Below are 230,686 nucleotides of genomic sequence, written 5' to 3' on the forward strand. Positions count from 1 at the left end.
GCTTGATATCCGGACAGGGACGGCAACGGGTTTCAGATGCATGCCGATGAACGTATCACCGATGTCAATCCCGGCGTCAGCCTGAATCGATTCAGCGAGCACTGGAGAACGCATCTGCCGGTATGCATAAGAGGCCATCGCTCCGCCCGCTTTCGGGACAGGGACGGCTGAAACAATGGGGAGCATGAACCGCTCGGCCGTTTCCGCTTCAATGACAAGCGCCCTGTTTAAATGCTCGCAGCATTGAAAAGCAAGATGCACACCCGTTTTTTCCTTAAACCGGTTAAGTCCGCTGTATATCAATTCAGCCCAATCCCCGCTTCCGGCGGTGCCGATCCGGCTTCCGGCGGCTTCACTTGTACTGCACCCGATCACCAGCAGACTGCCGTCCGTCAGTCCTGCCTGCTCTTGAAACTCAGTCAGCATGTCCGTCCATTTTTGCTTCATCTCTTCCATTGTCCAGCACCTCTTACAGATTTTTTTCTTCGTAATCTGCGATTTTGCCGATCCGCCGTTCGTGGCGGCCGCCCGTAAATTCAGTCGTCAGCCAGACTTTTGCGATTTCGCGCGCCAGCCCCGGGCCGATGACGCGTTCGCCCATCGCAAGAACATTCGTGTCATTGTGTTCACGCGTCGCTTTTGCGCTGAAGGTGTCATGGGCAAGCGCACAGCGTACGCCCTTTACCTTATTTGCGGAGATGCTCATGCCGATGCCTGTGCCGCAAATTAAAATTCCCCTGTCAGCTTCGCCGTTCACCACTTTTTCCGCTACCGGAAAAGCGTAGTCTGAATAATCGACAGAGCCGGCGCCGCATTCACAGCCCATATCAATGTATTCAATCTGCAATTCATCCAAAAGACTTTTTATTTCTTCGCGGATATGGACGCCGCCGTGATCTGACGCAATAGCTACTTTCATTCATTTACCTCCTAGGTGTGGCTGGGCGAAGACAGCCCAGTGTGCTTGTCCTTTTTATTACGAAATCCGTTGATTTCATTCTACTCTTTCACATTCGTTTTGCAAATGACCTGTTTGCAGATTTTCTGACAGATTACTTGCTTTTCCCGTCAAGCAATTGATCAGCCAAAAGAGTCAGCAGCTCCTCCAGTTCGTCCCGCGTCTGTTTATAAACATCAAGCGGACCGCCGAACGGGTCAGAGATATCGCCGTTTTCCCCCGTCACGTATTCTTTAATGGTAAAAACTTTGCCCTGACTGTTTTGATATCGGCCTTCAATCAGCTGTTTATGCTGTTCGGTCATCGCCAGCACCAGATCGGCCGTCTCGATATGTTCTTCCGATAAGGGAGATGAACTGTGATTGAGGGCGATCCGTTTTTCAAACAGCGCTTCTACGGCATGAGCCGACGCTTTTCCGTGCGGAGACGCGAATACGCCGGCCGAGCTTACGCTGACATCCAGCCCTTTCGTTTCTGCTATGGATTTAAAAAGAGCCTCAGCCATGGGACTGCGGCACGTATTGCCTGTACAAACAAAGATTATTTTCATGTCCGTCACCTCTTACTGCCTATTATAAATGAAGAAAAAAGAAACGGCATCTTCGTTTCTTTTTTTACGTATCTTATATCGGTAAAAGCAGTTTCAGCCCGAATCCGATCAAAATGGCTCCGCCAAGCGCTTCGCTGTAGGAGCCGAGCCACGACTGCACCTTTCTTCCCGCCAAAAGGCCCGCCCATGTTAAAACGGTGCTGAAGACCCCGAACAGCGTAACGGCCAGAAACGGATTGGAGCCGTTCATCCCGAGACTGAGCCCGACAGAAAAGCTGTCCAGACTGACACCGACCGCAAACAGCAACAGTCCCGAGCCTGCCGGAGATATGAGCGGCCCGTCCGATTGTTTAAACGCGGCGATCATCATCTGCACCCCTAAAATGAAAAGAAGAGATCCGCCGATGTAAACGGCGAGCATCCCCAGAAAACCGGACAGCAGATGCCCGGCCGCCATTCCCACAAGCGGCATCATGACATGAAACAGCCCGATGACAACCCCTATATGAAAAATCTGTTTTTTCTTCAGCTGAATCATTCCCATTCCGAGCCCGACGGAAAAGGCATCCGTCCCCAAAGCAAATGCCATGATGCTTAAGGAGACAAGTTCCCCGATGAATAGATTCGACATGAATAAAAACCCCCTTGGACGTGCCCGCTTGTTTAGCTTATGCATGTCCGATAAGGGGTAGAACAAGTTAATGGATAACGGTGCCGCCTGCGGCTTTCATCAGCCTGTTCATAACGGCGAGCCCCACTCCGGTATCCGGAAAGGACTCAGAAATAATCATATCCACTTCCGCTTCATCAAAGCTGCGGAGCGCATCGTATAAGGCGGACGCCACTGTTTCAAGGTCGGCGCGTCTGCCGCAGACCTTGATATAATCAGCCTGGTAACTATCGGCGTTCTCTTCTGTTGTCAAAATGCCGATTCGTTTTCCCCGGCTTTTATATGCGTCTGCCAGTTCTTGAATTCTCCGGGCGCCGCCGTCGGCAATAGCCATCGGCGCAGAAGGCGCGTAATGTGTATATTTCATACCGGGAGAAATAGGAACCTCATCTTCTTCGGTCAGCCCTTTATCCACAAGAACCGGACCGGCGGCGGATTCAATCTGCTCTTTTGTCACGCCTCCCGGACGAAGCAGCACGGGCTGTTTCCCCGTACAGGACAGAACGGTTGATTCCACTCCGATTCCCGTCGCGCCGCCGTCCACAATACCGGCAATGCGGCCGTTTAAATCATGAGCGACATGCTCGGCCTTCGTCGGGCTCGGTTTTCCTGATAAATTGGCGCTCGGCGCGGCGATCGGCAGTCCGGCCGAGCTGATGAGGGCTAATGCTGCCGGATGATCAGGCATTCTGACCGCTACCGTCTCCAGTCCCGCGGTGACACGGGGTGACAGCACACCGGGCTTACACGGCAGGACAAGGGTCAGCGCCCCCGGCCAGAATAGCTCCATAAGCTTTTTCGCCGTCTCAGGAATATGGCTGATAAAACGATCAAGCTGGCTGATATGGGATATATGCACAATCAGCGGGTTATCGCTCGGCCTTCCTTTCGCCTCATATATTTTCGTTACGGCTTCCGTATTTTCAGCGTTAGCGCCCAGTCCGTAAACGGTTTCTGTCGGAAAAGCCACAACCTCATTCTGCCGGAGCAATTCCGCGGCTTGTGTAATCTGGGGATCGGTTGTGGATAATTCTGCGGAACAATCCACAAACCATCTTCTTGTTTTCATGTATAACCAAACTCCTTATTTTAAAGCGGTAAAACTTTATTTTCTCTCGTGTATTCCTTTTGAAAGTATAAAAGATGTCCTTTAATAAAACAAGTGTTATCCACAAACTGTGGACAACACTTTTTAATAAGTGGATAACCTTGTGTATAAGTTAGATCAGGCAGAGGTTTTCACCATTAAAAACGAACCTTCTGTGCATAACGAGTTGCGGAAATGTTCGGACGTATACAGTTCATCAGGCGCATCGGCGCACGCTTCAAATCCCATCACATTCAGAAACTCAGCAGATGAGGGCTGATTGGCGACTAAGTAGACATCTTGAATCTCATGTTTTTTGCACAGTACATCCATACTTTGAAACAGTGTAACGAGATGGCTTTGATTCAGCCTGTCCGACATGACGAGTGAACGGAGAAGCCCTTTTCCGCCGCTGAATTTTTCGATCCCGAGACAGGCGGCAATCTTTTTTTCGCTGTCTTCCAGCACGATAAACCGGCTGATCTGCTGATCGATTTCCGCATGTGCCGTATCAGACTTTTTCAAAAAGGCCTCCAGCGCCTCCGTATCTTGATCTCTTGCCACTCTCAGCTGATAAAACATATATTTCCCTCCGTTTCGATCAACGCTTTCTTCCAATCTATGAATCGAATCCGGATTTATGCCTTTTGCTTCAGGAAAATAGATCTGAAATCCAATCGACGAGGAAAAACTTCACTTCGGTATCATCGTCATCTTTATTTTCTTTCTTCGCTTTATCAGCCTTTGCTTTTACGTCATCCAGCACTTTTTCTGTCTGTTTCTGCGTTTCTTCCTGCTTCTGTCCGCCGTCTTCCTGATCTTTCACCGCTTCGCCGTTTGAGAAATCAAGGAAGCACAGCGGCGGAAACAAGACGCACCACCAGTTGGCGCCCTCGCCATTGCCGAGTGTAATTAAAATGGCTTCATATTTTCCGGCCGGATAGACCATATTGCCGTACAGCTTTGTCGGAAACGAAATTTTATTGAATTGAACTGAAACGGATTGATGCGCACCCTTTTCTTTCATCGTTTGTTTGGCGATTTCTTTAATTTCAGGAAGCTTCGAACGAATGAGCCGCCGCGCTTCTTCAATGGAAGTGATATCTTTCACCCAGTCCGTGATTTGCTCGTTTACAGCATCTCTGATCTGGCGCTTGAGCTTTTGATCCTCATCGTTATCACTGTTGGCCAAAATCCTGAGCCGGATCGCTTCATCCGGTATGACGACGGGCTCATCGGCTGATGCCCGCGCCGTTTCTTCTTTTGTCAAACCCGCAAGCGCTCCTGATAATAAAAGAAAAATATATATGCAGATCATCATTGTCTGTTTCATCGGTCCCCACCGTTCCTCTCCGTGCTTTTTTATCTAGTCCCATTATGGACATGACGGAAAAGGTTTAAACCGGCGGGAAGAAAAAAATCTAGCAAGCTGATAATCTGCATTGACAGATTCAAAATATGGTACGATATTATTTTGATAGGAGGTTTTCAGATGAAATATAATTACACCGTGCTGCTGTCGGCGGCATGTATGTCTGTCATTTATTCTATTTTGTATGTTCATCAATTCATTATCGCGGCTTTCATTTCGATGGCGTTTTATTTTTTGTTTCCTTATTTGATTTTTGCGCTGCCGCTTCAATACTTTCTGAATAAAAAGCCGAAGAGATTTCATCCGCTGTATTTTCTTTATTATTTGGGGGTGTCGTTCATTGCAAACGGGATCATCTTCGGTCTTTTGCAGCCGTCAGGCCAATCTCTGTTTTCTAATTCAGCCTTTTATATCTTTGCGGTTTTAACAGCCGTCGTCTATTGGGTATGGGATTCCGTATTGCTGCAAAGACAAAATCCGGCTACAGAAGCGTAATCAGCAGACAGCCGGCTGAAGGGAGAGCGGCGCAAAAGAAAACGGCGGCCATCTTTAAACGGGCGTGCCGTCCTTCTTCTGTTTCAGAATGATAATTGGCCCGCTGCTCCGCTCCGCTTACGGCCAGCCCGGAAACGATGACCGCTGCGACGATAAGAACAGCCGTAACGGCGCCGAAAATGATGTCAAAGCCAAACGGCAGGACAAATCCAGCCGCATAAGCTGCGGCGGCGAGTATACATCCGAAGGCGAACGCTTTTTTCAAGGCGGATGCCCCTTTCATTTTCTTTCCATTGTAACAAAAGCCCGCCGTGTGCGTCACCGGCGGGCTTTTTTCATGATGTGATGACCGCGGATACGGTTCTGTCTTTTCCGTTGATGTCCTGTACGACTTCCACTTCCGCATTCGGAAAGGAATGACGGAACAGGTCTTTCACGGCTTTTCCCTGATTATATCCGATTTCAAAGACGACAAGCGCTTTATCTTTCATGACAAGAGGCAGCTCCTCCATAAACCGCTTGTAGAATTTCAAACCGTCACCGCCGTCCGTAAGAGCATGAAGCGGCTCATGGAAACGGACGATATCCGACAAATCCGCCATTTCTTCTTCAGAAATATACGGCGGATTGGAAACAATAATATCCGCTTTTTTTCCTGATGAAATAAAAGGAGTTAACAGATCTCCCTGCAAAAAGCACACGTCCGCTCCGAGGTTTTGCGCATTTCTTTCCGCCACCTGCAGCGCTTCTTTTGAAATATCCGAAGCCGATACTGAAAAATGTCCGCATTCAAGCGCGAGCGTCACCGCAATAGCTCCGCTCCCCGTACCGATATCAATGACGTTCAGTCGTTCCGCCCCGGAAAACACCCGCTTCTGTCTGTCCAGCAGATGAAAGACGACTTCTTCCGTTTCCGGACGCGGAATGAGAACATCGTCATTCACAAAAAATTCCCTGCCGTAAAACTGTTCTTTCCCGATAATATATTGAATCGGAATACCTTCTTTATGCATCTCCACGTGCCGTCTGAAACGGTAAAGTTCGTCCTCGCCGACGGGCTCCTGCAGACTTGCGAGAAGTTTGCTCCGATCCATTCCGGTATCATTTAACAGCAGCAGCTCGGCCGCGTTTTTTTCTCTTCCCGCTTCGGTTAAATAAGAAGAAGCCCAGCTTAGGGCTTCAAAAACGGTCTTCATCTTAATTTTCCGCCTGCTGGAGCTTGCTTGACTGGTCTTCTACGATTAACGCTTCAACCACTTCATCAAGCTTGCCTTCCAGGATTTGATCCAGCTTTTGAATCGTCAGGCCGATGCGGTGATCCGTCACACGGTTTTGCGGGAAATTGTATGTGCGGATACGCTCGGAACGGTCGCCTGAACCGACGGCTGATTTACGGGTCTGATCATATTCAGCCTGAGCTTCCTGCTGGAATTTATCATAGATTCTGGCGCGGAGCACCTTCATCGCTTTTTCTTTGTTTTTAATCTGAGATTTTTCATCCTGACAGGATACGACGACACCGGTCGGTAAATGCGTCAGGCGTACGGCCGACATCGTCGTGTTTACGCTTTGTCCGCCCGGTCCGCTTGATGCGAATGTATCGACGCGGATGTCTTTTTCGTGGATGTCCACTTCTACTTCTTCCGCTTCAGGAAGACACGCCACCGTCGCCGTGGATGTATGAATACGGCCGCCTGATTCCGTTTCCGGAACACGCTGTACGCGGTGCGCGCCATTTTCATACTTCAGCTTGGAGTATGCGCCTTTTCCCGTAATCATAAAGATGATTTCTTTGTAACCGCCCGTTCCGGTCACGTTTGCTTCCATGACTTCAGTCTTCCAGCCTTGGATCTCGGCGTAACGGGAGTACATTCTGTAGAGATTTCCCGCAAACAGCGCGGCTTCTTCTCCTCCCGCTGCTCCGCGGATCTCCATAATTACGTTTTTGTCATCGTTCGGGTCTTTCGGGATGAGGAGCACTTTCAAACGCTCTGATAAGGTTTCCGTCTCTCCCTGCAGTTCGGAGATTTCTTCCTTCACCATGTCTCTCATATCGGCATCAAGCTTTTCCTCAAGCATCGCTTTCGCATCGGCAAGCTGTTCTGATGCGTCTCTGTATTGTCTATAGACTTCAACGGTTTCTTGTATATCAGATTGCTCTTTCGAATATTCTCTAAGCTTTTTCGGATCGTTGACCACTTCCGGATCACTTAAAAGCTCATTTAATTTTTCGTATCGTTGTTCAATTGACTGTAAACGGTCTAACACGGTCTTCACCTCTGTTTTCCTGTGCGTAACATTCTCATTATAGTATAGGGCTTATCGCCAGTCAAAAGCAATTCGCCTCTGTTATACTGAAGCAAAAAAGGAGGGGCGGATATGCTGAAATCCATCCACCATATAGCAATCATATGCTCTGATTATGAAAAGTCGAAAGCTTTTTACACCGAGATACTCGGTTTCGGCATTATAAAAGAAACATATCGAAAGGAACGGGAATCTTATAAACTCGATCTGGCGCTGGACGGCGCATATGCGATTGAATTGTTTTCCTTTCCCGATCCGCCCGAACGGCCGACCAGACCGGAAGCCGCGGGTCTCCGGCATCTCGCCTTCACCGTAAACGATCTTGAAGCAGCCGTCAGGGAGTTAAAGGAAAAGGGCGTCGGCACAGAACCGATCAGAACCGATCCGCTGACGGGGAAACGGTTTACCTTTTTCTTCGATCCCGACAAGCTTCCGCTTGAATTGTATGAAGCGTAACGTTTTTTGAAGAAATGCCGCTTTCTTTGGCGAATTCCTTCTTGTTTTGTCTAACGTGAAGGGAACGCCGCCTCATGGTCGAATACCTAGCAAAAAGGAGGTATGTGATCATGAATACAAACATGGCCGCGAAAGAGCTCGGTGTCTCCGCAAAAACGGTGCAAAGGTGGGTCAAGCAGCTGAATCTTCCGGCTGAACGGAATGAGCTCGGACATTATTCCTTTACACCTGAGGATCTTGATGTGCTGAAATCGGTCAAACGGCAAATTTCTGAAGGCACTGCCCTTCTGGACGTTCAAGTGCCCCGGCAGCCGAAAAAACGGACGGGCTTCATTTTGCAGCGTCCGAAAATCACTGGCGGCGCTGAACAAAGGTTGGCAGAGCTGGAGCGCAAACTGGACATTCTCACGAAAGAGAAACAAGGTGAGAACCATCTGCTTTCAAGGATAGAGGAGCTGGAACGCCAGCTGAAACAAAAGGCGGATGAAGGGGTGTCTTATCAGCTTCTTCAGCACAGACGGGAAATTGACGACCTCAATACCGAATTGCAGACATTGGCCTCCCGCATCCAGGAACTTGCCCAGACAGCTCCCCTCTCAGAAACAGCCGCTTCTTCAGAACATAAGAAACCCAGAAAAAAAACGAGATTTTCGCCTTTTAAATTTCAATTCTAATCAAAAAAGCTCCCTGAAACAGGGAGCTTTTCATTATGCAGTCAGCGCAATGATGATCGGCAGTGAGATCAGAGATAAAATCGCACTGATCACGAACGCGGACGCAGTTTCTTCCTCTTGTTTTTCGAAACGTGTGGCAATCATCGCCGCTACCGCAGATCCAGGGAATGCAACGAGCAATACCGCTTTCGTGATCTGGTCAGCCGGAAGTCCGACTGCAAGAGCGATCAAGTACATCAGCGCAGGCTGAACGGCAACTTTTAACAAAGCGATACCGAAAGCCGGCAGACTGAGCTTGATGTTGCGGATACCGACAGTTACACCGACGGCAAAGAGTGCAACACCTGATGTTGTGCTTCCGAGCTGATCAAGCATTTTTTCACCCAAGCCAGGGAGTGTTACACCGCAGAGTACCAGGATGATACTGATAAGCGGTGCAGCCGCAAGCGGTTCGGAAAGACCGTGAAGAATAGACTTACCAGTCATTTTCCAGAAGTTCTCGTTTTCGCTGTCTTGTTTCTTAGATGACTCACCGACTGTAGCGATAATGATCGCAAGCGGGTCAAGGATGGCGTTAACCACGATACCCGTAACGGCGATAGGAATCGCTACTTCGTTTGCTCCGAATAAGCTTCCGAGTACCGGAATACCCATAAATGCAAATGTCGGCTGTGCAGAGTTTAAAGAAAATACAGATGAATTCGTTAAATCATACTTGAAGATAAATTTGCAAATCAACAGAATGACGATAAAGAATCCGACAATCCCAATGATCAAAGCGATCATCAAAGGAACCTGTGATAAAAACGCACTTCTTGAAGTGGTTAAAATACTTGCGATAAAATGCGCCGGAAGCGCGTACTTCGTAACTAAGGTGCTTACCCCTTTTGCTGACTTCGCGTCATAACTTCCGAAGCGACCTGCGAACCATCCCAGCACGATCACGAAAAAGATCGGCGCCAGGAGGATTAAAATATCTAAGAAGCTCAAAATATTCTCCTCCAAATCCTTAATGTCCGTATACTTTAGCCATTACATAAAAGCTTTCCCTCGGACTGTAAAATTAATCGTAAAATTATTTAGCGATAACTTGTTTATATTGCGGTTTCCACATTGCATCAAGAACGGCTTGTTCTACATTCTCAGGAATGCGGTTTGCCACGCCTTCTTTAATGGCAGTTTCCGCTACGGCGATCGCAACTTTAATTGAAACTTCTTGTAAGTCGCTCATGCTCGGCAGAAGGCCTGCACCCGGTGTTTCAAAATCAACGCTTTCTGCGATTGCGTCAGCAGTTGCCGCAAACATTGCAGGAGTAATCACTTTCGCTTCTACAACGATTGAACCGAGACCAAGTCCAGGGAACGCGAATGCGTTGTTAGATTGTCCGATTTCATGAGAAACGCCATTGTACTCTACATTGTCAAACGGGCTTCCTGTCGCCACAAGCACTTTGCCGTCAGTCCATTTGAATAGATCGCTAGGAACGGCTTCAGCAAGCGGTGTCGGGTTAGACATCGGCATGATGACCGGACGCTCAACGTGTTTTGCCATTTCTTTGACGATTTCTTCACTGAACGCGCCGCTTTGGCCTGATGTACCGATTAAGATTGTCGGTTTCGCTTGACGGATCACTTCAATGAAAGGAATTTGTCCGTTTTCATCGCGTTTCCAATCTTTAATTTCTTCAGCTGTGCGCAGGTACGGCTCTTGGAAATCAAGAATGTTTTCCATACCTTCAATTAACAAGCCTCTGTAGTCCATTGTGTAGAACGCTTTGTTGGCTTCTTCTTCAGAAAGACCGGCAAGCACCATAGTGTCGCGGATTTGGTCAGCGATTCCGATTCCGGCAGATCCCGCACCGAAGACAACCACACGCTGGTCTTTAATAGACGCGCCTGTTTTCTTCATAGCCGCAAGCACACCTGCAAGCGTAATCGCGCCTGTTCCTTGAATGTCATCGTTGAATGTAAGAATTTCATGGTTGTATTTCTTCATGATATTGCGCGCGTTTTTGTTTCCAAGGTCTTCCCAGTGAAGAAGAGCTTTAGGGAAATATTTAAGCGCAGCTTTTACATAAGCGTCAATGAAAGCTTCATAACGTTCGCCTTGGATACGTTCATGACGGTTACCGATGTATAAAGGATCGTTCAGAAGTTTTTCATTGTTCGTACCGACGTCAAGAACGACAGGAATAACACGGCTTGGGTCAATACCGGCAGCCGCTGTGTATACGGCTAATTTACCGATGGCGATGTTGATACCGCCTACACCCCAGTCACCGATTCCGAGGATGCTTTCTGAGTCTGTCGCAACGATCAGATCAATATCTCCGGCAGTGGCATGAAGGTTTTCAAATGCCTCTTCGATTCCTTCTACATTGTCGATAGAAAGGTAAATCCCTTGAGGTCTTCTGTACTCATGGCTGTATTCTTGAATCGCTTCACCGACAGTCGGTGTGTAAACAACCGGCAGCATTTCACGAAGATGGTTTTGAAGCAATTTAAAGAAAAGAACTTCGTTACGGTTTTGCAAATCATTCAAATACACGTTTTGGCGAAGGCGGTCCGGCTGAGCTTGAAACTGCTCGTATGCGCGTTTTGCCTGCTCATCAAGAGACAGAATGGTCGGAGGAAGCAGCCCGTCTAATCCAAGGCTTTTTCTTTCTTCTGCTGAAAACGCAACACCTTTATTTAAAGTAGGGATAGATAGAACTTCTTTTCCTCTTAAAGTAGTTTCTAAGTTGCCTTCCTTCGTTACTTTAATATTATTCAAGAAAATCTCCTTCTTTCTTCAAATAGTTAACAAAGTTAAGTAATTACCCATTTTGGCTAGTGTGATCGCGATCTGCTATATCTTTTTTTGACAATTATTCGAACAATGTCTCATAACTATTTACATTACTTAGTCATTTTATGCCTGTAAAAATGAAAATTCAAGAGATGAAAATTACTTAATTTTTTCATACTCTTTTTTAAGTTAATTAACTACAATTTTTGAAAAACCGTCAAAAAAACACCGGATTTTTTACCGATGTTTTCATGAAAAGGGTTATTTATCAGTCTGTTTTTTCGGCACTTCGTGATGATGTCTGCATCTCGCTTCGTATGACTCCGACGCGCCGACTAAAATGACCGGATCATCATAGGAAGCGGGCTTCCCGTCAATCAAACGCTGCGTACGGCTTGCCGGCGACCCGCAAACGGAGCAGACCGCCTGCAGCTTCGTCACTGATTCGGCAACCGCCATCAGATTCGGCACCACGCCGAACGGCTCTCCCCGGAAATCCATATCAAGTCCGGCCGCGATGACACGATAGCCTTTATCCGCAAGCGAGGATAAGTCGCCGATGATCGATTCGCCGAAAAACTGCACTTCATCTACCGCGATGACGTCCGTGCTTTCACTGATATGATCCCATATTTCAGCCGAAGACGAGATGACGTGGCTTGTCATGGAGGTGCCGTTGTGAGAAACGACAGCCTCCTCACTGTAGCGATTATCAATGGCAGGTTTGAACACCTTGACCTCCTGCTTCGCATAAGTCGCTCTTTTCACTCTGCGGATCAGCTCTTCTGATTTCCCAGAGAACATGCTGCCGCATATCAGCTCAAGCCATCCGCTTTGCTTCATTATGTACATAGGCTATCCGCTCCCCTTTTTTTCCTGTTTATGGACATAAAAAACAGGCAAGAAGCAATTCTTGCCTGCCTGTAAAATCTATTATTACTTAAGACCGTATTTTTTGTTAAAGCGATCAACACGACCATCAGCAGAAGCGAATTTTTGACGTCCAGTGTAGAATGGGTGGCATTCAGAGCAAATCTCAACGCGTACCTCTTCTTTTACTGAGCCTGTTTCAAATTCATTTCCGCAAGCGCATTTAACTGTTGCTTTTTTGAAATTAGGATGAATTCCTGCTTTCATTGTATCCATCTCCTTCCGCCCTGAATCCCGTGTGGAAACAGAGTTATTATTCCGGAGCGAATCCGGAACGCATATGAGAGAATTATATCAGTCATTTACTGCATTTGCAAATACATTTTTTATCAGCGGCGGGCTGATGATGAAAGGTTTGCCTGCTTCCATTCTTGGTTGATCAGATCGAAGAATTCCTGATTCGTTTTTGTTTTTTTCATTTTTCTCATAAACTTCTCTGCGAAGTCCGGAGAATCAGACATCGATTTGCGGATCGCCCATAGACGGTCAAGATGCTCTTTCGGCACGAGCAGCTCTTCCTTCCGCGTGCCGGAGCGGCGGATATCGATCGCCGGGAAAATCCGTCTTTCCGCAAGAGAACGGTCAAGGTGAAGCTCCATGTTGCCCGTTCCTTTAAACTCTTCGTAGATGACGTCATCCATCCGGGAGCCCGTGTCAACGAGCGCCGTCGCCAAAATGGTCAGGCTGCCGCCCTCTTCAATGTTTCTCGCGGCACCGAAAAAGCGCTTCGGACGATGGAACGCAGCCGGGTCAATCCCGCCGGAAAGCGTACGTCCGCTTGGCGGGATAACGAGGTTGTAGGCCCGTGCCAGGCGGGTAATGCTGTCCATCAGAATGATAACGTCTTTTTTGTGTTCAACGAGACGCATCGCCCGTTCAAGCACAAGCTCCGCTACCTTAATGTGATTTTCCGGCACTTCATCGAACGTCGAGCTGACGACATCGCCCGCTACGGAACGTTCAATATCCGTTACTTCTTCCGGTCTTTCATCAATTAAGAGAACGATCAATTCAGCGTCAGGCTGATTTGTCGTAATGCTGTTAGCGATTTCTTTTAACAGCATGGTTTTACCGGCTTTCGGCGGTGCCACGATCAGACCGCGCTGGCCGAAACCGACAGGAGCCATCATATCGAGAATTCTTGTTGAGAGATAATTCGGTTTCGTCTCAAGCACCATTTGGCGGTCCGGATAAAGCGGCGTCAGCGCGGGAAAATGAACGCGCTCTTTCGCAGATTCCGGATCGTCTCCATTTACCGCTTCAACGTGCAAAAGTCCGTAATAGCGTTCGTTTTCTTTCGGCGGACGCACCTTGCCGGATACTTTGTCACCGTTTCTTAAATCAAAGCGGCGGATCTGGGAAGCAGAAATATAGATGTCTTCTGAGCTTGGCGAGTAATTAATCGGTCTGAGGAAGCCGAATCCTTCCGATTGGATGATTTCGAGCACGCCTTCCATAAACAGAAGATCCTCCTGCTCGGCGTTGGCTTTCAGGATGGCAAAGATTAATTCTTTTTTAGTCAGTTTGCTGTAGTAGGAGATTTTATAATGTCTGGCCAGTTCATATAGTTCTTTTAATTTCATATTTTCCAAAGAGGAAATAGATACGTCTTTCATAAAAACACCACGCTTTTCATAGTCAATGTATTGCTGTTTTCATTCAAATCGGCTGCTTCGCATGATTCCGCCAAAGCACATTCTTTTATAAAACGTTCAGGAACTTCTATCGGTAACACTTCCACCCATGATCGGCGCTTTTTTAAAAAAGGAATGTCTTAATGAGTTTTGAAGGAAGCGAGGACAAAAACTTGAGAAGATCAATATTTATATCGTCTGTATGCGGTAGAATTTGAAAATTTCCCAGTACTCAAAAGAAGGAATGACACAGAAAAATCGCAGCACTCTTTATTTTTACCTCATTTCAAAAAATTATTCAACTTAAATAATGCTTTGACATATAAATGATAGGGTTGACTCTTTTTTGCAAAAGAAAAGCGGGACTTTCCGTCCCGCTTTTCTCTATTTATGGCCGGATCACAAGATTTGGTTTTTTCTTCAGGCTGTGTCTTCCGTCAACGAATCGGACCGTTCCTGATTTCGCCCGGATGACCAGGCTTTCAGTCGTGCCGACGGAGCCTTTGAACTGAACGCCTTTCAGCAGCTCTCCGTCCGTGACGCCCGTTGCGGCAAAAATGGCGTCATCCCCTCTCACAAGATCCTCCATCCGGAGCACTTTGGATACATCAAGGCCCATTCGCTCACAGCGCGCCTGCTCTTCCGCACTTTGCGGCAGAAGCCTGCCGATGATTTCGCCGCCGAGCGCTTTTAACGCAACGGCAGACAGCACGCCTTCAGGAGCCCCGCCTGAACCGAAGAGAATATCTACTCCCGTATGGTCAAAGGCCGTATTGATGGCGCCCGCGACATCGCCGTCGTTGATCAGTTTGATTCTGGCGCCCGCCTCACGCAATTCAGAGATAATTTTTTCGTGTCTGTCACGATTTAAAATGGTTGCCACGACATCTTCAATGTCTTTATTTTTCGCTTTCGCAACGGCTTTTAAGTTATCAATGACAGGCGCTTCGATATCGATGCAGCCTACCGCTTCGGGACCGACCGCGATTTTTTCCATATACATATCCGGGGCGTTCAGCAATGTTCCATGGTCGGCGACCGCGATCACCGTCAGCGCATTCCAGCCGCCGCTCGCTACGATGTTTGTGCCTTCAAGAGGATCGACGGCGACATCGACGCGCGGGCCGTATCCGTTTCCGAGCTTTTCGCCGATGTAAAGCATCGGCGCTTCATCCATCTCGCCTTCCCCGATCACGACCGTGCCTTTCATCGGCACCGTGTCAAACACGTCACGCATTGCGCTTGTCGCCGCATCATCAGCTTCATCTTTTTTCCCGCGGCCCATCCATCTGGCAGATGCTAAAGCCGCCGCTTCAGTGACTCGAACCAATTCCATCGATAAGCTTCTTTCCATTTCAACACGATCTCCTCTCAAAAGTCCGCATTTCTATGAATTTTGGAGCTGTTCTATCTCTTCGTCCGTCAGCCTTTGCCGCCAGATTGTGGCGCCCAGACCTTCGAGTTTTTTCTCAAGATTGCTGTAGCCGCGGTCTAAATGCTCGAGACCGGTAATTTCGGTTACGCCGTCAGCCATGAGTCCGGCGACGACCAGACAAGCGCCTGCACGCAGATCGCTCGCCTTTACTTTTGCGCCCTGAAGCTCGGCCGGACCGGTGATAATGGCCGACCTGCCTTCCACTTTCATATTGGCCCCCATCCGTCTCAGCTCATCTATATGTTTAAATCGGGCCGAGTAGATGGTGTCGGTTACGACGCTCGTGCCGCTCGCTCTCGTTAACAGAGATGTCATCGGCTGCTGAAGATCAGTCGGGAATCCCGGGTAAACAAGCGTTTTCACGTCGACCGGTTTTATCTGCTTCTGCCCGCCGAGCATAAGAAGCTGATCGTCACTCGTCTCGATGTAAAAACCCATTTCCCTGAGCTTCGCCGTTAAAGACTCCAGGTGAGTCGGTATGACATTATCAATAATGACTTCTTGCCCCATCGCGGCGCCGGCGATCATAAAGGTGCCCGCCTCAATTCTGTCCGGAATGATCGTATGCCTGCATCCGTGCAGCTCTTTTACGCCGTCGATTCTGATTACATTGGTTCCCGCGCCTTTGATCTTCGCGCCCATGCTGGTGAGCAATGTGGCAACATCAATAATCTCAGGTTCCTTGGCGGCGTTTTCTATCACGGTTTTACCTTCAGCCAGTACAGCGGCAAGCATGATATTGATCGTCGCTCCGACGCTGACGACATCTAAATAAATCCGTGCGCCTCTCAGCCTTTCGGCGCGCAGATAAATCGCGCCTTGTTCATTGGTGACTTCCGCCCCAAGCGCCTCAAACCCTTTGATATGCTGGTCAATCGGCCGCGGCCCGAGATGGCATCCGCCCGGCAGTCCGATGACCGCCTGTTTGAAGCGGCCGAGCATCGCGCCCATTAAGTAATAGGAAGCGCGGAGTTTTTTCACTTTGCCGTTGGGAAGCGGCATGCTGATCATCGGGGAAGGGTCGACGACCATTTCTCCTTTTTCAAAATGGACGTTTCCGCCGATTTCTTTCAGCAGGTCACGCAGCGTTTCAATATCTGAGATCTCCGGAAGCCCTTCGATCGTTACTTCGGAATTTGCCAGAATGGTTGCGGGTATCAATGCGACGGCGCTGTTTTTCGCGCCGCTGATATGTACGGTTCCGTTTAACGGATCGCCGCCGGCAATATTCAACTTTTCCATGATAGTCTCCTTCCATAAGAAGATAGCTGCGGAGCGTAAATAAAATGGCATTTTATTCTGTCTCTGCAAATAAAGCTCTTGTCCAAAATGTAGCCAATTCGAAGAGAAAGAATACAAGGACATTATAAAATAACAGGAAGAAAATAGCGAAGCTTTGCGGGGCATTTTTAACACAGGATGCACAGAGGCCCGCCGGGTTCATATTCCGGGGAAACACACTCTTCACTTTGATACTGAAGGCCCGCTGCCAAACAGGAAAACATAAGGGTGCGGCAAACGGATGCAACCGGTTTGCCGCCCTTTTCCCCCTTATTTATTCCAGTCAGCCAAGAATTGCTCGATGCCTTTATCCGTTAACGGATGTTTCGTCAGCTGGTGAATGACTTTCAGCGGCATCGTACCAATATGCGCACCGCGTAAAGCGGCTTCAGTCACGTGCTGTGCATGACGGATGGAAGCTGCGATGATTTGTGTATCAATGTCATGAATGTCAAAAATCTGTCTTATTTCTGAAATCAGTTCAAGACCGTTATGGCCGATGTCATCCAGACGGCCTAAGAACGGAGATACATAAGTCGCCCCGGCTCTTGCCGCCAAAAGCGCCTGGTTGGCGCTGAAAATGAGCGTTACGTTTGTTTTAATGTTCAGGTCGCTCAGCGCTTTTACGGCTTTTAACCCTTCAGACGTCATCGGGATTTTCACCGTAATATTCGGCGCGATTTTCGCAAGTTCTTTACCTTCTTCAATCATTTCTTCAGCATTCAGGGAAATGACTTCCGCGCTTACTGATCCGCTCACGACTTCCGTAATCTCACGAAGTCTGTCATGGAAAGACACGTCAGCTTCTTTCGCCACTAAACTAGGGTTTGTCGTAACTCCGGCAAGAACGCCAAGTTCATAAGCTTCTTTAATCTCGTCAATGTTTGCTGTATCAATGAAAAATAACATAAGGAAAGCCTCCCCAGTAATAAATTTTCAGAACTGTAAAACATGATTGCGCTTTCTAAAGGTAAGACATAAAACCGCCTGTCAATGCTGTCAGGCGGTTTATGGATGTTACATTGAATTAAGCTTGGTTTGAAGAACCGAACTCACGCATTTTGCCGATAACCGTTTCTTTGATTGCTTCACGAGCAGGTCCAAGATATTTACGAGGATCGTATTCGTTCGGCTTAGCTGCCAATGTTTCGCGGACAGCTTTTGCAGAAGAAATTTGGTTTTCAGTGTTTACGTTGATTTTAGCCGTACCAAGTGAGATTGATTTTTTAATGTCGGCAGTCGGAATTCCTGTACCGCCGTGAAGTACTAACGGAAGGCCGGTTGATTTTCCGATATCTTCCATTTCTTTGAAACCGAGGTTCGGTTCGCCTTTGTAAGGACCGTGAACAGAACCCAGTGCAGGTGCAAGGCAGTCGATGCCAGTGCGCTCTACAAGTTCTTGACACTCTTTAGGGTCAGCATAGATTACGCCTTCAGCGATCACGTCATCTTCCTGTCCGCCTACAGTTCCAAGCTCAGCTTCAACTGAAACGCCGTGGAAATGAGCAAGCTCAACCACTTTAGCTGTAGTTGCTACGTTTTCCTCAAACGGATGGTGAGATGCGTCGATCATTACAGAAGTGAAACCTGCATGAATCGCTTTCGCACAAGATTCAAAGCTTGAACCGTGGTCTAAGTGAATCGCGACAGGAACTGTCACTTTGTATTCTTCCATAAGAGCTTTAACCATGGCAACCACTGTTTTGAAGCCGCCCATGTAGCGTCCCGCGCCTTCTGAAACACCAAGAATAACCGGGGATTTTTCCTCTTCTGCTGCTTGTAAAATCGCTTGAGTGAACTCAAGGTTATTTAAGTTAAATTGTCCAACAGCATATCCTTTTTCTTTAGCTGTATTCAACATTTCCGTCATTGAAACTAAAGGCATGTCGAAAGTCCTCCTTATGTAGCCTGATTTGCTTCTTCTCGAAAAAAGCTTTCCACCTATAGCATGACCATAAAAACCTGTCATATGTAAAACAACAGATCGCTTTTTCTCCATCTCTAGGATACCAACTTTTCGACAAATCGGCAACACAATGACATAATTGTTTCTAATTTTATTAATTCGATTTTAGAGGTAAATATTTTTTCACCGCGTCTCTGATCTCATCAATGTCAAAAGGTTTCGCAAAATGAGTCAGCGCTCCGAGCTCTTTTGATTCCTTAATCATATCGAGTTCTCCGTAAGCGGTCATGATAATGACGCGGATTGATTCGTCGATCATCTTCATGCGCTTGAGAATTTCGATACCGTCCATGCCGGGGATTTTCATATCTAAAAGCACGAGATCGGGCCGTTCTTTCGTTACGATGTCCAGCGCCTGTATGCCGTTGGCGGCCTGAAACGTCTGGTACCCTTCTTTATGAAACACTTCATTGAGCAATATGCGTATACCGTATTGGTCATCTACGATTAAAATCTTTTCATTCATCATTTTACACCCCAATATTATCATTTTCGTCAAAAGGAAGCAGTTGTTTATGTATTCTGTTTGATTTTCACATTTCCTTTAATTATAATAGTCTACTTTCCGACATTTTCTGAGCATTTTCTCTTTTGTTGTATACTGTTCTTGTATGTGTAAAGGAGGTTTCACTCATGTTAAAGATATTTACGACACAGCTTGCAGGCATTTTTTCCCGCATTCAGGATAAGGAATCCGAAGCAATAGAAGACGGCGCGCGCCTGCTGGCGCAGGCAGCCGTCAGCGGTCATACCATTTATTTATACGGCGCAAATGAGATGCAGGGCATTTTGTGCGAGGCGGAACTCGGCTCAGAACCGATGCCTTCCGTCAAAGCGTTTCCGGATACAGCTGATTCGATTACAGAAAGCGACAGGGTGCTGATGTTTTGTTCAGGTCCGGGCACAGCTGAAGAACAGGCGCTGGCTCAAAAGCTTTATGAAAAAGGGGTCGGCCTCGTTTGCGTATCTCCTGTCATCAAAGATCAAACCGGGATTGAGGAATTTTGTGATGTTCATATTGACAGCAAATTAAAAATGCCGCTTCTGCCCGATGAAGACGGGACAAGATACGGCTTTCCTTCATTAATGACAGGCCTGTATGTCTATCACGCGCTATCCTTTACGTTAAAGGAAATGATGCAGGAATATGCCTGATGCAGAAAAAAGACTTGCCGCTTTTAAAGGAGGCAAGTCTTTTTTTATTACTTCTGTTCTGCAGCTTGTACGGAAGCGCCGATAAAGTCTTTGAATAAAGGCTGAGGTCTTGTCGGTCTTGATTTGAACTCAGGGTGGAACTGGCAAGCGACATACCAAGGATGATCTTTCAGCTCGATGATTTCCACAAGACGGCCGTCAGGGCTTGTTCCTGAGAACACAAAACCGTTCTCTTCCATTTGCTGTCTGTATTCGTTGTTGAATTCATAACGGTGGCGGTGGCGTTCGTATACCACTTCATCCGCATACGCTTCGAAGGCTTTCGTGTCTTCCTGAAGCTTACAAGGGTACAGTCCGAGACGAAGCGTTCCTCCAAGATCCTCGACATCTTTTTGTTCTGGCAGAAGGTCGATGATCGGATAAGGGGTGGACGGATCGATCTCCGCAGAGTGAGCCCCTTCCAGGCCTAATACGTTTCGCGCATATTCAATGGATGCAATCTGCATACCGAGGCAGATGCCGAAGAACGGAATTTTATTCTCACGGGCATACTTGGCGGCGATGATTTTCCCTTCTACGCCGCGGTCCCCGAAACCGCCGGGCACGATGATTCCGTCTGTGCCGCCAGTCAGCTCTTGAATATTGCTTTCTGTCACTTCTTCGGCGTTAATCCATTTGATCTTCACATCAGCGTCAAACGCATAGCCCGCGTGGCGCAGTGATTCAACGACTGAAATGTAAGCGTCCTGAAGCTCGACGTATTTACCGACAAGGCTGATTGTAATGGTTTTAGACAAGTTTTTCACTTTCGTGACAAGGTCTTTCCATTCCGTCATATCCGGGTCTTTGCATTCTAATTTCATATGATCGCAGACAAGCTTATCGAGTCCCTGCTCCTGAAGGTTAAGCGGGATGGAGTAAAGGTTGTCCGCATCTTCGCACTCGATGACCGCTTTCGTGTCAATATCGCAGAAGAGCGCGATTTTATCTTTCATATCTTGAGAAATCGGCATTTCCGTGCGCACGACGATGATATTAGGCTGAATACCGAGGCTTCTCAGCTCTTTTACGCTGTGCTGTGTCGGTTTTGTTTTCAGCTCGCCCGCCGCTTTGATGTACGGAACAAGCGTACAGTGAATGTACATCACGTTTTCATGGCCGATGTCGCTTTTCATTTGACGGATGGCTTCAAGGAACGGAAGGGATTCGATGTCTCCCACTGTTCCGCCGATCTCAGTAATGACTACATCTGCGTTTGTTTCTTTGCCTGCACGGTACACACGGTCTTTCAGTTCATTTGTGATGTGCGGAATGACCTGAACCGTTCCGCCGAGGTAGTCCCCGCGGCGCTCTTTTTTCAATACGGCAGAATAGATTTTACCGGTCGTCACGTTGCTGAATCTGTTCAGATTAATGTCAATGAACCGCTCATAATGCCCTAAGTCAAGGTCAGTCTCAGCGCCGTCATCGGTAACGAATACCTCACCGTGCTGGTACGGGCTCATCGTTCCCGGGTCAACGTTGATATAAGGGTCAAATTTTTGGATGGTGACGCTCATGCCTCTGTTTTTCAAAAGGCGGCCGAGTGATGCTGCCACAATTCCTTTTCCGAGTGATGATACAACTCCCCCGGTTACAAAAATATATTTCGTCATTTCGTTTGCTCCTCTCTTCGGTCTGCGCTACATTCCTTAAAATGTGCCGTTTTATAGAAAATCATTTCACTAAAAACAAATGATGTGTAAAAGAATTTGGGAGATGAAAATAAGAAAGCTCCCTTTCAATTTCTTGAAAGGGAGCGTAGCACTCTTATGAATTCTCTTCTTTTTGAAGAGCCCAAAATACATACTACATAGTTCGACAATGAAAGTCAAGATCGTTTTGCTGATATAAAATCAGTCTTTGCGATCCTCTTCCTCATCATCATAATCTTCCTCATCTTCTTCAATCATCTCATCTTCAATCTCAAGCTCGTCGTCATCTTCTTCATCGATATCTTCGTCTTCAAAGCTGTCTGCGTCAAGGTCAATATCTTCTTCCATTTCATCGAGATCGATGTCATCTTCATCAACTTCCTCGAATTCATCAAGGTCGAGATCTTCCTCAACGGCTTTTTTCGCTTTTTTCTTTTTCGCTTTTACAGTCGGCTGTGTTTCTTCGTCCAGCTGATCGTACGGATACCAGCTGCGGAGCCCCCATGTCTGATCTGACAGAGCAATAAAGCGGCCGTCAATGTTGAGGTCTGTATAAAATTGGGCGATACGGTCGCCCAGTTCCTCTTTCGTAACACCGAGCAAGGAGATCATTTCATTCAGCAGCTCCTGGAACGGAACCGGTTTTTTATGTTCTGAGAAAATTTCGTGAGCGATTTCAACTAAAGCCATCTGCTTCAGCTGTTCCTGAGAATATTGTTTGATACCCAAGGTCGGACACTCCCTTTCTATTACTTATATGTATCTGTTTCTATCCTATAATAAGAACGAATTTGTATTGTTTTGTTCATAAACCATACCTCTCATTATAAACAAATTAAAACAGAATATGCTACCCTAAACAGCGTAATTTAAGAAATTTTAGAGCCTTCCCTTCATAAATCGGCTGATGTGCGAAAACAAAGCCGCCGGCATATGCGCCGGCGGCCCGCTTCTTTCTATAAAGACTCTTGTTTTCCGGCGCCGAATACAGACATGGCGAGCAATTCACTGACATCATAAGTGCCGATCGCGTCTTCGGCTTCTTTCGCTTTCGTCCCGTCACCGAGCATGGTCAGACAGTAAGGACATCCGGAGCTGATGACCGTCGGACTGACAGAAAGCGCCTGCTCAGTCCGGGCCGTGTTGATCCTCGCTCCCGTTTCTTCTTCCATCCACATGAGCCCTCCCCCGGCGCCGCAGCACATCCCGTTTTCGCGGCTGCGCTCCATTTCCTTCAATTGAACGCCCGGAATGGCTTTTAAGATCGCTCTCGGCGGCTCATACACTTCGTTGTATCTTCCTAAATAGCACGAGTCATGGAAGGTAATCGTTTCATTGACCGGGTGAAGCGGTTTTAGTTTCCCCTGTGACACAAGCTCGGCTAATAATTCAGTATGATGATAGACTTCGGCCCGGAATCCGAAATCAGGGTATTCATTTTTGAACATATTATAGGCGTGCGGATCAATTGTGACGATTTTTTTGATTCCGTGTTTTTCAAATTCGCCGATGTTGTGTTCCGCCAGCTCTTGGAACAGAAACTCGTTGCCCAAACGGCGCGGCGTATCGCCTGAGTTTTTTTCCTTATTGCCGAGAATCGCAAAGGATACGCCCGCTTCATTGAGCAGCTTTGCAAATGAAACGGCAATCTTTTGGCTCCTGTTGTCGTAGGAACCCATTGAGCCGACCCAAAACAAATAGTCGAACTCTTTGTCTTGTTTTTTCATTTCTTTCACTGTCGGAATCTCTGTATCAGCCTGCTCCCGCCAGTTCTCCCGCTCTTTCCGGTTTAAGCCCCACGGGTTTCCCTGTCTTTCAATGCTTGTCATGGCCCGCTGCGCGTCGCTGTCCATCTTCCCTTCCGTAAGCACAAGATAGCGGCGCAGATCGATAATTTTATCAACGTGTTCATTCATGACCGGACATTGATCTTCACAGTTGCGGCAAGTGGTGCACGCCCAAATCTCCTCTTCCGTGATGACCTCGCCGATTAAGCTCGGGTTGTAATCAATGGCTGCCGCCGCTTCACGCGATCCTCCCCCTGAGGAAGCCGCGGCGAGCTGATTCGCCTTCGTGTGCTGAAAAACGGGCGCGGGCACCCACGGAGATTTTGATGTCACGGCAGCGCCTTTTTCCGTCAAATGGTCTCTGAGCTTTAAAATGAGGTCCATCGGCGAGAGCATCTTGCCCGTACCGGAGGCCGGACACATATTTGTACAGCGGCCGCATTCGACGCAGGCGTAAAGGTCGACAAGCTGAGAGCGGCGGAAGTCTTCAATCTTTCCGACGCCGTAGCTTTCTTTCGTCTCATCGGTAAAATCGATTTTTTCCAGCTTTCCTTTTGAATCCAGCCTGCTGAGGAACACATTCGCCGGACCCGCAATTAAGTGCGCATGCTTTGATTGCGGCACGTACACTAAAAAGCTGAGCAAAAACAACAGATGAAGCCACCATGAAACATAAAATACGGCGGCGGCCGCCGGCGCTGAAAGACCCTCGAGCACAAACGCAATGGAGGATGCGATCGGTTCCGTCCAAGACAGAGAATGATCGTGCCATAAAAGGTTCATGGCGTTCCCGAGAAGCACCGTCACCATCAGTCCGCCGATAAACAGCAGGACAAGCCCCGCTTTAAACCCGCGTTTCAGTCTGACGAGCTTTTCAATGTAGCGCCGGTAAAACGCCCAGACTACGGCGATTAAAATCAGAAACGTGACGATTTCCTGAAAAAAGGTAAACGCCGGATAAAGCGGGCCGAACGGCAGATGCCGGTCAGGAAGCAGCCCTTTCAGAATAAAATCAATTGCGCCGAACTGAACGAGTATAAAACCGTAAAAAAACAGAACGTGGATGATTCCGCTCTTTTTATCTTTCAGCAATTTTTTCTGTCCGAACACATTCACCCATATCTTATGAAGACGTTCTTTCAGGCGTTTATCAAATTCTTCCCTTTGGCCGAGCTTAATATAAGCGATCCTCGTTCTGATCAGGTAAATGAATAAATAAACGGCGTAAGCGTTTACAGCTGAAAACAGCAGCGCGTTTACCATGAGAAATGCGTTCATCTTGTCTCCCCCTTTGTTCTAATTCCCCTCTTCATTGTCATATCTTTACTTTATCATAAATAATGAATGAGTGTTCAGTCAATAATTAAATTCACATTCTCAGGGCACACTACGGATACTTCGGAAAGGAGCGTCGGTATGAAGGTCATTTTTGTGTTGCTTGTCATTTTTATCATATTGATCGCACTTATGCTGTTTGATATGCTGCTTGGCCGGGCGGCGTACAAAAAACAGGCGTATGAGCCCGTTTTTGACCCGAAAAAGAGTAATATCACACTCATTCACTGCGGCAGCGAGCTTGTGCAGCAGATGACGGCTGATATCCGCCAAGCCGTCTCTTCTATTCATATGATGTTTTTTATTATGAAGAACGACCAAGTCAGCCATGAGATGTTTGATTTATTGAAAGAAAAGGCCCGGGCCGGCGTCTCCGTATATCTGCTGCTCGATTGGGCGGGCAGCCGCCAAGTGAAAAAGCCTTCCATTCAAACGATGAAAAAAGCCGGCGTTCACGTTCATTTTCTAAATAAACCGGCATTTCCGTTTCTTTTTTTCAGGCTGCAAAAACGGAATCACCGGAAAGTGACCGTCATTGACGGCAAAATCGGCTATGTCGGCGGCTTTAATATCGCTGAAGAGTACCTCGGCAAAAAAGCGAAGTTCGGAAACTGGGAGGATTATCACCTGCGGATGACCGGCGAAGGCACGGCGGATCTTCAGACTCTTTTTGTAAGCGACCTGAAACGAAATACCGGAAAAACACCCGAATCACCCGGGGTTTATCCGGCATTATCCGAAGGGGATATCTCTCATAGGACATATGCATCTGACGGTTTTTCGCTTGAATCGCATTATGAAAACTGCATCCGTAAGGCGGAGAAAAAAATCATCATCGGCACGCCTTATTATGTACCGAGCAAAAAGCTTCAGGAAGCGCTTATTTCAGCCTGCCGAAAAGGCGTCAAAGTCATCTTGATCGTTCCGATGAAATCAGATCACCCGCTCGTTCGGGAAACAGCTTTTGCCTATTATCCCGAGCTTCTGAAGGCCGGCTGCCTCATCTATCGGTATTATCAAGGCTTTTATCATGTTAAAGCCTTCATTATAGATGACCGCATCAGCATTATCGGCACGCCGAATTTTGATAAACGGAGCCTGTTCTGGAATGAAGAGGTGAATGTCATCATTCATGATGAAGCCTTTACAAAGGAAGTGCTTTCAACCATAAAGCAGGACATCGAAAAATCCGAGCTTCTCACATTAGAAAAAGTGAAACAGCGCTCCGTCAGACAGCTTCCTGCAGAATGGCTGGGAAAGGCCATATCTTACTTTTTATAAAGGAGAAACCATATGCTGTTCAGATTCGGATTCGTCGCAAACGCCATGTGCCTTTGGGACGCGTCCCCCGCCAAAACCTTAACATATGCGCGCTATACCAAGCTTTCCCGCAGTGAGCGGAAAGACGCCCTGCTTTCTGTGACGAAAGCAAATCTTACCAATACGCTGCGCACCCTCCACTATGCGGTCGGCCACGGCATCCCTTTGTACAGGTTCTCAAGCTCAATTGTGCCGCTCGCCACGCACCCGGATGTACTGTGGGATTTTGTCACGCCGTTTCGCCAGGAGTTTCGTGAGATCGGCGGGCTGGTCAGAAAATATGACCTCAGAACGAGCTTTCATCCGAACCAATTCACGCTTTTTACAAGCCCGAAACGGGAGATTACCGCAAATGCGGTCAAGGATATGGCCTATCATTATGACATGCTGGACGCAATGGGCATCGCGGACCGTTCCGTCATCAACATCCATGTCGGAGGTGCTTACGGTGACAAACAAAGCGCGCTTGGCCGTTTCCGCGTGAATCTGAAAGAACTTCCCGATGTCATCAAACAGCGGATGACTTTAGAAAACGATGATAAAACATATACGTCCGAGGAAACACTCAGTGTATGTGAGCAAGAAGGCATTCCGTTTGTGTTTGATTATCACCATTTTTACGCCAATCCGGCCGATGACGCTGATTTAGATGACATTCTTCCGCGGATGATCAAAACATGGCAGCGGATCGGCTTAAAGCCGAAGGTCCATCTCTCCTCGCCAAAATCAGAATCAGCCGTACGCAGTCATGCGGACTATGTGGATGCGAATTTTATTCTGCCGGTGCTGGAGCGGTTCAGACAATGGGATGCGGACATCGATTTTATGATTGAGGCGAAAGAGAAAGACCGGGCGCTGCTCCGGCTCGTCGAAGAATTAAGCGCCATCCGCGGAGTTAAACGCCTGGCGGGCGGAGTGCTGAGGTGGAAGGTATAACCAGGTTTATCACCCGTTCATATGGGGAATTTCCGAAATAACAGACCATCAGACGGAGGAGAAAACACATGAAAAACATTACATCTTTGAAAATAGCCGCTAAGAAGTTCACTTTAAGAAACATGCTTCAGCTATATCAGCTTTGCCACACGGGAGGCCACGAGCTGTATATCTACTCTAAAAAAACAATGTGCAAAATCAAAGATATCATTGAGCTGGAAACGTTCAGAATGGCTCATAAAGAACAAGAATATTTAATTGTAGTGGAAGGAAAGAAAGCGGTGCAGCTTGTTGACCGTTTCAAACATATCATCGAACCTGCGCAAAAAGAAGCCCATTAAATACGGACTACATAAAAAAGGATAGACAGGAGGCTGCCCGGCCCCCGCTCGTCTATCCTTTTTCCATTATTCATGTATCAGCTCGCCGAATTGGGCCTGATGGAGTCTCTGGTACATGCCGCCGGATGCCAGCAGTTCCTTATGATGACCTTGTTCAGCGATGCCTTCTTTCGTGACGACGACGATCCTGTCCGCATCCTTAATCGTAGCCAGCCGATGGGCGATCACAAGCGTTGTGCGTCCTTCAGACAGCTCTTGCAGCGATTTTTGAATGGCGGCTTCCGTTTCTGTATCGAGGGCTGATGTAGCCTCGTCTAAAATTAAGATCGACGGGTTTTTCAAAAACATTCTGGCGATGGAAAGCCGTTGCTTCTGCCCGCCTGACAGCTTCACGCCGCGCTCGCCGATCACCGTGTTTAAACCGTCGGGATACCCGTTTACCAAATCCTCTAAATGTGCCTGGCGGACGGCCTGCCGGATTTCTTCCTCAGACGCATCGAGCCGCCCGTAAGCAATGTTTTCCCGCAATGTGCCGGAAAACAGAAAGACATCCTGCTGGACGACGCCGATTTGTCCGCGCAATGATGACAGCGTCATGTCCTTAATATCGATACCGTCGATGGAAATCACGCCTTCAGACGGCTCATAAAAGCGCGGCAGCAGACTTGTCAGCGTTGATTTCCCCGCTCCCGAAGGCCCGACGAATGCGACTGTCTCCCCGGCATGAATGGACAAATTGATTCCCGACAGAACCGGGCTGTTTTCTTCGTAACCGAATGACACACCATCATAACGGATATTCCCTTTTAAACCGGACACATGTCTCGCGTTCGGGGCGTCCTTGATATCAGGCTCCGTTTCCATTATTTCTATAAAGCTTTTAAAACCGGCTATGCCTCTCGGATACAGCTCAATAATCGCGTTGATTTTATCAATCGGACGGAACAGAACGTTCGTCAGCAGCACAAAAGCGACGAATTCCCCGTAAGATAACGATCCGCGGATCACGAACCATGTCCCGCACAACAGGACGAACAGCGTGACGAATCTTGTCAGCATGTAACTGATCGAGCCGTTTTTCGCCATGATTTTATATGACGTCAGCTTTGTTTTGCGGAAACGCTGATTGTTCACGTCAAACCGCTGCTTTTCAAACGCTTCATTGCTGAAAGCCTGAACAAGACGAATGCCGCCGATATTGTTTTCGACCCTCGCGCTGAAGTCTCCGACGTCTTTGTTCAGTTTTGTAAACGCAGAGGTCATTTTTTTATTAAAATACAAAGCAAGCCAAATGACGACCGGCATAATGATAAAGGTCAACAGCGCGAGCTGCCAGTTAATGAACAGCATCACACCGAACGCGCCCAAAATCGTCATGACCGCGATAAACAGGTCTTCAGGCCCGTGGTGGGCGGTTTCTCCGATATACATCAAATCATTGGTGAGCTTGGACATTAAACTGCCCGTTTTGTTGTTATCGTAAAATTTGAACGAAAGCTTTTGCAGATGGTCAAAAAGCTTTTTCCGCATATCGGTTTCAATGTTAATGCCGAGCATATGGCCCCAATACGTCACAACATACTGAAGCGCCGAGCTGAGGGCGTAGACTCCGAATAAAGCAGCGGAAGTCAAAATAATCAGATGCCAATCCCGCCCCGGGAGCAATGTATCGATAAAGTAATTAACAATCAGAGGAAAACTCAGCTCCATCAATCCGCCAGCGATGGCAGAAAAGAAGTCGAGAAAAAACAGCTTTTTGTACGGTTTATAATAAGAAAAAAATTGTCGCAGCACGATTCCGTCCTCCTTGTGCCTCGTTCCTAATGATAATATTTCTCAATTATACTATACACAAGGAGTTTTAAAAGCGTTTTTTATAAAACGCCGGAAAATAACCGCGCGAAGGATTCCTTCGTTCTTTCCCATAATGTGCGCTTATAGAAACGGACGGGGCTGATTTTCTCAGACTCTCTCATATCCTCCAGATAATGCGCTTCAAGATCTTTGATCGCCTTTTGATCTGTAAAAAAGACATTGACCTCAAAGTTCAGCTGAAAGCTTCTCATGTCCATGTTCGCCGTCCCGACAGAGGCGAGGTTTCCGTCAGTGATGAGCACCTTTTGATGCATAAAGCCTTTTTGATAGGAATAGACTTCGATTCCTTCGCGAAGTAGCTCGGGGAAATACGATCTCGTCGCGTACTGGGTTAAAAACCCGTCATTGGTTTCCGGCACCATGACACGCACCCGGACGCCTCTGGCAGCAGCCTCCTTTAGCGCTGTACGGATCGGCTCATTCGGCACGAAATAAGGCGTCGCGATCCATACAGATGATTCGGCCGCCGCTATCATGGCATAATACAGATCGCTCATCCGTTCCTTCATATCGGGGCCCGTCGGAACGACTTGATAGACGCCGCCGCTTTCTGCAGGGACCGGGCGGCTGTATGCTTTCTGATCAATCAGCACCTCATCCGAAACGTATTCCCAATCAAGCATAAAAATGCTGTGGAGCGTCTGAACGATTTCTCCTTCGACTTTCATATGGGTGTCCCGCCAAAAACCGACACTTTGGTCTTTGCCGATATACTCCTTGCCGACATTCAGCCCGCCGACAAAACCGGTTTTCCCGTCAACGATGACGATCTTGCGGTGATTTCTGAAATTGAATTTTTGGTTGAAAAAACCGTATTTCAGCGGCAGAAACGGGACGATGTTCACGCCCGCGCGTTTCAGTTTTTTAATGTCTTTTCCGGCCAGCTTCAGGCTGCCGGCCGCGTCGAACAAAAACCGCACTTCAACACCTTGACGCGCTTTTTCCATCATAATCTCCATCATCTTGTGCCCGAGCATGTCTGATTTGAACATGTAATACTCAATATGTATAAATGATGCTGCCGACCGGAGCGCTTCAAACAGCTCCGGAAATGTTTCGTCCCCGTTTTTGAGCACCTTCAGCCTGCTTTTTGTATTGATATTCATATGAGACGCCTTGATTGAATATTGAAAGAAACGCTTCTGATTTCCTTTCAGCCCGGACAGATCGGGAGTCTGTTCCATATCAAATATCGTTCTCAGCTTTTCCCGGTTGTATGTCCGTTTCGACCTGAACAGCTTGCCTTTTTCATAAAGCTGGCCGGAAAAAAGGTAAAATAAGTACCCGGCGATCGGAAAAAACACAAGAATATGAATCCATAACAGCGTGTGCTGCGAGGTGCGGTTTTCAAGAATTAACGAATAGATGCTGAACAAAATAATGCTTGCATAGCAAAGCAACCCTCCGTAAAACTCAAGCCTGGAAACCGGAAAAAACCATATGACATATGCTCCGATAAGCATCATATATAAAAAGCAAAATTCCAGTCTCCTTTTCAGCATCCCGACTCTCTCCCATCTGATCCGATAACTCTGTATACCCTCTGTCTTCCGGCCTGTAAACATATGAAAAAGCCTCTCCGCACGAGCCGGAAAGGCTTATGATGACACTTCCTGTGACTGGCCGGGTGTGATGTTCTGAAGCAATGCCGGATTGAGCGAGCAGCTGCCTTTGATTTTATTTTTGAAGATGCCGATGATCAGACCGGTGACCGCAATCGACACTAAGGAGAAGAGCCCTTTCAGCAATCCGACGGAGAAAATGCCGGCCAGCACGACGCCAAAATCGAAGAGGAAATTAACGGCACCCGGATTCCATCCGCAGCGCTTTTGCAGAAATAAAGCGAGGATATTGGCGCCGCCGAGCGATGCCTGATGATAAAACATGAGCGACAGGCCGAACCCGATCAGCGCCCCGCCGCAAACCGCCCCGGCAAGCGGTGAAACAGAGACCGGCGGCAGCCAGTGATCCGCGCCGGTAAACAGAGTCAGCACTGTGACTGCAAAAACGGTGGATAGAGTGAATTTGATTCCCATTCTGATGAGAGAAAATATATAAAACGGGATATTGATCAGAAAGAAGATAATCGCAAACGAGGAATGAAACAAGTACGACAGGCTTAGTGACAGTCCCGCTGTGCCGCCGGTTAATACATGAGAATGTCTGAGTGTCAGGACGCCGGCGCTTGTCATCAGACAGGCGGCTAAAATGAGGAAAATCCGCTTCATTCTTCACTCTCCTTTTGTTGATATTATTTCCACATAAAACATAACAGGAATCACCGCCGCCCAGCCATTACCTTGGCAGAAAATATCTTATGTTTTTATTTTTTCACCATAAAAAATCCCCCTCTTGCAGGGGGATTTTTACGTGCGTTTCCGATAGACAACATAGCTGCGGGTCAAATACTTGAGGGGCAGGCTGAACACGTGAACCAATCTTGTAAACGGCCAGAGGATAAAAACGACGTACCCTATGATGATATGAAACTTAAACCATAGCGGGACACTCTCCATCAAAGAAGCGTCAGGCCGGAACAAAACAATTTCCCTGAACCACGGCCCGACTGTTGCCCTGTAATCAAATCCTTTCGAGTCAATGTTGAGAAACGTGGCCGCAACGCCCGACAGCATCATGAACAGCAGCAGAATAAGCGTCAGGATATCCGATGGCGAGCTGGTTTTGCGGATTCTTTTGTCAAACAGCCTTCTGTATGTCAGGATCACTAGTCCGGCACAAGCCGCGATCCCCGCCGGCAGGCCTGCGCCGATCGCCATTTTGTGATACGTATGCTCTGAAATGCCAAGTGCAGTATACACGCCTTCCGGGATCAGAATTCCCATGACATGTCCGCCGACAACGAACAGCAGTCCCCAGTGAAAAAGTGTGCTGCCCGCCGCAAGTTTTTTCTTTTCTAACAGCTCGCTTGATTTCGCCGTCCAGCCAAACTGGTCATGCTGATAGCGGTAAATATGCCCGCCGATAAAGATCGTCAATACCATGTACGGCATAATCCCCCACAGGATCTGCCCGCTCATGCCTGAACAGCCCCTTCTTCAGTGCTTTCACGTACACCGATGCTTTCCAGCGCGGCCTGCAGCACGTGCAGCAGCTCAGCATAGAGGCTGTCATTTTTTTCGAGGCGGGAAGCCAGCTCCCTCACATTGGACAGGTATTTCTCAAACACGCTTCTCGCCGCTTCAATTTCTGCGACCGCGGCGAATTCCAGCATAAGCGGCAGATAATCAGGCAGCTCTTTCTCTGTCGGCAGGAAACCGGATTGCTGGTAGGTGTTTTTTAAATGCAGCAGTTCAATTCCGCGCTCCCTTTGCTCGCCTGAGTTAAAGTAGGTGACGTACATATTCGTTTTTTTCCCGAAGTCGAACGTATACACATAGTGTTCAATCAGCGCTTGCGGAGAAAAGCCGGCTGCCGCCTCTAAAAAGTGCAGCAGTTTCTCACGGATTTGCTGATTGGTGACGTCATGGATAAGAGCCTTCCAATCGGGAAGCCCGGCTCTCCACTCTTCATCCGGATAAGAGAGAAGAATGGAAAGAGCGGAGAATGTGATTTGCCGGTCTGTGGTGTTCATCTTGTTTCACCTCATTTATCAAAAGTTAGAAACAAGAGCCGGGGCCGCCTGAAAATGACAAACCGCAGCTTCCTTGTTCAGCGTATAAATCAGACACTTCTTCTCGATGGCTGCTCGGGATCACAAAGCGGTCATCATATTTGGCGATCGCCAGCAGCCGATACATGTCTTCAATTTGCTGTTCTGTTAAACCGACACCGGAGATCAGTGCCGCGTCGATGGATTTATTCGTCTGGACCGCCCTCATATACTGACGCATGACGGACATTTTCTTTAACGTTGACCGAATATGATCCGTATCACCGGCCGTTAATAACTGGGCCAAATAGTCAATCGGAATTCTCATTTGGTCGATAGCCGGGAAAATATCTTCCGCCGTTTGCCGGCTGCCTTTTCCTTCAAAGAGATTCATAATCGGGCTGAGCGGCGGAATGTACCAAACCATCGGCAGCGTACGGTACTCAGGGTGAAGCGGAAGCGCAATCTTCCAATCGATGATCATTTTATAGATCGGCGATTGCTGCGCGGCCTCTATCCATTCAGCCGGGATGCCTTGTTCTTTTGCCAATTTGGCAATCTCAGGATCATTCGGATCAAGAAAAATGTCCAGTTGGGAATGGTAGAGATCCTTTTCATTTTCAACGGAGGCCGCTTCCTCCACTTTATCCGCGTCGTACAGCATGACGCCGAGATAGCGGATTCTGCCCACACACGTTTCGGAGCAGATGGTCGGCAGCCCCGCCTCCAAGCGCGGAAAGCAGAGTGTGCATTTTTCCGCTTTGTTCGTCTGCCAGTTAAAATAGACTTTTTTATAAGGACAGGATGAGACGCAATATCTCCATGAACGGCACGCGTTTTGATCAACGAGTACGATGCCGTCTTCCTCACGTTTGTACATGGCGCCGGACGGGCAGGATGACACGCATGCCGGATTGATGCAGTGCTCACAAATACGGGGCAGATACATCATAAAGACCTCATCGAATTCTGTTTTGATCGATTCCTCCATTTTTTGAACGTTTGGATCTTCAAGCCCTGTAATATGGCCGCCCGCGAGATCATCCTCCCAGTTCGGGCCCCATTCGATATTCATAAAATCACCCGTCAAGGACGATTTCGGCCGCGCCACCGGCTGGTGCTTTTTCTGCGGACTGTTTGTTAATGTTTCATAATCATAGTTCCAAGGTTCATAGTAATCATCAATCGTCGGCTGATTCGGATTATAGAAAAGGCCTGCAAGCCGGTTTGTTTTCGGGCCTGATTTCAATTCAAGCTTTCCTTTTTTCAACGTCCAGCCGCCTTTATATTTGTCCTGGTCCTCCCATTGCTTCGGGTAGCCGATGCCGGGCTTTGTTTCTACATTATTAAAATACATATATTCCGCACCGGAACGATTTGTCCACGTGTTTTTGCAGGTGACACTGCACGTGTGGCAGCCGATGCATTTATCCAAGTTCATGACCATCCCGATCTGCGCTTTAATCTTCAAGCCAATCGACCTCCTTCAGCTTGCGGATGACGACATTCAGATCGCGCTGATTCCCCGTCGGACCGTAATAGTTAAAGCCGTAACTGAGCTGTGCGTAGCCCCCGATCATCTGGGTCGGCTTGACGTGAATCCTTGTCGGGCTGTTATGGGTGCCTCCGCGGTTATTCGTCAGTTTTGTGCCGGGCACGTTGATGTGGCGGTCCTGGGCATGGTGCATAAACGCCATTCCTTTAGGAATCCGGTGAGACAAAACCGCTCTCGCCACGACAACGCCGTTTCGGTTGAAGCATTCAATCCAATCGTTGTCTTTGATATCCGTGTCCTCTGCGTCATCTTTATTCATCCACACGGTTGGTCCGCCGCGGAACAGCGTCAGCATTGGCAGAGAATCAAAATACATGCTGTGGACAGACCATTTATTATGCGGCGTCAAATAATTGAGGACGATTTCTTTTCCCTCTTGATCAGGCCGCTTGCTTAGAAACGGGCGATGCTGGAGGATCGGTTTGAATGTCGACATCGTTTCACCGAATTCCATCATCAGTTCATGATCGACATAATAGGATTGTCTGCCGGTCAGTGTCCGCCACGGGATTAATTTTTCCACATTCGTCGTAAACGGCGAGTACCTGCGCCCTCCTTTTTCTGAGCCGGTAAAGGCCGGAGACGTGATGACCGTTTTCGGCTGGGCTGTAATTTGCTCGAACGTAAAGCATTCTTCCTCGCGTTCTTCCGCCAGGTCTTTCAGCTTCAGGTTTGTGATGTTTTCAAGCGATTCCCATGCTTTCACGGCGACCTTTCCATTCGACGTGGATGACAGGGTTAAAATCGCTTCTGCCGCCTGCTTTGCTTCACTTATATTCGGGCATCCTTTGGCAACGCCGTCTGAATCGGTTTCTCCAAGTCTCTTTTTGAGTGATTCATATTCATCGGCGATAGACCAGCTCATCCCTTTTGTTCCGCTCGGTTTTAAAGCCGTATGAGGGCCGAGCGCGGTCATTTTATGAAAAATGTGTTTGTAATCCCGTTCAACGACATGGATGTTCGGCATCGTTTTTCCCGGAATGGCTTCACATTCGCCCTTGCTCCAGTCATTGATTTTTCCGAACGGCTGGGCCAATTCCTGCATCGTGTCGTGGAGGAGCGGCGTCGCGACTACCTCTTTCACCGGCTCCATCTCGACTTCTTCCGCCAGGTCGGAAACGGCTTTTGACAGCGCCTTAAAAATATCCCAGTCTGACCTCGATTCCCACGGCGCCGAGATCGCCGGAGCAAAAGGATGAATGAACGGGTGCATATCCGTGCTGCTGAGATCGTGTTTTTCATACCATGTCGCCGCCGGCAGCACGATATCGGAATACAGCGCCGTACCGGCCATTCGAAAGTCGAGATTGATTAACAAGTCGAGCTTGCCTTCCGGCGCCTGTTCCCGCCATTTGATTTCTTCAGGGCGGATGCTGTCGCTGTCGTCATTCATCAGACCGTTTGTCGTCCCCAGCAGATGCTTGAGAAAATATTCATGCCCTTTTCCTGAGCTTGAGATCAGATTTGCCCGCCAGACGAAGAGATTCCTTGGGAAATTCACTTCATTGTCCGGGTCTTCAATCGCGAATTTCAATTTTTTCTCTTGAAGCCGTGAGGCCACGTACGCACCTACGTCTTCAGGTGTCGCCGCCCCCGCTTTTTCAGCTTCTTTGTACAGGTCAATGCCGTTTTGATTGAATGTCGGGTAAGACGGAAGCCACCCTAATCGGGCCGCCAGCACATTGTAATCGGCGTGATGCTTGTAGCGGGATGAAGAAGCGACCGGTGAAGCCAAGTCACTGATCGGCTGGTCTTCGTAACGCCACTGGTCTGTCGCAAAGTAGAAAAATGAGGTGCCGTTTTGCAGTTTAGACACGCCTTCCCAGTCCTTTGCGGTTGCGATCGTCTGCCACCCTTCAGCAGGACGGAGCTTTTCCTGACCGACATAATGAGCCCAGCCTCCGCCGTTTACGCCTTGGGCGCCTACCAATAAAACAAGATTTAACACCGCGCGGTAAATCGTGTCGGAGTTGAACCAGTGGTTGATTCCCGCCCCTACGATAATCATCGATCTGCCGTCTGTATCGATCGCATTTTGAGCAAACTCCCTGGCAATCTGTATAACGGCTTCTCTTTTAATTCCCGTGATCTGTTCCTGCCAGGCAGGTGTGAACGGATGGGGATCATCATAGGATGCGGCTGATTGTCCGCCGATGCCCCGGTTCACGCCGTAGTTTGCCAATATCAAGTCAAACACGGTCGTGACGTACGTCTCTTCACCATTCAGATCCAATTTTTTAATAGGAAGATTCCGCTCAAGCACTTTGTTTCCGTCATTTGAAAAATACGGAATGCACACCGAGCCGATTTCGTCCTCTATTCCGAGCACGGTGAGACGGGGCTCGATCTGTTCCCCGGTGTCTTCGTCGATCATGTGCAGATTCCATTTCTGCTGCCCGTCCCAGCGGGAGCCCATTGTTCCTTGCGGTATGGCAAACGCACCTGTCTGTTCATTCCAGACCGCCGGCTTCCACTGATCATGCTTTGTCTGCCGCCCGATGTCTTTCGCATGCAAAAACCGCCCCGCTGTGTATACGCCATTTTCTTTTGATAAGGTGACGAGAAATGGAAAATCAGTGTATTGCTTCGCGTACTCAATAAAACGTTCCGTCTCTTGATTCACGTAAAATTCCTGCAGAATGACGTGACCCATCGCCATCGCAAGCGCCCCGTCAGTCCCTTGGCGGATACTGAGCCAGTCATCCGCGAACTTTGAGGACTCCGCAAAATCGGGACTGATTGAAATGACCTTGGCGCCTTTATAGCGGGCTTCCGCCAGAAAATGCGCATCAGGCGTTCTCGTTAACGGAACGTTGGAGCCCCATGTGATGATATAGCCTGAATTGTACCAATCACTGCTTTCCGGAACGTCCGTCTGGTCGCCCCAAATTTGCGGGGATGCCGGCGGGAGATCCGCATACCAGTCATAAAAACTGAGCATTGGGCCGCCGATTAAAGACATGAATCGCGAACCTGATGCGTGGCTGATCATGGACATCGCCGGGATCGGAGAAAAACCGACATTCCGGTCAGGCCCGTATTTCATCACTGTATACAGCAGAGAGGCTGAAATCAGCTTCAGCACTTCCGGCCATTCCGCGCGGACAAAGCCGCCTTTCCCTCTTGCCTGTTTATAGGACTTCGCTTTTTCAGGGTTTTCAACGATCGATTTCCAGGCATCCAGCGGATTTTGATGCGTCTGCAACGCTTCCCGCCACAAATTGATCAGCACACCTCGCACATATGGATATTTCACACGGAGCGGGCTGTAGATGTACCAAGAAAAACTGGCCCCCCGCGGACAGCCTCTCGGTTCGAAATCAGGCATATCCGGGCCTGTTGATGGATAATTCAAGTTTTGTCCTTCCCACGTGACAATTCCGTTTTTCACATAAATATTCCAGCTGCAAGAACCCGTGCAGTTGACGCCGTGGGTGGAGCGAACGACTTTGTCGTACTGCCATCTGTTTCTGTATACATTCTCCCAATCACGATCTTCGCTTGTCGTTTGGCTATGATGATTTGAATGATGTTCGATAGGAGAAAAATAGTTTAATCTCCTGAGCAACGGACTCATTTTCTTTTTCTTCATGATCGTTCACTCCTTCCGAGTCAGGTGATGCTATGTACACTATAAACAGAGACGGCGCATCACCTTGTGAACTATGTCACACACTCTGCTTTTTTCACAAAACGTTCACACAGAGCAGCAGGAAGGATTTTCAAACGATATAGGGACGCCCGCGTCATCAAAAAAACCGGTTCTGTTTAAGAACCGGGTTCGGCGTTTTCATCCCGTGATGTATGCAGATACCTCAAAAACAACTGATAGGAACAGAAGACATTTTGCTGAAGCATCGCCAAAAAGTTCATTTGCAGCCGCGGATGGTAAGACATCATTTGCTTAAATACGGAATATGGAATATGGAGTACCAGAATATCCGGTGAGGCATTGACTGAGATAAAAGGCGATAAAGAGAGCCCGCCTTTTTCATCAATCGGAAACACATCGCCTTTTTCCAACAGCGCAACGGTTTGTGACCCTTCAGGGAGCCTGCTGTCCGTAAAACGGATATTGCCTTTTAATACAATATAAACGGATTGTGAATGAAGAAAGGATGGAGATTGGTCAGATGAGCCGCGGATAAACGTCCCGTTTTTGAGCAAGGTTTCGACAATGGACAGAGGCACTTCATTAAACATAGGAAGTTGTTTCAGAAATAATAAATAGTCACACTGATTCATAGGAAAGCCTCCTGTGCTATTGATAGCTTTAGTGTAGCCCGATTGAGCCCGCGCGGCAGTGATGTATTTCACAGCTTGTATGATAAAGGTCACTTATCAGGAGAGTGTCTGCATTTATAATGAAATAAAAAGGAGGGTTTCGATGAAGGCGATGATTCCGAAGCAGCACGGCGCATGGGCGATGCTGCTGATTCCATTTTTACTCGGCATGGTCAAGGGAGGCCCGGTTTTCTGGCATATTCCGCTCTTTTTGGGCTGGCTGTTCCTTTACTTGACGGTTTATCCCGTTTCGCTCGCTTTGAAAAAGAAACAGCTTCAGCCTTATCAAAAGTGGATATGGTATTACGGTTTTCCAGCCTGCTGCTTTTTGATCATTTCTGTCTTTCATAAGCCGCAGCTCGTCTGGATCGGCGTTTTTTTATTGCCGCTGTTTCTCATACATACGCATTATGCCCGCCGAAAAAACGAACGGGCGCTCACGAATGATATTGCGGGTGTTCTGTTCTTTTGTTCGGGCGGGCTTGCGAGCTGCTGGCTGGGAACGGGAATCCTTGACGGCTGGGCTTGGTTTCTATTCTTGCAATCCGCTTTATTTTTTGTCGGGAGTTCTTTTTATGTGAAATCGGTCATACGGGAGAGAAAAAACAGAAGGTTTGCTTACTGGTCGTGGGGATATCACCTCTTGCTCCCCTTTTTATCGGCTCTTCTCGGGGCAGGCTGGGCGTTTCTCGCTTTTATCCCAAGCAGTCTGCGGGCCTGGTTTTTTCATGGAAGAGACTGGCAGGTGAAAACGATCGGCATTCTGGAAATCGTAAATGCCGGCTTCTTTTTCGCCGTCATGTGTATATGTATCACAAGCTGAAAAACAAGGACATCGGCTGCCCTTGTTTTTTCAGTCAATATTGCAGATCTCAAGCGGACAATTTTCACACTCGATCTCGCATCGTAAATAGTCCCGCTTGTGCAAAATAATTTTTCCGGTTTCGTCTATCGAAATAACCCCTTGTTTGCGGAGGTCTCCCAGCATGCGGTTGACGCTCTCCCTTGCCGCCGCGCAAAACTTAGCCAAATCCTGATTTGTCAGCACAATGTTAATCAGAATCCCGTCACTTCGTTCCACCCCGTAGCTGTTTGATAAGCGGATAAGGGTGGAATAGAGCGCCCCTTTTTTGCCGTGAAGAAGCAGATCCCTGATCTTAGACTGGATTTTTCGCAGATGGGTGCTCATCCATTTCATAAATTCAAACGTCAAAACACCGTTTTGGATCAATTCCTTTTCCAGCCTGTTTTTATTAATGACGAGCACCTCCCCGTCCTCTAACACTTTCGCACTGAGCATATATCTCGGCTCATCTGTGAATAGCGTCAATTCTCCGACAATATCGTGTTTTTGGCAGATTCTAAGTGTCAGGTCTTTTCCGTCAGATGTCAGCTTGCCGATTTCAATGAGTCCTGATTGAATCAGATAAAGCTCTTCTGCATCCATTCCTTCTTGAAACAAATACGTGTGTTTTTTCATTTTCCTTTTCGTACTGATCGATTCCAGCAATTCATGCAGTTCGCGGGAAAGAAGTTCTTTATCAGATTTTCGGACAGAGAGAATATTCATGAGCTCACCTCGAAGAAAGTCACGTTGCGTATGTATATTGTAACGTGACTTGATTTGCACTCGCCCAGAAAAAATTAACAATCTTGTGAATGGATCATTATGAATCAAGGCTATGACTGTTTTTCTCCGTATGTGTTTTCATTCTTTCCTGCCAATACATCCAGATCACAAGGACAAAGCTGGCTAACGCAACCTCTGAAAGCGCCATAAACCCGATCGCGTATTGGCCTGTTGCCTGAAATACACTTGCCAGAATCAGCGGAGGGAAAAAACCGCCCAGTCCGCCCATGGCAGACACAATACCGTTGGCAATCCCCGCTTGCTTCGAAAAATAGAAAGGCACCAGTTTAAATACCGTCCCGTTTCCAATCCCTGAGCAGACTGCCACCGTCAGCGATCCGAACGCATAAAGGCCGATCGCCGGGGAGAATGACAGCATGACGCCTGACAGCGTAAGCCCTGCGAAAACGAACATCAGAATGCGGAGCGGGCTCAGTTTATCTGCAAGAAACCCTCCCACAGGCCTGAGCAGCGTAGAGACCGCAATAAAGCCGGCCGTCCGCAGGCCGGCATCCGCAGGGCTCAGCCCAAAATGCTCAACCAAAAAATTCGGAAGATAGATGGTAAAGGCGACAAAGGCGCCGAACGTAATAAAATAAAACAGGCTCAACATCCACAGCACACGATTTCGGTAAACGGCTTTCATTTGTGTCTTTATGGAAACTTTGACTTTCTTCTCATGCCGGTCGCCGAACAAAACGTGCAGTAATGCGAAAACAGCCAGCAAAACAAGATACATCTGCACGGTTGCTTTCCATCCCGCGGCTTGAGCGATAACCGGCGCCGCAAAAGTAGTAACGGCGGTCCCGATGTTTCCGGCACCGTAAATCCCATTGACGACACCGTGCTTTTCTTTCGGATAATATTTCGGGAGGGACGTCACTCCGATGGAGAATACCGCTCCCCCGATCCCTAAGAAAAAGCCGCCCGCAATTAAATCAAATAAAGAATCCGCGATACTGATCCAAAATACGGGAAACAAAAGCAGGATGAAGCTGATCATAAACATCAGCCGCGCGCCATACCTGTTCGTTAAATATCCTAAAGGAATACGGAGAAGCGATCCGAGAATAACGGGAATCGCCGTCACCAATGAAATCTCGCCTTTGCTTAAATGAATATCTGATGTCATTTGAGAAATGAGCGATGAAATCAGCACCCACACCATAAACCCTGCCACTAAGCTTAATGACTGCAGCGATAATTGAATATGTTGACGATTGATCATTCGGCTTGCCCCTTTCACTGATTCAATATCAGTCTTATCATACAAAAACTCAGTGTACGGGATTGTGAATTACATCACACGCTTTATATGCAAAAAAAAAGAACAAAGCCCGAAGACTTTGTCCTTTGATCATCATTACATTTTTTCCGGAGCGGATACGCCGATCAGCTGAAGCGCATTGTTCAGCGTAATTTGCGTCGCCTTCATTAAAGCGAGACGCGCGCGGCTCTTCTCTTTATTTTCCGGATCGATGACTTTCTCCGCATTGTAGAAGCTGTGCAGAGCGGAAGCCAGATCATAAATATAGTTTGTGACACGGTGAGGAATGCGTTTTTCCGCCGCTTCCGCCACTGCCTCAGGGAAGCCGCCGATTGTTTTCAGCAGGTCATATTCTTTTTCTGATTGAATATGGCTGAAATCAAGATCTGCCGCCGGTTTAAGTCCCTGCTCCTCCCCTTGGCGAAGCATGCTGCAAATACGTGCATGTGCGTATTGCGCATAATACACAGGGTTTTCATTAGATGTTGATACGGCAAGATCCAAGTCAAAATCCATATGCGTATCAGCGCTGCGCATCGCGAAGAAATAACGGACCGCGTCAAGGCCGACCTCTTCAATCAGGTCGCGCATCGTTACGGCTTTCCCCGTACGTTTGCTCATCTTCATTTTTTCGCCGTTTTTGTATAAATGAACGAGCTGAATGATCTCAACTTCCAATGTGCCTTTCTTGTAACCGAGCGCTTCAATCGCCGCTTTCATACGCGGAATATACCCGTGGTGATCCGCGCCCCATACATTGATGAGCTTGTCGAATCCGCGGTCAAGTTTGTCTTTATGGTATGCGATATCCGGCAGCAGATAAGTGTATGAGCCGTCTTTTTTGATCAGCACACGGTCTTTATCGTCGCCGAACGTTGTGGAGCGGAACCATGTCGCGCCGTCCTCTTCGTATACATGGCCCTTTTCGCGAAGCGTCTCGAGCGCCTGATCAATTTTTCCGTTTTCGTACAGGGACGTTTCAGAATACCATACGTCAAACGGCACGCGGAAATTTTCCAGGTCGGAGCGAAGTTTATCAAGCTCGTACTTTAAGCCGTATTCACGGAAAAACGCCTGACGTTCGCTCTCCTCTTCATGTACGAAACGGTCACCGAAATCTTCGGCAAGTTTTTTCCCGATGGCGATAATATCCTCGCCGCGGTAACCGTCTTCCGGCATCGGTTTCTCGAGGCCGAGCGCTTCAAAATAACGGACTTCAACGGAAAGCGCCAGGTTGTTAATCTGGTTGCCCGCATCATTAATATAGTATTCGCGGCTCACATCATAGCCCGCTTTAGAAAGCACGCTGCACAGCGCGTCACCTACCGCCGCGCCGCGCGCATGGCCTAAGTGAAGATCTCCCGTCGGGTTGGCCGATACGAATTCGACCTGAATCTTTTCGCCTTGTCCGATGTTTGTCTCTCCGTAATGTTCACCCGCTTCAAGCACGGACGGAATCAGTTTTGTTAAGTAGCTGTTGTTCATGTAAAAGTTGATAAAGCCGGGTCCCGCAATATCCATCTTTTCAATGGAAGCTTTGCCTTTATCAAATGACGCCACGATCTCCTCAGCGATTTGGCGCGGCGCTTTTTTTGCGATTCTCGCCAGCTGCATCGCCATGTTTGTGGAATAATCACCGTGTGTTTTGTCTTTCGGCGTTTCTAACAGTACGCTTGGAATCTGGCTTTCGTCCGCCAGGCCCGCTTTCAGAACGGCCGCTTTGATCTCTTCCTTCAGCACGTCCTTCATTTGTTCCGCAATATTCATGCCTTTGTTTCCTCCTTATATTGGATCGTCATGTTATGTACATGTTCTTGGTTTTCGCCTACAGTCATGTTATATGTCAGTTTGACGGAGCCTTCCGAACTGCCGACATCAGATTGAATGTTTTTCGTTTCCGTACGGAGCTCCATTTGTCCGAACGGCAGTTTATATTGAGTGAGTGTCGATGCCCCCGGAATGAACCGCTGTTTCATTTGGATGGCGCCCGATCTCATTACGAGAATCTCTTTTTCTGTGATCTTGACGACCGTTTTAATCTTGCCCAAATCATGCTCTTCGTGATAGGAAAGATACGTTTTGCCGTTTCTCACGTAATAGAATCCACTCGATGTAAATTCAACCGACTCTTCTTCAGAGCCGTTATGAATGAATGATTGCACATGAATGGCTACTGGTGTCTCCTGTCTCATGCTGACACTTCCTTTTCATCATCCCGCTTAACCTGAATAGTATAAGTTTTCAAGGGAAAAAGTTCAACCGCTTCCTCCTATCTTACCATCTTTGCTGATTGGTTTTGAAGATAAACATGATTTTTAAGGAAAATGAAAAAACCGGAAATCCTAGGCTGCGGGATAAATGCGGTTCCTTCGGCGGACGGCTTTGTCAAAGGGGAAAAGTTTGCGGTATTTTTGCGCTATCCTTCCGAATGAAAATGATAAAATATGTCATATACATAACGTGGAAGGGAGGGATTCGGAATAGTGGCGAGTGTTTTATCGTCTTCAGCGATTGGAGAAAAAATCAACGAATGGTATATGTACATTCGAAGGTTCAGCATCCCGGACGCCGAGTATTTGCGGAGAGAAATCAAAGAAGAACTTGCAGGCCTGGAAGATGACCAGGATCTTCATCTGTACTATTCTCTCATGGAATTCCGCCACAATCTGATGCTCGAATACCTCGAACCGCTGGAATCGCAGCGGATAGAAGAACAGCCGAGACTATCGGATCTGCTCGCGGATATTGATAAAAAGCAGGCCCGGCTGACCGGACGGCTTGATTATTATTTTAATTTTTTCCGGGGGATGTATGAGCTGGAATGCCGTGAATATCTTTCAGCGATTCAGTTTTTTAAGAAAGCTGAATATAAGCTGGATTTTGTCAAAGATTGTATCGAGAAAGCTGAATTTTATTTTAAGATGTCAGAGTCCTACTATTATATGAAGCAGACTTATTTTTCTATGGATTATGCCCGGCAGGCTTATAAAATTTATCATAAGCAGGAGGCATATAATATAAGGGTGCTTCAGTGCCATTCATTGTTCGCTACCAACTTTCTTGACTTAAAGCAATATGATGAAGCAATTCAGCATTTTAAAAAAGCTTATGCCATGGCAGAGGCAGAACAGCAGCCTCAATTAATGGGCCGGACTCTATATAATATCGGACTTTGTTTTAACAGCCAAGGAAATTACAAACCAGCCATTGATTACATAAAACGGGCAATAGCTGTTTTTGAAGATGGGAACATCATCACTTCTCTCCCGCAAGCCTATTTCTTAATCACACAAATACATTATAAAATCGGAAATATGGCCATAGCCAGACAATATCATGACAAAGGGGTATCTTATGCAGAGGAGGCAGAAGATTCCCTATATATAGTCGAATATGAATTTTTAGAATCTTTGTATGTCGGTGAGCCTGATGAAGAAGCAATCATGGAATGTTTTGACTTTCTCAGAGATAAAATGATGTATGCTGATCTTGAAGATTTTGCCTTAGATGTGGCAAAATATTATCATGAAAGAGAGAATTTCGAGAAGGCTGCTGCATATTTTTTAAAGGTGGAAGAAACAAGACAGCAGATTCAAGGAGGTGTGAAGTTGTATGAAATTGAAGTATAAATTAGCACTTACTTGCTTGGCAGTAAGCACTGTTTTTGTTTCAGCCGACATCGCAAGTGCACCGGAACATCAATTTGAAGTTGCTCAGCGCGGAATGATTTAAATGATAATTACTTTTAGGCTTGCAGGTTAAACTGCAAGCCGTTTTTTATATAAACAACTAATTTACAAAAACAAAAAAAACATACCTTAGAACTCAAATGTGTAAAAAGTATTTGACACTTATACATATATTATTTAAAATAAATATATATAAATTTGAAAATTTAAAATAAAAAACAAAATAAGTTAAGGAGGGTTTTAGTGGATAACAATATAAAAAAACTTAGAACAGCAGCTGATATTTCACAAAATGATCTGGCTAAGCTCTGCAATGTGACCAGGCAAACCATCAATGCAATTGAAAATAATAAATATGACCCGACTTTAAGTCTGGCTTTTTCGATAGCTCACGCTTTAAATACGGGAATAGATAAAGTATTCAACTATAACGCCAAAAAAAATTAAGGGAGCGGTTCTTATGAAGAAAATGGATGAGATGCAAAAACACCAATCGGGTACAGCCGCCAGAATAGCATTTAGTTTTTATACTGTCGCTTTACTGATATGGTCATTAATAGATTATTTTAAAAACGGAAATACAGGATGGCAATTTCCGATTCTTTTAATAGGCTGCGCGCTCTATTTATGGATTCAAGTTTATCAAAATCGAAAAACAAGGTAACGATTCCAATACACTTCCGGAGGATTATACAGCAATGTACGAATACAAGTTCATAAAAGCAGAAGTAAACCGATGGAAAGGAAAACCTAAAGAAGACTATAAATAAATTATTGAAAAGTATTCGCAACAAGGGTGAAAGCTGGTTCAAATATTTGCTCCTGCTATTTCAGGCTATGGGGCAGCCGATTATTTTGATATTATTTTTGAAAAAAAAAGTATAATGTTTCAGTACCAAAGAAAGCCGGATCATACATATGGTCCGGCTTTCTTTGTACGAAATAAGCCAGCAGATACTTTTACGGATTTCACCTCTTAACTATTATTTTTTCGGAAATCCGCAATTCAAATAGATTCCAATATATTTTATTATTTAACTTGCTGGGGATATTGAAAAAATTGGAGGAAAAAATGAATCTACTTTTAAAAACACAAAATAGTAAAGCGATTTTTACATTAGTAGCATCAGGAATCATTGTTCTCGCTCTTTTCAGTATGAAACATAATCATTTAAGCATGGATGTTATCGATATTTTAAACAGAGCTGGAATTATCGCTCCTAGTTGGATTGTCAGTGCTATCACCGCAACGGGTTCAGTTCTGGCTATCATTACTGTTTTAGGATCTCTTGGTGCAGGCTTGCCATTGGCCGTTTTAGAACAATTGGCTGCAGCAAGTACAGCAGCAGCATAATATAAAACATTAAATTCAATATCCCTGGCAGTCCCTTTAACGAATGGATGAAAATACATTGTTTAAAAAGAATGTTTTAGTCAAATTGTACATACTCTGTCTGATCTTATTTTTAATTGCTTTATTTACAGCATATTTTTATACAGATTCCGCTTCAAATGTAAATAATCTAAATCGAAATATCCGTCCGGATTTTTTTCAGATTTTCTTTAATAATATTAAAGTAGCGAGTCTGCTTGTTTTTTTAGGCCCGTTGACGCTGTCGCTTGGCACGGTTGCTGTTTTAATTATTAATGGATTAATTTTAGGAAATGCGATAGGAAACATTAAAGACAATTTAAACCTTTTACTGCTTGTTATACCCCATGGAATAATTGAAGTGCCGGTATTGCTTCTTGCAGCCTCTGTAGGAATGAAATTAACTTTAGATTTATTACTCCTCAAAATAAATTTGAAATTCACTTTTAAATATATTGGTATTATATTTCTCGGTTTAATGATAGCAGCTATGTTAGAAACATTTATTACACCTATCTTTATAAAAGGAGCCTCTTAGGATTATGCAAATTGAATTATCTTCATTTAAGGAACGAAACATTAATTTTTTGTCCTCGTTTTTGTTTTATATTATCGGGTTAGCTTTTTATTTAAGTTCCCTTTTACCTTTTATGAAAAGTTTAATTCCCAAAAACATCCCTATACAAGTTGTTGAGCAAGTAAAACATTTAGATTACATCATTGCAATAGCCGCACTGTTTCTTTTAATGTTCGGGGTCATTTTTGAAGGATTCGTATTATTTCTCATTATAAATTTTCTCGGCGCTCAGATTAAGATCAAAACTTTTTATTCCCTATTTATGTTTTCTAACATCCCGGTCGCAATTAAGTTTTTTCTTATATCATTCAAAAATATTTTCGCAGAACATCCAAACACTAGTTTATTTTTCACAAGTAATCATTTGATTTTTTCTATCTTTGATTTGTTCAATATTGCATATTTATTTCTTTTGTTTATTCTTCTGAAATGGAGAACAAATTTGAACTACCTGACAATCTCAGTTTTTATTTTTACGGCATTCCTGTATAGAATGTTTTTTTAGCATATATAAATAAACCCCCTCAATAGGGGTTTTTCTTTCATTTCGTTCACTGTATACAATTCCTTTTATATGCTTCCGAAACAATACCGACTCTAGTACTCACATTCCACTTTTTACAAAGACCGGCTATGATATATTCGACATTACGCTGCGAGTAGTTTAATGACTTAGCGATCTCTTTATTAGGCTTTTCAGCAATTATCAGTTTAATTACTGAAATTTCAATCTTTTTTAATTCCAATTCATTTTCTATTGCTGTTTTCATTCTAACTTCCTTTCTAAAGATGTATTTACTAAATAATACCCTATTATATAATTTTTATCAATAACATCAATTATTAATAGTAAAATAATATAGCTTTTACTAACTTCTAAGTAGTTTATATACAATATAAAAATCCCCCGCCATGTTTCAAGCGGGGGAAATTCTTTCTATTTCACAAACCCAAGCAGCATTTCACGGATCATCTTGCTTGCCGTGTTTGCGGTTTGTTCTGAGTGGTCATAGACCGGTGCCACTTCTACGAGGTCGGCGCCTTTTACGCTGACCTCTGAGCGCGCGATTTCATGGATGGACGCGAGCAATTCTTTAGACGTGATGCCTCCCGCGTCAACCGTGCCCGTTCCCGGCGCATGAGCGGGGTCGAGAACGTCGATATCGATCGTGACATAAACAGGGCGTCCCGCAAGCTGCGGCAGCACTTTTTTCAGCGGCTCAAGCACTTCAAACTTAGAAATGTGCATGCCGTTTTCTTTCGCCCATTCAAATTCTTCCTTCATTCCGGAGCGGATGCCGAATGAAAATACGTTTTGCGGCCCGATGAGCTCGGCCGCTTTGCGGATCGGAGTAGAGTGGGAAAGCGGTTCGCCTTCATAATCCGTGCGCAGGTCGGTGTGCGCGTCAAAATGAATGATGGCAAGATCCGGAAACTTCTTATACATGGCTTTTATGACAGGCCATGATACAAGGTGCTCCCCTCCCATGCCGAGCGGGAACATGCCTTTTTCTAGGATGCCGTCCACGTATTCTTCAATCATATCAAGGCTTCTTTGCGGATTGCCGAACGGAAGCGGAATGTCTCCGGCGTCAAAGAAATTCAAATCAGCCAAGTCACAGTCGAGGTACGGGCTGTATTCTTCAAGACCGATAGACACCTCGCGGATTCTCCCCGGGCCGAACCGTGAACCCGGACGGTAGCTGACCGTCCAATCCATCGGCATGCCGTAGAGGATGGCGTCCGCCTCTTTCCAGTCGGGGCGGCTTGCGATAAATACTTTTCCTGAATAAGCTTCATCAAATCTCATCAATAATACCCTCGCTTTCCTGTAAAAAAGCGCAAGATTCGCTCCTGCGCCGTACGTTTTTATTTGATTAAGTCGCTCACAAATTTCGGAAGAACAAATGCCGCTTTGTGAAGCTCTTTCGTGTAATATTTCGTGTCGATGTCAAAGAAACGGCTGTCCTCCACTTCAAGCGGATCGTACTTTTTAGAACCGATCGTAAATGTCCACAGGCCGCTCGGGTACGTCGGGATATTAGCCGTATACAGACGGGTGATCGGGAAGATTTCTTTCACGTCACGCTGTACGTTTGTAATCAGTTCCGGTGTAAACCACGGGTTGTCCGTCTGCGCGACGAAGATGCCGTCTTCTTTTAACGCCTTGGAAATTCCGGCATAGAAGCCTTTTGAGAACAGATTGACGGCCGGTCCGACCGGTTCTGTTGAATCAACCATAATAACGTCATACTCATTTTCTGATTTCGCGATGTGCATGAAACCGTCATCGACTCTCACGTCGACGCGCGGATCATCAAGCTTGCCCGCAATGGACGGAAGGAATTTTTTAGAGTATTCAATAACCTTGCCGTCAATGTCGACAAGCGTTGCTTTTTTTACGCTTGGGTGCTTCAGAATCTCTCTGATGACACCGCCGTCTCCGCCGCCGACAACGAGAACGTTTTCCGGATTCGGGTGCGTAAATAACGGGACGTGCGCAACCATTTCATGATAGACGAATTCGTCTTTTTCAGAAGTCATGACCATTCCGTCTAAGAACAGCATGTTGCCGAATTCTTCTGTCTCCACCATTTCCAGATGCTGAAATTCCGTCTGTTCCGTATGTAATGTTTGTTTCACCTTTAATGTAATGCCGAAATTCTTCGTCTGCTTCTCCGTATACCAAAGCTCGCTCAATTGTCATCTCCCTTTCAAGGCTTATTTCATTTATTGTAAGCGTCTGTATCGCTTTTATTCCGGTTAAAATCTCATTTTCACCTAAGGAAAAAGTATAGAGGATGGAGGGGAAAAAGTAAAGAAGTGTCCGGTTTGATATGTTTAAAAAACCCCCTTTTTTCACATAATAATAGAATCATGAAAAAGGGGGTTCCCAAAAGTGGATAAAGTATCTGGAAAACAGCTCAGAATCACGCTCAAAATCATCCGCGCCTGCATCTTTCTGACACTGATCGGCGGAATGCTGGCCGGCGTCTGCTTCACATCCGTTCTTCTTGCAGCGAAATGGCAGGGCGCCCCCTCCGTCCGGGTTCCTCAGTCTACGATTCTTTATGCAAATGACGGCTCAAAGCTAGGTGAGACCGATTTCGGGGAAAAGCGCTACTGGGTCCGGTTAAAAGATATCAATCCGACAGCGGTGCAGGCCGCGATTGCGGTGGAGGATCAAAACTTTTACAATCACCACGGTTTTGATTACCGGCGGATGGCCGCCGCCGCGCTGGCTGACATAAAGGCAATGGCCAAGGTTCAGGGCGCCAGCACCATCACCCAGCAATACGCGAGAAATCTCTACCTTGAGCATGATAAAACATGGAAACGAAAATGGAACGAAGCATTTTACACGATCCGCCTTGAACAGAACTATTCTAAAAACGAGATTTTAGAAGGTTATGTAAATACGATATATTACGGCCACGGCGCATACGGAATTGAAGCCGCCTCCCGCCTGTATTTCGGCAAACACGCCAAAGATCTGAACGATGCGGAAGCCGTGCTTTTGGCCGGCATACCGAAAGGCCCGTCCGGCTATTCGCCATATGTCAGCGAAAAGAAGGCCAAACAGCGCCAGGAAACCATTCTCCGTCTGATGGCCGGACAAAAAATGATCTCAAAAGAAAAGGCGGAAAGGCTTAAGAAAACGCCGCTTGCCTATCAGCCGCTGAAAAACAGAACCGCAGCGAAAACGGCGCCTTATTTTTACGATGATGCGATGAAAGAACTCGAGAAAAAGCTCGGCATGACGCGCGAACAGCTCGCAACGAGCGGGTTGCGTGTTTATACAACGCTTGATAAGCGCATGCAGCGGATCGCGGAAAACACTGTGGCACATACGATCCGTACCGGCTCTGACATTCAGGTCGGCTTTTCCGCGATTGATCCGGCAACAGGGCGCGTGCTTGCGCTTCTCGGCGGACGTGACTACGAAAAAAGCCCGTTTGACCGGGCGACACAGGCGAAACGGCAGCCGGCTTCCACGATCAAGCCGCTTTTGTACTACAAAGCGATTCAAAGCGGCTTTACACCGGTCACGCTGATGAAAAGCGAAGCCACAGAGTTCCAGATTGACGACAACGGAGATACCTATTCTCCAAGCAATTACAACGGCTACTACGCCAATAAACCGATTACGCTGCTTCAGGCGCTTGCGTTATCAGACAACATTTATGCCGTGAAGACCCATCTCTTTCTCGGCATGAATAAGCTCGTGTCGGCGGCAAAGGAATTCGGCATCAGCGAACATTTAAAGCCCCTTCCGTCTCTGGCGCTCGGAACTGAACCCGTGCGCCCGATTGAGATGGTTAATGCCTACGCGATGCTCGCAAACGGGGGAAAACAAATCACCCCTTCCTTTATCACAAAAGTGACGGATACCGCCGGCAACATCTTGTATGAACAGCCTCGCGGACATCAGCAGACGCTTGATAAAAAAGCCGCTTTTGTGACGGCGAGCATGATGACGGGCATGTTTGATCAGGATTTAAACGGCTATACTTCCGTCACGGGACGCACCATTTCTGACCGGCTGACCCGAACCTATGGCGGTAAATCAGGCACGACCAGCGCAGACAGCTGGATGATCGGCTTTAATCCCGCTCTTGCCGCCGGTGTGTGGACAGGCTATGACAAAAGCAGCACGATTGATTCAGTAGAAGAAAAAAGCTATGCGAAGACGATTTGGGCGGACTTTATGGAGAAGGCGCTCGAAGGAGAACCGGAAATAGCGCTTAAACCGCCGAAGGGCGTCACGGGCGTCTATATCGACCCCGCTTCCGGCTACACTTCCGGACCCGGATGCGCCGCAAAGCATTATACGTATTTCATCGCAGGCACAGAGCCCGCGGATGTGTGCTACGGACCGGAACCGTCTAAAAAAGAAAAGGAACACGTCCCCGCCCGCAAAGAAGCTCCGCGCAAAAAGTGGTGGGATAAGTGGCTCGGCAAAAAAGACTGAGCCCGGTGCATTGCGCGCCGGGCTTTACTCCGCGTCTTCCTCAAGCACCCATGGGAGCAAGAGTGAAAAGTCGAGATGGATAATAGGGTCAGGAAAACCCTTCGGTATAAAAAATGTTGTACTAGGCAAAGAAAACGAAAAGCGGGTATCTCCCGCTCTCTCAATATGAAACTTCGGCCAGCCTTCCCTAAGCATGCCGACAATCGGATAGCTGCCCGCATAATGATGCAGGCCGTTTTCCTTTCCATGCTCCCCCAAATCGTGACAGACAGCCGGACGAATCCCAAACTGCGTAAACAATCTTGTTTTCTCGGCGGGAAGGAGATTCACCGCCTCGGAAAAGTTCCGGCAGCTCCCGCAATCGCAGGGATCAGGCCATGATTTTTCATATTGTTTTCTCGTTTCCGCCGTATCTGCTTCAATGATCCAAGGCCCGATGTCAAAGACGGTGAACATGATGAAACCTCCGCGTAAACATGAAAAACCCCGAGTCTTGGTTCGGCTCGGGACTTTCCATGTCCTGATTCTGTATCAACAGTTTACTCAGTACAATTGCAAATTAGTGCAAATATTTATAAAGTTCACAAAAAGTTCACAAATTATTTTTCGTCCGGAAGCAGACCCGTTTTCAATTCATCGGATGAACGTTCCCAGAGCCCTTGGTCATGCTTCTGCAGAAATTCAGCAAGCACCTGCTTTGAGCTGGCGTCCATTTTGTCCACGATAATGCGGCGCTTCATTGATTTATCCATTAAATTCACATGCTCCGGCAATGACTTATAGCCTCTGCGGATACTTCTGTCCACGGTCATTTCACAAGCCGTCACACCCGCGTAATAAGGGCCTTCTTCTTTTCTGTCGATGGTGACCCACACGAGCCAGTACGGTTTTCCGTTCGGCACTTCATCTTTGTTCGGCAGGAATTTGATGCCTTTTTCAACGACACTGCGGGCATGCATTGCGCCGATGTCAACGAAAGCTTCCTTCTCTTCCACATCGACAAATACCGGAGAAATATTATCAAGGCTCAGCGACCCGGCGCCGAAACCGCCATGTCCGTCGGTCGGATCACTTTTAATAATATTAAATCCGATTGTTTTCTTCTTTTTTTCTTCCATGAAAATACCCTCCTACAAAAGCGGTTGAAATATAATGGCAAATACCTTGAGAATCCAGTCTCTCCCCTCGCTTAGCAGCGGCCACACGACATAGGAGCCGACCGGTGTCACAAACAGCACGAGAAACACGATAATCCCGTAGCTCTCAAACTGAGTCATTTTGGCGCGCACCCGCGGCGGCACGAGATCCTCAATAATCCGGTAGCCGTCAAGCGGAGGAAGCGGCAGCAGGTTGAATAAACACAGCGCGAGATTCAGCTGAATCCAAATAGAGAAAAAGCGGTCAAGCCCCATGCTGAATGCAGAAAGCAGCTCCATTCCGTAAGCATGCATCAACACTAGCAAAAAGAAACCGATAAAGGCAAGAAGCAGGTTGCTTACGGGCCCGGCGACGGAAACCAGCACTCCCGCCAGCCGCGGTCTTTTAAAGGCGCGGCGGTTCACCGGCACCGGACGGGCCCAGCCGAAACCCGCGACCAAAATTAGAATCGTTCCGAAAACATCAAGATGTTTAATCGGATTGAGCGTTAATCTGCCCTGTCTCGCCGCGGTATCGTCTCCGAACCGATACGCGACATACGCATGCGCCAGTTCATGCATCGTAAATGCCACGATCAGCGTAATCACGACATAGGGCATAAGCTCCAGCGGATAATATAAAAATCTGTCCAAATGTCAAAATCCCCTTTTTTAAAAAATGCAAGATTGTCCTTCATTCAGTATACTATAAGTGATCTCTCTTCCAAAGAGAGGAAACGACAAAGGAGGATCAGCACCATGCCGCTCGTAACCGTTAAAATGCTTGAAGGCCGCACAGATGAACAAAAACGGAATCTGGTTGAAAAAGTGACCGAAGCCGTAAAAGAAACGACAGGCGCTGCCGAAGAAAAGATCATTGTCATGATTGAAGAAATGAGAAAGGATCATTACGCCGTCGCCGGCAAACGGATCAGCGATACGGAGTAATCCTTGATAATGGCCGGCGCTGCTATGTCAGGCCGGCTTATTTCACAACCTTTTCAACCAGGCTGAAAAAGATTTTCTTTTCTTCCTCTGTCAATGCTTCGAACAGTTCGTCAATGAGCAGCTGCCGGTTTTCAATCATTTGCATGGCCGCCATTTTTCCCGATTCGGAAAGCGTCATCCATACCGTGCGGCGGTCTTCGTTGTTTCTCGACCTTTCCACGAATCCTTCTTTTTCTAAATGATTGAGAGCGGTTGTCGTGGCGGAAGGCGATAATGTGACCTCCTGCAATATATCTTTAATCGTGCACGTGCCGTGCCGGTAAATAATCCTCAGAATAAATCCTCTGATATTGTTTATACTCTTCGGAATTGTCGCCTCATCAAGCTTTTTCGTGCTCTTTAAATATTTCGTGAGCGCGTAATCCAGTACATTTGCTTGCAAGTTATCGTGCTTCATGCAGAAACTCCCCATTTCAAGATGCATCCATCATCATTTGTTTGTTTTTTATTACATTTTACTGATACCTTACGGAGAAAGTCAAAATTCCGGCCGGAATGCCCGCAACTTTTATCCTGCCCTGCACAGACTTTTGTCTCCCTCTTTTTTACCATATCCTTTTATGCAATGCTGGTTTTATAGACACGATTCAGGTAAAATCATTAAGGGTGACTGCGTTTGACGGAAAGGATAATCTGATCGGATGCGGCAGACAATATGATTGGAAAAGAAAAGAAACGGAACAGACGGGGAAACAGAACACAGGATTGTCGATTACACAGAAGATGTGACACGGGTAAAAGCCAAAGAGTCCCTCTTGGCTTTTGCTTTTGGATGGAGGGATGCGTGTTGCGGAATATCCTACAAAAAAAAGACATCACCCAGCTGCTTGAACAAAGCAGAAACAGGCAGACTGCCAAAACGATGGGTGGATTTGATTTAACATTACTGGGCATCGGCGCCGTCATCGGGACGGGCGTCATGGTCCTTACAGGCATTACGGCCGCGAAAAACGCCGGGCCTTCCGTAATCTTTTCTTTTATCATTGCAGCCGTTGTCTGCAGCCTTGCAGCATTATGTTACGCCGAAATCGCTTCTGTTCTCCCGGTTTACGGAAGCGCCTATATTTACTCTTATACCACCATGGGAGAAATTGTCGGCCATTTAATGGGCTGGACGCTCTTATCCGTTTATATGGTGACGGCGTCGGCGGTGGCAAGCGGCTGGTCAAGTTATTTTAATAATCTGTTAGCCGAAATCGGCATGCCTTTGCCGGACAGTCTGCTGCACGTGCCGAGCCAGGGGGGCATCGTCAACCTTCCTGCCATCATCATTACTCTATTAATTGCCGTCGTTCTGTCACGCGGCTCTAAAGAGAGCAAAACCTTTAATAATATAATGGTTCTCGTAAAAATCGGAATTGTTTTGCTGTTTATCATCACAGGAAGCTTTTTTGTAAAGCCGGGCAATTGGCATCCTTTTATGCCTTTTGGAATCAAAGGCGTCATTACGGGGGCTTCTGCCGTCTTTTTTGCGTTTCTCGGATTTGACGCGATTTCGGCTTCGGCTGAAGAAGTCAAAAAACCGCAGCGCAACCTGCCGATCGGTATTATCGGTTCACTGGTGATCTGTACATTGGTGTACGTCATCGTCTGTCTCGTCATGACGGGTATGGTTCCGTATTCACAGCTTAATGTGCCGGAAGCCATGTCTTATGTGCTGCAGACTGTCGGACAAAACGCGGTGGCGGGCATTATCGCTGCCGGTGCGGTGATCGGACTGATGGCCGTCGTTCTCGCCCATACCTATGCGGCGACCCGTATATCTTTTGCGATGGCAAGAGACGGAATGCTGCCGAAAGTCTTTACCATTGTCGGAAAGAAATCGGGAGCGCCGATCTTTAATACGTGGCTGATCGGACTGATCAGCGCATGCATCGCGGGTTTTGTTGATCTGAAAGAGCTGTCAGATCTCTCAAACATCGGCGCGCTATTGACATTTGCCATGGTCAGTCTGTCCGTGCTGATTCTGCGCCGCACCCATAAAGATCTTCCACGGGGATTTAAAGTGCCTTTTGTACCCGTACTGCCGATTTTGGCCATTATCTGCTGTTTGTTTTTAATGGTCAATCTGCCGCTGAAAACGTGGCTTTATTTTGCCGTCTGGCTGATCATCGGCGTCATCGTTTACTTTTTATATTCGTACAAGCACAGCAAATTGAGACAATAAACAAAACCAGGCCCGCTTTATCGCGGCCTGGTTTTTTCATAAAAAAAGACGAAAGCCATCGCCTTTAACAAATGTGTTTCAGCTCTTCTATGTAGTGAAGCGCCTCATCATATTCTTCATCCGTATATTTCTGTTTGCTTTTTATCGTAAACACTTTCTCTTTCTTTTCCTCAGCTTCAAGGCCGTCAAAATACAAAATCGTAGACACCAGCTCCAGAAACCGGGATGAGCGGCTGTTGACGCTGTCGATGTACTTCTTCATATCCGGCATTGTGAGCTCCGCATGATGTAAAAACTCGGCTCCCGTCTCCGTCAGCGAGTACCGGTATTGAAAGTAGCCGCCCTTTTTTTCCTTCACCTCATCCAGAAACCCAAGATTGCACAGCTCTTCAATTCGAAGCGTCAGTTCTTCGGAATACGGGCCGTAAAAATGAAAATCATATTTTTCGTAGAAAGGATACTGCATTTTCTTCGCGATATAAATGATTTTCTGCAGCTTTTTCCGCCCGATGATTTCTCCAGAATCCGAGAACACCTTCATCAGTTTTGCATGTTCTTTCAACAAATTCCCGACATCTCCTTTTCCTTCTTTACCAAAATCCTTTTATGTCAGTCCCAGCAGCTGCCGGATTTTTAATTTTGCTTCAGGGTTTTCTGAATCATCAAAAATGAGGTCCATCGGATAGTACAGCTTATGATCCGTCCGGCGTTTGCCCGAAATGGATTCGACAATAGCGGACTGCCTGGACAGCTCTTTGATCTGGCCGTTCTGCGTTAACAGGTGAATCGGCAGACGCTCCTCCTCTTCACCCGGCCGGTAAAAATCATACGGCAGATCCGATGAAGAATCGACCACTAAATAGTAATTGGGATCAATTCCCGCCTCTTTAAACAGAGCGGTCAATTCAAAATAAGCCGACATTTCCTCATTGGGGTTAAATTCGGCATATTGAAACAGCTGGCGGTTAATGAAGCGGCGGCACAAGTCGGACAGAATCGGGTCCTCTTCTTCCTCCCAAGCCTGGAAATAATATAAAATGATGGCTTCATCAAGCTTCAGATAATCCGCAAGCGTCAGCTTCCCTTCAAAAATGGAATAAAAATGAACGGGAGCATGAGTGAATATATACCCTTCTTCATGGAGCTGCTTCGCACGGTGGAGAATTTTCGTCAAAATGACTTCTGCGCTTCTCGTCACGGGATGAAAATACACCTGCCAGTACATTTGATAGCGGCTCATAATATAGTCTTCGACGGCGTGCATGCCGCTTTGCTTAATGACGATCTGGTCCTCTCGCGGACGCATGACCCTTAAAATCCGTTCCATATCAAAATGTCCGTAGCTGACGCCCGTATAGTATGCGTCCCGCTGAAGGTAATCCATCCTGTCGGCATCAATCTGGCTCGAAATCAGGCTGACCACCTGTTTGTTTTTGTATGTTTTGGCAATGACTTCGGCAACATCCTGGGGAAATCCCGGTCCCGCCTTTCTGAGAACCTGATTCACCTCGGTGTCGCCGAGAATGATTTCCCTCGTATAGTCTTCATGATCCAGATGAAAAACCTTTTCAAAGGAATGCGAAAACGGCCCATGTCCCAAATCGTGCAAAAGCGCGGCGCTGAGACAGAGTTCGCGTTCATTGTCATCCCATTCAGAACGCCCTTTAAAAACATCATCAACCATTCGTCTGACAATCTCATAGACGCCGAGAGAATGGTTAAAACGGCTGTGTTCCGCGCCGTGAAAGGTCAAATACGTCGTACCGAGCTGTTTGATCCGGCGCAGCCGCTGAAATTCACGGGTGCCGATCAAATCCCAGATCAGCTTGTCCCGCACATGAACATAGCGGTGAACGGGATCTTTAAACACTTTTTCTTCTGATAATTTTCCGTTTGGATACGCCATCGTCATTCCCTCTTTTTTTTAGCCGTGATTCTATTATATCGGCTCTGTAATTTGAAAACATCCTTGAATTTGTCCGGCGTTTTGTTCCAGTTTTCCGACATTGATTTTTTGAAGCAAAAAAGCCTGACCCATCGGGCGAGGCTGTCGTAAAAATACACATTTACTTTTTGATCTTCTTTTTCACTTTCTCAATCAGCTCGTCCTCAGTCGGCGCCGACAGCGGGCGGTTGTTTACGAAAGCAAACGATTTTTTGCGTCCGGGCCCGCAATATGACTGACATCCGACCTCCACTTTTGCATCCGGGTCAGCTTCTTTCAAACGCGGCAGCAAAGTCTTAATATTGGTGGCCTGGCAATCATCACACACTCGGAATTCATTAGCCATGATGTACGCTTCCCTTCATTCAATGTTCCTCTATGTTAAATCTTAATTTTTAAAAACGAAAAAAATCACATCACGTTTTATTGTACAAGGATTCATCTTATCCTGCAAGGCTCTGCGTATCTCTCATTCTTTCAGCCAATTTGTATAAATATTTTCCAATCTGGACATTCTAATACCATCAAGATTATTGGGGGTTGAGAACATTGACAAAGCAAAGACAGGACGCCTGGTCGGAGGAAAATGACCTGCTGCTTGCGGAAACCGTGCTCCGGCACGTCCGGGAAGGGAGCACGCAGCTGAACGCCTTTGAAGAGGTAGGCGATAAATTAAACAGAACGTCGGCAGCGTGCGGATTCAGATGGAATGCCGTCGTGCGCCATCAATATGAAAAAGCGCTTCAGCTTGCAAAAAAACAGCGGAAACAGCGGATGCGCGCGCTCGGAAACGGCCAGCCGGCCAAGAAGAAACTATTATACCAGCCGCCTGCACCGGATGCGGACATCATTCAAGAAACCGCAGCCGAAGAGACGGTTCAAACGGAAGCGCCAAAAGAGGACCGGCAAGCCGTCATGTCCGGCGAACATATGCCTTATGTCGATGAAAGCTTCAAGGAAGAGTTAGCTAGTTTATCACATTTGCTGGCGCCTCAGCAGCCGAGCCAAAAGGCGGAGCTCACAATGGCAGACGTCATTCAATTTCTGCAGAGCTATGAAGGCAGCGGAAAGCAAACTTCCGCCTTGCAGATGGAAAATGACCGTTTAAAACGGGAAAATCAAGAACTTCAGTCTAAAACCGAGCAGCTGGAAGCGGCCGTCGAAAAGCTTGAAAAAGATCAAAAGACCATTCAGGAAGACTACGAAACCTTGGTGAAAATTATGAACAGAGCCAGAAAACTAGTTTTATTTGAAGACGACGAGCATGCCTCTCCGTCCTTTAAAATGGACCGGAACGGCAATTTAGAAAAAATGGCCGAATAACGCAAAAAACCCCTTTCCTTGTCATGGAAAAAGGGGTTTTTGCCATTTGTCAATGACGCGCATCCTGATCTATATTAATGTAAACATTGTTCAGGAGGCCTTCTTCCCGCAAGGGCTGCGCATCTCGGTCCCCGCCCGCACATAAGCATAAAGATTCAATTCCTCATCCCAAATGGTTCTTGGGAATTATTGATCGATCAGCTACTGTGCAATACACTGTATAGAGAATACAATTATTAGATATGATGGGAATGATAGTAAATGAGTAGCCAATTACGAAAAGGAGCATTGGAACTTTGTGTGTTGTCCCTGCTTCTTTATGAAGATTTATATGGTTATGAATTAATCAAGGTCATAAGTGAAACGTTCCCTGTATCGGAGGGCACCATCTACCCCATATTACGAAGACTTACGAAAAATAACTATTTAAAAACGTATACAGCAGCTTCAGATCAAGGCCCGTCACGCAAATATTACAAAGTAACAGAAGAAGGCGCCTTTTATCATCACACATTAAAATCGGAATGGCTTGACCTGTCCGAAAAAGTGAACAGCATCATTAAGGAGGGAAAATGAATGTGTAAAGACCAATATTTAAAACATCTCCGGCGGGAAATAAAAGATCTGCCGGAACTTGAGCAAAAAGAGATACTCGCCGATATCGGCGAAATTTTCCAAATGGGCGGCGCTGAAGGAAAAAGCGATGAACAAATCGCCGGCAATTTAGGAAACCCCAAAACACTTGCGCGCGCCTTAAAAGCGGATATTTTCATCAGTGATGCCGAGGAGCAGAAAACATGGCGCTCCTTTTTCAAAGCATTCGGCCTGATGCTGGGTATGGGCATGTTCAACTTCATGTTTATGCTGACACCGTTTCTTTTTGCCTCTGTTGCGGTGTTAAGTTTGATGGCAATCGGCCTGATGCTGATGACCGGATCATTCTTTCTCCTCGTAAAAGTGCCGATTGTAACAGCCATTTTTAACGGATGTATGGTCCTCGGAGCGGGTATGGCGGTGTTTATGGCCGGATTTGATCTTTCGAAACTGATATTCCGCATCTTTTTGCGCTATTTCAAATGGAATGTCAGCGTTGTAAGGAGGGAAACCATTGAATCGAAAAATGTGGTATAGCATTGCTCTCATTTTAATCGCTGCCGGCCTGATCGGAAGCATGTTCTTCGGTTTTGACGGCTTTTACCCTAAATCATAAGGAAGGTGTGCACGTAGCATGAGTGAACCAGCCCTGATATTAAAAGATGTCTCTAAAACCATCAATCATACCCCTATTGTACAGTCAATTTCATTCGATGTGAGAAAAGGTGAGATATTCGGCCTTTTAGGGCCTAACGGCTCAGGTAAAACCACTATTTTCAGAATGATCGTACAGCTTATTAAAAAAACAGAAGGAGCCATTTCATTCAGAGGCAGACCGGACAGCGACTTTGAATATTTTATGAGACATATCGGGGTTATCATTGAAGCAAAAAAGCCCGGACTCAGTCCAAGCTTTCCTGCGTGCCGAACACCTTCTCATTCCGTTCCAGCATTCGGGTCAGATTTTTTTCAAATACCATTTCCTCTTCCGGCGATAATCCGGCTGCATACAGGCGTCCGCTGAGTTCCTTCAGTTCAGTCAAAAGCGCCAGCATTAAGTCCTGCACGGTAATGTCCGTTTGCAGCAATTCGCTTAATGAAGCCATCGTTTCGGGCCGGATATCGGGATATACGCCTTTTGTATCGTTGCTTTTGTCTTTTAAAGCGGCTTGATAGAAACGTCTGATCAGATCGGCGCGTTCGCTTCCGCTTTTATCGGCGCAGAGGTAAATCTGAACCGCGGTTCCGCCCCGCAGGCGTCTTTGTGAGATTCCCGCGAATTTTCGGCCGCCGATGCTGAGATCATAGCTGCCCGGACAGTACGATCCTTTAATTTCATATGCTTCAATTTCGGCATTGTGCGGACGCAGCATCCGCCGCACCAGCTCTGTCATCGCCTCGTAGCCTCTGTCAATGTCGATGCCTTTTTTCTCATCTTCAAAAATAAGCGAGATATTCAATACGCCTTCATCGAGAACGACCGCTAGGCCTCCTGAATTGCGGACAATGACACGGTAGCCTTCGTCCTCCAGCAATTTCACGCCGTCCTCTAAAAACGGCAGGCGTGTGTCCTGAATACCGAGCACGATCGTCCGGTGGTGCACCCAAGAGCGTGCCGTCGCAGGCGATTCCCCTTTGCCTACGGAGGCGCACAGCGTATCATCCATTGCGAATGACTGCTTCGCATCAAAATAAGGGCCGAGGCTGGATTGGTCAATGATTCTCCAGCTCGGCTGCATCAGTAAATCAATCGGTTGCTTTCCCATCTATATTAAATCCCTTTCGTCATAGGCTTTCCATGCGTTTATTATATCACTCCGCTTGAGATGATTGAAATTGGCTTTTCAAAAGAGCGATGAAGATTTCTTTGTTTTTTGTGTTCTCCATAATGGAAGATTGGATGATAGACAGTTTCCGTTTTAAGGAGAATCCTTTTATCTCAAGCACGGAAATGCTGCCGTGAAGCAGATCCTTTTGCAGCACGCTTTTTGACAGAACGGAAAGACCCATTCCGCTGATCACGGCTTCCTTGACGCCCTGGTTGCTGCTGATCGTCATCATGGATTTCGGCCGCAGTCCGTTTGATTGAAGGACATGGTCTAAATATTCCCTCGTTCCCGAACCCTTCTCCCTTGTCACCCACGCTTGATTTTGCAATTCGGCAGCCGGGATGTTTTTTCTGCCGGCGAGCGGGTGTCCGTTCGGTGCGGCAATGCACAATTCATCCTCCATAAACGGCTGAATGTCGAGCTCGTTTTTCCCCGTATGCCCTTCAATTAATCCGATATCGGCTTGAAGCATCCGAACCGCTTCGCTGACCTCCTCCGTGTTTCCGATCATGACGTCCAGGTTCAGCTCGGGATACTCGTCATGAAGCTTTGCGAGAAGCGGCGGCAGAATATATTCGCCGATGGTAAAGCTCGCGGCGATTTTGAGCTTCCCTTTGACATAATGATGGTGGGCGTAAATTTCGGATTTCGCCTGTTCGTACAAAAAGACCATCTGCTTGGCGCGCTGATAGAGAATGTCCCCCGTCGGCGTCGTCGTAAAGTGCTTCGGAGAGCGGTTCAGCAAAGCGGTTTGAAATTCTTTCTCCAGGTTTTTAATGTGAAGGCTGACGCTTGGCTGAGAAATCATCAGCTTCTGCGCCGCCTTTGTAAAGTTTTTTTCTTCCACGACGGCAATGAATGTTTTCAGTTCCCCATAATACAAAAAGCATCGCCCCTAATCATTATTTTTCCTAATCGTTTAGATCATATAAATATATTTTACTAATGATTAAGACCGCAGTAAAGTGGAGTTATCAAGATAATGGGAAGTGACTGAGATGAAGATGATAAAGGGTATTTCAGTTACCGCAGGAATTGCGTTTGCGACTTTCTATGTCAGCCGCCTGCCGTTTTTGCATATGCTCGGAATGCTTGTCCTTGCCATGCTGATCGGCATGCTCTGGCGCGCCGTATTCGGACAGCGGGAGGCATTAGAGCCGGGGATCGCGTTCTCAAGCAAATACTTGCTGAGAGCAGGCATCATCCTGCTTGGCATGAGACTGAATCTGGCGGATATCTATCATGCGGGCTGGCACGTATTTGCAATTGCCGTCTGCTGTATGATGTTTGCGGGTGCCGTTGTATACGGACTGTCCCGGCTGTTCCGTATAGATCAGACACTCAGCACGCTGACAGCCTGCGGCACAGCGATCTGCGGAGCGGCTGCCATTGCCGCGATCGCGCCGCAGATCAGATCAAATGAAAATGCAGCCGCCATCAGCGCGGCCGCCGTTTCGTTATTAGGAACCGTTTTTACTGTTGTATATTCTCTTGCTTATCATGGATTGGGGTTTTCTCCTGCGGCTTACGGAGCCTTTTGCGGGGCAACGCTTCACGAAGTGGCGCATGCGGCGGCTGCCGGCAGCGCCGGAGGAAAAGCAGCCGTCGAGATGGCGGTGATCGTCAAACTGACCCGGGTCGCGCTGCTCGTCCCGGCCGCATTCATGCTCGGAATGCGGGCGCGCCGCAGCGGAAAGTCAAAGACGGCTTCTGCCGCTTCGCTCCCCATCCCTTGGTTTATCTTCGGATTTCTCGGAATGAGCGCCATCCATACATCAGGCGTTATTTCAGCTTCGTTTTCCGCATTTCTTGTTCAAGTGTCTTATGTTTTAATCGGCATGGCGATGGCGGGTCTCGGTTTGAAAGTCCATATATCGGCGTTTCGTCATAGCGGCTGGCGGGCGCTCGCAGCAGGCTTGATCGGTTCTCTCTTTGTCCCTGTTCGGCTGGGCCGCAGTGACGTTCTTTCTATAAAAAAAGCCGGACCTCGTAAAGGCCGGCTTTTGCGGATTACAGCGCTTGAGCAGCCGTAATTAACGCAAGATTGTAGACGTCTTCCGCATTACATCCTCTGGAAAGATCGTTTACAGGCATATTCAATCCTTGCAGAATCGGTCCGACCGCTTCAAAGCCGCCTAAGCGCTGAGCGATTTTGTAGCCGATGTTTCCTGCTTCAAGGCTTGGGAATACAAATACATTCGCGTCTCCTTTAATGTCGGAGTCCGGCGCTTTTTTCTCCGCGACAGACGGCACAAATGCAGCGTCGAATTGGAATTCGCCGTCAAGCGTAAGCTCAGGCGCTTTTTCCTTCGCAATTTTCACGGCTTCAGCCACTTTGTCCGTCTCGTCTGATTTCGCCGATCCTTTTGTAGAGAAACTGAGCATGGCAACGCGCGGGTCAATGTCAAACATTTGAGCCGTATTGGCGCTTTCAATGGCGATTTCGGCAAGGTCCTGGCTGTCAGGAGCAATGTTGATCGCGCAATCAGCGAACACATACTGCTCGTCACCGCGGGCCATGATGAAGACGCCTGATGTTTTTTTCACGCCTTCTTTTGTTTTAATGATTTGCAGTGCAGGGCGCACCGTATCGGCTGTAGAATGTGCAGCTCCGCTGACAAGTCCGTCTGCGAGACCTTTGTACACAAGCATCGTGCCGAAATAGTTTTCGTCCAGCAAAGCTTTGCGGGCCTGTTCTTCCGTCGCTTTGCCTTTGCGGCGTTCTACGAAAGCCTGAACGAGTTCTTCCATGCCTTCATATGTATGCGGGTCAAAAATGTCCACGCCGTCAAGCGTAAGATTTAATTCTTTCGCTTTTGCTTGAATGTCTTCTTTATTGCCGACTACGATCGGCTTTAATACCTTGTTGCCCGCCAAGTTGTTGACCGCAACCAGGATACGTTCGTCCAACCCTTCAGGAAATACGATTTTCACATCTTTTCCTGCGACTTTTTCTTGTACTTTTGTAAATAAATCTGCCACGATATTCCCTCCTCTATGTTGACAAAAAACGCTTACTTTTACAGCATACTCTTCTTCCAGCTAAATTCAAATAACCAACTTCTATTATAGCGCTTTCAAAAAGAAATCTTATTTTTCTAACTAATTTAATTGACGGTTTGTTTCACGGCTTAGTTTCTGACACAAGGCTTCGGATTATTCAAGGTTTCTCCACAGCCGAAACGGTTAAACTGTGATATAGTGAAGGCATCAATGTAATGAAAAGATATAGGAGTGAAGATACATGAGTGAGCAGCAAAAAACGAACGAGGCCGCCCAAACGCTTGACGGCTGGTACGCGCTTCACGATTTCCGCACAATGGACTGGACGTCATGGAAGATGTTATCCAGCGATGAGCGCCTGTCGATTATTCACGAATTTACGGGACTGCTTGAAAAATGGGGCGTCGCCGAAAAAGAAGGAAAAGGCTCGCAAACGATCTACAGCATCGTCGGACAGAAAGCTGATTTCATGCTGATGATTCTTCGCCCGACAATGGAAGAGCTGAACGAAATCGAGCTTGAATTTAACAAATCAAAGCTTGCTGAATTTACAATCCCGGCTTATTCTTACGTGTCCGTGGTTGAGCTGAGCAACTACCTGGCAAGCGGAGAAGGCGATCCGTATGAAAATCCGCATGTCCGCGCCCGCCTGTATCCTGAGCTGCCCGAAGCGAAATACGTCTGCTTCTATCCGATGGATAAAAGAAGAAGCGGCAATGACAACTGGTACATGCTTTCTATGGATGAACGCAGAAACCTGATGAGAAGCCACGGCTTGATCGGACGGAGCTATGCCGGCAAAGTCAAACAGATTATCACGGGATCTGTCGGTTTTGACGATTACGAATGGGGCGTCACGCTCTTCAGCGATGATGTGCTTCAGTTCAAAAAGCTTGTTTATGAAATGCGCTTTGATGAAGTCAGCGCGCGCTACGGCGAATTCGGTTCATTTTTTGTCGGAAACCGCTTGTCTCTCGACACGCTTCCGAAGTTTTTGCACGTGTAATAAGTTGTTAAAGCCTGATTTTAAAAATCAGGCTTTTTCCAAAAAACTATTGACAAAATATTGAACTTGATGTAAAGTTTACTTTACGTAAAGTACACTTTACTCACCGAGCAATTGTTGTATCGAAATGAGGTGAAATATGAGTGAAAAATCGGTTAAAAGAAATTAGACAGAGGCATTCTTATTCACAGGAAACGCTAGCCTTGAAATTAAAAGTGTCCAGACAAACCATCATTTCAATTGAGAATGGGAAATATAATCCCTCTCTGCCCTTAGCTTTGAAAATAGCAAAGATTTTCAAGGAAAGTGTAGAGAATATATTTTTGTTAGAGGAGGAATAAAAATGAAGAAGAACTTTTTTTTAATATCTTTTGTTTTTTTCATTATCGTCTCAGGAGCTTTTATAGCACTATCAATATTTACGCAAACAAAATTACCTTCAATAACTTTTCCCATCTTAACTCTTTCAATAATAAGCTTTGTTCTATGGGCTACCTTCCCATCATTACCATTAAAAAGAGATGAACGAGGAAAGTTTATAATACAGAAGAGCTTAGCCTATACTTTTATGCTGACCTTAATTTATCTTTTCATTTTCTTGACAATATTTTATTTTAATTTAATCAACCTAGACAAAGAACAGATTTTACTCTTATTTTCCTCGTTAGTTATAAGTACAGCATTTATATCGATCCTCATTCTAAATAAGAAATACTAACAATTAATACTGAAAGTTAGTTAAATTAATTCTTTTTTGAAAGCTTTTACTATTATTCCAACTCGAGAACGTACATTTAACTTTTTACGTATTTTTGCTATATGATATTCAATAGCTCTTTGAGAATAACCTAATTGTTCAGCTATTTCTATATTGGATTTTTCTTTAGCTATTAGATCAATGATTTCACTCTCTGTTTTCGTTATATTGTTCACCTTTGAAAACCCCTTTAAAACAAAATCTTTGGAACCACACTACCATACATTAGGCTCCTTATATTTATAATTTAAAAACGATTGACTGAGCCCAATATTTACTTGATCTTTATAAAAAATTAGCAGGGGATTGCCCTGCTAATTTTATAAATTTAAAATTTACTTTTACATCGTCCATAACAAACTCCTATTACAGAACCAGTTGCAACATCAGCTGCCAACAGACAAGCATAGCAACCAGCACCAGCAGTGCTAGCACAAGCAACACCACATAGTGTGGCTAATGCAGCGATTGCCCACGAAGCAACTCCTTGTCCCGATAAACAAGAATTAAAGCAGTTCCACCATTGCTTAAACCCCTGAGAAGACATGCTTTTTGTTAAATCAACTTTTTCACCATTGTCTTTAATAACAAAACCTGATTCAACTTCTCCAGATTTATTAATTTCAGTATTATAAATGAGTTTTTTATTTTTAATCACCTTTGAAGCAACTTTCCCTGATTTCTCCCTTACACCAACTAAAGAGTAGTCCTCTATAATTTTACCATTTTCATCTAGTATAACGATAAAATTGCTATCTTTTTCGACGTTTTCTCCTTTTAAAGGATAATAAGCATAATAAAGCGTTTTAGTTCCATAATTCTCAACTTTCATCATATGTCTTTTGTTGTTATCAAACTCTATGTTTTTGCTGTACTTCTTCATCAACGCCAGTTTTTCATCTTTTTTCCCCAATCTTTAATCCAGTCATCAATTTTTAATGTTTCAGATTTGGATGCTCTACTTAATTTTTCATCTCCTGGCTCATAATCCGCTGATGCAAAATTAGGTAATATACACGAAATTGCCAATAAAATTGATAAAGTCAACAGTAGGTAGTGCTTTGCATCCCAAATTTTTTTAATCATATGATCTCTCCCTTTCCTTTTTTTGTAATCATAATATAAAAAAATTGCGGTTAACCGAAAATATTTATATATTCAATATTTCCTTAAGATTAAGTACAAAGAACTTGGAATTAAAAACAAAACCTCTCTGAAAATCGTTGAATAACCAATAGTTTCTGCGTTTCCATTACCAAAACAACCACAACCATACGGAAAATATCTACCGAAATTAGCCATTAACAGAATAAGAAATATTGTGATTAACAGTTTATAAAATATTACGAAAAAATATCGAAATCGTTTCACCCAGATCAAAAACGCAATCACTATTTCAATAATGGGGACTGCAAACCCTACTATTAGATACATTGACTCGGGTATGTATTGATAATATTGTAGTGAAAATATAAAACTATATACGTCAAATAATTTCATAAAACCAGAATACAGCATTATTATTGATATGATTGCTATGGATACATGCTCAACTTTCCGAATTAAAAAAGTTTTTATATTTATTCTTAGTCTGTTCCCCTTCAATTCTATTAGTTTCCCTTCCATTTTTATAAACGACTAATGTCGGTGTTTGATTTATCTTATAACTTTCCCAAGATTTTTGATCACCTTCGATGTTTAATATAAGGAATTTTCCGTTTATTTTCTCTCCCATCGGAATAAGATATGGTGAAACCCTTTTACAATGAAGACAATTTATTTGATAATAGTATACAAATACGTGATTTTGATCTTTTATTGCATTTCTCACTTCATTTGTAGTAGCCTGTCCAGCATATAAATTATCATTTTTTTGATAGATATTTGATGCAACTGCTATCAATGAACAAAATATTATGAGGATTGATATTACAATAATTATGCGCTCCTTTTTTTTCATTAAAACTAACCTCCTTTTTAATTCTTTATTCTCTTTCCCGGTTTGTTTTTTGAATATTTTATATGCTAACGTAAGGACTCTTTTAATAAAAGGGTATTTTTTACCATTTAATAAATTATTTCAAAATTGATGCTATGCTGATTAATGAAACTTTTATTTCAACTAAGGTTAAGTTCGCTTATTATTTTTTCTTTGTCAGAATTTAAATAAAATTTGCTATTTTTATCATTTTTTTTTACGATGTAAAGGAGATTCCATTTTGGTAAAGGGGTGCAGACAGTTGTCAAAACGAACCGCATTTATTATGGGAGCCAGTCAGGGGATCGGCAGAGCGATCGCTCTGAAACTGGCTGACAATGGCTTTCATACCGTCATTAATTCACGAGTTCCCGAAAATATCGAATCGGTAAAAGAAGAGATCCTCGCCAAACATCCGGATGCGGGCGTCACCGTTCTGGCCAGCGATATGTCGGACCAGAAGGCGAGAGCCGGCATTTTTGAAGAAATCAGATCACAATGCGGACGGCTTGATGTATTGATCAACAACATTCCGGGCGGCTCGCCGGATACCTTTGAAAACTGCGATATAGAGGATATGACAAATACCTTTACGAATAAAACGATCGCCTATATCGACTCTATGAAAACGGCCGCAGCGATCATGAAACAGCACGAATTCGGCAGAATCATTAATATCGTCGGAAACCTATGGAAAGAACCCGGCGCCAATATGTTTACCAACAGCATGATGAACGCCGCTTTAATTAATGCCAGCAAAAACATCGCCATTCAGCTTGCGCCTTTTCACATTACTGTCAACTGTCTGAATCCCGGATTTATCGCCACAGACCGTTATCACCAATTCGTGAAGAATGTCATGAAGCAAAACGGCATTTCTAAAGCGGAAGCGGAGGAACGGATTGCCTCAGGCGTCCCGATGAAGCGTGTCGGAACTGCGGAAGAAACCGCGGCGCTGGCTGCCTTTCTTGCCTCTGAAGAAGCCTCCTATATTACCGGACAGCAAGTGTCAGCCGACGGCGGCAGCATGAAAAGCATATAATAAAAACATCCCGCTCTCAGCGGGATGTTTCTTGTAATGAAGGAAAGGACAAACCTAGCTTTTGAATCCGCAGCACGAATTCCCTTAAATCGCCCTGTTTTGCCACCATTGATATTCTGACATAACGCTTTCCGCCGCTGCCGAAAATCTCGCCGGGCGTCACGACAACATGGGCATGCTCCAGCAGATAGTCCGAAAACTGGTGTGATGACTCGAATTCATTCGGAATTTCAGCCCAAACATAAAAAGTCCCTTTCGGTTTTTCAATGCTCCAGCCTAATTCCTTTTCACATAACGCCGTGAAAAAATCAATCCGTTCTTTATATGTGCGCTTCAGACGCTCCGTATGCTCAGGATTTCCTGACAGCGCCGCCGCTGCCGCCTGCTGAAGGCCGCCGAACATGCCGACGAAGACGTGATCCTGAAACTCATTGACCGCCTGAATAATTTTCTCATTCCCCACGGCAAATGCCATTCTCCAGCCTGCCATATTGAAGGTTTTCGAAAATGAATATAGCTCCGCGCCGACCGTTTTTGCTTCCTTCGCCTGAAGAAAGCTGGCCGGGTTCTGATCAAATTCGAACGCGCCGTATGCAAAATCGTGAATAAGATGGATGTCATGTTTTTTTGCAAACGCAGCCGCTTTTTCATAAAACGCCTGATCCGCAGTCGCGCCCGTCGGGTTATTCGGGTAATTCAAAAACATCAGCTTGGCTTTTTTCAGGACGGCGGGATCAATCCGCTCAAAATCCGGCAGATAGCCGTTTTCAGGATGAAGCGGCATCTCATGCAGCTCCGCTCTGGCCATTGTGATTCCCGATAAATACTCAGGGTAGCCGGGGTTCGGGACTAAGGCGATATCGCCGGGGTTCAGCAGGCATTGCGTCAAAACGTACAAACCAGCTTTCCCTCCGCCGAACAGCGCGACTTCTGTCTCCGGATTGACCGATACCCCGTACTCTCTCTCATAAAATTCCGCGACAGCTTCTTTCAGAAACGGATAGCCTCTGAACGGGCCGTATCCGTGATACGAAGGATTCAGCGCAGCCTCCCGCAATGTTTCAACGATATGCGGCGGAGTGGGGAGATCGGGATTCCCCTGCCCGAGATTAATGATCTGGGCTCCCGTTTTCTCCATCTCTTTTACCTTTTGAAAAACGAGCGAAAATTCCTGTTTCGGAAGTGTCTTGATGACGTCGGACGGTATGATTTCCATCTGAAAGGCTCCTTATAAATGAATTTGCTCTGATTCGTTATTCCGTTCTGAAAAGGATTTATTGACCAGTTTTGTATGCAGAAACAGCCCGCTGACCAAAAGGACGATAAACGCCATGATGACTGCCGCGTCTACAATATTGATCAGCATGGAACCGACGGCGATGCACAATCCGATGGACGCCTCCGCCACCGAAAAGATCCGGCCCTGAATCTGGTTCGCCGCGTTCTCCTGAACTTTGACCTTTGCCAGCACTTCACCGTATTCCATTGCGATAAAGAAAAGAATGGCGGCAATGACTGACACGGCGAAAATCGGGGTAAACAAAAACAGCGCAAGCGAGACGATCGATAACACTGTAAAATACATCAGCCCTTTATTGTTGTTAAAGCCCCATTTGCTGACAAGAGCGGCGCCGATAAAGCCGCCGAAGCCGATACAGAACGTCAGGATGAAATTGCCGATTTCCCCGTCGCCTAAAAAGCGGCTGACAATCGGGAAATAGCTGTAGACGACACCCCACAAAAGCGCCATCGTAATCATCGTGAACATGGCGTTTAACACAAAAGCATTTGTTTTGATTTCCTTCAGGCCTTCTTTAAACGACTGAAAAGCTTCTCTTACGTTTTCTGACTGAATCGGCACGTATTGAAGCTTAATGCGGCTGATGAAAAACGCGGAGACAAGATAGGTCACCCCGTTAAACGCGACGGCAAGCTCCACAGAACCGCCTAACAGAAAAAGTCCGCCGGCTGCAGCGCCGACAATAATCGAAATCGTCGTGGCTTTTGCAAACAAAGTGTTGATATTTTTAATATCCGCTTCTAAAGACGACATGACCGCGAGACGTGCCGGGTTAAAGAACACGCCGCTTCCGTAAGAAATAAACAGCAGCGCCAGAAAAAGCAGCGGATATTCGCCTTTCGGGAGAAATGTCAGCCCCAAAAAGATGACACCTCTGATCACATCCGTCCACAGCATGATTTTCACCCTGTCGAGCCGGTCCACGAGCACGCCTAAAAACGGCTGAAACACCATCGGAATACTGCGGACCGCGATGACGCCGGACGTCACCCAGTAGTCGTGATAGTATGTAGACAAAATGAGCAGGGCCGGGAGAACGCAATAGTCTCCCATAAACGAAAGCGCCTGCCCGAAAAGCAAATACTTAGAGTTCGGTTTCAGCTGTTTCATACCGGTAACGCATACTTTGCAGTCAGCTTCGCCTGCTGCTGAATTTGTTTGATTGATTCGGCCACGTCACCCGAATTGCTTCCTTTCAGCTCGAACGCCGCAATGCTGTTGAACGCTTCGAACAGCCGCAGATCCACGGACGTACCCGCCTCGGCCGCCGAGAAAGAAACGATTTCGGTATCTCCCTTTAAGACGCCGTCAGGAATGTCAATGCTTTCAATGACGAAATCGACAGCGGTCTCAGGCAGCTGGCCGTTCTCTTTGAAATGCTGAGGATACAAGTGGCAGTCGGCGACATAGCACGGCTCCTGCTCCAATAATCCATTCGGCAGATCGGCTTCTTTTCCGAAACAGAGAACATCCAATAACAGCTGCGCCATATCGACGCCGAAGACCTTTTTAATATTCGGAATCATGTTCCAGCCCGCAAATCGTGCCGCTGATTCAATCAATCCGGCTTCCCGGTTTTTCATTAATTTTATTTCTGTATGTGTCGCGCAGTTTTCGAGGCCGAGTCCTTCATTCGCCTTTTTGGCAGCTTCGACGATTTTCCGCTTTGCGTCATCATCCAGGATGGACGGCGTAATATGGGATGTCTCCGTGAATCCGATTTGCGGTGTTTTATCATGAATCGCCACAGGGAAGTATTCCCCATCGGCCATGATGCCTTCTATGCTGATATAGTCGGAATAACCGCTTGTTTCGTACCAGTCGTCATACTCGCCCTGCAAAAATTCTTCCGCGATAAAAGGCGCTTCAAACGTGACCGCTTTCGGTACGTTAATCGACTTCAGGTATTCATTGACTCTGTTAAATTCGGCTTCTGCCGTTTCTCTCTCTTTGATGAGCGTCACGCCGATGGAGCTCGCCAGATATGTAGGCTTCAGAATGAGCGGCGTTCCGATTTCCTGAAGCGCGGCGCGGAAATCTTCCAGCGTCGTCACCCGTTTGTTTTTGATGGACTTGACGCCGGCCCGGTTGAAGGCGGCTCTCATTTTGTTTTTATCTCTGGCATTTTCAGCGGCCTGTACGCCCGCTCCCCGCAGGCCGAGACGTTCACACGCTTTTGCCATCGGAGCGATAAACAGTTCATTGTTGGTCGTAATGGCGTCAACCGCGAACATGTCAGCCACCTTGACGATTTCTTCGACGACTTCTTCCTCAGGTTTGTCATGATCTTCATGAGCCCAGTAAATCGAATCGGGATGCTCAAAATCAGCCAGACTCTTAAAATAGTCTTTATCTTTAATGACCGCAATCGAGTATTTTTCAATTAATGCCGCATGAGAGGCTGTAATTGCAAAAGGTCTCGGAATAAAGCTGACGAGATTGTATTTTTCAGCTGCGCTTTTGTAAAACATATGCGGCGGGCATCCCCCAAGGTCAGCGATAACCAATACTGTTTTTCTCTCCATATGTAAACACTCCTTCTCTATTGTGCGGTGTATCCACCGTCTGCGGTGATCGCGCTTCCGGTCATATAGCTTGATAAATCCGAAGCGAGAAACAGCATGACGTTCGCTATTTCTTCAGGCTTGCCGAGTCTCAGCAGCGGATTGACTTTCGCTTTTTCTTTTTTGATTTCTTCAAGCGTGCCTTCGTTGTTTTCAAGGAACGACTTTTCATTCAAAGGTGTGTCAATGATTCCCGGGCACACGCAATTGACGCGGATGTTGTGTTTGGCGTAATCGACGGCCATCGAACGCGTCAGCTGCAGTACGCCGCCTTTAGAGGCGTTATATGCGGGAATGTCGGGCCATGCGACGACTCCTCCGACGGAGCACGTGTTAATGATATTGCCCTTGCCGCTTTTGAGCATATACTTGAGCGCGTGCTTGCTCATAAGAAACATGCCCGTCAAATTGACGTTGAGCACTTTGTCCCAATCGCTCAGCTCCATCTCATGAATCGGGGCGACAATTTCGATGCCGGCGTTATTGATTAACACATCCAATCCGCCGAACTTGTCAACCGCTGACCGGATGGCATTTTGACATGCCGGTTCATCTGTAATATCCGTCTGCACAAAATGCAGCCTGTCATTGTTTTCTTTCCGGATCATCGCTTCTCCCTGCGCCTCATCAATATCCGCGACGACCACATTCGCCTCTTGATTCAGAAACGCCTGAACCGCGGCATAACCGATGCCTGATGCGCCCCCTGTGATGAGGACGGTTTTATCCGTCAGGTTCATGACTCTTTCGCCTCTAATTTTTTCGCTTTTGCTCTGTTATAGCGCGGAGGGAAAAAGATATTGACTGATTTTGAATCTTTTTCAAATCTGTTGATGGCGCCGTGATCTTCTCTCGGATCGCAGAAATAAGCTGTGCCGAATGTCATATCCACTTTGCAGCCTTCAATGGTCATATCATAGCCGCCGCCGATGCAGATGCCGATCTGTTCATTGCGGTGTTTATGGAACGGCATTTCTCCTCCGTTGCCCGGAATGTTGGCAAGCATAATTTCCACCCAGTCTTCCACGAAGAATGTGACTTCCATCCCAGGCAATAAGTCTCTTGTTTTAAAAATATTCAAAAAATAATCTTCAGGGCTTGTATAGGTTTCACCGGCTTTCAGGCGTTTAATATCAATGGCGATCACTTCTTGATCCGTCTCGTTTCTTGCGCCGTGAGGCACGTTAGGAGGCGCGATATAGGCTGATTCCAGCGCTGTCATCTTTCTTGTGACATCTCCGACAGTCATGGACAGCTCGCCGGAAACGACAAGGCCGATTTGGACTTCCTTATGCTGATGCGGTTCCACGTTTGTATGCGGCGGAACGTAAGAAAGCAGAACTTCCGTATCGCCTCTGACGGACGAATATTGTCTTACTCCGTTATCCCATTCTATTAATTTAGGCGTCGGGAAATAAAGTTCCTGCAAATCTTGTTCAGTTTTCATCATGAATCTCTCCTTTTCCGAATAATGACCAGCTCATGGGAATGCTTTTAAATGTTTTGACAAAGTGAAGGCCGTACTTTTGTCTGGCCAGCTCATTTGTCAGCGCGATGTCGGACAAACCGTCCTTCACTCTTTTCGCGGCTGCGCTCGTTGAGTTCACCAGATCAAACGTGACATCTTTACGGGTAAAATACTTAATCAAATTGATAGGAGACGGGTGGGATACGATGACAGTCTTATCAAGCATGTCATCTGTATATTCAAAACCGGGCCGGACAGCCAGGCCGTACATCGGGGTGTCGCACCTGAAAATTTGCAGAAGCTGCAGATCCGGTCTCATGTAGAAGTGCTTAATGCCGTCATACGCGTGAGGCACAATTGTGTATTCCAGCGGACTTTGAAGCGTTTTTTCAATGCACGATTCAAATGTATCATGCAGTGATAATTTGCTGTTCACCCCTTGGAGAAGGGTGAAATTGGTGATGAAGTTTTTTGCTGCGTACTCACTGCTTGTCCCTTCAGGACCGAGCGTGTTGATCGTAATCAGTTTAGATATTGAATAAGCCTTGCTTTTTGTTTGAATGCTATTATCCAATATAATCATGAGCACCAACCAATCTGTTAAATTTTAAGTAAATATTATCCATAGACGTTCAAGCTGTCAATATTATTTGAAAATATTGATAATTATTCCTATATATTAGAAAACACCTTATGATATAAGGTGTTAAAAATTAACATTTACAAAATTATAGAAACTTTATTTTACCGATACAATGATTGGTCGGTCTTATGCTCATATTTTCCATACCTTCTGTATGCGAAAACGCTGAGGACAAAGCCGATGAGGGTGACGGCCGCACAGATAAATCCGACAGCTGCATATCCGTATCCGACATAGACCGGACCCATGACAGCAGAACCCAAGGTGACGGCCAAATTGGACGCCAGACTGTAAAATGCCATGATTTTGCCCCGGCGGCTCTGTGAGCAATCACTTAAAATAGTGCTGAGCAAGGTCACCGTCAGGCTTTGCATCAATCCCCAGACGAATAACCCGATGACCAAAAACGGCATTGATGACGGCGCATAGGCGAGACAGGAGAGCCATATGCTGATCACGGCCAATGCCGCGATCAAAGAGCGCATTTTCCCCGCCTTATCTGCGATTTTTCCGGTGAACACGCTCATGGAAAAACCGATTCCGTACACCATGATCAGCAGCCCTGAAGCTGTATTCCCACCCGGCAGCACGCGGTGAAGATATGTACCGAGAAAGGAATACATGCCGTAAAAACCGATCATGTTGCAAAAAGTGATCGTGAGGTATACAGGGACACGGGGCACCTTCAGCGCATCCCGGAAAGTGCCTGCCTGCTGTCCGTTTTCCTCTTCTGTTTTATTCCCATCCGCCGTGCTGCGGCGCGCCTCAATGAAAATGAGCGAAGCAACGAGGACAGACATGAGGGCGAAAATCCAAAACGTCCACCGCCAATTCAAAACGCCGCCGATAAAAGAGCCGATCGGAACGCCGAAAATCAAAGCGAGCGACCAGCTTGACACGATCAGACCCATCACCTTGCCGCGGTACGCATAAGGCACACGGTCGCCGACCACCGCATATGCTGTCGGCACAAACGCACCCGCTGCAAGCCCGGAAAGCGCCCTGCCCAGAAAGAAGAAAAAGAGATTGTGCGCCAGCGCGCAGATCACCGTGCCGGCCGTAAATATAAGCAGTCCCGCCAGCAGACTGAGTTCCCGGGAATATTTATCTCCCAGCGGAACGAGAAGCGGCGCCCCGATAAAAATCATCACTCCGTAAATACTGATGGAAACCGCCAGCACACTGACATCCGAGCTGAAAGCCCGCGCTAAATCCGGAAGCAGCGGAGAAATCACCAGCTCTTCAGAACCCGCGGCAAATACGCCTAATGTCAAAGCAAGCGCGAGACAGACCGGAAATCGGCGTTTCGTTTCGATGTGATCGGTTTGTTTGCTGTTCATGCTCTTTGAACACCTCTTCCGTAAAACTTTTCTACCTTTTGTTGTTTTATAGTTTAGCATCCTTATATTTCATTTTACATTTCACATGAAAACTAATTCTGATTTTTTATTTACATTCAGATTTTAAATAAAATATTTAGTTTATATTCAATAAATGATATAAAATACACCGTCTGGTTATGCTATAGTGATAGAATCATTTGTTAAGGTGGGGGTCATGAAATGAATAACGCTGATTCAAAGGCCGCCCGCGCAGGCCTCGGCATGGTACTGATTCTCGGGACGCTCGCTTCATTCGGGCCGCTTTCGCTCGATATGTATCTGCCCGCTTTGCCTGAGGTGGCGGCCGATCTTCATACGACAGCGTCACTTGCGCAGCTGAGCCTGACGTTTTGTCTTTTGGGGCTGGCGGTCGGGCAGATCGTTGTCGGGCCGCTCAGTGATATGATCGGGCGCCGGAAGCCGCTGATTCTGTCATTGCTGCTTTATACGCTGTCTTCTTTATTATGCGCCTTCAGCCCTTCTGTTTCGTTTTTAATTGTGATGAGGTTTATTCAAGGATTCACCGGGGCGGCCGGAATCGTCATCGCACGGGCTTCCGCACGCGATATGTATTCCGGAAAAGAATTGACGGCTTTTTTCTCATTACTGATGCTCGTCAATGGGGCGGCGCCGATTTTAGCGCCGATTACAGGGGGATTTATCCTTCAGTTCGCCGGCTGGAAAATCGTATTTATCGTGCTGGCGGTGATCGGCTGTATCATTTCTGCCGCCGTGCTTACGGCGTTGCCTGAATCACTCCCGCCGGAAAAGCGGACAAGCGGCGGACTCCGGGAGACGCTGATGACGTTTCGCGGCCTGCTTGGCGACCGGATGTTTATGGGATTTGCGCTCAGCCAGGCATTTGTGATGACCGGCATGTTCGCATATATTGCCGGGTCGCCGTTTGTACTGCAAAACATCTACGGCGTATCGGCCCAAATGTTCAGCCTGCTGTTCGCCGTAAACGGTGCGGGAATCATATGCGCCACCCAAATCACCGGACGGATGGCCAAAACACATGATGAACGGAAGCTGTTTGTCTCCGGTCTGATGATTGCCGTCATCGGGAGCATCGCTTTGCTTTTATCACTTGCGTTTGGTTTAGGCCTGGCGGCGGTCTGCATTTCTTTATTCATCATTGTTTCTTCTGTCGGGATCGTCACGACGACGGGATTTTCTTTGGCTATGCAGAAACAGGAGAAAGGCGCGGGAAGCGCTGCGGCTCTTCTCGGACTCCTGCCCTTTATCGGCGGTGCGGCTGCCGCTCCCCTTGTCGGTATTGCCGGAGAAGAAAATGCCTGGCCGATGGCCGTCAGCATTTTCGGTTTTCAGTTCTGTGCCGTTCTATCCTATGTTCTGTCGGCCAAACGAAACACAAAGTAAAGCCCGCCGCTTTAAGCGGAGGGCTTTTTTTCTTATCCGGCAGCGCCTTTTTCCGAAGAAGCCGGCTCACGCTTCAGGCGTTTTTTGATACCGAAGTGATAATACGCGTAACAGATGATCATCAGCGGGACGCCGCAGTACAGACCGATACGCTGGTCGGGAATAAAGATGAGACTGATTAAGATAAGACCGTAAACCGAAAATCCGAGAATCGGCACAATCGGATAAAGAGGCGTTTTAAATGCCAGGTCCTTCAGATTTCCTCCTTCAGCGAGAAAGCGTCTCCGGAAAACGAATTGTGAAGCGCAGATTGACATCCACGCGACGACGGTAATCATACCGGAGATGGAAATGAGCCACACATACACCGTTTCAGCCGCGACTACACTTGTCAGCAGGGATAAACCGGAGATGGCGATGGTGATGGAAAGAGCTTTCAGAGGCACGCCTTTTTTCGTCAGTTTCGTTAAGGAAGCGGGACCCATCTTAGTTTTTGATAGGGACCACATCATTCTGGACGAAGCGTACAGCCCGGAATTCGCCACCGACAGCATGGCGGTCAGAATGACAAAGTTCATGATATCAGCCGCATAAGGAACGCCGATTTTATCCAGCACAGCCACAAACGGGCTTTCGATGACGCCTGCCGTTTGATACGGCAAAATGGACACGAGAACAAACATCGCCAGCACGAAGAAAAACAGCGTCCGCCATATGACATTTCGGATCGAGCGGGGAAGCGTCTTTTCCGGATTTTCGCTTTCTCCCGAGGCGATTCCGACCAGTTCGGTACCCTGGAATGAAAAATTCACCATAACAAGGGTAAACAGCACGGCTTGGGCGCCGTTCGGAAAAAGCCCTTTGTCCGTCGTAAAGTTTGACAGATACGGAGCCGTCTGCCCGCCGTTAAAACCGACAAAGCCGAATACCGCAGCGCAGCCGAGAATAATAAACAATACAATGGCCATGACCTTAATGCTGGAAAACCAAAATTCCATTTCCGCAAAACTCCGCGCAGACAGCGCGTTAATGGAAAAAATGACGACGCCGAATACCAGGCACCACACCCAAATCGGAACGGCCGGAAACCATCGCTGCATTAAAATCCCCGCCGACGTCAGCTCAAGCCCCACGGTATTGGCCCAGCTGAATGCGTACATCCATCCGATCGTAAATCCCGTCGACGGCCCGAGAAACTTTGCGGCATACGCCTGAAATGATCCTGCGACCGGCATGGCAACCGCGAGCTCCCCCAAACAAAGCATCACCAGATACATTAAAAATCCGCCGATCACATAAGCCAATATCGCGCCGATCGGTCCCGCTTCACTGATCGTAAAACCGGAGCCCAGAAAAAGCCCTGTCCCGATCACGCCGCCGAGGGCGATCATAAACAAATGCCGGCCCTTCATCGTGCGCTGCAATTCATTTTGATTGGTATCTCCCTGCATATACATCCCCCTTATTCCGTTATGTCAGCCATTTGTGCGTATGTCTAATCGGTAGCTGTGCAAAAGGTGCATTGTCGTCTGCTGAATGAGTTCCGGCAGCACATGGAATGTGTACGGCTTGTACACGCGTTCCGTCCATTTATGGCCGTCCTTTCCGTATACCCCTATATTGACCGACGGAATATTCAATTCCCTGATTTCTTTAAAAGGAATCGTCCCGATGACATCCCAGCCCGGAAAATTATCGGTAAAGGCGGAGACCTCCTCGTCTGTTTCATGCAGCGATAAAAAGCTTCCGTCCGCTAAATAGGGGAAAAACTTTTTAAAGACGAATGTTTCTCCGGTTGATGCCGCTGTTTTATCGACTGCTTCTTGAATGACATGCTGCAAAAGCCGGTCCCGTGTGCTTTCTTCCTTCAGATAATTGTGCGGAAGATAAGGCGGCGCATAGAAAATAATGACTTTAGCTCCCTGCTCAGGATCGAGTTTTTGCAGTTCTTCGACGGCTTTAAAACATCTCATCCGCAGTTCAAGATGTTCATATGTTTTAAATGCCTGCCCGATACACTGTGCAGGGTCTATCCCGCGGCTTCTCAGCCTTTTCAGGTAATCTTCCAGACTGTACACTTGAACGTTCCATGACATCTCTTTTTTCGGCAGGCTCGTTCTCTCACAGTATTCGTCGTAATAATCAGATAATTTTTGTTCTGTCTCTTTGCAGGCTTCGTCAGCCACGGCGGTCAGCTGATCCATGACTTCTTTGGCGGTTTTCTCGTAAATAAAATAATTAAAATAGACATAGCTGCTGACGGCGGTCTGCACGTTATACGCTTCCTTATTGTCACGCTGGTAGAGGCAGGTCGGCGGAAGCACAAGCTCCCCTTCAATGTTTTCCGCCATATGAATATTGTTGTGAATTCTTCTGGTGATTTCTGACGCGATCAAATTCGGATCGATGCCGGACAGCGTATCTCCGACATGCACCTCCCGCCCGTAAATCGCAAAGCAAGGCAAAAGCTTCCCTGCCGCACCCGTGTATATGTACCTTGTCGTGTCACCCTCATACAGCGGCGTGATAAAATCGTTATTAATCGCTGCTAAATAACGAAGCTGCTTTTCTTGTTTCAGCCGTTTTAATTCAGAAATGCTGGTTAAAATGCCGGAATGCTGGCTTTCTTCATCCGGGTTTGCCATGAACAGAATATGGCCCGGCAGCTGATCGCGCCGTTCAGAAAAGTGAAGCAGATTGGCGAGATGAACGGCAATACCGCTCTGCATATCAACCGAACCCCTTCCGAACATCCACTCGCCTGAGCGGGCATCCCGCTGCACATCCCGATCAAATTCATAGTTTGAGAAATATTCCGCGAGACGGTCGGAATCAAAAGCGATATCTTTTAAAGGGCCGAAATCCTCGATGCCGACCGTATCAAGATGAGCGTGATAAATGACCGTATTCAGGCTTTCGCCGTTTCCCTCAATAAATGCGAAAATATTTTTGCGGCCGTAAGGGTCCTCAGGAATCGCCTGCTCCCACACATGTGACGGATTCTCCTGAAAGTAGGGAAAGCTCTTGATCATATCTTTGATATAGTCGGCTTTTTTTCCTTCTCCCAATGTGCCGTTGATGCTGTTTAACGCCACCAGTGATTTCGTAATGGCTTCTATTTTCTCCTCCGGAAGCATTTTGCTGAGCTGCTGATACATGTTCCATCCTCCTTACCCTCATATAGAGAAAATAGCGCGACTCTTTTTTCATCGCGCTATTTCCGAAAGATTAATAGGCTTCAGACGTTGTTTTTGCCTGCATATGAAGAATCAGATAGTCAGGTCCTCCGGCTTTTGAATCGGTTCCTGACATATTGAAGCCGCCGAACGGCTGGTATCCGACAATCGCTCCCGTACAGCCGCGGTTGAAGTATAGATTTCCGACGTGAAAATCTTCGCGCGCGCGTTCAATGTGCGCGCGGGTTTTCGATAACAGAGCGCCCGTCAGTCCGTAATCGGTATTATTGGCAATCTCAAGCATATGGTCGAAATCACGGGCTTTTGAGATCGCGACGACAGGCCCGAAAATTTCCTCCTGCATCAGGCGGGCGTTTTCATCAACATCCGCAAAAATGGTCGGCTGAATAAAGTATCCTTTTGAATCATCACCTTCGCCTCCCGTCAGGAGTTTTCCTTCTGTTTTGCCGATTTCGATATAACTCATGACTTTATTATAAGATGCTTCGTGGATGACTGGCCCCATGTATGTATCAAAATCTTCCGGACTTCCGACGGTGAGTGATTTTGTTAAAGCGACGGCTTTTTCAACAACTTCATCATAGACGTCCTGATGAATGACCGCACGCGAACCGGCTGAACATTTTTGGCCTGAGAATCCGAAGGCGGAATACACGATTGAGGAAGCGGCAAGATCAAGATCAGCATCTCTGTCTACAAGCACCGTATCTTTCCCTCCCATTTCGGCAATGACCCGTTTCAGCCACTTTTGGCCCGGCTGTACTTTTGCGGCGCGTTCATAGATGCGGCATCCGACCGCGCGGGAGCCTGTAAACGACACAAATCTCGTCTTCGGATGCTCAACCAGATAGTCGCCGATTTCTCCTCCGTCGCCCGGTATGAATTGGAGCACGCCGTCCGGCAGGCCCGCTTCTTTCATCACTTCAACGAATTTCGCCGCCACGACAGGCGCCGCATCCGCCGGTTTCAGAAGTATCGTGTTGCCTGTTACGATGGCTGCCGCCGCCGTTCCCGCCATGATCGCAAGCGGGAAGTTGAATGGAGAAATGACGATTCCCACCCCAAGCGGCTCATAATGATACTGATTATATTCTCCGTCACGGCTCTTTACAGGAGAACCGTCTTTCAGTTTCAGCATCTGACGGGCGTAATACTCTAAAAAGTCGATCGCTTCCGCCGTATCCGCATCCGCTTCCTTCCACGGTTTTCCCGCTTCTTTCACTAGATACGCGGAGAATTCGTGCTTTCTTCTGCGGATGATCGCCGCCGCTTTAAACAGCACATTCGCGCGGTGTTCCGGCCGTACTTTTTTCCATGTTTGAAATGCCTGCAGCGCAGCCTGCATGGCCTTTTCCGCAAGTTCTTTTCCGGCTGCCGATACAGAACCGATCACTTCTTTTTTATCTGCCGGATTGACGGAAATGATCTTTTTATCCGTTTCAATCGCTTCACCGTTAATGATAAGCGGATAATGCTTGCCGAGCTGTGAATTCACATAAGCCAGCGCTTCCTGAAACGATTGTTTATTTGTCTCTTCCTGAAAATTTGTAAATGGTTCGTGTGCGTATGAAACTGTCATTAGAATTCCTCCCCGTATTTTGTAATGTGTGCTCACGCTTAATGAAGATGCAAGAAGCATACCAGCATAGCAATTTGTGATAAAAAAAGATAATCTTTGCCGAAAGCTTGTCCGAATCTGTCAGCTGCAATCTGAAAACGCAAAGAAATTTTGCGATCCGCTATATAACTGATGCAAAATCTCTTTGCGGATAACACTTATACCCAGCCGCGGAACCGGGCCGCTTCAGCCGACTTTCTGATGCCCGTCATATAGGCGGCCAAACGCATATCGACTTTGTGGGTATGCGCTGTCTGATAAATGGATTCAAATGAATTCACCATGACACTGCGCAGTTTTCCGGCGACTTCTTCCTCAGACCAGTAAAAGCCTTGATTATTTTGCACCCATTCAAAATAAGACACCGTCACGCCCCCGGCGCTTGCCAAAATATCCGGCACGAGAAGCACGCCTCTTTCATTCAGGATTTTCGTGGCGTCTATCGTTGTCGGGCCGTTCGCCGCCTCCACAATGATTGAGGCTTTAATGTGATGGGCGTTTTCAGCCGTTATCTGATTGGAGATTGCGGCAGGCACGAGAATATCACAGTCCTTTTCCAGCAGCTCCCGGTTCGTTATGACATCAGAGAAGAGATTCGTCACCGTGCCGAAGCTGTCCCGCTTATCCAGCAGGTAATCAATGTCAAGGCCGTCAGGGTCATACAAAGCCCCGTGGGCGTCTGAGATGCCGATCACCTTGGCGCCGGCGTCATGCATAAATTTAGCGAGAAAGCTCCCCGCATTTCCGAACCCCTGAATGATGATCCGCGCATTTTCCAATGGAATCCCTTTTTTCTTAACGGCTTCCTCAATACAAATCGTGACGCCTTGCGCGGTCGCCGTTTCCCGACCCTGTGAACCGCCGAGAACAATCGGTTTGCCCGTAATGAATCCCGGTGAATCAAATTCTCTCAGGCGGCTGTATTCGTCCATCATCCATGCCATAATCTGCGAGTTGGTATATACGTCGGGAGCCGGAATATCCTTTGTCGGGCCGACGATCTGGCTGATCGCGCGCACATATCCGCGGCTCAGCCGTTCCAGCTCTCCGAATGACATCGTCCGCGGATCACAGATGATGCCGCCTTTTCCGCCCCCGTAAGGAAGATTTGTGATGCCGCATTTTAAAGTCATCCAGATGGAAAGCGCCTTAACCTCTTCTTCACTGACTTCCGGATGAAACCGCACGCCCCCTTTTGTCGGGCCGACTGCGTCATTATGCTGTGAGCGGTAGCCCGTGAAAACCTGTACTGAACCATTGTCCATTTTGACGGGGATGCGGACGGTCAAAAGCCGCATCGGCTCTTTCATCAGTTCATACATATTGTCAGGATACCCCAGTTTGCGCAGGGCTTCTTTTATGATCGATTGTGTGGACAAGAACAAATTAAGAACTTCTTTTTCTTCATCTTTCTGAGTGCTTTTAGAAAGCGGGTTGGCTGACATGTTTTATCACCTCATCGTATTTTACGTGTAAGCTTCAATTACCGGCAGAACGAAATGTAAGCGCTTTTACACCAAAACCCATCAATCCCTTTCACATTGTCGTTACACCCCTTTTTATATGCAAGATTCATGCCAGGATTTTGCGCATCAAAAAAGAGGCTGTTGTCAGCCTCTCATATGAAGAGAAAGTGAGATTTGAAGACGTCTACAGAAGAAACCTTATTGCTTTATTAGAACCTAATACGTTTTAGCCGCACAGAAAAGATTGTTTTTTGAAATGGGACGCTATCTAAAGATATACTTCCTCCCATTTGCTCTACTAATCTCTTAGTAATCGTCAGCCCCAATCCGCTTCCCTGATAATTGGTGTTTCTCGAGTCCTCCAATGTATACATTCGTTCAAAGACACGGTCTTTATGCAATTCATTTATCCCTTTTCCTTTATCTGATACTTCTACAAAAACATCATTATCAGCTATCCTTATCTTTAAACCCACCACCTTACCATCAGAACCATATTGTATCGCATTCGTAATCAAATTATTTAGAACCCTCTCAATTGCATCTTCATCTCCGCTAACAAAGACAGGATCTTCTGGTATATCAATCACTACCTCAAATTCTTTGCTGATTAAAATTTCGTAGTAATCCAAAATTATTTTTCGGCTGACTTCGCATATGTCAATTCGTGAAGAATTTAATTTCTTATCTCCTGACTCTAATTTTACAAGTTCAAAAAAACGGTTTATTAACTCTAATACCTCGACCGTTTTTAAATTAACTGTTTTTAGTAAACCCATAATATTTTCAGAAGTTAGACTTTTATCGTTATGTATAATTTCAATATAACCTAGTATCACTGTTAATGGGGTCTTTAAATCGTGTGAAATATTTGATAACATTTTTCGCATTGACAGTTCTATACTATTGTAGTTTCCTATGATCTTTTGATTATGGTCTAAAAGATTGTTTATTTGAATTAACAAGGATTTTATATATTTATCATCCGTGGAAAGCAATAATCTTTCGCCTGTTTCCTCATGAACAATTTTTCCGAGCTTATTCCCTATATATTTAATTTCAGTCTTTAGATTTAATCGAGTTCGGAAAAGAAATATATTTACTGCCGCAGAGCATATGAATAAAATAACCACTAGATAAAACATTTAAAAATCTCCCAACTTATAACCGATTCCCCACAAAGTTTTTATGTACGTTGGATGAGATGGATCGTCCTCAATTTTCTCTCTGAGCCGTCTAATATGAACATTAATTACATTCTCATCTCCATGATACTCATCTTCCCATACGGACTTATAAAGTTGAGATTTAGTATATACTTGTGAAGGATTAGAAATAAAAAGTTTTAAAATATTAAATTCTTTTGCTGTGAGATTAATCTTTTCATTGAATTTTTCAACGGAAAAGCCATTCAGGTCAACACTTAAATCACCTATTTTAATGATTTTTTCTTCCTTAGCGGGCAGGTATCCCATATAGTGTTTCTCTCTTCTAATAGTTGCTTTAATTCTGGCTATTACCTCCAGCATAGAAAAAGGTTTAGAAATATAATCATCAGCTCCGAGGCCGAGACCAAGTGCCTTATCTACATCTTCATCTTTTGCAGACATGATAAGAACTGGAACCATACTTTTGGAACGAATCATTCTTAAACATTCCATACCATCTATCTTCGGAAGCATTAAATCCAACAATATAACCTCAAACTTTTGGTTGTTCAATATGTCTAAAGCTTCTTCACCATCAAAAGCTGCTGTTACTTCAAACCCTTCTTTCGTTAAGCTTTCGCTTACCATATCGCTTATAAATTGGTCGTCTTCTACGATTAATATTCTGTGACTCAAAGCTCTTCACTCCTTAAACCTTTAATATAAAGTGATATTCTTGATTCACTGATTATTTCAATTTTCACACTAGTAAACCCATCTTTATTATAATTCTTTTTCATTCAAAAGTAATAAATATTTCATGATGTTTTAAAATTAAATAAATAAGACAACCATACTTCACTATAGTGGAAATTGGTTGTCTAGTGTTCTTCTCTTTAAATCATAAAAAGGTTGTAATAATATTGACTTTAATTCCTTGGAAAAAGACATTCCAATTCTCGAACTACTTTCCATGCACATTCAGGACTTAAACATAACTGGCCCTGCAAAAGGGATAAATTACGTTCTGAAGCTTCACCGGTAACTACACATCTACTATAAGGCGCATACTTCTTTAGAACAATCTCTTCTCCTCTAATAAATATTTCCATTAATGTATTTACTTCTATACCACTGGCATCACGCAGCTCTTTTGGTAATACAATTCTTCCCAAACGATCTACTTTTCTTGCAATTCCGGTAGATTTCATTTTAATTCTTCCTCTCAATTCCCAAAATGACTTCGCAAGCCACATAAACGCATTTTTCAAGTTGAAGAATAAGGCGTTTATAAAATTGATCTCTTTAAAAAGGTATGCAATTCAAAATTCCCCAATCAATTCAACAAACTAATAAAAAAGTGCTGTGCTTAGAAAAGACAACAGCTCCCAGTGGTATGGTTTTCGCATAAGCATCTTAATAATTAATTTATAACCTTAATCGAACCATCTTCACTTGATACGCTTACCTTATTACTTCCTGCTCCAATTTCACCTTTTTTCACCTTTACGCCATCGTGGCTTTTATTAAGCCCATCTAGATCAAGCGTTATATCAGAATTACTCTCAGCAAGAACTTCAAGGGATGTTGGCGCTTTTTTATAAGATATACCTATATCTCCTGATTTCGTATTTACTGATAAAGATTTTCCCTCTGTTATGTCCTTGATTGAAACCGTCCCATCTTTAGAGGTAATCTTTACATTGGAACTATCTATTTCCTTCATCTCCGTATCGCCGCTTGCTGATGTTATATTTAATTCCTCAAAAGAACTATTTTCCATACTTAACGATCCATCCCTGGATGCGAATTTTCCAGTATGAGCTGAAACATTATTGATTTTTTCATCACCGGACTTATTATCAACGACAATATTTTCAGCCGAAATCTCACTTAATTGTATATTCCCATCTTTATTAGTTATTTCAATATTGTTCATACCTGACTCGGGAACATTAATATAAATTGTGCCGCACTGCTTCCCAAAAGTAAATCCATCCAAAAAGCCGCCATTCTTCTGTTCTTTTTGAGTAACGACCAAATCTCTCCCATTTTCTTGAAATGTAACTGGAGCTTTCTCTTTCTGTCTCCCCTCTGCAGATACTGTTACCTCATTTGAAGTACTCTTTTTAAACCTCACATCCCAAGTATCAGTATATACTTTTAAAGCATCAATATTTTCCGCATTGTAAGAAGTGTTCTTTTTAAAGTTTTTTGTATTTAACAAATTAAAGCTCAAAGAAATTCCACCAATTACTATGAGCAATACTATCGTTGCTATAATTTTCTTCATTTTATAAATCCTCCTTTTGACTATTACAATAATAATGTTTATACCAAGTCTTTTTGATCAACCTTATGGTAAGAAAGATAACCCACTAAAAGGCCGAATAAACAAAATATAGTCGGGATGATAATGAATTGACTTAAACTGACTGTTTCTCCTCCGTCGGAAACTGTTGCATTAATAAAGACCCCAATTATGACAGCCCAAGTGATTGTAGCAGCAGTGGATTTTCTTCTCATACCAAAAAATAAAGGAATTAAACTCACTCCTGCCATCATAAGAGAAGTGATAAGAGTCGATGGAATGGTGGAAATAACTTCACTCATTTCAACAGGCTTATCAAATAAATATAAGTGTGGGCTGATGAAGAGAATTAACAAATTAATAACAAAAGTGGCAATAACAATACTTACAAAGCAGAATAAGAAAACAATAGCTAGTTTAGCTTGCATTAATTTTTTTCTTTGTAAAGGATAAGTAAACAGTAATTGTATTGTTTTATTTTTATATTCATCAATAACTAAACGGGATAAAATCACAGCAGAAAAACTAATAAATACAATTCTAATAAATATATTAGTTAGAGACATAAAATCTGCATAAGCAGGAAACATAGGCTCAATTTCATTTCTAGATCCCCACCCCATAAGAGCGACCAAGGCAAAGATAATTAATATCCAAAGAGCCACCCCTTTAAAATACTGTGACAAGTGATGTTTTCTGTACTCTAATTTCATAAGTTTTAACATTTCAAATAGCCTCCAGCGAAGAATTTAAGACAAAGTAAATAAGTTTCTTTCCTTCTAGGTGCATAAACCTAAATACAAACGGGCAATCCATTTAATGTTAAGTGTGTATACCCTCCCTATTCATTGAACTTAAGAAGTACTCTTCTAAAGAACTGTGTTTTTTATTTATACTTTCTATACCAACATCATTCATAATGAATGCCTTAGAGATTTCTTGTTGTGTAACTGCTGATTCATATATACGAATTATCTGTTTATCAATCATTTTAAAATTTCTTATCCCCAGATTTTGTTCTAAAATATATAACGCTTTTTTTAAGTTATGAACCTTCATCTCTATATATTCCGTTTGTTTTCCATTTATGCTCTTCATAGAAACTTCTTTTATTAACTTGCCATTTTGTATAATTCCAACAGTGTCTGACATTTGTTCCATTTCGGCTAAAATGTGACTAGAAATTAATAATGTGATTCCATACTCTCTGCATAGTAACTTAAAGAGATCCCTTAACTCTTTTATACCAATTGGATCAAGACCGTTAATTGGCTCGTCTAAAACGAGAAGTTCTGGTTTCGTAGAAATGGCTCTGGCTATTCCCAATCTTTGTTTCATCCCTAAAGAAAATTCTTTCACCTTTTTGTTTTCAATATTATGTAACTTTACAAGCTCGATTGCATGATCAATAGATTTTTTATCGTAGTACCCCATATATTCACAATGGAAGTATAGATTTTCTCTAGCAGTGAGGTTGTCATAGAAAATCGGATATTCAATAATGGTTCCCATTCGCTTTAACACTTCAAATGACGTATCTGTTAATTTTTCACCAAAAATTTCGATTTCACCACTTGTTGGTTTAACTAAATTAGTAATCATTTTCATAATGGTTGTTTTACCTGCACCATTCGGCCCCAAAAATCCATAAATTTCTCCTTTTTTCACATGCATATTAACTCCGGAAACAACTTCTTTTCCTTTAAATGATTTTGTTAGCTGGTTAGTTTTTAAAATGTACGTCATTCTCTTTCCCCTTTCCAATAATATTCTTATTATATAAACCAAAGTTCTCTTTTCCCTTAAGCAAATATTACTTTTTTCTTAAGATTTTCAACTACTAATTAATTTATTTTTAAAAAAGGAAAGAGCTATCTAAAGTATCTAGATAGACTCTTTTCTTCTTCATTAGTTATACTGATGCTTTATCAGATTTCTTAAGTCAACATATAAAACTTGAAAAATTACTAGGATAGATTAAAAATAGCCTTGTTTACCCGTTCCAACTCACATTCATTTAATTCATTTTCAAGTGAGTGTTTGTACCCCATTAGAAATTCTAATTTGTCCTCACGTTGGTCGTTTTCACTTGTTAAAAAAGGAAAATCTTCTTTTATGAGATTTCTTATCGCCATCATAGGGACTTCGCAAACTAAAGGAGTAAATTTGGCACTATATAGTCCTGATTTGCTATTAGTGGAATAAAAGTCCCCTATCATCAATCCCTCATACACAAGTTGACGTTTAAATTCCCTATGCACAGTAGCGAGTAAGTTATCGAGTGATTTATTATTTAAAAACACAATTAACAGTGTTTTATATTTCTCTACCTTTTCTGATTTCATTTTTAACTCTTTAAACTGAACTGCTCTTTCCTTAATGATGTCTCTCATTTGCTGCACACCCTCTATATATTGTTCTATAAAAGAACAATATATAGTATCTTCTTGAATAGCAAAAGGAAGGAAAGGACAAATTGCTCCTTTAGCTCCCTTGTCTGGATGAGGTTTTGAACAGAAATCTATATAATCTAAAACAATTTTTATTTCTTCTCTTGTAACATTATCTTGTTTTTCTATAATTTGTTTTAAACTAACAGGATTATTCTTGAAATTCAACATAAGATCACTCTCTCTTCTTTAAATAGTTATTTACACACAATCACAATAATTTAAATTAAGAACATAAGTTTAAAGAATTTTAGCAAGTTCAACCAAAATCCCTTCAATTTATCTTTAACTAAGATAATGTTTCTTATTTACTTAAAGAAAGAAACACTGAAATTATAAATTTCAACTAAAAAAATTATGAGACTCAGATTTCAAATTAAATTCTTTAATCTCACTCTCCACACTTTCGAAGAACAAAAAGTTTAAATCTATTTCAAATATTTCGTCTATAAAGTTAAATTTAGTGATTTACACTTGTTTTTTCATATTAGTTTTATTAATGGTTCCTTTCATGTGTTTCAACTTAAACGCATGAATTTATTAGAAAAGTTCTCTAAATGATTTTGCATGGTTTTAAATCATTTCCGTTATGTTATTATGTGAATTAAGAACTTAATTAAGTTATTTTCTAAATTGGTCATTCAATTAAATAACCTCGTTTAATGAATATAGTCTATAAAAAGCACCTTCATTTTTAACTAATTCATCAAACGATCCTTTCTCTAATATTCTGCCCTCTTCCATATAAATAACCTCATCATATTTACGTAAAAGATCAGAATTTAGGTTGTGGGTGATTGCAATAATAGTTAAATCATTGAAATTAAGAAGTTTATCTTCAAGTAAATAACTTGTTCTTAAGTCTAAAGCGGAAGTGCCTTCATCAAGAATAAGAATAGGTTTATTTCTTATCAGACCTCTAGCCACTGCGATTCTTTGTTTTTGCCCTCCTGATAAGTTTCCACCGCTTTCTCCTACATTGTTATCTAAGCCTTTCTGATCTTTTATGAATTCATTGACACCACTATTCGAAAGTGCCTGATTTACTTCTTCTTCATTAAAGTCCTCAAATAATAAGATGTTTTCTCTTATCGATTTGTTAAACAAATAGATATTTTGATGAATCAATGAATATAGTTTTGTTAGTTCAGTTGTATCTAATCTATTTAATTCTTCTTTATCCCATACAATCTCTCCGCTGTACCCTTTATTCATCCCTAGAATTAACTTAATTAAAGTTGATTTTCCACAACCACTTTGTCCTATGATGACGTACTTTTTATTTTTTTCGATACTGAAATTTATATCTCGAAGGACTTCATTTGAACCATCGTACGAGAAGCTGAGATTTTTAATTTCAATAGCTTTTTCAAAAGTAGTCTTTTTGACTTTTTTGCTATCATCACTGTTTGTAAATATCAAAGTGTTAAATTTTTTTACAATGGGTTTAACACTTTGAAGCTGTGGAATACTCATTGTAATAATCATAATAGGGTTAACAAAAGTATTACTAAGTTGAACTAATGCGATTAAAGTACCTACTAAAACATCTCCTTGTAGCACCATATAAGATCCAATAGCTACTACTGAAAACATTGTAAGTAATCCTAATACATCAGATAAACTCTCATTCAAGGCGCCTGTTTTATCTGCTTGATATTTCTTTTCTACTACAACATCATTCTCATTCTCAAATGCTGCAAAGCTTTTTTTAGTAACATTAAATGATTTTATTACACTGTAACCACCGAATAAATCTTTAATCTTTGAAGTATAGTCTCCAATGGCTACAGAGAATATCTCCTGCTTAGTTTGCAATACTTTACTAATAAAACTTGATACCACGGCCATTACTCCAAAACATACGATTAATGCTATAAGTACAAGCGGACTTAACTTAATTAAAAGTATGATGGAAACTAAGAAAATAATGGAATTCTCCATTACCTTCAATAAAGGAAGGATATAATTTTCTTCAATAATCTTTACATCGTTAGTTAACATAGAAATATATTCAGCTGTATCGTATTGCTCAAAGTCCTTATAGTCTCTATTTAATATCCCTTTACATAGATCTCTTCTTAAATCTTTCGTAATATTTTTCACCATTTTTTTGCTACATAAATGATAAATGTATTTGATCATCCCCAGTACTAGTAAGTAAGCAAATGTAAAAAGAATCATTTGTTTAAATTCTTGTGCCGATCCTTTTGTTGCTGCGTTTACTATATCTTGTAGGATAATTGCTATATAAACTGTTCCTCCGGAAACAATAGCGCTGAATATAAAGGTAACTGCTAAAAGAATTTTGTTTTGTTTTAGATAGATCCCCATTGGGATTCCCCTCTCTTATTCAATTAAGACGACCTTAGAAGTCACTGATTAGCGAAGACCTGTATTTAGGTCTTCGCTATTTATTACTTTTTTCATCAATCTACTTCTAAAGCTACTAGAATCTCTTCTAAGTCATTAGTAGAATCTTTGACATCTTTGGCATCTATAATTGAACTAATTCTTTCAACAGTTTTTTCCTCTACTACATTTCGAGCGGTAATTTTGACCTGAAACTCTCTCTCGATATAGTTTAATAATCTAATAACTTTTAAAGAATGACCTCCTAGGTCAAAGAACGAGTCTTTAATTCCAACGTTCTCAACCTCTAATGTTTTTTCAAATAATTGTACTATAGTCTTTTGAGTTTCGGTTTTAGGTTCAACATGCTCTCCATTAAAATCTATCACAGGGTTTGGCAACTCAGCCTTGTTAACTTTCCCATTTAGTGAAGTTGGTATTTTGTCCAATTGAACAATATAGCTGGGCACCATATAATCAGGAAGTTTTTCAGAAATTTCTTTTTGCACTAGCTTAGCATCTATTCTTTTATTAGCCACTACATAAGCACAAAGATATTTTTCATCATTTAATTCTTTTATTGTCACTACAGCATCCTGGATACTTTCGTGCATTCTGAGAGCCGCATTAACTTCTTGAATCTCTACTCTGAATCCCCTAACCTTTACTTGATCATCTACTCTTCCTAGGAATTCAATCCTTCCTTGGTTAGACCATCTAACTAAGTCACCTGTTTTATACATTCTACTTTTAACTTTAAAAGGATTTGGAACAAACTTTTCATCTGTTAATTCAGGTTGATTTAGATATCCTGAAGAAACTGAGTCGCCTGTAACACATAATTCCCCTACCATTCCAGTTCCACATACATTTCCAAATCTATTAATCACATACAGTTTTGTATTAGAAATTGGTCTGCCGATTGGTATGATTTCATCGCTTTCACTATTTGAAATTTGATGAGATGCAATAGTAACTGTAGTTTCAGTAGGACCATAAAAATGATAAATATCATTTAACTTGTGTGTATTCTCTCCCACTATTTCATTTACTTCCTCTAAGGTGATTGACTCCGCTGCAATAAACAACGTATCGAATTGTGAAAGCAATGGGGTACAATTCACTTCTTTTGCATAAACCACAACTTCTCTTAGTAAGGACGGAATAAAGGTAATTTTATTTCCTGGAATAAGTTGCAACAGTTCGTCTGGTTTCTTTCTTTGGTTCTCATTAACAATTAGTAATTTTCCACCTGATAAAAGAGAAGGGAAGAGCTCTGCTGTATGCCCATCAAAGGTAAAAGCAATAGTTTGAACCATAGTAGATTCACTATTAAAGTTACCATTTTTCATTTGCCATAAAGTATGGTTCAATGAGTTATAATGGCTTACCATAACCCCTTTAGGATTCCCTGTAGTTCCTGATGTGAAAATAATATAAGCTAAATCATTAGGCTTTATAGAAACGTTAATTTCCTCTTGGTATAGGCTTGTCATATTGCATAACTCTAATTGTTTAATATCTAAGGATGTGTTTTCTAAAATTGATGAATCTTTACCGTGTAAAACTACTTTTGCTTTTACTTCATCAATCATATATTGAATTCTTTTTATAGGTTGTTCCGGATCAATTGGTAGGTACGCAGCTCCGGCTTTTAAAACCCCTAGAACACCCACCGCTAATTCTAAAGATGGTTTAGTAATTATAGGAATAATATCTCCTACAGCTGTTCCTTTTTGTATTAATGTAGCTGCTACCGAGTTAGCTTTTAAGTCTAATTCTTTATAACTTAAAGATTGCTCATCAAACTCTACAGCAATATTATCAGGATAGAGATTTACCTGTTTTTCAAATAAAGAAACTAATGTTTCGTTTATTGGAAGCGGATCTTCCGTTTTGTTATACTCTGTGACGATTTTTTCCTCTTCTCCTGGTACAAAATAATTAACTTCGCTTAGTTGTAGGTCTGGAGTTCTTATCATTTGGTCCAGTAAGATGATCATACGAGTAAGTATTCTGGACACTTCTGACTTTCCATACATATTTAAGTCATACATAATACTTAAATAAAAATTGGTACGTTTCACAGCACCCAATGATAAATTAAAGTTTGTTAATTCACGTATATCCTGTAGTTTAAAAGGATTATTTACCGCATCTTCTAATTGATATTGCTCATAATTCTCAAATGAGAATGCATTTTTGAATAATTCATCTCCCATTTGTGATAACTTCTGAATTTCGGCTAGTGGATAATGTTCATATTGGGTTGTATTAATAGATTGTTCTTGAACGTTATTTAAAAGGGTTGAAACTGTATCATCTTTTTTTAGGTTAACTCTCACGGGAACTGTATTAATGCACATTCCCAGCATTGTCTCAACGTCTGCTAAATCAACATTCCTACCAGATACAACTTTACCGAACACAATGTCATTTTTATTGGAATAGGCCGCTAAAGTAAGTGCCCACATAGTTTCGAAAACTGTATTTATGGTATAACCTTGGTTAGCACAAAATTTTTCTAAACGCTTATACAATTCTTCAGGCAACTTAAATTCTACTTTACCTACATCATCTATATCTCCACCTTCTGGATTCCCTTCAGGCTTGATGATAATTTGATCTTCAAAATCCTCTATTAATTCCTTCCAGTATTTTCGCGCTTTTTCATTATCTCCATTTCCAGCTAGTTGAACGTAATCAGAAAATGTTGTATTCTCTTCTTTTTCGTTTAGAAGTAAACTTTCATAAGAAGCACCTTCCGTTAGATGTTGATAAGTATTGAATAATTCATTTCGCAATATACTGCTGCACCAACCATCTAATATGATGTGATGGAATGTGATTAGGAGCTTATAGTCTTTTTCATCAAGTTTAATGACTGTTAGCCTTAATAAACTGTCTTTCTCGAAATCAAAACCTCTTCTTACATCTTCTTTTTTAAGCTTTTCAAATGTATTATTCTTGTCATCTTGAGAAGATAAATCTACAAAGTTAAACTCTAACTTTTTATTTTCAAGAATAAGTTGTCTTGGAATAGTAACTAAACGATGTTCTATTGCCGTTCTTAATATGCTGTATTTATTAGCAATAATTTCAAGACTTTTTTGCATTAAATCTATGTCAACATCTCTTTCCGTATAATTAATCATCTGAACCACATATTCAGAGGAATCAGGAGTGCTTATTTTTCGATAGAGCATTGCTTCCTGCATAGAAGTCAAAGGATGAATCTTCTCGACTTTATAGCCAAGCTCATTATACTTTTCTTGCACTTGTTCAAACTCTTCGTTACTCCACTTATATTCCCCTAAATCAGAGGCGGTAAGGTAATTAGTTTCTTGTTCCTTACAAAACGTTATTACTTTTTCTAACTGCTCAATAAATTGGTCCATTAACTCGCTAACAAAATCCGTAGTAAACACGTTTTCATCATAAGTAACTTCCATTCTTAAAACTTTATTGATTATAGAACCGTTAATAGTAATCGGTGATCTAAAAGCATTTTGCATTGATTTATCTTTTGCTTTTTCTATGTGACTCGTAGAAAATGTGCGACCTTGATAATCCTGTCCGAATTCCCCTAAATAATTGAAGGTAACATCAGGGTCTATATCATTAAATATCTCGGGGGACACACTATGCAAAATAAGATTTCCCATACCACGATTAGGCATTTTTCGTACTGTTTCTTTTACATTAATAATATCTTTAGAAATTGAAGTACCTAGATTCTCTAAAACTACTGGATATTCACTTGTGAACCAACCTATTGTACGATCATTTTTCACATCTTTATGAATGGACTCCCTACCGTGTCCCTCCATATTGATTGAAACAATGGAGTTATCTGTTTGTTTTTGAATAGCACGAGTCAACCCGGTAATTAAGATATCGTTTATTTCAGTGTTATAAGCTTTCCCAGCATCATACAGCATTTCGTTGGTGTATCTTTCGCTTAGCTCAATGTTCATCGTATTTAGCTTAAAGTCTGCAGTGTAAGGTTTTTTGCTAAACTTCCCTTCAGGTATTTTTGAGTTTACCTCTTTCCAGTATGGTATTTCTTTTGCTAATTTATCGCTCTTTCCATACTCTCTTAAAGCTTGACTCCATTCCTTAAATGAAATGGTTTTTAACGGAAGTTTAATTTCTTTTCCATCCAATTGCATTTCATAACCATCAATAAAATCATTAATCAATATTCTCCAAGAAATACCGTCAATGGATAGATGGTGAATACAGAAGAATAGATAAAATTTGTTCATACATTTAAACAGTCCTAGCTTAAATAAAGGCCCTGTTTCGATGTTTATACTCTTCTGGATTTCTAAAGTTTCACTTATAAAGGTTTCTCTGAATTCCCCTTCATCTTGAATATGTGTAAGATCAATTACACTAAGCTCAAGATGCTTATCCTTCTCATACGGGAGAATGTACTGAGACTTACCAGAGTAAACCGCTCTTAATAAGTCGTGATGTTTAACAATCTCATTTAAAACATTTTTTATAAAATTTATATCAGGCTCAACATCAGTCTCTAAAATATAGGACTGGTTAAAATAATTTGGCTCATTAATGCGCATCTTTTCAAAAAAAGTTTCCTGAATAGGACTTAATTCTGCAGGACCTGTAATCTCTTCTTGATTGATCTTTAAGTTATCAATGGTCTTTACCTTTGAATAAATCTTTCCAATAATCTTATTTTCCAAGATATCTTTTACTGAAAGTTCATATTTTCTTTCACGAAGTTTAGAGATAATTTGAATAGCCTTGATAGAATCTCCACCGAGCTCAAAGAAGTTATCTTCCATTGAAACACTTTTATTCCCTAATACCTCGGAAAACGATAAAAGTATTTGATCAGTTTCTTCAGTTTTAGATTCATAATTATGACTGTTTATAAAATCTTCAATTAGTTTTCTCTTATCTAGTTTACCCCCTGCTGTTAGCGGGAAGCTTTCCACTTTAGCAATTTCATTCGGAATCATATAGCAAGGAAGATTCTTTTTTAATAAGTCTTTGATTTCATTAGTGGATTCCACTCTACTACCGTGATAAAAAGCAATGAAAAGTGGGGAATCATTAGATTGATCATAAATAACTGCAGCATCATTAATTCCTTCTAGCTCACGAATTCTCGCTTCTACTTCTGCTAATTCAATTCTATATCCATTAATTTTAACTTGTTCATCTGCTCTTCCCAAAAGATTTATTATTCCATCGTGCTTCCAATATCCAACATCTCCAGTTTTGTAGAGACGCTGATCTGAAATATGAGGAATAATAATATATCGTTCGTTAGTTAAGTTCGGCTTATTTAAATAACCCCGTGCAACTCCTGCCCCACCGACATATAACTCTCCTTCCTCATCAATAGCACATAGGTTATTCTCTTTAAGGATATAAATTTCACCATTTTTAATAGGACTTCCAATTGTAACCTCTTCTAAGGAGAATTGATTGTTATAAAAGTACCCACTTGCAACTACTGTACCCTCAGTAGGTCCGTAGAGATTTGCTATATCTTTTACTTTATTGGGACACAGCTTACTAAACTTAACAATTAAATCACTAGGTAAGGGCTCTGCTCCAAGGTAAATCTTCTCAAATTTGAATAGTTCATCAGTCTTATTAAAGGTTTCTGCATAATCTACTACTGCCTTGAATAAACTTGGGATCATAAAAGCCTGAGCATTAACTAGATTATCTAAAATTTCTACAGGATTAACTTTCTGATTATTATCTAATATACGTACTTGACCTCCCGCTGCAAGGCAAGGGAAGATTTCAATTACTGATGCATCAAAGATAAAGGAAGAGCTCTGTAACATCTTAGTTTTGCTATTCATATTACCAATATCAATCATCCAGTTGACCAAATTCACAAGGTTTCTATGCTCTACCATTACCCCTTTAGGATTTCCAGTAGTACCTGAAGTGTAAATGACATAGCATAAGTCTGATATCTCTGGTTTTTCATTTAAGTTATATCTGGACTTTAAAAGTGCTGAGTCCACTTCAATATATTTAATTGACTCAAAGCTTTTTTTGTCGTTGGATTTCCGAAGGCTTGAGTCTACTAATATGGTTCGTAGGCCACTATCTTCAATCATATATAGCAATCTCTCATAAGGCTGGTTAGGATCCAGCGGCAAGTATGAGCCACCGGATTTCAAAACCCCTAAAATAGAAATAAGAGTTTCAATAGAACGATTCATCATTATTCCTATAATATCGTTACCTTTAACACCGCTCTCCTTCAATATGCGGGCAACACTATTTGCTTTTCCGTTTAATTCCGAATAAGTTATGTGATGATCCTTATAAGACACAGCGATACCCTTTGGATTCTTTTTAACGGTTGATTCAAAGTATTCTACAAAGCTACCAGTAAAGTTATAGTTAAATTTAGTATTATTGAAATCCATTTGTGTTTTTGTATTTTCGTTATTATATTTGCCTGATTGTTGCTCTTTTTTATTCTCCTTAATGCTCATCACTGTTTCCCCCAAATTTTCTTTTCACTATGTCATTTTTTATTGGTTTTCTTAGCTTAATGCTTTTTGTGAGTGAGAAGATTCCTCTAATTCATTTAGAGCTGTTTGTATTTCCACTTCAATGTCTTGTTTACAGCCCTTGAATACTGGATAAGTAACAATAAGTTGATTATCTACGTCATTAATAAAGATTTCAGTTGATGTGAAATCCTCGTTCTGACCTGATAACCACTTTTGTAACTCCTCAGGAGAGACATTGTATGCCCCTTGATAGTTAACAATGAGAACTTTAGAAAATAGCTCCTCAATATCTTGTGCTCTATCAAATAGAATTTCTGAAAAGTTTACTGCTTTTTCTTTCTTTAAGGATTGGAAGTACTCAATTCTTTTCTTCAGTAAACCATCTTTAGAAAAGTCGATAGCGGCAGGGATTAAATCTAAGAAACATCCTAGGGTTTCCGCGTAATTCCCATTCATATGATTTCTTTCATCTTGAACAACTAGTACAGGATAAGTTTCATTTTCCATAGTCGTAAGACCGTTATGCTGAGCTATAGACTGAAGGATACACTCAATAATTTCCCAAGGGTTGTCCCTATATCTTTTAAGAGTATTAGGCCCTAATCTAAAAAGTTTATTTACATTGAATTGCAGGGTTTTATCACTGTTGTTATTGAGAATGTCATAAATTAGCGCTTTTTCATTTAATATTTCTCTAACGAGTTCACTATTGTCACCTAAGTTATGAATTGTGTCCTGTACTTCTTCTACATAGGAGACGTAAGATGTATTCTCGGAGATGTTGTAAGAAAAACCCTCTATTTTATTTCTGAGCTTTTCTTCGAATATTTGTGAGCTAGCCTTATCCCATACACAATGATCAATAATTAAATTGATTTGGTATCTTGATTCGGTTAATTGGCTTACAAATATATGAGACAAAGGGTTATTAATACCTGGATAATATTCTTTTAGAGTAATGTAGTCATCAATATTATTGGAGATGCTATCTCCTCCGATTCTATTCCTCATATCAAGGAAAGGAATAAACCAAGAATCGATAAATTGGTGTTCATTAATCTGTTTTTCTCCATTGGAGAAAGAATATGAACTTCTTAATGCGCTATGTTCTTCAATTATTTCTAATATGGCTGCCCTAACAATTGATGAAGCTCCTTCAAACGATATTGATAGTTGTCCACTGATAATCCCCGCGCTTGTTGAGCAATAAAATTCCTGAATTTTTGTCGGAGAGTATGTTCTTACTAAAGGTCCTTTATAGTTATCAGTTTGTTTTTCAATGAAATCAGAGTAATTAATGGCTTTATTATCTAATTGGTTATAAGCCAACAGTAATTTCAATTCATCTACTGTCTTACAACCTTGTGTATGTTCATATTTATCGAGCGGCACAATAAAATCGATAAATGAATTCCTAACTTTCAAGTTCTCAATGAGACCTGCTATATTTTCATATAGAGGTTTTGTAAGGTTCTCAACGTACAGGATTGTAAATATTTCACCATCTATCTTAAGCTCTTCAATTAGAGATGCTTTATTGTAGCTATCCAAAATAACTTGATTGATATCTGCTTTTGTATGATTCTTATCTTGAGTAACATAATCAATAAAGCTAGAAATAGCCTGTACATTTTTGTATTTTAAAATAGCTCTTACATTTATTTCATATCCTAAGCTATTCAATTTGGAAATTACTCTTATTGCTTTAATAGAATCTCCACCGATATCAAGGAAATTATCATCTGTGCTTATATCATCTTTCAAAAGAACTTCCTGGAAAGCACGGTATACGACTTCCTCTGTTTTAGATTTAGGATATAAATTTACACGTTCTTTATTTAGGATTGGCTTTGGTAAGTTTCTTTTATCGATCTTTCCGTTTAGAGTCTTCGGTATCTCGTTAATTTGAACAAGATGTGCTGGTACCATATAATCATTCAGTTTTCTAAACAAGAAATCTTGAAGATCAGTAGGATTAATCGCCTTCCTTGCAGTAAAATAAGCTACAATTTGTTCCGCTGTATTATTTTCATCTACAATAACCACAGCATCTATAACATCTTCAAATTGACGGATACAGCTCTCTATCTCAAATAATTCTATTCTGAAGCCACGTACTTTCACTTGTTCATCAATTCTTCCTAATAACTCAATGTCTCCATCTGTATTCCACTTTGCTAAATCACCGGTTTGATATAATACCTCCCCTTTGCAATATGGATGCTCAATGAACTTCTCTTTTGTTAATTTTTCATTATTTAAATAGCCTGCAGCAACTCCACGACCGCCAACAAAAAGTTCACCAATCATTCCAATGCCCACTAATTGCTTCTGGTTCATAATCAAAGCGGTGGTATTTTTTATAGGTTTTCCTACTAAAATTTTTGAGTCGTTGTAGTTTTCCTTAAATTCATATGAGGTACTACATACTGTTGCTTCAGTCGGACCATAACAATTCCGAATGATAGGTTTGTTTTCAATTTCTTTTGAGGTTTCGAAAAATTCAGAAACGACATCCAGTGTTAGTGCTTCGCCCGCTAAAGAAATGGACTTTAAGGAATGTAATTTATCTAGTACTCCATTGCACTTAGCATAATCTAACAATTCCCGATACATTGAAGGAACCATAACTATATGTGCATTATTAAAGCAACTAACCATTTCATATGGATCAGCTTTTTGATTGTCTGATAAAATGAGTAGTTTACTTCCCCCTAGAAGCGCTGGGAATATTTCGTACACTGATCCATCAAAGATGAAAGAAAAGTTTTGTACGACTATACTATTCTCATCAAGGCTTAGATGAGATATTAACCAATTGGATAGGTTTATAACATTTCGGTGTTCAATTGATACACCTTTTGGATTACCTGTTGTTCCACTTGTATATATGACATAAGCCAAATTAGTTGGATATATAACATTTGATAAGTTTTCTTCGAGGTATCCGATGTTATCACTCATCATTACAAATGGAATGTTATTCAAGTTTCCAATTACCTCTTCGCTATTGGGTCCAACAACGATTAATCTAGCCTTGGAGTCATTGATCATATAGTTGATTCTATCGATTGGCTGTTTTCTATCGATTGGCAAATATGCGGCACCAGCTTTAAGAATGGCATAAATGGCTACAATCATTTCGCAAGTTCTATCTGATATCAGGCCAACAACATCATTAGCTTTAATGCCCTTATCTTTTAGTTGTTTGGCTAGGTAGTTGGAGCGTGAATTTAACTCCTTATAGCTTAAAGTTTCTCCTTCGTATTCAACCGCAATATGATTAGGAAATTCACTTACAACTTTCTCTAACCTTTCAACTATCGTTTCCTCTTCTGGTGTATCATCCATTTCTTCATTGAAACTGTTTAATATTATGTCTTTCTCAATATCGCTTACAACGTTTAATTCAGAAATAGATTTTTCTGGTGTATCAATTACGCTAAGAAGTAAGTTTTTGAAATGATTTAATACTCTAGAAATCTCACCATAATTGTATTTATTCGTCTGATACATTAAGTTTAAGGAAAGTTGTTTTTCAATTATGATACTTAGGGCTAAATCAAAATTAGTTTGCTCACTTGCTTCTTCCATCTGCAGCTCAGCTGGTTCCGAACCTTCTTCTACAAAATAATTCTCAAAGGCTAAAATAGTTTGGATCATTCCTGCTCCTAAATTTGTTTCATTTTGAATGTCTGTTAATGACATATGATCAAATTGCCCGCTATTTAGTGCCTGATTCTGAACATCTTGTAGTAAATCCGTAAACTTTTGGTTTGGCTGACTTTTAATACGTACTGGAATCGTATTTATAAACAACCCTACTATTTGCTCGATACCCGGAATTTCTGCGTTTCTTCCAGAAACCACTTTACCGAAAATGGAGTCTGAAACATTGTTATATTTTTGAAGAAGAATCCCCCATAATGCTTCAATAATGGTGTTTACTGTTACATTGTAGTCTTTGCTTATCTTAACTAATTTTTGTGTCTCATTTTCGTTTAGTGATAATTCATAGGACTTGACCTCTTCACTTCCGTTTTCCGGCTTACCTTCTTCTATAATAGAGGTCTTTTCTTCTAAACCATCTAATAAATTTCTCCAGTACTTTGCGCTACTTTTTCTCTTATTAATTAAATCAACATAATCAGAAAAGCTGGCTTTAGGTTTAGAAAATTCATTAACCTTAAGATTGTTAACAATTGCTTCATAATATTTGAGTAAGTCGCGCACAAGTATAGGTAAACTCCAACCATCCATAATAATGTGGTGTGCCGACATAATCACTCTATAATCTGTTTCCTCCATCTTCACTATAGTGAAACGAAGTAAACTATCCTCTTCTAAGTCAAACCCTCTGTTTCTATCTTTAATTTTAGTATCGTAAAAAACATTTGTTTTATCTTTGTGCTCTGTCAAATCTAGAACATTCAATTCCACATCACGCTGTTCAGATATAACTTGTCGTGGAACACTCACCTTTTTATAGATAACACTTGTTTTTAAAATTTTGTGTTTATTTGTTATTAAGCTTAAACTCTCTATTAGAGCATTTAAATTTAATTTTTCATGCCAAGTAAAGACATTTTGCAAGAAATAATTCGAGGATTCTCCATCCTCCATCTTGTGAAATAACATACCTTGCTGCATAGGTGTTAGCGGATAAATCATCTCTAAATTTTCTCGTTTTCTACTTAATTGACTCACGCAGTATTCAAAGTCAGCAACTCCCCATTCTATTTCATTAAAATCTGAAGCAGTATGTTCGCTAACTTTCTTTAGTAAGCAATGTGACACGACCTTATTTAATTGTTCTTGCCAGTTATGTTCTAATTTCTCAATGAAAGTTGTTGATATAACTTCTGAGTTATAAGAAGTAGTGATTTCTAAGTGCCCATTAATTACTTCGCAGTTTATACTAATAGGTGTTCCAAACCTATTTTTAGAATCAATTTGTTTACCTGAACTTATATCAACAGGATAGAAATAATCACTGTTTGCTATGGCTGTTTGTTCTCCAAAATAATTTAAAGTAATAAACGGCTGTAAATTCTTTTCGTTTATAAAGTTTAATTTTTTTGCTATTCCATATCCTATCCCGTGATTAGGAACTCGTCTCAACGCCTCTTTTGTTCGAATAATATCAAGTCGAATATCATCTCCTACGTTACTTAAGACAACGGGATACATAGTAGTAAACCAACCGACTGTACGATCTATTGAAAAACCATCTAAAATCTCCGCTCTTCCGTGGCTTTCCATATTCAAGCTTACAGTATTATGGCCATTGATTTTCTGCATCGTTCGGAATAAAGATGCAAACAACAGATCTTTGACATCTAAGTTATAGGCTTGTATGGCCTTTTTAGTTAAATTTGCTGTTAACTCTCTTCCGATTTTCAGTTCACTTTCTTTGATCCCTGTACCTTCTGAGTTCCTCGCCTCTTTAGATAAGGAATGGTTAGAATCAACCTCTGTCTGTACCTGTTTCCAATAATCCAATTCTCTTTTTCTCTCTTCGGATTGGAAATAAGTTTCTATGCCCATACTCCATCTCTTATATGACAAAGTTTTTTGGGGAAGTTTAACGTCTGAACCTTTTAAATATCCTTCGTACAGGGTGTTTAAATCCTCTAAAATAATTTTCCAAGAGATATTATCTACAAGTAAGTGATGAATACATAGCAATGCTCCGTTGAATTTTAAAGAATTTATTAGAGCGCATTTGATTAACGGACCGCTCTCAATGTCTAGAGAAGTCTGCAAGTCATTTCCTATAGCTTCAATTTCGTCCAAGCTTGATTGTTGTAGAACTCGCTCAGATAATAGAAATAAATTTTCAGCCGTTTCAGGGCGAACAAATTGTTTACCATTTACATAATGGGCTCTTAATTGATCGTGATGCATTACTAACGCTTTTAAAGCCCTAGTAAACACCGAAACATCAATTTCATTTTTACTCTCCAAAACAATACTTTGGTTAAAATGATTAGGGTTTTCTAAATTAGAATTGAAGAATTCACATTGGATTGGTGTAAAAGGTAATTGACCAATCACTGCTTCATCTAATGATTGAATATCCCCTAGTTTTTTTAGAGTCAGCGCAATTCTTTTAATTGTTTTGTTCTGCATAATGCTTTTAACTGTTGCGCTGTATCCTCTCTCTCTCAATTTGGAGACAATCCTAATAGCCTTAATTGAATCTCCACCTAGTTCAAAGAAACTAGTGTCAATGCCCACTGGTTCAACTCCTAGAATCTCTGAGAAGACCTCGCATAAAACCGTTTCTATAGGATTAGTCGGCTTTTCATAATTAGAGAATTTGTTGACACTAAGTTGACCTAGATACTTTTTATTTATTTTTCCATTTGAAAGTAGCGGTAAGTCATCTAATTTAATAATGAATTCTGGCACCATATATTCAGGTAATTTCTTTAAGAGTACATCTTTAATTACTGAATTTTTTATGGGAGCGTCACTTGTAAAGTATGCTACTAAAAAGTCATTATTGGGATCTTCTTTCCTAACCACTACTGCTTCATTTATATCTGTTATATCTTTTAAAGCAGTTTCTATCTCTTGCAACTCTACTCTAAATCCTCTTATCTTTACTTGTTCATCCACTCGACCGACTAATTCAATTTCATCAAATTGATTAATATAGCCAATGTCGCCGGTTCTATAGATTAATTCATTATCTAGAGCTGAGCAGCGTACAAATGAAGCTTCTGTTAATTTCTTGTTATTTAAATATCCCTTTGAAACCCCAAGTCCACCTACACAAATTTCTCCTAAAACACCTTTTGCACAAAGCTCACTTTGATTTAAAATATAAATTTTGTAGTTGGAGACTGGTTTGCCAATTGGTATATTATCTAAATTTGTATCTTCTCTTAACTGATACGAAGTTGACGTAACAGTAGCTTCTGTTGGTCCATAAAAATTACAGATCTTTGATAACTTACTCCCTTTTATTGATTGATATCTCCTGATAAGATCACCTGAAATCTTTTCTGCTGCAAGGTTTAATCTTTCAAAAGAGTTTAAGGTTTCTTCCATCTTGTTATCAATTGCATATTCCATTAAAGCTCTGAACATTGACGGTAAGAAACTAATGTGTGCACCTGGTAACAATTTTAGGATTTCTTCAGGTTCTTTTTTCTTTTCAGGATGTATTAATAAGAGCTTTGCACCGGAAAGTAAAGTTGAAAAGATTTCCAATGCTGATCCATCAAAGATAAATGCGGTATTTTGAATATACTTTGACTGATTTGTTAACTCTGCTTCTGTTATATGCCAGTAAACTTGATTAATAATATTTTTATGAGTTATCATTACTCCCTTAGGATTACCGGTCGAACCGGAAGTGTAGATAACGTATGCTAGATCTTCTTCGGATATATTCTGCTTCACAGAAAAGCTACTTCTACCGTCTAATTCATCTAAGTGAATGATTTTTTTGTCACTTAAATCAAGTATTTGCGATTTGAAATGGTCTACTATTAAAGCGTTCATATTGCTATCGCTTATAATATAAGACAAACGTTCTTTTGGTGTATTTGGATCTAGTGGTAGGTAAGCTGCTCCAGTTTTTAGAACGCCGAGAACCGCAGCCATTGTATCAATAGAAGAATTGGCTATTATGCCGACAATCGAACCGCTGTAAACTCCTTTTTGGGATAACTCTAAGCTAATATAATTTGCTCTTTCATTTAGTTCTGAATAAGTTAAACTTTCACCTTCAAATTCAATCGCTATCTGACTCTCATTTGTGCTAACAGTCTCTTCAAATATGTCAATTAACGATTTATTTGTAGGAAATTTATCTTCTTTTTTATTTAAGCCCCTTTTTAAATCTGTCTTCTCTTTTTCTGACATATAATCAAGTTTAGAAACAGAACATTCAGGGTTCTGTAATATATTAGTGAGCAAAATTTCAAAATGATCGGCCATACGCATAATTGTAGCTTCTGTGAATATATCTGTACTGTATTCCCAGTACAAATCATAGGATTCTTCACCTTTATCAATCATTAATGTAAGATCGAATTTAGCCGTTTTGTGACAATGACTAATACCTGATAACTCTGCTTTACCTAGCTTCAAATCTGATTTAGCACCATTCTGCAGACCAAACATCACATCAAAAATTGGATTTCTAGATGTATTTCTTTCAACGTTAAGTTCTTTAACTAATTCGTCGAAAGGATAATCTTGATTTTCGTATCCTTTTAAACATTTAGCTTTGAGGAACTCTAAGAATTCTAGAAAAGAATGTTCTGGTCTCACTTCACCTTTAATTGCCAGGGTATTAACAAACATCCCTAACATATTATGAGTATCTGGGTGCGTTCTGCCTGCAATAGGGGTACCCAGAATTATTTCTTCTTGATGAGAATACTTTTGTAGTAACGTCATAAACGCAGACATAAATAACATATATTCCGTAGTCTTCGTTTTTTTACAAAGATCCTCGATGAGCACAGTATGTGCTTTTTTCATTTCCCTATTGAAACTATTTCCTTTGTTACTTCTCCAAGCTGGGCGCTGAAAATCAGTCCTTAATTCTAAAGGAGTTATTCCATTCTTAAATTCACTTAGCCAGTATTGTTTTTGTGGGTCTATATTTCTCTTATTTTCCCACGCACTATAGTTTTTGTATTGAGCTTTTAGCGGTGGTAGGGGAAAATCATTATATAACTTTCCCAATTCATCAAAAATCAGAGCTAGGGACTCTCCGTCACAAATAATATGGTGAACGTCAATTAGCAAGTAATTGTCATCGCTCGTTAAATTCTTTACTACTCTCATTCTCATCAGGGGCGCCTTCTTTAAATTGAAAGGTTGTACAAACCCTTCTAAAATTTCTCTCTCCTCTACTCCCTGTACCTCTTCATAAACTACTTTCGCTTCTACCTCTTCTTCTACTACTTGAATGAAATTATTTTTTGAGTGCATAAAATGTGTTCTTAGTAACTCGTGCCGTTCGCATAACTTCCTAAATGCTCTTTCCAAAGTGTTTAAATTTATTTGACCTTCAACTTTTAGTAAAGTAGGAACATTATAAGAAGTACTGCTTTCTTGCAAGACTTCTAATGCATAAATGCGTTTCTGGGCCGAACTCATTCTGTATTTGTGGCTCAAACTCTACACCTCTTTTAACCGTAGTTTCTATTAGATTAGTTCTTCTACTTCTTCGTCTTCTAAACTCCCCCAACTCTTTTGGTAATTTTCACTCATCTCTTTATATCCAATTAGTTTACTAATCTCTCTAACTGTTCGAGCTTCAAAAATTTCTGTCACTTTCAATTGAATGCCAGTTCTCTGCTCAATCATTGTAATGAATTGAACAGCTTTTAATGAGTGTCCACCTACCTCGAAAAAGTCATCATCTAGACCGATGAAGGTTCCTCCAAGAATATCTTGGAATACTGATAATACGGTTTTTTCCGTATCGTTTGTTGGTTCATTTGTTTGATTAAGTGATATTACTTCTGGCATTTCTAACTTTCCAAAGTGAATTTTTCCGTTTGACTTCATTGGAAGAGACGTAACAACACTAATATGTGTAGGAACCATATAACTTGGGAGCTTAGCCTTTAACTCTTGATAAATTTCTTCTTTTGTTACAGTGTCACTCTGTACATAAAGACAAATAATTTTTTCCTCATCTCTTGTTTTCACAGTTACTGCTACGTCAAATACATCAATATTATCCCTTACATTAGCTTCTATCTCGCTTAGTTCAATTCGATAACCCCTTAATTTAATTTGATTATCAATGCGTCCTAAGTACGTTATAGTTCCATCAGGCATCCATTTTCCAATGTCTCCTGTGCGGTAAAGTTTCCCTCCACCAAATGGATTAGGTACAAACTTTTCATTTGTTAATGATTCTCGATTTAAATAACCAGCTGTTATGCCCTTTCCTGCTACGCAAATCTCTCCAGGAGAGTTGATGCCACAAAGTTGATTATCATCAGAGAGAATGTAGACTTGTACATTCGAAATTGGTTTTCCAATCGATACGTTATTTAATTGCTCTCCGCTAATTTTAAAGTATGTGCAACACACAGTTGCCTCAGTTGGACCATACGTATTGTATACACTAGCATTCTGGATTAAGTTATCATAATAAATAGGTTTGATTTCCTCTCCCCCACTAATGTATGTTTTTACAGATTTAGTCCTATTCAGCTTATTAATTTCACTTAATGCTAGCGGTGAGCAGCTGATAATATTTACTTCTTTTTGGTTGATATAATCACATAATTCCTCGAAGTCAATCCCATAGAACTTTGGATAAATGCATAATGTGCCCCCAAATGATAAAGTTGGGAAGACCTCTTCGATGAACATATCGAAAGTATAGGTTGCTTGTTGTAGGAATCTAGTGTTTTCATCTACGGAAAACTCTTCTCTAAATGAATATACATATGCAAGAATATTGCTGTTTTTCAACGTAACCCCTTTAGGTTTACCTGTGGTTCCAGACGTATAAATTATGCAAAACAGATCTTCAGGATAGTACATACGTTGAAATTCCAAATTTGTATTACCTTCCTGAGGGTTAAATATCATTGTTTCCACTTTTAGTGAAATTAGATTTTCACCCCTATATTCTTCATCATCTTCGTTAGACAGTAATACATTTGCCCCGCAATCCTTAAGTATTAAGTCAATGCGCTCTTTCGGATAATTCGGATCTAAAGGTACATAAGCTGCCCCAGTTTTGAGAATGCCAATTATTGAAATAATCATTTCAGGAGAGTTTTGTAATTTTAGAGCTATGACACTATCTCGATTTATTCCTCCCTGATAAAGGTGATTAGCAATGAGATTAGACTTTTCGTTTAGTTCTTTATAAGTCAGTTTAATATCGCTATATACCACGGCTTCCTTTTCAGGGTTCAGGTTTGCATTCTCTTCGATTAGATCAATAATTGATTTATTTGCATCAAAATTTAAAGCAGTCTTATTAAAGTTCTCTAGGATGTTCTCTCTTTCATATTCAGAAATAAGTTGAAGATCTCTGAATTGAATATCTGGATTATGAACAATTTGTTTTAATATATTTTCAAGCCTTTCCATCATATTTCCGACTTCTATTTCCTGATATTTGTTCTTATTGAATAAAAGATCAAAAGTTAAGGTTTCACCTGCTTCTACTGATAAAGTAAGATCATAATTGGTTTCTTCCCTTACAGTATCTAGAACAGGAACTAACCCTGTACTACTTTGATTTGTATTGTCAGCTATATAATAGTTCTCGAAGATCAGTAGGGTCTGAATTAATTCTGGCCCTAATTCTGTTAGACTTTGGATATACGCCAAAGAACTATACCCATTTTCCATAGAATCTATTGCCTGATTCTGTAGTTTGCTTAACACCTCTCTAACTAAATCTGTTGGCTCATTACATACACGGACAGGAATTGTATTAATAAATAACCCTATAACTTCTTCGACATTTTTGACTATACTATCTCGCCCAGATACGACCTTCCCAAACACAACATCGCTCGATAGATTATAGCTTTGAAGTAACATTCCCCAAGCTAATTCAATTACGGTGTTGAGGGTACTATTATTTTTACGTGCATATTCTTGAATAGAACTGAAAAGATTTACTGGTAAAGAATACAGTGTTCGATTAATAGTTTTTTCTTGCTTTCTAGACTCAAATGCAGGCTTAATATCATTTGCTCCGTCAAAATCATTTAGCAAGTCTCTCCAGTAATTAATTACTTCTTCGTCATCCTTATTTCGGATGATACGAACATAGTCTTCATAAGTCCCTTGTGTTTTAGTTGTAATATCTTCTTTAGATAGCTCCTTGTAATTGGTTAATCTCTCATATATATCAAATAAATCATTCATTAATATAGACATACACCAACCATCCATAATAATATGATGGAATGTCATTATTAATTTGAACGATTCTTCTGCTTGTTTTACAAATGTAAATCTAATCAAACGTTCTTTTTCAAGATTAAATCCACGCTGTAAATCATCTTTTGCTATGGATTTAATTAAAAGTTCTACATCGTCATTACTTGAAATGTCTATATATTTAAGATCAATTTCTTTGTTTTCAACTATTACTTGTCGAGGCTCGCTTAATTGTGATCTGAAAATATTAGTCTTTAAAACCTCGTGTTTTTCACTTAATAATTGAAGTGCTTGTTTAAAGGGTTCTATTTCAATTGGCTTGTCTGTGTTAAAGATTCCTTGTACAACATAACTTTCATTGCTTTCATCTTGTAATGTATGAAACAGTATTCCCTCTTGCATCGGTGTTAATGGATATATACGCTTTATTACTCCATTATCACTTTCTACTTTATCCTTAATAGCATTGAATTCATTTAAGGATAAATCTAACTCTCCAAAATCGGAAGGAGTTGTAATAATATTCGCTTGCACTCCACAATGCTTAACGATGTTTTGAACCTCTTTTTCGAATTTATCTATTAGAGATTCAATGAACTCTGTTGTAAAACGTGAAATGTCATATGATACAGAGAAATGTAGTTCGCCATCCACAATAATGCCATCCATTGAGATTGGCGTTCCAAATATATTTTCTAAAGAGATTGGGTTAGCGCATTTAAGTTCACTAACAATAAAACTCTCTTCATCTTGATGTTTTTGTTGTTCTCCTAAATAATTAAAAGTGATGTCTGATGTACTTTCTTTGAATAGATGCTCTTTATAATTATTTTTTAAAATTTGATAACCTATCCCACGATTCGGAACACGTTTTAGCGTCTCTTTAACATTTATAATATCTTGTTCAATGTCTTTTCCAATATCGTTGACAACCACAGGATAGATATTTGTGAACCACCCTACCGTCCTTTCAATCCTTAGAGTTGATAGAGGATTTTCCCTTCCGTGTGTTTCGAGATGGACTGCTGCCGTATTATTACTGTTAATTTTCGCTATTGATCTAAACAAAGCAGCCAGTAGTAAGTCTTTTACTTCCAATCCATATGGTTTAACAGATTTATAAATTAAGTTAGAAGTAACTTCTTTAGAAAAACATAAATCTATTTGATGAAGGAAGGTAGACTGGTGTTTTGGAAAACTTGGCTCAAACAGACTTTTACTTAGTTCAAGTTCAACCTTTTTCCAATACGCTAACTCTCTTTTCACACTATACTTCGTTGCCAATCTGTCTTGCTCTTCTACCCATTTTTTATAGGAATCGCTCCTACTTGGAAGGTTTTTTTCCTTTCCTTTTGACAATGAGTTATAAATATCATTTAAATCATCAATGATAATTTGCCAAGAAACACTATCCACTACTAAATGGTGGATTGTTATAAATAAATAATCCTTTTCCTTGATCATAAAGTGTCCTACTTTGACTAGAGGTCCACTGGTTAAGTTAATTGAACTTGTAATTTCTAATGTTTTATCCAAAAATAATTTCTTAAATTCATCCTTGGATTGTATTGCTGAGAAATCCTGCTCAATAAATTCATATAAACTATGGTTATCTGATGACTTAATGACCTGATGTCTGTTATCAAAGGTTGCTCGTAACATATCGTGATGCTGAACGATTTTAGAAAGAGCCGTCTTTAATATTACCGAGTTAATACTTTTCTTAGATTCTAAAACTACCGATTGATTGAAGTAATTTGGATTAGGTAAATTGCTTTTCATAAATTCATTTTGAATTAGAGAAAGTTTCACCTCACCTGTTAACTCCTTTTGTTGATTACATCCACTATTTAGAACTTTAATATTATCGATAATATTCTCTATTGCTTTACGCTCCATAATCTCTCTAAGCGTTAAAAAGTACCCTTCTTCTCTTAGTTTCGCTATAATTCTGATCCCCTTAATAGAATCTCCACCTAAGTCAAAGAAATTATCTCTCATTCCCACTCTAGTTCCAAGTACTTTTGAGAAGACATTTACTACTGCTGTTTCAAAGTCGTTACGAGGTGCTACATAATTTACATGGGATTGAAGAATCGGATCAGGAAGTTTACCTTTGTTCACTTTCCCATTGCTTGTTAAAGGTATATTTTCAACATTAATAATGAACGTTGGAATCATATAGTCAGGAACAAAATTCCCTAACATATCTTTAATCTCTTTTTCTGAGGAGTTGTTCCCTACTAAATAAGCACAAAGATAGTCTCCAACATTTAAGTTCTTAATGAGTACACTTACATCGCTAATATTTAACTCATTCTTCAGAACCCTTTCTATTTCTTCCAGATTAATTCTGAATCCCTTGAGCTTAGTTTGATCATCCATTCTTCCGCAATAAACTAAATTACCATCGGAACATTTATAAACAAGATCTCCTGTAGCATACATTTTAGCCCCTGGAATGAATGGGTTTTCAATAAATTTCTTGCTAGTAAGTTCTTGATTATTAACATATCCATAAGCCAGACATTCTCCAGAAATATATAACTCTCCGATCACTCCATATGGTTGATGTTTTAATTCAGAGTTTAAAACATACAACTGAGTGTTATTTATTGCACGACCAATAGGAACTAACATATCGTCAGTATTTATATTGTATTTGTGAGTAGCGCATCCAATGGTAGCTTCAGTTGGGCCATACTCATTAATAATAGAAATAGGATGTTTTACTTTTAGTGTTATTTCTTTGCAAGTTTGTACAGTTAACTCTTCTCCACCTACAATTAAAGTATGGAAAATTGCATTTTCTATATCTAACTGATTAACCATCTTCAAATGAGAAGGAGTTAATTTTAAAATGGTAACTTTATTTTCCTTAACTAAGTCTATTAATGCTGTAGCGTAATCTTTTGAAGGATAGATATGCATAGTTAAGCCTGATACTAACGGTAAAAAAATGGAAGTTATGGTCAAATCAAAAGAAAGTGGTGAATAGAACCCGAATGTATCTTCTTCAGAAATAATATACTTTTGTTTTCCCCAGTCTAAATAATTCAATAAGCTATTTTCCTTAATCGCTACCCCTTTCGGTCTTCCAGTAGAACCGGAAGTGTAGATGACATACGTCAACATATGTTCGTCTCTTTGGATATTGATTTCTTTATTGGGCAATTTAGAAAAATCAATTTCCTTATAGCGAAGAATATCGCCATGTAAGGAACTAAAATTAAATTCTTCTAAATTAGAAATTAATAGACTAGCATTACTATTTTCTAAGATGTAATTGATTCTATCTTTTGGAAGGTTAGGCTCAATTGGCAAAAAGGCTGCGCCAGCTTTTAGAACTCCGAGGATTGTGACGATAGTTTCAAAAGATCTATCAAACAGCAAGGCGACTACCGATTTAGGCTTAAGTCTTTGCTGTACAAGGTGCAATGCCAATTTATTAGAGGCATGGTCTAATTCTATGAACGTCATTGAACGATTGCCCATTCTTAGAGCTCTTTTATTCGGTTTAATCCGAACATTGTGATTGAATGTATCCAATACTGATCTTTTCAATTTCATTCGTGGTGTTTTTCGAAAACCATCAATTAGCAATGAATACTCTGTTTCATTCAGCATACTGATAGTTTCCAAATGTCGGGAAGGGGTTGATATTACATTTCTTAAAAATTCGTTAAACAATTTATCTATATACTCAACAGTTTGCTTTTTAAACAGCTCCGAACAATACTCCCAATTGAATTCATAACCTGATTCAGTTGCATCAATTGTTAAAGTTAAATCAAATTTAGAAACGGGATAATCGATGTCCTTGATTTCATTAAGTTCTTTTCCATCTAAAATATATTTTTTATCTTCAACATTCTGGAAAACGAACATGATGTCAAACAGCGGATTTCTGGATACATCTCTTTCTATGTCTAATTTTTCAATTAACTCTTCGAATGGATACTCTTGATGGTCAAAAATCGAATAAACTTTATCCTTCATTGTCGATAACAGGGAAGTGAATGATTGACTTTTATCAATTCTATTATTTACTGCGAGAGTATTAACGAACATCCCAACCATATTATGAGATTGAGGGTGTGTACGATTCGCTACAGGAATTCCCACAGTTATATCATCTTGCGAATTGTATTTGCTTAAAAAAGCCATAAATGCTGATAACAACACCATAAATTCTGTTGTATTATTACTACTGCAAAATGTTTTTACTAACTTACTTAATTCGTTATTTGGAGTTTTATGTATTGTCTTCCCCTTAATACTTTTCCACTTTGGGCGGTTAAAGTCTGTCCTTAAGTCCACAACCGGTGGTAATTCAGAGAATTCCTTTAACCAAAATTCTTCGTGCACTGACATATCCTTAGAGTTTTGCCAAGCGGTAAAATCTTTATATTGAATTTTATTATCTTTGAGTGACCCCCCTTTATATAAAGAAAGTAATTCATCAATAAAAATGTTGACCGAGATTGCATCGCAAATAATATGATGAAAGTCAATCATTAATAATGAACCTTCGTCAGTTTCTTGAACTTTTACACGCATTAGCGGGGCCTTTACTAAATCAAATGGTCGTAAAAATTCTTTAAAAGACTCTTGCATATCCTTAGTTACTTCTAGGTCTACTTCTAGTTTAACAGCCACTTCTTCGTGTACGATTTGGTAGAACTTATCATCCTTATTTGTAAAGGTAGTTCTAAGTAATTCGTGCCTTTTACAGAGCTCATTAAATGCCTCAGTTAGTCTATTGACATCAAACCGTCCAGAAAAATCTAAAACCTTAGGGGTGTTATAAGAAATATCATTTCCTTGTAATTGGTTTATGATATAGAGGCGCTTTTGGTTATTACTCATATAGAATTTTTTTGCCACAATCATTTCTCCTTAAGATTTTAATTTCTCTGCTGCTATTCTTTGCTTAAATTCTTCACTTTAACGTTTTATCAATTATAGTAATCAGGAGAGTATTCAAATTCATCTTTCATGGCTTTACTTACCTGATTCTTTAAATAGCACAATTATAACTTAAGAATTCATTGTATTTTTTTGGTAATTGATTTTGTTAGGTTTATTACAATCCTGCTATACACCTAAAATATTTTTTCCTTTTTAAAATGGACTAGTTTTCCTCTTTTCTGTTATGAGTATGACTATTATATCAGCCCTCTCTTTTTAAGGATACGTTAAATATATCAATCAATTCCATATATGGCAAACATTCGTAACGATTTTACCATATAATATTATACAATTCCATATTTTTCGAAAAACAAATAGAGAGCAAATGCAATAAGCATCTTTTTCAGATGTATTTCTTCTTTAAATTTGAATATATGATTTTGGATTTTCTGATAAATAAGTGAAACAGGGATATGTTCCCTCCACTTTCTGAAATAAGGATTAGGTCATAGTTGCACTGGTTTACCTTCTGTTTTGACAAAAAATAAACAAAGGGGTAGTAAGAGAGTATAAAAATGCGCCACATTAGGGATTTTTTCGAAGATAAATTGAGCGAATATGAAATAACAGGTTATTTTTAAAAACGTTCAGCCAACGTTAAAGCGCAAAATATATCCAGATTTATTCTAGCCTTAAAAAGTTACCGTATGAAGGGATTTATTACGGTACAACGACTCAAGTACACAGCAGCATAACGGCTATCACTTTATGTGATTCATAAGCTTAACCACGAATCGATGGAGACGAAGGACCTATACCTGAAACGAATGATTATTCCAATGGGCGTCTAATGGTTCCATTCGTGAAGGGAGTTTCTCTTTTCCTGGAAATAGCCCATAGTTTTTCCAGATATCACATCCACTTAAAAACAAAAAACGAAGACATCCGCTGTCTTCGTCTTGTGCGCTACCGGTGAGCCGTCTGCCAGTCAAATCCGATGGTGTCATCATTCCACGGAATTCTTTTTTCGTCAGGCTGATCCGGATTGTAGGACATTGTCGTGAAATAAATAATGGTCAGCGGGGTTTCGCCCAGCACTCTGTACCCGTGTGCGACGCCTTTGGGAATGAGAAGGAGCATCGGATTGTCTTCTCCCATGTAGTAGACATCCGTTTCTCCCTTGGTTGCCGACTCTTCGCGAAGGTCATGCAGCACGACCTGGGCGTGGCCCGTCGGGAAAAACCACAGGTCATCCTGTTTCTCATGATAGTGAAACGCTTTAATGACGCCGGGATAGCTTTTGGACCAGGAAGCCTGCCCGAAACGCTCTAAGAGATGTTCATCGTCACGGACGAGTTCTGAGAAAAAACCCCGGTCATCGCTGTGTTTGATCAGCTTTTTAATTTTTACGCCTTCGATCACTTGCACTGTCCCTCCCTTTGTAAATAATCCTGCAGCGCTTCCCGCCAATGCCTCATGCCGAGCCCCTGCCGTTCAATCGACTCAATGCTCAACACCGAGTAAGCAGGGCGCGGCGTCTCATTTCCGTATTCCTCCGTCGTGACGGGCAGCACGGCGGCGGTTCTGCCGCTTTCTTCAAAAATAGCCTTGGCAAATTCATACCAGCTGCACACTCCGCTGTTTGCGGCGTGGTACAAGCCCGGCGGCTTGTCAAACAGACCGATCACCGTTTCGGCTAAATCCTTTGTGTACGTCGGTGCGCCGACTTGATCGTTAACGACACGAACCTGATCATGTGTATCCGCAAGTTTCAGCATCGTATTGACAAAGTTGTGCCCGCCGCTGCCGTACACCCACGACGTTCTGATAATGGTGTGGTTTTTTCCCGTTAACCGGATCAGTTCTTCGCCGAGTTTTTTGCTTTTTCCGTAAATCGTGCCCGGATCTGCGGGATCATCGGTCTCGTATGGCCGTGTTCCTTTGCCGCTGAAGACGTAATCGGTGCTGATGTGAATGAATTTCGCGCCGGTGTTTTCAGCCTCAAGCGCGGCATAATAAGCGCCGATTCCGTTTATTAAATACGCTTTGTCGAGCTCCGTTTCACATTTGTCAACGGAGGTGTATGCCGCCGTATTGACGACGATATCCGGCTTGTAATGGCTGAACGAGTGCCGCACCGAACGCTGGTCGGATATGTTCATCATCGCTTTTGTCAAGGCGATCACTTCATACCCTTCCCGCTTCAGCTGGCGGCATAACTCCCGCCCCAGCTGACCGGCCGCTCCGGTTACTAATACCTTCGTCAATCGGATCCCCTTCTTTCCGATTAGTCTTGGCTGTCTGTATACCAGCGAATGGTTCTTCTCATTCCTTCTTCAAATGTGACGTCCTGCCGCCATCCCAGCTCATTTTTCAGCTTTGAAGCATTGATGGCGTAACGGCGGTCATGCCCTTTTCTGTCTTCGACATGAGCAAACTGTTCCTCGACACCGAGCTCCTTCATGATAAATGACGCAAGCTCTTTATTCGTCCGTTCATTTCCTCCGCCGATATTGTAAATTTCGCCGAGTGTTCCTTTTTCCAGCACGAGCTTAATGGCGCGGCAATGATCTTCGGCAAACAGCCAGTCTCTGATCTGCATCCCGTCGCCGTACAGCGGAACCGGCGTGCCGTTTACAGCATGCCTGATAATGGTCGGAATCATTTTCTCATGGTGCTGGTACGGCCCGTAATTGTTGCTGCATCTCGTAATGATGGCAGGAAGCTTATGGGTTTTCACATAAGACATGACAAGCAGGTCTGAGCTTGCCTTGCTGGCGGAATACGGATTGTTCGGAGAAAGCGGCGTCGTCTCTGTAAAAGCGGGATCATCCGGCGCCAAATCTCCGTACACCTCATCTGTGGAAATGTGAATCAGCCTGCCGGCTTTTCCCTGTAACACCGCGTCCGCCAGTCGGTATGTGCCCATTACATTTGTTGTGATGAACGGCTCTGCCTGATTTATGCTTCTGTCCACATGGGATTCAGCCGCAAAATGAATGACAGCGTCATACATTTGGGAAAAGACTTTGTCAATGTCCTCTTTTTCAGAAATGTCACCTTTGATAAAACGGAAACGGCCGTTCTTTTTTAAGGCTTCTATTTCAAGCGGCCTGCTTGCATACGTGAGATTATCCAGGACGGTAATCTGCGCATCTGTTTCTTTCAGCATCATCTTTGTGAAGGTAAGGCCGATAAATCCGGCGCCCCCTGTAATTAAATATGATTTTGGCATGATTAATGCTCCTGTCCTTTCTGTAATGCCTGATGCGCCAGGCTTCCGGCGAGATAGAGCGATTCATGCGTGCCCGCATCCACCCACCAGCCCGTTAACACATCATACGTCAGCTCACTGTGTTCAATGTATAAATTATTGACATCCGTAATTTCCAGTTCGCCGCGTTTTGAAGGAGAAATTTGTTCAATATAAGAAAACACTTCTGCGTCGTACATGTAGATCCCCGTGACGCATAGTCTGGTCGGCGGCTGCACCGGCTTTTCAATGATCGACTTGATCCGTTTGTTTTCCTCATCAATCTCGGCGATGCCGAAGCGCTCCGGATCGTCAACTTCTTTCAGCAGCACTTTCGCTCCTTTTCCCTGCTTTGCGAAACGCTCCGTATAAGGTTTTAATGAATCTTCAAAAATATTATCTCCCAAAAGCAGAACGAACGGATCGCGCCCGGTAAACCGCTTTGCGTATGATAAACCGTCGGAAATGCCGGATGCGGCTGGCTGAACCTGATATGTGATTGAGACGCCGAGCTCTTCTCCGGTTTCGAGAAGTTTATGAAATTGCGGAATATATTCTTTTTGCGTAATCAGCAAGATATCCGTAATCCCCGCTTCTTCCAGCTTCATGATCGACCAGTAAATCATCGGATATGGACCGACAGGGAGTAAATGCTTATTGACCGCTTTTGTCAGCGGCATAAGGCGTGAGCCGGTGCCTCCGGCTAAGATAACACCTTTCACATGAACACTTCCTTACGTGTGGTTTTATCACAAATCATAAAGAATCGCCGCCGCCCGTTTAATGCCCCTGCCGTCAACCAGCGGCTTTCCGTTTTGATGAAGTCCGGTCCGCATCGGATAATCAGCGGCCAGCTCAGACATATGCCGAGCGAGCACGTCCGCCGCGGTGTGTTCTCCCAGGCCGAGATGAACGGCGGCGCCCCGTGCGGCGAATTTTTCAGCCGTCTCAGTTTGATGCTCCACTTGAGAAAGTACGATGCAGGGCACACCTGTACAAATGGTCTCATATAAAGTGATCCCGCCGGACACGACGGCCATATCAGCTCTCGTGAGAAGCGCGGCCATGTCATTTGTCTGCCTTACCATCTCGGCATAAGGCATTTGTGTGATCAACGCGCGCACGTCATCAGCATGAGGCGCGGCGCCGCCCATGACGATGATCACTCGTTTCCGCTGAATGCCGGGGATGCGGCGGCATGCTTCCATCACTTTAAAGACAAGCTTCTTCGGGTCGCTTCCTCCTAAAGAGACCAATATGGTCCGGCATTCTTTATTCAGCTGATAAAGCTGTTTGGCTTTTTCAAAACCCGGATGAAGAATCATATAATCCGGGCCTTCATATACCGCGGCGCTGCCCATTTGAACCGTCCGGCTTTTCAGCCCGCCGTAAATGCCGTTTATAACGGCATCGCCTAAATGAATGACACGTTCCCTCTTTTCTTCAAATAAGACGATACGAGCCGATGAATGCTTTTTGATTTCCTCCAGCCAGTCACACGGCATATCGAGCAGATCGAATATGAGAAGGTCGGGAGCCCGCCTGTTTATTTCCCGGACAATAAATTCCTTCTGTCCCTTGTCAGGCTTGATGATCACTTCCCATTGATCAGATGACAGATAAGAAGAAGCCTCTTTATTTGTGTAGAACGTTATTGAGCAATTGTTCTTAATGGCACCGGCAAGCAGCTTCATCCGGACCGCGTGCCCCATGCCGATGTCACGGCCCCCGTCCGCGAAAATCAAAACCCGCATGCTAATCAGCCTCTTTTTGCCGGATCATTTGATTAATAGCCCTGAGCTCCGGATCACGATTCAGCAGATGGATCAATTCTTTTGCCGGAATATCAGGACGCGAGCCCGCTTTTACGTACAGCTCGCGGGCCAGCCTGTAGTCCTCTTCTGTATCGACGGTCATCCGCAAGTGAGGAGCCCGGAGTTCCTGCGGGGGCTCAGGAAAGAGAAGCCGGTACCTCTCAGGAGATTCTCTTATCAAAAGGGTGACATGCTCCTGATATTTGTCCGCCAGCGTTTTGTCCGCATTGATCTCCGTTAAAAGGCGCGCGTTCACCGCCTCGCCGCCGATCCCGAGCGGTGTACCGCAGATATACGTGTAGTCTGCGTGCTGATCTAAATGCGATTGAATCAGAAAATCAAGCAGCGAAGGGTCGACAAACGGGTTATCCCCCGTCAGTCTGACTGCGATGTCCGGTTTTACTTGTTCGATGACTTGTGCAAACCGGTCAAGCACACGCTGTTCGCTGCCGCGGTGCACACGGTAGCGGTTGCTGAGGCAGTGCGCAGACAGAATGTCGTCGGTCTTGCTGTCAGACACGGCGACGATCAGATTATCCCGTGATTGATCGTAAAACGCGCTTTGCCGAACCCTTTTGACAATCATATCGAGGATCGTATACCCGCCGATCGGTTTCAGCACTTTGCCGGGAAGACGCCCGCTTCCCATCCGCGCCTGAATGATAAACAAAATGTCAGTCATCATATGGGCTGCCTTTCGTCAAAAGGTCATCCCAAGTGATGCCCGTGTCGGCGGGGATATCCCTGACCGCACGCGCGCCGTCAGTTAAAAGCTCAAAATATCTCGGGTGAAGCCCCTGCGGTTTTTGGCCGGGACGAAGGACGGCAAGGTTTTCCGCCGTAAAACATTCGCCTTTTTGAATCGGCGCTGTTGAAAAAATGCCTCTGTAAGCGAACCTTCTGATATCCCCTTCAATCGGTGTCGTCGTTTTATGGGAACTTCCCGACAGCACTTCCGGCACCGGAGCGTGATGCCCCTGCCGCAGCTCCGCTTCAACTGAGCGGATCGCCGCAACCATTTCTTTTAATTCATCCGGATTGAGGGCGAAGGAGTGATCAGCACCGGGCAGGTTTTTATCGATCGTAAAATGCTTTTCAATCAGTTTCGCTCCGAGCCTGACAGCCGCGCACGGCACATCATACGGATGGGCGCTGTGATCGGAGAAACCGATCACTGCATCCGGGAATGCGGCGGCAAGCATGGGAATGACGCTCAGATTGCTGTATTCAGGCGGCGCGGGATATTTCGCCACACAATGCATGATCGCAATTTCTTTGTTCCCCTCGCCGGTAATGGTTTGATAAGCCTCCTGAATATCTGAAATATCAGCGCCCGCGGTGGAAAAAATAATCGGGGTCTTCAGCCCCGCGACATATTTCAATAACGGCAGATGGTTCAGCTCGTAGGAGGCGATTTTAAAAGCTGAAGGGGAAGTCGCATACAGTAAGTCGGCAGAGCCTTCGTCACATACCGTGCTTAAAAACAGCACGCCTTTTTTCTTACAATATTCAAGCAGCGGTTCGATCCACTCAGCGGGCATTTCCATTGATTGCACCAAAGAAAAAATAGAGACGTTTTTTCCCGCAGCGGTTTTGTATAAGCCGGGGTCTTTCTGATACATTTTGTCAGCCTGAAACATTTGGAACTTGACCGCGTCCGCGCCGGCCTCACTGGCCGCATCTATCAATTCAAACGCCTGGCTCAGTTTTCCGTCATGATTAATTCCGGCTTCGGCGATGATGAATACGGGCGAACCTTCGCCGATTGACTTCGTTCCGATTTTGCATGATGCCATCAGTCCGCCTCCTTCCCGGGCCACACATGATAGTAATAATAGGACGCATCCGCTTTAAATCCCATTCTTTCATACAGGCGGATGGCTCTTACATTGTGGAGCTGCGTTCCCGCTGATACAGTCTTATGCTGAAAACGCAATGATTGTTCAATCACGTGCGCCGCTAAATGGTATCCCGCTCCTTTTCCTTCAAAGCCCGGCTTTACCGCCATCAGATCAAGGACGAATTCATCGCCTTTAGACAGCCCCTGAACAAAGCCCGCGGTCTCTCCCTTATATTTGGCGAGGAATTGTAACGAAGCTCTTCCTTCCGCGTTATTCCGCGCCCACTCTTCAAACAGGCGGTTTGCACTTTCATAGCTGAGATGGGGGTCTTGATAATACCTGCTTTTTGTAAAGGCGTCGCGGGCCAGCCGGCTGATCGCTTCCGTGTCACCGGGTCCGGCTTCTGTAATCTCAAACGGCGGCGTGCTGTTATATACACGCACCGGACTGACGAGCTTGAGAAGACTCCCTACAAAATAAGCGTTCGGAAGCTGCTGCACGACCTGCATCGCGCCGATATCTTCAGCCGGTATTTTAATAAATATAAAATCAGTGCCGTCCGCCCGCCTTGCCGCGTAAAATTCCTGAAACAGCCTTTTGAGCTGTCCGGTGCTGTTTGCGGCTGCAAGCTTCACATTGATGATATTTTTTCGGAACAATTGACTTTCCCACGAAGAGTTTTCATATAAAATCACGCCTTGAAGGCTGTTTTCTTCCAATAAACAGAGCGACGATTCATAGGCTTCCGGATGAATGCCCTTCTGATGCAGGAAGGCATGAATCATGTCCTGCGCAAGATTTTCCCTCAGTCTGTACACCTAATCAGCCCCTTTGACGATATCCGTAACGGCTGCAATGACGTATTCAACGTCATCATCTGTCATTGACGGATAAAGAGGGAGTGATACGGTGCGGTGATAATACGCGGCCGCGGCCGGAAAATCAGTTTCCTTATATCCGTACGTTTTTTGATAATACGGATGGAACGGAACCGGAATAAAATGCACACTTGTGCCGATATTATATTGGTCTTTCAAAGCGGAAATCAGATCGTTCCGGCTGATCCCGGCCTCCTGCTCCTCTATTTGAAGAACATACAGATGCCATGCATGCCGCCCGTCATTACTGACATGCGGGATGGTCAGCCCTTTCATGTGTCTGAAGGCGTCCTGGTAGCGGCTTGCAATGTCAGCCCTTCTTTGCTGCATGCTGTCAATCCGTTTCAGCTGATGAAGCCCAAGCGCTGCCTGAAGATCAAACATATTCATTTTATAGCCGGGCGTTTCGACCTCGTAGTACCAGCTTCCGTTTGAAGAATAGCGGTTCCACGCGCCTTTGCTCATGCCGTGAAGGCTGAGCACCCTGATCTGATCGGCAAGCCCGTCATCGTCCGTCGTCAGCATGCCGCCTTCACCGGTTGCCAGGTTTTTTGTCGCGTAGAAGCTGAATGCTGTCGCATCACCGATTGATCCGATCATTTTCTGTTTATAAGTGGTATACACGGCATGTGCGGCATCCTCTAAGACAAATAACTGATGCTTTTCGGCAATGGCCAGAATCTGATCCATATCACACGACTGGCCGGCGAAATGAACGGGTACAATCGCTTTTGTCCGCGGGGTGACGGCCGCCTCAATTTTTTCAGAGTCTGCATTCAGCGTAAGCGGATCGATGTCAGCAAACACCGGAACGGCGCCTGTGTGCACGATTGTATTGGCTGTTGAACTGAACGTCACGGCAGACGTGATGACCTCGTCACCGGGACCGATCCCTTTCGCTTTCAGGGCCAAAAACAAAGCGGCGGTACATGAGTTCAGCGCGATCGCGTGCTTTGCCCCCGTCCAGGCGGCAAAGGCTTTTTCAAACGCCTCTACTTTCGGTCCCTTTGAAAGCCAGCCCGATTCCAGCGTATCAATAACCTCCTGAATTTCGTCCTTCCCGATCATGGGCAATGAATAGGGAAGAAAAGCTGATCTTTTTTGCACCATTTTTTTGCGCTCCTATCTTTTTTATGAAGGGTCAACCCGTCTGAAGCTGACTCCGGTTTTTTCCTGAAGCACTTGGCATAAAGCGGCAAGCGAATCCTGTACCGGGTAGTTCGCGGCGACAAAAGCACGGCGCGCCTGTTCCGCTTTTTGATATGCTGCGGGGCTTTCGCATATCCGGATTAATTCCTGAGCGAGTGCCTGCGGGTTCTCAAAGACAAATTCTCCAAGTGAATGATAATAAGGGTATCGGCGGGTTCCCGCTGATTTTCCGATCAGCACGGGCTTTTGAAACAGCATCGCTTCAAGACCGACCGTTGATGTCTGTGTCACCGCAGCGTCAACATACGGGAGAATATCATACAGCTCCATCTCTTTTTTGATGATTTTGCCTGCTTTATATTTCCGCAGCACCTGATTGTAAGCATCCAGCTTGTTTTTGCCGATTTCCCACGGATGCGGTTTAATAATGAGCTGCATGTTCTTTTGGCCGGCAAGCTCTTCAAGCACTCCCGTATAAAATTCATCAGAAAACGGCTGCGTGGCGATCAGCACCGTCCGCTGTGACGGGAGAAAAGAAAGTTTGCGGTAAAACATGTCCCGATCTATCGGCTCTCTTGAGAAAATCTCGTCGAAACGGGGATGCCCCGTGATGATGATTTGTTCCTCCCTGCAGCCTTTTGCTTTATACCACTCCGCTTCATAAGCCCCGAATACGGCCTGATAGTCCGTAAATACGGGCAGAAACGCTTCATCTCCCATGAGCGCTCCGTGCTGCAGACAGATGCTGACGGCGTTTTTTTTCGCGGACATCAGCGCCAGCACACGGCTGTAAATATCCTCCGTCGTGCCGACTACAACGGCGGAAATCTTCTCGGCCGTAAACAAAATATCAACGGCGTCAATCGCTTCAATAAATAACGGGATGTCTTTATACAAACGTTCCTGAAATTCTCTGTTTCCGAAAGCGGGATGGCTGTGAAGCTCTTTCAAAATGGAATGGGCTTTTTCAATATAAGGGACGGGGTTCCCTTTTTGTCCCATTTCCGTCAGCTCCAATTTGCAGATAACGGGCAGCCCATGATGGTCAGGCAGACTCCATCTGGCCAGTACCGCTGTTTTTGCCGGATCAAACTGCCGGTAATTTCCCTCGGTGAACCGAAGATGATCGAAATGCAGAATGACTTTTCCGTTTACCGGTTTCTCATCTGTTTTCTTAATGTTTTGCCTTTTTTGATCATAATAAGGCTGAATACCGGCTTCAGGAATATGCTGATCCGCCGGACCGAAAAGCTCTGGGTTCTGCTCCATGCTCTCCCGAAGCGCCGGACTGATATATTGATAAAAATTACTGATCAATGCGAGCGGGATGTCTTTGTAGCGAAGTGACTGAAAAAGGTCAATATACTGCCGGTACAGCACCCAATAATTCGCTAAGTATGCCGACAAGCCCTCACCCCTTTCCAAGCTTTTTTAATGATTCCCTCAGCTCCCGGCACGTGGTCTGCTGCGGAAGGCTGTTCACAAACTCGTTTTTCTCCGCCGCGAAAAGCTGATAATGGATGGATTGATCGGTAATATAATTGATATCAAGCTCCTCAGAAATCGGGTAAAACGGATAAAAATGATTCACTCTCCAGAAAAAACGGGCGTCACCGATACGGTAAAACGCGGGGCTTTCATCCCAATAGGAACCGAATGCCGATTTGACCTGTTCCAGCACGGAAAACCGGTGCATGACCGAACAATGGTCAATGGCGCACGGCGCGTTCCACACGATCCGTTCGGCGGGCCTGGCCGTCTCCTTCACCGTCTCTTTCCGCTGATTCAGATGATAGGTTTTGGAACTTGAATACACGACGGCTTTTTCCGGGTCTTCATCAAGCTCTTTCACCATTTTCTCAAGCCGTTCCGGCACATACGTGTTGTCGTCGGTCGCATACGTCACGTACTCGCCCTCCGCCATTTCTATTGCCTGATTAATCAAAGCGGCGTAGCGTGTTTTTTCCGTTCTTTCTTTGACGCCCGATACATCGCTTTGATAAAACCGGACGCGGTCATCCGTGAGAAAAGGACGTATTTCCGCCAATGTCTCTTCATTTGAGTTGTCATCCATAATGAACAGTTCAAAGTCTGTAAACGTCTGAGACAGAATACTTTTAATAGAGCGGGCCACATAGTCACTTTTGTTATAGCTCGTCATGATCACTGACACTTTAGGCAACTCGTCACCCCCTTTTCGCACCTGAAACTACCGCTATCATATGTTCCTTATGCGGAAGATGCGCTAGGAATACAGACTATTATGTGAAAAGTCAGCATTGCGCGCACAAAAAAAGCCGGCTCTGATGTCCGGAAACATTGGATCGTATTTTCTTTTTTCGCATAAATCTTTCTTTGGGCTCATATGGTGGAATAGATAAAAACAGCAGCCGCTCTGTCGGCTGTCTGATACTTGTCAGGAGGTTTCAGCATCAAGAGGTTTTCATCAAAGGAGGAACAATATGAAACCGAAAAAGAATCAATATCAGCAAATGCAGGGGATGGGGATGGGAATGGATATGCAAGGATTCCAGCCGCAGCTCGGGCCTAATCCTTATCCGCAGCCTCAGGGCCAAGGATCACAAATGATGCCGATGCAGCAGCAAATGACAATGCCGATGCAGCAAGGCCAGCAGGGCTTCGGCGGGGGGTTCCCCGGCCAGCCGCAGCAGCAGGGCGGCGGCAGCTTTCAAATCCCGTCAGGTCCATCATCGTCACAAAACGTTCCCGGCATGCTGCCGATTGAAGAGTCATACATTGAAAATATTCTGCGGTTGAACCGGGGCAAAACGGCGACGATTTATATGACATTTGAAAACAGCAAAGAATGGAATTCAAAGATTTTCCGCGGTGTGATTGAGGCGGCGGGACGTGACCATATCATCATCAGCGATCCGAAAACGGGCACCCGCTATCTGCTTCTGACCATTTACCTTGATTACATCACGTTTGATGAGGAAATCGCTTATACTTATCCGTACTCCATGTCTTCTTATTCTCCGAGATAAATCAAAAAGCCAATCGCTCACTTGACAGAGGATTGGCTTTTTTCTTTATAAATATTTGACGGCTGCGACGATAATCATAATCCAAGAGATGATAAACGCCACGCCGCCGAGCGGTGTAATCGCGCCGAGAATGGAAATCTGCGTCACGCTCAATACGTACAGGCTTCCTGAAAACAGAACGATGCCCGCAAACATCAGCCAGCCCGCAACAGAAACACTGCCTGCGCCAGAGAGCTTTTCAGCCAAAAACGCGACAGCCAGAAGACCGAGCGCGTGATACATATGATATTGCACGCCTGTGTGCCACACCTGCAAATATTTATCGGGGATTTTCCCTTCAAGCCCATGCGCGCCGAAAGCGCCCAGCGCCACGGCCAATAAAGCGTTAATCGCACCAAGAATAATAAACACTTTCATCTATTTTTCTCCCGCCTTTTCGTTAAAGTTTCCAATTCAATCATAACCCAACATCGGCAAAATTCAACGTCCGTCATCCGATGACACGAGATTGTCGGATTTTTTCTTTTTGATAAGCTGGATTCGGTCAATCGCTATCGCCAGCAGCGTCCCGAGCACAAGGCCGTTGCTTAAGAGCGAAATCAGGATCGGATGCATCCCTGATAACGCGCTCTCCGGCACAAACATTACGCCGACCCCCGTGAGGAGCGCCAGACCGATAATGGAGCGGATTCGTTTTTGCTCCGCTTTCTCATAAGAGTCAAACTCTGTAAAGGCAAGACCCGCCATCGTGGAGAAAACGACGAAGTTTACCGCAAAGCCGACCGGTGAGGGCAGACTCGCAAACGCATTCATAAATAGCGGGATCATACTGATGATCATGACAAATACACTTCCCAAAAGAAACGGCTTTTTCGAAGGAAGCTTCGTCGTCTCAATAAAACCGGCCGCCCCTGAAATCGGCACAGGCGCAATGCCCCCTGACAGCCCGCTCAAAAGGTGGCTGATCGAAGCCGCAAACCCTGCCGGACGCTCACGCCGTTTCCCAACGGTGCCGCCGAATTTTTTCACCGCCGCTTCTACAACCCGGATGCTCGCGAGCATGTTGACAATCAAAAGCACGGTAATGAAGAGTGACGTAATGATCAAGCCGCTGTCAAACACGGGTTTTCCAAACGGAAAAAGAACCGGCAGCTGAATCACGCGATCCGGTATTTGAATCGGTTTGGCAGCGCCGAAGACGGCGAATAAGATCCATCCGCCGGCAAGCGAAAGGAGAATCGCATACTGTCTTAAGAACGTAACATTCGATCGGGACATGATGAACATCGCCGCCGTCACAACCATGGCGAGCCCGAATACAAGGCCGTCGACGCTGTTTTTTAAATAGCCGATGCCCAAAAGGCCTTTCACAATCGGCTGACTCAGCTGCATGACCAACAGCAGCAGATACACACCGGTCACAACCGGCGTAAACAGCACGGCCAGCCGTTCAATCACTTTAAAAAGGCTGAACAAAAAGAAAAAGACAGCGCTTAATAACAGCGCCCCCTGCAGCGCCCGCAGCGTCTCGCCGAATGTCGCAAACACCGTGCCCGTCAGTCCGCCGTAAATCGTGTATACGCCCCACCATAAGCCTGCCGGGCTTTCATTAATCGGCAGACGATGTCCCTGGAGACATTGGATGACCGCAGCGACGCCAAGCACAAAAAATGTGCTCTGAATCAATGCGGCAGAATCGGCATGGTTCAAGTGAAATGATTGTGCGATGGCGACAGGAACTACAATCGCAGCCGCAATCATAAATGCCGTCCATTGCAAACCCCCGAGTATCAGTTTCAAGTCAATCAACCTCTCCTGTTAAAAATCGAAAATGGAATCCCCGTTTCCGTCTTCCTCACGTTCGTCTTTCGCTTTTTTCTGATATTGGTTCAGCCCGGCGCTGCCCATCATTTTTTCAAGCAGCAGCGGGTCTGTCGAAGGAGACGCGGAAGGTTTCGGCGCCGCTTTCGGAATCGGATTCTGCACAGGCGCCGGAGCGGTGTGCGTCTGAGTGCCGAGCACGACATCACACAGAGAGCGGATGGCGGCCGCGTGCATTTTGACCTCCTCGGTGCGGGTCGCCGTTTTCGCCTGCCTCAGTTCTTCTTCCATCTTCTGAATCAAAGCAGAAATATGTATGTTCATGAGTAAATCCTCCAGCAGTAATTTGTCTTCTTCCTGCATTTTATCAAATTTCTGAGCGAATCGCAGAATTGAGTTTGTTATTTTTTCTGACGGCATACCGCCCGGAACATCAAAAAAGACGCTTCCGCCGGGCGGAAGCGCCTCAAAAAACCGTTTATTGCGGCAGGTCGGGGATGCACCAATCGATCGGCTGCTCCCCCATTTTTTCAAGGGCGGCGTTTGTACGGGAAAACGGTCTGCTCCCGAAAAAACCGTTCCTTGCCGAAAACGGGCTCGGATGAGTCGATTCAATAATAATGTGTTTCGATGTGTCAATGCGCTCTTTTTTCATCTGCGCGTGACGCCCCCACAGGATAAAGACAATCGGCTTCTCTCTTTCATTCACCACATCAATGATGCGGTCAGTGAGCCGCTCCCATCCCTTGCCTTTATGGGAATTGGCCTGACCGCGGCGAACCGTAAGCACTGTGTTTAACAAAAGCACTCCCTGCTTCGCCCAGCTGACGAGCGATCCGTGGTTCGGTACGGAGCAGCCGATATCGTCCTGAAGCTCTATGAAAATATTTTTCAAAGACGGCGGCTGTCTGACCCCGGGCTGAACGGAAAAACTAAGCCCGTGCGCCTGTCCTGGGCCATGATACGGGTCCTGTCCGAGAATGACCGCTTTTACATCCTCATAGGGCGTATAATGCAAGGCGTTAAAAATATCATGGCTGTCAGGATAAATCGTTTGGCTGCTGTATTCTTGTTTCAGCATCTGTCTCAGCTCTTGATAATACGGTTTGTCAAATTCATCTTTCAGCTGATTCCACCAGCTGTCTTTTAAAAGCTGTTTCAAACTGTCCGTCCCCCTTATGAACTGTGCAGTCTTGAATGGACGGGCTTTCCGTCCCACACAATGTCAGTCGGCGCCTCCCGCCTCTTCATGTCCGGCTCTTCAAGAAGAACCGCGAAGTTTTTCGTCGGGAGCTCCCCAAGCCCGTGCTTTTCGCTTAACCGGTCTAAGTACCGCTTCCGTTTGCCGCCGAGATCCGCGGACTGATTGCCGCCTCCCTCAAAAAACGCATATATGACGCTCGCGCAAGGCACACGCTTCACACGGTGCTGTTTCGCGGCGCGCAAATAAAAGTCCCAGTCCCAATAATTATGGACATCCGGATCAAAATACCCTAACGTGTCATGCAGAGAACGTCTGTACATGCTGCCTGACGGAACGTACGTGGAAAATACCCGCATATCCGCATAATCCGCCGTATAGGCGAATGGCTTTCGTGACACCGGGTATCTCGTGCCGCCCCGTTCTTCAAATGACACAATTTCCGCGTCAGAATGGACAAAATCCGCATCAGCAAGTGCAGCCGCCATTCTTTTCAAATGGCCCGGCGTAATGAAATCATCATCATCGCACAGCATGATGTAATCACCCGACGCTTTTTTCACACCTGCGTTCCGCGCTTCCACATGTCCGGCATTCTGTTCTAAATCAATAATCTGAATCGGCAGATCGCTGTACAGCTGCTTCGCTTGTTCGACCGATTCCCCGGCATCATTTACGATGATGACTTCATAAGGCTTAATGGTCTGCCTGGAAATCGACTCCAGCAGTTCACACAAAGCCGGAATCCGATTATACGTGACTATGACAATTGATATATTCATGACCCGCTCCTTCTGCTTTTTCTCATGTTCTATTAAAACATAAAGCGGCGGAGAGATCAGGGGGGATTTTTGATTTCGGCCCATTCAGAAACAAATCCACGTCATCCCCGCCAGCAAAACCAGAATGATCAGAAGGTCTCCCCAAACAGTGCATACCGCCTTGGCATTAAGTCTGCCCGCCTCCATGGCATTCCAAAGTTTTGATTGATAAACAGGCACCAGCACCATCGCATAGCATGTGCACAAGCAGACAAAAGCCGGCGGGACAAGCGCACATCCATCCTCATGCCAATCATGAATCAGTTCCGGTATACTCACCCCGCTGTCAATGTACAAGTATAATATACCCGCCAGCGGAATGAGCGAGCTGATCTGCAGCTCGAAAAGCTTCACCTTCCACTCACGCGCAAACGAAACGGCCCAAATCCATCCCAGCGCATAAAACAATAGAAGAAGCAAAATACTGAAAACAACAAAAATAGCGTCTTGCATCCCATTCAGAACCATAATAAAAAAACTCACAACGGGCAAGGCAAGAACCAAGCCGCAGACGGTAAATATGGTAACGGCTATTTGGGCGCACGCGCCGTACATCCACGAACCTAATCTCATATAAACACCCCTATATAGATTCCCTATGTATATAGTGAAAAAGATCAGGCAAGTCTCTGCCTGCCTGCGTAAAAACCCATTTTGCCGCAAAACGGAAAACATACCGTCACAACGGCGCATACTGCCGCAAAACTCGGTGTCACAGCCGAAGGAAACAGCCCAGCCGGAACCAGATTGAACAAAAAGACAAACATAAAACATAGATTCGGCACCATTGAAGCCCATACCGTCCGCTCAGCAAGCTTTTTGCCGCCAGCCCCGAACTCTTTGCCAGCTTGATAGCCGATTTGGAACCAATACAGCACATAACCGATCATAATCAGCCATACTGACACGGAAATCCCTTTCCACAGCGCGTCAACTGCGGGATGAACCCTCCACGCGTGCATCATCGTAATCATCGCCCCCATCACAAAAAGACCGCAGTTGCAGAACAGATAAAAGAGCATAAAAGTCCGCGCGGGAACCGCCGAAGCTTTTTGAAAAGCAGAGATAATCTCAGACGGAGTCCCCACTTCCCGCAGAATAAGCTCCATCGCTTCGCTTTCGGTTTTGCCTTTTTCCAGATGATCACAAATGGCATGATGAATATGGCTTTCGATTTCCTTTAATAATTCACGGCTTCCGGCCTTGCCTTCCAGCCCTTTTCTGATTTCCTGCACATAAAGGTCCTTATCCATTCTGCCCGCCCCGCTTCAGCATCCGGTCCATCAGAGCGGAGAACAGATTCCATTCCTTCGTCCGTTCGGCTAGAATGTTTTTTCCTTCATCGGTGATCCGGTAATATTTTCGGTCGGGCCCTTTGGTCTGCTTTTCCCAGTAAGAAGAAATATAGCTTTGGCGTTCAAGCTTATGAAGCGATGGGTACAGCGTGCCTTCCTTCATTTGCAGTTCATTCCCGCTTCTTTTCTCCATTTCTTTCACAAGTTCATACCCGTACATGGGCCGTTCATTCAGCAGCGTCAGCACCAGAATGACCGTGCTTCCCTTTACAAGCTCCCTGTTGAGCATTTATTTTCTCACCCTTACCTAGTAATCTTATGTAGGTATTGTACGCACATCCCCCGCGGCTGTCAAATCATTCCTCCAAGCCTTCCGTATTGTGATCGGGAGAAAATCTAACTATAATGAGATATAAAACACTGATGGAGGCCATTGATATGTCAATGCACAAAGCACTTACTATTGCCGGTTCTGATTCCAGCGGCGGCGCGGGAATTCAGGCCGATTTAAAAACATTTCAAGAAAAAAACGTATACGGAATGACGGCTTTGACCGTGATCGTAGCGATGGACCCGGAGAACAGCTGGGATCATCAAGTATTTCCGATTGATGCCGATACGATTCGCGCACAGCTGGCGACGATTGTTGACGGAATCGGCGTAGACGCCATGAAAACGGGAATGCTCCCTACCGTGGAGATCATAGAGCTTGCGGCGAAAACGATTAAAGAAAAACAGCTGAAGAATGTCGTTATCGATCCTGTCATGGTCTGCAAAGGAGCGAACGAAGTGCTGTATCCGGAGCATGCCGAAGCGCTTCGCACCCAATTGGCGCCGCTGGCAACCGTCATCACGCCAAACCTGTTTGAAGCAAGCCAGCTGAGCGGTATGGATGAATTAAAAACGGTGGAAGACATGAAAGAAGCGGCCAAGAAAATTCACGAACTCGGCGCGAAATATGTATTGATTACAGGCGGCGGCAAATTGAGACATGAAAAAGCGATCGACGTGCTGTATGACGGAGAAACCGCGGAAGTATTAGAAAGCGAAATGATTGATACGCCTTACACGCACGGAGCCGGATGCACATTCTCCGCCGCCGTGACGGCAGAACTGGCCAAAGGCGCTGAAGTGAAGGAAGCCATCTATGCGGCAAAAGAATTTATCACTGCGGCAATCAAAGAATCTTTCCCGCTGAACCAATACATCGGACCGACTAAACATTCGGCGATGCGTCTTAGCGGAAAATAAAATAAATATCCCCCTCATGATCGAGGGGGATTATTTCATTTTTTTCGCGGATGACCGCAAAAACATCTCAATCGATTGCACAAACAGCGCATATTCCTTCATCTGTTCATATGTATGCCTCAGCCGATCACTCCATTCATTGTGCGGCTCAGCCCTCTTGAGCATGCGATTCAGCTGAAGCAATACTTCTTTATATTCTTCCCGCTTATCTTCCACTTGCTCTGCGGCTTTGACAAGTAAACATTTCGGCGTCATCTTCTGATTTTTCAAAACTGAGAAAACAACTCCTTTTATTCCTGGAATCATAGGCTTTCGTTTGAAGAATAGCACAGATGGCATAGGTTTCACATAAGAAAAAAGAACGATTTTCTACAAAAGTGTCCAAATTGAGGCATTTATTTCCGTTTTCCCAACCGAAGTGACGGTTACGTCATCATTTCCCGGGAAAGGAAAATATCTGGCGCTGAATACCTCTTCTCCATCATTCAAAAACAATTCAATGGAGGATGCATCCAGAAAGAGCTGCACGGAATGCACCTCGCTGATGGCGCAGCTTCTCTTTTCTTTTTCTTCTCCGCTGAAAGCAGTGCGCTCCAGCACAGCCAGCCCCTCTTCCTGATGAAATATAAACCGGGCCGCGCCCCGAATTGAGATTTCAAAACCGGAGGATTCGCAAGTGATGTCTTCCAGCAGCACTTCAGCCCGGGACGCATCTTTCACCGGGAGGCTTACAGACGAGCAATTCAATTGAAGACGGCGCTTTTGTTCATCCCTGCGGCGGGATTTCATTTCCGGGAGCGGGCGCTGTATGATTCTGCCGTTGGACAGTGACAGCTGTCTCGGCATCGTTAAGCAGTGAATCCAGTGATACGCATGTGTCGGATGTTTGTCCTCATGCTGATCCGGAACGCCCATCCACGCGAACAGAATCCTCCGTCCCTTATCATCTTCCAGCGTCTGCGCCGCATAAAAATCAAATCCTCTGTCAAGCTCCGTAAATTCACCGTGCTTAAATTCTGGCGGCTCTGTATGCAGCCTGCCGAGGAAATAGCCCGCCTGGTGGCTGTTATGATATTTTATCCCGTCGGCTTCAAGCCCCTGCGGACATACGAGCAGCACGTCGGTTCCGTCAAGGGAAAACAGGTCGGGACATTCCCACATATAGCCGAATGACCCGAGACCGCCCGAGTCCGCCCCCGCAATCGAACCGAGAAACGTCCAATCCGTCAAGTTCTCTGACGTGAACAACACAGCGCTTCCGGTGAGCTTTTCTGTCTGCGCGCCGAGCACCATGTAATACGCCCCGTCCTTCTCCCACACCTTCGGATCACGGAAATGAGCGGTATAGCCTTCCGGGAGACGCGTGACGACTCCTTTTTTATCAAATACGATCCCGTCTTCGGATACGGCGAGGCATTGATACGTTTCCCGATTTCCTTCTCCGTCACGGACATTGCCTGTGTACATCAGGCAGAGCCGCCCGTCTTTTTCGATGGCGCTTCCGGAATAACAGCCGTTTTTGTCATACCACTCACCCGGCGCAAGCGCGATTTCTTCCTCTTTCCACTCAACGAAATCCTTCGTCGTCACATGCGCCCAAAATTTCGCGCCGTGCCCCGTATGAAATGGCTGCCATTGAAAAAACAAGTGATAGACGCCGTTCCATTGGATGACGCCGTTCGGATCATTTAAAAGCCCGACCGGCGGCATAACATGATAGTTCTGGCGGTATGGATCTGACGCGGCTGTTTCTTGCCGCTTCTTTTTCACTTCCTCAGCCTGCAGGCGCAGCTCTTGATCCGGTGTCCTCATTTGACGGCCTCCTTTTCTTTAGCTCCCATAATGTAAGCGGCAATAAACGCCGAAACAGAGGCGATGCCCATTCCGATCAGATAGTTTATAAGATTTCCTAAACCGAGCGGAGCCGTGATGGCAATCATCGGAATTCCGGTCAGACCGTAAGCATTGGCTGCGACACCGGTCACCACGACATAGGCCCCTCCCAGCGCTCCGCCGATCATTCCCGCGATAAACGGCTTACGGTACCTTAGGTTCACACCGAAAATGACTGGTTCGGTTACGCCGAGAAAAGCGGAAAATGCGGCAGGCAGGGCGATTTCTTTCATTTTCGCTTTTTTCGTCAGGAAAAATACAGCCAGTCCCGCCGCGCCCTGAGCGACATTCGCCATCGACCAGATAGGAAGGATATAGTTTCTGCCCAAATCAGCGATGAGGCCGGCCTCAATCGCATGAAAGCTGTGATGCACACCGGTAAGCACAATAAGCGGATAAAGACCGCCGAAAAGAAGTCCGGCAACAATGCCCGCATGATCATACACATATGTCAGCGAGACGGTAATGCCTGATCCGATTGCCCTGCCAAGAGGACCTATTGCGATAAAGGTGATAAATCCTGTGACAATCACCGTGACAAACGGGGTGACCAATAAGTCGAATGCGTGAGGCACAATTTTTCTCGTGCCCTTTTCCACTTTGCTCATAATGTAAACGGCTAACAGTACGGGGATGACCGTCCCTTGGTAGCCGAGCAGCGCAATGTCGAAGCCGAAGAGCTGCATAAAATCAGGCGATGCATCCGCAAGCCCCCACGGATTCAATAGCGCCGGATGGATCATAATCCCCCCGAGCACGGCACCGAGATAGGCATTGCCGCCAAATTCCTTCGCCGCACTGAACCCGATGAATACGGGCAGGAAGATAAACGCCGCGCTTGAAAACATGTCTAAAAGCTTAAACAGCGATGATTGTTCAGACACCCAGTGGAAAGCCTTCATCATGCCGAGCAGCCCCATTAAAAGTCCGCTTGCCACGATAGCCGGAATGATGGGAACGAATATGTTAGACAGTGTTTTCGCAAATCTTGCGGCCGGATTCAGCTTTTTTTTCGCCGCGTCCTGATGTGTCTCACGATCCTCCCGCCCCAAATCGGCTTCTTTTGAAAAAGCGTCATACACTTTATTCACAAGGCCGGTACCGAATATAATCTGATATTGCCCCGAGCTGCTGAAAGCCCCTTTTACTCCTTCTGTCTCTTCAATATCGGCCTGGCTGATCTTCTGTTCATCTTGAATGACGAGCCTGAGCCGTGTGGCGCAATGTGTCGCGCTGATGATGTTTGATTTCCCTCCGATATGTTTGATAAGCTGTTTTGCCGTTTCTTGATAATTCATGATGTATCCCCCTTTCTAAAATCAAAAAAGACCTAAAATTCGCCAACGAAAAAGGTCAGCATGATCCCTTTTTCATGTACGCAAATTTTAGGTCTTGCCTGCATTACCAGTCACAATCCCGCCGATTCAGTTTTTTAATGCGCTTTCATTTTATTTCATGATAGCGCTTTCGTCAATATGTTTTCAAAAAAAAAGTCTGTTTCTCGAAACAGACGCGTTATTCCGGGTTTTTTTGCAGACGCTGGACATGCAGCGTAATATAGCCGGCCTCGGATTCCGGCAGTTCCAAATCATATTCATTTTTTAAGAACGCCGCCAGTTCAAGCGCACACCGATAAGCAAACGGATACTTTTTTTGGATGAAATAAAGCATCTCCTCGTCCATGGAATGGAGTGCTTCATTTGAGTCCAACCGGCTGACCGCATACCGCAAGTGCGTGACGAGGCGCTGATAGGAAATACTGTCTTCATCCACCTTCTGTTCGAAAAAGGATTCGATCTTTTCGATCATTTCTTTGATCATGGTTGTATGCTTCATCGCCGAATACATGCTTTTGGCATCCGCCTTTGCAGTGTGGATATGAAGCGCGATATACCCCGCCTCATCATCAGGCAATGATATACCGAGGGTTTGTTTCACGTGTTCAACCGCCCAGCGGCCGATTTCATATTCTTTTTTATAAAGCGCCTTAATTTCATGAAGCAATCGGTTATGCACCTGAAGGCCGTTTTGAATCCTTTCGATCGCAAAGGATAAATGGTCCGCCAGCGCAATGTGGATGTGATCGTTCAAAGGTGCCGCAAGCTCTCCCTCCGCATGGCTGATGATATCTTCAGCCGCCTCTATATGCTCTTCGGGAAGCGTTTCTAACACTTGTTTGAACTTTTCATTTTCGTCGTGCACGACAAATATTTTTTCAATTTTATGTTTTTGAATCACATCATTTTTTCTCTTTTGAAAAGCGATTCCGGGACCCATTACGATCTTTTCCCGTCCGTCTTCTTTTATTAACGCCGCATTGTTATTTAATACTTTGTCTATTCTCAAGAGGTTCGCTCCCGTTCATATGTTTAGTGGGATTGTACCCTCTTTTTCATATGATGTAAAGGTGCCGGACCCGCGCGCTCCCGTTTCGGCAATTCTTTGCGGACAGGCATCCATCGATTTTTATCCAGCCTGCCGCGGGCCGATTTCGTTTCATCGGTCAAATCCGCCGATCGGACACGGCTCACAAACGAAAAAGCCCCAGCCGTCCGCTTCGCTTTCTTATGATAAGCCGCTTGGTTTCCGTACACGGCGGCTAATGGATATCTTCCGTTACCCGGCGCCATCCAGTTCATCAGAAAGACCATCCATACCCGTAAAGATACTAGCAAACGTTTCATTGCAAATCATCCCTCCGCTTCTTTTTGACAGACAGCTTGTTCGCAGGCCTGTTTTTCTCTCCGCTTTAACGGAAAAGGCGGCCGATCCTTCTCCGCTAAAAACTAGCGGGTCTAGCAACCCTATGACTCTATGATAGACGCGGCCGGGCGAATTGTTTGTCACAATATGAGTGAAAAAACAAACTAGTTTTCAGAAGTTTTGTTGAAAGCTGATGGAAATGACCTGAAAAATGGAAAAGCCGATAAAAAAAGTTATACACACCTTATCCCTTGGTTAAGCACAGCTTAAACACAGGGTATATCCACATATCCACAAACTCGATCTATATTTTGTATAGGAACACTCGTTCCCAACAATATATATACACAATTTTATTCAGTTATACACAGGATTCTGTGTATAACTCCCTCCTTATTCACAGACCAATTTCCATAAATGAGTCATATGTCACAAGGATTATTTTGAATTTTCAAGAAATATATACTAGATTTCTAATTCAGATAAAGAAAAAGGGGGAAACACGTTTGAAAAAAGGAATCATCCGTTATCTGCTTCCGGCTTTTGTCTTATCCTTTACCTTATCCACAAGTTCACAGGCTGCGCCGGCTTCAAAACCGCAAACTCCTGATCTTGAGAAGGCTGAGGTATTTGGTGACATTGATATGACCACCGGCAAACAAACGACAGTCATCGTCGAGCTGAAGGAAAAGTCACTGGCGGAAGCAAAGGAACTCGGCAAAGCACAGACAAAAAGCAAGCTGAAAAGCGAACGCTCAAAAGTGAAAAAGAAAGCGCTCAAAACCATTAAACACGGAAAAATCAACAGGGAATATGAGCAAGTGTTTTCCGGCTTCTCCATGAAACTCCCGGCAAATGAAATTCCGAAACTGCTGAGTGATCAGGATGTCAAAGCGGTTTATCCGAACGTCACCTATCATACCGATCAGCTGAAAGATAAAGACATCACCCTATCTAAGGATGCCGTGTCTCCGCAGATGGATGACAGCGCGCCTTATATAGGGGCAAATGACGCGTGGAAGCTCGGCTATACGGGGAAAGGCGTCAAGGTGGCCATTATTGACACCGGTGTCGAATATAAACACCCTGACTTAAAGAAAAATTTCGGACAATATAAAGGATACGATTTTGTGGATAACGATTACGATCCTGAAGAAACGCCGTCCGGTGATCCGAGAGGCGCGTCGACTGACCACGGAACTCATGTCGCGGGCACGGTAGCGGCAAACGGAACGATTAAAGGCGTCGCGCCGGATGCTACACTCCTTGCCTACCGTGTGCTCGGTCCGGGCGGAAGCGGAACAACGGAGAACGTCATCGCCGGCATCGAACGCGCCGTACAGGACGGAGCGGATGTCATGAACCTTTCTCTCGGCAATTCTGTGAATAACCCGGACTGGGCGACAAGCACGGCGCTTGACTGGGCGATGTCAGAAGGCGTCACGGCCGTTACATCAAACGGAAACAGCGGGCCGAACAATTGGACCGTCGGCTCTCCGGGAACGTCCAGAGAAGCCATCTCCGTCGGTGCGACCCAGCTGCCGCTGAACGAGTACGCCGTCTCCTTCGGTTCCTATTCCTCAGCGAAAGTAATGGGCTACAACAAAGAAGATGACATAAAAGCACTGAATAAAAAAGAAACAGAGCTCATAGAGGCGGGTATCGGCGAGCAAAAGGATTTTGAAGGCAAAGATCTGAAAGGAAAAGTCGCGGTCGTCAAACGGGGCAGCATCGCCTTTGTGGATAAAGCAGACAACGCCAAAAAAGCGGGCGCGATCGGTATGGTTGTGTATAACAATGCCCCGGGAGAAATTGAAGCCAACGTACCGGGCATGTCCGTGCCGACGGTTAAGCTTTCATCAGAAGACGGCGAAAAACTCGTCAGCCAATTAAAAGCGGGCGGCACAAAAGCGACATTCCATTTATCCGTGGCTAAATCGCTCACTGAACAAATGGCAGACTTTTCGTCACGCGGTCCGGTTATGGACACGTGGATGATTAAACCTGACGTCTCCGCTCCCGGCGTAAACATCGTCAGCACCATTCCGACCCATGATCCGGCCGACCCGTACGGCTATGGATCGAAGCAGGGAACGAGCATGGCTTCCCCGCATGTAGCCGGCGCAGCTGCCGTCATCAAGCAGGCCAAACCGAAATGGAGCCCGGAACAAATAAAAGCCGCTCTCATGAACACGGCGGAAACCTTAACGGACGCGGACGGTGACGTATACCCGCATAATGCGCAAGGCGCCGGAAGCATCAGAATCATGAAGGCGATCAAAGCAGACTCCCTTGTCGCCCCGGGAAGTTATTCTTACGGAACGTTTATGAAAGACAAAGGCAATGAAACGAAAAAAGAAACCTTTACGATTGAAAACCAATCGTCCATCAGAAAATCATATCAGCTCGAGTACTCTTTCAAAGGCACGGGCATTACCGTTTCGGGCACAGACCGGGTCGTGATCCCCGCTCATCAAACCGGAAAGGTCAATGCGAAAGTAAAGGTCAATGCCAAAAAAGTAAAAGCGGGCACCTATGAGGGAACCGTCACAGTGCGTGAAGGCGGAAAAACAGTCGCAAAAGTGCCGACGCTGCTGATTGTAAAAGAGCCGGACTATCCGCGCGTGACGTCAATCGACGTACAGGACGGCACAACGCAGGGAACCTACCAAATTGAAACCTATCTTCCGGCGGGAGCCGAAGAGCTTGCCTTCCTTGTATATGACAGTAATCTTGACTTTGTCGGCCAAGCCGGCATCTACAAAAAGCAGGATAAAGGCTATCAATATTTCGACTGGAACGGCAAAGTCAATGGTGACACCGCACTGCCGGCAGGAGAATATTATATGCTGGCCTATGCCGCGAACAAAGGGAAATCAAGCCAGGTGCTGACTGAAAAACCTTTTATCATTGAATAACCGAACAACCCTGCTGGAGCATCAGCAGGGTTTCTTTCTGACTATTCGGCAAAAGCTTCTCGAAGCAGACGGTATGACTGAAGTTTATCTTCAAAATGATGAGTAATGGTCACAGCCATTACTTCTTCTGTTCCGTATGCTTTACTGAGAGCCACAATCTGTTCCTTCACTTGCTGCTTCGTTCCGATGATCATCCGATTCCGATTATCGGCAATTCGTCTTTGTTCATACGGTGTATACGTATTGCCGCGGACGGTTTCGTAAGACGGTACGCCGTGAAGCGGAATCCCCTGTTCACCTGCAAGCAGCGTATAATCCATGACAGCCGCGAGTTCCTCCGCTTTCTCCTCCGTATCCGCGCACAGTACAAACACCGCCACGGCTGTTTTTGGTTCTTTTCCTAATACAGAAGGTTTAAATCTGCGCTTATATTGTGCTGTCGTGCTTTCTCCGCCTTCTCCATTAATAAAATGGGCAAACATATAGCCTGCTCCCATTTCTGCGCTCAGAAGCGCGCTTTCCCCCGAAGAACCGAGAAGCCAGACTTCCGGCGCCGTCTTAATAAGGGGTGATGCGGTCAGATTCGGAAAACGGTGATTGTCATCAGCTGCATCATGCAAATACATCGCCAGCTCACGAAGCTGCTGCGGATATTGATCAGCGTTACGCTTCCCGCCGTCATTCAGCGCCCATGATGCGATCGGCATTCCGCCCGGCGCTCTCCCTAATCCGAGATCGATTCTGCCCGGCGTCAACCCTTCGAGCACTCGGAAATTCTCCGCCACTTTATATGCGCTGTAATGCGGAAGCATCACACCGCCTGATCCTACCCGAATGTCATTCGTTTTCGCCGCAATATGGCTGATCAGCACTTCAGGGCTTGAACCCGCCAACCGCTCTGAAAAATGATGCTCTGACACCCAAAACCTCTTATATCCGAGCTTTTCCGCCTCCTGCGCCAGTCTTACTGTATTCCGCAGTGCACTTTCCGCAGAACACCCTTCTGATACAGGAGATTGATCCAATATACTTAATGAAATCATCACTGTCACCTCATCAACATCGTACCACTGCTAAGCCGTTTTTTCTTTCTGTATGCTTATAAGCATCCCTGATGATAAACATTTATATACCTTGTTCCATTTTGTCGAAATATGTTACACGTGAAACATAAAAAAACCTCTCCCGGTCAGGAGAGGTTTTTTCTTAATTCTTTTGAAAACCTTTATCTTTTACATATTGATTTAAATAGGTTCTCGGTTTTTGTTTCATGAACTGCAGGATTTGATCAGACCACGTTTCAACCCGCTTGCCGTTTGTCCGTTTATCATAATAATCGGAAATGGTTTCATCATATTCCTTCATATAACTGTGGAAGTTTTCTTCATTCGTATCGTACGTGTTTTCATGATATACGGCTTGTTTCGGCAGGCGCGGCTTTTGACCGGACGGATGAGCGGGATGACCGACTACCAAACCGAACAGCGGCAGCACATGGTCAGGTGTACCAAGCACTTCCGTCACCTGATCAAGTTCATTTCGAATGCCTCCGATATAACAAATGCCGAGTCCCATTGATTCCGCGGCAACACTTACGTTTTGTGCGGCAAGTGCGGCATCAATAACGCTGACCATAAACATTTCCGTATTCTCAAGAAGCTCGGTAATGTTTTCGCCTTTTTCCTCAGCAAGTTTTTTATGGCGGTACAAATCAGCGCAAAACACAAACAAGTGCCCGTTATTTTCGACGTAAGGCTGGTTTCCGGCCAGTGCCGCCAGCTTCCGCTTTTTCTCCTTATCGGTTACGCCGATGATGGAGTAAGCCTGCACGTAACTGGACGTTGACGCCGCCTGGGCGCTTTTCACTAATGTATCTATCTCTTCTGCTGTCAGAAGCTCGTCAGTAAATGATCGGATCGACCGATGATTAAGTATGGTTTCGATGGTATTGTTCATATATAAAGCCTCCTTCTCTATATATCATATCCGAAAGAGTATCATGCCAAAAGTGAAATGCTCTAAACAAAAAAAGACAGCCCAAAAAACGAGCCGTCTCACATTAAGAATTAAACAAGTAGCTTTTATATTTCGTCAGCTGCACACTTGCGTTATATACGATCCCGAAGCTGATTAATGTAGAAAGCACCGAGCTCCCTCCATAGCTGACAAACAGCAGCGGAATACCTGTAACCGGCATAATGCCGATATTCATCCCGATGTTCTGGAAGGTGTGAATCACGATAAGTGCAGTAAATCCGACGCAAAAAAACGCGCCAAATCGGTTAAACGCATGCAAGCGGTCAATCAGCACCACAAGCCTGTAAATTAAAAAGAAAAACATGACAACCGCAATGGCGCAGCCTAAAAACCCAAAACTTTCACCCAAAATCGCAAAGATAAAGTCAGTCTGTCCCTCAGGTACGTACACTTTCAGATTATGAACGCCGTTTCCGGTAATGCCGCCCGATCCGATCGCCATAACGGCCTGATCCACCTGCCAGCTTTTATCGCTCTCGGCCTGAGTCGTTGCCGCACTGGAGTCAGACATCCACGATGTAATCCGGTTAATTTGATAATCCGCAATACCGATCGAATTCGCCACATGGGGAAATTCAATTACAAGCACTAAGAATAGGCCAAGCACAAGCGCGGCCGAACCGCCGATGATGGTGATCAGCTTCCAGTTTACACCTGACATAAACACCATCACCATAACGATAAACAGACAGATCGCACCCGTTCCGGCATCCTGCAAAACGATCATCCCGATCGGAATAACCGTCCATGCCGCAATTTTCAAAAGCAGATTCACATCTTCCCGAAGTGATCTTTGATCCTTCGGGCCCGCCTTCGATATAATGGACGCGACCATCATCATAATTCCTATTTTCGTAAACTCAGAGGGCTGGAGGGTAAAGTTTCCGATTTGAAACCAGCTCTTCGCTCCGTTTTTAATCGGCGCGATGGATTCCGGCGCCACACGCAGAAGGAGCAGCGACAGCACGCCGGCAATCAATACATACAGACTCAGTTTCTCAAGCTGCTCTAAATCAAAGTACAGCAATAATCCGATGAATCCCGCACCTATAACATAGAAGACAATCTGTTTCATCCAGGCACTGCCTCCGTACTGCCCGAACTGTCCGGCCGCATAAATCGCCGCAACACTAATTATTAAAAACACACCAAATATAAAAATCAAATCCCCCTGATAATAGGGATTTTGCTGTTTCTTATATCGACTCATTCTATCCCGCCTTACATTTTCATCGGAAGTCACTAATGTTTATTATACATGAACACCGTTCAAGAAAACATGATGAGGTTGCTTCCTTTTTATTTTTTACGGTTTGGGGACTACACGACATATGACGTGTCAGAAAAGGAAATGTTTCGGTCATGATAAAACTTTTCCGATAAAAAACCCCTTCTCGTCAGAAAAGGGGTTTCAGCTTATGTTTAACGTCATAAACAAGCTGTTCGGATCCTCTTTATAATGTGCAAACGGATCACAATATTGAAACCCGGCTTTTTCATACAGGCGTCTGGCGGGGAGAAAAGCCTCCATAGAACCGGTTTCTAAGCTGATCCGCTCATAGCCCCGCAGCCGAGCAGGACGCCGTCTTCCCTCGCACTCCAAAACGTAACGTCAGGCTGACGCAGCCGGGCCGCATTGAGCGCGTGTATACTTTCCGGGGGAGAATGCATGGTCATGCTCTTCAGATGCTCCTGCAAAAGCGCAATGACGTCCGGCGCTGTGACATCGTCTTTTGTTATGTCCACTTCAAAACCACCCTTGCTGTGCATGTTTTCTTTGAACATAGCAAAGGTTCACAGCCTGTGCCATTCCCTTGTACGGAAATGTAACAGGGTATTTGACCTTTCCGGTTTCTTGTACCTATCCAAAAATGAGGCAATAGTTGCAATACATTTCTCGAAAAAGCGGTATCAAAAATTGGAAAACATGGTATAATAATTGTAACAAAATGTTCAAAAAACGACCACAAAACAGACACATTTTATTCTCTGCATTTCATTTTGGAAACGCTGCCATAAAATGAAAGGAGACATGTAAGATGGACATGTTTTTTGCTTATTTACTGGTCGCAAGCGCAACACCCCTCTTTATCTGGCTGGATAACAAAAAAGTCGCTCTTTCGGCCATACCGCCAATTATTCTCATGTGGGTTTTCTTCTACTTTTACGCAACCAGCAGCCTGTCCCCTCTCGGCCACACACTCATGATCATCCTGTTTGCCGTCAACGTCATCGTTGCCCATATCGCCGCCTTTATCATTTACGGCCTTCCGCGCCTGCGCCGGAGAAGAAGCCAATAAAGGCACAAAAAACCCTCTTCGCCTGAACGAAGAGGGTTTCTTTTTATTCCTGATGTTCGGAATGATGCTTCGCACCGCCCGGAGGGTTTCCATCCATATGGTCCCCGTGATGGTAGTGCGCCGCAAAGATCCAGATGGAACCAAGGATGATAACAATCGCTCCGAAAAATCCGAAGAGCGTGTTTCCGACTTGAATTCCGCCGTTTTCGCTTTCTGTCATGTGCATGAACATGAGAAGCTGAAGGCCGGCTTGGATAAATGCGAATCCGAAAATGATCCACAGTTTTGCTGATGAGCTTAAATCCGTATATACCGCAACCCAAAGGGCCAGCAGGGTCAGAATAATAGACAACGCAAAACCTACGATATGCTTCCACGGAAAGTGGCTGTGTTCAGCAGATTTGTTTGCCATATTATAGTCCCCCCAATCCGATGAGATAGACGCCTGTAAAGATGAAGATCCAAACAACGTCTAAGAAGTGCCAGTATAAACTTGAGATAAAGATTTTTGAAGACGTCTGCGGCGTTAATCCGCGTTTCTTCAATTGCAGTAAGATGCCGGCAATCCAGAAGATACCGATCGTTACGTGCGTTCCGTGCGTTCCCAGAAGGACGAAGAATCCAGACCAGAAAGCACTTGTACCGAGAGATGCTCCTTCATGTACATAGTGGATGAACTCGTTAAGCTCACATCCGACGAAGCCCGCACCGAGAAGAAGCGTAATGATCGTCCAAATGACGACGCCTTTTAAACTTCCGCGACGCATTTCATGAACAGCGATCCCGCAGGTGAAACTGCTGATCAGAAGCAGGAATGTCATGATCATGACAAGCTTCACTTCAAATAATTCAGCCGGTAAGACTCCTCCTGCTGTTCTTCTTTGAAGAACGAAGAAGGTTGCAAATAGTGTTGAGAACAACACAATCTCTGCCCCTAAAAAGATCCAAAACCCGAGAATATTGAGTCTGCCGGTTTCAGATTGATATTCCATAGGCGCGTTAGAATTGCCGTGTTCTGCATGTTCCATAAATCACGCCTCCTTTATTCGGAAATCTTTCTTTCCGTCTCTTTTATTTCTTCAACAGGTATATAGTAGCCATTGTCATATTCAAATGAACGAAGCACCATGCAAAGCAGAATGCCGATCAAGCCGACAATGCCCATCCAGAACCATTCAAATACAAGTCCGAAGCCAGCAATACCGAATGCCACTGACATAATAAGCGGTCTTCCGGAGTTATGCGGCATATGGATTTTCTTGAACTTGCTTTCCGGATGAATATCCGTTTTGTCTTCTTTCAATTGCAGGTACGCATCTTGAGATTTCACTTCTGGAAGCACCGCAAAGTTGTAATGCGGCGGAATCGCAGATGAAGTCGCCCACTCAAGCGTACGTCCCACGCCCCATGAATCTCCGCTGATCTCGCGAGTAGAGTAGCGGAAGCTGTAGTAGATGTTGTAGCAAAGGATTAAGAATCCGACACCCATCATGAAGGCTCCGACAGTTGAAATAAAGTTTAATGCAGTCCATCCGTCATTCGGTCCGTAAGTGTAAATACGGCGAGGCATACCTTGCAGCCCCAAGAAGTATTGAGGGAAGAAACATACATTAAATCCGATCATAAAGATCCAGAAGAACCATTTTCCGATTCTTTCGTTCAGCTTGTGGCCGAACATTTTCGGATACCAGAAAATAAATCCTGCGAAACATGCAAATACCGTACCCGCGATCAGCACATAGTGGAAGTGAGATACGAGGAAGTACGTATTATGGTATTGATAATCCGCTGCAGCCATCGCAAGCATAACCCCTGTTACCCCGCCGACAACGAAGTTCGGGATGAACGCGAGCGCCCACAGCATCGGTGTTGTAAAACTGATTCGGCCTTTATACATCGTAAAGAGCCAGTTAAAGATTTTAACCCCGGTCGGAACCGAAATCGCCATCGTTGTAATCGAGAAGAAAGAGTTAACAGACGCACTGTTCCCCATTGTGAAGAAGTGGTGGGTCCATACTAGGAAACTCAGGACGGAAATGGCGATAATTGAGCCGACCATCGCTTTGTAACCGAATAACTGCTTTCTTGCAAACGCTGAAATAATTTCAGAGAAAATACCGAATGCCGGTAAGATAACGATATATACTTCAGGGTGTCCCCAAATCCAGAACAAGTTAGCCCAAAGCATCGGCATACCGCCGGCTTCCAGCGTGAAAAAGTGAGCGCCGAACAAACGGTCAAATGATAACAGCGCCAATGCCACTGTCAAAACAGGGAAGGCGAATACGATAATAACCATTGTAATCAGCGTCGTCCATGTGAACATCGGCATACGCATCAGCGTCATGCCTTTCGTACGCATTTTCAGGATCGTCACCATAAAGTTGATACCCGTCATCAGCGTACCGATACCGGCAATCTGAAGACCGAGCAGGTAGAAGTTCTCACCAGGCCCGGGACTCATGTCGTTGCTTGCCAGCGGCATGTAACTCGTCCAGCCTGCGTTCGGAGAACCTCCGATAACGAAAGAAATATTGAAAAGCATCGCACCTACAAAGAACGTCCAGAAACTCAGGTTGTTCAAGTAAGGGAATGCTACGTCGCGCGCACCGATCTGCAAAGGTACGACAACGTTGATCAGACCGATTAAAAACGGCATCGCCATGAAGATAATCATGATCGTACCGTGAGTCGTAAAGATCTCATTATAGTGGTTTGAGTCTAAAAAACTGTTATTAGGAAGCGCTAACTGGGCGCGCATCATCAAGCCGTCGACCCCGCCGCGGAACAGCATGATAACAGCAGAGATAATGTACATGATTCCAAGTTTCTTATGGTCTACAGACGTCAGCCATTCAGACCAGAGCCATTTCCACTTTTTGAAGTATGTGAGTACAACGATGATAGCGATAGTGGAAAGCGCAATGGAAACTTGTGCGCCCAGAATTAATGGGTCACCTGTTACAAAAAATTCATCCCATCTCAATTTCATTCGGGCTTCCTCCTTTCTTGTTCAATTTCAATCTTGTTTATCGTCGGATACTTTAAATTCGTTTTTCTTTACATCTTCCCACGGGTCTGTTTTAGAGTGCGGTGATACGGCTTTGTAGCCAAGGCGTTTGCGCGCCTCCATCGCATATTCGGCATCTTGGCCGTGGTCAACGTATTTTAAGTGTGTAGAAGAGAACGTTAATTTTCCGACATTCTCCGGAAGCATCAGTTCGTCATACTTCTCTTTCGTCAGCTTTGGAGAATCGCTTTGGGCTTTTTTCACCCAGCTGTTAAAGTCTTTTTGCGTAACAGCTTTTACGTTGAATTTCTGGTCGGCAAAGTGTTCGCCGGTGAAGTTCGCGTTGCGGCCTTCATATGTTCCCACTTTGTCAGCCTGTAAGTATTGATCCATCAGCATTCCCGCCATCGCGTATTTTTGTCCCCCAAGCTGAGGAATCCATAGCGATGCCATTGAATCGGCTGAAGAAATTTTAAATAAAACCGGACGGTCTACAGGAATGTTCAGGTAGTTAACCGTCTCAATATCCTGCTCTGGGTAGCTGAATACCCATTTCCAGTCTACCGAAGTAGCATAAACAACAAGAGGCTCTTTATCCTTTGTCGCTTCAGGCGCTTTTTCTAACGAATATATCGTCTGTACGGTAGGCACAGAAAGTGCAATAACAATTAAAATTGGGATCACTGTCCAGACTACTTCTAAGAACGTGTTGCCGTGCATCTCGGGCTTGTAATTTCCGCTGTCTTTGCCTTTGCGGTCGCGGTATTTCACTAAAATGATTGTAAATAGTACGAATACGACGCCGACAATGAACAGCATAAATCCGATTGACAAGAGAATCAGATCTTTCTGCTGGTCTGCTACAGGTCCTTTTGGATCTAAAACGGAAATGTCGCTGCATCCGCCCAGTACGAAAACAACAGCCAACATCGCTAATAAAAGTAACGGTTTAAATGCTCTGAACAAGAAGATCACCATCCTTCCTATTGATGTAGTGAATCTGAAATGTACTTTCTCAAAATCTTTTCTCTATCTACCTTGTTATGCTATCAAAATCTGCCCTTATTAGCTTTATTTTTTTCTAAAGTTCATCTTTTTTTCGACCTAATGTCACAAAATCGTCAAAAAATGCATGAACTTTTTCCACTTGCGTAAATCAAACATAAAAAGTTTTAGATCATTTAGCATATATAGAGAAAAAAGATAGCGAGAACGAATAATACCAAATAAAGGTTTACCATAATAAAAATCGCTGGTCAACAAAATGTTTCATTTTGTTAAACATTCTACAAAAGAAATATTTTTTCCTTTGCTCACACCTTTTCACACGGTTTCCATTTTAACGCAACGCATTGTGAAAAAAAAGACCGGAACGCGCCTTGATATGTTCATTATAAAAAACGCATTCATATGTTTAATATGGACAAAACGAAGGAAACATATAGGCATAAATAATAAAAAATAGGAAGTGATATTTATGGGTTTTATCGTATCTCTGATTGTCGCTATTATTATCGGCTGGATCGGAAGTTTATTTGTAAAAGGCAGTATGCCCGGGGGAATCATCGGGTCAATGATCGCCGGTCTGATCGGCGCATGGATCGGGCACGGACTGCTCGGCACATGGGGTCCTCACCTTGCCGGCTTTGCCATCATTCCGGCAATCATCGGAGCTGCGATCGTGGTATTCTTATTCAGCCTGATCGCCAGAAGCAGAGGATAAAAAAAAGCCTCGTCCCTTATGGGATGGGGCTTTTTTCCGGTAGAGCGCCCAAATGGCGGATAAACCGCCGGAAAGCCGCTCTGCCTTCTTCTGTCTGTTTAAAGACGCCGGCATGCTCCAGTATCCGCGCAAAGGCATGGCCGATTTCCTCTTTCAGAATCTGTTCCGCGTTTTCTTTCGTTACCTTCCGCTTATGCAGCACACTGAGCGCCCAATCTTTATGCTTTGCCGCAGAAGGGTCTGCCGTTAAGACCGCTTCCGGGTCCGGTGAGCACAGCGCTTCAGCCGTGTATTTCATTTCTTGTTCAAGGCGGCCCGGCAGAATTGCAAGCCCCATTACCTCAATCAGTCCGATATTTTCTTTTTTCAGGTGATGAACTTCCTGATGGGGATGAAAAATTCCCAGCGGATGCTCATCAGAGGTGCGGTTATTTCTGAGGACGAGATCTAATTCGAATAAACCGTTTCTCCGCCGGGCAATCGGCGTAATTGTATTGTGCGGTGTTTCTCCTGAACAGGCGAGGAGATCAGCCGCCTCATCGGAATAACCGCGCCATGCCCGCAGGATGGCATCCGCCGCGCCGGAAAGCTCAGACGCGCTCTCGCTTTGCAGGCGGATGACCGACATCGGCCACTTCACAATTCCCAGCACCGTTTTCGGATAGTCAGGCAGCCTGTACCGGCTTTCTGTCTCCGCCCGCGCCATCGGGAATTCATAATGGCCCCCCTGAAAATGGTCGTGGCTTAAAATACTGCCGCCGACAATCGGCAGATCAGCATTGGAACCGAGAAAATAATGAGGATACTGGCTGACGAACGACAGCAGCCGGTCAAACGTTTTTTTGCTGATCTTCATCGGTTCGTGCCGGTCTTTCAAAACGATGCAATGCTCCCGGTAATACACATACGGAGAAAATTGCAGAAACCACTGCTCATCGCCGAGAATGACCGGAATGACACGAAGGTTTTGACGCGCCGGGTGATCCGGTCTCCCCTCGTACCCGACATTTTCTTTACAAAGAACACATCTCGGATAATCGGATTGAGGCTGCTCTTTGGCAGCGGCAATTGCTTTCGGATCTTTTTCCGGTTTTGAAAGATTGATCGTGATGTCCAGCTTTCCGTAAGCCGTCTCAGCCGTCCACCCGACATTCCGCTGTATTCTGTCCGAACGGATATAATACACATCCTCTGAAAATCGGTAAAACGCCTTTGTCGCCTGCTCCGGCCCGTGCACCGCCTTTGTTTCTTCAAAACGACGCACAATCTCGGACGGCTGCGGGGCAAAGCAGCCCATGATCTTCGCGCTCAGCAGGTCGCGATAGGTGTCTGTATCGGCTGCAATCCGGCCCGTTTCTGCCGCCCATTCATAAATCGGGGCCAATATGTCCGGCAATGATGCCGCCGATTCATTTTCTTTCTGTTCTGAAGCCTCCGGATGGGTAATATGCAAAGTTTCATATAAACGGTTTCTTGTATATTCAATATCAAGAAATGAAATCAGCTCTTTTTGCAATCCGTACCGGATTAAACGTTCCACGTGCCGCTCAATTGCCATCGTCATCCCCCTTTAGTTCTCTCGCTCCGGCTCCGATATCCGCCGTGTAAAAGTCAGCTTTTCTCCCTGTCTTCTCCTCATAGCGGGCCCCGTTAGCTCTCCGATGAGATTCACTCTGCCGGGCGCAAAGAAAACGCGCAGGCCCTCCGATTCTCCGAATACATCAGCAAACGCTTTCTTTATTTTGTGCTTCATACGCATCCCCTTCCACCATTACACTTTCCCCCCGGGGCGCAGAAAAAAACCGTTATGACACGCCCTCTTCTTTCGCTTTTCTGAAGACAATCCACTTGCTGGCCGCATAGTTGACGACTACGATAATGACGTTATCGGCGATTTTCGCCAATGTTTCGTTCATATGAAATTGACTGACCAGAAGAATCATCATGGCGAGATCGATGGCGAGAGACAGCACCCGCACGCTGAAAAAGGCCGTTAATTCTTTCACCAGACTCCACATCCCCGCGGTCTTTTGCTGAAAGACATACCGTTTATTCGTAACATAAGCAAATAGAACGGACAGAATCCAAGCGGCGACAGTCGCCGCCTTGTAATCCATCTCAAATGCCGACGTCAGAATGTAAAAACTGACGATATTCACGATGGTCGTGAATATCCCCATAATGATATACATCATAATTTCTCTGTAGCGCATGGCAGTTCCTCGCTTTCTGAAAGACTTTTCTAAACCTTTTGTCAAATCAAGAAGAACGTTACCCTGATTTTCTGCCGCTGACAAAAACATAGAGCGCGTCAAACATGCTGCGGAAAGTAACCGGCCTTCCCAGCACATTGGATTGCTTAATCATCCCGTCGATGAGCGCGCACATCATGTTAGCGGTATGCTCGGTATCTATATGGTCTTCTATTAAATTTCTCGATTTGAGCCAATTTATGTACATGGTGCTTTCTTCTATCCATAACTTATAAAGACGGATATAAGCTTCATATTCACTGACGACTTTGTAAGTAGGCATATGAACGGCAAAAGACACAACATTCCAGGCAGGCTTGCTGTTTACAAACCGCATCAACAGGCTGGCCGCGCTGGCCGCGGCTTCACAAAGCGTCAACGGCCGCTCTGTTTGCTTTTCTAGTTCGTCGAGATAGCCAGTGATGATCCTTTTTTTAATCTGACGCCTCTCTAACAAATGCTTCAGAAAATCTTCCTTGCTTTCAAAATGAACGTAAAACGCCCCTTTGCTGAAACCCGCCGCTTTACTGATGTCATCGATTGAGACTGAATCGTAAGCTCTTTCAATCAGGAGATGAAGGCCTGCGTCAATAAAACTTTCAAATGTTTCTTCTCTCTTAATTTGAAATTTGTTTTTTTTCATTTTTTACCCCAGCTGTTTGATCATTCACTTTATCTTACACCGAATCATTCTTTTGCGGTATTTTTTATGCAAAAAGAATATGCTATTCGACGTTTTGAGGGTAAATATTAATAGGTCATATGGTTTATTTTTATTTGCATACTATCCAGTCAGTATTTATTTGTTTATTATTATATGTAAGAATTCTTGAAGGATTTTGGTTATTTCAGTCATTTTCTTAGGGAATAGGTAGGTGAATTCATCTTCAATTTGGGATTACCGGCCAACTATGTGTGATATTTGTTATACATTGGCTGCTGTAGCTGGGCAAATCAATTTTTCAATTGGAGGTTCTTATGAAAACTCATGTAATGAAAGATATAGATCAAGATTGGCAATTGTTAATTCAAGAGGCTAGAATCATGGGTTTGAACATTGACGATGTGAGGCGCTTCTTAAATACTGAAAAAGCGGTGAAGAAAAAAACACCAATGAAAAACACCATCCGCCAGCGGTAAGATTACAGGCGGATCCTTTTACTATATGACCTGCCACAGTCCGCCCGCACCTGAGTTTTCAAAGGAACACCTGCAATAAGAGGGGAATCAGAGAACAAACCGTATACCGGACAACCATTCCCGTCCGTATTCCGCAATTGAACAGCCAAACATGGTGATATGAGATCCCCCCGCTGCATATCTTGTGTATTATGCCCATTTATGAGGTGATACACAGATGGATACGAATCCCTATTATGATGAAAAACAACAGAACTACTACGAAGGCCTGAATCCTTATTTATTGAACAAAATAGACGAAAACTGGCGGACAGTGCTTGATGTCGGCTGCGGAACGGGCAATTTAGGAGCGGCGATCGAAGACCGCGGAATAACGGTTTACGGCATTGAAGCGTATCCCGAAGCCGCAAAAAAGGCGGAAAGCAAATTGAGCCATGTGCTTTGCGGCGACATTGAATCCGCCATTCTTCCGTACGAATCAGAGCAATTCGACTGCATGCTGTTCGGAGACGTTCTTGAGCATCTTATCGACCCGTGGACAGTGCTGAAAAAGCTTCGTCCTTATGTAAAAAAAGACGGCACTGTGCTTGCATGCATACCGAATGTCGGCCACATCTCAGTCGTGCTGGAGCTTTTAGCCGGCAAATGGACTTACAGTGACGCCGGATTAATGGATCAGACCCACCTGCGTTTTTTTACCCAGGAAGAGACTCTTTCATTATTTAAAGCCGCCGGCTATGAGGTGAAACGCATTGAGGCGATCCGCGTTGATCACCCTTCTTACCACAAAGCCATCGCATCATTGCACGAAGTATGCGTACAGCTTGGCATAAGGCATGACTTTATGACAGAAGCATCGGCCTATCAATATGTGATTGAGGCCGAGAGGAGCATGTAATGGATTCACATTCATTTCTGTTTGTCGTCTGTGTGAATGATGAGTCGCTGTACTCCCGGTGCAAGAGCCATATCATGCAGCTTACCGTCCCCCCTTCATACTCCGTTGATATCATGCCGATATACGATTCAGCAAGCATGGCCTCGTCCTACAACAAAGCGCTGAAACACCCCTCCAAATATAAAATTTATCTGCATCAGGATACTTTTATCATTCATCAGCATTTCCTTCATGACATGCTTCATATCTTTCAATCTCATCAGGAGCTCGGCCTTCTTGGTGTCGCCGGCTGCAAAACCCTGCCGCCGAACGGCATTTGGTGGGAAAGCGGACAGCGGATGGGAAAAGTGATTGAATACCGGGGGAATGCTTATCACCCGCTGGATTTTGAGCACGGTGATGAAGACGGCCTGTTTACGCCCGCTGACGCCATTGACGGCTTGTTAATGGCGGCTCAATATGACGTGGAGTGGCGGGAGGATTTGTTTCGCGGCTTTCATTTTTACGACACATCACAGTCGCTCGAATTTCAAAAACACGGCTATCAAGTCGGCGTCGCCTGCCAGAAAGACCCTTGGTGCCTTCATTTTTGCGGCGACTCCTTTGACGCCGCGGCATATGAAGCGGACAGACAAACATTTGTCAAACACTATATGGCAAAGCCCTCTCGCTGATGCAAAGAGGGCTTTTTACTAACGTTTATTCAGTTCCCGCTCAATGATTTGTTCAAAGGTTTCCTTTCCCGCCGCGCCAGGGATTCTCTCATCGCCGATGATAAACGTCGGCACTGCCGTAATGCCGGCTTCCTCATAAGCATGGCGGAGCGCTTCCCGCTGTACGTCCTTGTACGCTCTTGTCTCAAGCGCCTCTTTGAAGGCAGCACCGTCAAGTCCGGCTTCTTCCGCAAGCTTTGTCAGCACGCCAACGTCACCGATATTTTGTTCTTCCTGAAAGAACGCCTGAAAAACGCGTGTATGGTATTCGCTTCCTTTCCCATGTTCCTTTGCGAAATGAAAGCCTTCAAATGCCAAATCCGTGTAAGGATGCGGTGACACGCGGGGGAACGTGATTTCAACGCCTAACGACTGCGCCATCGGCTCAATGGAGTTTTTCCACATCTGCCGCTTGGCGGGATCATTCACCGGATCAAGTTTCGGCGAGGGGCTCGGACGCAATTCAAACGGCATCCATTCCACCTGTACGTCCTTGTCTTTGATAGCTTCTTCAAACGCCGCTTTGCCGACATAGCAAAACGGACATACATAATCAGAATATACTTTAATCTGCAGTGTCATTGTAAGTCTCCTTTCCTTATCATTTTAAGTTGTAACTTTTATAGTTACAAGTGTTTTTTTAAAAAACACCTTCCATATGGAAGGTGTCACGATTCCAGCAGCCTTTGGGCGATATATTCTCCTTTTTTACAGCCGCCGGGACAGGCGAATAAGGAAGAGCCGATCGTTTGTGTGTATTCATTCAGCGCATCCTTTGCCGCCAGAGCCTTCAGCATCGGGACAAATTGGCGGTCCGGGTCTTTTTGAAAGCAGATAAACAGCAGGCCTGCGTCAACATAGCCCGTCTTCGGATCAATTCCGTCCGTATAGGAAAATGCCCGGCGCAGAATCTGTCTGCCGGTTGATTTTGCCACGCTGACATGCGAGTCGGCGGGAATTTGATTCAGCTTCACGGGATCGGTTTCCTTTTTTTGTCCGAAAGGCGCGCCCGAGCTTTTCACCCGCCCGAACGTGTCCTCTTGTTCCTTCAAGGATGAACGGTCCCATATATCTAAAAACATCTTAATTTTCCTAAACGCCATGTACGTGCCGCCCGTCATCCAGTCCGGCTCTCCTGATTGAACCCAAACGATCGAATTCATCAGGTTTTCATCCTTCGTGCTTTGGTTGCCGGTGCCGTCTTTGAATCCGAAGAGGTTGCGCGGTGTTTCTCCGTTTTTTCCGCCGCTTAAGAAACCTTTATTGAGAAAGCGGACTTCACACACACCCGAAGCCTGTTTCATCAGGTTGCGCACCGCGTGAAACGCCGTTTGTTCATTATCCGCGCAGACCTGTATGACGATATCACCGCCGCCTTGTTTCTTATCGAGCTTGTCGTTAGGCATCGGGGGAATATCGGCGAGGTGCTTCGGTTTTTTATCTTTCAGTCCGAAGCGGTCCTTCCCGTCTTTCTCGAAAAACCCGGGGCCGAAGCCGAAGGTAACGGTCAAATTCGCCGGTGCCAGATCCTGCGACTCCCCGGTATCCTGCGGAGGCATATATTTATTTTTCTGTTCGCCTGACGGGACGGCGCCTGAAGTCAGCAGCTGCGTCAAGCTTGTCCATTGTTTGAAAAGGGAGATGACATCGGCTTTGTCGCTTGACATGACATCAAGCGCCGCAAAATACACATACGTCTGATGCATTGTTGTGATTCCTGCTTGGTGCTTTCCGTAAAAAGGAACGATTTGATCACGATCATGTTTTTCATCATTCTTCTTTGAAGCGGTGGCCGCCGGTTTGAAGAGCGGCGCGAGTCCTCCGAGGCCGCTCGCTCCGACAGCGACGGCTGCGCCCGCGACGGCGCCCCACTTCAGGACATCCCGTCTGTGGATCTGTTTTTCCTTGTTATGTTCATCGCTCATGCTGTGTCTTAACTCCTTTTAAAGCACATCGGCAATCTTCGACATGGTTTCAGAAAGGGCCGTCAGCTTCGTGCTTATCTCTCTGATTTGATCTGTACTTAATGTATCACAAGACGTATACGATTGATCGCACGTTTTGTATTTCGACATCAAAACTTCAAATTCGCTGAATTCCGCATGAAGTTTTTCTGTGACCTCGAAATGATCTCTCACTGCGCGCTATTCACTGTTTTATAGAGGGCTTTTGAGCCTTCGGCGCCGGCGGTGATTGGTTCAGGCGTCACTTTGAGAGGAGCGATAGAGCCGTCAAACGCTTCGGTCGATATTGCAAGCTGATTGCTCTGTTCTTGACATACGGCTTCTATTCTCCAAGTCCGTCACTGCCTTTTTGCGCACACAGAAAAAGGGCCGCCCTATCGGGACAGCCCTGCTTTGGAGCGCCGAATTTCCTCTGAAAACTTCCGCGCCGCCGCTTTTGGATCTTCGGCTTGGCTGATGGCGCTGATCATGCTGACGCCGTCTGCACCCGCTTCAATGACGGGCGCCGCGTTGTCAGCCGTAATGCCGCCGATTCCTACAATCGGAATGGTGATGCCCTGACGCCGTACCTCTTCAATCAATGTAACGCCCTGCACGGCTTCAGCATCTTTTTTTGTTTCGGTCGGATAGACCGGGCCCATTCCGACGTAATCGGCTCCGGCTTCTTCCGCCCGCTTCACCTCGGAGACGTTATGTGCTGACACACCGAGAATCATATCGCCGATTGCCGCTCTCGTTTCTTCGGCGTCTGCGTCATCCTGTCCGATATGCACTCCGTCCGCCTCAAGGCGCAAGGCCAATTCGACATCATCATTAATGATGAAAGGAATCCCGGCCTGCCTGCAGACATCCTGCACCCGCTTCGCGAACAGGACACGTTCATCCCCTGTTAAAGAACCGCTCCCCTTTTCCCGAAATTGAAAAAGCGTAGCGCCGCCCTCAATTGCTTTTTTCACCACGGAAACCGGGTCTGCGCTTGTATTGTTTGATCCCATAATAAAATAAACCGATAACATATCCTTCATCATTTCCCGAGAAATACGCGTCATTTTTCTATCACCCTTTCAATTGCGGCAAGCTCGGCCGCTTCTTGTTCTGAGATGCTTGCCAGCTTGTTTAAAAGCTCAATCTGGAAGCTGCCCGGCCCCTTATGGGAGGTGTCCAAGGCGGCAAGCTGAGCGGCGCTTCCGTATACAGAAACGGCTGAAACGGCCGCTTGCAGAACGTCCTGCCCCGCTGCGCAGAAGGCTCCGATTACAGACGTCAGCAGGCATCCCGCCCCCGTCACCTTCGTCAGCAGTTTATCACCGTTATGTACGGCGTATGTGTCGGTGCCGTCGGAGATGACGTCGGTTTTTCCGGTAATCGCAATGACCGTCTTCAGCCTGCTTGCAGCCGTCTTAGCGAGCTGAACCACATCTCCTCCGGCTTCCCCCGCATCCACGCCTTTTATCTTCCAATCAGGGGCGCCGGCAATATTGGCGATTTCCGCGGCATTTCCGCGAATGACGGACAAGCGGACCTCCTGTATGATCTTGCGGGCTGATGCCGTCCGAAACGGTGTGGCGCCGGCGCCTACCGGATCAAAAATGACCGGAACAAAGTTTTCATTGGCCGATTTTCCGGCTGCGATCATAGCTTCAACCGACGCCGAGCTGAGGGTGCCTATGTTCAGGACGAGCGCTCCGGCGATTTTCGCCATGTCGGCGGCCTCCTCAATTGCATAAGCCATAACGGGCGATGCGCCGAGCGCGAGCAGTCCGTTAGCGGTGAAGTTCGTGACGACATTATTGGTAATACTGTGAACGAGCGGGTTTTGATCCCGCACTTTACTCAAGTGTTGAGCTGCGGTTTGTGCGTCCATGCTTAATCATCCTTTTTTCTCTTTTTCGGATTCCATAAATACGATTTCGTATGCTCCAGCCAGGCTCTGGCGGCAAAGGACATATAGCGGTCTTTCCGCCAAATGATGGCTAAATGCCACGGAATGACCGGATGAACGAGCGGAATGGTTCTGACTTTGTCAGGATCAAGACCGCGGCAGATTCTTTCCGGCAGCAGGCCGATACCGAGATTGGCGGATACCATTTCGCTGATAAAGTCCCACTGTGATGTTTCATAAATGACGTGCGGCCTGAATCCGGCTTTCACGCATTCCGTCATAATTCGATTATGAAGGACAAAATCCTCCCTGAAAAATATGAACGGCTCCTCTTTCAATTCGTGAAGACTGCATTCTTTCTCGTCAGCGAGCCGATGTGACGGATGCACGACGAGCATAAGGGTTTCCTTGACGATTGTGAAGGTATGAAAAATCTCTTCATTCGCGGGAAGCACGACGACCCCGATATCAAGCGAGCCGTCCTCCACCCCTTGCTGCACTTTAATAGAGCCGTCCTCAACAAGCTGAAACGTCACATCGGGGTATGTGACGCGGAAGTCACCGAGCACTCTCGGGAAAAAGCCGGACCCGATCATCGGCGGAAGACCGATGCGGACGTGCCCTTTCTTCACTTCCATAATATCGTTCAGCTCTGACGTCAGGTTTTGGAATGACTTTGTGATTTCCTGCGCCTGCACATACATGCTCTGCCCGGCGTCAGTCAGTTCAACTTGCCGGCCATTGCGGTAAAACAGCTTAATGCCGAGCTCCGTCTCCAGGTTTTTAATCATTTTTGAAATTGTCGGCTGTGAAACATACAGCGACTGTGAAGCCTTCGTAAAGCTTTTCAAACGGGCCACTTCCAAGAAATACGTTAAGTGCCGAATATCCATTACATTTCATCCTTTCTATAGACAAAAGGAATACACATTATTCTTTATATGTATTTTACCTATAGCAAAACCTTCTGTACAATATAAATATAAGGGAGGCATCATTATGAAAAAATTGCTGCTTACCGTTATTCAAATCGCTCTGCTGTTTATATTTGCGCGTCTGATCAATTGGGTCACGGCGGCTCTTCATATAAATATTCCCGGCAGTATAATCGGGATTGTGATTCTTTTCACATTATTGCACTTCAAGATTATCAAACTTGAATGGATTGAGCTTGGCGCAGCATGGCTCCTCGGTGAGCTGCTGCTGTTTTTCATCCCGTCTGCCGTCGGAGTGATTGAATACGGAGATATTATGTCTAAATTCGGCGTAAGCATTTTACTTGTCGTCGTCATCAGCACATTTGTCGTGATGGTTTCAACAGGCACGCTTACACAGCTGATAGCAAAAAGAAAGGAGAAAAAACAAACGTGTTCATCGGAATCATAAGTTTATTCTTAACTGTCTTAGTGTATTTGGGCGCGAAAAAACTCTACATTCGTTTTCCGCGGGTGTATACGTCGCCGCTTCTGATTACGCCCGCTGTTTTGGTCGTCCTGCTGCTTCTTGTCAATGTCCCGTATCAGACATACAATCTCGGCGGCGGACTGCTGACCGATATGCTTCAGCCGGCAACAGTGGCGTTCGCCATCCCGCTTTATAAATATTTCCCGATTTTAAAGAAATACGCAGTGGAAATTATTTTGAACGTAGCGGTCGGTTCATGTATCGCCATTCTGTCAACAGCCTTTATCGCAAAATGGTTCCATCTCGGCAGCAGCTTAGTCGACAGTCTCGTGCCGCGATCCGTGACGACGCCGATTGCTATGAACGTTTCAGAAATGATCGGCGGGATGCCGGCCGTTACAGCGGTTTTCGTCATTTTAACGGCTTTATTGGGAACGATCATCGGGCCGATGGTCATCCGCTATTTCCGCATTGATAACGAAATTGCCCGGGGCGTGCTGCTCGGAACTAGCGCGCACGGAGCGGGAACATCTAAAGCATTTGAGCTCAGCTCCGTATCAGGAACGATCTCAAGCGTGTCGATGATCCTCGCCGCGATTATGACACTGTGCGCGGCCCCGATTTTGCTTTCGTTTATGTCATAAAAGACTGCTCCTTACAGAGCGGTCTTTTTTTAGTTGCCATGAAGAATTGATTTGTCTGTCCTTCATAAAAAGACGAAAACACGATATGATAAGACATGAAGTGAAAAGACTGAAGAACGGATGTGTCATATGAACGGCCAGCAGCGAAGCAGCATCAGAAAAGGACTTGAAGTCGATATCGTCCTGAAAGCCGATCAGCGTTCAGGAAAGCTGACAAGAGGAATCGTGAAGGATATTTTGACGAACTCAAGCTTCCACCCGCGCGGCATTAAGGTCCGCCTTGAAGACGGGCGAATCGGCCGGGTGCAGCACATTATTGAATAGAAAAAAGCCGGAGCTTCACGCCCGGCTTTTTTTCTTTAATTTCAGCAATGAAATCCTCATATGTTCTCCCTTTATATACAAAAAATTTTTAACCAACTATTGACTCTTACGTTGCGTAATACTTTAGAGTAGCCATTAAGGAGGCGGCAAACGTATGGGTATGAAAGTAAAAGAAGTAGCTGAACTGATTGGAGTAAGCATACGCACTCTCCATCATTACGATCAAATTGGATTATTGACTCCTCAGGAAACGACCGATTCCGGTTATCGGCTTTATTCTGAAGAGAATCTTGAACAGCTGCAGCAGATACTATTTTTCAAGGAGCTCGATTTCTCCTTAAAAGACATTAAAGAAATCATTAATAGTCCTTCATTTAACCGAAGGGAGGCATTCATTTTACAAAAGAAAATGTTGATTGAGAAACGGAATAGAGTCGATAAAATGATTGAAACCATCGATAAATCAATCAAACATTTGATGGGAGAGATTTGCATGACGAACAAAGAGCGGTTTGAGGGAATGAACTTCAATCATAATCTTTATGAACAAGAAGCTCGCAAACGGTGGGGTGATCAACCTGTCGATAAGGTAAATATTAGATTGAAAAACATGACTGATGGTGAGCAAAAAGATTTATCTGATAAGTGGACTGCAATGTTCAATAAATTTGCACTCCTTATTAACCAATCTCCCAAGTCCCCAGACGTACAAACAGCTATCAAAGAGTGGTTTGATTTTCTCAATGAAAATTTTGGTGAATATTCTTTTGATGCCTTTTACGGATTAGGTCAACTCTATATTGAAGATAAACGCTTCACTAAGAACATCGATCAGTATGGTGAAGGGTTGGCGAAGCTCATGAGTGATGCCATTACAATTTATATAGATCATCAAAAAAAGGGTGGTACCCATTAAAATCATTATCGAGGATACAATTGGGCAATACGAAAAGTTATTTTCGATGATTGAAAATAGAGAAGATTATTATCGGTATTCAATGATGAAACCTTTTGAAGATATGTGGAAAAAGATTAATGTTCCCTTAAAGGCAAAAGAACCTAACGGATATGATGTAATCATGGCTGCAAATATGCTGGGCTATCTGAGCATATTTGATACGGAAACCGGAAGAAAAGCACTAAAGAATCTAAAAGAAATTCAAGCTCCTCAAATTGCATTTGACACTTTAACTCATTGTGTTAAATTTATCAAACAAAACCGCTTAAAAATAAATGCTGATGAAATAAGGTTTGGGATGTATCTGGCCAATCAAAAAAAGCTTGAATTACATAGAGGGTATTGTGGATTAGGAGGAATTCCGGGATTTATTCAAGTTTCAATATTCCCCAATTCATATAACATACCGAGACTGCCTGCTGTAATCGCACATGAATTTCATCATAATATTCGTTTTTCGTATTTCAATTGGGATTATGGGAACGTAACGGTTGGGGATTACTTAATGATAGAGGGGTTGGCAGAATCGTTTGCCAAAGAACTTTACGGAGAAGCTCTGTTAGGTCCCTGGGTTACTTCTTTTGAAAAAGAAGACTTAGAATACTCAAAAGAAATTATCAAAGACTCATTAAATGTGAAAGGATTTGCTGAAGTCAGCAGTTACATGTTTGGTGACACCTTTGCAGCCGAACAAGGTTATCAGCCTGTCGGCTTATCACCGTTTGCAGGTTATGCGGTTGGCTACCAAGCGGTGCAATCCTTCATGAAAGCCAACAATGTGGGGATTAGCGAGGCCACTTTACTTGGCACAGATGAGATACTAAGTAATAGCGGTTTTTTTTCTTTAAACAGTAAGATATGAAGATTATTTATCCGGATTAGAGCGATGGAAGAGGGTTTTCTTTTCCCCTCTTTCCACGCTATAAATGACCATCCTATTTTTTCCGCAAGAAAACAACCTTCAAATAGTTCCCTTCTTTAAACGCGGGAATCGTTTTGAAATCTTCCGGAAGCGTGTATTCTTCCAAAATGTCGTAACGCTCATTTGTTTCTTTAAAGGCGGTCTCTATAAAATCTTTAAATTTCTTCATATTGAAGGCGCTGCTGTTTGTCGAAGCGACGATGATGCCGTTTTTTGCGGTGATGGCGATCGTTTCCTTCAGCAGGTTTTTATAATCTTTCGCCGCGCTGAACGTCCGTTTTTTTGTGCGGGCGAAAGAAGGCGGATCAAGGATGATGAGGTCAAACGCCAGCCCTTTTTTCTCCGCATAGCCGAAGTATTTGAAAACATCCATGACTTTAATGTCATGCGCCTCATAATCAATTCCGTTGGCGCTGAACTGTTCAATCGTTTTTCCGAGACTGCGGTTGGCGACATCGACGCTTGTCGTTTTCTCAGCTCCGCCAAGCGCCGCCGCAACGGAAAATGCCCCCGTATAAGAGAACGTATTCAGCACCCGTCTGCCGTTTGCATACTTGTCCCGAATCGCTTTGCGTACATGACGCTGGTCTAAGAAAATGCCCGTCATCGCCCCATCGTTTAAATCCACCGCATACCGTATGCCGTTTTCTTGAACAATGACCGGAAAAGCTCCTCTTTCGCCTTTGACAAAATCGTCGTCTTCCACGTATTGCCCGGCAGTATCGAATCGTTTCTTTTCATAGATCGCTTTATAAGAAAGCTCCAGTCCGTCAATCGCCTCAATCATGCTGTCCTTATAAGCGTAAATGCCTTTACTGTACCATTGAATCAGCAGATAACCGTCATAAAAGTCAATCGTGACGCCGCCGATGCCGTCGCCCTCACCGTTGAAAATCCGGAACGCCGTCGTATCGGGCGCCTTAAACAGATGAGCTCTTGCTTCAACCGCTTTTTTCAGCTTGTCCAGAAAGAAACGTCCGTCGATCCGTTCATCTCTCGCGCGGGACAGCACCCAGCCGACTCCTTTATTCTGCAAACCGTAATAGCCTTTTCCGATAAACTCACCCTTCTCGGATGTCACATCAAAAAGATCGCCCTCTGTTAAATGAGCCGAGCTTCCGGACAGAGCGTCTTTTTCAATCAGGGGGAATCCTTTTTTCAGCTTTCCGGCAAATGTATCTTTCACTGTAAGTAGCTTCATTGTGCATTCCTCTTTCGTTTTGCTTTCTCTTATCGTACCATAAAACATGATCAACACCGCATTGTCCCGAAAAATTCAAAACAGGGGGAAAACCATGACAGCCAAAAGAATCGACCATACAGGCATTATGGTCAAAGATATTGAAACATCCATCGCCTTTTACCAAGACGTTCTCGGTATGCAGTTAAAGGATCGTATCACTCATACGAACGGCATTATTGAACTTGCCTTTCTCGGCTTTCAAGAAGGGCCGGAGACAGAAATTGAGCTGATCCAGGGCTACAGCAGCGAGCTTCCCGCAGAAGGAAAAGTGCACCATGTCGCTTTATTGACTGAAGATATCGCGGCGGAGTTCACGCATGCGAAGCGTCAGGGCGCCGTATTCATTGATGAAGAAATCACGACGCTTCCGAACGGGTACCGCTACTTTTACATTGAAGGACCTGACGGCGAATGGATCGAATTTTTCCAGCGTTAAAAAAACGGGCGAAAGCGCCCGTTTTTTTTTATGTTTCTTCTGTGACGTTTTGTTCCGCCGCCCGTTCCTCTCTCCATTTTTGAAGATCCCAAATTCGGAAAAACGGATAATAAATGATAAATGTAATCAGGAGATTGATCAGCTGCATGACCGAACCGGAGATTTTCCCGCCCGTCGCCAAATAACCGGAAATCAGCGGCGGCATCGTCCACGGCACGGCGATTCCCGCCGGTTTTGCCACCATCCCCGTGCTCATCCCGATGTACGTCGCCGTAATGGTCAAGAGCGGCGCAACAATAAAAGGCACGATTAACAGCGGATTCATGACGAGCGGCATCCCGAAAATAATCGGTTCGTTAATGTTAAAAATCGCGGGCCCGATGCCGAGACGGCCGAGCTGTTTCATCTGTTTGCTTCTGGAGCGCACAAGCATGGTCAGCACAAGGGCAAGCGTCGCTCCGCTTCCGCCGACATTAATCCATATTTGAAAGAACTGTGTCGTAAAAATGCTCGGCAGCGCTTCTCCCGCCTGAAAAGCCAAACGGTTGGCGTCCATCGCCCCGTACCAGATCGGCGACATGACGCCGCCGATTATGGACGCGCCGTGTATGCCGCACGACCAAAGAAGCATTTGCACGAATTCGGCGATAAGACTTCCGCCGAGACTCCCGCCCAAAATAGACAGCGGGGTGCCCAGCAGATCGCCTACGACATTGTGGAGACTTTTAAAAGGAGTTATTTCAATAAACAGACGGGCCAGCCATACAAGCGTAATAATAATGAAACCGGGGATGAGCGCAACGAACGATTTGCTGACCGCAGGCGGCACTCCGTCAGGCATCTTAATGACGATATTTCTTTGTATAATAAACCGGTACACTTCCGTAGACAGCATTGCAATGATCATCGCGACAAACAGACCTTTGCTTCCGAGCAGCGAAATCGGAATGCCGCCTCCCACCATAATCTCTGTTGACGAGCCGTCAGGGATAAACGGAATCTGATACGGCGTCGCCAATAAAAAGGCGGCAAGGGCAATGGCTCCCGACGACAGGGCATCCACCTCATAGCTTTCCGCAAGCCGGTAAGCAATCCCAAAGGCGGCGACAAGCGCCATAATGTCAAAGGACGCATTCACGGGATACCCGAGCTTTTCAACCCAATTTTCACCGAAAAGACCAGCCATAAAATCGGCATAACCGGGAATCGGAAGACTCGTCAGAATCAGAAAAACCGATCCGATGATGATAAGCGGCATAGTCAAAATAATGCCGTCCCGCAAAGCTCTTAAGTGCCTTTGGCCGGCGACTTTTCCGGCGACAGGCATGATTTTTTCTTCCATGACCCGATTGAACGTACTCATTTATCAAAAACCCCCTTTTTGAGTTCATTGCGCAGATGTCTTAAAGCATTTTCTCCATCATATTTTGGAAACGCTTACATTTGCATACAGAAATTTTCCTTATCCCTCAGGAAAAAAAGAATTCCGCACTGCCGATATATAAAGAAAAAGGGGGAATCGCAATGTATCACACCCTGAAACCGATAATGGCCGCGGCCTTGTGCGTCGGACTGTTCTCCGCCGCGGCGCCCGCGCACGCCGAGACGCACGACCGGGACGTTATCGTGGTGTACAAAAATCAAAACGGCAAGGAATCCGCCATAGACAGCGGAGCGGATGTGGAACAGACCTATCAGCATCTCCCGGCAGTCGCCGTGTCAGCCGATTCGCAAACGGTGAAAGACCTGAAACAGGACCCTGACATCTTATATGTAGAAGAGAATGTATCCTTTCAGGCAGCAGGCGGTTCTGATATCCGCCCGTTATCAGCGGCCCAAAGCAGCAGTTACGCGCTGCCGCAATGGGATATCGAACCGACTCAGGTCAAGCAGGCGTGGAAAGAAGGCTTGACCGGAAAAAAGGTAAAAGTGGCTGTCATTGACAGCGGCATTTACCCTCATGATGACCTTTCCATTGCCGGAGGCTATTCCGCAGTCAGCTATACTTCCTCATACAAAGATGACAACGGACACGGGACGCATGTCGCCGGAATCATTGCGGCCAAACATGGCGGATACGGCATTGACGGCATCGCGCCGGATGTCCGTTTATATGCGGTTAAAGCATTGGACAGAAAAGGTGCGGGAGATCTTAAAAGCCTTCTTAAAGCGATCGACTGGTCGATCGCCAATAAAATGGACATCATCAATATGAGCCTCGGGACAAACGCAGACAGCAAAAGTCTTCACGACGCCGTAGACAAAGCTTACAAAAAAGGAATCGTGATCGTTGCCGCCGCAGGAAACGACGGCAACAAAAAACCCGTCAATTATCCGGGCGCCTACAGCAGCGTAACGGCAGTCTCAGCGTCAACTGAAAAAAACGGGCTCGCGTCTTTTTCCACGACCGGAAAACAAATTGAATTTGCCGCACCCGGCACCAATATTACGAGCACGTATCTGAATCAAATGTACGCCACGGCTGACGGCACATCTCAAGCCGCGCCGCACGTCACCGGCATGTTCGCGCTGCTCAGGCAGAAATATCCGGAGGAAACAAATACACAGCTCCGGCAGCAGATGCAGCAAAACGTCAAAGATCTGGGCGCTCCCGGACGTGACAGCCGATTCGGGTACGGACTGGTGCAATATCACACAAAGCAAAAGAGCTTTGCCGAACGGGCCGTAATAAAAGCGGAAAAAACGAAAAAGCAAGCAGATATCAATGAAGCAAAAACGGCAGTCAGCAAACTGTCCAAGTCAAAAGGAAAAACCGCTCTCGAGGCGCGGATCAATAAAGTTCAGACGGAAAGAAATGTGACGGACGCAAGAGACAAAGTCCGGACTGCCGAAAAACAAAAGAAAAAAACCGCCGTCAACGCCGCACAAAGCGCCATCCGCAAATTACCGGCCGGTTCAGAGAAAAAAGGGCTGCAAAAGCGGCTGAACGCTGTCAACTCAAGCCTTTTGAGAACTGCTGAGGCCAGCGTCAAGCAGGCGGAAAAAAAGACCTCTGAAGCCAACACCGCAAAAGCCCAAAAAGCAGTCAGCAAAATCCAGCCGGGAAAAGAAAAAACCGCTCTGGAAAAACGGCTTGGCCGGATAAAAGATAAACTCAACCGGCAGCAGGCAAGGGACAAAGTAAAAACGGCGGAAAAAACCAAGACGAAAAAAGCAAAATCAGCGGCGCAAACGGCAGTCAGCCGATTGAAGCCGTCTGCCGAAAAGACCAGCCTGCAAAAACGCGTGCGTGCGATTCGGGTGAAATAATAAAAAAACGCTTGTGAGCCGGTCAACGGCTTCACAAGCGTTTTCATCACACCTGCCTATTGGTTCATGGCCGGGCGGTCAATCGTGTTCCATTTCGTAAAGGACATATATCGGAAATAATGATCACGATACGGGTGCGAAGTGCCTGTATTCCAAGGCTTGTCCCCGCCGCAGAAATGGACGATGGCCGGTTCGGCACGTGTTTCTCTATAACGTATACGGTCGATCAGTTCAGGAGGCGTTTTCTCATTCATGATAATATGCGTCTGCGCGTTCCAGCGCGGATGCAGTTCATGCCATTGATCATATAAAATCGCGTTAAGCGCGTCCTGATCATGAAACACGAGAAAATCCTCCGAGCTGTTATCATTGATAAAATCAATCACTTTTTTAGAAATATTCTGTTTTCTCCAAGGTTCGAAATCTATAATCATAATACCGGAATTAAAATACTTGGCAGTGTCGCTGATATTCATTTTTTTCAGTCTTTCATGCTGTCCGGCATCTTCTACCGCCGCAACTATTGCCGGGGAAATATCCAAGTCCCATAAAACCGAAATATCTTCCATCACAATTGCATCGCAATCGATGTAAATCATCCGCTTTACGGACTCATCCTTAATTAAATCAGGGATAGAAATGCGGTAATAAGCCGCTTTTGTAATGTGGCTGCTTTCGACTGCATGCTTGTATTGATCAGCATCCACTTCTAAAAATTCAAGCGGCGTCCCGAATGACATCGCGGTCTGTTCAAGCTTGTCCTTGTTTTCGGCAGTAATTCCGCCGTCGATCACATATAATTTGGCATTCCTTGTTTTATCCATATTCATCAATAAAGAAGCGAACATCCCACCCAAATGACGAGCATAATTATCATCGGCACATGATACGATATGCATTGTTTCATTCTTTCCCACTGATATTCATCTCCCTTTTTGTTGTACAAATGTCTTTCCCTTTTTTAAAAAAGTAAACCTCGTTCTTACACATTTTTTCTGAGGGAATGTGCTGTTTGCGATTTGATATCTATTGCATTCTCTATTCAAATTCAATCAGGATTTCAGCCTGAATCATCGTCAGAATACATCGCGCGGGAAAGCGAAAACACCTAAACATAAAAACAACCAGCCGGACTGCGTATAATAGCGGTCCGGCTGGTTGTGACGGGTCAATCTTTTAATCGACTTCTTTCTTAATCCCAAGCATCTTTTCGTCTAAATAATGGGCGATGTCCGCCGCTTCCTTCAGCTCGTCGGTCAGATGCTTTGGGACTTCGTTATTTAATTTGTAATAAATTTTATGTTCAAGGCTCGCCCAAAAATCCATGGCGATGGTGCGGATTTGAATTTCCGCCTTCACATATTCCACACGATTCGTCAAATAAACGGGAATTTCAATAATCAAATGCAGACTGCGGTAGCCGTTCGGCTTCGGATGTTTGATATAATCCTTCACCTTTACGATCTTCAGATCCTTATGCTGCTTCAAAACCTCAGCGACATTATAAATATCGGAAATAAAGGAACAGATAATCCTGACACCCGCGATATCATGAATATGCTCTTTCATTTCCTGCGTCGTCACATCGCAGCCTTTTCGCATCAGTTTATTGACGATGCTTTCAAAACTTTTCACGCGTGATTTTGTATGCTCGATCGGGTTATGCCCGTGAATCAGATTATATTCCTGGCTGATGATCGAAAACTTCGTATCCAGCTCATCTAAAGCGAATTTATAAACTAATAATTCATTTTTCCAATCTTCCATGACCGTTTTTAAATCATCCATATGGGCTGTTGACAAGTCCATTTTTTTCATCTCCTTGCTTTGCTGTCCATATATGAGACGGGTCAGTCCGCGGTCAGGTTCTTTACAATATCGTGAAGATTATGTCATAAAAAAAAGCAAATGCCGGTTATGGCATTTGCCCTTTCATTTGATCAGCGGAAATAACTGATCAGGAGTCCGATTGAAAGCAGGAATCCGAAGAATGTATTGGTTTGCGCCGTTGATTTCATCGCAATAATCATGTTCATCGGCATTTCGTTTTTCACAAAGCCTTTCACGGCCTGAACGGGTTTCGGCACGCTCAAAAAGACCAGGAACAGCCACGGGCTTGTGTAACCCATGATGACAAGACCGACGATCCAGATGTAAGCGATGGCAAAAGATGCGGCCAGTATCATGACGGCCCCTCTATGCCCCATCAAAATGGCCAGCGTTTTACGTCCGCCTTTTTTATCTTCCTCAATATCACGGATATTGTTGGACAGGTTAATCGCTCCGACCAGGATGGCGATCGGGATGGAAATCAAAATGCTCTGTTCATTAATTCTGCCTGTCTGAATGAAGAAAGAAATAAGGACAAATACAGAGCCCATGCAAATGCCGGAGAACAGTTCCCCGAACGGTGTATACGCAATCGGCAGCGGGCCGCCCGTATACAGATAGCCGATCAGCATGCCGGCAAGGCCGATAGCCGCAAGCCACCAGCTGCTGCTCATGCAGATATAAACACCGAGCACGAGGGCAATCGCATAAGAGCCGAGCGCCAGCTGCAGAATTGTTTTCGGCTTCATGCCGTGGCGGACGATCGCTCCGCCGATACCGACGGAATCCTCCGTATCTAAACCGCGTTTAAAATCGTAATATTCATTGAATAAGTTCGTGGCGATCTGGATCCAAAGACAGGAAAACAGCATGGCCAAAAACAGCAGGAAATCAACCTTTACGTAAAACATCGCCAATACGGTGCCGAGAAGTACGGGCACAAACGATGCCGTCAATGTATGAGGGCGGGTTAGCTGCCACAAAATGCGGCCCATGCTTTCTTTCTCGGGCGTCTTTTGGCTGCCCCCCATATTGTTTTGATTCATTTTCCTCTTCCTTTCTATTAAAAGGCTTTCACAGTCAGCCGATAACAGTAGTGTTGAATTGGGGTTTTCACGTTTTCTGCTACCTTATCTATCATAATAATTTCTTCCTCATTTCACAAGATGCGGCGCTTTATCAGCTATCCTGCCGGAAACGGCTTTTCGCCCTTCTCCATTGGGGTTCGGCACAAGCCTGCTTAAGAAAAAGCCGCCAAAATTTTTTTACCTCGTTTATATTTACGATAAGTTAAAAATCCCGCCTGAACAGCGCTTTTTTAGTATGATCATTTTCCAATTTATACATGCGTGTTTTCCATCCTTTTGTTTCTCATTCATTTTTAAGGAAATTTTAAGCTTAGGATATTAGACATATTTTGAAACTTTTTGTTAATCTAATCGTCATATACTGGTGTAATTATTGAATACGCGGGGAAGGAATTTTGAATATGATGCAAAAATTAAAACGTGCTTATGAAAATACATTGATCAAATGGACGTTTCATACGGGCTTTTATTTTCTGATATTAGTATTGCTCTTTTGGATGTATGGATTTCATACAGCGAATACCGGCACTTATATTTACAACGATTTCTAATCGGGGAGGATAACTATGAAACTACTTGATGCTATAAAAACATACGCAGACGCCAAGCCGCAGGCCATAGCGTTTCGTTCCTTAGATCATTCCCTCACTTACGGGGAATTATGGGATTTGTCGGAGCGGGTTGCGTCCGGCATTCAAAAACATACAGCTGACGGTTCGAAAGCGCCTGTCCTGGTTTACGGACATATGGAGCCGAATATGATCGTTTCTTTCTTGGGAAGCGTCAAAGCGGGCCGCCCTTACATCCCTGTCGATGTTTCCATTCCGCCGGAGCGGATCGTCAAAATCATTGAAAGCTCAGGCGCAGAGCTGCTTATCAGCGTATCGGGCGATGCAGTCGATACGGGAAGCAATCTGATTAAAACCGTTACGCCCGAAGAGCTTGCAGCTGACGGAGATGCAGACCTCAGCCGTGAGAACTGGGTAAAAGAGCTGGATACGTTTTACATTATTTACACGTCCGGCAGCACGGGAAATCCGAAGGGCGTGCAGATATCGGCTGATAACCTGCAAAGCTTCACTGACTGGATCTGCAGGGATTTTCCTGTGGGCGGGGGTAAGACATTCTTAAACCAAGCTCCGTTTTCTTTTGATTTATCTGTCATGGACATTTTCCCGTCGCTTCAAACGGGAGGTACGCTGCACTGCGTAACGAAAGACAAAATCAATAAACCGAAAGTACTATTTGAAGAGCTGGAGAAATCCAAACTGAACGTCTGGACATCGACGCCGTCTTTCGTCCAAATGTGTCTGATGGACCCCGGCTTTACGCAGGAGCTCCTGCCTGAGGCAGAAGTATTTATGTTTTGCGGAGAAGCGCTTCCGGCTGCCGTGGCACAGGAACTGTTAAACCGTTTTCCGAAGGCCCGCGTATTCAATACATACGGCCCGACTGAAACAACGGTTGCCGTCACCTCCGTTGAAATTACGCAGCAGATTATCGATGAAAATGAATCTCTGCCCGTCGGTTTTGCAAAACCCGATATGAATATCTTCATCATGGATGAAAACGGGAATAAGCTTCCGGACGGAGAAAAAGGGGAAATCATCATCGCCGGCCCGAGCGTGAGCAAAGGCTATCTCGGTGAACCGTCTCTGACTGAAAAAGCGTTTTTCTCAATTGACGGCCAGTGGGCATATCACACGGGTGATGCCGGTTATGTTCAGGATGGTCAGATTTTCTGCCAAGGACGCCTTGATTTCCAGATTAAGCTTCACGGCTACCGCATGGAGCTGGAGGAAATCGAAGTACATGTAAGGCAGTCTCAATATGTGCGCACGGCGGTTGTCATCCCGTATCAGCCTAACGGACCAGTCGAATATTTAATTGCCGCCATCGTGCCTGAAAAACATGATTTTGAAAAAGAATTCCAGCTGACAAGCGCCATTAAGAAAGAACTGGCCGCTTCGCTTCCGGCCTACATGATTCCGAGAAAATTCATTTATCAGGATCACATTCAAATGACTGCGAACGGAAAAATCGACCGTAAACGCATTGGCGAAGAGGTTCTTGTATGACGCCTTACAGCTCGTTTTTCTTCTTTATCTTACTTGGAATCCTTCTTTTGCCGACGATTATTTTAGGGCTGAACGGCAAGAGATTCCAAGGATACAACATGTTTATATCCATCATCGTATTGGCTTTGATTTTCGCGCATGATCTGCACGGCGTGATCGCACTATGTATCTTTACGCTGTGGCAGGTGCTTTTAATCAGGGGTTATCTCGCTTACAGACTGAAAGCCAACAGCGGCTTTGTCTTCAGTATGGCCGTGATCGCGTCCATTTTACCCCTGTTTTTATCTAAATTATGGCCGTTTTTCTTCCCGCCGGCGCCTCATCACCCGGTTCATAACCTGATCAGTTTCTTAGGAATTTCTTATTTGACATTTAAAGGCGTCCAGCTGATCATGGAAACGAGAGACGGACTGATTAAAGAAAAAATGCCGCTTCACCGCCTTTTGTACTTTATTATGTTTTTCCCGACCATTTCTTCCGGCCCGATCGACAGATACCGCAGATTTGCCAAGGACGAACAGAAAGTATGGACAAAGGGAGAATACGCTGATTTACTGTATACCGGCATTCATAAAATTTTTATCGGTTTCTTGTACAAATTCATTATCGGATATGCGATTAACACGTATTTCATTATGAATCTGTCTCATATCACCCACAGTAAACTGTGGGGTAATGTGCTGTACATGTACGGATACAGCTTGTACCTGTTTTTTGATTTTGCGGGTTACACGATGTTTGCCGTCGGTGTAAGCTATATCATGGGTATCAAATCTCCGGAAAACTTTAATAAGCCGTTTATCAGCAAAAACATTAAAGACTTCTGGAACCGCTGGCACATGTCCTTATCCTTCTGGTTCAGAGACTACGTATTTATGCGCTTTGTATTCTGGATGACAAAGAAAAAATGGATAAAGAACCGGATGGCCGTCTCGAACATCGGGTATTTCCTGCTGTTCATGCTGATGGGCGTCTGGCACGGACTCGCCCTGCAATATATTGTATACGGCCTGTACCACGCCGTATTAATGACCGGGTATAACTTTTTTGAGAAATGGAATAAGAAATACAAGTGGCTGCCTGCCAATCGTTTTACGGCCTTTTTAGCCATCGTCATCACATTCCATTTCGTATGTTTCGGATTTTATATTTTCTCAGGAAAACCATTTCATCACTAAAGGAGATTGAAAACACATGGAATTTAAACAGGAAGTATTAGACGTATTAGCTGAAGTTTGTCAGGAGGACGCTGTGAAAGAAAATCCTGATATTGAAATCTTTGAAGAAGGACTGCTTGATTCTTTCGGAACAGTAGAACTGCTGGTCGCCATCGAAAACCGCTTCGGCATTACAGTGCCGATCACTGAATTTGACCGTGACGAGTGGAATACGCCAAACAACATTGTAAACAAACTGACTGAGTTGAAGTAAATGAAAAAGCGTTTCTTTGGACCAATTATTTTAGCGTTTGTCCTGTTTGTCGGAGCTATCGCAGTTCCGGCTTCATGGCTTACGCGCTTCATTCCTGAAAAACGTGTCGAAGAGTCGGCGGCGGCCTTAAATCCGAATATGTTCCAGGGGCTCTATCTGCAAAACAAAATGTTCGAAGACTCGAAGTATATGCCGATTTTCGGTTCTTCCGAGCTTTCAAGACTGGATGAGTTTCACCCGTCCAACTATTTCCAAGTGAACAACCAAGGCTTTACGCCTTATCTTGTCGGAAAAGGCGGGGACCAATCCTTGATACACGCCGTGAACTTTGCGGCGCATTATCAGCAGCTGAAGGGCAAAAAGCTGGTATTCATTGTTTCTCCGCAATGGTTTATCAAAAAAGGTTCTGATGAACAGCACTTTGCGCCGAATTTTTCATCACTTCAGGCATTGGATTTAGCATTTAATAACCAGATTGATCCCGCGGTCAAAAAGAACATGATGAAGCGCATGCTCCGTTTTAAAGTCGTTCAGCATGATGCCGTCCTTTCTGAATTATACAAGGGAATGGTCAACGGACAATCATGGAAAGTGAAAGCGGTCATGCCGGCTGCCAAAGCTTATTATTCTCTGCTTGAGAAAAAAGATCTTTATTATTCAATGGGAGAAACCAAGGGCCCTGAACGGACGATCTCTGAAAACCTGAAAGGGAAATCGTGGTCAGAGTTAAAAACAGCCGCCGCTCAATTAGGAGAACGGAGCTCCAAGTCCAATCCTTTCTATATCGATGACGCTTCTTATAAAAAGATTAAGAAGAAAGTAAAGAGAGTGAAAGGAATCAACAAAGGAAGAACGTACGCCAAATCAGTCGAATATCACGACTTTGAGGATATGCTGGACATTCTGAAAGATGCCGGCGCTGAACCGATGTTCGTGGTTATTCCGGTCAACGGAAAATGGTATGACTACACCGGCTTCCCGAAAAAAGGCCGGACTGATTACTACAAAAAAGTCACTAAGCAAATTAAAGCGAAGGGCTTTCAGGTTGCCGACTTATCCGGGCACGAATATGATCCCTACTTTATGAAAGACACCATCCATATCGCCTGGAAGGGCTGGGTGTACGTCGATAAAGCAATGGAGCAGTTTTACAAAACCGGCAAGGTGACGGTTCACTGAGCACGGTGATGACAGAATACGTAAAAACGAACACGCAGGGGGCATTCTCTCCCCTGCTTTTTATGTGATTTGATTTTTTCACAAATTTGAGGAAAACTATTGCGAATATTTGTTGAAGGTATACAATAGAATATAAATTATTTTCAAATAAGTTTGACAATAACACCAATAGGGAGACAGAACATTATGAAACAAGACATTCGTGTTGAATTGACTTCAGCCAAAAAACCGAAACCGGACCCCCATAACCTTGCGTTCGGCAGAATTTTCACCGACCATATGTTTGTTATGGATTACGACGCCGGTCAAGGATGGTATGATCCGAGAATTATCCCTTATCAGTCCATCTCAATGGATCCTGCGGCCATGGTTTATCATTACGGCCAAACCGTTTTTGAAGGGCTTAAAGCGTATGTAACGAAGGATCAGGAAGTGCTTCTGTTCAGACCGGAGAAAAATATGGAGCGCCTGAACCAGTCAAATGACCGCCTTTGCATCCCGCTCATTGATGAAGAGCTTGTTCTTGAAGGCCTGAAACAGCTCGTAGCCATCGACCAAGACTGGATTCCGAAAGCGGAAGGCACTTCCCTTTATATCCGTCCGTTTATTATTGCGACTGAGCCTTTCCTCGGTGTAGCGGCATCCCATACGTACAAGCTGTTTATCATCCTTTCCCCGGTCGGCTCTTATTACAAAGAAGGCATTAAACCGGTAAAAATCGCCGTGGAAAACGAATTCGTGCGCGCCGTCAAAGGCGGCACCGGAAACGCGAAAACCGCCGGCAACTACGCATCAAGCCTGAAAGCGCAGCAGGTCGCGGAAGAGAAGGGATTTTCCCAGGTTTTATGGCTTGACGGCATTGAGAAAAAATACATTGAAGAAGTCGGCAGCATGAACATCTTCTTTAAAATCAGCGGCGAAATCGTGACGCCGGAGCTGAACGGAAGCATTCTTGAAGGAATTACGAGAAATTCCGTCATCACCCTTCTCAAACATTGGGGACTGACTGTGTCTGAGCGGAAGATTTCGATCGATGAAATCATCCAGGCGCATCGTGACGGCCGATTGGAAGAAACATTCGGAACCGGTACGGCGGCGGTCATTTCTCCGGTCGGCGAACTGATCTGGAATGATGAAAGTCTTGTCATCGGCAGCGGTGAAACCGGAGAGATCTCGAAGAAATTGTATGATACCATTACAGGCATTCAAAAAGGCGCGGAAGCCGACGTGTTCGGCTGGACGACGAAAGTCGCCTCACTAAGCGAATCAAAATAAGCAAAAAACCCGGAAGCGAATCCGGGTTTTTTTACTGCTCTTATGCTTCAATCGACTTAAAGAAATGGGGCAGATGTTCTTTGTGGGCCTCAAGCATTTCATCCAGAATGGCCTTTGCCACGGAGTCTGACGGGACAAGAGGGTTGATCGTCATCGCAAGAAGCGCCGTTTGATAATCTCCCGTGACGGCTGCTTCAGCGGCGACGCGCTCAAATGATTTGATTTGCTGGACGAGTCCGCGGACAGACACCGGCAGATCACCGACGGCGATCGGTTTCGGACCGTCTTTCGTCATGACGCAGTTCACTTCGACCGCTGAGTCATTCGGAATGCTGGCGATCGCGCCGTTGTTTATCGTATTGACGGGCTGGATATCATGTTTGTCGTTATAGATGGAGCTGATCAGGTTGCAGGCCGCGTCACTGTAGTACGCTCCGCCCCGTTTTTCCAGCTGCGGCGGTTTGATGGCGAGATTCGGATCTTTGTACAGTTCGAACAGTTCTTTCTCAACCTTCTGCACGACCTCGGCGCGTGTGCCCTCCGTCTGTGAAGCTTCTATTTCATGCTCGAGCATTTCTTTCGTTTTGAAATAATAGCGGTGGTAGCCGCAAGGAATCAGATCGAGCGCCTTCAGGAATTCAGGCTCCCATTCCGCTCCGGAAATGTTCTTCATCGTCATGGCGTTTTCCGGGTCTCCCATCGCTTCGATGACTTGATCTTTCACACTGACGCCGTCTAAGAAAACATCTAATCCGAAGACCATGTGATTCAGTCCGGCAAACTGCACTTCGATCCGGCTGACATCCACATCCAATGCTTTTGCGACGCCCATTTTAATGCCGATCGGCACATTGCAGAGACCGACGACTTTTGTGAGATTCGAGTAGCGGAGCAAGGCCTCGGTAACCATGCCGGCAGGGTTTGTGAAATTCACAAGCCATGCATTCGGACAAAGCTCTTCGATGTCTTTCGCGATTTCCAGAATAACCGGGATGGTGCGCAGCCCTTTGAATAAACCGCCCGGACCGTTTGTTTCCTGGCCGATTACGCCGTATTTTAACGGAATCCGTTCATCTTTGGCGCGGGCCTCAAGAAGGCCGACGCGGAATTGAGTCGTCACGAAGTCCGCATCCTTCAAAGCTTCTCTCCGGTCAAGCGTCAGGTGAATCTCTATCGGAACACCCGCTTTTTCGACCATGCGTTTTGCAAGCGTGCCGACGATATTGAGTTTTTTCTCGCCTTCGGGAATGTCGACGAGCCATAATTCTCTGACAGGCAGTTCCTCATAGCGCTTAATGATGCCTTCCACAAGCTCCGGTGTATAGCTTGAACCTCCGCCGATCGTTACAATTTTAATTCCTTTTGTCATATTTTTGCTCCCCCTTGCAAACTCACTTTTTCGTAAATTTCGACTAACTCAGCGGCCAAGTCTTTCACGGTCATGGCATTCATTAAATGATCTTGCGCATGCACCATTAAAAGCGTCATGTCTGTTTTTTCTCCGCCGGCTTCATTTTGGATCAATTCTGTCTGGTAATGATGGGCTTCGGTCAGTTCCCTTGCGGCTTCCTGAAGCTTTTCCTCGGCCATGGCTCTGTCCCCCCGCTTTGCGGCGGCAATGGCTTCCATTGATGCGCTTCTGCCGTTGCCGCCATGCAGGATGATCTGAAAAATGGTCTGTTCCATTTTTTCATTCATGTGTTTCACTCCCTTTCTCTACAGCACGGCTTTTTCGTCTCCCTGTACGGCTGGCGCCTGCGATTGTTCAAGTTCGTTTTCTTCTTTCAGCTTTTGCGAATCCCACATTCTGAAGAACGGATAGTACACGATAAAGGCTGTGATGATATTAATCGCCTGCATGACAGCCCCTGATATTTTTCCGCCCGTGGCAAGATAGCCGGAGAAAATCGGCGGCATCGTCCATGGGACGGCAATGCCGGCAGGTTTGGCGACGAGGCCTGTGCTCATGCCGATATAGGTAAAGACCAGTGTGACAAGCGGTGTGATAATGAACGGAATGAGAAGCATCGGATTCATGACGATCGGCATTCCGAAAATAATCGGCTCATTAATATTAAAGACAGCCGGCCCGATGGCGAGTTTCCCAAGCTGCTTCATCTGCTTGCTTCGCGAACGGAGAAACATGGTGACCACGAGCGCCAGTGTCGCGCCGCTTCCGCCGATGTTGATCCAGATTTCAAAGAACTGCTGGGTGAAAATATTCGGCAGCGCATCGCCAGCCTGAAACGCAACCCGGTTGGCATCCATCGCTCCGAACCAGATCGGCGCCATGACGCCGCCGACAATGTTCGCCCCATGTAATCCGCACGCCCACAAGAGCATTTGAACCGCTTCGGCTACCAGGCTTCCGCCGAGACTTCCCCCAAGAATCGAGAGCGGCGTCCCCAGTACAACGCTTACAATGTTATGAAGACTTTCAAACGGCGTCGCTTCGACAATTAAACGCGCGCCCCAGATCAGAAAGATGACGGCAAAGCCGGGAATTAAAGCGACAAATGATTTGCTGACCGCCGGAGGCACGCCGTCCGGCATTTTGAAGACGAAATTCCTCTGGATGATCAGGCGGTAAATTTCCGTCGACAGCATGGCGATGATCATCGCGACAAACAGCCCTTTGCTTCCCATGAGAGATAGCGGGATGCCGCCGCCCACCATGATTTCCTCTTTGGCGCCGGAAGGCAGAAACGGAACTTTGTACGGCGTTGCCAAGAGAAACGCCGCCAAAGATATCGCACCGGCCGATAATGCGTCCACCCCATATTTTTCGGCCAGGCGGTAGGCGATTCCGAAAGCGGCGACAAGGCCCATGATTTCAAAGGTCGCATCAACCGGATATTGCAGTTTTTGAGACCAGGCGCTTCCGAACGTCTTTGCCATGAAATCCGCATATCCCGGAATCGGCAGGTTGCCGATGATCAGAAAAAATGAACCGATGATGATAAGCGGCATGGTGAGGATGATTCCGTCACGCAGTGCTTGCAGATGCCGCTGGGAGGCAATTTTTCCGGCAATGGGCATGACTTTCTCTTCTAAAAACTGGTTCACCTTATTCACACGGCCCGCCCCTTTCTACGATGCGTTTCCGAGCTGTTCCGCTGATTTCAGAACCTCCGCTCCGTTGCAAGTGCCGTAATGGACGGTATTGATGACTTCAACCGGCACTCCTTTTGATTCACCCAATTTTTTCAGCTGCGGAAGCAAATAACGGACTTGAGGCCCAAGCAGCAATACGTCCGCTTTATCAATATGCTGGTTGACTGAATCGCCTGACACCGCCCAGATTTTATATTCTTTTCCTTGTTCCTGCGCGCTTTTTTCCATCTTGGTGACGAGTAAGCTTGTTGACATCCCTGCTGCACAAACGAGTAATATATTCATGTAAAAGACCTCCTGAAAGTTTGATATTTTGTATGTCTCGATGTTAGTACCATCATATTATGAAATCGCTTTCATAACTACTCAGGCTTTTTCCGCTGCTAACGGAAAAAAGGTGCTGATCGTTTGTCTCTGAATACTCGTAAAACCTCCTGATAGGTTGTGCATTTTAAGAGACGGCTTACCGCGGCCGGATCATCCAACATCCCGCCGAGCCATTTGTACATATGCTGGAGGTCGGCTTTGCTTTCTTTCTCGACGCAGAGCAGGCAGACAAATTGGACACGCTTATCCGCCCAGTCAATCGGCTTCTTCAGCGTGCATACCGCCCAAAACGTCGTGTCCGTCTGCGGAACGAGCGGGTGCGGAATCGCCGTAAGATTGCCGAAACTCGTAGGAGAAATCGCTTCCCTTTCAAAAATAGAATCTGTCAGAGAATCAGAAGCGAGGCCGGCTTCTGCAACCTGCTGTCCGAGAAAACGGATGACGTCCTCCTTCGTCTCCAGATCCTGCTGCAAAAATACCAGCTCCGGTTTCAGAAAGTTCAATTGTTCCCGGTTTTCTTCCAGCATGGCGTCGATTTTTGTAAAATCCCCGCCGCCCAACAGCGTATGAACCTTCAATACGGGAACAGGCAGGTCTTTTTTGATCGGCACTGTGCTGACCACAAAATCAATCGACTCAAAGGAAAGCTGGTCAAGGCTGCAGTAATCAGCCGTTCCGACGATTTCAAGACGTTTTGCGAACCGGGATCGGAGCTTTTCTCTTAAAAGCTGCGCGCTGCCGGCGCCGGACGCACAGACAATCAGACAGCGTTTAGGCGGCCGTTCCGTCTTTCTCCTTTCAATCGCGGCTCCGAAATGAAGCGCCAAATACCCGATCTCATTTTCATGAATATCAATGCCGGTTTGCTCCTTGATTACGATTCCCGCAATCACTCCCGCTTCAAATGCGAGCGGATAATTTTCCTTTATGGCGGAGAGCATCGGGTTTCTCAGGTTCATTCCGTACCGGTTTCGGTTAATCGCCGGCTTGATATGGAGCGCAAGACCCGCTTTCAGCTCATTGTCGTCCGTGATTCCGAGCTTCAGCTCCCGCTCAATGGCTTCAATCATGGCCTCCGTCAAACGGCTGGTTTCCCCGTCTATCAGCCTTGTAAGCTCTTTTCCTTCCATTTGTGACTGGGTCATGCGCTTTGTCCCGAGCAGGTGAATGGCGATATAGGCTGTTTCCTGTTCGGGAAAGGTGACCGAAAGTGCCGATTCAAGCTCTTTTACGATGGCTTCCGCTGACTGATATTCTGTTTCGAGCTTAATATCATGAAGATCTTCCGGAATGAGAGATACATAGTTTTCTGTCCGGATTCGTTTGCAGGCAATGGCGATATGGATGATGAGATTGTTCAGGCCGAAGAAAGAAAGCGGGATCTTATGGTTTCGAACCTGCTTCATAATGGCTGTGCGGATCACATGAATGTCGTCTTTCGGCAGAATACCGGCCTTTTCACTCAGGAGATCAGGCTCGGGCTCGCGGTCGTCCACTAAGTATTCCGCCATACAATAACGGAGGCGGAGCTCTTCGCCGCGCAGCTTAAAGCCGTGGTTCGGCCTTGTTTCCAAAATGATGTCATAGGGGCGGAGCCGTTTTTTGACTTCTTTTAAATCAGATTGAAGTGTGGATTTACTGATGAACAGTTCTTCCGCTAAGTCATCCAGCTTGAGGTAGCCGTCGGCCAGAAGCATTCTTTTCATCAGGTAATCTATCCGTTCATCGGGAAAAATCGGCACGGTGCTGTTCTGCTGGAAATTGTCCTGAAGCCAGTTTTTAAACGGCTGCTCATTCCGGATCAGCAGCTTATAGCCGCTCCCTCTGACAGATTGAATGGATGCGCCGTGTTTTTCTACAATGGTTTGCAGTTCCTTTATGTCATTGCGGACCGTCCGCGTCGTTACCTTTACATTTGCAGCAATGACTGAGCTTGTAACCGGTGTTTCAGCAGCTAAAAGCAAGCGCAGAAGTTCACGAAGCCGCCCATGAAGCATGAGAAAAACCTCCTATCAGATCAGATGCAGACGTGAAAAATGGGCAAAAAGAATGAGGAAGGGGTAAATGTATGTAAATTCTATACTGGGGAGGATTTCAAGTCAATGCGGCAATCCGATGCCAAGCCCGTAAAAAAACAGCCGGATCAGCCGGCTGTTCGGGATGCGGACATGCGGTTCCGCTTAGATGCCTTCCGTTCTTTTATGATTTTTCTGATGATCGGATAGATGACGGGCGCCCATTTGATAATCGTTTTGAAAAATTTTTTCAATGTCTGAATCCCCTTTCTTTTACCTTGTCTTTCCCCTGTTATCAGCGTTTATAAACATGGTCAGCGTGAGACATACCGGTTCCCCGTCACCCAATAGCGCCACGGATAATCCCGGGCTTCTCCGCTGTTGTCAATCCCGATTCTCGGGCCTGTTGATATATGTTCAGGCGTAAAGCCCTCCGTAATATACAGCGGCGGTTCCGTGATCATGCCGCCGTAGTCGTTCATTGAAATGCCCATCGCCTTCGTCAGTTTTCCCGGGCCGTTTGTCCACTCTCTTGGGGGTCTGCCCGGTCTCCTGCTCTCCATCAGGAACTGTCCTTCATGAGGCTCCGCCGCCCTGATTAACACGGCCTGCGGAATGCCGATGTCCGCGGCGACGACGTTCATTAATGTATGAGTGTGCATGACGTATGTATAAATGCGGCCCGCCTCATGGAACATAATTTCCGTCCGTTTCGTGCGCCGGTTGCCGAAGCTGTGCGCCGCCCGGTCATCCGCTCCCATATAAGCTTCCGTTTCCACGATAAAACCTGAAGCCGTTCCCTCATCCGTCTCCTTCACCAGGAGACAGCCGAGCAACAAAGGGGCAAGCTCCACTGACGGTCTCTGGTAAAATTCAATCGGCAAAGGCTTTCGTTCTCCCGCCATTTGCCTCCCTCCTTTCTGAATATAGCGATTTCCTCTTTCACGTTTTTCACTTCTTTTTTACAATATAAACATGAAAGAAAAAAGGGCATCATTGTTGAACACTCTATTGCGTTTTGAAAATCGGCCCGGTATAATATGATGGTTCAAATGAAAATGATTCTCATATTCAATAAATGCCGGACAATGATCATAAAAGTAGGTGAATTGATTTTTGAGCGATTCTGTCACGTCCGCAAGCCGTCTGATCAGCATCTTAAAAAACGGGGTTTTCTTCCTGATCGCGGTGATCGGGCTGCTTGTTTCTATTTTTTTCGCCGTCTCATTCGGCGCGAAAGACATTACTTTACATACGGTTTGGTCGGCTGTTACTGATTACAATCCGAACATAACGGGCCAGCAGATCATTCATGAATTGCGTCTTCCGAGAGTGCTCGGCGCGGCCGTTACAGGAGCCGCTTTTGCCGCAGCCGGCGCCCTCATGCAGGGTGTCACGAGAAACCCGCTTGCCGATTCGGGTGTCTTAGGCGTAAATGCGGGCGCCATGTTTGTTGTTGCGCTCAGCTTTGCTTTTTTCCCTCATTTGTCATATGCCCTGCTGATGGTGATGTCATTTTTGGGAGCACTGGCAAGCACCGGCTTGATTTTCTTTATCAGTGCGGCGGGAAAAAGCAGCATGACACCTTTAAAGGTGACGCTTGCCGGGGCGGTCGTGGCCGCGCTCTTACATTCACTCAGTACCGGTGTGGCGATTTATTACGATTTAAGCCAGGATTTGGCCTTCTGGTACGCCGGCGGGGTGTCAGGGATCAAGTGGGCTCATTTACAAGTCCTTGTTCCCGTGATTGCGGTCTTCATCATTCTCGCGACATTCATGGGCCGGTCCGTCACCCTTCTCTCAATGGGAAATGACGTGGCGGCGAATTTAGGGGTGAACACGGCTCTGACGCGTGCCGCCGGATTAATGATCGCCGTCGTTCTTGCCGGTGTGTCTGTTTCCGCTGCCGGCGCGACCGGCTTTGTCGGGCTGGTCATTCCCCATATCGCGCGAAAGATCGTCGGCGTTACGTACAGGCTGATTATTCCGATGTCCGCGTTGCTTGGGGCGATTCTTTTGATTTTGGCCGACTTGGCCTCACGCACGGTCAGTCCCCCGAGAGAATTGGCGATAGGCATCATGGTCGCACTTGTCGGTGTCCCTTTCTTTCTTTATATTGCCCGCAAGGAAGGGAGAGACTTATAAATGAAAGTGCAGAAAGAAACAAAAAAAGCGGCGGCGGCAGGTCTCGTTCTGCTGGTCATCGCCGTTTGCATTATTCTGATCGGGCTGCATACGGGCTCATTCCGGCTTTCTCCCCTCACCGTGGGAAAAACGCTGTTCGGATACGGCACGTTTCAAAGCACGACCGTTTTATTCGATTACCGGCTCCCCCGGATTTTGGTGACGATGCTGGCCGGTATCGGCTTAGGCGTGTCGGGCGCTGTTTTGCAGGGTGTATCCCGAAATCCGCTTGCCGATCCGGGCATTCTCGGACTGCATGCCGGCGCTTCCTTCGGTTTGATGATGTATATCACATTCTTTCATTCCCTGGAGGCGCAGGCGTCGATGTTCATCCCGCTGTTTACGTTTGCGGGCGGAACACTCGCCGCCCTGCTGATCGTAGTGCTTACGTACGACAGGCTGAACGGTTTTTTAACGATCCGCATGCTGTTGGTCGGGATCGCCGTTTCCGCGGGCTTCAGCGCCGTTACATTGTTTATGTCGCTGCGCCTGAATGAAGAAACTTATACATTCGCTTCCCGCTGGCTGGTGGGAAACGTCTGGGGCAGAGATTGGATTCACGTGTGGTCGCTATTGCCCTGGATCGGCATTCTCGCACCGCTTGCATGGCTGAACGCCCGGTCTTTGAATATTTTAATGCTCGGTGACCAGGCAGCCGCGGGGCTCGGCGCACACGTGCAGAGAAAAAGGATCATGCTGATCGCCATAGCGGTCGGCTTGTCCTGCGCGAGCGTCGCGATGGCCGGCGGAATCGGCTTTATCGGCTTTGCCGCCCCTCACTTGGCAAGACGGCTCGTCGGCACCATGCATCAGCATATTATTCCGATTGCTGGATTAATCGGCCTTGTCATTCTTGTCGCGGCAGACACCATCGGCCGGTCTTTGTTTCAGCCGAATGCCATTCCGGCCGGCGTGGTTGCGGCAGCCATCGGCGCGCCGTATTTTCTCTATCTCGTCATGAAAATCAAATCATAAAACAAGGAGTATTCCCATGAAAAAAACAATTGCGCTCATCAGTTTCATGTGTATTTTCTTACTGGCTGCCTGCCAATCCGATTCATCACAGCCGGAGTCAAAAAAGAAATCCGGCGATCATAAAATCGCTTCGATGTCCATTCACCTGACAAATGATCTGCTGGCTCTCGGCGTTACACCTGCCGGTTCCGTCGTGGGCGGAGAATTAAAAGATTTTCTCCCTCATGTGAAAAATCAGCTGAAAGACACGAAAAAACTCGGACCTGCCTCAGACCCGGATATGGAAGCTTTACTTGAGCTGAATCCAGACAACATTTATCTTGATAAAGAATTTGCGGGAAAAGATGTGTCAAAATACAAGAAAATCGGAAACACACACATTTTCGACCTTGATAAAGGCACATGGCGTGATCATTTAAAAGACATCGGAAAAATCGTCAACCGTGAAAAAGAAGCGAAAACATTTATTCAAGATTATGAAGATGAAACAAAACAAGTCAGATCCATGATGAATAAGGAATTAGGGAAAAACGCCAAAGTCATGGCGATCCGCGTGAACGCAAAAGAGCTTCGCGTCTTCAGCACACGCCGCCCGATGGGACCGATTCTGTTTGACGATCTGAAGCTGAAACCGGCTGACGGCATTAAAGAAATGAACACCTCCCGCCCTTATGAAGTCATTTCTCAAGAAGTGCTGCCTGATTACAACGCGGATGCGATTTTCGTGGTCGTTAACAGAGACGACAAGTCACAGCAAGCCTATAAAGAATTGCAAAAAAGCGCTGTGTGGAAAGGGCTGAAGGCCGTGAAAGCAAACCATGTCTATAAAATTGCCGATCAGCCTTGGCTTGATTATTCGGCACTGGGAAATAAATTAGCAATGGATGAAGCGAAAAAACTGTTCCAAAAATAAACATGAGCCGGTTTTGCAAAAAGTGCAAGACCGGCTTTTTTATATTACCGTTTACTTATATAAACATTCGCTTATATAATAGTTTAAAAAAGGAGTGAGCGCATGGAACGGCGGCATAATGCTTTAAGTTCCGAAGGGATCAGCCAGTGCCTCAAACTTCTAAGCGACCCGACGAGGCTTTTGATGCTGAAGCTTCTGGAGGATAAGGAATATTGTGTCTGCGAGCTGACGGCTATTTTTCATATAAGTCAGCCCGGCATCAGCCAGCACTTGCGGAAATTAAAGAACGCCGGCCTTGTGCGGGAAAGACGCGAGGGCCAATGGCGGTACTATGCCATTCATCCGTCCGGACCGGAATACGCGCTGGTTTGCTCGATTCTGCAGCAGATAGATGAAAAGGACGAAGTTTTACAGACATTGCGGCAAAAAGAAGTCACTGTTACATGCCGGTAAGGGGGATATATTCTTGGGAGTTGCGGTTTTATCAGCGCTGATTTTTGTGCTGACACTTGTGTTTGTCATATGGCAGCCGAAACATATATCAATCGGCTGGTCTGCCTGCGGCGGAGCGGTCCTCGCTTTGATCGCCGGAGCAGTCAGCCTGCACGATATCGCGGAAGTGACGGGGATCGTCTGGAATGCGACACTCGCCTTTATCGCCATTATTATCATTTCATTAATTCTTGACAGTATCGGTTTTTTTGAGTGGGCCGCGCTGCATATGGCCATGGCGGCCAAAGGCAGCGGGCTGCGGATGTTTCTCTATGTGTCGGTCTTAGGGGCTGTTGTCTCCGCCCTGTTTGCCAATGACGGAGCGGCGCTCATTTTGACGCCGATCGTACTGGCGATGGTGCGGGCTTTGAATTTACCTGAAAAACTGGTTTTTCCGTTTATTATCGCCGGTGGATTCATCGCCGACACCACCTCGCTCCCGCTCGTGGTCAGCAATTTGGTCAATATCGTATCCGCCGATTACTTTCATATCGGATACATTGAATATGCATCACGCATGCTGGTGCCCAACCTCTTTTCTTTGGCGGCAAGCATTTTGGTGCTGTATCTCTATTTCAGAAAAAACATTCCGAAACGGTTTGACACCAGCCTTGTGAAACATCCTGCATCCGCCATTAAGGATGAGCGCCTTTTCCGGTTATCATGGGCTGTCCTGGCCGTTTTATTGATCGGGTATTTCGTCAGCGCGCTGCTGTCGATACCCGTTTCCTTCGTTGCCGGCTCCATCGCGGTCATTTTTCTCATTCTGGCGCAGCGAAGCCCCGCCGTCCCTGCGAAACAAGTCATCAAGGACGCCCCGTGGGCCATCGTGTTTTTTTCTGTCGGCATGTATGTTGTCGTGTACGGCTTGCGGAATGCCGGACTGACGGATCTTCTTTCTCAGCTTATTCAGAAAGCGGCGGATCAAGGGTTGTTTGCGGGCACACTCGGAATGGGTTTTATCGCTGCGATCCTCTCCTCCGTTATGAATAACCTGCCGACGGTGATGATTGACGCCATAGCCATCAGCGGAACGGACACTCACGGGCTGCTGAGAGAAGCATTGATTTACGCGAATGTTATCGGTTCTGACCTCGGGCCGAAAATCACGCCGATCGGGTCGCTGGCGACATTGTTATGGCTCCACGTGCTGAGCCGGAAAAACGTGAAAATTTCCTGGGGAATGTATTTCAAAACAGGTCTGATATTAACCATTCCGACGTTATTCATCACCCTGATCGGACTTTATATATGGCTGTTATGGCTCGCTTGAGAAAAAAACCTTTTAAGTTGAATCTTAAAAGGTTTTTTTGTGTCAAAAATCCGAAAAGTTAAACTTTTATATTTTAAAAGTATAGACATTTAATTTAAAAAGATTATAATATTCATGAAAACGTTTTAACTTTATGAAAGAAGGGATTCCTCATGAAAAGAATTTTATTAGCCTGCAGCTCAGGCATGTCCACCAGCCTTCTTGTCACGAAAATGCAGAATTACGCCAGCTCCATCGGTGAGGAGGCCGAGATTTGGGCAGTCGGACAGGATAAAGCAAAAGAAGCGATGAAAGACGCAGACGTCGTACTGATCGGCCCGCAGATGAGTTTTTTAAAAGGCGAGCTTCAAAAAGAGGCGGACCCGCTTCACATCACCGTTGATGTGATTGATATGATGGCATACGGCATGGGAGACGGCAAAAAAGCATACGAACAGGCCGTTGCCTTGATAGAGAACAAATAAAGGAGGCGATAAGCATGGAAACGTACACGGATGAACAGATCAGTTTTCAGCTGATTCTTTACAGCGGCAATGCCCGCAGCTGTATTATTCAATCGATACGCGCTTATAAAGACGGCCGGCCAGATGAGTCAGACACCTTTCTGACAAAGGCTGAAGAAGAACTGGGAAAAGCGCACGACATCCATTTTCAGATGATTCAAAAAGAAGCCGGCGGCGCCAAAACGGATGTCTCTCTGCTTTTTATGCATGCTGAAGATCACTTAATGTCAGCGCTTTCAATGAAAGAGCTCGTCAAAGAAATGCTCGACTTATTTCAATCAAAAAATTTATAAAAAGCCGGGGGTGAAGACGTGTTTGAGAAAATCAGCCAATTCCTTGTTCCGATCGCGGGCAAATTAAACAATAACCGCTATTTGCAAGTTTTACGGGATGCTTTTATGCTGGCGTTTCCGCTGACCATTTTCGGTTCGGTGTTCGTCGTGCTGACGAACCTGCCGTTTTTAAACAAAATCATGAGCAGCTCCGCCCTGTCTGTCTTTCAATCCGGATTTGGCGGCGCTTCGACGGCGACGATGGGGATTATGTCTATTTTTGTCGTCTTCGGGATCGGCTATTACCTTTCCAAAAGCTACGAAGTGGAGGCCGTATTCGGCGGAGCGATCGCATTGGTTTCTTTTCTGCTGCTCACCCCTTTCGTCTTAGAGCCGGAAACGGGCAAAGCGGTCGCAGGCGTCATTCCGGTTGACCGGCTTGGTGCAAAAGGGATGTTTCTCGGCATGATAACCGCTTTTTTGTCAGGTGAAATCTACAGAAGAATCGTCCAGAGAAACTTAACGATTAAGATGCCTGCCGGTGTTCCTCCGGCTGTTGCTAAATCGTTCGCCGCATTGATTCCGGCTTTTATCACGCTTACCGTCTTCCTCTTGATCAATGCGGCTGTCACCCAGATCTTTCACACCAATCTGCATGATGTCATTTATCATACGGTCCAAGCCCCGCTTGTCGGACTTGGAAGCGGCATCATTCCTACATTAATCGCTGTTTTCTTTATTCAGATTTTATGGTTTTTCGGACTTCACGGACAGATCATTATCAATTCCGTGATGGACCCGATCTGGAATACATTACAGGTCGAAAATTTGGCTGCGTATACAGCGGGAAAAGAGATTCCCCATATTATTTCTAAGCCGTTTATGGAGATTTACACCGTCGGAATGGGCGGAACCGGAATGACATTGGCCATAGTGATCACCATCTTGCTTTTTATGAAAAGCAAACAGATGAAACAGATATCCAAACTCGGTCTCGCGCCAGGTATTTTCAACGTCAATGAGCCGGTTATTTTCGGTTTGCCGATCGTGATGAACCCGATCATTATCATTCCGTGGGTAATCGCGCCGATGGTTGTCACGCTCGTCACCTATCTGGCCATGTCGGCGGGGATCGTGCCCCCTCCTACCGGCGTGACCGTGCCCTGGACCGTCCCCCTTTTCATTAACGGGATTATGGCGACCAATTCCGTCATGGGCGGCATTATGCAGCTGGTCAACCTCTGTATTGTCTTTGTCATCTGGTTCCCGTTTCTTAAAGCGCTGGACAAATTAAATATGGCAAAGGAAAAAGAAGCAGAGACCGAGCAGCATGCCCGGGATGACAGCATGAGTATGTAATCAAAATCGCAGTAAGGGAGAGAAATCAATTGACTGAATCAAATATTCAATATCGTTTTCCGGAAGGATTCTGGTGGGGGTCTTCCGCCTCCGCCACCCAAACAGAAGGCGCCGCCGACAGAGACGGAAAAAGCCAAAACATATGGGATTACTGGTATGAAAAAGAGCCGAGCCGTTTTTTTAACGGCGTCGGCCCCGGCGACACGTCACGTTTTTATGATCAATACAAGGAGGATATCCGGCTGATGAAAGAAATCGGCCACAACTCCTTCCGGCTGTCTATTTCCTGGTCAAGATTGATTCCGGACGGAACTGGCGAGGTCAATCAGAAAGCGGTCGCGTTTTATCAGGACGTCATCGATGAAATGCTTGCCCATCGCATTGAGCCGTTTGTCAATTTGTTTCACTTTGACATGCCGCTCGCCCTTCAGCGTAAGGGAGGCTGGGTCAGCCGGGACACCGTTGACGCGTTTGAACATTACGCCAAAACCTGCTTTTCGCTATTCGGTGACAAAGTGAAAAAATGGTGCACTCACAACGAGCCGATTGTGCCGATTGAAGGCGGCTACTTATACGACTTTCACTATCCGAATCACGTTAATTTTCAAGAAGCGGTGCAGGCCGGCTTCCATACCCTGCTGTCGAATGCAAGGGCTGTCAAAGCCTACAGAGAATTGAAACAGGACGGACAAATCGGAATCATTCTGAATCTGACGCCTTCTTATCCGAGAAGCTCACACCCTGAAGATCTGAAAGCATCCCGGATTGCCGACGCCTTTTTCAACCGCTCATTTTTAGATCCCGCCGTAAAGGGAGAATTTCCTGAGGAGCTTGTCGAGATTCTCAAGGCGGAAGGCTTTCTGCCGCGTTATGAGAAAGAAGATCTCCGCCTCATTCAGGAGCATACGGTTGACCTGTTAGGCGTGAACTACTACCAGCCGAGGCGCGTCAAGGCAAAAGAACATGTTCCGAATCCGCATGCCCCTTTCCTGCCTGAGCGTTTCTTCGATCCGTACGTCATGCCCGGACGGAAAATGAACCCTCACCGCGGGTGGGAAATTTACGAAAAAGGAATCTATGACATTCTCACCAATCTCAGAGAACATTACGGAAATATCGAATGTTTTATTTCCGAGAACGGCATGGGAGTTGAAGGCGAGGAACGCTTCCGCGATGAAAACGGCATCATTCAGGATGATTACAGGATTGAATTTATCCAGGAACATCTCAAATGGGTGCATCGGGCCATCGGAGAAGGTTCAAATGTTAAAGGCTATCATCTTTGGACTTTCATGGACAACTGGTCTTGGACAAATGCTTATAAAAACCGCTACGGCTTTGTATCTGTCAATCTGGAAAACGGGGGCGAACGGACTGTCAAAAAAAGCGGCCGCTGGTTCAAAGCTGTTTCCGATCAAAACGGATTTTAACAGATGAGGAGGTACGGCCATGCTTGGAGGTATTGAAGCCGGCGGCACGAAATTTGTCTGTGCCGCCGGACAAAAAGACGGCACCATTCTGGACAGAGCGGAGTTTCCGACGGGAGAACCGGATGACACACTCAGACAGGTCATCCGTTACTTTAAAGATTTCCCGATAGAAGCCATCGGCATCGGGTCGTTCGGACCGATTGATATCCGTCCCGACAGTCAAACATACGGGTGCATCACCGCGACGCCGAAGACAGCCTGGCGGAACTGCCCTATTCTTCAAACGATCAAAAACGCACTGCATATTCCCGCAGGCTTCACCACCGACGTTAATGCGGCGGCGCTCGGAGAAGCTTCTTTCGGCGCGGCCAAAAACGCGGACAGCTGCCTCTATTTGACGGTCGGCACTGGTATCGGAGCGGGCGCCATCATGAACGGCAGATTTGTTCAAGGGCTGTCTCATCCTGAAATGGGCCACATTTATGTCAGAAGACACCCGGACGACGGCTACAAAGGCAATTGTCCTTACCATACAGATTGCCTGGAAGGCCTCGCGGCAGGTCCCGCCATTGAGAAACGCTGGGGGAAAAAAGCATATCTGCTGGCGGATCAGCAGGAAGTGTGGGAGCTTGAGGGCTATTATATTGCCGAAGCGCTTGTGCTGTATATTCTCATACTTTCGCCTGAAAAGATCATTCTCGGCGGGGGCGTCATGAAGCAGCATCAGCTGTTCTCTTATATCCGTCAGCACGTGAAAAAGCGGCTGAATCAATATATTGACCTGCCCGACATTGAACACTTCATCGTTCCCCCTCAATTAGGGATTCACTCCGGCGCGGCCGGTTCGCTCGTATTGGCGGAGCGCGCATTAGAGACGGCAAACCGGGAGGCGGGAAAATGACGAAACTCTTATTTTTGGAACCGGTTTTTAAAGAAAGATTATGGGGCGGGACGAAGCTGCGCGATACATTCGGGTATGAGATTCCTTCTGAGCGGACGGGAGAGTGCTGGGCGATTTCAGCTCATCCGCACGGTACATCCATCGTGCGGAACGGGCCTTTTTCCGGAACATCATTACACCGGCTCTGGAATGAACACCCTGACCTGTTCGGACATCCGAAAGAAAACGCTTTTCCCCTGCTCACAAAAATTCTTGACGCAAATATGGACTTATCCGTGCAGGTTCATCCGGATGACGCATATGCACATCGGCATGAAAACGGAGAACTCGGAAAAACGGAATGCTGGTACGTGTTGGACTGCAAAAAAGACGCAGAGCTCATTTTAGGGCACCGCGCCCAAACAAAAGAAGATTTCGTTCGGCTCATTGAACGAAACGAGTGGGATCACCTGCTCCGCCGCATCCCCATTAAGCCCGGCGACTTTTTCTATGTCCCGAGCGGCACACTGCACGCTTTATGTGAAGGTACGCTCGTTCTTGAAATCCAGCAAAGCTCTGATGCCACCTACCGGCTTTACGACTATGACCGGACGGATGGGAACGGGAATAAACGCGAGCTTCATCTTGAGAAAGCAATTGACGTAACAGACATTCCCCATACCGATGAAAATGTAAAAAGCACAAAGCATCGGATCGGAGATGCTCTTATTACGATACTCGCCGAAACACCTTTCTTTTCAGTTTATCAATGGGATGTGAGCGGGAAAGCATCATTCCCCGCACCCGGCCGGTATTTACTCGCAAGCGTGATTAAAGGACGCGGAGAACTGGATGGATGCCCCATTCACAAAGGCGATCACTTTATCATGCCGGCGGATTCCGGAGATTTTGTTATAGAAGGAGATTGTGAGGTTATCGTTTCACATCCTTCATCATCTTAAAAATCAGGAGGTCTTTTATATGCTTAAAAAGTTAGCAGTCTGCCTGTCTATCGTTTTATTACTCTTAGGAGCCGCCAGTCCGATATCGGCTCACACCGTTTATCCCGTCAACCCAAATGCCCAGCAGACGACAAAAGATATCATGAACTGGCTGGCGCACCTGCCCAACCGTTCAGAAAACAGGGTCATGTCCGGAGCGTTCGGCGGCTACAGCGATGTCACTTTTTCAATGACAGAGGAAAACCGCTTGAAAAACGCGACGGGACAGTCTCCCGCCATCTACGGCTGTGACTATGGGAGAGGGTGGCTGGAAACAGCGGATATCACCGATACTATCGATTACAGCTGCAACAGCAGCTTAATCTCATACTGGAAAAGCGGCGGCCTCCCTCAGGTCAGCCTGCATCTCGCAAATCCGGCCTTTCCATCCGGAAACTATAAAACGGCCATCTCAAACAGCCAGTACAAAAACATCCTTGACCCTTCAACTGTGGAAGGAAAACGGCTTGAGGCGCTGCTCAGCAAAATTGCCGACGGCCTTACTCAGCTGAAAAATCAAGGCGTCACCGTTCTGTTCAGACCGCTGCATGAAATGAACGGCGAGTGGTTCTGGTGGGGGCTGACAGGCTACAACCAAAAAGACAATGAGAGAATCTCGCTGTACAAAGAGCTTTACAAGAAAATATACCGCTATATGACAGAAACAAGAGGATTGGATAACCTTTTGTGGGTGTATTCGCCGGATGCCAACAGAGACTTTAAAACAGACTTCTACCCAGGCTCATCTTATGTGGATATTACCGGTCTGGACGCTTACTTCACTGATCCGTATGCGATATCAGGCTATGATGAAATGCTGTCTCTGAAAAAACCGTTTGCCTTTGCCGAAACCGGTCCGTCCGGCAATATCGGAAGCTTTGATTATGCTGCTTTTATTAATGCGATCAGGCAAAAATACCCTCAGACCACGTACTTTTTGACATGGGATGAACAATTAAGTCCGGCGGCCAATCAAGGCGCGCAAAGCCTTTATCAAAACAGCTGGACGCTGAACAAGGGCGAAATATGGAACGGCGGGTCCTTGACGCCGATCGCGGAATAACCGCTTCTTTTGAAAATCGGTTTTAAAAAACGGCTCTGCTGGGCATATTGTTACCGTTCAAAAAGGAGGGTTCAACAATGGAAAATAACAAAAACAGCGAAGAAACGCTTTCCAGTAAGACGACCGGTAAAGGCGAGTCAGAAGACACGCTGACAAACCGGCAGGGCCATCCGGTCACTGACAACCAGAATGTCAGGACAGTCGGCAATAGAGGACCGACGACATTGGAGAATTATGATTTTTTGGAGAAAATCAGCCACTTTGACCGCGAACGGATTCCCGAGCGCGTCGTTCACGCGCGCGGCGCCGGCGCACACGGATACTTTGAGGCGTACGGAAGTTTTGGAGACGAGGAGATTTCTAAATATACAAGAGCGAAAGTGTTTCAAAAGAAAGGAACGAAAACTCCGGCGTTTGTGCGGTTTTCTACCGTCAACCACGGGAAGCATTCCCCGGAAACATTGCGTGATCCCCGGGGTTTTGCCGTTAAGCTTTATACCGAAGACGGCAACTGGGATCTGGTCGGCAACAACCTGAAAATCTTTTTTATCCGTGATCCGCTGAAGTTCCCGGATCTTGTGCACGCATTTCAGCCTGATCCCGTTACGAACATTCAGGACGGCGAGCGTATTTTCGACTTCATTTCCCAATCACCGGAAGCGACTCATATGATCACTTTCTTGTTTTCGCCGTGGGGCATCCCGGCCAACTACCGGCAGATGCAGGGCTCAGGCGTCCATGCCTACAAATGGGTCAATGAAGAAGGAAAAGCCGTGCTCGTCAAATATCACTTTGAACCGAAACAGGGCATCCGCAACCTGACACAGAAGGAAGCGGAAGAGATTCAGGGGAAAAACTTTAACCATGCGACACAGGATTTGTATGAAGCGATTGAAAAAGGCGATTACCCTGAATGGGAAGTGTATGCGCAAATCATGACTGATGACGAGCACCCCGAGCTGGATTTTGATCCGCTTGATCCGACCAAGCTGTGGTATAAAGACGATTTCCCTTGGAAGCCGATCGGTAAATTGGTTCTGAACAAAAACCCGGAAAACTACCATGCCGAGGTGGAACAAGCATCATTCGGAACGGGCGTGCTTGTGGACGGCCTTGATTTTTCAGATGACAAATTACTTCAGGGGCGGACATTCGCCTATTCAGATACCCAGCGGTATCGCGTCGGCGCAAATTACCTGCAGCTTCCGATCAACTCGCCGAAAAAGCATGTCGCCACCAACCAGGAAGGCGGGCAAATGCAGTATCGTGTCGATCGGGCAGAAGGACAAAACCCGCACGTCAACTATGAGCCGTCCATTATGGGAGGACTCACCGAAGCAAAGCAGGATGGGAAAGACCATACACCTCATGTCGAAGGCGATGTGAAGCGGGAAGCGATCGACCGGCCGAATAATTTCGGCCAGGCCGGAGAAACATACCGCAGATTTTCGGAATTTGAACGGAACGAATTGATCACAAACCTGGTCAATACGCTTTCTTCCTGCCAGAAAGACATTCAGGATCAAATGATTGAGAATTTCACAAAAGCAGATCCGGACTACGGAAAACGTGTTGCGGAAGGGCTGAAAAAAGCCACCGAAAGCAGCAGCGGCGGGCCGATCGGCACTACAGATACGGCCCAAGCCGCAAAACAGGCTGAACAGGAAAGCCATCCGTCTGATCCGTATTAAATAAAAAAACAGGACAATCGCGTCCTGTTTTTTTTGAGCTAATTCAGCTCCTGCATATTCTGCTCCGCCGCGGCCGCAAATACTTTCGGCTCCGGACGGTCAAGATCTTCATGGAATAAACTTACTTTGTGAATCTGCCGGTTGTCGTACAGATGAAAGTAGTAGTTTCCGGTGTCACAGCACATGACCGACGTATACTGCGTATAATCAATTTCATTCTCCTCTGTGATCACCGCGCCTTTTGGAATATTCACATTGGACAGCACGTGAAAAGCGGCCGTAACGCCATCCGTTTCATGGGCGGAAGGCTCTAAATGCTCTTTCAGATAAGCGGCTCTGATGAACCGGGATGGCGGCGTGTAATCACCGGGAAGCCCGATCGTTCCAGATCCTTGGCCGAAAGCGGTTAATGTCATTCCGCCCAATGTTTTGCTTTCTGACTGCTGCGGCCTGATTCCGATATAATGGCGCAGATTGGTCACATGCCAAGGAAATTCCGGACTGTTGGTCATCACTCCGGGTTTATTGTCATATACTTTCATTCCCTCCGGTGTCGGCTCGATGACAATGCAGCTGCCCGTGCGGTCTGATAAAATCCAATGAAGAGGCAGCACCGTATCCAATAACATTAACTTCTTCTCTACAATCGTCAGCATTGAGAGCTTTTCCTTTATGTCTTCAAGAGAGTCACAGTTTGATAAGGCCCAGGTGACAAACTCATGAGGAGCGATGTGACAGGTGCCCTCCCGTTCCGCTTTCTCGTATCCCGCAAAGCCCGGAAAATACAGCGTCGCACACGACAGCCCTTTTTCATTTACGCCGTCGGCAAACAGAACATTGCCGAGATTTCTCCCCATGCCGATAAATGCGTATTTCGTCTTATGCATCCTGCCGTCAGCTTCGCTTTTCCAGCTGTACTGACGAGGGTAAAGCACGACGTCCGTACCGAGCTGAAATGCAAAATCCATCGTTCGCGCCAATAGGTGATTACCGTCTGTCGTTTTCAATGTAAGACTTGTACACATATCATCAATCCCCTTTTCATTAATGAAATTTACACAAAGTAAACTATTCTTTCAGCTTAACGAATAATGGTTCCATTCGTCAAAAGATTGACACATTTCTCCTTCATACATATTAGTCAGTAAGCGTATCCATGCCTTTTAAACCCTGGCAAATCGTTTTGGCGGCAGTGTTTGTACCGTTTTTCAAAAAAAACTTTGAACGGCTGTCAGCGAGGCTTTACAATGTTTTTCCTGCATGCTGGAATTTGTAAACGGCAGGTCAATCTGTTAAGCTATGTCTTTATGTTAAAGAAGAACATACGGAGGAGATTATCTATTGAAAGTAGAAAGGCGAACGATTGAACATATTCCGCATGACGAAAGACACGGAAAGGCTAAAGATTTATTCCCCGTCTGGTTCGGGGCTAATATGCATATTACGACGTTAGTCACAGGCACACTGCCCGTTACAATGGGACTCGATCTCTTTTGGAGTATCGCCGCCATTATAATCGGAACCTTTATCGGCGCAATCTTTATGGCGTCTCATTCCGCACAAGGACCTCAGCTCGGAATTCCGCAAATGATTCAAAGCCGCGCGCAATTCGGCGTGATCGGAGCGATTCTGCCCCTCTTTTTGGTCATGTTTATCTACCTGGGCTTCTTTGCGAGCAGTACGATTCTCGCAGCCGGTACACTGAGCAGCTTTGTCCCGATTCCGGCTTCATGGTGTATTATCGGCTTAAGCGCCATCTGTTTTTTACTCACGATCTACGGTCATGATCTGATTCACAAAATGCAGAAAATCCTCTCTTGGACCTCCTTTGCCGTTTTTTTTGCTGCAACAATTCTTATTTTTCAACTGCCGATTCCTTCAGGAAGCTGGGTGCCCGGCTCATTAGATCTGCCTGTTTTTCTAGTGGCGGTCAGCGCGGTGGCCACATGGCAGCTGGCATACGCGCCATATGTCGCAGATTATTCCCGTTATCTGCCGGTCAAAACACCGGCATCGCATACTTTTTGGTACAGCTATGCAGGTACGTCAGTCAGTTCCATCTGGATGATGCTTCTCGGCGCCATTTTGACGACGGCGCTCCCGGAATTTACCGCTAATGCGGGAAATGAGATTGTCCGATTGTTCGGTCCGTTTTCCTTTATTATGCTGATCATCGTCCTGTTCGGGCAAATGGCGATCAACGTCTTTAATTTATACGGAGCCTTTATGTCAACCACGACTACCTTGGAGCCGTTTTTAAAACTGAAGGTGACGCCGAAAACGAGAGTGGTAATGATCCTTTGTGTGACGGCAGCGGGTACTGTATTAAGTCTCTTGGGCCAAAGCAATTTCATGGAACTGTTTTTAAATTTCATCTTTTTCATCAGTTATTTCTTAATTCCATGGACGGCGATCAACCTCGTGGATTACTATTTTATCCGCCGCGGAAAATACCACGTCAAATCGATGTTTGACGTCAACGGGCAATACGGCAGGGTCAATTGGATTACAGCGGCCGCCTTCGTTTTGTCGATTATATTAGAAATCCCGTTCATCAATACCTCCTTTTACATCGGGCCGCTCGCTGAAATATTCGGCGGAGGCGACATTGCCTGGGTCATCGGCCTGGCCGTTCCGTCGCTGCTGTATTATGTCCTGATGAAATCAAGGTTAAAACAAAAAGAGGCGCCTTCCCTATGAAGACGCCTTTTCTTTATTCATATTCCTTCCATACACGCGGCAGCAGTTCAGAAAGTTCGTGCGCCAATAAGGTATGGGCGGAGCGCTCTTTCGTCCATAATTCCGCACATTCGCCGTGAAGGCGGACGGCGTTCAATACGGCATGCTTCGGGTCTTGATGACAGCACAGCATGCCGAGAATCATTCCCGTCAGCGTGTCGCCGGTCCCGCCTTTTGCAAGCGCGCCGTTTCCGGTTGTATTCCTGCGGCATTCCCCGTCGGGAAAAGCGATAATGGTTTCGTTTCCTTTCAGGACAATCGTGACATGAAGCCGCTCCGCCCATTCCGCGGCATATTCCGCTCTGTTCTGCTGAATCTCTTGAATCGGAAGGCCTGTCATTCTGGAAAATTCGCCGGGATGAGGCGTCAAGATCACGGGAGCTTTCCTCTTCGGATAGGTTCTTTTCGTAATGGCGCCCGCATCCAGTATGACGGGATAATCGCCAGAAAGCAGCTGATCAGCCGCCTGCTGCACTTCGTCTGTTTGGGGAAGGCCCGGCCCGATGGCAGCGGCCCGGATGGTTTCCCCGGGCTGGCCCGCCGCGGCTTTTTTCCACCCGTCCCGCCAGTACGTGGCTTCCGGCAGCACCGGGACGATAAGCGGAATGACGCCTGCCGATGTACCGATGACGAGCTTGCCGACACCGCTTCTCATCGCACCCAATCCGGCCAGAAGGGCGGCTCCCGGCATGTCATCGCTCCCGGCCAGCAATAACGCCGTCCCGAACGTTCCTTTATGGCTGTCCGCCTCCCGTTTCGGCAGCGTATCTTTCACATCCTGTTCCGTCCAATCCATTATATTCATCTCTGTACCTCCTCTTCTGTCTCCTATTTATATTCCAAACAAGAAGAGATTTTAAACCGCACAAAAAAACAGCCGCTCGTTTGCGGCTGTTTATGTTCTGATCGGAACATCAAGACGGTAAAGCTTCCGGTACCTTTCGTTTTCTGCAAGCAGCTCTTGATGGGTTCCTTCCATTTCTGCTTTTCCATTTTCTAAAAAGACGATTTTATCAGCTGTTTCCACACCCGCTAAATGGTGTGTAATCCAGAGGATCGTTTTCTCTTTAAAAACATCAAAAATCGTATCAAGCAATTCACGTTCAGTGACCGCATCAAGGCCGACCGTCGGTTCATCAAGGATAATGACCGGCGTGTCTTGGAGCAGAATACGGGCAAGCGCGATCCGCTGCCGTTCCCCGCCTGAGAAACGAATCCCCGTCTCCTGCACGGACGTTTCATATCCGTCAGGCAGTGATTCAATATAATCATGCAGCTTCACTTGCCGAGCCGCACGCTTAACATCTTCATCACTCGCCTTGCCGTTTCCGAGCCGGATATTGTTCATAATGCTCGTGTTAAAGAGATGAGGTTTCTGATTCAAAACGGCCACCGCTGAAGAAATCTGCTCCTGCACGGCCGCAGTTTCCAGCCCGTTCAGCATCACCTTGCCCGAATCGGGAACTAAGGCGCCTTCAATTAAAGCGAGAGAGGTCGACTTACCGGAGCCGCTCCTGCCGAGCAGCGCCATTTTTTCCCCCTGGCGGAGAGTGAAGGAAAAACGGTCAAGCACATGACTGTGCTGATCATAAGAAAACGTCACGTTATCAAATGTAAGTGTCACATCAGATACATCCAGTTTCTCATCGGTCTGCTTCACCTCACGACTTCGCAGCTCCGGAGCCGCCTTACTCATTCTTTTGATGGAATCCTGATAAGAAGGCACTTCCGTCAGCGCATCCGAAAGGGGCAGAAACGCCTCCGTCAATGGAAATACGACAAGCACAAAGGCCGCGATCATCGTGTTGGCGATGCTGCCGTCCGCATACTGACCCGCCGTCCAGAACAGCATGATCAATATGAAGCCGCCGACAAGGCATTGCGCGGCGAGATCACGCCATCTCGTAAACCGCTGACGTTTGCTTTCAAGGTCAAACCATGCCTTCTCTTTCTCTTCATAAGAGGAAATAAAGGCCGCCTGTCGTCCCGAGAACATCCAGTCGCTCACGCCGAGCACGGCATCTGTCAGCCGGCTGTAGAGCGTATTCCGGCCGCTTTTCAGCCTCATGTTTTTCGCTCTCGTCACAAGAAGCGACACAACCGGAAACAATACAACCAATATAAACAGGTAAATCGCCGCAAAAGCGGCAAACGGCCAGGAAAAAAAACCGAGTCCGATAACGGATGCCGCATACAGCAGCAAAGCGGAAACCGCCGGGAAAATCGTTTTTAAAAACGCATCCTGCAAATGCTCAATATCCTCAGCCAAAATGCCGAGCATGTCGCCCGTCCGAAAACGGGATGAAAGCATGAGCGAGGCCGGCTCCAGCATATTGTAAAGCCGCACCCTCATGTCGGACACGATTTTCAAAATGATATGGTGCCCCGTCAGACGCTCGGCATACCGTGAGACTGAACGGGCAATCCCGAACGTCCGCACGGCCACAATCGGAACGTACACCAGCAGGATATTCTCAGGCCTTGTCGCCGACTTAGAGATCAAAAAACCGGAAGTGAACATGAGAAAGGCCGCCGAAAAAATCGTCACCGCGCCTAAAAAAATCACAAGAACAAACAAACGGGCATTTTGCTTCATATACGGCAGAATCCATTCTTCTTTTCTCATGTTCTTTCCCCCAGTTGCGCCTTTACAAGTTTGGCGTATACGCCTTGTTTCGCCATCAATTCGTCGTGGGTGCCGATTTCCGCCACCGCGCCGTCATCAAGCACGATAATTTCATCCATCTCAAGCATCCAATGAAGACGGTGAGTGGCCAGAAAGACAAGTTTGTTTTCAAACAGGTCTTTCATCGTTTCTTTTATTTCATATTCTATTTCAATATCAAGGTGAGCGGTCGGCTCATCCAAAAGGAGAATCGGCCGGTTTCCTAAAAAGGCTCTGGCCAGCGCGACACGCTGAGCCTGCCCTCCGCTGAGCGCCCTTCCGCCCTCGCCGATCCGGCCGTCAAGGCCGCCGGGCAGATCGCGGATCAGTCCGGAAAGACCCGCTGAATCAGCAGCGCGCGCCGTTTCCTCACGGGAAGCATCAGGATGATAAAACCGGATATTATTCATAAGCGTGTCATCAAAAATGTACGGATGCTGCGGAATATAAAGCAGCTGCTTCTGCCAGCCGTCCGACTGCAGATGCGAGCGGGATTCACCGTTTACCTTGATCTCACCGGACGCAGGCTCTAAAAAGCCGCCCAGCACATCAATGAGTGTCGATTTTCCCGCACCGCTTTCCCCGATAATCCCGATTTTCTTCTTCCCTTTAAAGGACAGATGAAATTCAGACATCGATTCTCGGACGGACAAACGCGCAAGCTGTAATTCATCCCCGTCAGTCCACGTATCAAGTTCGAGCGGCTTTTCTTCTTTAAAACCGGGCTGCGCCAAAATCGCTTGAATGGTTTTCCCCGCCTCCTGCCCGTTTAACGTCGCGTGGTAATCATTTCCCACTTCGCGGACCGGGAGAAAATATTCAGGCGCGAGAATCAGCGCTGTCAATGCCGGACCGAGCAGAATTTGTCCGTCTATCAGCCGCAGGCCGAGAAACACCGCCACTGTCGCCACCGACAGCATCGTAAAGAAATCCAGGGCGAATGATGATAAAAACGCGACCCGGAGCGTGCTCATCGTCGCCTTGCGGTATCTCTCACTGACATGAAAGATGTTTTTGCTGTGTGATTTGCTTAATCCTAAAAACCGCAATGTCTCCAGTCCGCGGAGCGAATCCACGAAATGATTGGAAAGCGTCTGATAGGACTTCCATTGGCGATCGGCTTTTTTCTGTGCGACAAGTCCGAGCAGGATCATAAATACAATCAAAATCGGAAGCGCAAGAATCAGAATCAAAGCCGATGTTTTATCCTGAAAAAACACGTAAATAACAACGGCCGCCGGCACAATCGCCATGCTGACCATTTTCGGCAGAAACAGCTCTAAATAACGGCGGAACTGGCTGATGCCTTCCATCGCCAGCGTCACCATCCGGCCTGTCCCCTCTTTTTTCGCAAAGCGGGGGCCGAGACGGAACAATTGCTCAAGAAATCTTTTTCTTAAGTCTGCGCCGGTTTGCGCGGCATATTGGTATACGATTTTCTGCCGGACTGCGGTCACCGCATGCCGGACCAAAAACGCAAGCAGGAAAAAGCCGATAACCGGATAAAGAGAAGCAATCCGCTTCCCGTTAAATAATCCGGTTACCGCCTGGCTCAGCCATTCCGCCTGCAAGATGATGGCGGCCGTTTGTATAATCGTTAATCCCGTAATGATCGCAAGAATCCGCTTCATTCCTTTATAAAGAAACAGGTCTTTTCCCATTAATAAGTCATAGGCTCCTTATGGCTGACGCGTTTCCGGAAGACATAATAGCTCCAGATCTGACTGCCGATGACAAACGGCAGCAGAGTCAGTGCGGCAATTGTCATGACTTTAAGTGAATAATCACCGGATGACGCGTTAGCTACTGTTAAGTCATACGCGCTTTTCAGCGAGCTGACCATGACGCGCGGGAACAGAGAGATAAAAATCATCGCAACTGTCAAAGCAAGACCCGCGCCGGTCATACCGAATGCCCAGCCGTCTTTTTTCTTGCTCATGAACACAACAGCAAGAACGTTGCAGATGACAATCAGCACGAATACCGGAATCGTGATGTTTGCCCGGCGTGTAAACATATCCGTATCGTATGCAGACATCGCAAAGAAAGCAAGTACAACAAGAAAGATAACACCGATTACGCGTTTTGCCATTTTTCTCGCACGCTCTTGTAAATCACCGATCGTGCGCAGTGTGACAAACATTAAACCGTGCAGGAATGAAAGAAGGGTGACGGCTGCTCCGCCAAGGACGGAATACACGTTCACAATATCTGAGAAACCCGCATGCATATTCATATGGCCGTCAATCGGCATGCCGCGGAACAAGCTTGTGAAGATCAGGCCGAATACAAACGGCGGGATAAGGCTGCCGAAGAAAATCACCCAGTCCCATGTTTTGACCCATTTTAAATGATTCACTTTTCCGCGGAATTCAAACGCCACCCCGCGGCCCATTAAAGCAAGAAGGATGATGATAAACGGAATATAATATCCGCTCAGCATCGTCGCATACCAGTTCGGGAATGCCGCGAAGATCGCTCCCGTACCTGTCAGCAGCCATACCTCATTCGCATCCCAGAACGGGCCGATGGTGTTAATCAGCACTCTGCGTTCTAATTCATTATGGCCAAGAAATCGGGTCGAAATGCCGACACCGAAATCAAAACCTTCTAAAAAGAAAAATCCGACAAACAAAACTGAAACGAGTACAAACCAAAGATCATGAAGTGACCCCATGGTAGACCTCCTGACTGAACGGATCCGTTGATACAGGAACATCCTTGTGATCATCATGGTCCGCACCTTTTTTAATTTCACGAACGAATAGGAAGACAAGCAGCGAGCCTAAAATCAAGTACATGACGCCGAAACCGATAATTGAAAACAGCAGAGATCCCGTCGTTACGTTAGGCGAAACGGATTGTGCGGTTGTCATTTGCCCCATAACCGTCCACGGCTGGCGGCCGATTTCAGTCATAATCCATCCGGCAGAGTTCGCAATGAACGGGAATGCGATCAGTGCGATCATGCCCCGTAAATACCACTTGCTCGTATGAAGCTTTTTGCGGCGGTTCAGAATAAAGCCTGCAATCGCGGCAAAAATCATAAGCGCGCCCGCTCCCGCCATAATGCGGAAACTCCAGAACGTCGTTTTGACAGGCGGGATATAGTCGCCTTTTCCGTACGTTTTTTCATATTCTTTTTGAAGTGTTTTCATCCCTTTCACACTGCCGCTGAACTTCTGGTAAGCCAAGTAGCTCAGTGCGTAAGGAATTGAAATTTCTGATGTGTTTTTTTCTTTATTCGTATCAATATTCGCAAAAGCCGTCCACGCGGCAGGATCACCGCTGTCATCCCAAAGCGCTTCACTGGCGGCCATTTTCATCGGCTGCGATTCCATTAAATGTTCAGCCTGCATGTGTCCGCTGAACGCAACACCGATACCGGCGATCAGACCGACAATCATCGAAAGCTTAAAAGATTTATGGAAGAAAGGCACTTCTTTTTTCTTCAATAATTTAAATGCGCTGACACCGGCGATAAAGAAAGCCCCCGTCGCAAGCGCTCCGAAAATGACGTGAGGGAATTCAACCCAAAGCTGAGGGTTTGTCAAAAGCGCTCCGAAGTCATTCATTTCCGCGCGGCCGTTTTTAATCGTAAAGCCTACCGGCTCCTGCATGAATGAGTTTGCCGTCAAAATCCAGAAAGATGACATAATCGTTCCGAAGGATACAAGCCAAATGCAAAGCAAATGCACTTTTTTAGATAAACGGTCCCAGCCGAAAATCCATAATCCGATAAAAATAGACTCCATAAAAAACGCCAAAAGCGCTTCAATTGCAAGCGGAGCCCCAAATACGTCCCCGACAAAACGGGAATAATCAGACCAGTTCAATCCGAACTGGAATTCCTGAAGAATCCCTGTGACGACGCCGACAGCAAAGTTAATTAAAAAGAGATGCCCCCAAAATTTAGCCATTTTGAGATAGGTCTCTTGTTTTTTGACAACATAAAGCGTCTCCATCAAAGCAACCATAAACACAAGCCCGATAGACATAGGCACAAACAAGAAGTGAAACAATGTTGTAGATGCAAATTGAATGCGGGCTAATACCAACTCACTCATGATGTTTTTCCTCCAATCTGGTAAATTGCTCAACATTTCACAAACATAGCGGAATCATTGCTCGGTATTTCACAAAAAATGATATATTTGCTCAATGTTTCACAAATTCGTCAAAACTATTGAAATATCAGCCTGTACACCCTGGGGGTCAGCGGCTGTCATAGAAATGATTCAATATCATTACTTTACAACGATTCAGCCCAAAAAAAAAGATCAATATACCTAAAATCAGGCTGAAATTGTGACTGATTATTGTCGGATTTGTAGAGATTTTATGTCAGCACCTAGGATATTTGTCCCTTTGTTATCGTACCTCTTTTTTATTCGTGTGGCGAACAAAATGCTTTTCTCGTCGAAAAAGCCCGCCAAATCGCCGTTTTGAGAAAGAAAATGTGAAGAAAGCATGCCCTCTAGTAAATTCATAATATATGAACAATTTAAATTTTTTAGTATACTTTAAATGGGGATATTTTTTCACTACATAACGACTGGGGGAACAAGCATGGGAGAACTTCAACCAAAATTGCAAACGGATTCAATCCAAAAACAGGAACGGACTGATAACTGGTTTGCCAGAGCAATGAATATAAGAATCGGCATTATTCCTCTTCCTATCTATATCCTGCTTTTCTTGCTTATTACGGTGTTTGTCATGAGCCGTGATGTAAAAAGCGACATTCTGACATCAATTGCCGTCATGAGTTTTTTCGGATTTACCTTCGGCCAGATCGGAAAATCCATTCCGATCGTGCGGTCCATCGGCGGCCCTGCGATTCTCGCAACCTTTATTCCATCCGCTGTCGTCTACTACCACCTGCTTCCGAAAGACATTATTACTTCAACAACAGAATTCACGGAAAGCTCCAACTTTCTCTATCTATTTATTGCCGGTATCGTCGTCGGCAGTATTCTCGGGATGAAAAGAGAGACGCTCGTCAAAGCTTTCGTTAAGATTTTTATTCCGCTGATCGCCGGTTCGATCGCGGCCGCCATCGTCGGCTTATGTGTCGGGACGCTGCTCGGGCTCGGCTTTCAGCACACGCTGCTTTATATCGTCGTTCCGATTATGGCGGGGGGTGTCGGTGAAGGCGCGATTCCTTTATCCATCGGCTACTCCGATATTATGCCGATGTCCCAGGGAGACGCCTTTGCGCTTGTGCTGCCGTCCATCATGCTAGGCAGCCTGTGCGCCATTATGTTATCGGGTTTGCTGAATGTCATCGGGAAACGCAAACCGGAATGGACGGGCAACGGGAAGGTTGATAAGTCTGATCATTCCGCTCCCGCATTGGAACAGCCGGCCGATGATAAAACGTTTGATTTGTCCTTTTTCGCTTCAGGCGGTATTTTAGCGGTTTCCCTCTATTTGGTCGGCATGCTGGCGCATGATTTCTTTCAGCTTCCGGCTCCTGTCGTGATGCTCGTCCTTGCCGTTCTCATTAAGCTGTTCAGGCTGGCGCCGGCTTCGATTGAAAACGGAGCCTTCGGCGTCTCGCGCTTTTTCTCGACAGCCGTGACCTATCCGCTCTTATTTGCGATCGGCGTTTCAATGACACCGTGGGACAAGCTGATTGCGGCGTTTACGATCAGCAACATCATTACCATTTTATCAATCGTCGTCACGATGATGGCCGTCGGTTTTCTGACCGGAAAATGGCTGAATCTGTACCCGATTGAGACGGCGGTTATTAATGCCTGCCATTCCGGCCAGGGCGGCACCGGCGACGTCGCGATCTTGAGCGCCGCTGAACGGCTTGAGCTTATGCCGTTCGCCCAAGTGTCGACCAGAATCGGCGGAGCGATTACCGTGAGCGTCACCCTTCTGCTGCTTCATCAATTCTATTAAACTGAAAAAAAGCCTCCGCATATGCGGAGGCTTTGTTATTTCATCACATTTTGAATATAAGAGCCGAATGCCGCGCCGGACATGCCCGGCGACACACGGACGCGGTGAAGCCCGTAAAGCCCCTGATCTCTAGACGCCGCTCCCGGCTCTGTCGTGACCGCCATACGGTAGCCTGACGAGGCGGCGGCTTTTAATGTTTCTTTATTATATCGTCCGACAGGGTAGCTGATCATAGTCGTCCGCTGCCCGAACATTTGATCAAATAAACGCTTAGAGTCCTTCATTTCACGTCGCTGCTGCTGCGGTGTGAGCCCGTTCAATTCGAGATGGTTCATCGTATGGCTCTGAATGGAAATGCCGTGGGCGGCCATCTCCTTCATCTGCTTCTCAGTCAGATGATTCTTATGCCCGATAAAGTTTCCGATCATAAAGATTGTCGCTTTCATCTTGTATTTCTTTAAAATGGGATAGGCTGCTTTCACATTGTCTGTATAGCCGTCATCAAATGTGATCAGAACACATTTTTCACGCGGCTCCTTATCCTCCGTCAGCATCAGATAGGCTTCTTCAGGAGTCATCGTATAATAGCCGTGATCATGAAGCCACTTCATATGCTGCCGGAATTCTTCCTTCGGCACACGCAGGCTGTTTCCCTCTGAAATGCTGTGATACATCAGAATCGGCAGTCTCGCCGTTCCTTTCGTTTGAACCCAGGCGGACGTATCCGGCTCTTTTTTGATTTGCCGCTTTACGGACTTTTTTTCGCTGTGCGCTTCTGCCTTCGGAATGCTTTGTTCGGCGCTTGCCTCATGGCCCGAGCAGGCGGCAAGCGTAAACACGGCAGCCAAAAGGCACATGCACATGCACATGCACATGATCATGCGTTTCATCGTTTTCCTGCTTTCTGTCTTCTATTTACTTTTTATATCGGTTATGCGTCATAAATTGTTACATCAAAAAAGCCGGACATCCAGCTGTCCGGCTTTGCGTTATGAGCGGATTCTGATTTCTGTTTCACTGTCAAAAAAGTGAGCCTTATTCATGTCGAAAGCGACAGTCAATTCCTCACCGGCACGAATGTCATGGCGGGCGTCAATCCGGGCGATAAAATCCTGATCCCCGATCCGGGAATAAACCATAATTTCTGACCCGAGCAATTCCGCGACATTGATTTTAGCTGTGATGGATGAATTCTTATAGGATTCTACCACAATCAGCTCGTCATGTATGTCTTCCGGGCGGATGCCGAAGATGATATCTTTGCCGGCATACCCTTTTTCCCGGAGCATTTTCATTTTCCCTTCCGGCACGCTGAGAGCGGCTGAACCGATCTGAATGGCGCCGTCCGTCAGCTTTCCTTTGAAAAAGTTCATCGCCGGGGAGCCGATGAACCCGCCGACAAATACGTTTTCGGGATGTTCATACACTTCTTTCGGGGTGCCGATCTGCTGAATTTTTCCGTCCTTCATGACTACGATGCGTGTCGCCATCGTCAGTGCTTCTGTTTGGTCGTGCGTCACATAGATTGTGGTTGTTTGCAGCCTTTGGTGGAGCTTAATAATTTCTGCCCGCATCTGCACCCGAAGCTTTGCGTCCAGATTTGACAGCGGCTCATCCATTAAAAACACTTTGGCGTCCCTGACAATCGCCCGCCCTAATGCAACCCGCTGCCGCTGCCCGCCGGAGAGCGCCTTCGGTTTGCGGTGCAGATACTCTGTGAGCCCCAGCATTTTCGCCGCTTCTTCGACCCGTTTTTTAATCTCCGGTTTCGGCATCTTCCTCAGCTTCAGACCGAATGCGATATTATCATAGACCGTCATGTGCGGATATAACGCATAGTTTTGAAACACCATGGCGATATCCCTGTCTTTAGGAGCGATGTCATTCACTCTCGTGTCACCGATATAGAAATCGCCCTTCGTAATGTCTTCCAGCCCGGCTACCATCCGCAAAGTTGTCGACTTGCCGCACCCCGACGGACCGACAAACACGATAAACTCTTTATCTTTAATATGAAGGTTAAAATCATCGACAGCCGCTTCTTTTTGATCGTAATACTTATAAATATGCTCGAGCCGAAGTTCCGCCATGTATATCCCCCTTTATTTGTAAACGCTTTCTTAAATAGGATTGTAACAGCGTCAGACGGCGGCGGATATAGGCAATGTTCATAAAAAAAGTCCGCTGCCTTCGTGCACATTTCCCATTTAATGTGATTTTTCATATTGCAGACAAATGAAATAAGCCAGCAGGGCGCCCCGATATGTCTTAATATCAATACCTGAGCGTTCCGCAAATTTATCAATCCGATATTGAAGACTGTTGCGGTGCAAATGCAGTTTTTTCGATGTGAGCGACATGTTCGAGTTATGTTCAATAAAAGTCTGAATCGTATGCTTCAGCTCCGGTTCTTTCTGAAACAGCAGCGCCGCTTCTTCGTGAAGCAAGGCTGAGAGCTTTTCTCTGCTTTCCTCCGTGAGCATGGCCGGAAATACCGTTTCCGCGGTCAGCGTGCTCAGCTGCGGGAGATGACGCCGGCCGATCTGACAATATTGCTGTTCTCTCTGATAATGAAGGCGCAGACGTTCCCCCTTGCAGTAATACCTTCCGACGAAAAAACGGACACTGAAATAAAAATCGCCTTCAAGAATCTTCACAAAAGATGCGATGTCATCCGAATCTGGCGCTTCCAGCTTTTCTTCCTCCACAATCACGCCATGATCCCTCCCCGTCCGGACAACTGTATATGAAACCGGCCAGAAATGGCGCAGCGCTTCCGTAAATGCCCCCCAGTCCCGTTCTCCCAATAAGTCATAATGGATAAAACGGACACGCGGCTCCTTGACATCAGGCACCGGACCTTCTTCCAGCAGAAAACGCCGCCACCTCTTTGCTGCCGCCGTCTCCGGAAAAAAAACGCCTTTTTCTTCAGCGGGCGTCAAAAATGATTCCAGAAGCAGTTTCTCCTTCGGGGCAATATCCTCCTTCGGAATGGCGACATAGACCCGCCTTTTCTCATCATAAAAGCAAAAGACATCCTCCGCCGTACAGCACGTATCAGACAACACAGCCCTCGGGTAAATTGCCAATAACGGGTTCATATGCGCTCCTTTCTATCGCTCTATCATATTTTCAGTATAAAACGTCCGGCCGATTGTATCCACTTCGTTTTAAGAAACAGCTTTCAGGCTATTTCCCGGGAAACGAATCATAACCGCTTCTGCCGGCATAAGAAAAAAACCCTCCGCGCCGGCAGAGGGATCCTTTTTATTTAGAGATATCGACGAAGCCTTCCCCAAAGACGTCACGCACATCATGAACAATGACAAACGCTTTTGTATCACAGCTTTTAATAATTTTTTTGAGCATGGAAAGCTCTTGTTTCTGGATGACGATATATAAAATTTCCTTCGACTGCCCCGTGTAATTTCCTTTACCCGACAGCAGCGTAACCCCTCTGTCCATCAGCGTGTTGACCTGTTCGGCGATTTCGTGCTTATGCTCAGATATAATCGTCACCGCTTTTTTCGTATTCAGGCCTTCAATGATAAAGTCCATCACCTTCGTTCCGATGTACAGCATAACAATGGTAAACATCATTTTTTCCGTACCGATGATGAAATAAGAACTGAAGACGACAATCAGATCAAAGAACAAAAGCGCATAGCTGATATTCCAATCGAGATATTTGTTCGCAATCCTCGCCAAAATGGCAGAACCCGCAGTCGTGCCTCCGACTCGAATAATGATCCCGATTCCGACACCGGCAAACACACCCGCAAAAATAGTATTAATAATGAGTTCATGTGAAGGCGAGTGCCAATCATGCGTCAGATGCAGAAACAGTGAGTTGGCGACAACGGTAATGATCGTATAAAGCGTTGTTTTTCCGTCTAAAAATTTATATCCGATCATCAATAAAATCCCGTTCAAAATGATATTCGTCACCCCGGGCGACCATTCAAACAAATAGTACAAGATCAGGGTGATTCCCGTTACCCCGCCCTCTCCAAGATCATTCGGAATGGCGAATAAATTAACGGCCAAAGCAAAGATAAAAGCTCCAATAATCAGCATCAGCACATCCAGCAATCTCTTTTTCATCCCAGACACTCCCTTTTTATAAAATCAAAAAAGCCCGGGAGAGCACTCTTCATTAAAAGAGCAGAAACTCCCGGGCTTTTATCCCAACGTGTCACAGCAGGAACCTGCTGTGTGTTTTCTCTCGGTCCAGACCAATTCAGCATTGCGGAACCCTAGAAAACCACTGTTTTTTATGTTCAGTTTTTATATTATCTTTCAAGATTATACGGGAAATCACGAACATGTTCAACCACTCTTTTTTCAATAAACCTATGGAAAATGCGAACGATCTGCCGATACTAAAAAGGACCTTAAAATACATGACTAAAAAATCATTAAAATACTTTTTTTCTCAAAATATTATTGACTATAGGTTATTTTACAGGCATTATAGTATGTAGTTTTTAAGAAATAGTTTACATAGGAGGAAATATTATGGCAGGCAACCTGGTGTCTTGTAAGGCATGCGGCAAAGAAATCGCTAAAGGCGTTAAAAAATGCCCAAACTGCGGTAAAGATCAGAGAAACTTTTTCATGAGACATAAAATCATCACATTGCTTCTGGCAGTGGTGGTTATTATCATTCTCGTAAACATCGGCGGCGGAGGCGATTCTTCATCATCTAAAACTGCGTCTTCAAAAGCTGCGGAATCTAAAGAAAAACTGTATAACATCGGTGACACTGTTAAGACTGAGAAAACTGAAGTTACTGTTACCAAAGTGGAAAAAAGGGATTCAGTAGGCTCTCAATTTGTCGAGAAAAAAGCGTCTGACGGCGGCGTTATCGTAGCTGTTCAATACACGGTTAAAAATGTTTCAAACAAGCCGTTAAGCTCTTTCTCCATTCCAAGAGCGAAATTAGTAGATTCTAAAGGAACATCTTATGATTCAGATATTGATGCTTCTTCAAGCTATGCAACAGAAACAAAAGTAGACAACAGTAAAATTTTAAGTGACTTGAACCCGAACATTAAAGTGACTGACGTAAAAGCTTTTGAAGTTGATAAAGACGCATACTCTAAAGGCACTTGGAAATTAAAGTTCAGCAACGATGTTGAAGTGAAAATTAAATAATCATCATAACAAAAGAGACCTTCATCATTTGAAGGTCTCTTTCTTTTTACGCCTTTTGGTACCCGTTCACATTGGAGGACTGCCACTTCCAAGAGTCGGCGCACATTTCTTCAAGCCCGCGCTTTGCTTCCCAGCCTAATTCAGCCTTCGCTTTTGCCGGGTCTGCGAAGCATGCGGCGATGTCTCCCGGGCGCCGGTCGGCAAAACGGTACGGCACTTCTTTTCCCGATACTTTTTCAAACGCCTTGACCATCTCCAGAACGCTGTAGCCTCTTCCCGTGCCGAGATTATAGGCGTCGGCGCCCGTTGTGTTCAGCACCTTTTCGAGCGCTCTGACATGGCCCTCGGCAAGGTCAACGACATGGATGTAATCCCGCACGCCGGTGCCATCCTTTGTCGGATAATCATTGCCGAACACCTGCAATCGCTCAAGCTTGCCGACAGCGACTTGTGCGACGTACGGCATTAAATTATTCGGGATGCCGTTCGGGTCTTCTCCGATCCGGCCGCTCGGGTGCGCGCCGAACGGATTAAAGTAGCGGAGCAGCGCAATGCTCCATTCAGAGTCCGCATTATGCAGATCGCGTAAAATCTGTTCCAGCATCAGCTTTGTCTGCCCGTAAGGATTGGTGGCGCTTAAAGGAAAATCCTCAGTGATCGGCGTTGTTTCCGGAACGCCGTAAACCGTCGCTGAAGAACTGAAGACGATTTTTTTCACACCGTGTGCCTGCATGGCTTCACATAAAATAAACGTTCCCGTCAGATTATTATGATAATAACGGAGCGGAACAGCCACAGACTCACCGACGGCTTTTAATCCCGCAAAATGAATGACGGCTTCAATCTCATTTTCAGCAAACACCCGGTGAACGGCGTCACGGTCAAGGAGATCCGCTTCATAAAACACAAGCCCTTTTCCGGTAATGTCTTTCACACGCTCCAATGCTTCCGGTGAACTGTTTGACAGATTATCCAGAACCACGATGTCATAGCCGCCGTTTAACAGCTCGACACATGTGTGGCTGCCGATATAACCCGCTCCGCCTGTCACTAAAATCGCCATGAAGAAAGCCTCCCCTATTGAATGAATTGACCATATTATATCGGTTTTTTCTTCCTCAATCATCCATTTCCAAAAAGTTTAATCGTTTAGTCATCGTTTCTTCATAATTTATTTTCATTCGCGTAAAAAACAGAGCCCTCGATTCAAACGGGTTGTGAAATAGAAATCCCTCCCCCGCGCATGGTAAGATAAGACAAAGGAGATGACGGTATGAAAAATGAAATCATTGAACGCTTTACCTCTTACGTAAAAGTCGATACACAGTCTGACGAAAACAATGAAAACTGCCCTTCAACCCCCGGCCAGCTGACATTGGCCAACATGCTGGCAGATGAATTAAAGTCGATCGGCATGACAGAAATTACAGTCGATGACAACGGGTACGTCATGGCGACTCTGCCGGCGAATACGGATAAAGACGTGCCGACTGTCGGTTTTCTGGCTCACGTGGACACCGCGACCGATTTTACCGGGAAAAATGTGAATCCTCAGATTATTGAAAGCTACGACGGCCATGATATCGTTCTGAATGACAAACTCAATGTCGTCCTGTCGCCCGAGCAATTCCCGGAGCTTTCCCGCTATAAAGGCCAGACGCTGATTACAACAGACGGCACGACGCTGCTCGGAGCCGACAACAAAGCGGGCATTGCCGAAATCATGACGGCAATGGCGTACTTGATCAAACATCCGGACATCAAACACGGAACGATCCGGGTCGCGTTCACGCCCGATGAAGAAATCGGCAGAGGCCCTCACAAATTCGATGTCGGCCGCTTCAACGCCGCATTCGCCTACACGATAGACGGAGGCCCCCTCGGCGAACTGCAATATGAAAGCTTTAACGCAGCCGCCGCAAAGCTTACTTGTTACGGAAAAAGCGTCCACCCGGGGACGGCGAAAAACAAAATGGTCAACGCTTCAAAAATCGCGATGGAATTTCATCACGCGCTGCCGAAAGAAGAAGCGCCGGAATATACGGAAGGGTATGAAGGCTTCTATCATTTACTTTCCATGAACGGAGACGTTTCTGAAGCCGCCCTGTCGTACATCATCAGAGACTTTGACAGAGACCGCTTTGCAGAACGAAAAGAATATATGCAGAAAACCGCCGATGCGCTAGCGGCCAAATACGGCAAGGAAAGCATCAAGCTTGAACTGCGTGATCAATATTACAACATGAGAGAAAAAATCGAACCGGTCAAAGAGATAGTCGATGTCGCGTATCAAGCCATGAAAAACCTCGACATCGAACCGATTATCGAACCGATCCGGGGCGGAACCGACGGCTCACAGCTCTCTTACATGGGACTGCCGACACCGAACATTTTCACGGGCGGCCAAAACTTCCACGGAAAATATGAATACATTTCCGTCGATCATATGGAAAAGGCGGTAAACGTCATTGTTGAAATCGCCAGGCTCTTTGAAGAGCGCGCTTAAAACCAAAGCCCCCTGCTTTGGTTTTTTTCTTTCACATGAAACCTTTCCTTCTTTCTTTCCGTATATAAGGTATGAAATGGAAAGAAGGAGTGAAGACTATGGCAAGAGGGACTGTAGCGAAAGAATTGAAAAAAACCTTAAAAGACCCGCGTGTTCTGGAGACGAAATCAAATCCTTTTAAAAAACTGCGGAAAATGTTCAAACGATTTTTTTAAGATAACATCTCGTTTTCGTTAAAAAAATAAAGAAAGCGCTGTCAACTCGCAGTCATCTGTTAGAAGCAGTTATTTTGCATATCATACGGTTTTTTAGGGTACTGAATAACACAAGGCAAACGAAAACACTTAAGTAGTTAATTAGACACTTACAAAAAATAGTGAAAAAGTTATATAAACGTTCATCATTCATCATCCGATACAATCTATAGAACCACAACAAGAGAAAAATTTCTTCAACCCATAGTCATTTTTACGGAAAATGACGTTATTTTTTAAAAAAGTGACAATTGTTTGAATACTTTTCGTTTGTTTTTTCGTACAATAATAATACCAAAACTTTTTTTGGGAGGTATGTAAAATGATGCTACTTATTTTCGCTGCTTTGACAGGGTATCTTGTTTTCTCTTTCAGTAAGGACAACCGCCGGAAAACGCCAAAGACAAGCCCGCTGGTGACAGCTGCCGACACGAATAACATCATTGATTTAAATGCGATCCGTCAAAAACGCCGGATGCCGCTATCATAAAAACGACAGCTGCCGCAAAATCGGCAGCCTTTTTTTATGCACCCGGCCGATATGAAACCTTCCGCCTCCTTTTTTCGTACAACATAAAAAAGGAGTTTTTTTATGTACCATTTTTACATCAAAGAGCGAATGTTTACGTTTAAGAATCGTTTTCAAGTGTTTCTTGAAAGCGGAAAAGAAGTCTACAATGTTGAAGGAAAGCTGTTTTCATTCGGTGATGAACTGAAGCTGACTGATTTGGACGGCCGCACGCTCGCCAGCGTCAATCAGAAACTGATGTCGCTCGTTCCCCGTTACGAGATTTCCGTCAGCGGCAAACCCGTCTGCCAAGTCATCAAGAAAGTCACGTTTTTCAAACCGAAATTTGAAATTTCCGGACTCGGCTGGGATCTTACCGGCGATGTGTGGGGCCGGAACTTTCAAGTGACAGACGGAAAATCAAACCGGATGACCGTCACCAAATCATGGATGAGCTGGGGCGATTCCTATCATTTGCAGATTGAAAAGGAAGAGGATATTGCTCTTTGTCTTGCGATCGCCATCGTGATAGATATGATTCTATTTGAGGGTGACAAATAAAAATATTTATCGAAATATATTGACAATATGAGAAAACATACTAAGATTAAGAGTATTACAGTTTATTCTGAAAAATAGCATATTTCCTTATCAAGAGAGGTGGAGGGACTGGCCCTATGATACCCGGCAACCGCTGTTCAGCAGAATGGTGCTAAATCCTGAAGATAAGGTTGAGATTTGCGGACGCAAGCTCTTCCCTATCCGAGGGAAGAGTTTTTTATATTTCATCAGGAAAGAAGGAATCGTTCATGTCACAGCAAAACACAGAACAACCATTGCATACTCTTCTAAGAAAAAACCCGCCGTTTCGCGCGGATCAGGTCGGAAGCCTGCTGCGGCCGGCGGCTGTGAAGCAAGCCCGCCTGCAAAGAGCGGCGGGTGAGATTTCGGCAGAACAGCTGCGCGAAATCGAAAACAGAGAAATCATCCGCAGCGTGGAAAAGCAGAAAGAAACCGGCCTCAATGTCGTGACTGACGGCGAATTCCGCCGTGCCTGGTGGCATTTTGATTTTCTCGAAAATTTAGACGGGGTTGAGGCATTTACGCCTGAAAGCGGCATTCAGTTTCACAACGTACAGACGAAAGCGCGCGGCATTAAAGTAACGGGAGATATTGATTTTTCTCAGCATCCGATGCTCGAAGATTATAAATTCCTGCACAGCATTGCCGGCGATGCTGTTCCGAAAATGACCATCCCAAGTCCGAATATGCTGTTTTTCCGCGGAAAATTGGAAAAAGCGGCCTACCAGAATGATTACAAACAATTTCAGCACGATGTGTCAAAAGCGTATAAAAAAGCGATTCAGGCTTTCTATGACGCCGGGTGCCGCTACCTTCAGCTTGATGACACCGCATGGGCCGTTTTCTTATCGGAAGCGGGGCTTCGTCAGATTGAAGATTTCGGCACAACGCCGGATGAGCTGCGCAAGCTGTTTGCCGCTTCCATTAATGACGCGATCAAGGACCGCCCTGACGATCTGAAGGTTACGATGCATATCTGCCGCGGCAACTTCCAATCCACATGGACGGCTGAAGGCGGCTATGATGCAGCGGCTGAAACGATTTTTGACGGGCTTGACCTTGACGGATTGTTCCTGGAATATGATGATTCCCGCTCCGGCGGCTTTGAACCGCTCCGCTATGTCAAACGCTCTGATCTTCAGCTTGTGCTTGGATTGATTACATCAAAACATGGCGAACTTGAAGACAAGGACGCGATTAAACGCCGGATTGAAGAAGCTTCACAATATGTCAGCCTGGATCAGCTTTGCCTCAGCCCGCAATGCGGATTCGCCTCCACTGAGGAAGGAAACCTGATCACAGAAGAACAGCAATGGGCGAAACTTCATCATGTCGTCAGCATTGCCGGTGAAGTCTGGAAATAAAAAAAAGACACGCGATCAGCGTGTCTTTTCTGTTTACAGAGGACCGGTTCCGATTAAAATATCGATATCTATCGTAATATCCGCCGCTTTTCGGCTGATAAACCGCCGGATGCTTTCATCAGTACATTTCCATGTTAAGGGCGTCATTTTCACAAGCCGCTCGAGGTCAGGCTGCAATAAGGTCTTCGTGTAACACAGCCGTTTGCGCTCAAAGGTTTGAAAGCCCGCTTGGAATCGTCCGGCCGCAGAATCGGCGGTGTCATTCCGCCGAGGACTGTCTCCGAAGAAGAATTCCCTTACTTCCTTCAAATAATCACGCCGCGGCACCGCTTTAATGACTGTGCCGCCCTTTCGTAAAAGCCTGCTGCATTCCTTGTAATTCCAAGGTGATAAAACAGACATCACGACATCAAAACAGCTGTCGGCAAACGGCGCATCCGCCACATCAGCGACGGCAAAAACAAAATGATCCCCGAAGGCCTTTGCGGCATGCAGCACACCTTCTTTCGAGAGATCAATGCCGATTCCCGTCACGGAAAAAGCGGGCTGAAGCCATTTGCATACGGCGGCTAAATGAGTGCCTTCTCCGCATCCCGCATCCAATATCGCCGCCGTTGTTTGCGGAGATTGAATGCGGCTGATGATGGCGGCGATCTCCTTTTGAACCGGCCCAAAAAATTCCCGGCTGTCAAAAAGAGCGCGTCTCGCTTCGAACAGCTGCCTGTCATAGCGGGTTTTGACCGATTTATTGAGGAAATTCACATATCCTTGCTTTGATATATCAAATGTATGCCCGTGTCCGCACATCAAGCTTTTGTATTGTGAGACCGCCATGGCCGAACTGCATAGCGGACACCTGAATACGGACTGGCATGATTGCAGTAATTCCGCGCGTTTTCTTTTTATAGACGTCAATAAAAACACCTCATTCATTCGTTATTCCGATGAAATGAAAAAGGCATAGACAAATAAACCTCACTTAATTGGAAGTTTCAACCTATTTATCTATACCTCTCATTATCTGTAACGAATGAACTGAATGATCACGAAAATGACCCCTTTTCTGCCGTCTTTTGAAGGCGGTGCCCTCAGATCCATTTTATCAGCTGCATCCCGTCTTTACAATGAACCGGAACTGTTTTTCGGGGGCTTTTATACCTTTATTATCCAATTACTTGTGAACATCCTTTATTTTCTTTATTTATAATATAAATTTATTATTTTGAAAATATCTAAAAAGGTTGATTTTCAAAAATTGAAACGATAAAATACTGCTATCTCATGTAATATCGTTATTCTTGTATATGATCAGTAATATGGTCTGATTGTTTCTACCTAGTGCCGTAAAAGACTAGACTACAAGAAAGTTTGCATAAATTTGAACGAGTGAAAAGCATATGATGCTGTCAGTCTATTCTTTTCTTTTGGCTCTTATTTATCACACTTTCTGGCTTTCAGGAATTTGTGACGAATAAGAGCTTTTTTTATTTCCATAATACCCTTATAGGAGTTGCTCACATGTACTTTTTATTGAACATTGTCGGTCTCATTGTTGTCATGGCTGTTGTTTTCTTATGCTCACCCAACAAGAAGAAGATTAAATGGCGTCCGATTGTCATGCTCCTCGTCTTTGAGTTTCTGATTACTTGGTTTATGTTAGGGACAAAAGTCGGCGGCTTTGTCATCGGGAAGATCGGCGCGTTCTTTACATGGCTGATTTCCTGCGCCAGTCAAGGGATTGCCTTCGCCTTTCCGTCTGTCATGGCGAACCCGACGGTTGATTTTTTCTTCAGCGCATTGCTGCCGATTATCTTCGTCGTGACCTTCTTTGATATGCTGTCGTATTTCGGTATTCTGCCGTGGCTCATTGATAAAATCGGCTGGCTGATTTCTAAAATATCCCGTCTGCCGAAGCTGGAGAGCTTTTTCTCCATCCAGATGATGTTTTTAGGAAATACGGAAGCTTTAGCCGTCATCCGCCAGCAGCTTGCCGCCGTCAGCAACAATCGGCTTCTGACATTCGGGCTGATGAGCATGAGCAGCATCAGCGGTTCGATCATCGGATCGTACTTGACGATGGTTCCGTCCACTTATGTGTTTACAGCCATCCCGCTGAATTGCTTAAACGCGCTTTTAATCGCCAATATGCTGAATCCCGTGGACGTTTCTAAAGAGGATGATATTATTTACGTTCCTTCAAAAGCGGAGAAAAAAGACTTCTTCTCCACGATTTCTAACAGTATGCTTGTCGGCATGAACATGGTCATTGTTATTTTAGCGATGGTAATCGGATATGTGGCGTTAACGGCTGCGTTAAACGGCGTACTCGGACTGTTCATGCACGGTTTGACCATTCAAAAGATTTTCTCATACATCTTCAGTCCGTTTGCCTTCCTTCTCGGATTAGGCGTACATGACGCGATGTATGTCGCACAGCTGATGGGCATCAAGCTCGCGACGAATGAATTTGTGGCAATGGCCGATCTGAAAGGGCAGCTGAAATCACTTCCGCCGCACACGATTGCCGTGGCTACGACATTCCTGACATCATTTGCAAACTTCAGCACCATCGGTATGATCTACGGATCTTATCAATCTCTGCTTGATGGTGAAAAATCAGCCATCATCGGGAAAAACGTCTGGAAGCTGCTTGTAAGCGGAATTGCCGTTTCCTTATTGAGCGCGGCGATTGTCGGATTGTTTGTCTGGTAAAAGAAAAAAAGCGATACCGCTCCGTTTTGGAGTGATATCGCTTTTTTTTATTGATAGACGGATGCAGGCACGAAAACGTCCCGGATTCCTGCCGCGTACGGTCCGAGATCATATTGTCCGAACACAACGGCAATGCCGTTTTTCGTAAAGAAGAAAGGTCTTTCGTTATTGAGGATGATCTCTTGTTTTTTGACGTCCTGGTCAAACAGATCGTTATGTTTCTTAATGTAGCCGTAAAGATAGTCTCTCGTTTTGTTGGCTTTCGTTTTTGTATTCAGCACATCATTGAGTGTGACCCGATTTTTTGCGGCCAGGTCGTAATTAAAGGTCTGAACGGCTGTCAGCCCGTGTGCGCCGCCTGTGTAACTGTAGTTTTCCGTCTGAATGCTGAGTTTGCCGCCTTGATTATACTTCACCTTGAAATCTGCCTGGTATTCCGCTTTGTAGCCTTGTTTTTCACCGTCTTTTTTGTTTTTTACATATTCTTTGTACGAGTTTTCAATATAGCGTTTGAAGTCCTGATTGATTTTCTTTTCAAAAGATGCGTTTCCCGTATTTGTGACCTCGGGGTAGGTCAGCTGCTTTACATGCTTATACGTCTGGCTTTTGACGACGGGCTTTGCGGTTTGCGCGGCCTCTGCTGAAGGCGCGAAACCTCCGAACGGCGCGGCTGTCAGGACGGTTAAGAGCACGGCCGCCATCATTTTGAATGCCTTTTTCATCACAACTCCTCCTTTTCATTACCGTTCCCTTTTTGAAAACGGTTTACACTCTATAGACAGCGCAGATCAGCAAATTGTTTCTGGGCCTTCTTTCACATTTTCTCCATGAAAAAAGAGACATGGAAAATCCACGCCTCTTTTACCGTGAAGGTCTTTGCGCAATGGCTTCATAAACGGCTTCCGCCAAATCGGAGTTGCCGAACATCTCCAAAACGCCGATGACGGTTTGATCAGGAATCGGTTCTGATTCCTCCTTCGGCACGACAAGCTCTTCAGCCGTTTTTCGCAGCTCTTCGTTTAAAGGCTGTCCGGGGTAAGCCTTGCTGTAAATGGCCATCGGATCAAGGTCATGATTGACACACCATTGGGCGAACACCAAAATCATCATGTTTTCGTCACGCCGGTAATATTCTTCAAGTTGTTTTTCGGTAAACGGCTTCACTATCAATCGCTCCTCCAGAAAATCTACCCCTAAGATACACAAACACAGGGCGGAAGTAAACCAAAGAGGGTGAAACTATTATTTCATCAACCCGCCTGCTTTAAATAGCGCATGCCCTGACTCTCTAAAACTGTTGTCTGAATGTCCAGGACAGCGGAAGATACGGATTTGTACGGAAGCAATTTTCGTTTTCTCCCAATATTCTTTCACAAGAAAAAAGCGCCCCTCTCATCAAAGGCGCTTTTTCATTCTTATACGTTTCTGTCCCAATGCCGATGCTCAGCCACGGCTTTCAGAAATTGTTCATGGTTTCCGTCCGGAACAAGACCGGGGCCGCTTTCGGTTCCGGCGGCGAGGGCGAGAAGTTCTTTTCCTTCACCGGAGGCGCCGATCGCTTTGTAATGGCTGAAAGCTTCGTTGACGAAGTCTCTGGCCGATTTTTGGGCTTTGAGGCTGTCTGTGCTTTGTTTTCCGCCCGGAATAAAAACAGCGTCGTACAGGACGGAATCCGCTGTCAGGAAAGTGGCTGACGCTTTCAGCTCCGTACCGTTTTCTCCCTTGACGGTTCCCAGCGCGGGGCTGATGATATCGGCTCTGACTCCCGCCTGTTTGCATGCGTCAAGCACTTGTTTGACTTTCTCATCAGAAAACCCGTGGTCGGTTAAAACCGCAACCTGCCTTGTCGCTGCCGTCTTCACCGTGTTTTCCTGGCTTAAGGCCGGGGAAGTGAACGTTTCATCAGATTCACGGTCCTTCGGCGGCGGGTTCACGCCGATTCCTTTCGCAACACGCTCGGCAAGCCCGGCGTCGACGTGACTGAAGACGTCAACCACCTGCTGCTGCACATCCTTGCTGTTCACTTTTCCGACCTCAAAACAGAACGCGGAGATGATATGTTCTTTTTCGGCGGGAGACATGCTGTTCCAGAACATCTTGGCCTGAGAAAAATAGTCATTGAAGCTCTCACTGCGCTGGCGGATTTTTCTGCCTTCTACTTTTTCCTGGTAATGAACGTATCCGCCTTCTTCTTCTGAGGCCGGTGACGGATCATTGTTCTGCAGGGAATTTTTATGATAGGCGACAGAGCCCTTATTAATCGTCATCCGGTGGTAGCCGTCGTATTGGTTGTTATGGAACGGGCAGACCGGCCGGTTGATCGGGATCTCGTGAAAATTCGGCCCGCCAAGACGGATGAGCTGTGTATCTGTATAAGAGAAAAGCCGGCCTTGAAGAAGCGGATCATTGGTGAAATCAATGCCCGGCACGACATTTCCCGGGTGAAAGGCGACCTGTTCCGTTTCCGCAAAGACATTGTCCTGATTGCGGTCAAGGGTCATTTTTCCGATCAGCTTGACGGGAACCAGTTCCTCCGGCCACAGCTTCGTCGGATCAAGGATATCGAAATCAAATTTAAATTCATCTTCTTCGTCAATCATCTGAACACCGAGCTCATACTCGACTTTGCCGCCGTTTTCAATCGTTTCCCATAGGTCGCGGCGGTTGAAATCGGGATCTTTCCCGGCAATTTTCTGCGCTTCATCCCATACGAGGGAATGAACGCCGAGCACGGGTTTCCAGTGGAATTTGACAAAGCGCGCTTTCCCTTTCTCGTTGACGAAACGGAACGTATGCACACCGAAGCCCTCCATCATCCGATAGCTTCGCGGGATGCCGCGGTCAGACATCGTCCACATGACCATGTGCGCGGATTCAGGATTGTTTGCGACAAAATCCCAGAACGTATCATGAGCCGTCGCAGCCTGCGGCATTTCATTGTGCGGTTCCGGTTTTATGGCGTGAACGAGATCCGGGAATTTGATCGCGTCCTGAATGAAGAACACCGGAATATTGTTTCCGACGAGGTCATAGTTCCCTTCTTCAGTATAAAACTTCGTCGCAAATCCCCTGGCGTCACGGACGGTGTCAGCTGACCCCTTGGAGCCCGCCACTGTTGAGAAACGGACGAAAACAGGTGTTTTGACGGACGGGTCCTGCAAAAATTTCGCCCGTGTATATTCCGTCATCGGTTCGTACACCTGAAAATGCCCATGAACGCCGTACCCGCGTGCATGAACAACCCGTTCCGGAATCCGCTCGTGGTCAAAGTGCGTCATTTTTTCACGAAAATGAAAATCCTCCATCAGCGTGGGGCCGCGGACGCCCGCTTTTAAAGAATGCTCATCCTCAGACACGCGAAGCCCCTGATTGGTCGTCATTTTTTTGCCGCTGTTATCAGACCGGTACTGCTCCAGCTGTTCGTCCTTTGAGTGTTCATTTACTCGTTTGTTTTGATCATCACTCATGTCAGTTCCCCCTTCTAAAACGAAACATTCTACAGCACATTTACCCGCGGCGTTCTTCAAATAAACTGCTGATCCGCTCATTAGGATTTTAGGTCTGTATTTACATATGCGGTCATACACATTTTGAAATAAGCCCTTTTCACAGAAACAAAATGTGAAAACGCTTACCAAAACAGCTGTTGAACAGGGGAGGTCATATCGTGCTTGCCATACTCGGTTTTGTGATGATGATTGTCTTTATGTATCTTATTATGTCTAACCGGCTTTCCGCTCTTATTGCTTTGATTGTCGTTCCTGTTGTGTTTGCCCTGATCAGCGGATTTGGCAAAGATCTCGGCGGGATGATGATTCAGGGCGTTACAGACCTCGCTCCTACCGGGATCATGCTGTTATTCGCCATCCTGTATTTCGGCATTATGATTGATTCAGGTCTGTTTGATCCCCTCATTGCCAAAATCCTATCGCTTGTCAAAGGGGATCCGTTAAAAATCGCCATCGGCACAGCGGTTCTGACGATGACCATTTCGCTGGACGGAGATGGGACAACAACGTATATGATTACGATTGCGGCAATGCTGCCCCTTTACAAACGGCTCGGCATGAACCGTTTGGTGCTGGCGGGGATTGCGATGCTCGGTTCGGGAGTCATGAATATTATTCCGTGGGGCGGGCCGACGGCGAGGGTTTTGGCTTCCTTGAAATTGGACACGTCAGAAGTTTTTACGCCGCTGATTCCCGCTATGATCGCCGGCGTTCTCTGGGTGATCGCCGTTGCTTATCTCCTCGGAAAAAAAGAACGGAAGCGGCTCGGCATCATTTCAATTGAACACGCGCCGTCTTCTGATCCGGAGGCGGCGCCGCTGAAGCGTCCCGCTCTCCAGTGGTTTAACCTGCTGCTGACTGTTGCTCTGATGGCCGCGCTGATCACCAGCCTGCTTCCCATCCCTGTTCTTTTTATGATCGCGTTCGCCATCGCCTTGATGGTCAACTATCCAAATGTCAAAGAGCAGCAGAAACGGATTTCGGCGCATGCGGGTAATGCGTTAAACGTTGTCTCAATGGTGTTTGCGGCAGGCATATTTACAGGCATTCTCTCAGGCACAAAAATGGTCGATGCGATGGCGCATTCTCTCGTTTCCCTCATCCCTGATGCCATGGGCCCGCATCTGCCGTTGATCACGGCGATTGCCAGCATGCCTTTCACCTTTTTCATGTCGAATGACGCCTTTTACTTCGGTGTTCTTCCCATCATCGCCGAAGCCGCTTCCGCTTACGGAATAGACGCCGCTGAAATCGGAAGAGCCTCCTTGCTGGGACAGCCGGTGCATCTGCTCAGCCCGCTTGTGCCATCCACCTATCTATTGGTCGGAATGGCAGGCGTCAGCTTTGGCGACCATCAAAAATTCACTATTAAATGGGCCGTGGGGACAACGATTGTGATGACGATTGCGGCGCTTTTGATTGGGATTATTTCGTTTTAATTAAAAAAGGATTTCCGCTGGCGGAAATCCTTTTCTGTACATTATTTTTTTGTATAGCGCACCCAGTCATAATGAGCGTATAGCGGATTTACACCATTGTAGGAACCGAGCCAGTCATCGACACCTATCCCATTCCACAAGTTCATCATGATCTTTCCCGGTGTTGTCGGGATTTGGGTTGTCGCAGTATGTTTTAATTGCCCATCGACATACCATTTAATAGAGTTCGGCTGCCAATCGAACGCATACGTATGATAGGCATTGGCCGCGTCAAATCCGAGATCCGCAACCTTCTCATGGTTTCCCGCGCCATTTGTATAATAATTAAATTGAACCTTTGTCGTATCTTTTCCTAAAAATTCGATATCAATCTCATCCCAAGGGGTACCATCCGTTGGACCTGTATAAGTGAAGAACGATGAAACGATCCCCGTGTTTTTAGCCGGTTTCATTCTGACTTCATAAAGTCCATAGCCATAGGTTTGAGCGGAGCGGTTCTCCCCGCAGTCAAACTTGTTATAAGACGGGCTTGTCAGCGCCAAACGCATTTCACCTGATGACGTCACGGATACATTATTTGCACGCCAAGTGCAGTTGAACATATCTCCATTGGAGTAACCATTTGCTTTTTGCCAGAAACCGGAGTTATAGCTGTTAAAAGGTTCAAAAAACGATCCGCCTGTTTGAGCTGATGCAGCAGAAGTGATCGCACACAAACTCAAAAACAATCCAGTGACAAGAATGAGCAGCACTCGTTTCATACGATAAAACATGTCGGCATTCCCCTTTCTTTGAAAGCGATATCTTTATCGATCATACATGATTCTGTTAAAAGGGAACATCGGTCAGAATAATGATAATAACGAATCTTAAAAAAACCTAAATTACCATCAGCACAGTAAGAAATGATCCGCACTCATTGTAATTTAGGTTTTGCCTGCTTATGAGTAACAATCCTAACAAGATCATATGTGAATGTAAGAAAAAATGAATACAAGAAAACAAAAATACCAACGCTTTCATTATGCTTGTTTGACTACCCTTTCTATGTGAATCGTTAAATACAGCAGCTCGTCACTGGTGAGCTTGTGCTCATACGCCCTCTCAATGCATGTTTGGATTTTCTTCGTGCATTCATACGCCCGATGGTATTTTTCTTTCACTGTCTCCAGCAAAAAGTCGTCCTGGCTTTCCATATGTGTGCCGTTAAAAAGACGCTGCGCGAAAAACTTTAAGTGGGTGACAAATCGATAATAGTGAAGCGATTCTTCGTTGAATTCAATCTTAAAATGGTATTTTACGATCCTCAAAATCTCTTGCATGACTTTTGTAATGTTGATGATATTGGGCATCTCTTCATTCAGCTCGGCATTTACAATATGCAGCGCAATAAAGCCTGCTTCATCCTCCGGCAGAGACACGCCAGTCTTGTTTTTCACCATGGCCAACGCTTGTTTGCCGATTGCAAATTCGTCTTTGTACAGCCGTTTCGTTTCCCACAGCAAGGCGTTTTTGATATCCAGCCCTTTCTTATTGCGCTGGATCGCAAAGTTAATATGATCGGTCAGCGACACATAGATGCTGTCGTTGAGCTTTTTGCCGAGCTGTAATTTCGCATAGCTGATAATCTCCTCAGATACTTCCATACACTCGATCGGAATATCATACAAAAGGGTTTTGAACTTTTCTGATACATCTTTGTTATCGAGGGTGAACACTTTCTCAATGCGGGCTTCATCTACCGGATCTCCCGTTTTCTTTTGAAAAGCAATGCCCCGGCCCATGATGACCAATTCCTGATTGCCTTCTTTGAGCACACTGACGACATTATTATTAATGACTTTCGCAATCTTCAATTCCGTCTCCCTCCCGCCTGACCATTTACCTGCTACACCTTGATTGTACATCCTTTTTGTACTAGGTCAATATCTCCAGGTCAATCAGAAAACGCCGTTCAGAAATCATTGTCCAACGATGAGGCAGCGGCGCATATAATGCAGAGAACCGGTTTTTGGGAAGGAGCGTGTGTGATGAAACGGTTTTCGAAAGAAGAAAGCAGCTGGATGCTGTATGATTGGGCCAATTCAGCTTATTCGGTCATTATTATGACGGCTGTGTTTCCCTTGTTTTTTAAAGCGGCGGCGGCGGAAAACGGCGTCAGCGCGGCTGATTCCACCGCTTATTTGGGCTATACGATTGCCGCCGCGACTTTTATTTTGGCGATGCTCAGCCCCGTCTTAGGAACGATTGCCGACTACAAAGGATGCAAGAAACGGTTTTTTGCCTTCTTTTTTCTGATCGGTGTGGCGGGCACCGCCGCGCTGGCTTTGATTCCCGGCGAACCTTGGATGCTGTTATTAATTTGTTATACGATTTCCACGATCGGCTTTGCCGGGTCTAATGTGTTTTATGATGCGTTTCTCGTTGATGTGGCCGCAAAGGAGCGGATGAATATGGTGTCCGCCAGGGGGTTTGGGCTGGGCTATATCGGCAGTACAATCCCTTTTCTCCTCAGCATTGCCGTGATTCTGTCAGCACAAGCGGAGATGATTCCGCTGTCCGCCCAGGCTGCCGGCCGCATTGCCTTTTTGATTACGGCGGCATGGTGGGGGCTGTTTTCGATTCCGCTCCTTCTCCGCGTCCGCCAGCGCTATTATATCGAGAGGGAGCCGCGGCTTGTGATCAGCAGTTTTATACGGCTGGCCGGCACGCTGAAGCAGATCAGGAAGCACCGGGCGCTGTTTTTGTTTCTGCTCGCCTATTTCTTCTACATCGACGGGGTCGGCACCATCATTACGATGTCCACGTCATACGGGGCTGACCTCGGCATCAGCGCGGCAAATCTGCTGATTGTTTTATTTGTCACACAGGTCGTCGCCGCGCCTTTTTCGATTTTGTACGGGCGGCTGGCCGAACGGTTTAAGGGAAAAACAATGCTTTATGCCGGCATCGGCGTGTATATGATTGTCTGCACGTATGCTTATTTTATGGATTCCGCTTTTGATTTCTGGGTTTTGGCTATGCTTGTCGCCACTTCCCAAGGCGGTATTCAGGCGCTGAGCCGCTCTTACTTTGCCAAGCTTGTCCCCAAACAGAACGCCAATGAGTTTTTCGGCTTTTATAATATTTTCGGCAAGTTCGCTTCAATTATCGGCCCGCTTTTGATTGCCGTGACCGCCCAGCTGACCGGAAATTCGTCAGCCGCCGTGTTCAGCCTGATTTTGTTATTTGTGATCGGCATTGCCATCCTTGCGTTTGTGCCTGAGGAAACGGCGTAAAAAAAGCCTGCACGCGGCAGGCTTTCTTTTTTTATTTCTTGGCTTTATGGACTTTCAGTTTTTTGCCTTTGACCGTCGTATTTTTCATGATGTCAAGAACGTGCGGGCCTTTGCCGTTCAGAATTTCGACGTACGATGCGTTGTCCAGAATCGTGATAATCCCGATATCATCGGCTGAAACGCCGTCGATTTTCGCGATCGTCCCTACAAAATCGACCGCTCTGAGTTTTTTCTTTTTCCCGCCGTTAAAATACAGTTTCATGATGTCTTTGTTTAACTGTTCGCTTTTGTCTGTTTTGACATCGGGGCGGGCGTTCAA

At 45.4% G+C, this 230,686-nt stretch carries 213 protein-coding genes, 7 pseudogenes and 3 riboswitches (2 of these 223 cut by a window edge); of the genes and pseudogenes, 70 read left to right on the forward strand and 150 right to left on the reverse strand.

Going from position 1 to position 230,686, the window contains the following annotated elements; genetic code table 11:
- The 7 genes from ACWJJ5_RS02955 to spoIIR all read right to left on the reverse strand — a co-directional run.
- Positions 1–456, reverse strand: the 5' portion of a protein-coding gene (locus tag ACWJJ5_RS02955; protein ID WP_454022175.1) for a TIGR01440 family protein. 87 nt of this gene lie to the left of the window's left edge; 456 of the gene's 543 nt are visible here — the first part of the coding sequence; it begins with the start codon at positions 454–456; its stop codon lies beyond the left edge, outside the window.
- 13 nt (positions 457–469) lie between these two features.
- Positions 470–919 carry a ribose 5-phosphate isomerase B gene (rpiB, locus tag ACWJJ5_RS02960; protein WP_454022176.1) on the reverse strand — a complete coding sequence of 150 codons (450 nt, stop codon included), beginning with the start codon at positions 917–919 and terminating at the stop codon, positions 470–472.
- A 133-nt stretch (positions 920–1,052) separates the two neighbouring features.
- A complete protein-coding gene (locus ACWJJ5_RS02965) occupies positions 1,053–1,508 on the reverse strand; it encodes a low molecular weight protein arginine phosphatase (protein WP_003151148.1) in 456 nt (151 codons plus the stop codon).
- A gap of 73 nt (positions 1,509–1,581) precedes the next feature.
- Positions 1,582–2,139: a manganese efflux pump MntP gene (locus ACWJJ5_RS02970; RefSeq protein WP_003151147.1), complete on the reverse strand. Its 558-nt coding sequence runs from the start codon at positions 2,137–2,139 to the stop codon at positions 1,582–1,584.
- A 67-nt stretch (positions 2,140–2,206) separates the two neighbouring features.
- A complete protein-coding gene (locus ACWJJ5_RS02975; RefSeq protein ID WP_003151146.1) occupies positions 2,207–3,247 on the reverse strand; it encodes an L-threonylcarbamoyladenylate synthase in 1,041 nt (346 codons plus the stop codon).
- Between the two features lie 156 nt (positions 3,248–3,403).
- Entirely contained in the window at positions 3,404–3,847 is a 444-nt protein-coding gene (locus ACWJJ5_RS02980; RefSeq protein ID WP_278071382.1) for a GNAT family N-acetyltransferase, read from the reverse strand.
- A gap of 70 nt (positions 3,848–3,917) precedes the next feature.
- Complete coding sequence (gene spoIIR / locus ACWJJ5_RS02985) at positions 3,918–4,598, reverse strand: stage II sporulation protein R (RefSeq protein WP_077722976.1); 681 nt, start codon at positions 4,596–4,598, stop codon at positions 3,918–3,920.
- A gap of 159 nt (positions 4,599–4,757) precedes the next feature.
- On the opposite strand from spoIIR, the gene ACWJJ5_RS02990 reads away from it, so the two are divergent.
- Positions 4,758–5,132: a UPF0715 family protein gene (locus tag ACWJJ5_RS02990; RefSeq protein WP_003151143.1), complete on the forward strand. Its 375-nt coding sequence runs from the start codon at positions 4,758–4,760 to the stop codon at positions 5,130–5,132.
- On the opposite strand, the gene ACWJJ5_RS02995 is transcribed toward ACWJJ5_RS02990, so the two are convergent.
- The 3 genes from ACWJJ5_RS02995 to prfA form a co-directional block, all read right to left on the reverse strand.
- Positions 5,119–5,397: a DUF5316 family protein gene (locus ACWJJ5_RS02995; RefSeq protein WP_069449066.1), complete on the reverse strand. Its 279-nt coding sequence runs from the start codon at positions 5,395–5,397 to the stop codon at positions 5,119–5,121. The two genes, ACWJJ5_RS02990 and ACWJJ5_RS02995, sit on opposite strands and share 14 nt — an antisense overlap.
- 70 nt (positions 5,398–5,467) lie before the next feature.
- Entirely contained in the window at positions 5,468–6,328 is an 861-nt protein-coding gene (prmC, locus tag ACWJJ5_RS03000; RefSeq protein ID WP_070082512.1) for a peptide chain release factor N(5)-glutamine methyltransferase, read from the reverse strand.
- A gap of 1 nt (position 6,329) precedes the next feature.
- Positions 6,330–7,400: a peptide chain release factor 1 gene (gene prfA / locus ACWJJ5_RS03005; protein ID WP_326362508.1), complete on the reverse strand. Its 1,071-nt coding sequence runs from the start codon at positions 7,398–7,400 to the stop codon at positions 6,330–6,332.
- Positions 7,401–7,511: 111 nt separating this feature from the next.
- On the opposite strand from prfA, the gene gloA2 reads away from it, so the two are divergent.
- Positions 7,512–7,895, forward strand: a complete 384-nt coding sequence (gene gloA2 / locus ACWJJ5_RS03010) for an SMU1112c/YaeR family gloxylase I-like metalloprotein (RefSeq protein ID WP_003151138.1) — start codon at positions 7,512–7,514, stop codon at positions 7,893–7,895.
- A gap of 110 nt (positions 7,896–8,005) precedes the next feature.
- Positions 8,006–8,569 carry a chromosome-anchoring protein RacA gene (gene racA / locus ACWJJ5_RS03015; RefSeq protein WP_017418731.1) on the forward strand — a complete coding sequence of 188 codons (564 nt, stop codon included), beginning with the start codon at positions 8,006–8,008 and terminating at the stop codon, positions 8,567–8,569.
- Between the two features lie 33 nt (positions 8,570–8,602).
- Here the strand turns inward: racA and ACWJJ5_RS03020 are convergent, their stop codons facing one another.
- From ACWJJ5_RS03020 to spo0F, 11 genes and pseudogenes are all read right to left on the reverse strand, one after another.
- Positions 8,603–9,559: an AEC family transporter gene (locus ACWJJ5_RS03020; protein ID WP_146283996.1), complete on the reverse strand. Its 957-nt coding sequence runs from the start codon at positions 9,557–9,559 to the stop codon at positions 8,603–8,605.
- Positions 9,560–9,644: 85 nt separating this feature from the next.
- Positions 9,645–11,342 (reverse strand): oxaloacetate-decarboxylating malate dehydrogenase, encoded by a 1,698-nt coding sequence (gene malS, locus ACWJJ5_RS03025; RefSeq protein ID WP_003151135.1) that lies wholly within the window; start codon positions 11,340–11,342, stop codon positions 9,645–9,647.
- Positions 11,343–11,618: 276 nt separating this feature from the next.
- The gene (locus tag ACWJJ5_RS03030) at positions 11,619–12,209 is read right to left on the reverse strand and encodes a thymidine kinase (protein ID WP_038464350.1); all 591 of its coding nucleotides are present in this window, start codon (positions 12,207–12,209) and stop codon (positions 11,619–11,621) included.
- Between the two features lie 84 nt (positions 12,210–12,293).
- A complete protein-coding gene (gene rpmE / locus ACWJJ5_RS03035) occupies positions 12,294–12,494 on the reverse strand; it encodes a 50S ribosomal protein L31 (protein WP_003151132.1) in 201 nt (66 codons plus the stop codon).
- A 122-nt stretch (positions 12,495–12,616) separates the two neighbouring features.
- Complete coding sequence (rho, locus tag ACWJJ5_RS03040) at positions 12,617–13,903, reverse strand: transcription termination factor Rho (RefSeq protein ID WP_003151107.1); 1,287 nt, start codon at positions 13,901–13,903, stop codon at positions 12,617–12,619.
- Positions 13,900–14,108, reverse strand: a pseudogene (locus ACWJJ5_RS03045) (hypothetical protein). The gene rho and the pseudogene ACWJJ5_RS03045 overlap by 4 nt, the downstream one beginning before the upstream one ends.
- A gap of 201 nt (positions 14,109–14,309) precedes the next feature.
- Positions 14,310–15,275, reverse strand: coding sequence for a class II fructose-bisphosphatase (gene glpX / locus ACWJJ5_RS03050; RefSeq protein WP_003151105.1), 966 nt, complete (start codon positions 15,273–15,275; stop codon positions 14,310–14,312).
- A gap of 33 nt (positions 15,276–15,308) precedes the next feature.
- Positions 15,309–16,598: a UDP-N-acetylglucosamine 1-carboxyvinyltransferase gene (locus ACWJJ5_RS03055; RefSeq protein WP_070082513.1), complete on the reverse strand. Its 1,290-nt coding sequence runs from the start codon at positions 16,596–16,598 to the stop codon at positions 15,309–15,311.
- Positions 16,599–16,907: 309 nt separating this feature from the next.
- Positions 16,908–17,546 (reverse strand): fructose-6-phosphate aldolase, encoded by a 639-nt coding sequence (gene fsa, locus ACWJJ5_RS03060; RefSeq protein ID WP_003151103.1) that lies wholly within the window; start codon positions 17,544–17,546, stop codon positions 16,908–16,910.
- A gap of 118 nt (positions 17,547–17,664) precedes the next feature.
- Positions 17,665–18,522, reverse strand: a complete 858-nt coding sequence (locus ACWJJ5_RS03065) for a class II fructose-bisphosphate aldolase (RefSeq protein WP_003151102.1) — start codon at positions 18,520–18,522, stop codon at positions 17,665–17,667.
- 175 nt (positions 18,523–18,697) lie between these two features.
- Positions 18,698–19,072 carry a sporulation initiation phosphotransferase Spo0F gene (gene spo0F / locus ACWJJ5_RS03070; protein ID WP_012118670.1) on the reverse strand — a complete coding sequence of 125 codons (375 nt, stop codon included), beginning with the start codon at positions 19,070–19,072 and terminating at the stop codon, positions 18,698–18,700.
- 164 nt (positions 19,073–19,236) lie between these two features.
- Between spo0F and ACWJJ5_RS03075 the strand changes: the two genes are divergently transcribed.
- The gene (locus ACWJJ5_RS03075; RefSeq protein WP_003151099.1) at positions 19,237–19,758 is read left to right on the forward strand and encodes a DUF2529 domain-containing protein; all 522 of its coding nucleotides are present in this window, start codon (positions 19,237–19,239) and stop codon (positions 19,756–19,758) included.
- A gap of 47 nt (positions 19,759–19,805) precedes the next feature.
- Here the strand turns inward: ACWJJ5_RS03075 and pyrG are convergent, their stop codons facing one another.
- The 3 genes from pyrG to ACWJJ5_RS03090 form a co-directional block, all read right to left on the reverse strand.
- Entirely contained in the window at positions 19,806–21,413 is a 1,608-nt protein-coding gene (gene pyrG / locus ACWJJ5_RS03080; RefSeq protein ID WP_003151098.1) for a glutamine hydrolyzing CTP synthase, read from the reverse strand.
- Between the two features lie 240 nt (positions 21,414–21,653).
- Positions 21,654–22,181 (reverse strand): DNA-directed RNA polymerase subunit delta, encoded by a 528-nt coding sequence (rpoE, locus tag ACWJJ5_RS03085; protein WP_146275710.1) that lies wholly within the window; start codon positions 22,179–22,181, stop codon positions 21,654–21,656.
- Between the two features lie 227 nt (positions 22,182–22,408).
- Positions 22,409–24,517, reverse strand: coding sequence for a heterodisulfide reductase-related iron-sulfur binding cluster (locus tag ACWJJ5_RS03090; RefSeq protein ID WP_454022177.1), 2,109 nt, complete (start codon positions 24,515–24,517; stop codon positions 22,409–22,411).
- Positions 24,518–24,655: 138 nt separating this feature from the next.
- Between ACWJJ5_RS03090 and cls (ACWJJ5_RS03095) the strand changes: the two genes are divergently transcribed.
- The 3 genes from cls (ACWJJ5_RS03095) (at position 24,656) to ACWJJ5_RS03105 (ending at position 27,171) form a co-directional block, all read left to right on the forward strand.
- Entirely contained in the window at positions 24,656–25,855 is a 1,200-nt protein-coding gene (gene cls, locus ACWJJ5_RS03095) for a cardiolipin synthase (protein WP_454022178.1), read from the forward strand.
- A 12-nt stretch (positions 25,856–25,867) separates the two neighbouring features.
- Positions 25,868–26,830: a UV DNA damage repair endonuclease UvsE gene (gene uvsE, locus ACWJJ5_RS03100; RefSeq protein ID WP_232213082.1), complete on the forward strand. Its 963-nt coding sequence runs from the start codon at positions 25,868–25,870 to the stop codon at positions 26,828–26,830.
- A 68-nt stretch (positions 26,831–26,898) separates the two neighbouring features.
- Entirely contained in the window at positions 26,899–27,171 is a 273-nt protein-coding gene (locus ACWJJ5_RS03105) for a hypothetical protein (RefSeq protein WP_003151087.1), read from the forward strand.
- Positions 27,172–27,237: 66 nt separating this feature from the next.
- Here the strand turns inward: ACWJJ5_RS03105 and ACWJJ5_RS03110 are convergent, their stop codons facing one another.
- The 8 genes from ACWJJ5_RS03110 to ACWJJ5_RS03145 form a co-directional block, all read right to left on the reverse strand.
- Positions 27,238–28,965, reverse strand: coding sequence for an ABC transporter ATP-binding protein (locus ACWJJ5_RS03110; protein WP_327967460.1), 1,728 nt, complete (start codon positions 28,963–28,965; stop codon positions 27,238–27,240).
- An 80-nt stretch (positions 28,966–29,045) separates the two neighbouring features.
- Positions 29,046–30,548: a cardiolipin synthase gene (gene cls / locus ACWJJ5_RS03115; protein ID WP_025853596.1), complete on the reverse strand. Its 1,503-nt coding sequence runs from the start codon at positions 30,546–30,548 to the stop codon at positions 29,046–29,048.
- A gap of 96 nt (positions 30,549–30,644) precedes the next feature.
- Complete coding sequence (locus tag ACWJJ5_RS03120) at positions 30,645–31,274, reverse strand: YitT family protein (RefSeq protein ID WP_017418720.1); 630 nt, start codon at positions 31,272–31,274, stop codon at positions 30,645–30,647.
- A 138-nt stretch (positions 31,275–31,412) separates the two neighbouring features.
- Positions 31,413–32,084: a respiratory nitrate reductase subunit gamma gene (narI, locus tag ACWJJ5_RS03125; protein WP_024085917.1), complete on the reverse strand. Its 672-nt coding sequence runs from the start codon at positions 32,082–32,084 to the stop codon at positions 31,413–31,415.
- Positions 32,081–32,638 carry a nitrate reductase molybdenum cofactor assembly chaperone gene (gene narJ, locus ACWJJ5_RS03130; protein ID WP_044052817.1) on the reverse strand — a complete coding sequence of 186 codons (558 nt, stop codon included), beginning with the start codon at positions 32,636–32,638 and terminating at the stop codon, positions 32,081–32,083. Before narJ ends, narI begins: the two co-directional genes overlap by 4 nt.
- Positions 32,639–32,663: 25 nt before the next feature.
- Positions 32,664–34,127: a nitrate reductase subunit beta gene (narH, locus tag ACWJJ5_RS03135; RefSeq protein WP_176283586.1), complete on the reverse strand. Its 1,464-nt coding sequence runs from the start codon at positions 34,125–34,127 to the stop codon at positions 32,664–32,666.
- Positions 34,117–37,803: a nitrate reductase subunit alpha gene (locus tag ACWJJ5_RS03140; protein WP_454022179.1), complete on the reverse strand. Its 3,687-nt coding sequence runs from the start codon at positions 37,801–37,803 to the stop codon at positions 34,117–34,119. The genes narH and ACWJJ5_RS03140 overlap by 11 nt, the downstream gene beginning before the upstream one ends.
- Before the next feature lie 176 nt (positions 37,804–37,979).
- The gene (locus ACWJJ5_RS03145) at positions 37,980–38,456 is read right to left on the reverse strand and encodes a Crp/Fnr family transcriptional regulator (protein WP_454022180.1); all 477 of its coding nucleotides are present in this window, start codon (positions 38,454–38,456) and stop codon (positions 37,980–37,982) included.
- A 142-nt stretch (positions 38,457–38,598) separates the two neighbouring features.
- Between ACWJJ5_RS03145 and ACWJJ5_RS03150 the strand changes: the two genes are divergently transcribed.
- Entirely contained in the window at positions 38,599–39,318 is a 720-nt protein-coding gene (locus ACWJJ5_RS03150; protein ID WP_454022181.1) for a YwiC-like family protein, read from the forward strand.
- 30 nt (positions 39,319–39,348) lie between these two features.
- On the opposite strand, the gene ACWJJ5_RS03155 is transcribed toward ACWJJ5_RS03150, so the two are convergent.
- The 4 genes from ACWJJ5_RS03155 to ACWJJ5_RS03170 form a co-directional block, all read right to left on the reverse strand.
- Positions 39,349–40,065 carry a Crp/Fnr family transcriptional regulator gene (locus ACWJJ5_RS03155; RefSeq protein WP_014306017.1) on the reverse strand — a complete coding sequence of 239 codons (717 nt, stop codon included), beginning with the start codon at positions 40,063–40,065 and terminating at the stop codon, positions 39,349–39,351.
- 97 nt (positions 40,066–40,162) lie between these two features.
- Positions 40,163–41,353, reverse strand: a complete 1,191-nt coding sequence (gene narK, locus ACWJJ5_RS03160; protein WP_454022182.1) for a nitrate transporter NarK — start codon at positions 41,351–41,353, stop codon at positions 40,163–40,165.
- A gap of 135 nt (positions 41,354–41,488) precedes the next feature.
- Positions 41,489–43,159, reverse strand: a complete 1,671-nt coding sequence (gene argS / locus ACWJJ5_RS03165) for an arginine--tRNA ligase (RefSeq protein ID WP_025853601.1) — start codon at positions 43,157–43,159, stop codon at positions 41,489–41,491.
- Entirely contained in the window at positions 43,156–43,584 is a 429-nt protein-coding gene (locus tag ACWJJ5_RS03170; RefSeq protein ID WP_176283589.1) for a DUF1934 domain-containing protein, read from the reverse strand. Before ACWJJ5_RS03170 ends, argS begins: the two co-directional genes overlap by 4 nt.
- Before the next feature lie 291 nt (positions 43,585–43,875).
- Between ACWJJ5_RS03170 and ACWJJ5_RS03175 the strand changes: the two genes are divergently transcribed.
- From ACWJJ5_RS03175 to ACWJJ5_RS03200, 6 genes are all read left to right on the forward strand, one after another.
- The gene (locus ACWJJ5_RS03175) at positions 43,876–45,021 is read left to right on the forward strand and encodes a response regulator aspartate phosphatase (RefSeq protein ID WP_077722992.1); all 1,146 of its coding nucleotides are present in this window, start codon (positions 43,876–43,878) and stop codon (positions 45,019–45,021) included.
- The gene (locus tag ACWJJ5_RS03180; RefSeq protein ID WP_127069886.1) at positions 45,005–45,124 is read left to right on the forward strand and encodes a PhrC/PhrF family phosphatase-inhibitory pheromone; all 120 of its coding nucleotides are present in this window, start codon (positions 45,005–45,007) and stop codon (positions 45,122–45,124) included. The genes ACWJJ5_RS03175 and ACWJJ5_RS03180 overlap by 17 nt, the downstream gene beginning before the upstream one ends.
- Positions 45,125–45,324: 200 nt before the next feature.
- Positions 45,325–45,528 carry a helix-turn-helix transcriptional regulator gene (locus tag ACWJJ5_RS03185; protein ID WP_003151064.1) on the forward strand — a complete coding sequence of 68 codons (204 nt, stop codon included), beginning with the start codon at positions 45,325–45,327 and terminating at the stop codon, positions 45,526–45,528.
- Positions 45,529–45,541: 13 nt separating this feature from the next.
- Entirely contained in the window at positions 45,542–45,745 is a 204-nt protein-coding gene (locus tag ACWJJ5_RS03190; protein WP_069473623.1) for a hypothetical protein, read from the forward strand.
- Between the two features lie 408 nt (positions 45,746–46,153).
- Positions 46,154–46,435, forward strand: coding sequence for a hypothetical protein (locus ACWJJ5_RS03195; RefSeq protein ID WP_014306021.1), 282 nt, complete (start codon positions 46,154–46,156; stop codon positions 46,433–46,435).
- A gap of 43 nt (positions 46,436–46,478) precedes the next feature.
- The gene (locus tag ACWJJ5_RS03200) at positions 46,479–46,991 is read left to right on the forward strand and encodes a stage II sporulation protein M (RefSeq protein ID WP_032859656.1); all 513 of its coding nucleotides are present in this window, start codon (positions 46,479–46,481) and stop codon (positions 46,989–46,991) included.
- A gap of 590 nt (positions 46,992–47,581) precedes the next feature.
- On the opposite strand, the gene ACWJJ5_RS03205 is transcribed toward ACWJJ5_RS03200, so the two are convergent.
- From ACWJJ5_RS03205 to speE, 3 genes are all read right to left on the reverse strand, one after another.
- Positions 47,582–47,800, reverse strand: a complete 219-nt coding sequence (locus ACWJJ5_RS03205; RefSeq protein WP_071182043.1) for a helix-turn-helix transcriptional regulator — start codon at positions 47,798–47,800, stop codon at positions 47,582–47,584.
- A 167-nt stretch (positions 47,801–47,967) separates the two neighbouring features.
- Positions 47,968–48,840, reverse strand: a complete 873-nt coding sequence (gene speB / locus ACWJJ5_RS03210) for an agmatinase (protein ID WP_454022183.1) — start codon at positions 48,838–48,840, stop codon at positions 47,968–47,970.
- A gap of 59 nt (positions 48,841–48,899) precedes the next feature.
- Positions 48,900–49,730 carry a spermidine synthase gene (gene speE, locus ACWJJ5_RS03215; RefSeq protein ID WP_003151052.1) on the reverse strand — a complete coding sequence of 277 codons (831 nt, stop codon included), beginning with the start codon at positions 49,728–49,730 and terminating at the stop codon, positions 48,900–48,902.
- Between the two features lie 199 nt (positions 49,731–49,929).
- Between speE and ACWJJ5_RS03220 the strand changes: the two genes are divergently transcribed.
- A complete protein-coding gene (locus ACWJJ5_RS03220; protein ID WP_454022184.1) occupies positions 49,930–52,002 on the forward strand; it encodes a transglycosylase domain-containing protein in 2,073 nt (690 codons plus the stop codon).
- A gap of 24 nt (positions 52,003–52,026) precedes the next feature.
- On the opposite strand, the gene ACWJJ5_RS03225 is transcribed toward ACWJJ5_RS03220, so the two are convergent.
- The 3 genes from ACWJJ5_RS03225 to ACWJJ5_RS03235 form a co-directional block, all read right to left on the reverse strand.
- Positions 52,027–52,458 (reverse strand): hypothetical protein, encoded by a 432-nt coding sequence (locus ACWJJ5_RS03225; protein ID WP_454022185.1) that lies wholly within the window; start codon positions 52,456–52,458, stop codon positions 52,027–52,029.
- 143 nt (positions 52,459–52,601) lie between these two features.
- Positions 52,602–53,120, reverse strand: a complete 519-nt coding sequence (locus ACWJJ5_RS03230; RefSeq protein ID WP_003151045.1) for a YwhD family protein — start codon at positions 53,118–53,120, stop codon at positions 52,602–52,604.
- A gap of 12 nt (positions 53,121–53,132) precedes the next feature.
- Complete coding sequence (locus tag ACWJJ5_RS03235) at positions 53,133–53,792, reverse strand: site-2 protease family protein (protein WP_003151043.1); 660 nt, start codon at positions 53,790–53,792, stop codon at positions 53,133–53,135.
- A 105-nt stretch (positions 53,793–53,897) separates the two neighbouring features.
- On the opposite strand from ACWJJ5_RS03235, the gene ACWJJ5_RS03240 reads away from it, so the two are divergent.
- Positions 53,898–54,086, forward strand: a complete 189-nt coding sequence (locus ACWJJ5_RS03240; protein WP_003151042.1) for a 2-hydroxymuconate tautomerase — start codon at positions 53,898–53,900, stop codon at positions 54,084–54,086.
- Positions 54,087–54,123: 37 nt separating this feature from the next.
- Here the strand turns inward: ACWJJ5_RS03240 and ACWJJ5_RS03245 are convergent, their stop codons facing one another.
- Entirely contained in the window at positions 54,124–54,543 is a 420-nt protein-coding gene (locus tag ACWJJ5_RS03245; RefSeq protein WP_003151040.1) for a MarR family transcriptional regulator, read from the reverse strand.
- A gap of 390 nt (positions 54,544–54,933) precedes the next feature.
- Between ACWJJ5_RS03245 and ACWJJ5_RS03250 the strand changes: the two genes are divergently transcribed.
- On the forward strand, positions 54,934–56,313 hold the full coding sequence (locus tag ACWJJ5_RS03250) for an amino acid permease (RefSeq protein ID WP_289412720.1): 1,380 nt from the start codon (positions 54,934–54,936) through the stop codon (positions 56,311–56,313).
- Positions 56,314–56,377: 64 nt separating this feature from the next.
- On the opposite strand, the gene ACWJJ5_RS03255 is transcribed toward ACWJJ5_RS03250, so the two are convergent.
- From ACWJJ5_RS03255 to ACWJJ5_RS03265, 3 genes are all read right to left on the reverse strand, one after another.
- Positions 56,378–56,878 (reverse strand): YwgA family protein, encoded by a 501-nt coding sequence (locus ACWJJ5_RS03255; protein WP_007407653.1) that lies wholly within the window; start codon positions 56,876–56,878, stop codon positions 56,378–56,380.
- Positions 56,879–56,917: 39 nt separating this feature from the next.
- Positions 56,918–58,219, reverse strand: coding sequence for an HD domain-containing protein (locus tag ACWJJ5_RS03260; protein ID WP_146275737.1), 1,302 nt, complete (start codon positions 58,217–58,219; stop codon positions 56,918–56,920).
- Positions 58,220–58,379: 160 nt separating this feature from the next.
- The gene (locus ACWJJ5_RS03265; RefSeq protein ID WP_003151034.1) at positions 58,380–58,604 is read right to left on the reverse strand and encodes a DUF1450 domain-containing protein; all 225 of its coding nucleotides are present in this window, start codon (positions 58,602–58,604) and stop codon (positions 58,380–58,382) included.
- 203 nt (positions 58,605–58,807) lie between these two features.
- Here ACWJJ5_RS03265 and ACWJJ5_RS03270 point away from each other — a divergent pair, with 203 nt between their 5' ends.
- From ACWJJ5_RS03270 to ACWJJ5_RS03285, 4 genes and pseudogenes are all read left to right on the forward strand, one after another.
- Positions 58,808–59,581 carry an RsfA family transcriptional regulator gene (locus ACWJJ5_RS03270; RefSeq protein ID WP_003151032.1) on the forward strand — a complete coding sequence of 258 codons (774 nt, stop codon included), beginning with the start codon at positions 58,808–58,810 and terminating at the stop codon, positions 59,579–59,581.
- 261 nt (positions 59,582–59,842) lie between these two features.
- On the forward strand, positions 59,843–60,157 hold the full coding sequence (locus ACWJJ5_RS03275) for a PadR family transcriptional regulator (RefSeq protein WP_014306027.1): 315 nt from the start codon (positions 59,843–59,845) through the stop codon (positions 60,155–60,157).
- Positions 60,158–60,712: an HAAS signaling domain-containing protein gene (locus ACWJJ5_RS03280; protein WP_012118697.1), complete on the forward strand. Its 555-nt coding sequence runs from the start codon at positions 60,158–60,160 to the stop codon at positions 60,710–60,712.
- A gap of 97 nt (positions 60,713–60,809) precedes the next feature.
- Positions 60,810–61,097: pseudogene (locus ACWJJ5_RS03285) on the forward strand (ATP-binding cassette domain-containing protein); the annotation flags it as partial.
- Here ACWJJ5_RS03285 and ACWJJ5_RS03290 read toward each other — a convergent pair.
- Both ACWJJ5_RS03290 and ACWJJ5_RS03295 read right to left on the reverse strand, forming a co-directional pair.
- Positions 61,078–61,941, reverse strand: coding sequence for a lipoate--protein ligase family protein (locus tag ACWJJ5_RS03290; RefSeq protein WP_025853620.1), 864 nt, complete (start codon positions 61,939–61,941; stop codon positions 61,078–61,080). The pseudogene ACWJJ5_RS03285 and the gene ACWJJ5_RS03290 sit on opposite strands and share 20 nt — an antisense overlap.
- A gap of 46 nt (positions 61,942–61,987) precedes the next feature.
- The gene (locus ACWJJ5_RS03295; protein ID WP_003151014.1) at positions 61,988–62,887 is read right to left on the reverse strand and encodes a LysR family transcriptional regulator; all 900 of its coding nucleotides are present in this window, start codon (positions 62,885–62,887) and stop codon (positions 61,988–61,990) included.
- Positions 62,888–63,002: 115 nt separating this feature from the next.
- On the opposite strand from ACWJJ5_RS03295, the gene ACWJJ5_RS03300 reads away from it, so the two are divergent.
- Positions 63,003–64,037, forward strand: coding sequence for a YeiH family protein (locus tag ACWJJ5_RS03300; RefSeq protein WP_454022186.1), 1,035 nt, complete (start codon positions 63,003–63,005; stop codon positions 64,035–64,037).
- Here ACWJJ5_RS03300 and pta read toward each other — a convergent pair.
- Positions 64,015–64,986: a phosphate acetyltransferase gene (gene pta / locus ACWJJ5_RS03305; RefSeq protein ID WP_003151012.1), complete on the reverse strand. Its 972-nt coding sequence runs from the start codon at positions 64,984–64,986 to the stop codon at positions 64,015–64,017. The two genes, ACWJJ5_RS03300 and pta, sit on opposite strands and share 23 nt — an antisense overlap.
- 262 nt (positions 64,987–65,248) lie before the next feature.
- Between pta and hemQ the strand changes: the two genes are divergently transcribed.
- Positions 65,249–66,013, forward strand: a complete 765-nt coding sequence (gene hemQ / locus ACWJJ5_RS03310) for a hydrogen peroxide-dependent heme synthase (protein ID WP_017418694.1) — start codon at positions 65,249–65,251, stop codon at positions 66,011–66,013.
- Positions 66,014–66,156: 143 nt separating this feature from the next.
- The gene (locus tag ACWJJ5_RS03315; protein ID WP_017418693.1) at positions 66,157–66,354 is read left to right on the forward strand and encodes a helix-turn-helix transcriptional regulator; all 198 of its coding nucleotides are present in this window, start codon (positions 66,157–66,159) and stop codon (positions 66,352–66,354) included.
- A 397-nt stretch (positions 66,355–66,751) separates the two neighbouring features.
- On the opposite strand, the gene ACWJJ5_RS03320 is transcribed toward ACWJJ5_RS03315, so the two are convergent.
- From ACWJJ5_RS03320 to ACWJJ5_RS03340, 5 genes are all read right to left on the reverse strand, one after another.
- The gene (locus ACWJJ5_RS03320) at positions 66,752–66,946 is read right to left on the reverse strand and encodes a response regulator transcription factor (protein WP_017418691.1); all 195 of its coding nucleotides are present in this window, start codon (positions 66,944–66,946) and stop codon (positions 66,752–66,754) included.
- A gap of 152 nt (positions 66,947–67,098) precedes the next feature.
- Positions 67,099–67,683, reverse strand: coding sequence for a hypothetical protein (locus ACWJJ5_RS03325; protein ID WP_454022187.1), 585 nt, complete (start codon positions 67,681–67,683; stop codon positions 67,099–67,101).
- On the reverse strand, positions 67,653–67,856 hold the full coding sequence (locus ACWJJ5_RS03330) for a hypothetical protein (protein WP_454022188.1): 204 nt from the start codon (positions 67,854–67,856) through the stop codon (positions 67,653–67,655). The genes ACWJJ5_RS03325 and ACWJJ5_RS03330 overlap by 31 nt, the downstream gene beginning before the upstream one ends.
- A 72-nt stretch (positions 67,857–67,928) precedes the next feature.
- A complete protein-coding gene (locus ACWJJ5_RS03335; protein WP_142385906.1) occupies positions 67,929–68,396 on the reverse strand; it encodes a MauE/DoxX family redox-associated membrane protein in 468 nt (155 codons plus the stop codon).
- Positions 68,320–68,730 carry a thioredoxin family protein gene (locus ACWJJ5_RS03340; RefSeq protein ID WP_173612947.1) on the reverse strand — a complete coding sequence of 137 codons (411 nt, stop codon included), beginning with the start codon at positions 68,728–68,730 and terminating at the stop codon, positions 68,320–68,322. Before ACWJJ5_RS03340 ends, ACWJJ5_RS03335 begins: the two co-directional genes overlap by 77 nt.
- A 280-nt stretch (positions 68,731–69,010) precedes the next feature.
- Between ACWJJ5_RS03340 and ACWJJ5_RS03345 the strand changes: the two genes are divergently transcribed.
- Positions 69,011–69,790: an SDR family oxidoreductase gene (locus ACWJJ5_RS03345; protein ID WP_233662420.1), complete on the forward strand. Its 780-nt coding sequence runs from the start codon at positions 69,011–69,013 to the stop codon at positions 69,788–69,790.
- A 16-nt stretch (positions 69,791–69,806) separates the two neighbouring features.
- On the opposite strand, the gene ACWJJ5_RS03350 is transcribed toward ACWJJ5_RS03345, so the two are convergent.
- The 7 genes from ACWJJ5_RS03350 to ACWJJ5_RS03380 all read right to left on the reverse strand — a co-directional run bounded on the left by ACWJJ5_RS03350 (position 69,807) and on the right by ACWJJ5_RS03380 (position 77,105).
- A complete protein-coding gene (locus ACWJJ5_RS03350) occupies positions 69,807–71,006 on the reverse strand; it encodes a pyridoxal phosphate-dependent aminotransferase (protein WP_070082535.1) in 1,200 nt (399 codons plus the stop codon).
- 12 nt (positions 71,007–71,018) lie between these two features.
- A complete protein-coding gene (locus ACWJJ5_RS03355; RefSeq protein WP_017418686.1) occupies positions 71,019–72,200 on the reverse strand; it encodes an MFS transporter in 1,182 nt (393 codons plus the stop codon).
- Positions 72,197–73,615: an ATP-grasp domain-containing protein gene (locus ACWJJ5_RS03360; protein WP_416405923.1), complete on the reverse strand. Its 1,419-nt coding sequence runs from the start codon at positions 73,613–73,615 to the stop codon at positions 72,197–72,199. The genes ACWJJ5_RS03355 and ACWJJ5_RS03360 overlap by 4 nt, the downstream gene beginning before the upstream one ends.
- Positions 73,616–73,632: 17 nt before the next feature.
- A complete protein-coding gene (gene bacC, locus ACWJJ5_RS03365; RefSeq protein WP_003151003.1) occupies positions 73,633–74,394 on the reverse strand; it encodes a dihydroanticapsin 7-dehydrogenase in 762 nt (253 codons plus the stop codon).
- Positions 74,391–75,101 carry a cupin domain-containing protein gene (locus ACWJJ5_RS03370; protein ID WP_003151000.1) on the reverse strand — a complete coding sequence of 237 codons (711 nt, stop codon included), beginning with the start codon at positions 75,099–75,101 and terminating at the stop codon, positions 74,391–74,393. Before ACWJJ5_RS03370 ends, bacC begins: the two co-directional genes overlap by 4 nt.
- Positions 75,091–75,705, reverse strand: a complete 615-nt coding sequence (locus ACWJJ5_RS03375) for a bacilysin biosynthesis protein BacA (RefSeq protein WP_003150997.1) — start codon at positions 75,703–75,705, stop codon at positions 75,091–75,093. The genes ACWJJ5_RS03370 and ACWJJ5_RS03375 overlap by 11 nt, the downstream gene beginning before the upstream one ends.
- A 161-nt stretch (positions 75,706–75,866) precedes the next feature.
- Positions 75,867–77,105, reverse strand: a complete 1,239-nt coding sequence (locus ACWJJ5_RS03380; RefSeq protein WP_454022189.1) for an MFS transporter — start codon at positions 77,103–77,105, stop codon at positions 75,867–75,869.
- 222 nt (positions 77,106–77,327) lie between these two features.
- Between ACWJJ5_RS03380 and ACWJJ5_RS03385 the strand changes: the two genes are divergently transcribed.
- A complete protein-coding gene (locus ACWJJ5_RS03385; RefSeq protein WP_014306037.1) occupies positions 77,328–78,530 on the forward strand; it encodes a multidrug effflux MFS transporter in 1,203 nt (400 codons plus the stop codon).
- Positions 78,531–78,562: 32 nt separating this feature from the next.
- Here the strand turns inward: ACWJJ5_RS03385 and ACWJJ5_RS03390 are convergent, their stop codons facing one another.
- The 26 genes from ACWJJ5_RS03390 to ACWJJ5_RS03515 form a co-directional block, all read right to left on the reverse strand.
- Positions 78,563–79,981, reverse strand: coding sequence for an amino acid permease (locus ACWJJ5_RS03390; protein ID WP_094247410.1), 1,419 nt, complete (start codon positions 79,979–79,981; stop codon positions 78,563–78,565).
- A 24-nt stretch (positions 79,982–80,005) separates the two neighbouring features.
- Positions 80,006–81,688, reverse strand: a complete 1,683-nt coding sequence (locus ACWJJ5_RS03395) for a M20 family metallopeptidase (protein WP_071392439.1) — start codon at positions 81,686–81,688, stop codon at positions 80,006–80,008.
- 70 nt (positions 81,689–81,758) lie between these two features.
- A complete protein-coding gene (gene pruA, locus ACWJJ5_RS03400; RefSeq protein WP_003150992.1) occupies positions 81,759–83,306 on the reverse strand; it encodes an L-glutamate gamma-semialdehyde dehydrogenase in 1,548 nt (515 codons plus the stop codon).
- 197 nt (positions 83,307–83,503) lie between these two features.
- The gene (locus tag ACWJJ5_RS03405) at positions 83,504–84,790 is read right to left on the reverse strand and encodes a Glu/Leu/Phe/Val family dehydrogenase (RefSeq protein ID WP_015387545.1); all 1,287 of its coding nucleotides are present in this window, start codon (positions 84,788–84,790) and stop codon (positions 83,504–83,506) included.
- A gap of 230 nt (positions 84,791–85,020) precedes the next feature.
- On the reverse strand, positions 85,021–85,956 hold the full coding sequence (locus ACWJJ5_RS03410) for a sensor histidine kinase (protein WP_101562531.1): 936 nt from the start codon (positions 85,954–85,956) through the stop codon (positions 85,021–85,023).
- Positions 85,957–86,655, reverse strand: coding sequence for a response regulator transcription factor (locus ACWJJ5_RS03415; protein ID WP_101562532.1), 699 nt, complete (start codon positions 86,653–86,655; stop codon positions 85,957–85,959).
- A 233-nt stretch (positions 86,656–86,888) separates the two neighbouring features.
- On the reverse strand, positions 86,889–87,170 hold the full coding sequence (locus ACWJJ5_RS03420; protein WP_101562533.1) for an AbrB/MazE/SpoVT family DNA-binding domain-containing protein: 282 nt from the start codon (positions 87,168–87,170) through the stop codon (positions 86,889–86,891).
- A gap of 212 nt (positions 87,171–87,382) precedes the next feature.
- On the reverse strand, positions 87,383–88,252 hold the full coding sequence (locus tag ACWJJ5_RS03425) for a DUF4097 family beta strand repeat-containing protein (protein ID WP_454022190.1): 870 nt from the start codon (positions 88,250–88,252) through the stop codon (positions 87,383–87,385).
- Positions 88,253–88,290: 38 nt separating this feature from the next.
- Positions 88,291–88,995 carry an ABC transporter permease gene (locus ACWJJ5_RS03430; protein WP_454021381.1) on the reverse strand — a complete coding sequence of 235 codons (705 nt, stop codon included), beginning with the start codon at positions 88,993–88,995 and terminating at the stop codon, positions 88,291–88,293.
- A gap of 97 nt (positions 88,996–89,092) precedes the next feature.
- On the reverse strand, positions 89,093–90,016 hold the full coding sequence (locus tag ACWJJ5_RS03435) for an ABC transporter ATP-binding protein (protein WP_454022191.1): 924 nt from the start codon (positions 90,014–90,016) through the stop codon (positions 89,093–89,095).
- A 221-nt stretch (positions 90,017–90,237) separates the two neighbouring features.
- Positions 90,238–90,891 carry a DUF6875 domain-containing protein gene (locus ACWJJ5_RS03440; protein WP_101562536.1) on the reverse strand — a complete coding sequence of 218 codons (654 nt, stop codon included), beginning with the start codon at positions 90,889–90,891 and terminating at the stop codon, positions 90,238–90,240.
- Between the two features lie 474 nt (positions 90,892–91,365).
- Positions 91,366–93,054: an ABC transporter ATP-binding protein gene (locus tag ACWJJ5_RS03445; protein WP_101562537.1), complete on the reverse strand. Its 1,689-nt coding sequence runs from the start codon at positions 93,052–93,054 to the stop codon at positions 91,366–91,368.
- A gap of 95 nt (positions 93,055–93,149) precedes the next feature.
- Positions 93,150–99,572 (reverse strand): amino acid adenylation domain-containing protein, encoded by a 6,423-nt coding sequence (locus tag ACWJJ5_RS03450; protein ID WP_454022192.1) that lies wholly within the window; start codon positions 99,570–99,572, stop codon positions 93,150–93,152.
- A gap of 51 nt (positions 99,573–99,623) precedes the next feature.
- A complete protein-coding gene (locus ACWJJ5_RS03455) occupies positions 99,624–108,737 on the reverse strand; it encodes a non-ribosomal peptide synthetase (protein WP_101562539.1) in 9,114 nt (3,037 codons plus the stop codon).
- 30 nt (positions 108,738–108,767) lie between these two features.
- The gene (locus ACWJJ5_RS03460; RefSeq protein ID WP_454022193.1) at positions 108,768–116,375 is read right to left on the reverse strand and encodes an amino acid adenylation domain-containing protein; all 7,608 of its coding nucleotides are present in this window, start codon (positions 116,373–116,375) and stop codon (positions 108,768–108,770) included.
- Positions 116,376–117,368: 993 nt separating this feature from the next.
- Entirely contained in the window at positions 117,369–117,824 is a 456-nt protein-coding gene (locus ACWJJ5_RS03465; RefSeq protein ID WP_003150986.1) for a dTDP-4-dehydrorhamnose 3,5-epimerase family protein, read from the reverse strand.
- On the reverse strand, positions 117,821–118,669 hold the full coding sequence (gene rfbD / locus ACWJJ5_RS03470) for a dTDP-4-dehydrorhamnose reductase (RefSeq protein WP_454022194.1): 849 nt from the start codon (positions 118,667–118,669) through the stop codon (positions 117,821–117,823). The genes ACWJJ5_RS03465 and rfbD overlap by 4 nt, the downstream gene beginning before the upstream one ends.
- Before the next feature lie 20 nt (positions 118,670–118,689).
- Complete coding sequence (gene rfbB / locus ACWJJ5_RS03475; protein ID WP_070082545.1) at positions 118,690–119,637, reverse strand: dTDP-glucose 4,6-dehydratase; 948 nt, start codon at positions 119,635–119,637, stop codon at positions 118,690–118,692.
- Between the two features lie 2 nt (positions 119,638–119,639).
- Complete coding sequence (locus ACWJJ5_RS03480) at positions 119,640–120,377, reverse strand: sugar phosphate nucleotidyltransferase (protein WP_017418672.1); 738 nt, start codon at positions 120,375–120,377, stop codon at positions 119,640–119,642.
- Between the two features lie 27 nt (positions 120,378–120,404).
- Entirely contained in the window at positions 120,405–121,409 is a 1,005-nt protein-coding gene (locus ACWJJ5_RS03485; protein WP_173612940.1) for a PseG/SpsG family protein, read from the reverse strand.
- A gap of 1 nt (position 121,410) precedes the next feature.
- Positions 121,411–122,151, reverse strand: coding sequence for a cytidylyltransferase domain-containing protein (locus ACWJJ5_RS03490; RefSeq protein ID WP_172424430.1), 741 nt, complete (start codon positions 122,149–122,151; stop codon positions 121,411–121,413).
- Entirely contained in the window at positions 122,144–123,265 is a 1,122-nt protein-coding gene (locus ACWJJ5_RS03495) for an N-acetylneuraminate synthase family protein (RefSeq protein WP_024085936.1), read from the reverse strand. The genes ACWJJ5_RS03490 and ACWJJ5_RS03495 overlap by 8 nt, the downstream gene beginning before the upstream one ends.
- The gene (locus ACWJJ5_RS03500) at positions 123,265–124,128 is read right to left on the reverse strand and encodes a GNAT family N-acetyltransferase (RefSeq protein WP_173612939.1); all 864 of its coding nucleotides are present in this window, start codon (positions 124,126–124,128) and stop codon (positions 123,265–123,267) included. Before ACWJJ5_RS03500 ends, ACWJJ5_RS03495 begins: the two co-directional genes overlap by 1 nt.
- Positions 124,129–125,298 carry a DegT/DnrJ/EryC1/StrS family aminotransferase gene (locus ACWJJ5_RS03505; RefSeq protein WP_454022195.1) on the reverse strand — a complete coding sequence of 390 codons (1,170 nt, stop codon included), beginning with the start codon at positions 125,296–125,298 and terminating at the stop codon, positions 124,129–124,131.
- Between the two features lie 21 nt (positions 125,299–125,319).
- Complete coding sequence (locus ACWJJ5_RS03510) at positions 125,320–126,744, reverse strand: capsular polysaccharide export protein, LipB/KpsS family (RefSeq protein WP_454022196.1); 1,425 nt, start codon at positions 126,742–126,744, stop codon at positions 125,320–125,322.
- A gap of 4 nt (positions 126,745–126,748) precedes the next feature.
- Positions 126,749–127,519, reverse strand: coding sequence for a glycosyltransferase family 2 protein (locus ACWJJ5_RS03515; RefSeq protein ID WP_024085938.1), 771 nt, complete (start codon positions 127,517–127,519; stop codon positions 126,749–126,751).
- Positions 127,520–127,799: 280 nt separating this feature from the next.
- On the opposite strand from ACWJJ5_RS03515, the gene gerQ reads away from it, so the two are divergent.
- Complete coding sequence (gene gerQ, locus ACWJJ5_RS03520) at positions 127,800–128,345, forward strand: spore coat protein GerQ (RefSeq protein WP_003150971.1); 546 nt, start codon at positions 127,800–127,802, stop codon at positions 128,343–128,345.
- 45 nt (positions 128,346–128,390) lie between these two features.
- Here gerQ and ACWJJ5_RS03525 read toward each other — a convergent pair whose 3' ends face one another.
- The 8 genes from ACWJJ5_RS03525 to ACWJJ5_RS03560 all read right to left on the reverse strand — a co-directional run bounded on the left by ACWJJ5_RS03525 (position 128,391) and on the right by ACWJJ5_RS03560 (position 133,772).
- Positions 128,391–128,762, reverse strand: a complete 372-nt coding sequence (locus ACWJJ5_RS03525; protein WP_003150969.1) for a DUF423 domain-containing protein — start codon at positions 128,760–128,762, stop codon at positions 128,391–128,393.
- Positions 128,763–128,825: 63 nt separating this feature from the next.
- Positions 128,826–130,145 (reverse strand): purine/pyrimidine permease, encoded by a 1,320-nt coding sequence (locus tag ACWJJ5_RS03530; RefSeq protein WP_003150968.1) that lies wholly within the window; start codon positions 130,143–130,145, stop codon positions 128,826–128,828.
- A gap of 18 nt (positions 130,146–130,163) precedes the next feature.
- Entirely contained in the window at positions 130,164–130,586 is a 423-nt protein-coding gene (locus tag ACWJJ5_RS03535) for a YwdI family protein (protein ID WP_015387535.1), read from the reverse strand.
- A gap of 58 nt (positions 130,587–130,644) precedes the next feature.
- Complete coding sequence (locus ACWJJ5_RS03540) at positions 130,645–131,328, reverse strand: uracil-DNA glycosylase (protein ID WP_173612936.1); 684 nt, start codon at positions 131,326–131,328, stop codon at positions 130,645–130,647.
- A gap of 14 nt (positions 131,329–131,342) precedes the next feature.
- Positions 131,343–132,149: a glycosyltransferase family 2 protein gene (locus tag ACWJJ5_RS03545; protein ID WP_202331859.1), complete on the reverse strand. Its 807-nt coding sequence runs from the start codon at positions 132,147–132,149 to the stop codon at positions 131,343–131,345.
- An 84-nt stretch (positions 132,150–132,233) separates the two neighbouring features.
- Positions 132,234–132,761 carry a hypothetical protein gene (locus tag ACWJJ5_RS03550; RefSeq protein ID WP_202331861.1) on the reverse strand — a complete coding sequence of 176 codons (528 nt, stop codon included), beginning with the start codon at positions 132,759–132,761 and terminating at the stop codon, positions 132,234–132,236.
- A 44-nt stretch (positions 132,762–132,805) separates the two neighbouring features.
- Positions 132,806–133,441, reverse strand: a complete 636-nt coding sequence (locus ACWJJ5_RS03555; RefSeq protein WP_109567291.1) for a permease prefix domain 1-containing protein — start codon at positions 133,439–133,441, stop codon at positions 132,806–132,808.
- Complete coding sequence (locus tag ACWJJ5_RS03560; RefSeq protein ID WP_003150960.1) at positions 133,434–133,772, reverse strand: PadR family transcriptional regulator; 339 nt, start codon at positions 133,770–133,772, stop codon at positions 133,434–133,436. Before ACWJJ5_RS03560 ends, ACWJJ5_RS03555 begins: the two co-directional genes overlap by 8 nt.
- Positions 133,773–133,921: 149 nt before the next feature.
- Between ACWJJ5_RS03560 and ACWJJ5_RS03565 the strand changes: the two genes are divergently transcribed.
- Complete coding sequence (locus tag ACWJJ5_RS03565) at positions 133,922–134,734, forward strand: bifunctional hydroxymethylpyrimidine kinase/phosphomethylpyrimidine kinase (protein WP_094247400.1); 813 nt, start codon at positions 133,922–133,924, stop codon at positions 134,732–134,734.
- 30 nt (positions 134,735–134,764) lie between these two features.
- Here ACWJJ5_RS03565 and ACWJJ5_RS03570 read toward each other — a convergent pair whose 3' ends face one another.
- The 5 genes from ACWJJ5_RS03570 to ACWJJ5_RS03590 form a co-directional block, all read right to left on the reverse strand.
- A complete protein-coding gene (locus tag ACWJJ5_RS03570) occupies positions 134,765–135,040 on the reverse strand; it encodes an LOG family protein (RefSeq protein ID WP_046341456.1) in 276 nt (91 codons plus the stop codon).
- Between the two features lie 63 nt (positions 135,041–135,103).
- Entirely contained in the window at positions 135,104–136,546 is a 1,443-nt protein-coding gene (locus tag ACWJJ5_RS03575) for a sucrose-6-phosphate hydrolase (RefSeq protein ID WP_454022197.1), read from the reverse strand.
- Positions 136,543–137,925 (reverse strand): sucrose-specific PTS transporter subunit IIBC, encoded by a 1,383-nt coding sequence (locus tag ACWJJ5_RS03580; protein WP_046560135.1) that lies wholly within the window; start codon positions 137,923–137,925, stop codon positions 136,543–136,545. Before ACWJJ5_RS03580 ends, ACWJJ5_RS03575 begins: the two co-directional genes overlap by 4 nt.
- Before the next feature lie 217 nt (positions 137,926–138,142).
- A complete protein-coding gene (locus tag ACWJJ5_RS03585; RefSeq protein ID WP_003150954.1) occupies positions 138,143–138,973 on the reverse strand; it encodes a PRD domain-containing protein in 831 nt (276 codons plus the stop codon).
- A gap of 23 nt (positions 138,974–138,996) precedes the next feature.
- Positions 138,997–139,311 (reverse strand): hypothetical protein, encoded by a 315-nt coding sequence (locus tag ACWJJ5_RS03590; RefSeq protein ID WP_003150952.1) that lies wholly within the window; start codon positions 139,309–139,311, stop codon positions 138,997–138,999.
- 525 nt (positions 139,312–139,836) lie between these two features.
- Between ACWJJ5_RS03590 and ACWJJ5_RS03595 the strand changes: the two genes are divergently transcribed.
- Positions 139,837–142,248 (forward strand): S8 family peptidase, encoded by a 2,412-nt coding sequence (locus ACWJJ5_RS03595; protein WP_327967387.1) that lies wholly within the window; start codon positions 139,837–139,839, stop codon positions 142,246–142,248.
- A 41-nt stretch (positions 142,249–142,289) separates the two neighbouring features.
- Here the strand turns inward: ACWJJ5_RS03595 and ACWJJ5_RS03600 are convergent, their stop codons facing one another.
- The 5 genes and pseudogenes from ACWJJ5_RS03600 to ACWJJ5_RS03620 all read right to left on the reverse strand — a co-directional run.
- Complete coding sequence (locus tag ACWJJ5_RS03600) at positions 142,290–143,291, reverse strand: LLM class flavin-dependent oxidoreductase (protein WP_039253397.1); 1,002 nt, start codon at positions 143,289–143,291, stop codon at positions 142,290–142,292.
- 163 nt (positions 143,292–143,454) lie between these two features.
- Entirely contained in the window at positions 143,455–144,204 is a 750-nt protein-coding gene (gene nfsA, locus ACWJJ5_RS03605) for an oxygen-insensitive NADPH nitroreductase (RefSeq protein WP_454022198.1), read from the reverse strand.
- 103 nt (positions 144,205–144,307) lie between these two features.
- Positions 144,308–145,495, reverse strand: coding sequence for an FtsW/RodA/SpoVE family cell cycle protein (locus tag ACWJJ5_RS03610; RefSeq protein ID WP_007407709.1), 1,188 nt, complete (start codon positions 145,493–145,495; stop codon positions 144,308–144,310).
- A 201-nt stretch (positions 145,496–145,696) separates the two neighbouring features.
- A pseudogene (locus ACWJJ5_RS03615) lies at positions 145,697–145,849 on the reverse strand (GNAT family N-acetyltransferase); the annotation flags it as partial.
- Between the two features lie 2 nt (positions 145,850–145,851).
- Positions 145,852–146,070, reverse strand: a pseudogene (locus ACWJJ5_RS03620) (GNAT family N-acetyltransferase); the annotation flags it as partial.
- Positions 146,071–146,324: 254 nt separating this feature from the next.
- Between ACWJJ5_RS03620 and ywcE the strand changes: the two are divergent.
- On the forward strand, positions 146,325–146,585 hold the full coding sequence (ywcE, locus tag ACWJJ5_RS03625; protein ID WP_003150937.1) for a spore morphogenesis/germination protein YwcE: 261 nt from the start codon (positions 146,325–146,327) through the stop codon (positions 146,583–146,585).
- A gap of 43 nt (positions 146,586–146,628) precedes the next feature.
- Here ywcE and qoxD read toward each other — a convergent pair whose 3' ends face one another.
- Genes qoxD through qoxA form a run of 4 tightly spaced genes read right to left on the reverse strand, consistent with a single transcriptional unit; the run spans position 146,629 to position 150,570 of the window.
- The gene (qoxD, locus tag ACWJJ5_RS03630) at positions 146,629–146,997 is read right to left on the reverse strand and encodes a cytochrome aa3 quinol oxidase subunit IV (RefSeq protein WP_007614576.1); all 369 of its coding nucleotides are present in this window, start codon (positions 146,995–146,997) and stop codon (positions 146,629–146,631) included.
- 1 nt (position 146,998) lies between these two features.
- On the reverse strand, positions 146,999–147,613 hold the full coding sequence (gene qoxC / locus ACWJJ5_RS03635; RefSeq protein ID WP_003150930.1) for a cytochrome aa3 quinol oxidase subunit III: 615 nt from the start codon (positions 147,611–147,613) through the stop codon (positions 146,999–147,001).
- A 14-nt stretch (positions 147,614–147,627) separates the two neighbouring features.
- Positions 147,628–149,577, reverse strand: a complete 1,950-nt coding sequence (gene qoxB / locus ACWJJ5_RS03640) for a cytochrome aa3 quinol oxidase subunit I (RefSeq protein ID WP_012118743.1) — start codon at positions 149,575–149,577, stop codon at positions 147,628–147,630.
- A 27-nt stretch (positions 149,578–149,604) separates the two neighbouring features.
- A complete protein-coding gene (gene qoxA / locus ACWJJ5_RS03645; protein WP_014306059.1) occupies positions 149,605–150,570 on the reverse strand; it encodes a cytochrome aa3 quinol oxidase subunit II in 966 nt (321 codons plus the stop codon).
- Positions 150,571–151,072: 502 nt separating this feature from the next.
- Here qoxA and ACWJJ5_RS03650 point away from each other — a divergent pair.
- A complete protein-coding gene (locus ACWJJ5_RS03650; RefSeq protein WP_003150926.1) occupies positions 151,073–151,318 on the forward strand; it encodes a GlsB/YeaQ/YmgE family stress response membrane protein in 246 nt (81 codons plus the stop codon).
- A gap of 16 nt (positions 151,319–151,334) precedes the next feature.
- On the opposite strand, the gene galT is transcribed toward ACWJJ5_RS03650, so the two are convergent.
- The 5 genes and pseudogenes from galT to ACWJJ5_RS03675 all read right to left on the reverse strand — a co-directional run bounded on the left by galT (position 151,335) and on the right by ACWJJ5_RS03675 (position 154,213).
- On the reverse strand, positions 151,335–152,876 hold the full coding sequence (gene galT / locus ACWJJ5_RS03655) for a UDP-glucose--hexose-1-phosphate uridylyltransferase (protein WP_416405932.1): 1,542 nt from the start codon (positions 152,874–152,876) through the stop codon (positions 151,335–151,337).
- Positions 152,866–152,967 (reverse strand): annotated as a pseudogene (locus ACWJJ5_RS03660) (galactokinase family protein); the annotation flags it as partial. The pseudogene ACWJJ5_RS03660 and the gene galT, both read right to left, overlap by 11 nt.
- 38 nt (positions 152,968–153,005) lie before the next feature.
- Positions 153,006–153,077, reverse strand: a pseudogene (locus tag ACWJJ5_RS03665) (galactokinase family protein); the annotation flags it as partial.
- 46 nt (positions 153,078–153,123) lie between these two features.
- Positions 153,124–153,510, reverse strand: a complete 387-nt coding sequence (locus ACWJJ5_RS03670; RefSeq protein WP_202331905.1) for a GtrA family protein — start codon at positions 153,508–153,510, stop codon at positions 153,124–153,126.
- A gap of 79 nt (positions 153,511–153,589) precedes the next feature.
- Positions 153,590–154,213, reverse strand: a complete 624-nt coding sequence (locus ACWJJ5_RS03675) for a TetR/AcrR family transcriptional regulator (protein ID WP_003150919.1) — start codon at positions 154,211–154,213, stop codon at positions 153,590–153,592.
- A 335-nt stretch (positions 154,214–154,548) separates the two neighbouring features.
- On the opposite strand from ACWJJ5_RS03675, the gene ACWJJ5_RS03680 reads away from it, so the two are divergent.
- The 3 genes from ACWJJ5_RS03680 (at position 154,549) to ACWJJ5_RS03690 (ending at position 156,282) form a co-directional block, all read left to right on the forward strand.
- Positions 154,549–154,710 (forward strand): anti-repressor SinI family protein, encoded by a 162-nt coding sequence (locus tag ACWJJ5_RS03680; RefSeq protein WP_029972917.1) that lies wholly within the window; start codon positions 154,549–154,551, stop codon positions 154,708–154,710.
- Between the two features lie 217 nt (positions 154,711–154,927).
- Positions 154,928–155,608: a class I SAM-dependent methyltransferase gene (locus ACWJJ5_RS03685; RefSeq protein WP_454022199.1), complete on the forward strand. Its 681-nt coding sequence runs from the start codon at positions 154,928–154,930 to the stop codon at positions 155,606–155,608.
- Entirely contained in the window at positions 155,608–156,282 is a 675-nt protein-coding gene (locus ACWJJ5_RS03690) for a glycosyltransferase family protein (RefSeq protein WP_024085947.1), read from the forward strand. Before ACWJJ5_RS03685 ends, ACWJJ5_RS03690 begins: the two co-directional genes overlap by 1 nt.
- Positions 156,283–156,300: 18 nt before the next feature.
- On the opposite strand, the gene ACWJJ5_RS03695 is transcribed toward ACWJJ5_RS03690, so the two are convergent.
- The 6 genes and pseudogenes from ACWJJ5_RS03695 to cidR all read right to left on the reverse strand — a co-directional run bounded on the left by ACWJJ5_RS03695 (position 156,301) and on the right by cidR (position 161,060).
- Entirely contained in the window at positions 156,301–156,903 is a 603-nt protein-coding gene (locus ACWJJ5_RS03695; RefSeq protein WP_003150913.1) for a DsbA family oxidoreductase, read from the reverse strand.
- 86 nt (positions 156,904–156,989) lie between these two features.
- Entirely contained in the window at positions 156,990–158,246 is a 1,257-nt protein-coding gene (gene efeB / locus ACWJJ5_RS03700) for an iron uptake transporter deferrochelatase/peroxidase subunit (protein WP_088056384.1), read from the reverse strand.
- Between the two features lie 18 nt (positions 158,247–158,264).
- Positions 158,265–158,617 (reverse strand): annotated as a pseudogene (locus tag ACWJJ5_RS03705) (Efem/EfeO family lipoprotein); the annotation flags it as partial.
- Between the two features lie 42 nt (positions 158,618–158,659).
- A complete protein-coding gene (gene thiE, locus ACWJJ5_RS03710) occupies positions 158,660–159,334 on the reverse strand; it encodes a thiamine phosphate synthase (RefSeq protein ID WP_003150910.1) in 675 nt (224 codons plus the stop codon).
- Positions 159,331–160,149, reverse strand: coding sequence for a hydroxyethylthiazole kinase (thiM, locus tag ACWJJ5_RS03715; RefSeq protein ID WP_077723023.1), 819 nt, complete (start codon positions 160,147–160,149; stop codon positions 159,331–159,333). Before thiM ends, thiE begins: the two co-directional genes overlap by 4 nt.
- A 2-nt stretch (positions 160,150–160,151) precedes the next feature.
- Complete coding sequence (gene cidR, locus ACWJJ5_RS03720) at positions 160,152–161,060, reverse strand: cidABC operon transcriptional activator CidR (RefSeq protein WP_003150908.1); 909 nt, start codon at positions 161,058–161,060, stop codon at positions 160,152–160,154.
- 106 nt (positions 161,061–161,166) lie between these two features.
- On the opposite strand from cidR, the gene ACWJJ5_RS03725 reads away from it, so the two are divergent.
- The 5 genes from ACWJJ5_RS03725 (at position 161,167) to ACWJJ5_RS03745 (ending at position 164,359) form a co-directional block, all read left to right on the forward strand.
- Complete coding sequence (locus ACWJJ5_RS03725) at positions 161,167–161,553, forward strand: CidA/LrgA family holin-like protein (RefSeq protein ID WP_007407725.1); 387 nt, start codon at positions 161,167–161,169, stop codon at positions 161,551–161,553.
- Positions 161,535–162,215, forward strand: a complete 681-nt coding sequence (locus ACWJJ5_RS03730) for a CidB/LrgB family autolysis modulator (RefSeq protein ID WP_012118753.1) — start codon at positions 161,535–161,537, stop codon at positions 162,213–162,215. The genes ACWJJ5_RS03725 and ACWJJ5_RS03730 overlap by 19 nt, the downstream gene beginning before the upstream one ends.
- 129 nt (positions 162,216–162,344) lie before the next feature.
- Positions 162,345–162,539 carry a YwbE family protein gene (locus tag ACWJJ5_RS03735; protein ID WP_003150901.1) on the forward strand — a complete coding sequence of 65 codons (195 nt, stop codon included), beginning with the start codon at positions 162,345–162,347 and terminating at the stop codon, positions 162,537–162,539.
- A gap of 154 nt (positions 162,540–162,693) precedes the next feature.
- Positions 162,694–163,455: a MerR family transcriptional regulator gene (locus ACWJJ5_RS03740; RefSeq protein WP_454022200.1), complete on the forward strand. Its 762-nt coding sequence runs from the start codon at positions 162,694–162,696 to the stop codon at positions 163,453–163,455.
- Between the two features lie 46 nt (positions 163,456–163,501).
- A complete protein-coding gene (locus ACWJJ5_RS03745) occupies positions 163,502–164,359 on the forward strand; it encodes a DUF2268 domain-containing protein (protein WP_454022201.1) in 858 nt (285 codons plus the stop codon).
- A gap of 73 nt (positions 164,360–164,432) precedes the next feature.
- Here ACWJJ5_RS03745 and ACWJJ5_RS03750 read toward each other — a convergent pair whose 3' ends face one another.
- The gene (locus ACWJJ5_RS03750; RefSeq protein WP_454022202.1) at positions 164,433–165,620 is read right to left on the reverse strand and encodes a class I SAM-dependent rRNA methyltransferase; all 1,188 of its coding nucleotides are present in this window, start codon (positions 165,618–165,620) and stop codon (positions 164,433–164,435) included.
- 94 nt (positions 165,621–165,714) lie between these two features.
- Here ACWJJ5_RS03750 and ACWJJ5_RS03755 point away from each other — a divergent pair, with 94 nt between their 5' ends.
- Positions 165,715–166,098: a VOC family protein gene (locus ACWJJ5_RS03755; RefSeq protein WP_003150894.1), complete on the forward strand. Its 384-nt coding sequence runs from the start codon at positions 165,715–165,717 to the stop codon at positions 166,096–166,098.
- Between the two features lie 28 nt (positions 166,099–166,126).
- Here ACWJJ5_RS03755 and celB (ACWJJ5_RS03760) read toward each other — a convergent pair whose 3' ends face one another.
- Positions 166,127–167,461, reverse strand: a complete 1,335-nt coding sequence (celB, locus tag ACWJJ5_RS03760; RefSeq protein WP_015387525.1) for a PTS cellobiose transporter subunit IIC — start codon at positions 167,459–167,461, stop codon at positions 166,127–166,129.
- Between the two features lie 161 nt (positions 167,462–167,622).
- Between celB (ACWJJ5_RS03760) and ACWJJ5_RS03765 the strand changes: the two genes are divergently transcribed.
- On the forward strand, positions 167,623–169,368 hold the full coding sequence (locus ACWJJ5_RS03765) for a S8 family serine peptidase (protein ID WP_454022203.1): 1,746 nt from the start codon (positions 167,623–167,625) through the stop codon (positions 169,366–169,368).
- Positions 169,369–169,424: 56 nt separating this feature from the next.
- Here ACWJJ5_RS03765 and ACWJJ5_RS03770 read toward each other — a convergent pair whose 3' ends face one another.
- The 3 genes from ACWJJ5_RS03770 to ACWJJ5_RS03780 all read right to left on the reverse strand — a co-directional run bounded on the left by ACWJJ5_RS03770 (position 169,425) and on the right by ACWJJ5_RS03780 (position 172,244).
- Complete coding sequence (locus ACWJJ5_RS03770; protein ID WP_003150888.1) at positions 169,425–170,285, reverse strand: glycosyltransferase family 8 protein; 861 nt, start codon at positions 170,283–170,285, stop codon at positions 169,425–169,427.
- Positions 170,286–170,544: 259 nt separating this feature from the next.
- The gene (locus ACWJJ5_RS03775; protein ID WP_007407732.1) at positions 170,545–171,177 is read right to left on the reverse strand and encodes a GTP pyrophosphokinase; all 633 of its coding nucleotides are present in this window, start codon (positions 171,175–171,177) and stop codon (positions 170,545–170,547) included.
- Between the two features lie 131 nt (positions 171,178–171,308).
- Positions 171,309–172,244: a 1,4-dihydroxy-2-naphthoate polyprenyltransferase gene (locus ACWJJ5_RS03780; RefSeq protein WP_003150884.1), complete on the reverse strand. Its 936-nt coding sequence runs from the start codon at positions 172,242–172,244 to the stop codon at positions 171,309–171,311.
- 443 nt (positions 172,245–172,687) lie between these two features.
- Here ACWJJ5_RS03780 and ACWJJ5_RS03785 point away from each other — a divergent pair, with 443 nt between their 5' ends.
- The 6 genes from ACWJJ5_RS03785 to ACWJJ5_RS03810 all read left to right on the forward strand — a co-directional run bounded on the left by ACWJJ5_RS03785 (position 172,688) and on the right by ACWJJ5_RS03810 (position 178,249).
- The gene (locus ACWJJ5_RS03785) at positions 172,688–172,837 is read left to right on the forward strand and encodes a teichoic acid D-Ala incorporation-associated protein DltX (RefSeq protein WP_003150882.1); all 150 of its coding nucleotides are present in this window, start codon (positions 172,688–172,690) and stop codon (positions 172,835–172,837) included.
- A 15-nt stretch (positions 172,838–172,852) separates the two neighbouring features.
- A complete protein-coding gene (gene dltA / locus ACWJJ5_RS03790) occupies positions 172,853–174,364 on the forward strand; it encodes a D-alanine--poly(phosphoribitol) ligase subunit DltA (protein ID WP_233662404.1) in 1,512 nt (503 codons plus the stop codon).
- A complete protein-coding gene (gene dltB, locus ACWJJ5_RS03795; protein ID WP_012118762.1) occupies positions 174,361–175,542 on the forward strand; it encodes a D-alanyl-lipoteichoic acid biosynthesis protein DltB in 1,182 nt (393 codons plus the stop codon). The genes dltA and dltB overlap by 4 nt, the downstream gene beginning before the upstream one ends.
- Before the next feature lie 16 nt (positions 175,543–175,558).
- The gene (dltC, locus tag ACWJJ5_RS03800) at positions 175,559–175,795 is read left to right on the forward strand and encodes a D-alanine--poly(phosphoribitol) ligase subunit 2 (RefSeq protein WP_003150875.1); all 237 of its coding nucleotides are present in this window, start codon (positions 175,559–175,561) and stop codon (positions 175,793–175,795) included.
- Entirely contained in the window at positions 175,796–176,974 is a 1,179-nt protein-coding gene (dltD, locus tag ACWJJ5_RS03805) for a D-alanyl-lipoteichoic acid biosynthesis protein DltD (RefSeq protein WP_015387523.1), read from the forward strand. It abuts the gene before it with no gap.
- A gap of 183 nt (positions 176,975–177,157) precedes the next feature.
- Positions 177,158–178,249 carry a branched-chain amino acid aminotransferase gene (locus ACWJJ5_RS03810; protein WP_025853645.1) on the forward strand — a complete coding sequence of 364 codons (1,092 nt, stop codon included), beginning with the start codon at positions 177,158–177,160 and terminating at the stop codon, positions 178,247–178,249.
- 40 nt (positions 178,250–178,289) lie between these two features.
- On the opposite strand, the gene licH is transcribed toward ACWJJ5_RS03810, so the two are convergent.
- The 7 genes from licH to ACWJJ5_RS03845 form a co-directional block, all read right to left on the reverse strand.
- Positions 178,290–179,618 carry a 6-phospho-beta-glucosidase LicH gene (licH, locus tag ACWJJ5_RS03815; protein ID WP_003150870.1) on the reverse strand — a complete coding sequence of 443 codons (1,329 nt, stop codon included), beginning with the start codon at positions 179,616–179,618 and terminating at the stop codon, positions 178,290–178,292.
- Positions 179,615–179,947: a PTS lichenan transporter subunit IIA gene (gene licA / locus ACWJJ5_RS03820; RefSeq protein WP_003150867.1), complete on the reverse strand. Its 333-nt coding sequence runs from the start codon at positions 179,945–179,947 to the stop codon at positions 179,615–179,617. The genes licH and licA overlap by 4 nt, the downstream gene beginning before the upstream one ends.
- 18 nt (positions 179,948–179,965) lie before the next feature.
- Entirely contained in the window at positions 179,966–181,324 is a 1,359-nt protein-coding gene (gene celB, locus ACWJJ5_RS03825) for a PTS cellobiose transporter subunit IIC (protein WP_003150865.1), read from the reverse strand.
- A gap of 15 nt (positions 181,325–181,339) precedes the next feature.
- The gene (gene licB / locus ACWJJ5_RS03830) at positions 181,340–181,648 is read right to left on the reverse strand and encodes a PTS lichenan transporter subunit IIB (RefSeq protein ID WP_003150863.1); all 309 of its coding nucleotides are present in this window, start codon (positions 181,646–181,648) and stop codon (positions 181,340–181,342) included.
- 98 nt (positions 181,649–181,746) lie between these two features.
- Positions 181,747–183,687 carry a transcriptional regulator LicR gene (licR, locus tag ACWJJ5_RS03835; RefSeq protein WP_173612921.1) on the reverse strand — a complete coding sequence of 647 codons (1,941 nt, stop codon included), beginning with the start codon at positions 183,685–183,687 and terminating at the stop codon, positions 181,747–181,749.
- Between the two features lie 146 nt (positions 183,688–183,833).
- Positions 183,834–183,968 (reverse strand): hypothetical protein, encoded by a 135-nt coding sequence (locus tag ACWJJ5_RS03840; RefSeq protein ID WP_369719122.1) that lies wholly within the window; start codon positions 183,966–183,968, stop codon positions 183,834–183,836.
- Between the two features lie 51 nt (positions 183,969–184,019).
- Positions 184,020–184,610 carry a DNA-3-methyladenine glycosylase gene (locus tag ACWJJ5_RS03845; protein ID WP_032875710.1) on the reverse strand — a complete coding sequence of 197 codons (591 nt, stop codon included), beginning with the start codon at positions 184,608–184,610 and terminating at the stop codon, positions 184,020–184,022.
- Positions 184,611–184,851: 241 nt separating this feature from the next.
- Between ACWJJ5_RS03845 and ACWJJ5_RS03850 the strand changes: the two genes are divergently transcribed.
- The 13 genes from ACWJJ5_RS03850 to katX all read left to right on the forward strand — a co-directional run bounded on the left by ACWJJ5_RS03850 (position 184,852) and on the right by katX (position 197,741).
- On the forward strand, positions 184,852–185,850 hold the full coding sequence (locus tag ACWJJ5_RS03850) for a FecCD family ABC transporter permease (RefSeq protein WP_454022247.1): 999 nt from the start codon (positions 184,852–184,854) through the stop codon (positions 185,848–185,850).
- Entirely contained in the window at positions 185,851–186,864 is a 1,014-nt protein-coding gene (locus ACWJJ5_RS03855) for a FecCD family ABC transporter permease (protein WP_025853649.1), read from the forward strand.
- 16 nt (positions 186,865–186,880) lie between these two features.
- Complete coding sequence (locus tag ACWJJ5_RS03860; RefSeq protein ID WP_454022204.1) at positions 186,881–187,777, forward strand: ABC transporter substrate-binding protein; 897 nt, start codon at positions 186,881–186,883, stop codon at positions 187,775–187,777.
- 102 nt (positions 187,778–187,879) lie between these two features.
- On the forward strand, positions 187,880–188,230 hold the full coding sequence (locus ACWJJ5_RS03865; RefSeq protein WP_014306081.1) for an ArsR/SmtB family transcription factor: 351 nt from the start codon (positions 187,880–187,882) through the stop codon (positions 188,228–188,230).
- 13 nt (positions 188,231–188,243) lie between these two features.
- A complete protein-coding gene (locus ACWJJ5_RS03870; RefSeq protein WP_454022205.1) occupies positions 188,244–189,542 on the forward strand; it encodes an arsenic transporter in 1,299 nt (432 codons plus the stop codon).
- A gap of 152 nt (positions 189,543–189,694) precedes the next feature.
- The gene (locus ACWJJ5_RS03875; protein ID WP_003150851.1) at positions 189,695–190,006 is read left to right on the forward strand and encodes a PTS sugar transporter subunit IIB; all 312 of its coding nucleotides are present in this window, start codon (positions 189,695–189,697) and stop codon (positions 190,004–190,006) included.
- Positions 190,007–190,020: 14 nt separating this feature from the next.
- Positions 190,021–190,338: a PTS lactose/cellobiose transporter subunit IIA gene (locus tag ACWJJ5_RS03880; RefSeq protein ID WP_454022206.1), complete on the forward strand. Its 318-nt coding sequence runs from the start codon at positions 190,021–190,023 to the stop codon at positions 190,336–190,338.
- An 18-nt stretch (positions 190,339–190,356) separates the two neighbouring features.
- Positions 190,357–191,676: a PTS cellobiose transporter subunit IIC gene (gene celB, locus ACWJJ5_RS03885; protein ID WP_146283944.1), complete on the forward strand. Its 1,320-nt coding sequence runs from the start codon at positions 190,357–190,359 to the stop codon at positions 191,674–191,676.
- Between the two features lie 29 nt (positions 191,677–191,705).
- On the forward strand, positions 191,706–193,106 hold the full coding sequence (locus ACWJJ5_RS03890; RefSeq protein ID WP_454022207.1) for a glycoside hydrolase family 1 protein: 1,401 nt from the start codon (positions 191,706–191,708) through the stop codon (positions 193,104–193,106).
- A 19-nt stretch (positions 193,107–193,125) separates the two neighbouring features.
- On the forward strand, positions 193,126–194,007 hold the full coding sequence (locus tag ACWJJ5_RS03895) for an ROK family protein (protein WP_454022208.1): 882 nt from the start codon (positions 193,126–193,128) through the stop codon (positions 194,005–194,007).
- Positions 194,004–194,948: a mannose-6-phosphate isomerase, class I gene (gene manA / locus ACWJJ5_RS03900; RefSeq protein ID WP_167860528.1), complete on the forward strand. Its 945-nt coding sequence runs from the start codon at positions 194,004–194,006 to the stop codon at positions 194,946–194,948. Before ACWJJ5_RS03895 ends, manA begins: the two co-directional genes overlap by 4 nt.
- Before the next feature lie 19 nt (positions 194,949–194,967).
- Positions 194,968–196,050: a glycosyl hydrolase gene (locus tag ACWJJ5_RS03905; RefSeq protein WP_070082572.1), complete on the forward strand. Its 1,083-nt coding sequence runs from the start codon at positions 194,968–194,970 to the stop codon at positions 196,048–196,050.
- Between the two features lie 77 nt (positions 196,051–196,127).
- The gene (gene katX / locus ACWJJ5_RS03910) at positions 196,128–197,741 is read left to right on the forward strand and encodes a catalase KatX (protein ID WP_070082573.1); all 1,614 of its coding nucleotides are present in this window, start codon (positions 196,128–196,130) and stop codon (positions 197,739–197,741) included.
- Between the two features lie 38 nt (positions 197,742–197,779).
- On the opposite strand, the gene ACWJJ5_RS03915 is transcribed toward katX, so the two are convergent.
- Entirely contained in the window at positions 197,780–198,766 is a 987-nt protein-coding gene (locus ACWJJ5_RS03915; RefSeq protein WP_070082574.1) for a choloylglycine hydrolase family protein, read from the reverse strand.
- 316 nt (positions 198,767–199,082) lie between these two features.
- Here ACWJJ5_RS03915 and ACWJJ5_RS03920 point away from each other — a divergent pair, with 316 nt between their 5' ends.
- Positions 199,083–200,441, forward strand: a complete 1,359-nt coding sequence (locus ACWJJ5_RS03920; protein ID WP_014306090.1) for a purine-cytosine permease family protein — start codon at positions 199,083–199,085, stop codon at positions 200,439–200,441.
- A 13-nt stretch (positions 200,442–200,454) separates the two neighbouring features.
- On the opposite strand, the gene ACWJJ5_RS03925 is transcribed toward ACWJJ5_RS03920, so the two are convergent.
- From ACWJJ5_RS03925 to ACWJJ5_RS03945, 5 genes are all read right to left on the reverse strand, one after another.
- Positions 200,455–201,285, reverse strand: a complete 831-nt coding sequence (locus tag ACWJJ5_RS03925) for an NAD(P)H-hydrate dehydratase (protein WP_003150837.1) — start codon at positions 201,283–201,285, stop codon at positions 200,455–200,457.
- 90 nt (positions 201,286–201,375) lie between these two features.
- Positions 201,376–203,106 carry a thiol reductant ABC exporter subunit CydC gene (cydC, locus tag ACWJJ5_RS03930; RefSeq protein WP_039253327.1) on the reverse strand — a complete coding sequence of 577 codons (1,731 nt, stop codon included), beginning with the start codon at positions 203,104–203,106 and terminating at the stop codon, positions 201,376–201,378.
- Positions 203,103–204,806, reverse strand: coding sequence for a thiol reductant ABC exporter subunit CydD (gene cydD / locus ACWJJ5_RS03935; RefSeq protein ID WP_436335315.1), 1,704 nt, complete (start codon positions 204,804–204,806; stop codon positions 203,103–203,105). Before cydD ends, cydC begins: the two co-directional genes overlap by 4 nt.
- Positions 204,806–205,822, reverse strand: a complete 1,017-nt coding sequence (gene cydB / locus ACWJJ5_RS03940) for a cytochrome d ubiquinol oxidase subunit II (protein ID WP_003150830.1) — start codon at positions 205,820–205,822, stop codon at positions 204,806–204,808. Before cydB ends, cydD begins: the two co-directional genes overlap by 1 nt.
- Complete coding sequence (locus ACWJJ5_RS03945; RefSeq protein WP_454022209.1) at positions 205,806–207,212, reverse strand: cytochrome ubiquinol oxidase subunit I; 1,407 nt, start codon at positions 207,210–207,212, stop codon at positions 205,806–205,808. Before ACWJJ5_RS03945 ends, cydB begins: the two co-directional genes overlap by 17 nt.
- Before the next feature lie 502 nt (positions 207,213–207,714).
- Between ACWJJ5_RS03945 and ACWJJ5_RS03950 the strand changes: the two genes are divergently transcribed.
- Positions 207,715–209,058, forward strand: coding sequence for a 2-hydroxycarboxylate transporter family protein (locus tag ACWJJ5_RS03950; protein WP_014306094.1), 1,344 nt, complete (start codon positions 207,715–207,717; stop codon positions 209,056–209,058).
- Between the two features lie 35 nt (positions 209,059–209,093).
- On the opposite strand, the gene ACWJJ5_RS03955 is transcribed toward ACWJJ5_RS03950, so the two are convergent.
- The 4 genes from ACWJJ5_RS03955 to ACWJJ5_RS03970 form a co-directional block, all read right to left on the reverse strand.
- Positions 209,094–209,948 (reverse strand): polysaccharide deacetylase family protein, encoded by an 855-nt coding sequence (locus tag ACWJJ5_RS03955; protein ID WP_278269359.1) that lies wholly within the window; start codon positions 209,946–209,948, stop codon positions 209,094–209,096.
- A 99-nt stretch (positions 209,949–210,047) separates the two neighbouring features.
- Entirely contained in the window at positions 210,048–211,148 is a 1,101-nt protein-coding gene (locus tag ACWJJ5_RS03960; RefSeq protein WP_014306096.1) for an ABC transporter ATP-binding protein, read from the reverse strand.
- Positions 211,149–211,265: 117 nt separating this feature from the next.
- Entirely contained in the window at positions 211,266–212,159 is an 894-nt protein-coding gene (locus ACWJJ5_RS03965) for a PucR family transcriptional regulator (RefSeq protein ID WP_109567551.1), read from the reverse strand.
- A 166-nt stretch (positions 212,160–212,325) separates the two neighbouring features.
- Complete coding sequence (locus ACWJJ5_RS03970) at positions 212,326–213,162, reverse strand: YitT family protein (protein WP_454022210.1); 837 nt, start codon at positions 213,160–213,162, stop codon at positions 212,326–212,328.
- Between the two features lie 65 nt (positions 213,163–213,227).
- Positions 213,228–213,329, reverse strand: a riboswitch (guanidine-I (ykkC/yxkD leader).
- 346 nt (positions 213,330–213,675) lie between these two features.
- Here ACWJJ5_RS03970 and ACWJJ5_RS03975 point away from each other — a divergent pair.
- Positions 213,676–214,215, forward strand: a complete 540-nt coding sequence (locus ACWJJ5_RS03975; RefSeq protein WP_146277428.1) for a DUF4352 domain-containing protein — start codon at positions 213,676–213,678, stop codon at positions 214,213–214,215.
- Positions 214,216–214,261: 46 nt separating this feature from the next.
- Here ACWJJ5_RS03975 and galE read toward each other — a convergent pair whose 3' ends face one another.
- Positions 214,262–215,278 (reverse strand): UDP-glucose 4-epimerase GalE, encoded by a 1,017-nt coding sequence (gene galE, locus ACWJJ5_RS03980; protein ID WP_017418596.1) that lies wholly within the window; start codon positions 215,276–215,278, stop codon positions 214,262–214,264.
- Between the two features lie 210 nt (positions 215,279–215,488).
- Between galE and pepT the strand changes: the two genes are divergently transcribed.
- From pepT to ACWJJ5_RS04000, 4 genes are all read left to right on the forward strand, one after another.
- Positions 215,489–216,721 (forward strand): peptidase T, encoded by a 1,233-nt coding sequence (gene pepT, locus ACWJJ5_RS03985; protein WP_014419238.1) that lies wholly within the window; start codon positions 215,489–215,491, stop codon positions 216,719–216,721.
- A gap of 576 nt (positions 216,722–217,297) precedes the next feature.
- Positions 217,298–217,465, forward strand: coding sequence for a hypothetical protein (locus ACWJJ5_RS03990; RefSeq protein WP_003150808.1), 168 nt, complete (start codon positions 217,298–217,300; stop codon positions 217,463–217,465).
- A 102-nt stretch (positions 217,466–217,567) separates the two neighbouring features.
- A complete protein-coding gene (locus tag ACWJJ5_RS03995) occupies positions 217,568–218,044 on the forward strand; it encodes an LURP-one-related/scramblase family protein (protein ID WP_044052789.1) in 477 nt (158 codons plus the stop codon).
- An 84-nt stretch (positions 218,045–218,128) separates the two neighbouring features.
- A riboswitch (SAM riboswitch) is annotated at positions 218,129–218,215 on the forward strand.
- Between the two features lie 77 nt (positions 218,216–218,292).
- A complete protein-coding gene (locus ACWJJ5_RS04000) occupies positions 218,293–219,429 on the forward strand; it encodes a 5-methyltetrahydropteroyltriglutamate--homocysteine S-methyltransferase (protein WP_265210199.1) in 1,137 nt (378 codons plus the stop codon).
- 33 nt (positions 219,430–219,462) lie between these two features.
- On the opposite strand, the gene ACWJJ5_RS04005 is transcribed toward ACWJJ5_RS04000, so the two are convergent.
- On the reverse strand, positions 219,463–220,344 hold the full coding sequence (locus ACWJJ5_RS04005; protein ID WP_454022211.1) for a methyltransferase domain-containing protein: 882 nt from the start codon (positions 220,342–220,344) through the stop codon (positions 219,463–219,465).
- A gap of 363 nt (positions 220,345–220,707) precedes the next feature.
- Positions 220,708–220,808: riboswitch (purine riboswitch) on the forward strand.
- 139 nt (positions 220,809–220,947) lie between these two features.
- Between ACWJJ5_RS04005 and ACWJJ5_RS04010 the strand changes: the two genes are divergently transcribed.
- On the forward strand, positions 220,948–222,141 hold the full coding sequence (locus ACWJJ5_RS04010; RefSeq protein ID WP_003150774.1) for a NupC/NupG family nucleoside CNT transporter: 1,194 nt from the start codon (positions 220,948–220,950) through the stop codon (positions 222,139–222,141).
- Positions 222,142–222,188: 47 nt separating this feature from the next.
- Here ACWJJ5_RS04010 and ACWJJ5_RS04015 read toward each other — a convergent pair whose 3' ends face one another.
- From ACWJJ5_RS04015 to ACWJJ5_RS04025, 3 genes are all read right to left on the reverse strand, one after another.
- Positions 222,189–222,863, reverse strand: coding sequence for a DUF3298 and DUF4163 domain-containing protein (locus tag ACWJJ5_RS04015; protein WP_095318285.1), 675 nt, complete (start codon positions 222,861–222,863; stop codon positions 222,189–222,191).
- Positions 222,864–223,002: 139 nt separating this feature from the next.
- Positions 223,003–223,251, reverse strand: coding sequence for a hypothetical protein (locus ACWJJ5_RS04020; protein WP_046341506.1), 249 nt, complete (start codon positions 223,249–223,251; stop codon positions 223,003–223,005).
- A gap of 305 nt (positions 223,252–223,556) precedes the next feature.
- Positions 223,557–225,608: a catalase gene (locus tag ACWJJ5_RS04025; RefSeq protein WP_230014663.1), complete on the reverse strand. Its 2,052-nt coding sequence runs from the start codon at positions 225,606–225,608 to the stop codon at positions 223,557–223,559.
- A gap of 200 nt (positions 225,609–225,808) precedes the next feature.
- On the opposite strand from ACWJJ5_RS04025, the gene citH reads away from it, so the two are divergent.
- Complete coding sequence (citH, locus tag ACWJJ5_RS04030; RefSeq protein ID WP_077723043.1) at positions 225,809–227,089, forward strand: citrate transporter CitH; 1,281 nt, start codon at positions 225,809–225,811, stop codon at positions 227,087–227,089.
- Positions 227,090–227,130: 41 nt separating this feature from the next.
- Here citH and bglS read toward each other — a convergent pair whose 3' ends face one another.
- Complete coding sequence (bglS, locus tag ACWJJ5_RS04035; RefSeq protein ID WP_182069139.1) at positions 227,131–227,862, reverse strand: beta-glucanase; 732 nt, start codon at positions 227,860–227,862, stop codon at positions 227,131–227,133.
- Between the two features lie 249 nt (positions 227,863–228,111).
- Positions 228,112–228,945, reverse strand: a complete 834-nt coding sequence (licT, locus tag ACWJJ5_RS04040; RefSeq protein WP_070082586.1) for a BglG family transcription antiterminator LicT — start codon at positions 228,943–228,945, stop codon at positions 228,112–228,114.
- 171 nt (positions 228,946–229,116) lie between these two features.
- On the opposite strand from licT, the gene ACWJJ5_RS04045 reads away from it, so the two are divergent.
- A complete protein-coding gene (locus tag ACWJJ5_RS04045; protein WP_106080301.1) occupies positions 229,117–230,367 on the forward strand; it encodes an MFS transporter in 1,251 nt (416 codons plus the stop codon).
- Between the two features lie 31 nt (positions 230,368–230,398).
- Here the strand turns inward: ACWJJ5_RS04045 and ACWJJ5_RS04050 are convergent, their stop codons facing one another.
- Positions 230,399–230,686 carry the 3' end of a DEAD/DEAH box helicase gene (locus ACWJJ5_RS04050; protein WP_007407785.1) on the reverse strand. It continues 1,152 nt past the right edge of the window, so 288 of the gene's 1,440 nt are visible here — the last part of the coding sequence; its start codon lies off the right edge, out of view; its stop codon occupies positions 230,399–230,401.

Source organism: Bacillus sp. JK74 (assembly GCF_053663395.1).

Coding starts and splice junctions, on each gene's coding strand:
- cidR (WP_003150908.1), bottom strand. CDS start 161,060: ATGGATATTCGGCACTTAACGTATTTCTTGGAAGTGGCCCGTTTGAAA.
- rpmE (WP_003151132.1), bottom strand. CDS start 12,494: ATGAAAGCAGGAATTCATCCTAATTTCAAAAAAGCAACAGTTAAATGC.
- ACWJJ5_RS03350 (WP_070082535.1), bottom strand. CDS start 71,006: ATGGAAATCATACCGTCCGACGTCATCAAGACACTTCCGAAACAGGAA.
- ACWJJ5_RS03405 (WP_015387545.1), bottom strand. CDS start 84,790: ATGTCAGCCAACCCGCTTTCTAAAAGCACTCAGAAAGATGAAGAAAAA.
- cydD (WP_436335315.1), bottom strand. CDS start 204,806: ATGGGAAAAGACCTGTTTCTTTATAAAGGAATGAAGCGGATTCTTGCG.
- licB (WP_003150863.1), bottom strand. CDS start 181,648: ATGAATATATTACTCGTTTGTGCAGCAGGGATGTCAACAAGCTTACTC.
- cydC (WP_039253327.1), bottom strand. CDS start 203,106: ATGAGAAAAGAAGAATGGATTCTGCCGTATATGAAGCAAAATGCCCGT.
- ACWJJ5_RS03775 (WP_007407732.1), bottom strand. CDS start 171,177: ATGGACTTGTCAACAGCCCATATGGATGATTTAAAAACGGTCATGGAA.
- efeB (WP_088056384.1), bottom strand. CDS start 158,246: ATGAGCGATGAACATAACAAGGAAAAACAGATCCACAGACGGGATGTC.
- ACWJJ5_RS03580 (WP_046560135.1), bottom strand. CDS start 137,925: ATGAATTATCAAGAAACGGCAAAACAGCTTATCAAACATATCGGAGGG.
- ACWJJ5_RS03170 (WP_176283589.1), bottom strand. CDS start 43,584: ATGAGACAGGAGACACCAGTAGCCATTCATGTGCAATCATTCATTCAT.
- ACWJJ5_RS03390 (WP_094247410.1), bottom strand. CDS start 79,981: ATGCAGGGAGATACCAATCAAAATGAATTGCAGCGCACGATGAAGGGC.
- ACWJJ5_RS03150 (WP_454022181.1), top strand. CDS start 38,599: ATGAAGGCGATGATTCCGAAGCAGCACGGCGCATGGGCGATGCTGCTG.
- ACWJJ5_RS03335 (WP_142385906.1), bottom strand. CDS start 68,396: ATGGAAGGGAAACTAATAGAATTGAAGGGGAACAGACTAAGAATAAAT.
- bacC (WP_003151003.1), bottom strand. CDS start 74,394: ATGAACCTGACGGATAAAACCGTCCTCATCACAGGGGGCGCATCAGGC.
- pyrG (WP_003151098.1), bottom strand. CDS start 21,413: ATGACGAAATATATTTTTGTAACCGGGGGAGTTGTATCATCACTCGGA.
- ACWJJ5_RS03505 (WP_454022195.1), bottom strand. CDS start 125,298: ATGGTGCAAAAAAGATCAGCTTTTCTTCCCTATTCATTGCCCATGATC.
- ACWJJ5_RS03875 (WP_003150851.1), top strand. CDS start 189,695: ATGAAAAGAATTTTATTAGCCTGCAGCTCAGGCATGTCCACCAGCCTT.
- ACWJJ5_RS03960 (WP_014306096.1), bottom strand. CDS start 211,148: ATGGCGGAACTTCGGCTCGAGCATATTTATAAGTATTACGATCAAAAA.
- ACWJJ5_RS03440 (WP_101562536.1), bottom strand. CDS start 90,891: ATGTTGAATTTCAAGAATAATCCTGTTAGTTTAAAACAAATTATAGAA.
- ACWJJ5_RS04000 (WP_265210199.1), top strand. CDS start 218,293: ATGTCACAGCAAAACACAGAACAACCATTGCATACTCTTCTAAGAAAA.
- ACWJJ5_RS03955 (WP_278269359.1), bottom strand. CDS start 209,948: ATGAAACGCATGATCATGTGCATGTGCATGTGCATGTGCCTTTTGGCT.
- glpX (WP_003151105.1), bottom strand. CDS start 15,275: ATGGAAAGAAGCTTATCGATGGAATTGGTTCGAGTCACTGAAGCGGCG.
- pruA (WP_003150992.1), bottom strand. CDS start 83,306: ATGACAGTTTCATACGCACACGAACCATTTACAAATTTTCAGGAAGAG.
- ACWJJ5_RS03895 (WP_454022208.1), top strand. CDS start 193,126: ATGCTTGGAGGTATTGAAGCCGGCGGCACGAAATTTGTCTGTGCCGCC.
- ywcE (WP_003150937.1), top strand. CDS start 146,325: ATGGACATGTTTTTTGCTTATTTACTGGTCGCAAGCGCAACACCCCTC.
- ACWJJ5_RS03205 (WP_071182043.1), bottom strand. CDS start 47,800: ATGAAAACAGCAATAGAAAATGAATTGGAATTAAAAAAGATTGAAATT.
- fsa (WP_003151103.1), bottom strand. CDS start 17,546: ATGTTATTTTTCATTGATACAGCAAACATTGACGAGATTAAAGAAGCT.
- ACWJJ5_RS03030 (WP_038464350.1), bottom strand. CDS start 12,209: ATGTACATAATGAAGCAAAGCGGATGGCTTGAGCTGATATGCGGCAGC.
- galT (WP_416405932.1), bottom strand. CDS start 152,876: ATGGCAATTGAGCGGCACGTGGAACGTTTAATCCGGTACGGATTGCAA.
- celB (WP_015387525.1), bottom strand. CDS start 167,461: ATGAGTACGTTCAATCGGGTCATGGAAGAAAAAATCATGCCTGTCGCC.
- narK (WP_454022182.1), bottom strand. CDS start 41,353: ATGATCAATCGTCAACATATTCAATTATCGCTGCAGTCATTAAGCTTA.
- nfsA (WP_454022198.1), bottom strand. CDS start 144,204: ATGAACAATACCATCGAAACCATACTTAATCATCGGTCGATCCGATCA.
- ACWJJ5_RS03450 (WP_454022192.1), bottom strand. CDS start 99,572: ATGAGCATTAAGGAGAATAAAAAAGAGCAACAATCAGGCAAATATAAT.
- dltD (WP_015387523.1), top strand. CDS start 175,796: ATGAAAAAGCGTTTCTTTGGACCAATTATTTTAGCGTTTGTCCTGTTT.
- ACWJJ5_RS02990 (WP_003151143.1), top strand. CDS start 4,758: ATGAAATATAATTACACCGTGCTGCTGTCGGCGGCATGTATGTCTGTC.
- ACWJJ5_RS03650 (WP_003150926.1), top strand. CDS start 151,073: ATGGGTTTTATCGTATCTCTGATTGTCGCTATTATTATCGGCTGGATC.
- spoIIR (WP_077722976.1), bottom strand. CDS start 4,598: ATGAAACAGACAATGATGATCTGCATATATATTTTTCTTTTATTATCA.
- ACWJJ5_RS03880 (WP_454022206.1), top strand. CDS start 190,021: ATGGAAACGTACACGGATGAACAGATCAGTTTTCAGCTGATTCTTTAC.
- ACWJJ5_RS04010 (WP_003150774.1), top strand. CDS start 220,948: ATGTACTTTTTATTGAACATTGTCGGTCTCATTGTTGTCATGGCTGTT.
- licA (WP_003150867.1), bottom strand. CDS start 179,947: ATGAATGAAAAAATGGAACAGACCATTTTTCAGATCATCCTGCATGGC.
- ACWJJ5_RS03355 (WP_017418686.1), bottom strand. CDS start 72,200: ATGAAACAGCTGAAACCGAACTCTAAGTATTTGCTTTTCGGGCAGGCG.
- ACWJJ5_RS03230 (WP_003151045.1), bottom strand. CDS start 53,120: ATGGAAGAAAAAAAGAAGAAAACAATCGGATTTAATATTATTAAAAGT.
- ACWJJ5_RS03745 (WP_454022201.1), top strand. CDS start 163,502: ATGATTGAAAATAGAGAAGATTATTATCGGTATTCAATGATGAAACCT.
- narI (WP_024085917.1), bottom strand. CDS start 32,084: ATGAGCGGGCAGATCCTGTGGGGGATTATGCCGTACATGGTATTGACG.
- katX (WP_070082573.1), top strand. CDS start 196,128: ATGGAAAATAACAAAAACAGCGAAGAAACGCTTTCCAGTAAGACGACC.
- ACWJJ5_RS03290 (WP_025853620.1), bottom strand. CDS start 61,941: ATGGGAAAGCAACCGATTGATTTACTGATGCAGCCGAGCTGGAGAATC.
- licR (WP_173612921.1), bottom strand. CDS start 183,687: ATGCTTCATGGGCGGCTTCGTGAACTTCTGCGCTTGCTTTTAGCTGCT.
- narJ (WP_044052817.1), bottom strand. CDS start 32,638: ATGAACACCACAGACCGGCAAATCACATTCTCCGCTCTTTCCATTCTT.
- ACWJJ5_RS03965 (WP_109567551.1), bottom strand. CDS start 212,159: ATGAACCCGTTATTGGCAATTTACCCGAGGGCTGTGTTGTCTGATACG.
- ACWJJ5_RS03550 (WP_202331861.1), bottom strand. CDS start 132,761: ATGAGATTAGGTTCGTGGATGTACGGCGCGTGCGCCCAAATAGCCGTT.
- ACWJJ5_RS03575 (WP_454022197.1), bottom strand. CDS start 136,546: ATGAGGACACCGGATCAAGAGCTGCGCCTGCAGGCTGAGGAAGTGAAA.
- ACWJJ5_RS03195 (WP_014306021.1), top strand. CDS start 46,154: ATGAATCTACTTTTAAAAACACAAAATAGTAAAGCGATTTTTACATTA.
- ACWJJ5_RS03675 (WP_003150919.1), bottom strand. CDS start 154,213: ATGAAAAAAAACAAATTTCAAATTAAGAGAGAAGAAACATTTGAAAGT.
- ACWJJ5_RS03685 (WP_454022199.1), top strand. CDS start 154,928: ATGGATACGAATCCCTATTATGATGAAAAACAACAGAACTACTACGAA.
- speB (WP_454022183.1), bottom strand. CDS start 48,840: ATGAGATTTGATGAAGCTTATTCAGGAAAAGTATTTATCGCAAGCCGC.
- ACWJJ5_RS03375 (WP_003150997.1), bottom strand. CDS start 75,705: ATGATTATATTGGATAATAGCATTCAAACAAAAAGCAAGGCTTATTCA.
- ACWJJ5_RS03750 (WP_454022202.1), bottom strand. CDS start 165,620: ATGAAGCTACTTACAGTGAAAGATACATTTGCCGGAAAGCTGAAAAAA.
- ACWJJ5_RS03155 (WP_014306017.1), bottom strand. CDS start 40,065: ATGAATATTCTCTCTGTCCGAAAATCTGATAAAGAACTTCTTTCCCGC.
- ACWJJ5_RS03555 (WP_109567291.1), bottom strand. CDS start 133,441: ATGGATAAGGACCTTTATGTGCAGGAAATCAGAAAAGGGCTGGAAGGC.
- pepT (WP_014419238.1), top strand. CDS start 215,489: ATGAAAAATGAAATCATTGAACGCTTTACCTCTTACGTAAAAGTCGAT.
- ACWJJ5_RS04020 (WP_046341506.1), bottom strand. CDS start 223,251: ATGATGATTTTGGTGTTCGCCCAATGGTGTGTCAATCATGACCTTGAT.
- ACWJJ5_RS03055 (WP_070082513.1), bottom strand. CDS start 16,598: ATGGAAAAGTTGAATATTGCCGGCGGCGATCCGTTAAACGGAACCGTA.
- hemQ (WP_017418694.1), top strand. CDS start 65,249: ATGAGTGAGCAGCAAAAAACGAACGAGGCCGCCCAAACGCTTGACGGC.
- ACWJJ5_RS03380 (WP_454022189.1), bottom strand. CDS start 77,105: ATGAACAGCAAACAAACCGATCACATCGAAACGAAACGCCGATTTCCG.
- ACWJJ5_RS03925 (WP_003150837.1), bottom strand. CDS start 201,285: ATGAATATAATGGATTGGACGGAACAGGATGTGAAAGATACGCTGCCG.
- ACWJJ5_RS02970 (WP_003151147.1), bottom strand. CDS start 2,139: ATGTCGAATCTATTCATCGGGGAACTTGTCTCCTTAAGCATCATGGCA.
- ACWJJ5_RS03445 (WP_101562537.1), bottom strand. CDS start 93,054: ATGGGGATCTATCTAAAACAAAACAAAATTCTTTTAGCAGTTACCTTT.
- ACWJJ5_RS03945 (WP_454022209.1), bottom strand. CDS start 207,212: ATGAGTGAGTTGGTATTAGCCCGCATTCAATTTGCATCTACAACATTG.
- ACWJJ5_RS03975 (WP_146277428.1), top strand. CDS start 213,676: ATGAGACATAAAATCATCACATTGCTTCTGGCAGTGGTGGTTATTATC.
- bglS (WP_182069139.1), bottom strand. CDS start 227,862: ATGTTTTATCGTATGAAACGAGTGCTGCTCATTCTTGTCACTGGATTG.
- ACWJJ5_RS03535 (WP_015387535.1), bottom strand. CDS start 130,586: ATGCCGTCAGAAAAAATAACAAACTCAATTCTGCGATTCGCTCAGAAA.
- dltB (WP_012118762.1), top strand. CDS start 174,361: ATGACGCCTTACAGCTCGTTTTTCTTCTTTATCTTACTTGGAATCCTT.
- ACWJJ5_RS03435 (WP_454022191.1), bottom strand. CDS start 90,016: ATGACGTACATTTTAAAAACTAACCAGCTAACAAAATCATTTAAAGGA.
- rfbB (WP_070082545.1), bottom strand. CDS start 119,637: ATGCCAAAATCATATTTAATTACAGGGGGCGCCGGATTTATCGGCCTT.
- ACWJJ5_RS03545 (WP_202331859.1), bottom strand. CDS start 132,149: ATGAATATATCAATTGTCATAGTCACGTATAATCGGATTCCGGCTTTG.
- ACWJJ5_RS03970 (WP_454022210.1), bottom strand. CDS start 213,162: ATGAAAAAGAGATTGCTGGATGTGCTGATGCTGATTATTGGAGCTTTT.
- prmC (WP_070082512.1), bottom strand. CDS start 6,328: ATGAAGACCGTTTTTGAAGCCCTAAGCTGGGCTTCTTCTTATTTAACC.
- rpiB (WP_454022176.1), bottom strand. CDS start 919: ATGAAAGTAGCTATTGCGTCAGATCACGGCGGCGTCCATATCCGCGAA.
- ACWJJ5_RS03385 (WP_014306037.1), top strand. CDS start 77,328: ATGAATAACGCTGATTCAAAGGCCGCCCGCGCAGGCCTCGGCATGGTA.
- ACWJJ5_RS03225 (WP_454022185.1), bottom strand. CDS start 52,458: ATGTTCACCGTCTTTGACATCGGGCCTTGGATCATTGAAGCAGATACG.
- ACWJJ5_RS03065 (WP_003151102.1), bottom strand. CDS start 18,522: ATGCCTTTAGTTTCAATGACGGAAATGTTGAATACAGCTAAAGAAAAA.
- qoxD (WP_007614576.1), bottom strand. CDS start 146,997: ATGGCAAACAAATCTGCTGAACACAGCCACTTTCCGTGGAAGCATATC.
- ACWJJ5_RS03180 (WP_127069886.1), top strand. CDS start 45,005: ATGAAATTGAAGTATAAATTAGCACTTACTTGCTTGGCAGTAAGCACT.
- ACWJJ5_RS02980 (WP_278071382.1), bottom strand. CDS start 3,847: ATGTTTTATCAGCTGAGAGTGGCAAGAGATCAAGATACGGAGGCGCTG.
- ACWJJ5_RS03240 (WP_003151042.1), top strand. CDS start 53,898: ATGCCGCTCGTAACCGTTAAAATGCTTGAAGGCCGCACAGATGAACAA.
- argS (WP_025853601.1), bottom strand. CDS start 43,159: ATGAATATTGCGGAACAAATGAAGGACGTGCTGAAGGAAGAGATCAAA.
- ACWJJ5_RS03990 (WP_003150808.1), top strand. CDS start 217,298: ATGATGCTACTTATTTTCGCTGCTTTGACAGGGTATCTTGTTTTCTCT.
- dltC (WP_003150875.1), top strand. CDS start 175,559: ATGGAATTTAAACAGGAAGTATTAGACGTATTAGCTGAAGTTTGTCAG.
- gerQ (WP_003150971.1), top strand. CDS start 127,800: ATGAAACCGAAAAAGAATCAATATCAGCAAATGCAGGGGATGGGGATG.
- ACWJJ5_RS03420 (WP_101562533.1), bottom strand. CDS start 87,170: ATGAAATCTACCGGAATTGCAAGAAAAGTAGATCGTTTGGGAAGAATT.
- ACWJJ5_RS03680 (WP_029972917.1), top strand. CDS start 154,549: ATGAAAACTCATGTAATGAAAGATATAGATCAAGATTGGCAATTGTTA.
- ACWJJ5_RS04025 (WP_230014663.1), bottom strand. CDS start 225,608: ATGAGTGATGATCAAAACAAACGAGTAAATGAACACTCAAAGGACGAA.
- cls (WP_454022178.1), top strand. CDS start 24,656: ATGAAGGTCATTTTTGTGTTGCTTGTCATTTTTATCATATTGATCGCA.
- ACWJJ5_RS03610 (WP_007407709.1), bottom strand. CDS start 145,495: ATGAGTCGATATAAGAAACAGCAAAATCCCTATTATCAGGGGGATTTG.
- ACWJJ5_RS03560 (WP_003150960.1), bottom strand. CDS start 133,772: ATGCTCAACAGGGAGCTTGTAAAGGGAAGCACGGTCATTCTGGTGCTG.
- ACWJJ5_RS03105 (WP_003151087.1), top strand. CDS start 26,899: ATGAAAAACATTACATCTTTGAAAATAGCCGCTAAGAAGTTCACTTTA.
- spo0F (WP_012118670.1), bottom strand. CDS start 19,072: ATGATGAATGAAAAGATTTTAATCGTAGATGACCAATACGGTATACGC.
- ACWJJ5_RS03915 (WP_070082574.1), bottom strand. CDS start 198,766: ATGTGTACAAGTCTTACATTGAAAACGACAGACGGTAATCACCTATTG.
- ACWJJ5_RS03780 (WP_003150884.1), bottom strand. CDS start 172,244: ATGAATCAAAACAATATGGGGGGCAGCCAAAAGACGCCCGAGAAAGAA.
- ACWJJ5_RS03570 (WP_046341456.1), bottom strand. CDS start 135,040: ATGATTCCAGGAATAAAAGGAGTTGTTTTCTCAGTTTTGAAAAATCAG.
- ACWJJ5_RS03330 (WP_454022188.1), bottom strand. CDS start 67,856: ATGATTAAAAAAATTTGGGATGCAAAGCACTACCTACTGTTGACTTTA.
- ACWJJ5_RS03090 (WP_454022177.1), bottom strand. CDS start 24,517: ATGAACGCATTTCTCATGGTAAACGCGCTGCTGTTTTCAGCTGTAAAC.
- ACWJJ5_RS03275 (WP_014306027.1), top strand. CDS start 59,843: ATGAGTAGCCAATTACGAAAAGGAGCATTGGAACTTTGTGTGTTGTCC.
- thiM (WP_077723023.1), bottom strand. CDS start 160,149: ATGGACGCACAAACCGCAGCTCAACACTTGAGTAAAGTGCGGGATCAA.
- gloA2 (WP_003151138.1), top strand. CDS start 7,512: ATGCTGAAATCCATCCACCATATAGCAATCATATGCTCTGATTATGAA.
- ACWJJ5_RS03950 (WP_014306094.1), top strand. CDS start 207,715: ATGGGAGAACTTCAACCAAAATTGCAAACGGATTCAATCCAAAAACAG.
- ACWJJ5_RS03855 (WP_025853649.1), top strand. CDS start 185,851: ATGAAAGTGCAGAAAGAAACAAAAAAAGCGGCGGCGGCAGGTCTCGTT.
- galE (WP_017418596.1), bottom strand. CDS start 215,278: ATGGCGATTTTAGTGACAGGCGGAGCGGGTTATATCGGCAGCCACACA.
- qoxB (WP_012118743.1), bottom strand. CDS start 149,577: ATGAAATTGAGATGGGATGAATTTTTTGTAACAGGTGACCCATTAATT.
- ACWJJ5_RS03140 (WP_454022179.1), bottom strand. CDS start 37,803: ATGAAGAAAAAGAAAATGAGTCCGTTGCTCAGGAGATTAAACTATTTT.
- ACWJJ5_RS03190 (WP_069473623.1), top strand. CDS start 45,542: ATGAAGAAAATGGATGAGATGCAAAAACACCAATCGGGTACAGCCGCC.
- ACWJJ5_RS03395 (WP_071392439.1), bottom strand. CDS start 81,688: ATGTATCAGCAGCTCAGCAAAATGCTTCCGGAGGAGAAAATAGAAGCC.
- ACWJJ5_RS03200 (WP_032859656.1), top strand. CDS start 46,479: ATGGATGAAAATACATTGTTTAAAAAGAATGTTTTAGTCAAATTGTAC.
- ACWJJ5_RS03425 (WP_454022190.1), bottom strand. CDS start 88,252: ATGAAGAAAATTATAGCAACGATAGTATTGCTCATAGTAATTGGTGGA.
- ACWJJ5_RS02975 (WP_003151146.1), bottom strand. CDS start 3,247: ATGAAAACAAGAAGATGGTTTGTGGATTGTTCCGCAGAATTATCCACA.
- qoxC (WP_003150930.1), bottom strand. CDS start 147,613: ATGGAACATGCAGAACACGGCAATTCTAACGCGCCTATGGAATATCAA.
- ACWJJ5_RS03995 (WP_044052789.1), top strand. CDS start 217,568: ATGTACCATTTTTACATCAAAGAGCGAATGTTTACGTTTAAGAATCGT.
- ACWJJ5_RS03370 (WP_003151000.1), bottom strand. CDS start 75,101: ATGAAAACTGAACAAGATTTGCAGGAACTTTATTTCCCGACGCCTAAA.
- ACWJJ5_RS03755 (WP_003150894.1), top strand. CDS start 165,715: ATGACAGCCAAAAGAATCGACCATACAGGCATTATGGTCAAAGATATT.
- ACWJJ5_RS03145 (WP_454022180.1), bottom strand. CDS start 38,456: ATGAATCAGTGTGACTATTTATTATTTCTGAAACAACTTCCTATGTTT.
- ACWJJ5_RS03485 (WP_173612940.1), bottom strand. CDS start 121,409: ATGCGGGTTTTGATTTTCGCGGACGGGGGCCGTGACATCGGCATGGGG.
- ACWJJ5_RS03785 (WP_003150882.1), top strand. CDS start 172,688: ATGATGCAAAAATTAAAACGTGCTTATGAAAATACATTGATCAAATGG.
- uvsE (WP_232213082.1), top strand. CDS start 25,868: ATGCTGTTCAGATTCGGATTCGTCGCAAACGCCATGTGCCTTTGGGAC.
- ACWJJ5_RS03845 (WP_032875710.1), bottom strand. CDS start 184,610: ATGGCGGGAGAACGAAAGCCTTTGCCGATTGAATTTTACCAGAGACCG.
- ACWJJ5_RS03865 (WP_014306081.1), top strand. CDS start 187,880: ATGGAACGGCGGCATAATGCTTTAAGTTCCGAAGGGATCAGCCAGTGC.
- dltA (WP_233662404.1), top strand. CDS start 172,853: ATGAAACTACTTGATGCTATAAAAACATACGCAGACGCCAAGCCGCAG.
- ACWJJ5_RS03525 (WP_003150969.1), bottom strand. CDS start 128,762: ATGAAAGTGTTTATTATTCTTGGTGCGATTAACGCTTTATTGGCCGTG.
- cydB (WP_003150830.1), bottom strand. CDS start 205,822: ATGGGGTCACTTCATGATCTTTGGTTTGTACTCGTTTCAGTTTTGTTT.
- ACWJJ5_RS03410 (WP_101562531.1), bottom strand. CDS start 85,956: ATGTTTTATCTAGTGGTTATTTTATTCATATGCTCTGCGGCAGTAAAT.
- ACWJJ5_RS02965 (WP_003151148.1), bottom strand. CDS start 1,508: ATGAAAATAATCTTTGTTTGTACAGGCAATACGTGCCGCAGTCCCATG.
- rho (WP_003151107.1), bottom strand. CDS start 13,903: ATGAAAGACGTATCTATTTCCTCTTTGGAAAATATGAAATTAAAAGAA.
- ACWJJ5_RS03690 (WP_024085947.1), top strand. CDS start 155,608: ATGGATTCACATTCATTTCTGTTTGTCGTCTGTGTGAATGATGAGTCG.
- ACWJJ5_RS03120 (WP_017418720.1), bottom strand. CDS start 31,274: ATGAAGCGGATTTTCCTCATTTTAGCCGCCTGTCTGATGACAAGCGCC.
- thiE (WP_003150910.1), bottom strand. CDS start 159,334: ATGACGCGTATTTCTCGGGAAATGATGAAGGATATGTTATCGGTTTAT.
- racA (WP_017418731.1), top strand. CDS start 8,006: ATGAATACAAACATGGCCGCGAAAGAGCTCGGTGTCTCCGCAAAAACG.
- ACWJJ5_RS03765 (WP_454022203.1), top strand. CDS start 167,623: ATGTATCACACCCTGAAACCGATAATGGCCGCGGCCTTGTGCGTCGGA.
- ACWJJ5_RS03300 (WP_454022186.1), top strand. CDS start 63,003: ATGAAGATGATAAAGGGTATTTCAGTTACCGCAGGAATTGCGTTTGCG.
- cls (WP_025853596.1), bottom strand. CDS start 30,548: ATGCTGAAAAGGAGACTGGAATTTTGCTTTTTATATATGATGCTTATC.
- ACWJJ5_RS03565 (WP_094247400.1), top strand. CDS start 133,922: ATGTCAATGCACAAAGCACTTACTATTGCCGGTTCTGATTCCAGCGGC.
- ACWJJ5_RS03670 (WP_202331905.1), bottom strand. CDS start 153,510: ATGTATATCATTATGGGGATATTCACGACCATCGTGAATATCGTCAGT.
- ACWJJ5_RS03740 (WP_454022200.1), top strand. CDS start 162,694: ATGGGTATGAAAGTAAAAGAAGTAGCTGAACTGATTGGAGTAAGCATA.
- ACWJJ5_RS03280 (WP_012118697.1), top strand. CDS start 60,158: ATGTGTAAAGACCAATATTTAAAACATCTCCGGCGGGAAATAAAAGAT.
- manA (WP_167860528.1), top strand. CDS start 194,004: ATGACGAAACTCTTATTTTTGGAACCGGTTTTTAAAGAAAGATTATGG.
- ACWJJ5_RS03360 (WP_416405923.1), bottom strand. CDS start 73,615: ATGGAGAGAAAAACAGTATTGGTTATCGCTGACCTTGGGGGATGCCCG.
- ACWJJ5_RS03735 (WP_003150901.1), top strand. CDS start 162,345: ATGAACGGCCAGCAGCGAAGCAGCATCAGAAAAGGACTTGAAGTCGAT.
- ACWJJ5_RS03905 (WP_070082572.1), top strand. CDS start 194,968: ATGCTTAAAAAGTTAGCAGTCTGCCTGTCTATCGTTTTATTACTCTTA.
- ACWJJ5_RS03265 (WP_003151034.1), bottom strand. CDS start 58,604: ATGGCTAATGAATTCCGAGTGTGTGATGATTGCCAGGCCACCAATATT.
- ACWJJ5_RS03860 (WP_454022204.1), top strand. CDS start 186,881: ATGAAAAAAACAATTGCGCTCATCAGTTTCATGTGTATTTTCTTACTG.
- ACWJJ5_RS03340 (WP_173612947.1), bottom strand. CDS start 68,730: ATGAAAAAAAAGGAGCGCATAATTATTGTAATATCAATCCTCATAATA.
- ACWJJ5_RS03590 (WP_003150952.1), bottom strand. CDS start 139,311: ATGAAACGTTTGCTAGTATCTTTACGGGTATGGATGGTCTTTCTGATG.
- licH (WP_003150870.1), bottom strand. CDS start 179,618: ATGACAAAAGGAATTAAAATTGTAACGATCGGCGGAGGTTCAAGCTAT.
- ACWJJ5_RS03490 (WP_172424430.1), bottom strand. CDS start 122,151: ATGACTGACATTTTGTTTATCATTCAGGCGCGGATGGGAAGCGGGCGT.
- ACWJJ5_RS03075 (WP_003151099.1), top strand. CDS start 19,237: ATGTTAAAGATATTTACGACACAGCTTGCAGGCATTTTTTCCCGCATT.
- ACWJJ5_RS04015 (WP_095318285.1), bottom strand. CDS start 222,863: ATGAAAAAGGCATTCAAAATGATGGCGGCCGTGCTCTTAACCGTCCTG.
- ACWJJ5_RS03725 (WP_007407725.1), top strand. CDS start 161,167: ATGAAAAAATTGCTGCTTACCGTTATTCAAATCGCTCTGCTGTTTATA.
- ACWJJ5_RS03695 (WP_003150913.1), bottom strand. CDS start 156,903: ATGACACTGCAGATTAAAGTATATTCTGATTATGTATGTCCGTTTTGC.
- ACWJJ5_RS03245 (WP_003151040.1), bottom strand. CDS start 54,543: ATGAAGCACGATAACTTGCAAGCAAATGTACTGGATTACGCGCTCACG.
- ACWJJ5_RS03495 (WP_024085936.1), bottom strand. CDS start 123,265: ATGGCATCATGCAAAATCGGAACGAAGTCAATCGGCGAAGGTTCGCCC.
- ACWJJ5_RS03600 (WP_039253397.1), bottom strand. CDS start 143,291: ATGATTTCATTAAGTATATTGGATCAATCTCCTGTATCAGAAGGGTGT.
- ACWJJ5_RS03260 (WP_146275737.1), bottom strand. CDS start 58,219: ATGGCGTATCCAAACGGAAAATTATCAGAAGAAAAAGTGTTTAAAGAT.
- ACWJJ5_RS03430 (WP_454021381.1), bottom strand. CDS start 88,995: ATGTTAAAACTTATGAAATTAGAGTACAGAAAACATCACTTGTCACAG.